Annotated in this window: 202 protein-coding genes, 7 tRNA genes, 5 pseudogenes and 2 riboswitches (1 of these 216 only partly in view); of the genes and pseudogenes, 116 read left to right on the forward strand and 98 right to left on the reverse strand. The window is 68.3% G+C overall.

What is annotated here, in order from left to right; genetic code table 11:
- The 4 genes from TA3x_RS00955 to TA3x_RS00970 form a co-directional block, all read left to right on the forward strand.
- Nucleotides 1-404, forward strand: partial view of a glycosyltransferase gene (locus TA3x_RS00955; protein WP_435018238.1) — the final stretch only. 1,477 nt of this gene lie to the left of the window's left edge; only the last 404 of its 1,881 coding nucleotides appear in the window; its start codon lies off the left edge, out of view; the stop codon is at nt 402-404.
- A 512-nt stretch (nt 405-916) separates the two neighbouring features.
- Nucleotides 917-7,135: an Ig-like domain repeat protein gene (locus TA3x_RS00960; RefSeq protein ID WP_435018239.1), complete on the forward strand. Its 6,219-nt coding sequence runs from the start codon at nt 917-919 to the stop codon at nt 7,133-7,135.
- A 322-nt stretch (nt 7,136-7,457) separates the two neighbouring features.
- Nucleotides 7,458-7,528: transfer RNA gene (locus tag TA3x_RS00965), tRNA-Gly, on the forward strand.
- A 156-nt stretch (nt 7,529-7,684) separates the two neighbouring features.
- Nucleotides 7,685-8,926 (forward strand): tyrosine-type recombinase/integrase, encoded by a 1,242-nt coding sequence (locus TA3x_RS00970; RefSeq protein ID WP_435018240.1) that lies wholly within the window; start codon nt 7,685-7,687, stop codon nt 8,924-8,926.
- A 110-nt stretch (nt 8,927-9,036) separates the two neighbouring features.
- Here TA3x_RS00970 and TA3x_RS00975 read toward each other — a convergent pair whose 3' ends face one another.
- From TA3x_RS00975 to TA3x_RS00985, 3 genes are all read right to left on the reverse strand, one after another.
- Nucleotides 9,037-9,444, reverse strand: coding sequence for a phage antirepressor N-terminal domain-containing protein (locus TA3x_RS00975; RefSeq protein ID WP_435018241.1), 408 nt, complete (start codon nt 9,442-9,444; stop codon nt 9,037-9,039).
- A gap of 58 nt (nt 9,445-9,502) precedes the next feature.
- On the reverse strand, nt 9,503-9,901 hold the full coding sequence (locus TA3x_RS00980; protein WP_435018242.1) for a helix-turn-helix domain-containing protein: 399 nt from the start codon (nt 9,899-9,901) through the stop codon (nt 9,503-9,505).
- A gap of 63 nt (nt 9,902-9,964) precedes the next feature.
- Complete coding sequence (locus tag TA3x_RS00985; protein WP_435018243.1) at nt 9,965-11,215, reverse strand: ParB N-terminal domain-containing protein; 1,251 nt, start codon at nt 11,213-11,215, stop codon at nt 9,965-9,967.
- 1,003 nt (nt 11,216-12,218) lie between these two features.
- Here TA3x_RS00985 and TA3x_RS00990 point away from each other — a divergent pair.
- From TA3x_RS00990 to TA3x_RS01005, 4 genes and pseudogenes are all read left to right on the forward strand, one after another.
- Nucleotides 12,219-12,506, forward strand: a complete 288-nt coding sequence (locus tag TA3x_RS00990) for a hypothetical protein (RefSeq protein ID WP_435018244.1) — start codon at nt 12,219-12,221, stop codon at nt 12,504-12,506.
- Between the two features lie 216 nt (nt 12,507-12,722).
- Nucleotides 12,723-13,306 (forward strand): annotated as a pseudogene (locus tag TA3x_RS00995) (hypothetical protein).
- Nucleotides 13,307-13,677: 371 nt separating this feature from the next.
- Nucleotides 13,678-13,947: a recombinase family protein gene (locus TA3x_RS01000; RefSeq protein WP_435018245.1), complete on the forward strand. Its 270-nt coding sequence runs from the start codon at nt 13,678-13,680 to the stop codon at nt 13,945-13,947.
- A 120-nt stretch (nt 13,948-14,067) separates the two neighbouring features.
- Nucleotides 14,068-17,343, forward strand: a complete 3,276-nt coding sequence (locus tag TA3x_RS01005; protein WP_435018246.1) for a hypothetical protein — start codon at nt 14,068-14,070, stop codon at nt 17,341-17,343.
- A 146-nt stretch (nt 17,344-17,489) separates the two neighbouring features.
- Here the strand turns inward: TA3x_RS01005 and TA3x_RS01010 are convergent, their stop codons facing one another.
- The gene (locus tag TA3x_RS01010; protein WP_435018247.1) at nt 17,490-17,807 is read right to left on the reverse strand and encodes a hypothetical protein; all 318 of its coding nucleotides are present in this window, start codon (nt 17,805-17,807) and stop codon (nt 17,490-17,492) included.
- Between the two features lie 64 nt (nt 17,808-17,871).
- Entirely contained in the window at nt 17,872-18,435 is a 564-nt protein-coding gene (locus tag TA3x_RS01015) for a hypothetical protein (RefSeq protein WP_435018248.1), read from the reverse strand.
- A 441-nt stretch (nt 18,436-18,876) separates the two neighbouring features.
- Between TA3x_RS01015 and TA3x_RS01020 the strand changes: the two genes are divergently transcribed.
- On the forward strand, nt 18,877-19,338 hold the full coding sequence (locus TA3x_RS01020) for a DUF6714 family protein (RefSeq protein WP_435018249.1): 462 nt from the start codon (nt 18,877-18,879) through the stop codon (nt 19,336-19,338).
- A 1,368-nt stretch (nt 19,339-20,706) separates the two neighbouring features.
- Here TA3x_RS01020 and TA3x_RS01025 read toward each other — a convergent pair.
- Complete coding sequence (locus TA3x_RS01025) at nt 20,707-21,612, reverse strand: phosphoribosyltransferase-like protein (RefSeq protein ID WP_435018250.1); 906 nt, start codon at nt 21,610-21,612, stop codon at nt 20,707-20,709.
- A gap of 22 nt (nt 21,613-21,634) precedes the next feature.
- Here TA3x_RS01025 and TA3x_RS01030 point away from each other — a divergent pair, with 22 nt between their 5' ends.
- The 6 genes from TA3x_RS01030 to TA3x_RS01055 all read left to right on the forward strand — a co-directional run bounded on the left by TA3x_RS01030 (nt 21,635) and on the right by TA3x_RS01055 (nt 29,844).
- A complete protein-coding gene (locus TA3x_RS01030; protein WP_435018251.1) occupies nt 21,635-22,171 on the forward strand; it encodes a helix-turn-helix domain-containing protein in 537 nt (178 codons plus the stop codon).
- A gap of 23 nt (nt 22,172-22,194) precedes the next feature.
- Nucleotides 22,195-22,758 carry a transposase gene (locus TA3x_RS01035; protein WP_435018252.1) on the forward strand — a complete coding sequence of 188 codons (564 nt, stop codon included), beginning with the start codon at nt 22,195-22,197 and terminating at the stop codon, nt 22,756-22,758.
- Between the two features lie 485 nt (nt 22,759-23,243).
- On the forward strand, nt 23,244-24,464 hold the full coding sequence (locus tag TA3x_RS01040) for a sensor histidine kinase (RefSeq protein WP_435018253.1): 1,221 nt from the start codon (nt 23,244-23,246) through the stop codon (nt 24,462-24,464).
- Nucleotides 24,461-25,207 (forward strand): LytR/AlgR family response regulator transcription factor, encoded by a 747-nt coding sequence (locus TA3x_RS01045; RefSeq protein ID WP_435018254.1) that lies wholly within the window; start codon nt 24,461-24,463, stop codon nt 25,205-25,207. Before TA3x_RS01040 ends, TA3x_RS01045 begins: the two co-directional genes overlap by 4 nt.
- Nucleotides 25,208-25,399: 192 nt before the next feature.
- Entirely contained in the window at nt 25,400-28,576 is a 3,177-nt protein-coding gene (locus tag TA3x_RS01050) for an efflux RND transporter permease subunit (RefSeq protein ID WP_435018255.1), read from the forward strand.
- On the forward strand, nt 28,573-29,844 hold the full coding sequence (locus tag TA3x_RS01055; RefSeq protein ID WP_435018256.1) for an efflux RND transporter periplasmic adaptor subunit: 1,272 nt from the start codon (nt 28,573-28,575) through the stop codon (nt 29,842-29,844). The genes TA3x_RS01050 and TA3x_RS01055 overlap by 4 nt, the downstream gene beginning before the upstream one ends.
- A gap of 15 nt (nt 29,845-29,859) precedes the next feature.
- Here TA3x_RS01055 and TA3x_RS01060 read toward each other — a convergent pair whose 3' ends face one another.
- Nucleotides 29,860-30,213 carry an ArsR/SmtB family transcription factor gene (locus TA3x_RS01060; RefSeq protein WP_435018257.1) on the reverse strand — a complete coding sequence of 118 codons (354 nt, stop codon included), beginning with the start codon at nt 30,211-30,213 and terminating at the stop codon, nt 29,860-29,862.
- Between the two features lie 140 nt (nt 30,214-30,353).
- Between TA3x_RS01060 and TA3x_RS01065 the strand changes: the two genes are divergently transcribed.
- The 6 genes from TA3x_RS01065 (at nt 30,354) to TA3x_RS01090 (ending at nt 35,583) form a co-directional block, all read left to right on the forward strand.
- Nucleotides 30,354-30,767, forward strand: coding sequence for a DsrE family protein (locus tag TA3x_RS01065; protein WP_435018258.1), 414 nt, complete (start codon nt 30,354-30,356; stop codon nt 30,765-30,767).
- Between the two features lie 47 nt (nt 30,768-30,814).
- Nucleotides 30,815-31,375, forward strand: coding sequence for a rhodanese-like domain-containing protein (locus TA3x_RS01070; RefSeq protein WP_435018259.1), 561 nt, complete (start codon nt 30,815-30,817; stop codon nt 31,373-31,375).
- Nucleotides 31,363-32,262, forward strand: coding sequence for a sulfite exporter TauE/SafE family protein (locus tag TA3x_RS01075; protein ID WP_435018260.1), 900 nt, complete (start codon nt 31,363-31,365; stop codon nt 32,260-32,262). Before TA3x_RS01070 ends, TA3x_RS01075 begins: the two co-directional genes overlap by 13 nt.
- Nucleotides 32,263-32,275: 13 nt before the next feature.
- Nucleotides 32,276-33,688, forward strand: a complete 1,413-nt coding sequence (locus TA3x_RS01080) for an MBL fold metallo-hydrolase (RefSeq protein WP_435018261.1) — start codon at nt 32,276-32,278, stop codon at nt 33,686-33,688.
- Between the two features lie 38 nt (nt 33,689-33,726).
- Entirely contained in the window at nt 33,727-34,920 is a 1,194-nt protein-coding gene (locus TA3x_RS01085; protein ID WP_435018262.1) for an FAD-dependent oxidoreductase, read from the forward strand.
- A 111-nt stretch (nt 34,921-35,031) separates the two neighbouring features.
- Nucleotides 35,032-35,583, forward strand: a complete 552-nt coding sequence (locus TA3x_RS01090; protein WP_435018263.1) for an SDR family NAD(P)-dependent oxidoreductase — start codon at nt 35,032-35,034, stop codon at nt 35,581-35,583.
- Nucleotides 35,584-36,561: 978 nt separating this feature from the next.
- Here the strand turns inward: TA3x_RS01090 and TA3x_RS01095 are convergent.
- The 14 genes from TA3x_RS01095 to TA3x_RS01160 all read right to left on the reverse strand — a co-directional run bounded on the left by TA3x_RS01095 (nt 36,562) and on the right by TA3x_RS01160 (nt 54,723).
- Complete coding sequence (locus tag TA3x_RS01095; RefSeq protein ID WP_435018264.1) at nt 36,562-37,101, reverse strand: DUF1697 domain-containing protein; 540 nt, start codon at nt 37,099-37,101, stop codon at nt 36,562-36,564.
- A complete protein-coding gene (locus TA3x_RS01100) occupies nt 37,101-39,545 on the reverse strand; it encodes an ATP-binding cassette domain-containing protein (protein WP_435018265.1) in 2,445 nt (814 codons plus the stop codon). The genes TA3x_RS01095 and TA3x_RS01100 overlap by 1 nt, the downstream gene beginning before the upstream one ends.
- Nucleotides 39,546-40,562: 1,017 nt before the next feature.
- On the reverse strand, nt 40,563-41,663 hold the full coding sequence (locus tag TA3x_RS01105) for a protein-glutamate methylesterase/protein-glutamine glutaminase (RefSeq protein ID WP_435018266.1): 1,101 nt from the start codon (nt 41,661-41,663) through the stop codon (nt 40,563-40,565).
- A gap of 52 nt (nt 41,664-41,715) precedes the next feature.
- Nucleotides 41,716-42,108, reverse strand: coding sequence for a response regulator (locus tag TA3x_RS01110; protein ID WP_435018267.1), 393 nt, complete (start codon nt 42,106-42,108; stop codon nt 41,716-41,718).
- A gap of 52 nt (nt 42,109-42,160) precedes the next feature.
- Nucleotides 42,161-42,646 carry a chemotaxis protein CheD gene (locus tag TA3x_RS01115; protein ID WP_435018268.1) on the reverse strand — a complete coding sequence of 162 codons (486 nt, stop codon included), beginning with the start codon at nt 42,644-42,646 and terminating at the stop codon, nt 42,161-42,163.
- A gap of 96 nt (nt 42,647-42,742) precedes the next feature.
- On the reverse strand, nt 42,743-43,378 hold the full coding sequence (locus tag TA3x_RS01120; RefSeq protein ID WP_435018269.1) for a chemotaxis protein CheC: 636 nt from the start codon (nt 43,376-43,378) through the stop codon (nt 42,743-42,745).
- 7 nt (nt 43,379-43,385) lie between these two features.
- Nucleotides 43,386-45,698 carry a chemotaxis protein CheA gene (locus tag TA3x_RS01125; protein WP_435018270.1) on the reverse strand — a complete coding sequence of 771 codons (2,313 nt, stop codon included), beginning with the start codon at nt 45,696-45,698 and terminating at the stop codon, nt 43,386-43,388.
- A 46-nt stretch (nt 45,699-45,744) separates the two neighbouring features.
- Nucleotides 45,745-46,569: a CheR family methyltransferase gene (locus TA3x_RS01130; protein ID WP_435018271.1), complete on the reverse strand. Its 825-nt coding sequence runs from the start codon at nt 46,567-46,569 to the stop codon at nt 45,745-45,747.
- Nucleotides 46,570-46,592: 23 nt separating this feature from the next.
- Nucleotides 46,593-48,878, reverse strand: a complete 2,286-nt coding sequence (locus TA3x_RS01135; RefSeq protein ID WP_435018272.1) for a methyl-accepting chemotaxis protein — start codon at nt 48,876-48,878, stop codon at nt 46,593-46,595.
- A 201-nt stretch (nt 48,879-49,079) separates the two neighbouring features.
- Complete coding sequence (locus tag TA3x_RS01140; RefSeq protein ID WP_435018273.1) at nt 49,080-49,643, reverse strand: chemotaxis protein CheW; 564 nt, start codon at nt 49,641-49,643, stop codon at nt 49,080-49,082.
- A gap of 141 nt (nt 49,644-49,784) precedes the next feature.
- The gene (locus TA3x_RS01145; RefSeq protein ID WP_435018274.1) at nt 49,785-50,945 is read right to left on the reverse strand and encodes a PP2C family protein-serine/threonine phosphatase; all 1,161 of its coding nucleotides are present in this window, start codon (nt 50,943-50,945) and stop codon (nt 49,785-49,787) included.
- A 202-nt stretch (nt 50,946-51,147) separates the two neighbouring features.
- Entirely contained in the window at nt 51,148-51,363 is a 216-nt protein-coding gene (locus TA3x_RS01150; RefSeq protein WP_435018275.1) for a hypothetical protein, read from the reverse strand.
- A gap of 217 nt (nt 51,364-51,580) precedes the next feature.
- Nucleotides 51,581-53,518 carry a RecQ family ATP-dependent DNA helicase gene (locus TA3x_RS01155; RefSeq protein ID WP_435018276.1) on the reverse strand — a complete coding sequence of 646 codons (1,938 nt, stop codon included), beginning with the start codon at nt 53,516-53,518 and terminating at the stop codon, nt 51,581-51,583.
- Between the two features lie 242 nt (nt 53,519-53,760).
- Nucleotides 53,761-54,723: a carbohydrate-binding family 9-like protein gene (locus TA3x_RS01160; protein WP_435018277.1), complete on the reverse strand. Its 963-nt coding sequence runs from the start codon at nt 54,721-54,723 to the stop codon at nt 53,761-53,763.
- A 1,203-nt stretch (nt 54,724-55,926) separates the two neighbouring features.
- On the opposite strand from TA3x_RS01160, the gene TA3x_RS01165 reads away from it, so the two are divergent.
- From TA3x_RS01165 to TA3x_RS01205, 9 genes and pseudogenes are all read left to right on the forward strand, one after another.
- The gene (locus TA3x_RS01165; protein WP_435018278.1) at nt 55,927-57,195 is read left to right on the forward strand and encodes a carboxymuconolactone decarboxylase family protein; all 1,269 of its coding nucleotides are present in this window, start codon (nt 55,927-55,929) and stop codon (nt 57,193-57,195) included.
- Between the two features lie 29 nt (nt 57,196-57,224).
- The gene (locus TA3x_RS01170) at nt 57,225-58,511 is read left to right on the forward strand and encodes a carboxymuconolactone decarboxylase family protein (RefSeq protein WP_435018279.1); all 1,287 of its coding nucleotides are present in this window, start codon (nt 57,225-57,227) and stop codon (nt 58,509-58,511) included.
- A 16-nt stretch (nt 58,512-58,527) separates the two neighbouring features.
- On the forward strand, nt 58,528-59,760 hold the full coding sequence (locus TA3x_RS01175) for a deiodinase family protein (protein ID WP_435022473.1): 1,233 nt from the start codon (nt 58,528-58,530) through the stop codon (nt 59,758-59,760).
- A gap of 46 nt (nt 59,761-59,806) precedes the next feature.
- On the forward strand, nt 59,807-60,361 hold the full coding sequence (locus TA3x_RS01180; RefSeq protein WP_435018280.1) for a hypothetical protein: 555 nt from the start codon (nt 59,807-59,809) through the stop codon (nt 60,359-60,361).
- 232 nt (nt 60,362-60,593) lie between these two features.
- Entirely contained in the window at nt 60,594-62,216 is a 1,623-nt protein-coding gene (locus tag TA3x_RS01185; protein ID WP_435018281.1) for a CRTAC1 family protein, read from the forward strand.
- A gap of 839 nt (nt 62,217-63,055) precedes the next feature.
- Nucleotides 63,056-64,066 (forward strand): annotated as a pseudogene (locus TA3x_RS01190) (DNA ligase); the annotation flags it as partial.
- 72 nt (nt 64,067-64,138) lie between these two features.
- Complete coding sequence (locus TA3x_RS01195; protein ID WP_435022475.1) at nt 64,139-64,324, forward strand: WGR domain-containing protein; 186 nt, start codon at nt 64,139-64,141, stop codon at nt 64,322-64,324.
- A 26-nt stretch (nt 64,325-64,350) separates the two neighbouring features.
- A complete protein-coding gene (locus TA3x_RS01200; protein ID WP_435018282.1) occupies nt 64,351-64,650 on the forward strand; it encodes a hypothetical protein in 300 nt (99 codons plus the stop codon).
- Nucleotides 64,651-64,675: 25 nt separating this feature from the next.
- Entirely contained in the window at nt 64,676-65,779 is a 1,104-nt protein-coding gene (locus tag TA3x_RS01205) for a DUF6745 domain-containing protein (RefSeq protein WP_435018283.1), read from the forward strand.
- A gap of 12 nt (nt 65,780-65,791) precedes the next feature.
- On the opposite strand, the gene TA3x_RS01210 is transcribed toward TA3x_RS01205, so the two are convergent.
- From TA3x_RS01210 to TA3x_RS01235, 6 genes are read right to left on the reverse strand one after another with little or no spacing between them, the layout of a single operon-like run.
- Nucleotides 65,792-66,673, reverse strand: coding sequence for an STM4011 family radical SAM protein (locus TA3x_RS01210; RefSeq protein WP_435022477.1), 882 nt, complete (start codon nt 66,671-66,673; stop codon nt 65,792-65,794).
- Nucleotides 66,670-67,989 (reverse strand): STM4012 family radical SAM protein, encoded by a 1,320-nt coding sequence (locus TA3x_RS01215; protein ID WP_435018284.1) that lies wholly within the window; start codon nt 67,987-67,989, stop codon nt 66,670-66,672. The genes TA3x_RS01210 and TA3x_RS01215 overlap by 4 nt, the downstream gene beginning before the upstream one ends.
- Nucleotides 67,986-68,795 carry an STM4013/SEN3800 family hydrolase gene (locus tag TA3x_RS01220; RefSeq protein ID WP_435018285.1) on the reverse strand — a complete coding sequence of 270 codons (810 nt, stop codon included), beginning with the start codon at nt 68,793-68,795 and terminating at the stop codon, nt 67,986-67,988. The genes TA3x_RS01215 and TA3x_RS01220 overlap by 4 nt, the downstream gene beginning before the upstream one ends.
- Entirely contained in the window at nt 68,792-69,454 is a 663-nt protein-coding gene (locus TA3x_RS01225) for an HAD family hydrolase (protein WP_435018286.1), read from the reverse strand. The genes TA3x_RS01220 and TA3x_RS01225 overlap by 4 nt, the downstream gene beginning before the upstream one ends.
- On the reverse strand, nt 69,451-70,611 hold the full coding sequence (locus TA3x_RS01230) for an STM4014 family protein (RefSeq protein ID WP_435018287.1): 1,161 nt from the start codon (nt 70,609-70,611) through the stop codon (nt 69,451-69,453). Before TA3x_RS01230 ends, TA3x_RS01225 begins: the two co-directional genes overlap by 4 nt.
- A gap of 4 nt (nt 70,612-70,615) precedes the next feature.
- Nucleotides 70,616-71,629: an STM4015 family protein gene (locus tag TA3x_RS01235; RefSeq protein WP_435018288.1), complete on the reverse strand. Its 1,014-nt coding sequence runs from the start codon at nt 71,627-71,629 to the stop codon at nt 70,616-70,618.
- 577 nt (nt 71,630-72,206) lie between these two features.
- Here TA3x_RS01235 and TA3x_RS01240 point away from each other — a divergent pair.
- Nucleotides 72,207-72,357, forward strand: a pseudogene (locus tag TA3x_RS01240) (IS1595 family transposase); the annotation flags it as partial.
- Between the two features lie 34 nt (nt 72,358-72,391).
- Entirely contained in the window at nt 72,392-72,778 is a 387-nt protein-coding gene (locus tag TA3x_RS01245) for a hypothetical protein (RefSeq protein ID WP_435022487.1), read from the forward strand.
- On the opposite strand, the gene TA3x_RS01250 is transcribed toward TA3x_RS01245, so the two are convergent.
- The 3 genes from TA3x_RS01250 to TA3x_RS01260 all read right to left on the reverse strand — a co-directional run bounded on the left by TA3x_RS01250 (nt 72,733) and on the right by TA3x_RS01260 (nt 75,915).
- Nucleotides 72,733-73,773 carry a hypothetical protein gene (locus tag TA3x_RS01250; RefSeq protein WP_435018289.1) on the reverse strand — a complete coding sequence of 347 codons (1,041 nt, stop codon included), beginning with the start codon at nt 73,771-73,773 and terminating at the stop codon, nt 72,733-72,735. The two genes, TA3x_RS01245 and TA3x_RS01250, sit on opposite strands and share 46 nt — an antisense overlap.
- 37 nt (nt 73,774-73,810) lie before the next feature.
- A complete protein-coding gene (locus TA3x_RS01255) occupies nt 73,811-74,785 on the reverse strand; it encodes a DUF1559 domain-containing protein (RefSeq protein ID WP_435018290.1) in 975 nt (324 codons plus the stop codon).
- Between the two features lie 98 nt (nt 74,786-74,883).
- Nucleotides 74,884-75,915, reverse strand: a complete 1,032-nt coding sequence (locus tag TA3x_RS01260; protein WP_435018291.1) for a hypothetical protein — start codon at nt 75,913-75,915, stop codon at nt 74,884-74,886.
- 208 nt (nt 75,916-76,123) lie between these two features.
- Here TA3x_RS01260 and TA3x_RS01265 point away from each other — a divergent pair, with 208 nt between their 5' ends.
- From TA3x_RS01265 to TA3x_RS01280, 4 genes are all read left to right on the forward strand, one after another.
- Nucleotides 76,124-77,200 carry an extracellular solute-binding protein gene (locus tag TA3x_RS01265; RefSeq protein ID WP_435018292.1) on the forward strand — a complete coding sequence of 359 codons (1,077 nt, stop codon included), beginning with the start codon at nt 76,124-76,126 and terminating at the stop codon, nt 77,198-77,200.
- Nucleotides 77,197-78,885 carry an ABC transporter permease gene (locus TA3x_RS01270; RefSeq protein ID WP_435018293.1) on the forward strand — a complete coding sequence of 563 codons (1,689 nt, stop codon included), beginning with the start codon at nt 77,197-77,199 and terminating at the stop codon, nt 78,883-78,885. Before TA3x_RS01265 ends, TA3x_RS01270 begins: the two co-directional genes overlap by 4 nt.
- On the forward strand, nt 78,882-79,922 hold the full coding sequence (locus TA3x_RS01275; protein WP_435018294.1) for an ABC transporter ATP-binding protein: 1,041 nt from the start codon (nt 78,882-78,884) through the stop codon (nt 79,920-79,922). Before TA3x_RS01270 ends, TA3x_RS01275 begins: the two co-directional genes overlap by 4 nt.
- Before the next feature lie 370 nt (nt 79,923-80,292).
- Nucleotides 80,293-80,547 (forward strand): hypothetical protein, encoded by a 255-nt coding sequence (locus TA3x_RS01280; RefSeq protein WP_435018295.1) that lies wholly within the window; start codon nt 80,293-80,295, stop codon nt 80,545-80,547.
- 113 nt (nt 80,548-80,660) lie between these two features.
- On the opposite strand, the gene TA3x_RS01285 is transcribed toward TA3x_RS01280, so the two are convergent.
- Complete coding sequence (locus TA3x_RS01285) at nt 80,661-80,831, reverse strand: PEP-CTERM sorting domain-containing protein (protein ID WP_435018296.1); 171 nt, start codon at nt 80,829-80,831, stop codon at nt 80,661-80,663.
- Nucleotides 80,832-81,202: 371 nt separating this feature from the next.
- Between TA3x_RS01285 and TA3x_RS01290 the strand changes: the two genes are divergently transcribed.
- The 4 genes from TA3x_RS01290 (at nt 81,203) to TA3x_RS01305 (ending at nt 87,340) form a co-directional block, all read left to right on the forward strand.
- A complete protein-coding gene (locus TA3x_RS01290) occupies nt 81,203-81,916 on the forward strand; it encodes an SDR family NAD(P)-dependent oxidoreductase (protein WP_435018297.1) in 714 nt (237 codons plus the stop codon).
- A gap of 66 nt (nt 81,917-81,982) precedes the next feature.
- Nucleotides 81,983-82,747 carry a haloacid dehalogenase type II gene (locus tag TA3x_RS01295; RefSeq protein WP_435018298.1) on the forward strand — a complete coding sequence of 255 codons (765 nt, stop codon included), beginning with the start codon at nt 81,983-81,985 and terminating at the stop codon, nt 82,745-82,747.
- A gap of 133 nt (nt 82,748-82,880) precedes the next feature.
- Nucleotides 82,881-85,916, forward strand: a complete 3,036-nt coding sequence (locus tag TA3x_RS01300; RefSeq protein ID WP_435022479.1) for a PSD1 and planctomycete cytochrome C domain-containing protein — start codon at nt 82,881-82,883, stop codon at nt 85,914-85,916.
- A gap of 53 nt (nt 85,917-85,969) precedes the next feature.
- Nucleotides 85,970-87,340 carry a DUF1501 domain-containing protein gene (locus tag TA3x_RS01305; protein ID WP_435022481.1) on the forward strand — a complete coding sequence of 457 codons (1,371 nt, stop codon included), beginning with the start codon at nt 85,970-85,972 and terminating at the stop codon, nt 87,338-87,340.
- 68 nt (nt 87,341-87,408) lie between these two features.
- On the opposite strand, the gene TA3x_RS01310 is transcribed toward TA3x_RS01305, so the two are convergent.
- The 3 genes from TA3x_RS01310 to TA3x_RS01320 form a co-directional block, all read right to left on the reverse strand.
- Nucleotides 87,409-87,639 carry a hypothetical protein gene (locus TA3x_RS01310; RefSeq protein ID WP_435022489.1) on the reverse strand — a complete coding sequence of 77 codons (231 nt, stop codon included), beginning with the start codon at nt 87,637-87,639 and terminating at the stop codon, nt 87,409-87,411.
- Nucleotides 87,640-87,702: 63 nt separating this feature from the next.
- Entirely contained in the window at nt 87,703-89,022 is a 1,320-nt protein-coding gene (locus tag TA3x_RS01315) for a TIGR03915 family putative DNA repair protein (RefSeq protein WP_435018299.1), read from the reverse strand.
- On the reverse strand, nt 89,019-90,242 hold the full coding sequence (locus TA3x_RS01320) for a putative DNA modification/repair radical SAM protein (protein WP_435018300.1): 1,224 nt from the start codon (nt 90,240-90,242) through the stop codon (nt 89,019-89,021). Before TA3x_RS01320 ends, TA3x_RS01315 begins: the two co-directional genes overlap by 4 nt.
- Nucleotides 90,243-90,400: 158 nt before the next feature.
- Here TA3x_RS01320 and TA3x_RS01325 point away from each other — a divergent pair, with 158 nt between their 5' ends.
- Nucleotides 90,401-90,709 (forward strand): hypothetical protein, encoded by a 309-nt coding sequence (locus TA3x_RS01325; RefSeq protein ID WP_435018301.1) that lies wholly within the window; start codon nt 90,401-90,403, stop codon nt 90,707-90,709.
- 62 nt (nt 90,710-90,771) lie between these two features.
- Complete coding sequence (locus TA3x_RS01330; RefSeq protein ID WP_435018302.1) at nt 90,772-91,083, forward strand: hypothetical protein; 312 nt, start codon at nt 90,772-90,774, stop codon at nt 91,081-91,083.
- A gap of 27 nt (nt 91,084-91,110) precedes the next feature.
- Here the strand turns inward: TA3x_RS01330 and TA3x_RS01335 are convergent, their stop codons facing one another.
- The gene (locus tag TA3x_RS01335; protein WP_435018303.1) at nt 91,111-91,815 is read right to left on the reverse strand and encodes a DUF1990 family protein; all 705 of its coding nucleotides are present in this window, start codon (nt 91,813-91,815) and stop codon (nt 91,111-91,113) included.
- A gap of 4 nt (nt 91,816-91,819) precedes the next feature.
- Nucleotides 91,820-92,431 (reverse strand): DUF1990 family protein, encoded by a 612-nt coding sequence (locus TA3x_RS01340; protein ID WP_435018304.1) that lies wholly within the window; start codon nt 92,429-92,431, stop codon nt 91,820-91,822.
- 195 nt (nt 92,432-92,626) lie between these two features.
- On the opposite strand from TA3x_RS01340, the gene TA3x_RS01345 reads away from it, so the two are divergent.
- Nucleotides 92,627-93,703, forward strand: coding sequence for an NAD-dependent epimerase/dehydratase family protein (locus tag TA3x_RS01345; RefSeq protein ID WP_435018305.1), 1,077 nt, complete (start codon nt 92,627-92,629; stop codon nt 93,701-93,703).
- Here the strand turns inward: TA3x_RS01345 and TA3x_RS01350 are convergent.
- Entirely contained in the window at nt 93,691-94,092 is a 402-nt protein-coding gene (locus TA3x_RS01350; RefSeq protein WP_435018306.1) for a hypothetical protein, read from the reverse strand. The two genes, TA3x_RS01345 and TA3x_RS01350, sit on opposite strands and share 13 nt — an antisense overlap.
- A gap of 269 nt (nt 94,093-94,361) precedes the next feature.
- On the opposite strand from TA3x_RS01350, the gene TA3x_RS01355 reads away from it, so the two are divergent.
- From TA3x_RS01355 to TA3x_RS01390, 8 genes are all read left to right on the forward strand, one after another.
- Nucleotides 94,362-95,246, forward strand: coding sequence for an NAD(P)H-hydrate dehydratase (locus TA3x_RS01355; RefSeq protein ID WP_435018307.1), 885 nt, complete (start codon nt 94,362-94,364; stop codon nt 95,244-95,246).
- Nucleotides 95,247-95,405: 159 nt separating this feature from the next.
- Nucleotides 95,406-96,389 carry a TIGR03885 family FMN-dependent LLM class oxidoreductase gene (locus TA3x_RS01360; RefSeq protein ID WP_435018308.1) on the forward strand — a complete coding sequence of 328 codons (984 nt, stop codon included), beginning with the start codon at nt 95,406-95,408 and terminating at the stop codon, nt 96,387-96,389.
- A 31-nt stretch (nt 96,390-96,420) separates the two neighbouring features.
- Complete coding sequence (locus tag TA3x_RS01365; RefSeq protein ID WP_435018309.1) at nt 96,421-98,895, forward strand: glycoside hydrolase family 15 protein; 2,475 nt, start codon at nt 96,421-96,423, stop codon at nt 98,893-98,895.
- Nucleotides 98,896-99,439: 544 nt separating this feature from the next.
- A complete protein-coding gene (locus TA3x_RS01370; protein WP_435018310.1) occupies nt 99,440-101,407 on the forward strand; it encodes an efflux transporter outer membrane subunit in 1,968 nt (655 codons plus the stop codon).
- A 406-nt stretch (nt 101,408-101,813) separates the two neighbouring features.
- Nucleotides 101,814-102,209: a hypothetical protein gene (locus TA3x_RS01375; protein WP_435018311.1), complete on the forward strand. Its 396-nt coding sequence runs from the start codon at nt 101,814-101,816 to the stop codon at nt 102,207-102,209.
- Between the two features lie 374 nt (nt 102,210-102,583).
- Entirely contained in the window at nt 102,584-103,795 is a 1,212-nt protein-coding gene (locus tag TA3x_RS01380; protein WP_435018312.1) for an efflux RND transporter periplasmic adaptor subunit, read from the forward strand.
- A 90-nt stretch (nt 103,796-103,885) separates the two neighbouring features.
- A complete protein-coding gene (locus TA3x_RS01385) occupies nt 103,886-107,050 on the forward strand; it encodes an efflux RND transporter permease subunit (protein ID WP_435018313.1) in 3,165 nt (1,054 codons plus the stop codon).
- A 202-nt stretch (nt 107,051-107,252) separates the two neighbouring features.
- Complete coding sequence (locus TA3x_RS01390; protein ID WP_435018314.1) at nt 107,253-108,431, forward strand: glycoside hydrolase family 88 protein; 1,179 nt, start codon at nt 107,253-107,255, stop codon at nt 108,429-108,431.
- Between the two features lie 136 nt (nt 108,432-108,567).
- On the opposite strand, the gene ahcY is transcribed toward TA3x_RS01390, so the two are convergent.
- The 3 genes from ahcY to cysD all read right to left on the reverse strand — a co-directional run bounded on the left by ahcY (nt 108,568) and on the right by cysD (nt 113,387).
- Nucleotides 108,568-109,992, reverse strand: a complete 1,425-nt coding sequence (ahcY, locus tag TA3x_RS01395; RefSeq protein WP_435018315.1) for an adenosylhomocysteinase — start codon at nt 109,990-109,992, stop codon at nt 108,568-108,570.
- Nucleotides 109,993-110,011: 19 nt separating this feature from the next.
- A riboswitch (S-adenosyl-L-homocysteine riboswitch) is annotated at nt 110,012-110,099 on the reverse strand.
- A gap of 425 nt (nt 110,100-110,524) precedes the next feature.
- Complete coding sequence (cysN, locus tag TA3x_RS01400; RefSeq protein ID WP_435018316.1) at nt 110,525-112,465, reverse strand: sulfate adenylyltransferase subunit CysN; 1,941 nt, start codon at nt 112,463-112,465, stop codon at nt 110,525-110,527.
- 1 nt (nt 112,466) lies between these two features.
- A complete protein-coding gene (cysD, locus tag TA3x_RS01405) occupies nt 112,467-113,387 on the reverse strand; it encodes a sulfate adenylyltransferase subunit CysD (RefSeq protein ID WP_435018317.1) in 921 nt (306 codons plus the stop codon).
- Nucleotides 113,388-113,667: 280 nt separating this feature from the next.
- Between cysD and TA3x_RS01410 the strand changes: the two genes are divergently transcribed.
- Nucleotides 113,668-117,039, forward strand: a complete 3,372-nt coding sequence (locus TA3x_RS01410) for a Calx-beta domain-containing protein (protein WP_435018318.1) — start codon at nt 113,668-113,670, stop codon at nt 117,037-117,039.
- A 13-nt stretch (nt 117,040-117,052) separates the two neighbouring features.
- Here TA3x_RS01410 and TA3x_RS01415 read toward each other — a convergent pair whose 3' ends face one another.
- The gene (locus TA3x_RS01415) at nt 117,053-118,618 is read right to left on the reverse strand and encodes a hypothetical protein (protein ID WP_435018319.1); all 1,566 of its coding nucleotides are present in this window, start codon (nt 118,616-118,618) and stop codon (nt 117,053-117,055) included.
- Nucleotides 118,619-118,958: 340 nt separating this feature from the next.
- On the opposite strand from TA3x_RS01415, the gene TA3x_RS01420 reads away from it, so the two are divergent.
- The 11 genes from TA3x_RS01420 (at nt 118,959) to TA3x_RS01470 (ending at nt 132,415) form a co-directional block, all read left to right on the forward strand.
- Complete coding sequence (locus tag TA3x_RS01420; RefSeq protein ID WP_435018320.1) at nt 118,959-120,554, forward strand: alkaline phosphatase D family protein; 1,596 nt, start codon at nt 118,959-118,961, stop codon at nt 120,552-120,554.
- Nucleotides 120,555-120,782: 228 nt separating this feature from the next.
- Nucleotides 120,783-120,965: a YezD family protein gene (locus TA3x_RS01425; RefSeq protein WP_435018321.1), complete on the forward strand. Its 183-nt coding sequence runs from the start codon at nt 120,783-120,785 to the stop codon at nt 120,963-120,965.
- A gap of 129 nt (nt 120,966-121,094) precedes the next feature.
- Nucleotides 121,095-122,288, forward strand: coding sequence for a DUF1559 domain-containing protein (locus TA3x_RS01430; RefSeq protein ID WP_435018322.1), 1,194 nt, complete (start codon nt 121,095-121,097; stop codon nt 122,286-122,288).
- Nucleotides 122,289-122,368: 80 nt separating this feature from the next.
- Nucleotides 122,369-125,023 (forward strand): DUF1549 domain-containing protein, encoded by a 2,655-nt coding sequence (locus TA3x_RS01435; RefSeq protein WP_435018323.1) that lies wholly within the window; start codon nt 122,369-122,371, stop codon nt 125,021-125,023.
- 32 nt (nt 125,024-125,055) lie between these two features.
- Nucleotides 125,056-126,444 (forward strand): DUF1501 domain-containing protein, encoded by a 1,389-nt coding sequence (locus TA3x_RS01440; RefSeq protein WP_435018324.1) that lies wholly within the window; start codon nt 125,056-125,058, stop codon nt 126,442-126,444.
- A 128-nt stretch (nt 126,445-126,572) separates the two neighbouring features.
- Nucleotides 126,573-126,998, forward strand: a complete 426-nt coding sequence (locus tag TA3x_RS01445) for a BlaI/MecI/CopY family transcriptional regulator (RefSeq protein WP_435018325.1) — start codon at nt 126,573-126,575, stop codon at nt 126,996-126,998.
- A complete protein-coding gene (locus tag TA3x_RS01450) occupies nt 126,995-128,800 on the forward strand; it encodes a M56 family metallopeptidase (RefSeq protein ID WP_435018326.1) in 1,806 nt (601 codons plus the stop codon). The genes TA3x_RS01445 and TA3x_RS01450 overlap by 4 nt, the downstream gene beginning before the upstream one ends.
- Before the next feature lie 118 nt (nt 128,801-128,918).
- Nucleotides 128,919-129,130: riboswitch (cobalamin riboswitch) on the forward strand.
- A 118-nt stretch (nt 129,131-129,248) separates the two neighbouring features.
- Nucleotides 129,249-130,223 (forward strand): DUF1559 domain-containing protein, encoded by a 975-nt coding sequence (locus TA3x_RS01455; protein ID WP_435018327.1) that lies wholly within the window; start codon nt 129,249-129,251, stop codon nt 130,221-130,223.
- Between the two features lie 109 nt (nt 130,224-130,332).
- Nucleotides 130,333-130,629: a hypothetical protein gene (locus tag TA3x_RS01460; protein WP_435018328.1), complete on the forward strand. Its 297-nt coding sequence runs from the start codon at nt 130,333-130,335 to the stop codon at nt 130,627-130,629.
- Nucleotides 130,630-130,661: 32 nt separating this feature from the next.
- Nucleotides 130,662-131,132, forward strand: coding sequence for a YybH family protein (locus tag TA3x_RS01465; RefSeq protein WP_435018329.1), 471 nt, complete (start codon nt 130,662-130,664; stop codon nt 131,130-131,132).
- On the forward strand, nt 131,129-132,415 hold the full coding sequence (locus tag TA3x_RS01470) for an endonuclease/exonuclease/phosphatase family protein (protein ID WP_435018330.1): 1,287 nt from the start codon (nt 131,129-131,131) through the stop codon (nt 132,413-132,415). The genes TA3x_RS01465 and TA3x_RS01470 overlap by 4 nt, the downstream gene beginning before the upstream one ends.
- Before the next feature lie 315 nt (nt 132,416-132,730).
- Here TA3x_RS01470 and TA3x_RS01475 read toward each other — a convergent pair.
- From TA3x_RS01475 to TA3x_RS01540, 14 genes and pseudogenes are all read right to left on the reverse strand, one after another.
- A pseudogene (locus TA3x_RS01475) lies at nt 132,731-133,330 on the reverse strand (rhomboid family intramembrane serine protease); the annotation flags it as partial.
- A 75-nt stretch (nt 133,331-133,405) separates the two neighbouring features.
- Nucleotides 133,406-134,164, reverse strand: a complete 759-nt coding sequence (locus tag TA3x_RS01480; protein WP_435018331.1) for a DUF1559 domain-containing protein — start codon at nt 134,162-134,164, stop codon at nt 133,406-133,408.
- A gap of 15 nt (nt 134,165-134,179) precedes the next feature.
- Nucleotides 134,180-135,379 carry a glycosyltransferase gene (locus tag TA3x_RS01485; protein WP_435018332.1) on the reverse strand — a complete coding sequence of 400 codons (1,200 nt, stop codon included), beginning with the start codon at nt 135,377-135,379 and terminating at the stop codon, nt 134,180-134,182.
- Complete coding sequence (locus TA3x_RS01490; RefSeq protein ID WP_435018333.1) at nt 135,376-135,783, reverse strand: hypothetical protein; 408 nt, start codon at nt 135,781-135,783, stop codon at nt 135,376-135,378. Before TA3x_RS01490 ends, TA3x_RS01485 begins: the two co-directional genes overlap by 4 nt.
- Nucleotides 135,776-136,267, reverse strand: a complete 492-nt coding sequence (locus TA3x_RS01495) for a hypothetical protein (protein WP_435018334.1) — start codon at nt 136,265-136,267, stop codon at nt 135,776-135,778. The genes TA3x_RS01490 and TA3x_RS01495 overlap by 8 nt, the downstream gene beginning before the upstream one ends.
- Before the next feature lie 63 nt (nt 136,268-136,330).
- Entirely contained in the window at nt 136,331-137,539 is a 1,209-nt protein-coding gene (larC, locus tag TA3x_RS01500; protein ID WP_435018335.1) for a nickel pincer cofactor biosynthesis protein LarC, read from the reverse strand.
- A 107-nt stretch (nt 137,540-137,646) separates the two neighbouring features.
- A complete protein-coding gene (locus TA3x_RS01505; RefSeq protein WP_435018336.1) occupies nt 137,647-138,258 on the reverse strand; it encodes an HAD-IA family hydrolase in 612 nt (203 codons plus the stop codon).
- A gap of 40 nt (nt 138,259-138,298) precedes the next feature.
- On the reverse strand, nt 138,299-138,511 hold the full coding sequence (locus TA3x_RS01510; protein ID WP_435018337.1) for a type II toxin-antitoxin system VapC family toxin: 213 nt from the start codon (nt 138,509-138,511) through the stop codon (nt 138,299-138,301).
- 50 nt (nt 138,512-138,561) lie between these two features.
- A pseudogene (locus TA3x_RS01515) lies at nt 138,562-138,744 on the reverse strand (type II toxin-antitoxin system VapC family toxin); the annotation flags it as partial.
- Nucleotides 138,728-138,934: a hypothetical protein gene (locus TA3x_RS01520; RefSeq protein ID WP_435018338.1), complete on the reverse strand. Its 207-nt coding sequence runs from the start codon at nt 138,932-138,934 to the stop codon at nt 138,728-138,730. The gene TA3x_RS01520 and the pseudogene TA3x_RS01515, both read right to left, overlap by 17 nt.
- Before the next feature lie 6 nt (nt 138,935-138,940).
- The gene (locus TA3x_RS01525) at nt 138,941-139,735 is read right to left on the reverse strand and encodes an HD domain-containing protein (RefSeq protein ID WP_435018339.1); all 795 of its coding nucleotides are present in this window, start codon (nt 139,733-139,735) and stop codon (nt 138,941-138,943) included.
- A 3-nt stretch (nt 139,736-139,738) separates the two neighbouring features.
- Entirely contained in the window at nt 139,739-140,335 is a 597-nt protein-coding gene (locus TA3x_RS01530; RefSeq protein WP_435018340.1) for a cysteine hydrolase family protein, read from the reverse strand.
- A 153-nt stretch (nt 140,336-140,488) separates the two neighbouring features.
- On the reverse strand, nt 140,489-140,641 hold the full coding sequence (locus TA3x_RS01535; protein ID WP_435018341.1) for a DUF2256 domain-containing protein: 153 nt from the start codon (nt 140,639-140,641) through the stop codon (nt 140,489-140,491).
- 17 nt (nt 140,642-140,658) lie between these two features.
- Complete coding sequence (locus tag TA3x_RS01540) at nt 140,659-142,257, reverse strand: FAD-dependent oxidoreductase (RefSeq protein ID WP_435018342.1); 1,599 nt, start codon at nt 142,255-142,257, stop codon at nt 140,659-140,661.
- Nucleotides 142,258-142,454: 197 nt separating this feature from the next.
- Between TA3x_RS01540 and TA3x_RS01545 the strand changes: the two genes are divergently transcribed.
- Nucleotides 142,455-143,537, forward strand: coding sequence for an ADP-ribosylglycohydrolase family protein (locus TA3x_RS01545; RefSeq protein ID WP_435018343.1), 1,083 nt, complete (start codon nt 142,455-142,457; stop codon nt 143,535-143,537).
- Nucleotides 143,538-143,656: 119 nt separating this feature from the next.
- Nucleotides 143,657-144,820 carry a flavodoxin-dependent (E)-4-hydroxy-3-methylbut-2-enyl-diphosphate synthase gene (gene ispG / locus TA3x_RS01550; protein WP_435018344.1) on the forward strand — a complete coding sequence of 388 codons (1,164 nt, stop codon included), beginning with the start codon at nt 143,657-143,659 and terminating at the stop codon, nt 144,818-144,820.
- Here the strand turns inward: ispG and TA3x_RS01555 are convergent.
- The 4 genes from TA3x_RS01555 to TA3x_RS01570 are packed head-to-tail and all read right to left on the reverse strand — an operon-like array spanning nt 144,817 to nt 148,387.
- Nucleotides 144,817-145,704 (reverse strand): class I SAM-dependent methyltransferase, encoded by an 888-nt coding sequence (locus TA3x_RS01555; RefSeq protein ID WP_435018345.1) that lies wholly within the window; start codon nt 145,702-145,704, stop codon nt 144,817-144,819. The two genes, ispG and TA3x_RS01555, sit on opposite strands and share 4 nt — an antisense overlap.
- Nucleotides 145,705-145,716: 12 nt before the next feature.
- Nucleotides 145,717-146,295, reverse strand: coding sequence for a Uma2 family endonuclease (locus tag TA3x_RS01560; RefSeq protein WP_435018346.1), 579 nt, complete (start codon nt 146,293-146,295; stop codon nt 145,717-145,719).
- A 25-nt stretch (nt 146,296-146,320) separates the two neighbouring features.
- Complete coding sequence (locus tag TA3x_RS01565; RefSeq protein ID WP_435018347.1) at nt 146,321-146,896, reverse strand: Uma2 family endonuclease; 576 nt, start codon at nt 146,894-146,896, stop codon at nt 146,321-146,323.
- A 39-nt stretch (nt 146,897-146,935) separates the two neighbouring features.
- The gene (locus TA3x_RS01570) at nt 146,936-148,387 is read right to left on the reverse strand and encodes an NAD-dependent succinate-semialdehyde dehydrogenase (RefSeq protein ID WP_435018348.1); all 1,452 of its coding nucleotides are present in this window, start codon (nt 148,385-148,387) and stop codon (nt 146,936-146,938) included.
- Nucleotides 148,388-148,631: 244 nt separating this feature from the next.
- Here TA3x_RS01570 and metG point away from each other — a divergent pair, with 244 nt between their 5' ends.
- The 19 genes from metG (at nt 148,632) to TA3x_RS01665 (ending at nt 167,736) form a co-directional block, all read left to right on the forward strand.
- Nucleotides 148,632-150,218: a methionine--tRNA ligase gene (metG, locus tag TA3x_RS01575; protein ID WP_435018349.1), complete on the forward strand. Its 1,587-nt coding sequence runs from the start codon at nt 148,632-148,634 to the stop codon at nt 150,216-150,218.
- A 107-nt stretch (nt 150,219-150,325) separates the two neighbouring features.
- Complete coding sequence (locus TA3x_RS01580) at nt 150,326-150,487, forward strand: hypothetical protein (RefSeq protein WP_435018350.1); 162 nt, start codon at nt 150,326-150,328, stop codon at nt 150,485-150,487.
- A gap of 9 nt (nt 150,488-150,496) precedes the next feature.
- The gene (locus TA3x_RS01585; RefSeq protein WP_435018351.1) at nt 150,497-151,993 is read left to right on the forward strand and encodes an aldehyde dehydrogenase family protein; all 1,497 of its coding nucleotides are present in this window, start codon (nt 150,497-150,499) and stop codon (nt 151,991-151,993) included.
- A gap of 151 nt (nt 151,994-152,144) precedes the next feature.
- A tRNA-Thr gene (locus TA3x_RS01590) sits at nt 152,145-152,217 on the forward strand.
- A gap of 73 nt (nt 152,218-152,290) precedes the next feature.
- A tRNA-Tyr gene (locus TA3x_RS01595) sits at nt 152,291-152,372 on the forward strand.
- A 104-nt stretch (nt 152,373-152,476) separates the two neighbouring features.
- A tRNA-Gly gene (locus TA3x_RS01600) sits at nt 152,477-152,547 on the forward strand.
- A 73-nt stretch (nt 152,548-152,620) separates the two neighbouring features.
- Nucleotides 152,621-152,693: transfer RNA gene (locus tag TA3x_RS01605), tRNA-Thr, on the forward strand.
- A gap of 168 nt (nt 152,694-152,861) precedes the next feature.
- Complete coding sequence (gene tuf, locus TA3x_RS01610; RefSeq protein ID WP_435018352.1) at nt 152,862-154,073, forward strand: elongation factor Tu; 1,212 nt, start codon at nt 152,862-152,864, stop codon at nt 154,071-154,073.
- A 123-nt stretch (nt 154,074-154,196) separates the two neighbouring features.
- Complete coding sequence (gene rpmG / locus TA3x_RS01615; RefSeq protein WP_435018353.1) at nt 154,197-154,349, forward strand: 50S ribosomal protein L33; 153 nt, start codon at nt 154,197-154,199, stop codon at nt 154,347-154,349.
- A gap of 87 nt (nt 154,350-154,436) precedes the next feature.
- Nucleotides 154,437-154,509, forward strand: a tRNA-Trp gene (locus TA3x_RS01620).
- A 56-nt stretch (nt 154,510-154,565) separates the two neighbouring features.
- On the forward strand, nt 154,566-155,099 hold the full coding sequence (gene secE, locus TA3x_RS01625) for a preprotein translocase subunit SecE (protein ID WP_435018354.1): 534 nt from the start codon (nt 154,566-154,568) through the stop codon (nt 155,097-155,099).
- A 65-nt stretch (nt 155,100-155,164) separates the two neighbouring features.
- The gene (nusG, locus tag TA3x_RS01630) at nt 155,165-155,749 is read left to right on the forward strand and encodes a transcription termination/antitermination protein NusG (RefSeq protein WP_435018355.1); all 585 of its coding nucleotides are present in this window, start codon (nt 155,165-155,167) and stop codon (nt 155,747-155,749) included.
- Nucleotides 155,750-155,832: 83 nt separating this feature from the next.
- A complete protein-coding gene (rplK, locus tag TA3x_RS01635) occupies nt 155,833-156,258 on the forward strand; it encodes a 50S ribosomal protein L11 (RefSeq protein ID WP_435018356.1) in 426 nt (141 codons plus the stop codon).
- A gap of 150 nt (nt 156,259-156,408) precedes the next feature.
- Nucleotides 156,409-157,086: a 50S ribosomal protein L1 gene (gene rplA / locus TA3x_RS01640; RefSeq protein WP_435022271.1), complete on the forward strand. Its 678-nt coding sequence runs from the start codon at nt 156,409-156,411 to the stop codon at nt 157,084-157,086.
- Between the two features lie 78 nt (nt 157,087-157,164).
- A complete protein-coding gene (gene rplJ / locus TA3x_RS01645; protein WP_435018357.1) occupies nt 157,165-157,722 on the forward strand; it encodes a 50S ribosomal protein L10 in 558 nt (185 codons plus the stop codon).
- Nucleotides 157,723-157,854: 132 nt separating this feature from the next.
- The gene (gene rplL, locus TA3x_RS01650) at nt 157,855-158,265 is read left to right on the forward strand and encodes a 50S ribosomal protein L7/L12 (protein WP_435018358.1); all 411 of its coding nucleotides are present in this window, start codon (nt 157,855-157,857) and stop codon (nt 158,263-158,265) included.
- Between the two features lie 308 nt (nt 158,266-158,573).
- On the forward strand, nt 158,574-162,281 hold the full coding sequence (gene rpoB, locus TA3x_RS01655) for a DNA-directed RNA polymerase subunit beta (protein WP_435018359.1): 3,708 nt from the start codon (nt 158,574-158,576) through the stop codon (nt 162,279-162,281).
- A 488-nt stretch (nt 162,282-162,769) separates the two neighbouring features.
- Complete coding sequence (gene rpoC / locus TA3x_RS01660; protein WP_435018360.1) at nt 162,770-167,023, forward strand: DNA-directed RNA polymerase subunit beta'; 4,254 nt, start codon at nt 162,770-162,772, stop codon at nt 167,021-167,023.
- Between the two features lie 101 nt (nt 167,024-167,124).
- Nucleotides 167,125-167,736 (forward strand): Uma2 family endonuclease, encoded by a 612-nt coding sequence (locus TA3x_RS01665; protein ID WP_435018361.1) that lies wholly within the window; start codon nt 167,125-167,127, stop codon nt 167,734-167,736.
- A 19-nt stretch (nt 167,737-167,755) separates the two neighbouring features.
- Here TA3x_RS01665 and TA3x_RS01670 read toward each other — a convergent pair whose 3' ends face one another.
- Together TA3x_RS01670 and TA3x_RS01675 are read right to left on the reverse strand one after the other, a co-directional pair.
- Nucleotides 167,756-168,907, reverse strand: coding sequence for a glycosyltransferase family 4 protein (locus TA3x_RS01670; protein ID WP_435018362.1), 1,152 nt, complete (start codon nt 168,905-168,907; stop codon nt 167,756-167,758).
- Between the two features lie 39 nt (nt 168,908-168,946).
- Entirely contained in the window at nt 168,947-169,189 is a 243-nt protein-coding gene (locus TA3x_RS01675; protein WP_435018363.1) for a zinc ribbon domain-containing protein, read from the reverse strand.
- 293 nt (nt 169,190-169,482) lie between these two features.
- Between TA3x_RS01675 and rpsL the strand changes: the two genes are divergently transcribed.
- Complete coding sequence (gene rpsL / locus TA3x_RS01680) at nt 169,483-169,890, forward strand: 30S ribosomal protein S12 (protein ID WP_435018364.1); 408 nt, start codon at nt 169,483-169,485, stop codon at nt 169,888-169,890.
- 59 nt (nt 169,891-169,949) lie between these two features.
- Nucleotides 169,950-170,423, forward strand: coding sequence for a 30S ribosomal protein S7 (rpsG, locus tag TA3x_RS01685; protein WP_435018365.1), 474 nt, complete (start codon nt 169,950-169,952; stop codon nt 170,421-170,423).
- A 90-nt stretch (nt 170,424-170,513) separates the two neighbouring features.
- On the opposite strand, the gene TA3x_RS01690 is transcribed toward rpsG, so the two are convergent.
- Nucleotides 170,514-171,428: a response regulator transcription factor gene (locus tag TA3x_RS01690; protein WP_435018366.1), complete on the reverse strand. Its 915-nt coding sequence runs from the start codon at nt 171,426-171,428 to the stop codon at nt 170,514-170,516.
- Between the two features lie 180 nt (nt 171,429-171,608).
- Here TA3x_RS01690 and fusA point away from each other — a divergent pair, with 180 nt between their 5' ends.
- Nucleotides 171,609-173,708, forward strand: a complete 2,100-nt coding sequence (fusA, locus tag TA3x_RS01695; RefSeq protein WP_435018367.1) for an elongation factor G — start codon at nt 171,609-171,611, stop codon at nt 173,706-173,708.
- 66 nt (nt 173,709-173,774) lie between these two features.
- Here the strand turns inward: fusA and TA3x_RS01700 are convergent, their stop codons facing one another.
- Nucleotides 173,775-175,058 (reverse strand): dockerin type I domain-containing protein, encoded by a 1,284-nt coding sequence (locus tag TA3x_RS01700; RefSeq protein WP_435018368.1) that lies wholly within the window; start codon nt 175,056-175,058, stop codon nt 173,775-173,777.
- A 479-nt stretch (nt 175,059-175,537) separates the two neighbouring features.
- On the opposite strand from TA3x_RS01700, the gene TA3x_RS01705 reads away from it, so the two are divergent.
- The 8 genes from TA3x_RS01705 to TA3x_RS01740 all read left to right on the forward strand — a co-directional run bounded on the left by TA3x_RS01705 (nt 175,538) and on the right by TA3x_RS01740 (nt 182,194).
- Nucleotides 175,538-176,179, forward strand: a complete 642-nt coding sequence (locus TA3x_RS01705) for a 50S ribosomal protein L25 (RefSeq protein WP_435018369.1) — start codon at nt 175,538-175,540, stop codon at nt 176,177-176,179.
- A gap of 41 nt (nt 176,180-176,220) precedes the next feature.
- Nucleotides 176,221-176,790 carry an aminoacyl-tRNA hydrolase gene (gene pth, locus TA3x_RS01710; RefSeq protein WP_435018370.1) on the forward strand — a complete coding sequence of 190 codons (570 nt, stop codon included), beginning with the start codon at nt 176,221-176,223 and terminating at the stop codon, nt 176,788-176,790.
- Nucleotides 176,791-176,821: 31 nt separating this feature from the next.
- Nucleotides 176,822-177,229, forward strand: a complete 408-nt coding sequence (gene rpsF, locus TA3x_RS01715) for a 30S ribosomal protein S6 (RefSeq protein ID WP_435018371.1) — start codon at nt 176,822-176,824, stop codon at nt 177,227-177,229.
- Nucleotides 177,230-177,423: 194 nt separating this feature from the next.
- Nucleotides 177,424-177,951, forward strand: coding sequence for a single-stranded DNA-binding protein (locus TA3x_RS01720; RefSeq protein WP_435018372.1), 528 nt, complete (start codon nt 177,424-177,426; stop codon nt 177,949-177,951).
- Nucleotides 177,952-178,046: 95 nt separating this feature from the next.
- Complete coding sequence (rplI, locus tag TA3x_RS01725) at nt 178,047-178,685, forward strand: 50S ribosomal protein L9 (protein WP_435018373.1); 639 nt, start codon at nt 178,047-178,049, stop codon at nt 178,683-178,685.
- A gap of 203 nt (nt 178,686-178,888) precedes the next feature.
- A complete protein-coding gene (dnaB, locus tag TA3x_RS01730) occupies nt 178,889-180,328 on the forward strand; it encodes a replicative DNA helicase (RefSeq protein ID WP_435018374.1) in 1,440 nt (479 codons plus the stop codon).
- A 115-nt stretch (nt 180,329-180,443) separates the two neighbouring features.
- On the forward strand, nt 180,444-181,574 hold the full coding sequence (locus TA3x_RS01735) for a hypothetical protein (RefSeq protein WP_435018375.1): 1,131 nt from the start codon (nt 180,444-180,446) through the stop codon (nt 181,572-181,574).
- Between the two features lie 41 nt (nt 181,575-181,615).
- Complete coding sequence (locus tag TA3x_RS01740; protein ID WP_435018376.1) at nt 181,616-182,194, forward strand: Uma2 family endonuclease; 579 nt, start codon at nt 181,616-181,618, stop codon at nt 182,192-182,194.
- A 775-nt stretch (nt 182,195-182,969) separates the two neighbouring features.
- Here the strand turns inward: TA3x_RS01740 and hisG are convergent.
- The 3 genes from hisG to hisS are packed head-to-tail and all read right to left on the reverse strand — an operon-like array spanning nt 182,970 to nt 186,888.
- The gene (gene hisG, locus TA3x_RS01745) at nt 182,970-184,019 is read right to left on the reverse strand and encodes an ATP phosphoribosyltransferase (protein WP_435018377.1); all 1,050 of its coding nucleotides are present in this window, start codon (nt 184,017-184,019) and stop codon (nt 182,970-182,972) included.
- The gene (locus tag TA3x_RS01750) at nt 184,016-185,524 is read right to left on the reverse strand and encodes a histidine--tRNA ligase (RefSeq protein ID WP_435018378.1); all 1,509 of its coding nucleotides are present in this window, start codon (nt 185,522-185,524) and stop codon (nt 184,016-184,018) included. Before TA3x_RS01750 ends, hisG begins: the two co-directional genes overlap by 4 nt.
- Nucleotides 185,524-186,888 (reverse strand): histidine--tRNA ligase, encoded by a 1,365-nt coding sequence (gene hisS, locus TA3x_RS01755; RefSeq protein ID WP_435018379.1) that lies wholly within the window; start codon nt 186,886-186,888, stop codon nt 185,524-185,526. Before hisS ends, TA3x_RS01750 begins: the two co-directional genes overlap by 1 nt.
- A 384-nt stretch (nt 186,889-187,272) precedes the next feature.
- Between hisS and TA3x_RS01760 the strand changes: the two genes are divergently transcribed.
- A complete protein-coding gene (locus tag TA3x_RS01760) occupies nt 187,273-188,247 on the forward strand; it encodes a hypothetical protein (RefSeq protein WP_435018380.1) in 975 nt (324 codons plus the stop codon).
- Nucleotides 188,248-188,257: 10 nt separating this feature from the next.
- On the opposite strand, the gene TA3x_RS01765 is transcribed toward TA3x_RS01760, so the two are convergent.
- The 4 genes from TA3x_RS01765 to TA3x_RS01780 all read right to left on the reverse strand — a co-directional run bounded on the left by TA3x_RS01765 (nt 188,258) and on the right by TA3x_RS01780 (nt 193,829).
- Nucleotides 188,258-189,157 carry a histone deacetylase family protein gene (locus TA3x_RS01765; protein ID WP_435018381.1) on the reverse strand — a complete coding sequence of 300 codons (900 nt, stop codon included), beginning with the start codon at nt 189,155-189,157 and terminating at the stop codon, nt 188,258-188,260.
- Nucleotides 189,158-189,173: 16 nt separating this feature from the next.
- Complete coding sequence (locus tag TA3x_RS01770) at nt 189,174-190,355, reverse strand: NADH:flavin oxidoreductase/NADH oxidase (protein ID WP_435018382.1); 1,182 nt, start codon at nt 190,353-190,355, stop codon at nt 189,174-189,176.
- Between the two features lie 136 nt (nt 190,356-190,491).
- Entirely contained in the window at nt 190,492-192,087 is a 1,596-nt protein-coding gene (locus TA3x_RS01775; RefSeq protein WP_435018383.1) for a response regulator, read from the reverse strand.
- 371 nt (nt 192,088-192,458) lie between these two features.
- Nucleotides 192,459-193,829 (reverse strand): matrixin family metalloprotease, encoded by a 1,371-nt coding sequence (locus TA3x_RS01780; protein ID WP_435018384.1) that lies wholly within the window; start codon nt 193,827-193,829, stop codon nt 192,459-192,461.
- A gap of 435 nt (nt 193,830-194,264) precedes the next feature.
- On the opposite strand from TA3x_RS01780, the gene TA3x_RS01785 reads away from it, so the two are divergent.
- Nucleotides 194,265-196,184, forward strand: coding sequence for an ABC transporter ATP-binding protein (locus tag TA3x_RS01785; protein ID WP_435018385.1), 1,920 nt, complete (start codon nt 194,265-194,267; stop codon nt 196,182-196,184).
- 21 nt (nt 196,185-196,205) lie between these two features.
- Here TA3x_RS01785 and TA3x_RS01790 read toward each other — a convergent pair whose 3' ends face one another.
- Nucleotides 196,206-196,655 (reverse strand): four-helix bundle copper-binding protein, encoded by a 450-nt coding sequence (locus tag TA3x_RS01790; RefSeq protein ID WP_435018386.1) that lies wholly within the window; start codon nt 196,653-196,655, stop codon nt 196,206-196,208.
- Nucleotides 196,656-197,102: 447 nt separating this feature from the next.
- On the opposite strand from TA3x_RS01790, the gene TA3x_RS01795 reads away from it, so the two are divergent.
- Nucleotides 197,103-197,960: a hypothetical protein gene (locus TA3x_RS01795; RefSeq protein WP_435018387.1), complete on the forward strand. Its 858-nt coding sequence runs from the start codon at nt 197,103-197,105 to the stop codon at nt 197,958-197,960.
- Nucleotides 197,961-198,688: 728 nt separating this feature from the next.
- On the opposite strand, the gene TA3x_RS01800 is transcribed toward TA3x_RS01795, so the two are convergent.
- Both TA3x_RS01800 and TA3x_RS01805 read right to left on the reverse strand, forming a co-directional pair.
- Nucleotides 198,689-200,119, reverse strand: a complete 1,431-nt coding sequence (locus tag TA3x_RS01800) for a hypothetical protein (protein WP_435018388.1) — start codon at nt 200,117-200,119, stop codon at nt 198,689-198,691.
- 192 nt (nt 200,120-200,311) lie between these two features.
- A complete protein-coding gene (locus TA3x_RS01805) occupies nt 200,312-201,754 on the reverse strand; it encodes a hypothetical protein (protein WP_435018389.1) in 1,443 nt (480 codons plus the stop codon).
- 244 nt (nt 201,755-201,998) lie between these two features.
- On the opposite strand from TA3x_RS01805, the gene hslV reads away from it, so the two are divergent.
- From hslV to TA3x_RS01820, 3 genes are all read left to right on the forward strand, one after another.
- A complete protein-coding gene (gene hslV, locus TA3x_RS01810; protein ID WP_435018390.1) occupies nt 201,999-202,556 on the forward strand; it encodes an ATP-dependent protease subunit HslV in 558 nt (185 codons plus the stop codon).
- 153 nt (nt 202,557-202,709) lie between these two features.
- Nucleotides 202,710-202,792, forward strand: a tRNA-Leu gene (locus tag TA3x_RS01815).
- Between the two features lie 106 nt (nt 202,793-202,898).
- Complete coding sequence (locus TA3x_RS01820) at nt 202,899-204,227, forward strand: site-specific integrase (protein ID WP_435018391.1); 1,329 nt, start codon at nt 202,899-202,901, stop codon at nt 204,225-204,227.
- On the opposite strand, the gene TA3x_RS01825 is transcribed toward TA3x_RS01820, so the two are convergent.
- The 9 genes from TA3x_RS01825 to TA3x_RS01865 form a co-directional block, all read right to left on the reverse strand.
- Nucleotides 204,224-204,529, reverse strand: a complete 306-nt coding sequence (locus TA3x_RS01825) for a hypothetical protein (protein WP_435018392.1) — start codon at nt 204,527-204,529, stop codon at nt 204,224-204,226. The genes TA3x_RS01820 and TA3x_RS01825 overlap by 4 nt on opposite strands.
- 36 nt (nt 204,530-204,565) lie before the next feature.
- Nucleotides 204,566-204,976 (reverse strand): pentapeptide repeat-containing protein, encoded by a 411-nt coding sequence (locus tag TA3x_RS01830; RefSeq protein ID WP_435018393.1) that lies wholly within the window; start codon nt 204,974-204,976, stop codon nt 204,566-204,568.
- Between the two features lie 11 nt (nt 204,977-204,987).
- Complete coding sequence (locus TA3x_RS01835) at nt 204,988-205,794, reverse strand: hypothetical protein (RefSeq protein WP_435018394.1); 807 nt, start codon at nt 205,792-205,794, stop codon at nt 204,988-204,990.
- Nucleotides 205,795-205,813: 19 nt separating this feature from the next.
- Nucleotides 205,814-206,011: a hypothetical protein gene (locus TA3x_RS01840; RefSeq protein WP_435018395.1), complete on the reverse strand. Its 198-nt coding sequence runs from the start codon at nt 206,009-206,011 to the stop codon at nt 205,814-205,816.
- Complete coding sequence (locus TA3x_RS01845; RefSeq protein ID WP_435018396.1) at nt 206,008-207,117, reverse strand: hypothetical protein; 1,110 nt, start codon at nt 207,115-207,117, stop codon at nt 206,008-206,010. Before TA3x_RS01845 ends, TA3x_RS01840 begins: the two co-directional genes overlap by 4 nt.
- Nucleotides 207,118-207,429: 312 nt before the next feature.
- A complete protein-coding gene (locus TA3x_RS01850; protein ID WP_435018397.1) occupies nt 207,430-207,930 on the reverse strand; it encodes a hypothetical protein in 501 nt (166 codons plus the stop codon).
- A gap of 44 nt (nt 207,931-207,974) precedes the next feature.
- On the reverse strand, nt 207,975-208,538 hold the full coding sequence (locus TA3x_RS01855) for a hypothetical protein (RefSeq protein ID WP_435018398.1): 564 nt from the start codon (nt 208,536-208,538) through the stop codon (nt 207,975-207,977).
- Nucleotides 208,539-208,555: 17 nt separating this feature from the next.
- Nucleotides 208,556-210,001, reverse strand: a complete 1,446-nt coding sequence (locus TA3x_RS01860; RefSeq protein WP_435018399.1) for a type IV secretory system conjugative DNA transfer family protein — start codon at nt 209,999-210,001, stop codon at nt 208,556-208,558.
- A gap of 144 nt (nt 210,002-210,145) precedes the next feature.
- The gene (locus TA3x_RS01865; protein ID WP_435018400.1) at nt 210,146-211,030 is read right to left on the reverse strand and encodes a hypothetical protein; all 885 of its coding nucleotides are present in this window, start codon (nt 211,028-211,030) and stop codon (nt 210,146-210,148) included.
- 200 nt (nt 211,031-211,230) lie between these two features.
- On the opposite strand from TA3x_RS01865, the gene TA3x_RS01870 reads away from it, so the two are divergent.
- The 8 genes from TA3x_RS01870 to TA3x_RS01905 all read left to right on the forward strand — a co-directional run bounded on the left by TA3x_RS01870 (nt 211,231) and on the right by TA3x_RS01905 (nt 216,002).
- A complete protein-coding gene (locus tag TA3x_RS01870) occupies nt 211,231-212,073 on the forward strand; it encodes a helix-turn-helix domain-containing protein (RefSeq protein WP_435022273.1) in 843 nt (280 codons plus the stop codon).
- A gap of 54 nt (nt 212,074-212,127) precedes the next feature.
- Nucleotides 212,128-212,574, forward strand: a complete 447-nt coding sequence (locus tag TA3x_RS01875) for a hypothetical protein (protein ID WP_435018401.1) — start codon at nt 212,128-212,130, stop codon at nt 212,572-212,574.
- Nucleotides 212,571-213,038: a 3'-5' exoribonuclease domain-containing protein gene (locus tag TA3x_RS01880; protein WP_435018402.1), complete on the forward strand. Its 468-nt coding sequence runs from the start codon at nt 212,571-212,573 to the stop codon at nt 213,036-213,038. The genes TA3x_RS01875 and TA3x_RS01880 overlap by 4 nt, the downstream gene beginning before the upstream one ends.
- A complete protein-coding gene (locus tag TA3x_RS01885) occupies nt 213,035-213,382 on the forward strand; it encodes a hypothetical protein (RefSeq protein ID WP_435018403.1) in 348 nt (115 codons plus the stop codon). The genes TA3x_RS01880 and TA3x_RS01885 overlap by 4 nt, the downstream gene beginning before the upstream one ends.
- Nucleotides 213,383-213,406: 24 nt before the next feature.
- Nucleotides 213,407-213,712, forward strand: coding sequence for a hypothetical protein (locus TA3x_RS01890; RefSeq protein WP_435018404.1), 306 nt, complete (start codon nt 213,407-213,409; stop codon nt 213,710-213,712).
- Entirely contained in the window at nt 213,709-214,167 is a 459-nt protein-coding gene (locus tag TA3x_RS01895) for a hypothetical protein (protein WP_435018405.1), read from the forward strand. Before TA3x_RS01890 ends, TA3x_RS01895 begins: the two co-directional genes overlap by 4 nt.
- Complete coding sequence (locus tag TA3x_RS01900) at nt 214,134-214,589, forward strand: HNH endonuclease (RefSeq protein WP_435018406.1); 456 nt, start codon at nt 214,134-214,136, stop codon at nt 214,587-214,589. The genes TA3x_RS01895 and TA3x_RS01900 overlap by 34 nt, the downstream gene beginning before the upstream one ends.
- A 138-nt stretch (nt 214,590-214,727) precedes the next feature.
- Complete coding sequence (locus tag TA3x_RS01905; RefSeq protein WP_435018407.1) at nt 214,728-216,002, forward strand: type IV secretory system conjugative DNA transfer family protein; 1,275 nt, start codon at nt 214,728-214,730, stop codon at nt 216,000-216,002.
- Between the two features lie 161 nt (nt 216,003-216,163).
- Here TA3x_RS01905 and TA3x_RS01910 read toward each other — a convergent pair whose 3' ends face one another.
- The 4 genes from TA3x_RS01910 to TA3x_RS01925 form a co-directional block, all read right to left on the reverse strand.
- On the reverse strand, nt 216,164-216,454 hold the full coding sequence (locus tag TA3x_RS01910; RefSeq protein WP_435018408.1) for a thioredoxin family protein: 291 nt from the start codon (nt 216,452-216,454) through the stop codon (nt 216,164-216,166).
- 150 nt (nt 216,455-216,604) lie between these two features.
- A complete protein-coding gene (locus TA3x_RS01915) occupies nt 216,605-216,967 on the reverse strand; it encodes a hypothetical protein (RefSeq protein ID WP_435018409.1) in 363 nt (120 codons plus the stop codon).
- Entirely contained in the window at nt 216,964-217,251 is a 288-nt protein-coding gene (locus TA3x_RS01920; RefSeq protein ID WP_435018410.1) for a hypothetical protein, read from the reverse strand. The genes TA3x_RS01915 and TA3x_RS01920 overlap by 4 nt, the downstream gene beginning before the upstream one ends.
- 156 nt (nt 217,252-217,407) lie before the next feature.
- A complete protein-coding gene (locus tag TA3x_RS01925; protein ID WP_435018411.1) occupies nt 217,408-218,274 on the reverse strand; it encodes an abortive infection system antitoxin AbiGi family protein in 867 nt (288 codons plus the stop codon).
- A gap of 198 nt (nt 218,275-218,472) precedes the next feature.
- On the opposite strand from TA3x_RS01925, the gene TA3x_RS01930 reads away from it, so the two are divergent.
- Nucleotides 218,473-218,658: a hypothetical protein gene (locus TA3x_RS01930; protein WP_435018412.1), complete on the forward strand. Its 186-nt coding sequence runs from the start codon at nt 218,473-218,475 to the stop codon at nt 218,656-218,658.
- A 130-nt stretch (nt 218,659-218,788) separates the two neighbouring features.
- Here the strand turns inward: TA3x_RS01930 and TA3x_RS01935 are convergent, their stop codons facing one another.
- Nucleotides 218,789-219,388, reverse strand: a complete 600-nt coding sequence (locus TA3x_RS01935) for a hypothetical protein (protein ID WP_435018413.1) — start codon at nt 219,386-219,388, stop codon at nt 218,789-218,791.
- 210 nt (nt 219,389-219,598) lie between these two features.
- Entirely contained in the window at nt 219,599-220,138 is a 540-nt protein-coding gene (locus TA3x_RS01940; protein ID WP_435018414.1) for an NUMOD4 motif-containing HNH endonuclease, read from the reverse strand.
- Between the two features lie 258 nt (nt 220,139-220,396).
- Here TA3x_RS01940 and TA3x_RS01945 point away from each other — a divergent pair, with 258 nt between their 5' ends.
- From TA3x_RS01945 to TA3x_RS01960, 4 genes are all read left to right on the forward strand, one after another.
- Nucleotides 220,397-220,621, forward strand: coding sequence for a hypothetical protein (locus TA3x_RS01945; RefSeq protein WP_435018415.1), 225 nt, complete (start codon nt 220,397-220,399; stop codon nt 220,619-220,621).
- A gap of 77 nt (nt 220,622-220,698) precedes the next feature.
- A complete protein-coding gene (locus TA3x_RS01950; RefSeq protein WP_435018416.1) occupies nt 220,699-221,502 on the forward strand; it encodes a DUF932 domain-containing protein in 804 nt (267 codons plus the stop codon).
- 160 nt (nt 221,503-221,662) lie between these two features.
- Complete coding sequence (locus TA3x_RS01955) at nt 221,663-221,872, forward strand: hypothetical protein (RefSeq protein WP_435018417.1); 210 nt, start codon at nt 221,663-221,665, stop codon at nt 221,870-221,872.
- Between the two features lie 2 nt (nt 221,873-221,874).
- The gene (locus TA3x_RS01960; RefSeq protein WP_435018418.1) at nt 221,875-222,099 is read left to right on the forward strand and encodes a hypothetical protein; all 225 of its coding nucleotides are present in this window, start codon (nt 221,875-221,877) and stop codon (nt 222,097-222,099) included.
- A 100-nt stretch (nt 222,100-222,199) separates the two neighbouring features.
- Here the strand turns inward: TA3x_RS01960 and TA3x_RS01965 are convergent, their stop codons facing one another.
- Together TA3x_RS01965 and TA3x_RS01970 are read right to left on the reverse strand one after the other, a co-directional pair.
- A complete protein-coding gene (locus TA3x_RS01965; RefSeq protein ID WP_435018419.1) occupies nt 222,200-222,592 on the reverse strand; it encodes a hypothetical protein in 393 nt (130 codons plus the stop codon).
- Nucleotides 222,593-222,729: 137 nt separating this feature from the next.
- On the reverse strand, nt 222,730-223,083 hold the full coding sequence (locus TA3x_RS01970; protein WP_435018420.1) for a hypothetical protein: 354 nt from the start codon (nt 223,081-223,083) through the stop codon (nt 222,730-222,732).
- A gap of 115 nt (nt 223,084-223,198) precedes the next feature.
- Between TA3x_RS01970 and TA3x_RS01975 the strand changes: the two genes are divergently transcribed.
- A complete protein-coding gene (locus TA3x_RS01975) occupies nt 223,199-224,089 on the forward strand; it encodes an IS1595 family transposase (protein ID WP_435018421.1) in 891 nt (296 codons plus the stop codon).
- Here the strand turns inward: TA3x_RS01975 and TA3x_RS01980 are convergent.
- Complete coding sequence (locus TA3x_RS01980) at nt 224,086-224,682, reverse strand: hypothetical protein (protein WP_435018422.1); 597 nt, start codon at nt 224,680-224,682, stop codon at nt 224,086-224,088. The genes TA3x_RS01975 and TA3x_RS01980 overlap by 4 nt on opposite strands.
- 117 nt (nt 224,683-224,799) lie before the next feature.
- On the opposite strand from TA3x_RS01980, the gene TA3x_RS01985 reads away from it, so the two are divergent.
- Nucleotides 224,800-225,156 (forward strand): hypothetical protein, encoded by a 357-nt coding sequence (locus tag TA3x_RS01985; RefSeq protein WP_435018423.1) that lies wholly within the window; start codon nt 224,800-224,802, stop codon nt 225,154-225,156.
- Between the two features lie 115 nt (nt 225,157-225,271).
- Here the strand turns inward: TA3x_RS01985 and TA3x_RS01990 are convergent, their stop codons facing one another.
- The 7 genes from TA3x_RS01990 to TA3x_RS02020 are packed head-to-tail and all read right to left on the reverse strand — an operon-like array spanning nt 225,272 to nt 227,338.
- Nucleotides 225,272-225,532 carry a hypothetical protein gene (locus TA3x_RS01990; RefSeq protein ID WP_435018424.1) on the reverse strand — a complete coding sequence of 87 codons (261 nt, stop codon included), beginning with the start codon at nt 225,530-225,532 and terminating at the stop codon, nt 225,272-225,274.
- On the reverse strand, nt 225,529-225,825 hold the full coding sequence (locus TA3x_RS01995; protein ID WP_435018425.1) for a hypothetical protein: 297 nt from the start codon (nt 225,823-225,825) through the stop codon (nt 225,529-225,531). Before TA3x_RS01995 ends, TA3x_RS01990 begins: the two co-directional genes overlap by 4 nt.
- Complete coding sequence (locus tag TA3x_RS02000; protein WP_435018426.1) at nt 225,822-226,157, reverse strand: hypothetical protein; 336 nt, start codon at nt 226,155-226,157, stop codon at nt 225,822-225,824. Before TA3x_RS02000 ends, TA3x_RS01995 begins: the two co-directional genes overlap by 4 nt.
- Complete coding sequence (locus TA3x_RS02005) at nt 226,154-226,345, reverse strand: hypothetical protein (protein ID WP_435018427.1); 192 nt, start codon at nt 226,343-226,345, stop codon at nt 226,154-226,156. Before TA3x_RS02005 ends, TA3x_RS02000 begins: the two co-directional genes overlap by 4 nt.
- Nucleotides 226,342-226,635, reverse strand: coding sequence for a hypothetical protein (locus tag TA3x_RS02010; protein WP_435018428.1), 294 nt, complete (start codon nt 226,633-226,635; stop codon nt 226,342-226,344). Before TA3x_RS02010 ends, TA3x_RS02005 begins: the two co-directional genes overlap by 4 nt.
- The gene (locus TA3x_RS02015) at nt 226,632-227,039 is read right to left on the reverse strand and encodes a hypothetical protein (protein WP_435018429.1); all 408 of its coding nucleotides are present in this window, start codon (nt 227,037-227,039) and stop codon (nt 226,632-226,634) included. Before TA3x_RS02015 ends, TA3x_RS02010 begins: the two co-directional genes overlap by 4 nt.
- The gene (locus TA3x_RS02020) at nt 227,036-227,338 is read right to left on the reverse strand and encodes a hypothetical protein (protein WP_435018430.1); all 303 of its coding nucleotides are present in this window, start codon (nt 227,336-227,338) and stop codon (nt 227,036-227,038) included. The genes TA3x_RS02015 and TA3x_RS02020 overlap by 4 nt, the downstream gene beginning before the upstream one ends.
- Between the last annotated feature and the right edge of the window lie 1,018 nt (nt 227,339-228,356).

Below are 228,356 nucleotides of genomic sequence, written 5' to 3' on the forward strand. Positions count from 1 at the left end.
ACCCCCCGGCCTCCCGAGCCCAGATCCGGAAGCGGCTGGCCCTCTGCTTCTGGCGCCAGCTGACCCGGCCCAGCCCGCCCCCCGATGCGCAGCCCGATCATGCGATCCCGGACGAGTATGCTCGCTGGTGGCACATCGGGATGGCCGACGTCGTCGCCGCCGAGGACTGGCACGCCGAGGAGCATCGGATCTACCGGCGTTCGCGCGAGACATTCCGGTCGCTGCTGATGCGAGGGGCGAAGGCGGGCCTGATGCTGCGCCGGGACCACGGCCGGGTCGTCGCGCGCTGGCGGGAGGCGTTCGCCCGCCTGACGGGCGGCGCGTTCTGGGACCGCTATCTCGGGATCGGGCCGGGGGAGGCCCGCCCCGGCCGCGACGAGGACCGGGCGCGCGACGCGGCCTGAATCGCGCCTCGGCCGCAGGCCCTCCCGGCCGGCATGGACTCGGGAGGGGCGGGAGGCTCGCCCTTCGCTGTCGGAGGGCGGGCGTCGTCGCGTATGCGCCGCCGGCCCCGGGGCCGGCCCTCCGTCGCTGCCGCGCCGCCCCCGGGATCGGCGTCGGGGCTCCGGTCGGACACGCGCGGATCCGGCCGCCGCATGACCGGGGGACGCGTCGGGGAAGGAAAACTTTCCCGATCGGTCGCCCGGACGCGGTCGCCGTCCTAGATTCATGGGATTGGACGGCCTGCGACGAGGCAGGCCCGCATCGCCGTCCACCCGCCCGATGGCCCGGGCCCGGCAGTCGACGCCCCTCCCGTCGCGGTTCGCCGGCATGAGACGGCCCCGCCGGGCCGCGATCGCGACCGCGCGCCGACCGGCCTCGATCGCGAGCCCCTTCGAACCGCCCGCCCCCCCGGCGAGGCGGTCGACAGGCTCCCCGCACCCGATGCAATCCGCCCACCCCCGAGGAGCTCCGCATGTCCAGTCGCCCCGCCCGCTCGCAAGCGGCCCGATCCCTCGCCCAGGCCAAGAAGCAAGGGAGGGGGCGACGCGGCCGGCGGGCCCCCCTGCACTTCGAGCCGCTCGAGGGCCGCCAACTCCTCGCGACCCGGATCTGGGATGGCGGCGGCGGCGACAACCTCTGGTCCACGGCCGCCAACTGGAGCACCGACGTCGCGCCCTCCGCGAACGACGACCTGCAGTTCCCCGCCGGGGGAGCGAGGTACGGCCCGGTCAACGACTTCTCCAACACGGCCTTCAACTCGATCTCGATCGATGATCCCGGCTATACGATCTCGGGCAATCCCCTGTCCCTGACGGGGGGGATCGCCACGAGTTACGGGCCCGGGAGTTCGACCCTGGCGCTCGACATCACCCTGCTGGCCGACTCCACCATCGACGTGGCGTCCGACGGGACGCTGGTAGTCTCCGGCGTCATCGGCGACGGGGCGAATTCGTTCGGGATCACCAAGCAGGGCGAGGGGGAATTGCACCTCTCGGGCAGCAATGCATTCGACGGGCTGGCCACCGTCTCCGACGGCCTCCTGACGGTGTCGAACGCGAATGCCCTGGGTGGGGCGACTTACGGCACCACGGTCTCCTCGGGCGCCACGCTGGCGCTGGCGGGCGGCATCACGCTCGCGGCGGAGCCGTTGACCGTGGGCGGGGCCGGCTTCGGCGGCGTGGGGGCCCTCTGGAGCCGGTCGGGCTCGAATACGCTCACCAATTACGTGTCGCTCGCGAGCGACACGACGATCGGCGTCGAGTCGGGATCCCAACTGACCATCGACGACCTGGTGACCGACTCCTTCGGGACCAGCTCGCTGACCAAGGCGGGGGGCGGCACCCTCGTCCTCGCCGGCAACAATGATTACGACGGCAGCACCACGATCCATTCCGGCGTCCTGCGGGTCGACGGGACCATCACCAGCGCCTTGGTCCTCGCGGGCGGGACGCTCGGCGGGTCGGGCACGGTCAACGGCGCGGGGATCACCGGGACCGATGGGGGGACCGTGAACCCGGGGACCGTCGGCGGGCCCGGCATCCTGACCTACGCGAACTCGGCCGGATTCGCCCTGCCGTCGTCCACGACCTTCCGCGTCGACCTCAACGGCTCGACCGTCGGGACGGGGTATGACCGGCTCGCCCTCACCAACGGGTCCGCCCTCTTCAACCCGAACGGCGCGACGTTGCAGGTCAATCTCGGGTATCTCCCGGCGGTCGGGACCAGTTTCCAGATCGTCTCCCAAACGTATGGCTCCCCGATCACCGGCCGGTTCAACGGGCTCTCCCAGTTCGGATCCTTCCAGGCCGGGCCCGCGACCTTCTCGATCGGCTACTTCAACTCGGGCGTGACCCTCACGGTCACCTCGATCGCCCCGCGGGTCCTGACCTGGGACGGCGGGGACGCCGACGACAGCCTGTGGTCCTCGCCCGACAACTGGGTGGGCGACGTCGCGCCGTCGCGATTCGACTCCCTCGTCTTCCCGGACGGCGCAGCCCGCCGGACAAACTTCAACGACCTGGGCGCCGGGTTCGACCTCTACTCGATCACCGTCGGGGCCGCCGGCTATACCCTGCAGGGCGACGCGGTCGACCTGTACGGGGACCTGCTGACGACCTACTCCGCCGGCACCTCGACGGTCGGCCTGGACCTCGCCTTGCAGTCCACCCGGACGTTCACCGTCGCCGCCGGCGGGACGCTGATCGGGAACGGGGCGATCTCGGGGACCGGCTTCGGCCTGACCAAGGCGGGCGGGGGGACGCTCGTCCTCGGCGGCGCGGCGGCGAACACGTATACCGATCTGACGACGGTCGGCGAAGGGACCCTGGAGCTGGTCAAGACGGCCGGCGTCAACGCCGTCGGCGGGAGGCTCGTCCTCGGCTCCCCCGGCAAGACCGCCCTCCTGAAGCTCGGCGCGTCCGACCAGATCCCCGACGGCACGACCGTGACGGTCGGGAAGGGTTCGACCTTCCACCTCGATGGCAAGGCGGAGACGGTCGCGAACCTGGTCCTGGAAGGGGCCGCGGCCGACCTGGGGGCCGGCGGCACCCTGGCCCTGACCACGTCCCTCGTCACGTCCTCCACGTCCGGGGCGTTCCTGTCGGAGATCAAGGGCCGGGGGAACCTCGACCTCGCGGGCAACGGGGCGTTCCAGATCACCGTCAACGATGACCCGGACCTGGCCGTCGACCTGCGGATCGGCGTCACCGTGTCCAACGGCGGGATCGTGAAGCTGGGCGCGGGGGGCATGGCGCTCGCCGGCGACAACACCTACGCCGGCACCACGTCGGTCAACGCGGGGATCCTCCGGGTCGAGGGCCAGGGGGCCCTGGGCTCGACGGCCGCCGGCACGGCCGTCGCCAGCGGGGCCTCGATCGTATTCGTCGGCTCGGGCCTCCTCTTCTCCGAGGCGTTCACGCTCTCGGGGAATGGCGTGAGCGACCTCGGCGCCCTGATCGTTGACTCGGGCTCGGCCACGCTCGACGGCATGCTGACCATCGCCGCCGACACCCGGCTCGGGGCCGCCTCCGGCGCGTTGCTCACCGTCGCGGGCGCGATCGGCGGGACCGGCGATCTCTCGATCGGCAACGGCACGACCGGCCGCACCACCCTGTCCGGCGACAATACGTTCCGCGGCGACATGGATGTGACCTCGGGTTATCTCCGGATCACCCATGCCAACGCCCTGGGCGATCCCACGGACGACTCCGTGCTCTCGGTCGCGGTCGGGGCCTCCCTGGAACTCTCCGGCGGGGTCACCATCTCGGCGGTCAAGTCGATCGTCCTGGTGGGCGCCGGCGCGGACTCCGGCTCCGACCCGAAGCTCGCCAGCCTCGACGGCTACAACATCGTCCTCGGCCCCATCACCTTGCAGGGGGATGCCGTCGTCTCCGTGGAGTCCGGTTCGGAATTGCTGTTCGCCGGCAGCATCGGCGAGTCGTCCGGGCCCCGCGGCCTCACCAAGCGCGGCGATGGGACGCTCGTCCTCTTCGCCGGGGGGGAATACACGGGGAGCACGAACATCGTCGACGGGACCCTGCGGGTCGACGGCGACATCAGCGCGGGCGGCAGCAGCGTGGTCATCGGGAGCGGAGCGACCCTGGAAGGGACCGGGGTCGTGGGCTCGGTCGACATCATGGCCGGCGGCGTGGTCTCCCCCGGGGGCTCGTCGGTCGGCATCCTGACCACGGGCCACCTCGCCGCGACGGACGAGTCGTTTTTCGGCTACCAGATCGACGGGCCGACCGCGGGCATCGGCCACGACCAGATCGTCGTGGTGGGCGAGGTCTCCCTGGGCAATGCGATTTTCTTCGTGTCGTTTGGATACATGCCCGTGGCCGGGGACTCGTTCACGCTCATCGACAACGACGGCGTCGACGCCGTCTCCGGGGCCTTCTACGGGTTGCCCGAGGGCCGGGTCCTCAACTACGAGGGCGTGCCCATCCAGATCAGCTACATCGGCGGGACGGGCAACGACGTGGTCCTCACCGTGGTCGTGATCCAGGCCCAGCCCTCCACCCTGGTCACCCCCACGGCCGGCAGCTTCTATTCCCAGCAGATCACCGCCACCGCCGGGTCGGGCACGGGCTACGTCTTCTCCGCGACCGGGTTGCCCCCCGGCCTGTCCATCTCCGCCTCCGGCCTGATCTCGGGCACGCCGACGACCCCCGGCGCCGTGCCCTATGAGGTGACGCTGACGATCGTCGACAGCCTGGAGACGTCGGTCACGCTGACCTACTTCATGGCGGTCAACGCGCCCATCGTCGCCTCCCCCACCACGCTCGCCACGCCCATCGTCGGCTCCGCCTACAGCCAGCAGATCACGGCGGGCGGCGGGTCGGGCGGCGGGTATTCCTTCTCGGCGACCGGGCTCCCGGATGGCCTCTCCATCGGCCCGGACGGCCTGATCTCCGGGACGCCGACGAGCACCGCGCCGGCCACCGTGCTGGTGACGATCACCGACTGCGATGGGGCGACGGCCGTCGTGACGTACTCCATCGCGGCGGGCCGGGCCGGCACCACGACGGCCCTGGCCGTGACCCCGGGCTCGACCATCTATGGGCAGACGGCGACCCTCGTCGCCACGATCGCGTCGGACGCCTCGGAGATCGGCGATCCGACGGGCACGGTTCAGTTCTTCGCCGGCGACACGCTGCTCGGCGTCGCGACGCTGGACGAACTGGGCGTGGCGACCCTCACGACGGCCGTTCTGGGGGGCGGATCGGGCCAGATCACCGCCGTCTATGTCGGCGACGCCAATTACGAGGCCAGCACCTCCGCGGCCGCCGCGCATGAGGTCACCCGGGCCACCTCGACGATGACCCTCGCCGCCTCGGCGGCCACGTCCAACTTCGGCGAGCCGGTCACCCTGACGGCGACCATCGCCGGGCAGTTCGGCGGGGCCGTCGGCGGGACGGTGTCGTTCTTCGACGGGGCCACGCCGCTCGGCTCCGCCCCGGTCGGTGCCGATGGCACGGCCATCTTCGTGACCTCGGCCCTTGGCACCGGGGCCCACCAGATCACGGCCGTGTATGGCGGCGACGCCAACCTCCTCGGGGCCACCTCCCCCGCCGTCGCGGTGGCGATCTCGCCGGCGCAGACCAACGCCGGCAACGTCACGTCGTCCGAGCCGCAGGTCTTCTTCGGCCAGGCCGTGATCCTCACCGCCACCTTCTCCGCGACATCCCGCGACGGCGCCCCGATGACCGGGACCGTCTCCTTCTTCGATGGCGACGTCTTCCTGGGGGCGGTCGACCTGGTCTCGCCGGCCCGGGGCAACCTCCTCCGGACCGGGGCCCTGGCCGATCCGGCGATCGTCTCCGGCCAGGCCATCCTGCCGACGACCGCCCTCGGCGTCGGGATGCATGCCATCCGCGCCGTCTACTCCGGCGATGCGCACTATTCGTCGGCGACCTCCGCGACCCCGGTCTCGGTCCAGGTCGCCCCCACGATCACCAGCACGACCCTGACGGCCTCGACGACGCCCCTGGGGACGACGCTCACGGCGGTCGTGGTGGTCACGTCGCCGGGCGACCCGACGGTGGCCGGGACCGTCTCCTTCTTCGACGGGGCCACGCTGCTCGGATCCTCCCCGGTCGTCGACGGCAAGGCATCCTTGTTCCTCGGGGCGCTCCCCTCAGGGCCGCACGCCTTCACCGCCGTGTTCTCCAACGGCGGCCAATCATCGGCCGACGATTCGTCCTCCGCCGTCGTCACGATGGGGGTGAACGGCCGGGTCTATCTCGACCTCAATGCCAACGGCGTGCCCGACCCCGGCGAGCCCGGGTTGGCGGGGCGCCGGGTGTTCGCGGACCTCAACGGCAACGCGGCCTTCGACGCCGGGGAGCCCATCACCACGACCGACGCCGACGGCGGCTTCGCCCTCCCGGACGTCGCCCCGGGCTCCGCGGCGATCCTGGAGGCCACCGACCAGGATGACAGCCGCCGCTATGTAGTCGACCAGACCTCGGCGGGCGGAGACGGCAGCCTCGCCATCGGGGCGGTCCCTTACTCGCCGATCGCCCCGGTCGCCGTCGTCCCCGACCCGTTCGGCCCGAACCCGCCGAGCGACCCCGACGCCGCCTACGTCCGTTCGCTGTACCGGGCCGTGCTGGGCCGCGAGGGGGCCGACGCCGAGGTCGCCGGCTGGCTGTCGTTCATGGCCTCCGGCATGACCCGCGATCGGGTGGCCGAAGGCTTCTGGAACTCGCCGGAACACCGGCAGTCCCAGGTGGACGCCTACTATCGAGCCTTCCTGGACAGGGGCGCGGACCCATCGTCGCAGTTCTGGGTCGATGCCCTGCTCACGGGCGCGTCCGAGGAGTCGGTGGTGGCCGGGATCATCGCTTCGCCCGAATACCAGCAGGCCCGCCAGGACAACCTGTCCTACGTGAGGGATCTCTACCTCGACGTCCTCGGGCGTCGGGCCGAGGAGTCGGGCCTGGCGGCCTGGACGGCGAAGCTGGAGTCCGGCATGAGCCGCCGGGAGGTCGAGTCGAGCTTCATCAACTCGCCCGAAGCGATCGACCAGATCGTCGATAGCTACTACACCGCATTCCTCCGCCGCCGGCCGGACGCGGCCGCATCCTACTGGGTGGACATGCTCGGTCAGCCCGACCCCTCGGCGACGGACGCCGCGCTGGGCTTCCTCGCGAGCGAGGAATTCTTCAGCGAGGCCCGCCGAGGCCGCTGAGCCTTGAGGCGGGCCCGACCCGCGTTGCCGTGCCGGCGCGATCCATCTTCGATTGCGCCGGCACGGCTTGTCGCGACCGCGCCGCGAGACATCACCGCCCGCCATCCCCCGAGCGTTGCTGGTAGAAATTCGCAGATCTCAACAACCAGCATGTCAGGCTGCCCTCCCAAACGAAAGGCGTACCCTGCCAAGAGCAGCTGAATTCGCCCAACGGGTAGTCGCCCAGGAAATTTTTTGGAGAGAGCAAAAACGGGATTGGCAAGCCGCATCAAATTCGATATAGTCATTCCCCATCAGGAAGTCATCCTTCGAGGATAACCTTGCGGGTATAGCTCAGTGGTAGAGCGCTAGCTTCCCAAGCTAGACATGCGGGTTCGATTCCCGCTACCCGCTTTCTCCCCGAACTGTCTGACTCAAAGGGAGTTACGTCGAAAGGCGTGGCTCCCTTTTCTGTTACCCATCGACGGGCCTGAAACGAATCTGAAACGGCATGGCATTGACGGGGACCTAGGATGGAGGCGGAACGCTTCCCCTGGAGACCCGATCCCGATGGCGTCCTTCGATTATAATTCCAAGACGGGCAAGGCTCGATTCTTCTTCCGGTACGGCCGCAAGCAGTACAACAAGACGGTCGCGATGGAGTCCGAGCGGCACGCCGACCGCCACCGGGCATTGATCGAGTCGACAATCGAAGACATGGAGCGCGGGCGGGTCGAAGTCCCGGCCAGTGCGGACGTGCTTGCATTCATCATGTCGGGCGGCAAGGTTAGCAAACCGGCCCTACTCGTTTCGAGCGAGGCTAGGGTTGAAACCAAAGTTGCCACGATCGCCGAAATCTTCGAGGTCTACGCAGACACTCTGACCGTCGGTAGCAAGGAAGCAACCTCGATCTACACCGAGGCGCTCCACGGCCGGCATTTCGTCCGCCTGTTCGGGGCCTCGTCCGAGTTGGGCTCGCTCTCGGTCGACTCAATCCAGTGGTACGTCAACGAACGGGTCAAGGAGGGGGTCGTCCGAGATACGATCCTCAAGGAGTTGACGACGCTCCGCGCCGTGTGGGGGTGGGCCCACAACCGGAAGCATGTCGAATCAGCGCCCACATGGCACGCGAAACAACTGACACTCCCGAAGGCGCACGAGAAGTCCCCGTTCCAGACCTGGGACCAGATCACCCGCAAGATCGAGCGTGACAAGCTCTCGGAGGACGAGGCGGACAAACTCTGGGAGTGCTTGTGGCTGGACCAGGCCCAGACCGTGGAGTGCCTGGAGTGGTGCCGCGAGCACGCCACCCGGCCGTTCCTGGTGCCGCTGGTGGCCTTTGCCGCATACGTCGGCGCCAGGCGGTCTGAAATGCTTCGGTCAGAGCGGGATGATTGGGACCTGGGCTCGGGGTTCGTGGCGATCCGCCAGAAGAAATCGGACAAGTCGAAGTCGTTCACCAGAAGGATGGTGCCGATCCATCCCGACTTAGCTACGATCATGCGCGACTGGTTCGCCGTCCACCCAGGCGGGCGTTGGACGATCGCCGACGAGCAGGGTTGCCCGATCGACCCACGCATCTCGACCGGCTATTTCCGACGCCTGATGAGGGGAGGCAAGTGGTCGGTTCTCCACGGCTGGCACACGTTCCGGCACTCGCTGGCGTCGAACATGGCGTCGGCCGGAGTCGACCAGCGGATCATCAACGAGATCCTGGGCCACCATACCGAGGACATGGAGCGGCGTTATCGGCACCTGCTTCCCCAGAAACAGGCCCATGCCATTCAAGGGCTGTTCCAGCCCAAGGCGTGATTCTAAAAACATTTGCGGCACGCCCGGCGCATGGGAAAGGGCCGAAGTCCAACTTGGACCCGGCCCCTCCTAATCAGGTGAACTTGCTCTCGTCTTGCTATCACCACCGTCTAGTAACCCCATCGCATCCGGCCGGTTTCCTCGTCGGGAGCCGGCCCAAGTTCGCGTTGAATGACCAGCTTTGCCTGGCGTTGGAATGTCCTGATCTTGGCACGGTGTTGGGGCACCTTGATTTGATCCACGTCGATGGTCGCCAGCCACATCTTGAACGTCCGCATGTCGATGATGGGAACCTCAGTCGCCTTGCCATCTGGCCCGAGTATCAGAGCATCAATGATCGTCGACCAGACATCAGAGCATCGCTTCAGCCTCGCGATCTCCGTATCGAGATCGACGCCCATGTTGTCGCACGCGGACCGCAAGACAACCCATTTGTCGTCCTTGCCTGGAGAACCGGACAGGCACTGAATCGTGCCAATTGCGCTCTCGGAATCGAACGGCTTTTCTGCGCTTCTCATGGTTGGTCGTCCTGATATTGGTCGGTTGGAGGCGTTCGCGATTCTCTTTGGCAACAACTCAATTCGCGGACACGCTGGGCTTCAAGGGCAGTAAGCCCTCATCTTGGTAGCGGGCAAATTCCTCGGCGGGGATGCTCCACAACTCTACCCCGCCCCGCTTCTCTTGCCGCTTGGTGGCGTGGATTCGCCCGTGCCTGCACCATTCGCGGACGGTGTAGGGGCTCTTGTCGAGAATCTCGGCCACCTCCTCGACGCTGTAGGAACGGCGAGCCGACGCGGTTGCGGCGGGCCTGGATCTTAGCTCGGCCTGGAGGGCGGCGAGGATTTGATCTCGCTGGGTATCGAGCCGCCGTTGGAACTCCTCGACGAGGTTCGCGAGCGATGGAGGCATCTCCTCGCCGCCTCGGCCCGCCCCTCCTTCCAGGTTCACTACCTTCCTGAATCGTTTCCGCTTCATCTCTCCGCCCTTTCGTTGATCGCAATGAATCGGCCGTAGACGGTCGACGGCATAGGATTGGGGTCAGTTGGCGGAGGGTGCCGCCTTCTTGCGCCCAGCCTTGTGGTCCTGCTGGGTCACGAGGTAGCCCCCGCCCGAGCAAGCCTGGCAGGGCGTCTTCGTCCGAATCGCGCCCGACTTCATGAGCCCGGTGCCCTCGCACGCATCGCATCGGCGCCAATGCTTCGGGTGGGCGGTGCGGAACTGCCTCATGATCCTGGCATGGAAGCTCTGGTGGCCGAGGCTGATGAGTTCGGTCTGCCTGATTGCGTTCCGGCCGATCTTGGCATGGCACGCGGATAGGGCGTCGATGTTGCGGCGGTAGAAGATCGCGTCGGCGCGGAAGCGTGCGGGATCGGTGAGGCAGGCGAGGATGGTCGAGCAATGGACGGCGAGCCACTGGTCGTCGGTCAACTCGGACTCGAATAGGGCGTCGGTGGCCGCGACGGCGGAGAGGTCCACGGTCTTGCCGTTGGCGAGTTCGATGTGGCTGACCCCGGTCGCTGCGGCGACGGCTGCGGCCGGATCCCGGCCCTGGGCGATGAGGTCCACGGCCATGCCCCGCTCGTCGGCGTCCTCCAGCCTGGCGATGGTCTCCATCCAGACCTGGGACGTGCCCTGGGCGGCGAAAGCTTCGAGTTGGGGTTCCGTGAACGCCCTTCCGATGGCCAGCGAGCGCTTCACCGCCGTCTCGCTCTTGCCCGTGCTCGCCGCGACGTGCTTGGCGAAGTTCGTGGGCTTGGGGGGCAGCGTCGAAGCGACCACGATTTTCGGCTCGCCCGAATGATCGGAGGTAGGCGGCTTGGAGTCGAGGGCGGCCGAGGAGGAGCGGGCCTCCTGCGCATCGCAGGCGTCCTGCGCGGCCTTGAAGAATTCGTACCACCGTTTGATGGCCAGGGCTTCCTGGCCCTTGTTCAGCGGGCTGCGAAACAGGTTCTCGCTGATGGTGATCTGCTCGGCGACCTGGAGGCGATAGCCGGTGAGGATCTTGGCCTCGATGACGTCGCGGCGGAGAACTTCGCTGATTGCGTAGTGCCGGTGCCGGCCGCTGACGCCCTCATAGCGGCCATGCTCCCCAGGGATGGCCTTCACCTGGATGGGATGATGTAAGCCCTCGTATTCGATGGAGATCGCGAGCTTCCGGGCGAAGGTCGTGTCGAGGGTCCGTTCGGTCTCGGGGCGTTCTGGCCAATGGACGTCGCCGACGGGGATCATGACGAGCGGCGAGCCGGGTTCGAGATCGGGCAACGTGGGGATGGCGGTCGTCGTGCTCATGGGTGTGGGCTCTTTGAGAATCGCGAGACGAGTTTGGGTCTTGGTGTTTCGAGTCTGGGCTCTCCGGGTTCATGTCACTGATTAGGTGGGTATATCGTTCTGTCAAACCGATCGGCAGAAATTTTCAGTTGGGCCGAGATTGGTGGGGCTCGATGATCCTGCGAGGTATCCGAGGCGGGATCTCGACCCGGTCGGCCGATGTGCGCGGCGAGTTCCTATGCCTTTTCCGGCCCAAGCTCCAGGATCTTGTGTATATCTCTTTTGCCCGGTCCAGCACCCCGATGCGGGCACTCAGATTGTTCAGGTCAGCCCGGGTGGCGGAAGAACTGGCAGGCACGACGATGTGCTGCGTCTGGCTCCGGGGTGGCGATGGGTCGCACGGGTTCAACCCGGAATCCCACGCAAGCGGAATAACGGGCATATTTTTTATAAACGACCGTCGATTCGACGGTCGCGGGGGGAACCTACGGAGGGGGGACGGGAAAGGCGCCTATTCCTACCTGGCGACCGGAGGGGAGCCCACCAGTCGAAGACTGGAAGAGGGGAGCGCCGACTAGGACCGGAATACGGGGACTCGCCAGGACCCGACGAGAGGGAAGAGACGGGGAAGACGGGGAGACCTGAAGACCGGAGGACTGACCCGACGAGTAGGAGACGAGGATCGGGGTGAGTCGAGGATTGACCGGATGAGTCGGGGCGCCAGGGTGAATCGAGATTCAAGGCCAGGGACGCTCGGACCCGGGGAAGATGAGGAGCAAGCCTCCGAGCCTGGATCAAAGCCCTCTTCCGCTCGTCGGCGCCCGGAGGGTCTGGCGCCTTCGAGCCGGTCGAACCAGACGACGTTGCATCGGGGCGAATACCACCTATCTGATAGGTCTGTGGCATCTGAGCACGGACCTCACCGGAGAGGAGAGACCCCGCGATGTCGAGGAAGCGTCCGCGCGGCGACGCGAAGGCGAAACGCCAGATGGGAAAACAGAACGCCGGGACAAGGCGAACGATCATGAATGGCCGTCCCGCCCCGGGGTTCGAGAGGAGGGCCGCCCAGGAGAATCAGGAGATGGATCGCAAGAGCGGCGGGGCTCGCTTGATCCCCCTCGCCGATCCTTCCTCGTCGGGTCGATTCCTGATGCCCTACGGGAAGTACAAGGGGCTCAGCCTGGCTGAGATCGCGAACGGCGCTCCGGGTCGCGAGCCCGATCCCAGGTACGTCCGATGGGTCGCCAATCCGAAGACGCGATTCCGTTCGGCCGATGCGGTCCGCGCCGCCTGCGGGTTCCTCCACGGTTGATCCGGGCCCCAAGTCCAAGTTGGACCCGGGGTATCATGGATGGCGAAACCATTGGTTTTCCCGGTGTTTGAAGCAGGCGCGATGAAGATCGTCGCGGGTCGCTGGCCGCCCCGATGCGACTCCCGGCGTCCAGGTCAGTGGAACGGACAGACCCACCCCCCTCGGTCCCCGCGCAAGCCCAACGGAGACAATGGCATGAGCAATGACAACGGTGCGATGGCCAAGCCTTTGAGGCCCTCCGATTTCACCGACTTGAGGAACGCGGAGCGATTCGCGGAGAGATACCGGGGCAAGGTTCGATACTCCCCGCAGCCCGCCAAGTGGTTCATCTACGACGGACGCCGTTGGCTCCGATGTAACGATCTGGAGCACGTCCGTTTGGCCCTCGACTTCGTGGCGTCCCTGCGCGACGAGGTGGCCTCGGTCGACGACACGGACGAGCGTTACCGGATGGAGAAGGCGATCCGTCGCTGCGAGTCGAAGGCATCGGTCAACGTCATTCTCCGTTTGGCTCGCTCCGAGGACGGGATTGCCACCCAATCCGAGGAGTTCGACCGCAATCCCCTGCTGTTAATTGCCTCAACGGCACGCTCGATCTCTCCTCGGGGGAACTGCGACCGCACGCCGCCGAAGACTTGTTGACCGGGTTGGCGCCGATCTCCTACTGTCCCGACCCAAGCCGATCTCCCCGGGAAGGATTCCGCGAGTGGTGCCGAAGCCTGGGCGTCGACTCCGAGAAATGCTGGGATGTCAGAGCCTTCGTCAAAGGCTTTGAGTCGAGTGAGGCTATCGAAAAATAATCCGCAACCCGTTGTGCGACAAAGCCGAGCGGACAGCAAGCCTCCGGTGTCGTTGAGCGTTCGCTGGCCCAGGTCCAAGTTGGACCTGGGCCAGCGCCAGCATTTCTGCCCGAACGTATGGGCGTTGGGTACTTCTCCGTGGGGCAATCGGGCCCCTTCGGAGATCGAGCGATGCGATACCGCCTTAGCCCCATCGAACTCCAGGCATTGCAGTCACGCTTCCCGGCCCGGGAGTGGTTCCGGCGGATCGAGGCCATGCGGGCATCCGGCCCTGCCGGGCCCGTGGCCGCTTCCCGCTCGGGTCGGACGGCGATCTTCCGATTCCCCGGCGACGGCCGCAAAGCCGATCCCGCCCCCGTGGGGGAATCCCGATGATCGCTCCCCGCACAAGGCCCAGGCCCGACCCATCGGCCTCTCACCGGGCGATCCGCGCCGCGTCCCGGGCCGCCTATGCCGACTTGGCTCCCCTCATCGCGAGGTTGCGAGGCGAGGGCGTGAGCTATGCCATGATCGCTCGGTGGCTCAACGAGGGCGGTCGCCGCACCCGGGGCGGTCGCACATTTGAGCCCAACACCATACGACGCATCCACCTCCGATCGTCGATCCCGGCCGACACCTGCGATCAGTTTGCCCCGCAATAAGGATGACCAGCCATGTCTTTCGGCGATCCCTTCGGCCCGTCCCTCCCCGGCCCGCTCACGTTCAAGCCTCGTCGGCCCATCCATCGCCAGCCCTTGCCCGATGCCCAGGCTGATGGGTTGATGTCTTCGCTGGCAGGATACGGGGCCTCTGGCCTGCAGGTGGGGCTCGACGCCCTGGACAAGCCGGGCCGCGCCGTGAGGGGCGTCCTCTCGGGCAAGTTCCGCGAACTCGGCAACCTGATCCCGTTCAGCGATACCCTGCAAATCACCGACGCCCGTGATAAGACGAGCGGCCGGGACCTGACCGACGCCATCGGCCTGACGTCGAAGTCGAGCAAGGGATGGGGAGCGTGGGGCCTCGGCCTCGGCGCGGAGATGCTGACCGACCCGCTTACCTATGTCACGGGCGGGGCCAAGAATGCCCTGACCCCGGCGGGCCGGGCCGTGTCCAAGTCCGGGGCCCTGCGAGGCTGGTCACGGGCCGACATCCTGCGCGGGTTCGACGCCACGCATTCCGGTCTCCAGGCTGCCGGCCACGGCCTCGGCGATATCGCCCACATGGTCGACCAGGGGCGACGCATCGCCAGTCCGGCTGCGGAGCGAGCGGCTGCGGCTGCGGGGGCTAGGATCGTCCCAGGCGAGGGGCTCGGCGCCCTAATGGGCATCGGCATCCCCGGCCGCAACCCGTCGCTCCTGATCGGTCGTGGGCCGATGGCGCTGGGGATGGCGTCGAAGCTCGACACGTTCGGCGACAAGCTCAAGTACGGGACGGCGGTCGGGCGCTGGGCCAACGGCCTGTTCGATCCCAACGTCCGCGAGGCAGTCGGCGGGGCCACCCAGAAGGCGATGGCCCAGTATGGTGCCCCGGCCGTCGAGGCGGCGAAGACGGCGGGACGCGACGCCACCTATAAGGTGATGGCCGCGATCGACGACGGGCTCAAGATAGGCATCAACGAGGAGGATCTCCTGCGGGCGGCGAGGCAGGACGCGGAAGGGGTCAGCTTCCGAGGCGTCACACCCGCATCCCAGGCCCAGGCGTCCAAGGTCGGGTCGGCTGTCTACGGCGCCGAGCTTGGTCAACTCAACGATGCCCAGCGGATCGGCCTGCCTCTGAATGACGCGGGCGACGCCTTCGCTCGATACGCACCCAGGCAGGGCGTCGACCTCGGCGCCATCGGTGCCACGACGGGCCGGACGGCGTTCTCGGGGGCCGACCGGAACCTGCTCCCGATGGCGACCGGGGCCAACTTCCACCGCGATGAGTTGTGGCGGAACATCCCCGGCGGCACGGAGATGGTGAACGACTGGGCTCGCAAGCACGCGGGCGATCCGGGCCTGATCGGCGTCCCGGGCATGCGTCGCGAAATCCTGCGGGACATGGTCAATGAGGCGAGGGCTAGCGGCACGGCGATCACCCGGCCCCTGGTCCGGCAACTCGGCGATAAGGCCGATGAGGTGGCGGCCCGGCTGTCCGGCATGAGCGCCGATTACTCGACGCACAAGATCGGGCTCTACTCTCCGCACCTGGCCGCCGACGTGGCTCGGTCCGCCGATCAGCACGCGAGGACGATGGGCTCGGCCCACGCCGTCATGGGCTTCATCGGCGACAACGCCAGGGCTGCGGGGTCACTGCCTTCGGACGCGGTCCCGGTCGGCAAACTCCTCGATGACTTGGGCATGGTCACTCGCGATGGCCTGGTCCACGGCGGCGACCACCAGGGGGCGATGGTCGAGGCGTACCGCAAGCTGGCCAAGCAGGGGGCAGGCCGGGTCGATCCTTTGCTTCGGAGCCAGTTGCCGAACCTCCGCAGCGCGGTTAATGCCTTCGCCATCCCCCGGGATCTCTATGACGAGATCATCAAGAGTCACGGCCGATGGTCGATGCCCGAGGTCGCAGCCGGTCCCGCTGGGCTATTCGGCGACCTGACGAAGACGTTCAAGAGCTTGGTGTATCCGATCTGGCCGGCGAGCCACGTCCGCAACGCCGTCTCGGCCGGGCTCAACAACGTGCTCAGGGGCACCAACATCTCGGACCACGCCGCACAGTTCGCGCTCATGCGGGGCACGGCCACGGCCGATCAGCTTCGAAAGCTCGTGCCCGACCTGCCCGCCGGGCTTGGCGACGATGCGGCCCGGGAGTGGGTCCGCCGCAAGCAGTTCTCCACGGGCAAAGTCTACGATGGCCATGTCGGGCAATCGGACCTCGACAGCGCCTTGTCGGCCAAGCTCCAATCGGGCGTGCCGGGCCGGATCACCCCCGCACCCTTCGGGTCCGACCGGACCGGGGCCGGCAACTTCGCCACGGATGCCACGTCCCTCATCGGCGGCGGGCTCAAGGCCCAGTTCGGGGACACGCTGCGATGGCTCCGCGACCCCCGGACGGCGCCGAGCCCGCTCCGCATGGAGGGAACCTGGGGAAGCGCCTCGGACTTCCCGCTCCTCGCCACGGGGCGACAGGTCGGGTCGAACATTGAGGACTTCTTCCGGGGGGCGAACTGGCTGGGCAACCGGCGGGCGGGCATGGCCTCGGATGTCGCCGGGCAGGCGACCCGGGATCTCCACTTCGACTACGATGCGCTGACCAACTTCGAGAAGAAGGTGATGCGGAACGTCATCCCGTTCTACACGTTCTCTCGCAAGAATCTGCCGGCCCAGGTCTCCAACCTCGTCAGGGCCCCGGGCCAGGCCACGGCCCAGCTTCGCGTCCTGAACTCAGGCAGGGACGACAAGGGCTTCATCCCAGGCTACCTGAAGTCGGCCGGCGCCATCCCGACCGGGCCCGAGCAAGGCGGCGTCCGCCAGTTCCTCTCGTCGTTCGGCACGCCGATCGAGGAGGCATTCGGCCGGTTCCGGTTCCAGGGCGGCCTGCCCGACGTGCGCGGCACCGCGCTCCAGGTGGCGGGGATGATGAACCCGCTCATCAAGGGCCCGCTGGAGCAACTCACGGACACCCAACTCCACACCGGGCGGAAGCTGTCGACGATCCAACCCGGGCCGACGGCGACGGCGTTGGGGCGACTGATCGGCGAAGACCACCCTCAGTTCCTCTCGCAAGTCCTCGCCAACACCCCGGCCGCACGGTTCCTCACGAGCCTGGACAAGCTCATCGATGATCGCAAGGGCTTCGGCGTCAAGGCGCTGAGCTTGGCGACCGGAATGGGCCTGAGCACCGTCGACGTGGCCAAGGCTCGCCAGATGGAGGCGGCTGCGGCCCGCGATGAACTCCTTTCCCGGATGCCCCACGTCAAGAGCCGGATCGGCTACTACGTCAAGCAGGCCGATGTCCCCAGCCTGGGCGCCGACGAAGTGGAGATGCTCCGCCTCATGGCGACCATGCAGGCCCAGGCGAGGGAGGGCCAGCGGCAACCGCAGAGGATCGGGGTTAGGATGCCGTGACGGGCGGCATTGGTTGGTTTCGCCACCCGGCGGTGATAGTTATGCGCGGCCGGGTGGCGTCTCATCGGGTTCGCTACGCGATGACTTAGGGACCGGGTCCAACTTGGACTTGAGGCCGGACTACCGGGCTCCGGCTGCGACGGCCGTCACAATTCTTCGGTCTCGGTGCGTCGTAAAACACCAGACCGATTCAGGATACGCCAGACCCCGATCGCGGTGAACTGGCAACCACGCCGGGTCCGGTATCCGGCTTCGTTCATGCTTTTGGCGACCTTCAACGCGCCCATGCCAGAACGATATCGCTCGATGGCGGCAGTCTCGATCGACGCCTGGAACCCGTTGTCGTTGACTGCCTTGGCGGCCCTCGCCTTCGCGGCATTCCGGCTCCAGGACTTCATGGCCCTGGGGGACACCGATCCGGTACGGCGGGCTGAGGCGTTGGTCTCGGTGGCGATGATGCTCATGGCTATGTTCCCAGGTGCCAAGGGTGATTCTGGGGTGAGCTAGGACGTCGGATTGGTCTCGTCATCAATCGGTCGAGGCGGATGAGTCGATGGCCCGGATAGCCTTCTGGATGCCGGCGACGATCGATTCTCGCCGGTGCTCGGAAAGGCCGCTCGTTCGCTCGATGGCGCCATCGATGAGGTGCCGGCACGCTGAAGCGTCATCCATGCCCAGGTCGTTGACGAGGTGCGACCGCGCCAGCGTCACGGAGACGACGCAGGGGCCTTCCACGACGGCGCGGATCGGATCGGCGTTGGTCCGCGTGAGGGCCTCGCACAGGCTGGCCCAGAGGACTTCCTCGTCGGTATAAAGGAGGTAGTGCCAGGCCGCGACGGCATCGGCGATGACCCGCCCGCGCACGACGGCAAACCGACCCGGCTCATCCTCGCCGTACTTGTCGAGCCATCTCGTCGGCTCCCGGCCCGGCACGCTCCCGCCGACCTCCCAGAGCCCGTCGAGGACTCCGAACTCGTGCTCGCTGTAATGCTCCATGAAGACCCGGAGTGCCGGGTGGACCTGGGCGAGATCGAGCACGGTTATCATCGGGCGATTCATGGCGATCGAGTCCAGGGCTGGGTCGGCGTTCATCGGCTTCGCGATCCGTCATCGGTGACGTTAGGTGGAATTCCGCCGGATGCCAACCGATCTCGCTCAACGACCAGCCCCGCCGATCCGCCTGGCCCGCTGTTCACAGGCAGTGGCGAAAGGGCGGGGCTGGTCGCACGGGAGACCACCCGAGTGGCGATGGGATGTACCCGACGGGTGGATTGATCGATATCCTGATTGGACGACGCCATGTCGCCTGTGCGGCGTCGGGTATCGATTGGACGACGACGCCTCTTGGCGCCGATCCGGGCGGGTGCATCGGCTCTCCATGCCTGGTAAGATGGGCCCTCCGACGGTCGTCGGAATTGTAACGGGTCATTACCCAGCCAGGATCGGGCATTTTCGCTCCGATGGCTAAGAAGTTACGTCGAGCCGAGGCTGTTACGGGCGAAGTAGAGGCCAAAAATAACAGGTGCTCTCGTCATGGCTTGCGCTGATCTTCGAAAACAAATCGAGATGGCATTCGCTTCTACTCCCAGACCTGGCGAAGGCTTCGACGACATTTCAGCGACCAGCGAAGAAGATGAGGGCATTGTCGATTACTTTCGCGGCACGACCTGGCGGGGCCATAGGGTTCAAGATCTGCGACACCACTGCGCAGCCCTCTCCTTTTTCACCGGCCCTGCCTTCCGCTACTGGCTGCCCGCGTTCATGCTGGGATCTTTGGAAGACGCCGAAACCGCCGATGTGATCCCCGAGCACATCGTCTCTGACATGCGAAGACATGAGAGGTGCTCGCTGTTTAGCGAAGACGAATCACGAGCGATCGCCGCTTTCTTTGCTCATTGCGCCGAGCAGTCTGGCGGCGATCCTTACAGGGATCTCTTCAAAGTCGCCGAAGAGCGGATCTTGAAACGCCTGGGAGTTCATGGCCAGGCGCCGTAGCCAAGGCTCTCCACCGAACCCGACTCGCCCGAGACCGAATCGTTGGCACAGGTGGAGTACAGACACGCTTGCCACTCCGTCCCCCGGAGATTGCGATCATGGGGCCTTGCCGCAAGTTCACGGTGCGGCGGATGATGGTCGCCGTGGCGGCCTCGTGCTTCGTCTGGGCACTCCTCGCCGCATTCGACGTCCCACCAGATCCGGGCTTCGCCTATGGGATGGCCGGGTGCCTGGCCATACTCTGTATTGCCTTCCTGTCGAGGGACGCCAGGGACTTGGGATCGGCTTTGGCCGCTGTCGTCTCCGGCATCCTCGTCGGCGCACCCCTGGTGGGAGACGCTTGCACCCCGGCGGGTATCTTCGTCGGGCCAATCGTGGGATGCTGTGCCAGGGTTATGACCAGGCGCGGTCAGGTTGTGAACGTGTAAACCAACCGTCTTGGCCCTCTCATCCTACGACAGGGCGGCGCATACCGCCGGCTTTCCCGGGTCGATGACCGGGGTTGGCATTGGTCTGGTTGAGTGCTCGTCTTCGATCTGGCGATCACCGGCGAATGTCGTCCGATCCTGCTCTGTCAGCCTTGTGGCCATCGACCCGACCGGGATGGAAGCCTCACCAGAGCCCGGTATTTGTTTGCAGGATCAGCACAGTCTCGTCCCCGGGTCGTGGCGAGCGACCCTCGTTTATCGTATCACCCGGTTTGATTACCGGGCCAGGGGAGACAACCGCCGGGCGTATCGGGCCCGACGTCCGGTCGTTCGCGGGGGCATGGTTGATGGGGCCGAGGGCATCGTGCCGGGTAGAACCTCGCAAGAACCGGGCGGAGTCCGACGGCCTTGGCCGAAACGACCCGCAATTATCGAGGTTGCTATCTGCGACCGTCTCACCTTCCCGCGAACATCGACGAGCCGGGGCGCCCTCAAGCCACTCGGGCAACTCCTCGACTCATACAATGGTACACAACGCGGGCTCGGAGCGGCCGGCAGAATCGAGGGATAGGGCTCAAGTCCAAGTTGGACTTTAGATTTACGACGCAGCGTGCAAGATTTTAAGTTCACCAGTCGGATTTCCCAAGTTCAATAACGATATAGACTTGAGGCATGTTGGCTCCGGCGCGGCAGCGCAAGGACAGCGTGCGGGCTCGGGACGGACTTCCGACCTGGCCGAAGTCATCGCTGCCTGGCCCGATCTGCCCGCGGCTATCCGGGCCGGTATCCTCGCCAAGGTCTGATCCGCTCGTTGAGGATGAGAGGGGGCGAAGTGATGTGTGTTACGCTCTTGATAAACTTCCAAAACGATCGAGCTATCGAATACCGGACCTGATTACGTGAAAATGCGACAATCGCAGATTCGACGCATTAGCTATCGCTATCTCTTCTTTCTCCGCGGAAGGAGAGGCATCCAGTCTATCCCATCTACTTTTCCCTCGTGCCACAAGAGTGTTAGCGTTGCGGTCGGCACGTTGTATGGGAAGACTACGAGGTAGGAATTGTTGCCGTAACCCAAGATACGCTCAACGACCTTCTCGGTCGAGACATGCTGACTCTCCAACAATTGTCTCCCGATTACGCTGCAGCGGGCCTCGAATCGAGCAGCTACTTCGTCGGAGGAATACTGAACCGACGATCCACGGAACGCTCTTGGCAAGACTGCTTCGTCTTGATGGATGTGGACATTCAAACTCAAGCCTGATTCGGTGAGTTTGCTAGTCAAAAGGTCTTTGCCATCAGCAGTTCCGTACACAAATGCGAACCCGAGATGTCGGGTTTTCAAGTCATTTGCCTGCTTCGGCGTCAACTTTGGGCCATGATCCTCATCTAGCTGTCCCTCGAAAGGCTCGTCGAGCCAATGCTTGACGATGCTCACAGATTGTCTGCCCGTTCCGAGAAAGTCATCAACAAACATTATCGGCCGGTCGTCTTCCGACAAAGCTTGCTGGAGCGATACTACTTTGAGATCCCATTTATCGGCGAGATCTTGTGCAAAGTAAGTAATAATCGAAGAGCTGTCACGTGGTCCTCCAAGTTGACAGACGTGGCAGCCTCTAAACCCGGGATTACTTTCGAGGAAGCTCGCAACCGTTGTGCGAACTTCGACCCGGGTCAGTACCTTGACTGCTGCTAACATTCGCAAGGCACAGTCGATATCGTCTTCATCGCCAAACTGACGTAGCCAGGTTATAATTGCATGTTCATCGACTGCCGCCTCTCCGGCGCCTCCAGCGTCTGATTCACAACCCGGATGATCCTGTCTATTCTGGTGGGAAAGTGGCATTCGGCGGTTTTGGACCCCTCCGATGATTCGCATCACGCTGACTGATGACGAGGTGACCCGCCTCGAACAAGCCTTCCGCACCAGCGACAACTTGAGGCTCCGGCCCCGGGCCCAGGCCGTCTTGATGGCCTCCCGGGGCCGCCCCCACCCCCAGATCGCCCAGGACCTCGCCGTCAACCAACGTACCCTCCAGCGATGGCTCAACGCCTACAACCGAGGCGGCCTTGATGCCCTGGTGCCCGGCAAGGCCAAGGGGGCCACTCCCAGGCTCACCGACGACCTGGCCCCGGTGCTCCAGCGATGGGTCATCGACGGTCCGGCCAAACAGGGCCTGGACCGGGCCAACTGGACCCATGAGGAACTGGCCGATCACCTCCGCAAGACCAAGGGCATCTCGGTCAAGAAGTCGGCCATGCAGGCGTTCTGCCGGAAGCACGAGATTCGCCCCTACCGGCCCGGCTACCGCTTCCTCCGGGGCGACCCGGCCAAGCAGGCCGAGGCCAAGGTCGAGTTGGCGGCCCTCAAAAAGGGGCGGACGAAGGAAAGCTCGTCCTGCTGAGCCAGGACGAGGCCCGCTTCCCGATGGTGCCGACCTTGTGCCGGACGCTGGGCGTGAAGGGGCATCGCCCGGTGGTGGGGACGTGGGACTGCAAGGATCTGCTCTACGTCTCGGCGTCGGTCAACACGGTCACCGGCCAACTGGTCAGCAACACCCTGGAGAGTCCGGCCCGGGCCAAGCAGGAGACGGGGTTGAGCAAGACCCGGCGGATGCAGAAGGCGTTCGCCGATCACCTGCGGCATGTGGCGAGGGCCTACCCGGCGGAGAAGTACCGGCGGGTGGTGATCATCATCGACAACGCCCCGTGGCATCGGGGCAAGCCGATCGACGAGGCGTTGGCCGAGAATCCGCACCTGGAGTTCAAGCGGCTGCCCAGCTACAGCCCGCAACTCAACGTGATCGAGCGGTTCTGGAGGCTGTTGCGGCGGCGAGCGACCCACAATCGGCTGTTCGACACCTTGAAGACGCTCGAGGGTTCGTTGCGGGCGAGCCTGTGCTACTACCAGACGGTCAGGAAGAAGATATGCCGGTTGATTGCTGGATGCTACGCCCCGCCCGAAGACACGACACAATCAACCGGAACGTGAATGAGGAAAATGGACGTCGGCCCTTCCCTCGTAAGGGGGCAACTTACGCGTCGGCGTCCGGACGGGCGACGCACGCACCTTGTCGTCACCCGAGGAGCGAGCATAGCCCCGATGGCGACCGACATCGCCGCGACGATCGAGCGGAGGCGAGGCCAGGTATTCGACACCTCCGGGCGGCCCGACTCGTCGGCTCCAAGATGGGCCTGCGATGTGGCACCGGCCCATCCGGACGCCGACGCGGTCGGGGAGACCTTATGCACGCAATTTCTCCGCCTCGCGGCCTCGCCATCGGCCGACTCTCCCGCGGTCTCCATCGCCTCCCGGTCTCGCTTCAAGGATCGTCCCGGGCCCCGGGATGTGCGATGATACCCGGGTGAGTGCGTGTGAACTCCCTGGGCTTCTCGATTCGCGTGCGAGCACTCGCGACGCTGGTGAAACCGTCCCGGGAAGGCCCCTGTTGTCGCCTTGCTTGAAGACCAGGCGTCATGGTATTAGCCGTCAACTCGATCGAGCAGGTCTGCGTCCTGGTCACGATCGCGTTCATCATGGCGCGGGCGCATCTGGTCCAGCCCCCGGGGCGCCTGCCGCGGTCGAGAGGCCGCAACCTGGCCAGCTTCGTGCTGTTCCTCGGCATGGCGTTGACCGAGGAACTCGTGGCGAGCCAGCACGTGCAGATGAGCGCCCGGATCGTCTCGGCCTGCGCCGCCGGCCTGCTCTCGGGGCCGCTGGTCGGCATCGGCGTCGGCCTGGGTGCGGCCTTGCTGCGGCAACTCCTGGGGCTGACGCCGCCCCTCGCCTTCGGGCTGATCCTGGCCGCCGGGGGATTGTGCGGGGGCCTGGTCCACGACCTCCGGCCGGGGTGGGCCTTGCGGAGCCGGGTCGGCTTCATCCTCGGGGCGACGATCTCCCTGCTGAGGTACGCGCTGACGGCCGGCCTGGCCGGAGTCCTCCGCATCCCGGGCCCCCCGCTGCCCCTGGGCATGGAGGCGATGACGGCCGTGATCAACGGGGTCGGCGTCGCGGTCATCCTGAAGGTCCTCGAGCAGGTCCGCGACCTGGAGGAGTCGTCGCGGGCGGCGGCGATGTCCGAGGTCAGGGCCCTCCAGGCGCGGATGAACCCGCACTTCCTGTTCAACGCCCTCAACTCGATCGCCGCCCTGTCCACCATCCGCCCCGAGTCGATCCCGCCCGCCGTCGCGCGGCTCGGGCGATTCCTCCGGGGGAGCATCGAGCAGCACGACCGGGCCACCGTGCCGCTCCGCGAGGAGATGGCGATCGTCGCGGCCTACCTGGAGATCGAGGCGATGCGATTCGGGGACCGGCTCCGCATCGAGATCGACGTCCCCGACGGGCTGCTCGGCGAGCCCGTCCCCCCGTTCCTGATCCAGCCCCTGGCGGAGAACGCAGTCCGGCATGGCCTCCAGCCGCTCCGGGGAGAGGGGCTTGTGAGGATCTCGGCGCGGGCCGAAGGCAGGTCGATCCGCGTCGTCGTCGAGGACACCGGGGTCGGGCTCGTCCCCGAGGCCGCCGCGCGGCTCCGGCCCGGCTCGGGCCCCGAGCCGCATGCCGTCTCCCTGCTGGGACGCCGGTTGCACGGGCTCTACGGGCGGGAGTACCTCCTTGAGATCCGGCGACGGGAGGGCGGCGGCACGCTGGCGGAGGTCCGCATCCCTTCGTCGCTCGCCCGGGGAGGGACGTCGTCGTGATCCGCGCCGTGGTGGTCGAGGACGAGCCCCTGGCCCGGCAATACCTCAGTGGCTGCCTGGAGGCGACCGGCCGGGTCGAGGTGGTGGGGGAGGCCGAGGACGGGGTCTCCGGGCTGGCCCTTTGCCGCGAGTCCGCCCCCGACGCGGCCTTCCTGGACATCGAGATGGCCGGGCCGGACGGGCTCGCCCTGGCGGGTCAGCTCCTGGGCCTGCCGCGCCCGCCGCTGGTCGTCTTCGTGACGGGCTACGCCGGCCATGCCATCGACGCGTTCCGGGTAGAGGCGGTGGACTATCTCCTCAAGCCGTTCGATCCGGATCAGGTCCGGGAGACGGTGCGGCGGCTGGAGTATCGGCTTCTGGAACGGGGAGGGAACTTGCCGGGCCAAGAGGAGATCGAGGAGCGCCGGACGATCCGGGTCCGCGACCCGGCCGACGGGGCCGTCCTCCTGATCCCCCGGCGCGAGGTCATCGCGGCCCTCCGCCGGAAGCGTCGCACCTGGATTCACACGAGGTCCGCCGCCTACCCCGGCCACGAGCCGCTGGCACACCTCGGCCGCCAGCTCGGCGGGGAGCCCTTCCTGCAGATCTCCCGCGACGCGATCGTCAACTTCGACGAGGTCGCGGAGGTGCGACGCCTCGGCGACCGCCACTACGAGGTCGTGCTCCGCGACGAGCCCGGCACTCGCGTGGAGACGTCGCGGTCCGGCGCCGCACTCCTGGCCGAGCGGCTGCGCCGGCCCTGAATCCGTCCGCTTCGGGCCGCCCTCCGTCCATTCGGAGGATGGATTCGGCCATCCGGACGACCCGGGCCGGGCGGGGCCCCGGCGGGCGATATCGTTCCCCTATCGGGACGACGACGTCGCCCCGCGCCAGGCCCGTCGGCGTGGAGGGCCCGGGGGGCTCCCGCGTCGTGGCCATCGGAGGGGGGGAAGATCATGTGGATCGTCGAGCTGGCCCTGAGGCGGCCCTATACCTTCGTCGTGATGGCCTTGCTGATCGTCGTGATGAGCGTCGTGGCGGCCCTCCGGATGCCGATCGACATCTTCCCGGAGATCGACATCCCGGTCGTCACGGTCATCTGGCAGTACCCGGGCACCTCCCCGTCGGACATGGAGTCGCGCATCGTCGTGGTCAGCGAGCGGGCGCTGACCACGACGGTCAACGACATCGAGCACATCGAGAGCCAGTCGTTGACCGGGGTCGGCGTGATCAAGGTCTTCTTCCACCCCGGGGCGAAGATCGAGGCGGCCGTCGCCCAGGTCAACGCGATCAGCGGCACCATCCTCAAGATGATGCCGCCGGGGATCACTCCCCCTTTGATCATTCGCTACAGCGCCTCGAATGTTCCGATCCTCCAGCTCGGCCTCAGCTCCGCCGAGCTGTCGGAGCAGCAGCTTTTCGACCTCGGCCAGAACTTCATCCGGACCCAGCTCGCCACGGTGCAAGGCGCCCAGGTCCCGCCGCCCCTGGGCGGCAAGCCCCGGCAGATCATGGTGGACCTCGACCTCAAGGCCCTGCACGCCAACCGGCTGTCGCCGGCCGACGTCAGCGAGGCGATCAACGCCCAGAACCTCATCCTGCCGGCCGGCACCGCCAAGATGGGCGAGCGAGACTATCTGGTCCGGTTGAATAGCAGCCCCGACGCCATCGAGCTGCTGAACGACCTGCCGATCCGCAAGGTGGGCGACGCCACGCTCATGATCCGCGACGTCGCCAACGTGCGCGACGGCTACGCCGTGCAGTCCAACGTGGTCTCGAAGGATGGCCGTCGCGGGAGCCTGCTGACGGTCCTCAAGGCGGGCGGTGCGTCGACCCTGGACATCGTCGCGCGGATCAGGGCGGCCCTGCCGCAGGTCCTGGGCGGGCTCCCCGACTCGTTGTGGGTCGACTTCCTCTTCGACCAGTCGGTGTTCGTCCGCGCCGCGGTCGAGGGCGTCGTGATCGAGGCGGCGATCGCGGCCGGGCTGACGGCCCTGATGATCCTCCTGTTCCTGGGGAGCTGGCGGAGCACGCTGGTGGTCGTCATCTCGATCCCGCTGTCGATCTGCGTGGCCATCCTGGTGCTGGCCGCCCTGGGGCAGTCGATCAACACGATGACGCTGGGCGGGCTGGCCCTGGCGGTGGGCATCCTCGTGGACGACGCCACCGTCGAGATCGAGAACATCCACCGCAACCTCCAGCTCGGCAAGCCCCTCCGCCGGGCGATCCTGGACGGGGCCCAGCAGATCGCCACCCCGGCGTTCGTCGCCACGCTGGCCATCTGCATCGTCTTCCTGCCCATCTTCTTCCTGTCCGGGGCGGCCCGGTCGCTGTTCGGCCCGATGGCGCTGGCGGTGGTCTCCGCGATGATGGCCTCCTACTTCCTGTCGCGGACGCTCGTCCCGACGATGGTCAATCACCTCCTCGCCGCCGAGGTGGGCGAGTCTCGTGACGCCGATGGGGCGGTCGGCAAGGGTGGAGGATTGTTCCGGGCGGTGCACCGGGCCTTCAACCGCGTCTTCGACGGACTTCTCTCGGCCTACGGATCGGCGCTCGCCTGGGCCCTCGGGCATCGGCCGCTGGTCGCGGCCGGTTTTGCCGCCGCCTGCGTCGCCTCCTTTGGGCTGGTCGGGCAGCTCGGCCAGGACTTCTTCCCCCCGGTCGACGCGGGCCAGATCCGCCTCCACGTCCGCGCCCCGGCCGGGACCCGGATCGAGAGGACCGAGGAATATTTCAACTCGGTCGAGCGCGAGGTCCGCGAGATCATCCCGCCCCACGAGCTGAAGACCGTCCTCAGCAACATCGGGCTCCCGCCCAACGGCATCAACCTGACGTTCGGCGACTCCTCGACGGTGGGGACCGCCGACGGGGAAATGCTGATCTCGCTCCACGAGGGGCATCCCCCGACCGAGGGGTACGTCCGACGCATTCGCGAGCGGCTGGCCCGCAACCACCCCGAATTGACCGTCTTCTTCCAGTCGGCGGACATCGTCGGCCAGATCCTCAACTTCGGGCTGGCGGCCCCCATCGACGTGCAGGTCGTCGGCCAGGACCGGGTGGCGAACCTGAAAATCGCCCGCCGGGTCGAGTCGGCCCTCCGCCTCATCCCCGGTGCGGTCGACGTCCGACTGCACCAGGTCGTGGATTCCCCCGAGATCCGGATCGACGTCGATCGGACCCGGGCGCGGCACTTCGGGCTCACCCAGCGCGACGTGGCCAGCAGCCTGCTGGTCTCGCTCAGCTCCAGCGGGCAGGTGTCCCCGAACTTCTGGCTCAACCCCAAGAACGGGGTCAGCTACCCGGTCGCGGTCCAGACCCCGCAATATCGGGTCGACTCGATCGGCAACCTGGACAACACCCCGGTCGTCGGCCCGGGGGGCGGGCGCGAGCCCCAGCTCCTCGCCAACCTGGCGACGATCGGCCGAGGCGGGGGGATGGCGGTCATCAACCACTACAACGCCCAGCCGGTCTTCGACGTCCTGGCCAACGTCGAGGGCCGCGACCTCGGCGGCGTCTCGGGCGACCTCGAACGGGCCCTCGGGCCGATCCGGGCCGAACTCCCCAAGGGGACCAAGATCGTCGTCCGGGGGCAGGTCGAGAGCATGGCCTCGTCGTATCTCGGCCTGGGTTCGGGCCTCGCCTTCGCGATCATGCTGGTCTACCTCCTGATGGTGGTCAACTTCCAGTCCTGGCTCGACCCGTTCATCATCCTGTTCGCCCTGCCGGGCGCCCTGGCGGGGATCATCCTGATGCTCTTCGCGACCCACACGACGATCAGCGTCCCGGCGCTGATGGGGTCGATCATGTGCATCGGCGTGGCGACCGCCAACAGCATCCTGATGGTCACCTTCGCCAACGACCGGAGGGCCGAGGGGGACACGGCCCTGGAGGCGGCCCTCGCCGCCGGCCGCACCCGGCTCCGGCCGGTGATCATGACGGCCTCGGCGATGATCATCGGCATGCTCCCCATGTCGCTGGGCCTGGGCGAGGGGGGCGAGCAGAACGCCCCGCTCGGCCGGGCCGTGATCGGCGGCCTCGCGGTGGCGACGATCGCCACGCTGTTCCTCGTCCCCGTCGCCTATAGCCTCCTGCGGCGCCAGCCGCCCCGACTCGAACCGGAGGATGAAAGATGAGCGTCTCCGCCTCTCCCGAATGCCGCCACGACCGCCCCTCGCCCCCCCGGCCGGGCCGCCGACGGTCCTGGGCCGCCCTGCCGATCCTGGCTCTCGGCCTGGCGGCGTCGGCCGGCATCGTCGCCGCCGGCATGGCCCCCCGGAAGGCACAGCAGAGGGCGCTCGCCGAGGCGACGCTGGCCACCCGGGCCCGGATCGAGACGCCCCGCGTCAAGGTCGTCCGGTCCATCCGAGGGACGAAGCCCCTCGGCCTCCGGTTGCCGGCGGACCTCCTGCCCGACCAGGAGAGCCCGCTCCACGCCCGGGCGAAGGGATACCTGAAGCGGGTCCTGGTGGACATCGGCGACCGCGTCGAGGCGGGACAACTCCTCGCCGAGATCGAGGCCCCCGAGATGGACGGGGAACTGGACCGCGTCCGTGCCACCGTCCTCCAGGCCGCGGCCGACGCGGACCTCGCGGCCGCCCGCCGCGACCTCGCCGCCCTGAACCTGAAGCGGGCCGATTCCCTGGCCCATCGGGGGGCGGCGACGTCGCAGGAACTGGATGAGGCCCGCGCCGGCTATCAGGTCGCGGTGGCGGCGGTGGCCTCGGCGGAGGCGACCGTCGCCGCCCGCAAGGCCGAGATCCGTCGCCTGGAGGATTTGAAGTCCTTCCTCCGCGTCCTCGCGCCTTTCGACGGGACGATCACCGATCGGGGCTTCGACCCCGGGTCGCTCGTCGTCGCCGACGGAGCGGGGCAGGAGCCGCTCTTCCGGATCGCCCAGGACGAGACCCTGAACGTGGTCGTGAGCGTCCCCCAGGCCCACCTGGCCTCGGTGGAGCCCGGCCAGGAGGTGCGGGTCCTCGCCCGCGAGTTCCCGGGCCGGGAGTTCGTCGGCCGCGTGATGCGGACGGCCCGCGCCGTCGACCCGGCGTCGCGGACCCTCCGCGTCGAGATCGACCTGCCCAACGCCGACCATGCGCTCGTCTCCGGCATGTTCGTCGAGGCCGAGTTCGCGCGGGCCATCCTCGCCCCCCTGACCGTGCCGGCGGTCGCCGTCCTGAGCGGCCCGGAGGGGACGCGGGTGATCGTGGTCGGGCCGGACGGCCGGGCCCGGTGGCGGTCGATCGAGATCCGTCGGGACCTCGGCGGGCGGATCGAGGTCTCGGGAGGCCTGGAGGGGGACGAGGCGCTCGTCCAGAACCCGGCCTCGGGGCTCGCCGACGGGGCCCGCGTGGAGGTCGTCGGGGCCGAGGCCGCGCGGGCCGTCACCCGGGCCGGGCCCTGAAGCCCCGAGGAGGCCTCAGCCTTGCGATTCCCATTCGCCCAGCATCCTGGTCCGTTTCGCGACGTCCGCCCGGACCTCCTGCGCGATCGTGCCGCAGACCAGCTCGCACAGGCGCTCCACGACCGGGTCGTCGATCCGGTAGAACACCTGCAAGCCCGCCTTCCGGCGCCCCACCAGGCCGGATTCCGCGAGCATCTTGAGGTGCTTGGAGACGTTGGCCTGGTTCCTGCCGGTCTGCTCCACGACCTGGGTGACGTTCCGCTCGCCGGGCATCAGGCTGCGGAGGATCGCCAGTCGGGTCGGGTCGGCCAGCATCCGGAACTTCTCGGCCATCAGTTCGAGGAAATCATCGGGGATGTCGAGAGGCATGGTTGACTGTATTCCAGAATAGGAATATAGTTGATTTGTCATCCAGTTACATTGTAGCACGGCCGGCCGACGGGGGGAGCGGTGCCCGCCCCGGATCCGACCGAAGATCATCCGTGCATCCGATGCGAGGCGGTCAACCGATGAAGCGCATGGTGGTGTCTTGCCTGGCCCTCGCTGTCCTGGGCGTGGCCACGGCTGGTGCCGAGGATGGGCCGTTGAAGGTCGTTGTCCACGTCAACTTCGCCGAGTCGGGCGCCCAGGGGGCGGGCCTGCGGAGCGTGGCGAACCTGCTGAAGGAGGACCCCGGCGCGAAGGTCGAGGTCGTCTGCCACGCGGCGGGGATCGGCCTGCTGGAGAAGGCCCGCACCGACCACGCCGAGGCGGTCGGGGCGCTGATCCGGCAGGGCGTCTCGTTCGTCGCCTGCGAGAACACGATGCGGAAGAAAACGATCCGCAAGGAGGACCTGCTGCCGGGGGTCGCTACGGTCCCCTCGGGGGCCGTCGAGGTCGTCCGCAAGCAGCAGAAGGACGGCTACGCCTACTTCAAGCCATGAGGATGGCCGGCATCGGCCCATCGACAAGTCACCGGGGGGAGGGGGAGATGAGCATCCGGACGATCACGCCGGGAGAGCTTGAGGAGATGCGGCGGCGGGGGCGGGCCATCGAGCTGATCGACGTGAGGACGCCGGCCGAGTACCACGAGCTTCATGCCGTGCCGGCCCGGCTGGTGCCGCTCACCGACCTCGATCCGAAGGCCGTGATGGGGTCGCGCGTGGGCTCGAAGGACGACCCGCTCTACACGATCTGCCGCTCGGGGGGGCGGAGCCGGCAGGCGGCCGAGAAGTTCCACGCCGCCGGCTTCAGCAACGTGGTCAGCGTCGAGGGGGGCACGACGGCCTGGGAGCAGGCCGGGCTGCCGGTGGTGCGCGGCGAGCGGAGGGCGATCTCGCTGGAGCGGCAGGTGCGGATCGCCGCCGGTTCGCTGGTGGTGCTCGGCACGGCGTTGGGGGCGTTCGTCCATCCGGGGTTCCTGGGCCTGGCGGCGTTCGTCGGTGCGGGCCTGGTGTTCGCCGGGGTGACGGACACCTGCGGGATGGGGCTGATGCTCGCCCGGATGCCCTGGAACCGGGCCGAGCCCGAGGGGTCGGCGTGTGCCCGCTGATCCTCTGGGCCTCGACGTCCGCGGCCGTCTCGTCCCCAACCGGGGGGATGGGGGCGGCGGCCGCGGCGTCGAGCCTCCTGTTCGGCACCATCGTCGGGGCGTCGCTGGGCCTGACCGGCGGGGGCGGGTCGATCTTCGCCGTGCCCCTGCTGGCCTACGGCCTGGCGGTCCGGCCCCGCGAGGCGGTCGGCATCTCGCTGGCCGCCGTGGGGGCGACGGCACTGGTCGGCGGCATGCGGCGTCTGGCCCGGGGCGAGGTCGAGGTCCGCACCGGGCTCCTGTTCGCCGCCGCCGGCATGCTCGGCGCCCCGGCCGGCACGTGGATCGGTGGGCGAGTGCCCGAGGGCGTGCTCTTCGTCCTCTTCGCCGCCCTGATGGTCGCCGTCGCGGCGCGGATGTGGGCCCAGGCGTCTCGCCGGCCCGAGGAGGCGAGGGCGGTCCGGGGATCCTACGGCCCGACGCCGGACGAGCGGGGCCCGTCGTGCCGGCGTGACCCGGGCGGGCGGCTCCGCCTGACCTCCCGGTGCTTCGCCGTGCTGGTGGCCTCCGGTCTGGCGGCGGGCGTGCTGTCGGGCCTGTTCGGGGTCGGCGGCGGCTTCGTCATCGTCCCGGCCCTGGTGCTCGTCACCGGCATCGGCATCCACCGGGCCGTCGCCACCTCGCTGCTGGTCATCGCCCTGGTGAGCGCCTCGGGCGTGGCGTCCTACCTCCTCGCCGGACGGTCGCTGCCCCCGGCGTTGACGGGCCTGTTCCTCGCGGGGGGGCTCGCCGGGGTGGAACTCGGGACCCTGGCGGGCCGACGCCTGGGCGGCCCCGGGCTCCAGAAGCTCTTCGCCGCGGCGATGGTCGCCGTGGCCGCCTTCATCTTCCTCAAGGGCCTGGCCTGACAGGAGCGTCCCCGTGTTCTTCCACCAGCGGTTCGTGCCCGGCCTGGCGATCTACGGCTACATGGTCGGCGACGAGAAGTCCAGGCGATGCGCGGTCATCGACCCGACCAGGGACGTGGACGAGTACCTGGAGATCGCCCGGCGGGAGGGCCTGCGAATCACGCACGTCCTGGAGACCCACGTCCACGCCGACTTCGTGAGCGGCTCGGTCGAGTTGAAGGCCCGGCTCGGCGACGAGGTGCAGGTCGTCGTCTCCGGCCTGGGCGGGCCGGAGTGGACCCCAGCTTATGCCGATCGGGTCGTCGGCGACGGCGACGAGATCGCGCTGGGCTCCGTGCGGCTGAAGGCGATCGCCACCCCCGGCCATACCCCCGAGCATGTCGCCTGGGCGCTCTACGACGACACCCGGAGCCGGGACACGCCCTGGCTGGTCTTCACGGGCGACTTCCTGTTCGTGGGCGACGTGGGCCGGCCCGACCTCCTGGGCGAGGAGGCCCGCAGGGCGCTGGCCCATCAGCTGTACGAGAGCGTCTTCGGCGTCCTGCCGTCCTTGCCCGACTTCGCCGAGATCTACCCCGGCCACGGGGCCGGCTCGCTCTGCGGCAAGGCGATCGGCTCCCGGGGCGCCTCCAGCCTCGGCTACGAGCGGCGGTTCAGTGCGGCGTTCCGGCCGAGGGAGGAGTCCGAGTGGGTCTCCGCGTTGCTGGAGGGGATGCCGATCGCCCCGCCCTACTTCCGCCGGATGAAGCAGGTCAACGCCCGTGGGCCGAAGGTCCTGGGCCCGGAGCTGCCGGGCCGGAAGCGATTCTCGGCGAAAGAGGTCCACGATCGGGTCTGCGAGCACTGCCTGGTCCTGGACGTGCGGCCCAAGGAGGCGTTCGCCGCCGCCCACATCCCCGGCTCGATCAACATCCCGCTGGGCCACAACCTGCCGACCTGGGCCGGCTGGGTCCTGCCGTACGACCGCCCGATCCTGATCGTGCCCGACGACCCCGCCGACGTGCCCGAGGTGGTCACGCACCTGCTCCGCGTCGGCTTCGACGACGTTCAGGGCTACCTGGAGGGCGGCCTGGCCGACTGGGAGACGCACGGCTTCGAGCTGGGCCGGCTGGAGACGACCTCGGCGCGGGACCTCGCCCCCCGGCTGGCGTCCGGTGGCGACCGACCGTTCGTGCTGGATGTGCGGACCGAGTCGGAGTGGGACTCCGGGCACATCGAGGGGGCGTTGCACATCCACGGTGGTAAGCTCCAGGAGAGGATGGGCGAGGTCCCGCGGGATCGCCGCGTGGCGGTCGTCTGCGGCTCGGGCTACCGGGCCTCGATCGCCGCCTCGTTCCTGAAGCGGGAAGGCTACGAGGACGTCACCAACGTGCTCGGCGGGATGTCCGCCTGGAAGGCCGCCGGCCTGCCGACGGCCCAGGGGTGAATTTCGGACGGTGTCTACAGGGTGAGGAGATGGGGTTCATGGCCGGGCAATCGCACCACAAGATCGTCATCGTCGGGGGCGGCACGGCGGGGATCACCGTCGCCGCACGCCTGGCCCGCAAGCTCAGGCGGCCCGAGATCGCCATCATCGAGCCGTCCGACAAGCACTACTACCAGCCGCTCTGGACGCTGGTCGGGGGCGGGGTCTTCCCCAGGCAGGCCAGCGAGCGCAACGAGGCCGACTTCATCCCGCCCGGGGCGACCTGGGTGCGGGATGCGGTGGACGAGTTCCACCCGGATCGAAACCTCGTCACGACCCGCGAGGGCCGCGAAATCGGCTACGATCACCTGGTCGTGGCGCCGGGCATCCAGCTCGACTGGGGCAAGATCGAGGGCCTGGAGGGGCATCTCGGCACCGGCGGGATCTGCAGCAACTACGACTATCGCACCGTCGAGTCCACCTGGCAGTGCCTGCGCGAATTCCGGGGCGGCACGGCCCTGTTCACCAACCCCGGCACGCCGGTGAAGTGCGGAGGAGCCCCCCAGAAGATCATGTACCTGGCCGACGACCACTTCCGCAGGTCGGGCATGCGTCACGGGTCGAGGGTGGTATTCGCCTCGGCGCTTGGGTCGATCTTCCCGGTCGAGAAGTACGCCCGGACGCTGGAGAAGGTCGTCGCCCGCAAAGGGATCGAGACGCTGTTCGGGCACGACCTGGTCGCCGTCCGGCCCGGCGAGAAGCAGGCCGTCTTCCGGCGGACGGGGACGGGCGACGAGGTGACGCTGCCCTACGACATGATCCACGTCACGCCGCCGATGAGCGCCCCCGATTTCATCAAGAAAAGCCCGCTGGCCGACGCCGCCGGGTGGGTGGACGTGGACCGGCACACCTTACGGCACGCCCGCCACCCGAACGTCTTCGGGCTGGGGGATGCCGCCGGGCTCCCCACATCGAAGACCGGCGCGGCCATCCGCAAGCAGGCCCCCGTGGTGGTGGCGAATCTCATCGCCTCCATGGCGGGCGGGCCGCCGGCGGCGAGGTACGACGGATACACGTCCTGCCCGCTCGTGACCGGCTACGGCAAGCTGGTGCTGGCCGAATTCGACTACGATCGGGAGCCCGCCGAGACGTTCCCGTTCGACCAGGCGAAGGAACGCCGGAGCATGTACCTGCTGAAGAAGTACGGCCTGCCCGCGATGTACTGGCACGGCATGCTCCGAGGCCGTGCGTGACCGGCCCGCCCGCTCGCCGCCGGCACCGACTCCTCCCCCCCGCCGCGAGGCAAGGCCATGGCCGAGCGGGCGGGACGGGGCCGGTTCAGCGATCGCGGGCCACTCCATGGAATGAGGCCCGGATTTCCGGGGCCAACTCGGGTATCGGCCGGACCCCATCGCTGGCCTCGCGCGGTCGAGGCCCAGGTCGTCATCCGGTCTCGACTGCGACGGGGGCGAGGCGGCTGCGAGCCTGGCCGCCGGGGCCGGTGGGGCGATCCGATTCGTGCCGGCCGGCATGACCATCGCGTATGGGGTCGAGGGGTTGATCGGGCGGGTCGTCGACGCCTTGCGCGGATCGACTACGCCTTCACCAACGCCAGCGTCGAGGGCCCCGGCGGGCCGACCCGGGAGCACGCCGAGGAGGCCTCGGACCGCGTGATGGCCGCCAATCTCCATGGCATCTGGCTCGGCATGCGGATCGAGATCCCCCGGATGCTGGCCCAGAGGGGCGGGGCGCTCGTCAACGCGGCCTCGATCCTCCGACTGGTGGCCGCCCTCGACGCGGCCTGCGATCTGACCCTGAAGGCCGCCGGAGATCGCCGTGTGAGCCGCGGGGCATGGAGGCGACGACGTGACAGGACCAGAGACCGCGGGGGGGCCCGGGAGCCCCGAATGGGATGAGGTCCGGGCGGCGATGGCGGCCGTCGCAGGCGGCGAGTCGGAGGCCATGCCGAGGCTCCGCGAGGTGCTGGGCCGGACGGGCCTTGAGGCGGCAGGCCCAGGCCCTGCGCGGCTACACCGCGGCGATCGCGGCGCTGGCGACGGTCCGGCGGCTGCTCGCGCCCGTCCCCCTATCATCGGGCGCCCGGGGCGGGGCAAGGCGTCCGGGGCGGCACCCCGGAAGGGGCGAGCACAGACGAAGCCCATCGGCCAGGAGATGGCCCCCGGAGTGGGGGGACCGGGGACGGGCCCGCTCGCGTCGCGAAGGTGGGCCTGTTCGAGCCCGGGCCCGAGGGGTCGGCCGATGGCAACTGACTGTCCGGCCCGATGTCATGCCCATGATGATCGGGGAAGCTACCTTGGTGGCCGCAAGTTCGGTTGATGGGCCGCCCTTCACGGCGCCTCGGTTCGTCCGGTCTCGGCCGTCGACGGACACCAGTCTCCGAGCACGACGGATGGTGCTGCGAGCGTCATGATGCCGCATGGCAACCGTTGGGGTGACCGCAACGGTTGGGGCCCTCGCCATGACGACGGATCGACTTGCGACCATGACGCTGAAGGAAGCCCATCGCGAGAAGGTTCGTATCGGTGAGCCCCGCCGGGGGATATCGAGACTGTCATGCCAGCAGGTTCCAACCGTGGGGATCATCGTCACGTGGCGCAACCTTGGCATGAAGGCGAAAGGCCGATGATGCCCGGTCCCGGCCGCGATGAAATGGGGGCATCATGGCCTGTCGCCCCTTGGCGGGATGGCTTCATGGCATCCGATGCCGGATCGGCGAGGCAAGGGTGCGGGCGATCCGGCCGCATCGCCTGCGGATATCGCATGCCGGGTCGAGGGCCCGCGGGCCGGGGCTGAGCCCTCCGGCGGGATTGGCCGGCAGACTTCGAGCAGGCCGGGCCCGTCGGCAGGATGACGAACTGCATCTCCGAGGCCCCTCACCCGGCGGCCTTCCTGGCCAGTTCTTGCAGCTTGAGCACGGTGTTCCAGTTGCGGGCGGTGTTGGCCACGCCGATCCCCCTGTCGAACTTCTCCGCCAGCTTCGAGGTCCCGAACCCGCCCGGCGTATGCAGGTAGGCGACCCTCCCCACGACCTCGATCGACTCCCCAGAGACCGCGTGCGTCCGAAGCCCCTCGATCGCCCCCGGGGCGGGGTCGCCCGCCAGGACGGCGGCATGCAGGTGCTTGCCCGCCTCGAACCCTGGGAACGGGTTGTTCGCGATCAGGGCCTCCCACTCGGCCAGCGTCCGGGCATGGATCGCCTTGGTGAAGCCGAACCCGTCGGCGCAGATCTCCGCGACCGACGCGATCACCTCCTCCCGGGTGAGGGCGGTGCGGAGGACGGCATTGCCGCTGTTGATGTAGGTGGCGACGGCCTCGAAGCCCGCCCCCGCCAGGGCCTCGCGGAGCGGGGCGGTCGGGAGCTGGGTGGCCCCGCCGACGCCGCGGAACAGGAGAATGTACGCGGTCATGTCCATCAACGTGTCCTCCGAGATCCTTCCTTGCCATCCCCCGGACGGCCGCCGACGTAGGCCGCCAGGTGCTCGCCGGTCAGCGTCGACCCCGCCGCCACCAGGTCGGCGGGTGTCCCCTGGAACACGACCCGGCCGCCGTCGTGGCCCGCGCCCGGCCCGAGGTCGATGATCCAGTCGGCGTGCGCCATCACCGCCTGGTGGTGCTCGATCACGATGACCGACTTGCCCGAGTCGACCAGCCGGTCCAGCAGGCCGAGCAGTTGCCCGACGTCGGCCAGGTGCAGCCCGGTGGTCGGCTCGTCGAGCACGTAGACGCCGCCGTCGGCGCCCATGTGGGTCGCGAGCTTGAGCCGTTGCCGCTCGCCTCCCGACAGCGTGGGGAGCGGCTGGCCGAGCCGTAAGTAGCCCAGCCCCACGTCGGCCAGGCGTGCGAGGATCGCGTGCGCGGCCGGCGTCCGCGCCTCGCCTGCGGCGAAGAAGTCGAGCGCCTGCTCCACCGGCAGGTCGAGCACCTCGGCGATGTTGAGCCCACCGAGCCCGTGGCCCAGGACCGTCGCCTGGAACCGGCGGCCCTCGCATTCCTCGCACACCGTGGCGACGCCGGCCATCATCGCCAGGTCGGTGTAGATCACCCCGGCCCCCTTGCAGGCCGGGCATGCCCCCTCGGAGTTGGCGCTGAACAGGGCCGGCTTCACGCCATTCGCCTTGGCGAACGCCTTGCGAATCGGCTCCAGCAGGTCGGTGTACGTCGCCGGGTTGCTCCGCCTCGATCCCCGGATCGGGGCCTGATCGACCGACACCACTCCGGCCCGGCCGCACACCGAGCCGCGGATCAGCGAACTCTTGCCCGACCCGGCCACGCCGGTCACCGCCACCAGCACGCCGAGCGGGATGTCGACGTCGACGCCCTGCAGGTTGTGGGCGCGGGCGCCCCGCACTTCCATCACGCCCGACGGCGTCCGCACCGACGGCTTCAAGGAGGCCCGGTCGTTCAGGTGGCGCCCGGTGAGCGAGCCGCAGGCCCGCAGCCCGTCGACGGTGCCCTCGAAGACCACCTCCCCGCCGGCGGTGCCGGCGCCGGGGCCGAGGTCGACGACGTGGTCGGCGATGGCGATCACCTCCGGCTTGTGCTCGACCACCAGGACGGTGTTGCCCTTGTCCCGCAGCCTCAACAGCAGGTCGTTCATCCGCCCGATGTCGTGGGGGTGGAGCCCGACCGTCGGCTCGTCGAAGACGTAGGTCACGTCGGTGAGCGACGACCCGAGGTGGCGGATCATCTTGGTGCGCTGGGCCTCACCTCCCGACAGCGTGCCGGACGGCCGGTCGAGGCTGAGGTAGCCCAGCCCGATCTCCGCGAACGAGTCGAGCGTCTCCCGGAGCGTGGCCAGCAGCGGCGCGACGGATGGCTCATCGAGGCCGCGCACCCATTCGGCCAGGTCGCTGATCTGCATCGCGGAGGCCTCGGCGATGTTGATCCCACGGATCCGGGAGGAGCGGGCGGCCTCGCCGAGCCGGGTCCCCCCGCACTCCGGGCAGGGGGCGAAGGCGACCGCCCGCTCGACGAACGCGCGGATGTGCGGCTGCATCGCGTCGACGTCCTTGGACAGGAACGACTTCTGGACCTTGGGGATCAGCCCCTCGTAGGTGAGGTTCATGCTCTCGAACTTCACCTTGGTCGGCTCCTTGTGCAGGAAGTCCTGCCGCTCTTTCTCGGTGTAGTCCCGGATCGGCTTGTCGGGGTCGAGGAAGCCCGAGGCCGAGAAGATCCGCACCAGCCAGCCGTCGACGGTGTAGCTGGGGATGGTCAGCGCGCCCTGGTTGAGCGACTTCCGATCGTCGAAGAGTTGCGTCAGGTCGATGTCGCTGACCGAGCCCATGCCCTCGCAGCGCGGGCACATGCCGCCGTTGACCTCGAAGGTGCGGGCCTCGGTCGTCTCGCCGCCCGCCTTCTCGACCGTGATCTTGCCGGATGCGCGGACCGACGGGACGTTGAAGGAGAAGGCGTTGGACGGGCCGATGCGGGGCTCGCCGAGGCGGCTGAACAGCACCCGCAGCATCGCGCCGGCGTCGGTCGCCGTGCCGACCGTCGAGCGGGAGTTGGAGCCCATCCGCTCCTGGTCGACGATGATCGCCGTCGTCAGGCCGTCCATGACGTCGACCTCGGGCCGGGCCAGGGTCGGCATGAACCCCTGCACGAAGGCGCTGTAGGTCTCGTTGATCAACCGCTGCGACTCGGCGGCGATCGTGCCGAAGACCAGCGACGACTTGCCCGACCCCGACACGCCGGTGAACACCGTCAGCCGCCGCTTGGGGATCGCGACGCTGACGTCCTTGAGGTTGTTCTCCCGGGCACCCTGCACGCGGATCAGGTCGTGGCCGTCCGCCGGGTGCCGGCTGGAGGAGTCGACGTTCTCGCCCCTGCGGGACTTCGGTGCTTCGGCCGCCATGCCATCCTCCTCGCCATGGGTCGATGTGCCGGCGATCATCGATCGGGCTCCCACCGCGGCCGAACGCCCGATCCCGTGAGGATCGCCCGATTCCCCGGCCTTCCGCCGGCAGGATCGCCCGGAGCCGACGATGCTCGCCAGGGCTGCGACGCCCGGGGATGGCGTCGGCTCGCTCACGCCTGGCCGGCCTACCCCCGGCCGTCGGCAGCGACTCCTGTCGGCCGTGATTGAAGCGGAGGAACGCCCGATTGTCAACATGCGTACAGAGACGTCCGGAGGATCGGCGGGCTTCCCCGCCGGGGCACGCCGAGCCGGGGCGGCAGACCGAAAATGAGATTCTCCCCGGATTTCCACGCGGTCGGCGAACGCCCCGGAAAGAGACGGTGCTTCGGGTCGCGGGAAGGTCTTCAGGACGGCTGATCCGTCCGCCCCATCGTGCCAACTCCGCCTCGGGATCCCGCCGGAGGACCGGGCGGCCCACCGCATCGGCGCTCGAACGTCCAGGGGGATGAGCGCGACGCGATCTTCCCGAGCGTGGGCTACGGGCCCGACGAGAATGGACGGGTCGCTATGCGTTTCGGACCGCTCAACCGCGACGGCGGCGGGCGGCGGCCGAACGTCGCCATCATCCGGGCCCGGTCGGCGACGACGGTGGTCAGCTCGATGCGGGAATCGGCCATCGACGTGGTCGGGGCTCCGGCCCTCGGCGCCTGGCTGCCGCGGTCCTACCTCGACTTCGCCGAGGGGTGCGTCGAGTCGCTCCGCTCCGAGATCACCCAGGATGGCGACCGCGACTTCGACTCGCCGTTCGAGCGCGAGGCCTCCCGGGCCCTCGAACGCCGCGGGATGACGGTCCACCGCCAGGTCGGCTGCGGCGGCTTCCGGATCGGCATGGCCCCATCAGGGCCGGGATTGGCGTTTCCATCGGGACCCTGGCACGCGAGGGAAACACGGCGGAGCGTACGCAAAGGCGGGCCGGTGCCGACGCGGCCTGATGCGACCATCGGGCCTTTCGTCTCATCGATTGGGGGCGGGTGGGCCCTTCTTTGCGAGCCTGGCCAGGATGTCCGGCAATTCTTCCAGGGCGAATTGACGCCGCACTGCGCCTTCGAGGATGGCCGCCTTATTCATGCCGTAGACGACCGAGGTGGCCTCATCCTGGCCGAAAGTCATCCCCCCTTCGGCCAGGATCTTCTTGCAGCCGTCGACGCCGTCGCGCCCCATCCCGGTCATGATGATCCCGACGGCGGCCGGGCCGAACGCCTTCGCCGCCGACTGGAAGAGGGAGTCGACCGATGGCTTGTGGCCGCTGACGGGCGGGCCATCGGACAGGGCGACCCGGGTGCGCGGGGGCCGGCCGATCAGGGTCATGTGCCGCCCCCCGGGCGCGATCAGGATCTGGTCGGGGACGACACGATCCCCTTCCTCGGCCTCCTTGACCACCAGCCCGCAGTGGCGGGCGAGCCGATCGGCGAAGACCTGGGTGAAACCGGCCGGCATATGCTGCACGACCAGGACGGGCGGGATCGGCGGGGCAAGCCCGAGGAACGCCTGCCCGAGCGCCTGCGGGCCGCCCGTCGAGATCCCGATCACGACGATGCCGGTCGCCGAAGACGAAGGGGCCGGAGGCGGGGCGGAGGCGGGGAGTTCGTGGTGCGAAGGGGGCCGCGCAGTGGTCGCCGGGATGGGGACTCGTGCCCTGCGGACCCGGCTCTGGGCCGCGGCGAGTACCTTGCCGACCAGCACGTCGCCCAGCGCCTTCAATTCGGCCATCTGGTGGTGGGTGGGCTTGGGCAGGAAGTCGAAGGCGCCCAGCTCCAGCGCCTCCAGCGTGACCGCGGCCCCTTCCTGGGTCAGGGCGCTGACCATCACCACGGGAGCCTCGTGGACCGCGAACAGGGCCGGCAACGTCTCCAGGCCCGACATGCCGGGCATCTCGACGTCGAGCGTGACGACGTCGGGCCGGAGCTTCCGGGCGAGGTCGATCGCCTCCTGCCCGTCGCGGGCGGAGCCGACGACCTCGATCTCCGGGCTGCCCCGGAGGATGTCGCCCAGGAGCTTGCGCATCAGCGCCGAGTCGTCCACGATCAGGACTCGGACCGGCTCTGATCTGATCACGGACGGGCTCCCGGATCGTGGGTGGGCCGAGGCCCGGGGATCATCCCGGTCGTCAGGGTTGGGTTCCCGCGTGCTTCAGGGCCGCCAGATGGCCGACCTTGCCGAGCAGGCTGGCGAGGCGATCGCGGTCGAACGGCTTGACGATGAAATCGAGGGCCCCGTCCCGGATCGCGTCTTCGATGGTCCGCTTCTGGTCGAGCGCGGTGACCATCACGACGCGGGCTTCGGGGTCGATTCCTCGGATCAGCCGGAGGGCCTCCAACCCGCCCATCTCGGGCATCACGACGTCCATGGTGACGAGGTCGGGGCGGAGTTGGTCGAAGAGGTCGACCCCTTCCCGGCCGTCCTTCGCCTCGCCCACGACTTCCCAGCCGGCCGCGACGGCCACGTCCCGGATCATCCGCCGCATCAGCATCGCGTCGTCGACGACCAGCAAACGCCCCATGATCGCTCCCCCGAGGCCCGCGCCACGCCGGTCGGTCGGCCGGGCGGGTTCATTAAATCACATAATCCTCGCCGCCGGGAACCCGGATCGTGACGATCCCGGTCGCGACGTCGAGCGTCAGCCGCCGGCCGGCCCCGCCGCCCACATCCCGGGCGAGGACCGGGATCCCCAGGTCGGAAAGGATCGTCTCGACCGCGTCCTGATTCATCCGCCCGATGTTCAGCGCCGGGCCGGTCTGGAACATGCTCGCGCCTCCCACGACCTTCGCGGCCAGGCGTCCTCGCGACCTCCGCCCGAGCAGCCGCTCCAGGTCGGCGATCAGGCCCGGGATCGCCGTGTCGGCGAACTTCCCCGGCTGGTCGGTCGCCCCTCGCGAATCGGGCAGGACGATGTGGGCCACGCCCCCGAGGCGGGCCGCCCGATCGTGGAGGATCACCCCGGCGCACGAGCCCAGCAGCGTCCGGATCAGCCCCGGCGCGGTGCTGACGCCCCACCGGCCGATCGTCACCGACACGATTTCGGGGGGCTCGGTCTTCATCAAGGGGCGGCCTCTCGCATCGACCGGGATGGGCTGATCCCCGCCGACCTCGCGGCGGGATTTCGGGATACGGGCATGTTCCGGGCGTTCTTCAGGTCAATCCGCCGACATGACTCGGGCCAGCCAATCCAGGGAGCCCCGGCTCGGCACCAGCAGGAGCGACCAGTCGAGGTCCCGATCGTCGGACTCGAACCGGGTCTTGACCAGGAGCAGCCGGTCGAGTTCGAGGGCCTGATCCATCAGGGCGAATTCGAGGAGGCTGCCGGCGAACTCGTGGCGGAAACTCGGGGGCGAGGGCTGGATGGCCGCGTCGACGCCGTCCGGATCGTTGTCGGAGCGGGGGAGGTGGGCGGCGAGCGAGTTCAGGTAGGCGCATCCGACGACGTTGGCCGTCTCGTTGGCGGCCGAACGTTCGAGTTCGCCCCAGGAATTCGCCGTGCCGGCGGGCTGGCCGAGCAGCATGTCGGCCAGGGCGAGCCCCGACCGATCCCCGAAGACGAGCAGCAGGTGGCCAGAGATCCGCCCGGCCAGCTCCATCGAGCAGGCGACGACCAGGCCGTCGGGCGGCCCGAGGAGTTCGGTGGCCTCGGCGAGGTCGACTTCGTCCACGTCGCTGGTGCGGAGGGTCGCGGGGCGGCCCAGCCAGCGCGAGAGCACGGCCGAGGCCTGCTCGGCGCCGCGCTCGAAGATTTCCCGGAGGCGATGGCGGCTGCCGTCGTCGAGGACGCTCATGGGCCGATCATCCTTCCCGCCGGAGGGCCGGCCTGGGCGTTGCGCCGGGATGGCTGGCCTCGGCGGTGGCCATGTTGATCAGGGCATCGATGTCCAGGATCAGGCAGACGCTGCCGTCCCCCAGGATGCTCGCCCCCGAGAGCCCGTGGACGGGCCGGAAGTTGCGGGCCAGCGATTTGAGGACCGCCTCCTGCATCCCGAGCAGCTCGTCGACGATCAGGCCGATGGTCGATTCGCCGTTGGAGACGACGACCACGGTGTATTTCTCGTCGTTGGCCTCTTCCTCGTCGCCCGTCCGCCTCAGCCCATCCTGGCGGAAGGCATCGCCCAGGGTCACCAGGGAGGTGATCCGGCCCCGGATGTCGATCGCGCGCCGCCCGTGGACCCGGTAGACCTGCCCGGCCTCGACCTCGACGATCTCGTCGAGATGGTCGAGCGGGATGGCATAGACCTCCTCGCCGACGCGGGCCAGGAGCACCGACATGATGGCGAGCGTGAGCGGCAGGCGGATCGTGAAGACCGTCCCCCGCCCGGGCTCGGGGCGGGCGTCGACGGTCCCGTTCAGGGCCTCGATCCGGCTCTTGACGATGTCCATCCCCACGCCCCGGCCCGAGATGTCGGTGACGGCCTCGGCCGTGCTCAGCCCGGGATGGAAGATGAACTGGACGACCTGGCGGTCGGTGAGCCGGAGCGACTCTTCCTCGCCGATCAGCCCCTTGGACACGGCCTTGCGGCGGACCTTCTCGCGGTCGATCCCCCGGCCGTCGTCGCCCACGGTGATGACCACGCTGTTGCCGCGGTGCGAGGCGGCCAGCGAGACGGTGCCGACCCGGGGCTTGCCGGCCGCCTCGCGGGCCTCCGGCGGCTCCAGGCCGTGGTCGACCGCGTTGCGGATCAGGTGCACGAGCGGGTCGCCCAGCTCGTCGATCATCCGCTTGTCCAGCTCGGTCTTCTCCCCCTCGGTCCGGAGGACCACCTCCTTGTCCGACGATTGCTTGAGGTCGCGGATCACGCGATGGAATCGGTCGAACAGGGGGCCGATGGGGACCATGCGCGTTTCCAGCACCCCGCGCTGGATGCCGTCGGACACGCGCGACAGGTGATCGATCGCCTCGGACATCGCCCCGAGCCGCTCACGGCCCTGGCGGATCAGGTCGAGTTCCGCCTCGATCGACCGGAAATTCTCGCGGAGACGGCGCACCTGCGCGGCCCACCGGCCGATCGACCCGTGGCCGGCGGCCTCGACGCCCTCCTGCCCTTCCAGCCCCCGCGCGATCCCGTCGAGCCGGTCGAGCGTGTCGGCGGCGAGGAGGTGGGCATTGGAGTCGCGGAAGATGTCGTCGAGCCCCCGCGCGATCTCGAAGAATCGCGACTTGCTGATGACCAGCTCTCCCGCGAGGTTCATGAGCTGGTCCAGCCGCTCGACGTCGACGCGCACCGTCTCGGCGACCTTGCCCCGGATCTCGACCGGCGGCGGGACGGCGGGGGCCGCGTCGGGCTCGGCCCCGCCTGGCGGGATGCCGGGCTGGATCGGGGGCGGGGGCGCCTCTTCCCGAGCGGGGGGATTCGGCTCGGCGGGGGACGGCGGAACGCCAGGCTTCGCGCCGGCGGCGTCTGCCTTCACCTCGGCGACTCCGTCCACGTCGGCCAGGGCCAGCAGCTCGGCGACCTCGCCGTCGGCCTCGATCCAGACCTGGAATTGGTGGAGGTCCTCGATTTCCTCGAAGCGGTCATCGGGGGGATCGGTGGCGATGACGCGGCCCTTGGCGGCCAGCCGATTCAGGACGAGCTTGGCCTTCATGTCGGGCCAGGGCAGCTTCGGCTCGAAACGGACCGTCAGGCAGACGGCCCGAGGCCCCAGGTCCGGGCCCGGCGGCCCCGTCCTCGCGAGTCCTGCGGGCACCGGCACCGGAGGCGGTGCCGGCGGCGGCGGCTGATCGGGGATCGTCCGGACCTGTTCCGTCAGGGCCGCCAGGTCGACCGCGCTCGCGCCGCCCGCCCGCAGCTCGTTGTGATAGTCGCGGAGGGCGTCGAGGCAGAGGAAGCAGAGGTCGAGCGAGGCCCGATCCAGGGCCCGTTTTCCGGACCGGAGCCCTTCGAAGTAGGCTTCCAGGTGGTGGGTGAGGTCCTTCACCGGGGCGAACCCCAGCACCATCGACGAGCCCTTGATGGTGTGGATCAGCCGGAATGCGTCGCGGAGCGCCGTGCCGTCGGCCGGCGAGGCTTCGAGCTTCAGGAGGGCGGCGCCCAGGCCGGCGATCTGCTCGTCGGTCTCGTCCAGGTAGCAGGGAAGCAAGCTCGCCAGGTCGAAACCCGACATGGACGACCCCCTCGGGTATCTCGTTGAAGAAGTCGGATGCGTGGGCTCATCGGGGATTCTGATACAGCCAGGTCTTCTGCTTGGCCAGGGGGCCGAGCATGCCGAAGATCCCCTCGGTCGGCCCGACCACCAGGTAGCCCCCCTTCGCCAGGGAGGCCAACAGGTTGCGGACCACGGCCTGCTTCGACTCGGCGTCGAAGTAGATCAGCACGTTCTTGATGAAGATGCAGTCGAATGGCTCGGCGACGATCGGCCGGAGCAGGTTGTGGAGCTTCCAGGAGACCATCCGGCGGATCTCCGGCCGGAGCGACCAGCGGTGCTTGATCGGGTCCCGCTCGAAGGCCCGATCCCGCTCCTCGGCCGGGACCAGATGGACGGCCCGATCGTCGTAGGAGCCCGCCCGGGCCGCCTCCAACGCCGCCCCGCTGAGGTCCGTCCCCAGGATGGTGACCTCCCGGCCGGCCAGGGCGGCGCGATTCGCGGCGACCTTGAGGGCGATCGAGTAGGGTTCCTCGCCGGTCGCGCACGCCGCCGACCAGATCCGCAGGCGCCTGCTCCGGGAGCGGTCCATCCGCGCGAACTCCGGCAGGAAGGTCCCGCCCAGCCACTCGTAATGGTGGATGTCGCGATAGAAATACGTCTCGTTGGTCGTGATCGCGTCGAGGAAGGCCGGCATCTCGGATTCGGCCTGCGCAGAGACCAGCCGGGCGTAATAGGCCCCGAAGGTGGGGATCCCCGTGGCCTTGAGCCGGCGCCGGAGCCGGTTGGTGACCAGGAATTTCTTGGAGGCGGAGACCCGGATGCCCGCCACCTTGTAGATCAGGGCGCGGAACCGCTCGAATTCCGGGTCGGTCAATTCCTCGTCGGCCACGCACGCCTCCTCCGATCGGGGGATCAGACCCGGAAGCCCGAGGTGACGGACTTCAGGGTGGCCGCCTGCGCCCCGAGTTCCTCCGCCGAGGCGGACAGTTGTTCGGAGCTGGAGGCGTTGGTCTCGGTGATCGTGGAGACGTCCTGGATCGCCTTGCCGACCTCGGCGGCCGATTCGGACTGCTCCTGGGTGGCGCGGGCGATCTTGGCGATGCTCGCGGCGGTCTCCTCGACCCCGCGGACGATCGTCGCCAGCGACTGCCCGGCCTTCTCGGAGAGCTGGGCGCCGTCGGCGACCCGCCGGGTCGACTCCTTGATCAGCGAGGTGATCTCCTTGGCGGCGGCCCGCGACCGCTCGGCGAGCTTGCGGACCTCGTCGGCCACGACCGCGAACCCCAGCCCGTGCTCGCCGGCGCGGGCGGCCTCGATCGCGGCGTTCAGGGCCAGCAGGTTGGTCTGGCTGGCGATCTCGCTGATCACCTGGATGATGTCGCTGACCTGCTCGCTCGACTTGCGGATCAGGACCATCGCCTCGATCGCCTGGTCGACCGACTCGCCCCCCTGCTTGGCCAGCAGCGAGGTGCGGTCGGCCAGCTCGCGGGCCGAGCTGGCGTTGTGGTTGATCTCCAGGATCGCCTTGCTCAGGTGGTCCACCGACGCCGACATCTCCTCGACGGTCGCCGCCTGGTTCTGCGACGAGTCGCTCAGGTAGCTGGCGCTCTCGGCGACGACCCGGGCCCCCTCGGAGAACTGGTTGGCCGACTCGATGACCTGGCCGATGACGTGCTTCAGCCCCTCGGTCATCTCGGCCAGGGCGATCCCGAGCCGCCCCATGTCGTCGGCCCCCTTCACCTCCACCTCGATGGTCAGGTCGCCCTGCGCGGCCGCCTGGGCGACCTTCATCAGCAGGTTGACCTTGCGCTCCATGTCCCGCTTGGAATCCTCGACCTCGGCTTGGCGGCGCACCCGCTCCAGCCGCGTCGAGATCATCCGCCCGGCGCTCTTGAGGGTCTCCAGCCGATGCTCGGAGAGCTGGAGCGTCTTCTCGCTGACGAAGTCGAGCGCCCCCTCGACCTGCCCGTCGACCAGGATCGGCAGGCAGACCGCCGAGTTCAGCCCCGCGCGACGCGCCGCCACCACGCGGGAATTCTCGTTGGATTCGGGCAGCACGGTCATCACCGTCATCTCCCGCGCCTGCCAGGTCCGGCCCAGCAGCCCCTCGCCCTCGCGGAATCGCGAGCCGTGGTTGGCGCGGCGGAACTCCTCGGCGACCGAGCCCGAATCGGAGACGAATTTCAGGGCCTTCTCGGCGTGGTCGACCTCCCACGCGGCGCCGTAGTCCCAGCCGAACGACTCCCGGAGGACCTCCAGGGCCGACAGGGCGACCTCGCGCTCCGTGCTGGCCTGGCCCAGGCGGAGCAGGAGCTGGTTGATGGCGGCGGTGTCCGTCGCCATCTCCGCCTCGCGGGCCTCGGTCCGGAGCTTCTCGGTCACGATGTCCCAGGTCAGCATCGGGCCGAGGTAGTTGCCCGCCCCGTCCATGATGGCGCTGACCAGCAGGTCGGCCTGCTCGGGGCCGACCTGGATCAGGGCCCGGTGCGGCAGGTTCCTGGGGTCGGACAGGAGCTGGCGCTGGTGGTCGGGATTGCGATGGAACATGTCGATCGACCGCCCGAGCATCTCCTCGGCCTTGCACGGCAGGTAGGCCTCGATCCTCCGGAGGAGCTTGATCGTGGCCGGGTTCATGTAGCGGATCATCAGGTCCCGATCGGCGAACATCACGCTGGTCGGGGAGTTGTCGAGCATCTGGGCCTGGCGGACCATCTCGATTTGGGAACCCAGCACCGTGATCTTGTCGGACGCGAGCCGGCCGATGGCCCGGAGCGAATCGAGCTGTTCGCGGGTGATGTCGACCGCCCGGTTGGCGAAGAAGTCCATCGTGCCGATGACCTCCGCCCCGCGGAGCATGGGCAGGCACACCGCCGCCCGGATGCCGGATCGCCGGGCGATCGGGGCCCGGCAGCAGTCCGTCAGCTCGCCGATGTCGTCGACCTGGACCAGCTCGCGCCGGTGCCAGGCCCGCCCGTTGAGCCCCTCGCCGTCGACGAAGCGGGCCGCCCGGGTGATGCGGGCGAATTCGGCGTCGACCTCCCCCGACTCCATCGCGAAGACCAGCGCCTTCTGCGACGCGTCGACCGTCCAGTAGGAGCCGTAGGACCAGCCGAACTCGCGGCGGATCGTGTCGAGCGTCGATCGGACGATCTCGTCGATCGTCTCGGCGCGGACGATCGCATCGACCGCGTCGATCATCGCGCGGGCGGTCCCTCCCGATCCCCTCTCCGCCGGGCTGCCCTCGGCCGATTCGGCGACTCGCTCCGCCGGGGATTCGAGGGCCGCGAACCGGCCCGCCGTGGCCGATGACCGCTTCGAACCGACACCGAACCGATGGCGAGGCAGGCGCGAGGTGCGGGCGGGCCGGGGCCCGTTGCTGGGGGTCTTCGGTTCCACGGGTCACGCACCGCTTTCTGTGGGGCTCGTCGGGGATGACGTCGCGATGGGGTGGGGGCCCGGGGCCGGTTCGAGGTCGATCTCGTCCGGCCCGAATAGCTTCTCGATGTCGATGATGATCACCAGCCGGTCTTCGAGCCGGGCCAGGCCGGCGATGTATCGCTTGGCCAGGGCGGTCATCGCGACCGGGACCGGCTGGACCTGATCGGCCGCGACCCGGATCACCTGGGTCACCTCGTCGACGATGCAGCCGATGGTCCTGTCATGCACGGTGACGACGACCGTGCGGGTCTCGTCGTCGAAGGGCCGATGGGCCATGCCGAACCGCTTCCGGAGGTTCACGATCGGGATGACCGTGCCCCTCAGGTTGATCAGCCCCTCGATCGACGCGGGCACCTGGGGCAGCCGAGTGATCGGCTTCATCAGGATGATCTCGCGGATCTTGGTGATCGCGATGGCGTAGTCGGCGTCGTCGAGCCGGAATCCGACGAGCTGCCTGATCGACTGGTCCTCGCGCCGAAGCTCTCGATCGGGCGAGGTGGGGCTTGGGGACCTGGTGGAGGACATGGTGACTTCTTGCCCGGATGACTCGGCGACGAGTCCCGAAGGCGCCCCAGCCCTCGTCGCCGGGATGATCGGCAAACTCGCCGCAGCCTTTCGACTCGATCCAACATATCATGAAAATGACGGTCGTGCGGGGGAGAGTCGTCAATCCCCCGGGTACTGGATCAGCACGAGGTTGATGTCGTCGTGCGGGTGGCCCGGGTCGACGTGGTCGGCGATCGATTGCTCGACGCGATCGAGGATCTCGCCCGGGCCGAGGGATGCACTCCGGCCGAGGACATCCAGGATCCTCTCGGTGTTGAATGGGACGTCCTTCAGGTCCATCGCGTCGGGCAGGCCATCGGTGTAGATGAGCAGGGATTCACCGACCGCCAGGCGGTCCGTCCCGCCTTCGAGTCCCTCCACCATCCCCACGCCGATCAGCCCGTTGTCGGATTCGAGCTGGCGCGATCCGTTCGGACCGACGATCAGGCCGGGCGGGTGGCCGACCCCGCCATAGGTGATCTCGCCGGTCGCCTCGTCGACGATCGCATAGAACGCGGTGCAGAAGAATCCCTCGGGGAAGAACTGCTCGACCCCGGCGTCCAGGCCCGCCAGCACCGGCCCCGGCCCGAGCCCGGCGGAGATCAGGGGCGTGGCGATCGCCTTGACGACCCCCGACAGCAGCGCCGAGTTGACCCCGTGCCCCGAGATGTCGGCCACCAGGACGCCCAGGCGGTTTCCCTCCAGCCGGATGATATCGTAGACATCGCCCCCCAGCTCGTTCGCCGGGTGATACCGCACGGCCATCCGGAGCACGCCCCTGGGCTTGGGGGCCGGGGGCATCAGCCCGCGCTGGACCTTGCGGGCCAGCTTCAATTCCAGGTCGAGCTTGGCCTTGGCCGCTTCGAGTTCCTTGTTGCGCTCCGCCAACTCGTTGCGGAGGTCGGCGATCCGGAGTTGGGCCCGGATCCGCGCGAAGATCTCCTGGACCTCCCCGGGGCCCTTCGGCTTCTCGATGTAGTCGTCCGCCCCGGCGTCGAGGCCGACGACCTTGCTCTCCGACGCCCCGAGGGTGGTGAGCATGATGACGGGGATCGGCCGGAGTGCGGGGTCGGCCTTCAGGGCCTGGCAGAAGCCCGGCCCGTCCAGTTCGGGCATCTCGTAGTCGGAGAGGATCAGCTCGGGGGCCAGCTCGCGCGCCTTGGCCAGGCCATCCAAGCCATCGACGGCGGCGGAGACCTCGTATCCCTCGCCCAGAAGCAGGGCTCCGATCATCCGCCTCATCGTCGCGCTGTCGTCCACCAGCAAAATCCGCCGAGCCATGATACGCCTCGCCCCGTGCCGGGAGGCCGGGCGGTCGCGGTGACCGTCGGAGCCCCCCGGAGAGTCATGTGGATTGAGCATTCATGGAACTCGACCCGGCGTGCCGAGTCCAGGGGTATTGACCCCGGGGTGATCCATTGGATTGGCCATAAATGACTTTGATCTGACCAGGATGAATGGGATTTTCTGGGGCGGCCGACGGTCAGCTCTCATGGACCTCAACGCCTGCGAGCGACATCTCGTCGGCCCGTTGCGTGGCTCGCCGGACCTGGCCGGGGTCTGCACTCGCGCCCCGGGACCTGCTCTCGCCGCGGCCGTGGTCCCTGGCGACCTCGGCCAGGCCCTTGCCGCCCTCGTTGATGAACCAGGCCGCCTGGGCCATGGACTCGGGCGTGAAGGTTCGCCGCGTCTTGGCCATCGGAGGGCGTCAGGGTTCGGGCTTGCGTGCTTGCCTTGGCGGCGGCTCGAATCGCGTGAGCAAGGCGATGAGGCCTGGAGCTGCTCCTGTCGGGCACCGGGCCGACATCCGCTTTCGGGAATGCCGCCTGCATCCATCCTGGTGGTCGCCCGGCCCGTCTGCTGCCGCGAGCGATCGGGGTTGGAACGGTCGGGCGAATCCCGAGACGCCTCGCGGTTCAGACCGCGTGGCCGGCGCCCGCGAGGAACTCCAGCACGCGAGCGAACGGCACGTCGGACAACGCCCCGAACCTCTTGTCCCGGGTGAGCTTCGCCCGGCTCGTCGCCGGGGAGGACAGCCCGCAGAGGAACCGGGCCATCTGCCGGGGGGTCGCCAGGGCCGGGTGCGCCTGCGCTTGCAACGCCTCGATGAGCGTCCCCTCCGCCCGGCCCAACGGCCGGGCGGGGGCAGGGATCGGCGTCCGGGGCACGGCGCCCAGGCAGGGCCCGCAGTGGCCGCAATCGGCGGCCAGATCCTCGCCGAAATAGGCCAGCATCCGCCGGGTCAGGCAGCCCGGCTCATGGGCGAAGGCCAGCATCCGGCGCACCCGCTCGGCCTCGCGTGCCTCTCGCTGCCGGAAACGGGCCCACATCGCCTCGACCAGCACGTCGAGCCCGGGGCCCTCGGCCGCGCGACGATAGCCCTGGCGCAGCCCCGCGGCCTGGAGGACGACCTCCCCCTGCTCCTCCAGGTAGGCCAGCGCCTTGAGCAGCCGGGCGGGGGATTCGCCCAGGGCCGTGGCCGCCGCGGGCACGTCGAGCGTGAGCCACCGGCTCCCTTTCCTTGCCTGGCCGAACACCCGGCGGAGGAACTCGGCCCGCCGTTCGTCGAACCGCGCGAGGATCTCCTCCAGGGGCCGGGTTGGCTCGACCTTCACCTCGGCGTAGAACGGCCCGGTCGACTCCGCGACCCCCTCCAGTTCCAGGTAGGTGAGCAGCGTCTCCACGACCAGGGGCCGGATGTCGTGGACGCCGGACAGCGCATGGATCGAGACCTCGAACTCGTCGCCCCGGGACAGGACGTCGGCCAGCAGCGAACCGATCGCCTCGCGCGTGGGGGTATCGCCGTGGGCGAAGTTCTCCAGAGTCACCACGTCCTCCGGGCAGGCCAGCAGCTCGCAGAAAGCGTGTCGGCCGTCGCGGCCGGCGCGGCCGATCTCCTGGGCGTGGTTCTCCGGGCCCTTGGGCAGGTTGTAGTGATAGACGGCGCGGATGTCCGCCTTGTCGATCCCCATCCCGAAGGCGATCGTCGCCACGACGATCATCGAGGTCGAGGCCATGAACCGGTCCTGCACCGCGTGCCGGGCCTCGTCGGGCAGACCCGCATGGTAGGCGTGGGCGTCATAGCCGTGCTCGGCGAGCTGGCGGGCCAGCTCCTCGGCCGTCCTCTGGAGCGTGACGTAGACGATCGCCGGGCCCGGCGGGCGGGCTGCCAGGCGTCGCAGCAGGAGATCGTCCCGCTCGGCGGACGTGCAGGGCGTGGCATGCAGCTCAAGGTTGGGCCGATGGAATCCGGTGCGGACGACGTCGCCCGGGGCGATCCCGAACGCCTCGGCGATCGAGCGGGCGACCTCGGGGGTGGCGGTGGCCGTCAGGGCCAGCACCCGGCCGACCGCCAGGGATCGCGCGACGCGGGCCAGCCGCAGGTAGTCGGGGCGGAAGTTGTGGCCCCACTCGCTGATGCAATGCGCCTCGTCGACGGCCAGCAGCGCGATCGGCCGCCCGGCCAGGGTGGCGACGAACCGCTCGCTGGCCAGCCGCTCCGGGGCGATGAAGAGGATCCGGATCCGGCCGGACCTGAGGTCGGCGTGGACTTGCCCGGCCTGGGTTGCGTCGAGGCTGGAGTCGAGCCGCGCGGCGGCGACGCCCCGTGCGACCAGCGAGTCGACCTGATCCTTCATCAGGGCGATCAGGGGGCTGACGACGACGGTCAGGCCGTCGAGAAGCAGGGCGGGCAGCTGATAGCAGAGGCTCTTGCCGGCGCCGGTGGGGAAGATCGCCAGCACCGAGCGGCCATCCAGCAGCCGCGAAACGACGGCCTCCTGCCCTTCGCGGAACTCGGCGAAGCCGAACACCCGGCCCAGGGTCGCGCGGGCCTCGTCGATGGTGGCGGTCATGCGGGGTGATCCATCGCGCTGCGGTCCTGACCGGAGGCCCCGGCCGGCGTCCGCCAGATCGGGCTCGAAGCGGGGGGCCGCATTGTCGCCGATACGGCCCTCCGCGAGAACGGCAACAGCCGACCGGCGGTCCCATCCGGGCGCCAATGGTCGGATAGGAGAAGGCCAACGAGGCTGGGACCCGGAGGCCCGACCTGTCCGACGCCCGGCCCACGCAGTTGTCCAAGGAAAATGACCTCGGCTCAAGGAGCCCCCTCGAAGATCAGCGTCCCGAATCTGGCGAATTCGTGAAAGCTCGGGCCCACCCTCGCCCAGTCCCAGCCCGTGGCGCGGCCCCCGTCATAATCCATCCGATAGAAGTTCGCCCGCCATCGCGTCCCCGGGGCCGGGGGGATGTTGCGCAGCGGACTGAGCAACTGGTAGGGGATGAAGACCTCGGCCACCCAGCCGGCTACCTCGCCGCCCGACACCAGGGCACCGCCGACGGCCGAGGTCGCCTTGCGAGTCTTCCTGGGCCCATCATAGTTCCAGGGCCTCCAGCCGAGGTGCTTGCCGCCCAGGTTCGGGACGAGAATCGGCAGCTCGCGGCCGTGCGGTGAGATCTCGTACTCGAAGTAGACCGGGTCGCGTTCGTCTGGCCAGAGGAAGACCTCGAACACGTCCTCGGTCCAGAGGTTGGCGAAGTCGTCCCGGAACGTCGACGAGATCTTCCGGTCGGTGGCGTCCATCAGCACGTAGAGCCCCCTGGGCGAGTAGAGCACCTTCACCCTCGTCTCGTATGCGAGGCCGTCCGCGTCGCGCCTCGTCAGGGGCTCCCAGTCGGCCCGACGCCATGCGGCGGCCGATCCGTCGCCCGTCAGTTCGAAGTCTTCGGTCGGGCGGACCCGGAGCTCCTTCCCGTCGGCGGCCTTCGGCTCCTCGTTGTTCAGGCCGACGAGGGTGAACGCGGCGGCCTGGCGGATGCCCTTCTCCGGGACCGCCGCCGGCAGGGAGCCGACATGGACCGTCCGGTCGCCACGGGCACCATCGAGGATGACATCGGCCCGTCGGCCCGCCGCGTCGTTCGCTGCGAACCGGTTCGGGCCGACGGCCGGGATAGGCCGCTCCGGGCCGCCGCGTGAGTCGTGGGGGACGTCCACAACCCGGGCGATGCCCGCGGCGAAGGCGAGGATGGCGAGGGCCGGCCGCAGAAGGTGCATGGTCATCGGAGTTTCTCCCGATCGTGGGATCGTCCGGCCCGGAAGCCGGGTCGCGTCGAGGTTAACCGCCCGGGCGACCATCCTAGGACAACGGGGCCCGCGAGGCTCGGGCTTTCGCGGTCCGTCGTCGGGAAAAGCCGCCGGACCTGCCTCCCAACCCGGGGGGATCGCCCCTTGCTCGGGCCGGTCGGTTCGATTAGTTTTCGGCATCCGATTCTCTCGATCGAGCAATGGGATCGAATCTCGCTCCATCCATGGGCGGAGGCGGGACCGACGAAGGAGCGGCCGGAGCGCGATGACGTCTCACCATCGGGGACGATTGACGGGGGCCTGGGCCTGGGCGGGTTTGACGCTCCTGGCCTCCTCCCTCATCGCGTCCGCCGATGCCGGGTGCGTTTCCCCCGATCGACCGATCGTCGCCCTCTCGGTCGAGGCCGACATCGACCCTGGGTTGCAGGAGATCGGGATATTCCAGGGCGATCCGCTCGGAGGCCCAGGCCGACCGAAGCCCTGCTCCGGGCCTTCGTGCTCGAGCCGTCCGGCGCCGCCCCTGGCCCCGGCCGTCGGCGCGACCGATCCCATCGATCCCTGGGCCTGCCTCCCGGACGCTGGGCCGACCCTCTTCCCGGTTTGGGCCTCCATCGGCGCGGAAGAAGGGGAATCTCGGCCGATCCATCGCCCCGCCGGGATCTTCCATCCCCCCGATCCGGGTCAGACCTGACCATCACCCCGATGCCCCGATGGGTCGCCGTGGGTCGCGCATCGTCCTGAGGCCGTGATCCGTCCATGCGACGGGGACGGATGGCCTGCGCATGGTTCCTCGGCCCCGGCCCGGAGGCCATCACGCTCGGCGATCCGTCCCGAGCGGCGCGACGCCTGGGAACTTTACGCGACATCGCAGCCCTGAAGGGTCGGCATGATCGAAGGCGGCATCCTCCGGGGAGTCCCGCGAGGCCGGGCCGCGCGACCCGACCCCGAGAGGCGCAACCCCTCATCGGCGGCCCCGGGGCGGCAGGCCGTGCCGAATCCGCGCGACGAACGACAAGAGATGAAGGATTCCACGGGAGATCACTCATGTACGTGTGCTCGGTCCGCCCCGTGCCGCGGGGACGTCCTCGGAACTCTGCAATCCTCGTTGCCCTGATCGTCTCCGGTCTGTCGGCGGGATCGCCCGCCCCGGCGGGCCAGGGCCCCGCCCCGGAGGCTCGCGTGACGCTCTCGAACGACGCCGACGCCTGGAAATGCCTCCCCCCCGCCGCTCAGGGCGGCGGCCAGCCCCTGCCCGCCTGGGCCCGGGCGACGGCGAAGTCGTTGCCCTACACGACGGCCGCCACGCTCGAACTGGACCGGATCTATCGCACCTCGGAGGCACTCGACCCGAAGTTGGCGGCGGCGATCCGGCTCGCGGTGGCCCGCGCCCTCCGCTCCGAATACGGTCGGGCCTACGCCGTGTCCGACCTCCGACGCCTCGGCGTCGACCCGGATGCCATCGGGCGGATCGAGGGGGATCGCGGATCGTTGCCCGAGGGCGAGCGGGCCGTGCTGGACTTCGCCGAACGGATGACCCTGGCGGGCGACTCCGCGACCGATGCCGAGGTCGCGGGCCTCGTCGCCGCCCACGGCGAGGAGAAGGTGGTCGCCATCGTGCTCCAGATCGCCTATGCCAACTTCCTGGACCGGATGGCCCTGGCCCTCGGCCTGGCCGTCGAGCCGGGAGGCCCGGTCCCCCCGGTCGCCGTCCGCTATGCCCGTCCCGACAAGCCCGGCATCCCCCCTGCCCCGCGCCCGCCGGCCCCGGCCGACGTGGAGGCCCCGGCCGCGCCCGAGGCGGCCGATCCCGAGTGGACGCGGATGGGCTACCCGCAACTCCAGGAGAGGCTCGAAGCCCAGAGGGGCCGCAAGCCCCGGGTGAGCATCCCGAGTTGGGACGAATTCCGGGCGACCCTGCCGGCGGGCATCTATCCCGTCTCCCGGCAGCTCCGGATCCGCTGGAGCCTGCTGGTCAGCGGCCGACAGCCCGCGCTCGGCACGGCGTGGATCAACTGCCTCCGCGTCTTCGAGGCCGAGGCCGCGCAGGATCGCGTCTTCGAGGAGAGCCTGTTCTGGGTCGTGACGCGGAGCCTGCGGTGCTTCTACTGCATGGGCCATTGCGAGATGCTCCTGGGGGTCGCCGGGCTCGATCCCGGCCAGATCGCCGACCGCACCGCGAAGCTCGCGAGCGGCGACTGGTCGGGCTTCCCTCCCGCCGAACGGATCGCGTTCGCGTTCGCCCGCAAGCTGACCCGGGCCCCCTGGGACATCTCGGAGGCCGACATCCGCCGGCTCGGCGACGCCTTCGGGCCCGAACGTGCGCTCGACGTGATCTGGTGGTCCAGCCGCTGCCAGTTCATGACCAAGGTCTCCGACGCCTTCCAACTCCAACTTGAGCGGGAGAACGTCTTCGTGGATCACCTCAAGCCGGACGAAGGGCCGAAGTGAATCCGCCAGCCCGAGCCATCGGAGGCCCCATGCGTTTCATCCCATCGACCGACGAGGAAGCCTGGCGGGGCCTGCCGCCCGCGACCCGGGGGGGCGGGCGTCCGCTCCCCTCGTGGGCGCGCATCCTCGCGTCGAGGCTGCCGAGGAGCACCGCGGCCCTCCTCCAACTCGACCACGCCCAGCGGACCCTGGGCCCGCTCGACCCCGGGCTCCGGGCCGCGATGAGGCGGGTCGCCGCGCGGGCGAACCGCTGCGCCTACGCCGAGTCGGCCGCGACCGCGGACGCCATCCGGGCGGGCCTCGATCCGGACAGGCTCGCGGCGGCGGATCGCGAGGGCGATCCCGGTTGGGCCGAGGCGGAGCGGAGGGCCCTGGACTTCGCCCGGAAGATGACCATCGATTCCGCATCGGTGACCGACGCAGTATTCGCGTCGCTGGTCGCGGACTTCGGGGCGAATCGGGCGGCGGCGATGGTGCTCCTCCTGGCGCACGCCAACTTCCAGGACCGCCTGTTGCTCGCCCTCGGGGCCCCGCCCGAGTCCGACGGTCCCCTGCCCCCACTGGATGTCGCCTTCGACCCGGCCGCCTTCGCGTCACGCACGACGCCGCCCCCGGCCCGCGCCCCATCGCGAGCCCGGCTCGCGGAGGCGCCGGCCTGGCGGGGCGAGGCCGACTATCAACGGCTCCAGTCGCGGCTCGAAGCCCAGCGCCGCCGGCCCACGCGCCTGGAGGTCCCGGCCTGGGAGGACGTCGCCGCGAACCTGCCGGAGGGGCCGCTCCGCCGGCCCAGCGACATCGTCTGGTACCGGATCTGTTTCGGCTACGCCCCTGAACTGGCGGTCCCGTTCGAAACCTTCATGCGGACGGCCGGAGAGGAGGCCGGGCCGGGCTGGGACCGCATCTTCGCGCAAGGCCTGTTCTGGGTCACGACCCAGGCCGTGGATTGCCCCTACTGCATGGGCCATTGCGAGATGAACTGGGAGGTCGCCGGCCTCGCCCCGGCCGAGATCGCCGAACGAAGCCAACTCCTGGCCGGCGACGACTGGTCGGGCTTCCCCCCGGCCGAGCGGAGGGCCTTCGCCTTCGCCAGGAAGCTGGCCACGGCCCCCTGGTCGGTCGACGACGAGGACGTGGCGGGACTCGAAGCGGGCTTCGGGCCGGGCGGGGCCCTGCTCGTGATCCTCAACGCGAGCCGCCACCACTACATGACGCGGATCTCCAACGGCTTCCAGCTCCAGCTCGAACGGGAGAATGTCTTCCATGACTATTACAGTGCCGGTCATCGCACCGAATCCGAGCGGGACGATGCGAGGTGATCCCGCGTCATCCCGGATGAAGCCGGGCCGGGTCGGGGGCCCCCTCGGATGGGGGGTCGCCTGCGGCCTGGCCCTGGCCGCGTCGCTCGCCGTCGGCCCGACGGCCCTCGGCCAGAGCCCGCCCATCCCCGAGGGGGATGAGGAGATCAATCGGGCGGTGGAACGTGCCCTCGCGGAATCGGGCGGCGAACGGCCCGAGTGGGTCGAAATGCTCGAAGACATCCGCCGCGGGAGCCAGCTCGGGCCCGAAGACGGCTGGTTCCGCACGGCGGTCGCGCAGACCCGGTTCGGCTGGGAGGCGACGAGGCAGCGGTTCGACCGCGACGGCGACGGCCGGATCGCCCGGGGCGAGTTCCCCGGCAACGACGCCGACTTCGCCCGGCTCGACCGCGACAGGGATGGCTCGCTCACGCCGGCCGACTTCGACTTCTCCGCGCATGCGCTGACGCCATCGCTCGGGTCGATGGTCTTCGCCCGGGCCGACCGCGACGGCGACGGCAAGGTCGGCCGCGACGAGTTCGACGCCCTGTTCCGGGAGGCCGACTCCGGGAATCAGGGCTTCCTCTCGCTGGGCGACCTGCAGGAGGCGTTCCGGCCGCCGCCCCGGCCCGCGGAAGCCGGCCCAGCCCCGGGGCCCCCCACCCGGGAGACTCTCATCCGTGGCCTGTTCCGGCAGGAGATCGGCTCGCTCCGGCCCGGCCCGAAGCTCGACGAGGCCGCCCCCGACTTCACCCTCAGGACGGCCGACGGCTCCGAGGAAGTGACGCTTTCGAAGCTCGTCGGGCCCAGGCCCGTGGTGCTGGTCTTCGGCAACGTCACCTGCGGTCCGTTCCGCAATCAGGCCGGCAACGTCGAGAAGCTCCACCGGCTCTACAAGGACCGGGCGACGTTCGTGATGATCTACGTCCGCGAGGCCCACCCGACCGACGGCTGGCGGATGGAGAGCAACGACCGCGTCGATGTGACGCTCGCCCAGCCCCGCACTTATGAAGAACGCGCCGGCGTCGCCCGGTCCTGCGGCGCCCGGCTGAATCTCGGCTTCCCGATGCTGGTCGACACCATCGACGACTCCGTGGGCGCCCCCTACAGCGGGATGCCGAGCCGCCTCTACCTGATCGACCGGCAGGGCAAGATCGCCTATAAATCGGGCCGCGGCCCGTTCGGATTCAAGCCCGCCGAACTGGAGCAATCCCTGATCCTGCTGGACCAGCCCGAGGCGACCGCCGAGGGGCCGCCCCGGTCCCGCTGAACGTGCACCTGATCCTCCATTGTCCGACACCGAAGGAATGAGACCGATGAAGACTCCCGCACCCAAGACGATTCTCCTCGCCGTCCTGCTCGCCGGCTCGACGCTGGCCTGGCGGCAGGCGAACTCGCAGCAGCCGGACGGCAACACCAAGTCCGAGACGATGGATCGCTCCGCGGCGGCCACCTACGAGCACCTGGCCACGGCCATCATCGCCATCGAGGCCACCGAGGACGAGCTGGTCCGGAGCATCCTCCTGGGCTACCAGGCCGCGGCGCAGGGGCATCTGAAGGCGGCTATCTCCGACGCGCCCGGGCGACGCGCCCACCTGGAGGCCGCCGCCACCGTGATCGGCGACATCGCCAACGAAGGGGACAAGCGGATCCAGGCCGTCCGCCAGCGGCTGGCCAAGGCTGGCCACACCCACAACACCGACGTCGAGACCAAGGAGGACTACCTGTTCATCAACAGCAAGGAGAAGAAGGGGCTGGTCGCGCTGGCCGGCCGGGTCGCGAAGCTGGATGCGAATGCCAAGGAGGCCGAAATCAAGGCCGTCCAGGACGAGCTTTCCGCCCTGTTCGACAAGGCCATCGCCCCGGAATGATCCGGGCCGAGACCCCGGCCCCGCCGCGCGCCGCGGCGGAACCCATCCAGCGAGGGACGTAGTCATGCGCCGGCGAGCCTCCGCGTTGGTCCTGTTATGCTCCGGGCTCGCCTCCTGCGGTCGGCCCTCCCCCGCCCCCGCCCCCTCCCCTGCCCCGGCTTCGCCGCCAGCGCCCGCGGCCAAGGCGTCCTCGCGGCCCGCGCCGAGCCCGGCGGGGGCCCGGTTCGTCGACGTGGGGCTCGAGGCCGGGCTGACGGCCGAGTTGCTCTGCGGCGGGCCGGACAAGGACCACATCCTGGAGTCGGTCGGCACGGGGGCCGCCTTCATCGACTACGACGAGGACGGCCGGCTCGACCTGTTCCTGGTCAACGGTTGGTCGCTGGACGAGGATCCGTCGCGGGTCCGGGTCAAGGGCCGCAATGCCCTCTACCGGAACCTCGGCGGGGGCCGCTTCGAGGAGGTGGCCGAGAAGGCCGGCGTGGCGGGCGACACCTGGGGCTGCGGCGTCTGCGCCGCCGACTATGACGACGACGGCCACGTCGACCTGTTCGTCACCTCCTTCGGCCCGGCCCGGCTCTACCGGAATCGTGGCGACGGCACCTTCGAGCAGGTCGCCGAGCGGGCCGGCCTCGCCGAGTCGGGATGGGGAGCGGGTGCGGCGTTCTTCGACGCTGATGGGGACGGAGACCTCGACCTTTACGTCGCCCGCTACATTGAAGCGACGCTGGAGGACGTCCTGGCCGCTCGCCGGACCACGACCTGGAGGGATACGGCCAAGGTGATGGCCGGCCCGTTCGGCCTGCGCGGCGGCAAGGATCGCTTCTACCGTAACAACGGCGACGGGACTTTCCGGGACGCCACCGAGGAGGCCGGGATGGCCGATGTGGCCGAATCCTACGGTTTGGGCGTGCTCGCCTCCGACCTGGACAACGACGGCGACGTGGACCTCTACGTCGCCAACGACTCGAACCCCAACTTCCTCTACCGCAACGACGGCAACGGCCGGTTCACCGACATCGGCACCTGGAGCGGCTCCGGGCTGGACGGCGAGGGGATTGCCCAGGCCGGCATGGGCGTCGACGCCGGAGACTTCGACGGCGACGGCCTCCAGGAGATCTTCGTCACCAACTTCGCCCGCGACCACGCGACCCTGTACCGCAACCGGGGCGGGCTGATGTTCGACGACCTCAGCGCCTCGCTGAAGCTCAACTCCATGACCCACGACACGCTCAAGTGGGGCTGCCTGTTCCTCGACTACGACCTGGACGGGGACCTCGATTTGGCCTACGTCAACGGGCACATCTACCCCCAGGTCGAGCACTTCCCGAAACTCCGCGAGACCTACAAGCAACGCCCGACCCTGCTGCGCAACGACCGCGGCCGCCTGGCCGATGCGTCGCGCGAGGCCGGCCCGGGCTTCCAGGTCGCCGCGTCGGCCCGGGGCCTCGCCGCAGGCGACTACGACGATGACGGCGACCTCGACCTCCTCGTCACCGCCGTGGATGGCCCGCCGCTCCTCCTGCGCAACGACACGCCGAGGGACGGGAACCACTGGCTGAAGCTCCGGCTGCTCAACCGGCACGGCGGCCCCGCCATCAACGCCCGCGCCTCCCTGACCGTCGGGGGCACGACCCTCCTCCGCGAACTCCGGAGCGGCTCCTCGTATCAGTCGCAGAATGCCCTGGAACTGCACTTCGGCCTCGGCCGGGATACCCGGGCGGGACGCCTGCAGGTCACCTGGCCGGGCGGGTTGCAAACCCTCCATGAAGTCGAAGGGGTGGACCGCACCCTCACGATCCGCGAGCCTCCCCCGACGACGGCAATCCCGCTCCCTCCCGATCGGGCTCGTCATTGAATCGACATGGCGAACGAGGCTGCCCCGCACAAACCAGGCTGGAAGGAAGGACCCGGCGACGGCGAACCTCGGTCGTCGGATCGACGCTGAGGTCATCTTCGACAAACTGCTGGCGGACCTCGCCCCCCGCTACGAGCAGGCCGACATGAGAGCGGAGGGCCCGTCCCGACCGAAAGCGTAAACCGGGCGCTGGCCGCAAGCACCGCCTCGACCTGGCCGACCGCCTGCTGATACCTTTGATCGACGATTGCAATTTCATTATACGAAAATTTATCTCGATTCGAATGACGGATTGGGCCGCCGCCACCAGCATTTCTCACCTCCAGGGGCGATCCAAGCCGGCAACCAGTGACGCGAAGCGGGTCACGCCCGTGCCGCAGTGGCCGGCCATCGTGCCGAATCCCAGGCTCACCGCGCGGGCCACCGCCCCGATCGGGAGCGACTCGGCCACGACCAGGCGGAACCACGCCGACCGCGTCGGTCCCGCCGAGCTGAGGACGCCCAACTCCCAGCGGCGGGCTGATGCCCGACGACCTCACCGCGTTGATGACGCCCAAGGACGTGACGAGCAGGGTGACCAGGGTCGGTTCGCTCAATGCCCAGATAATGGTGTCGGCCCGCCCCGGTGATCACCGCCCTAATCGCATCGGCCGTCTTGAACGTGACCGCCTCGCCGCTCGGGGGACCGCCGACCAGGCGCCGTGGGCCCGCTGTCGCGGTTGGGGTCGACGACTTGGGCGGTCCACCGATCCGGCCCCCTTGCAGGTTGGGCCTGGCACTGATATTAAGTACACTTGGCGGCCGAAAGAGGCGAATGGTGGCCGTGGGGGACAGACGCGATGCCCGATCTGGACGATGGCGAGTCGGTCGAGGTCAAGGGGTCGGGGGCCCGGCCCTACGTCCTGAGGAACACCGGCGGCCTGTATTCGTGCTCCTGCCCGGCGTGGCGAAATCAGTCGATCCCGATCGAGCGGCGGACGTGCAAGCACCTCCGGAAGCTGCGTGGTGAGGATGCCGAGGCGACCCGGGTCGGCAACTCCGCGATGGAGGGCACCGAGTCCGTCGAGGCGGCCAAGGCCGGCCCGCCCGTGCTGCTGGCCGAGCGGTGGGACAATGCGCAGGACCTGACCGGCTGGTGGATGAGCGAGAAGCTCGACGGGGTCCGCGCCTTCTGGGACGGCCGGGCGCTGATCTCACGCCTGGGGAACCCGTTCCACGCCCCCGACTGGTTCCTCGCGGGCCTGCCCGAGGAGCCGCTCGACGGCGAGTTGTGGATCGGCCGCAAGGCGTTCCAGAGGGCGGTCGGGGTGGTCCGCCGCCAGGATCGATCCGACCACTGGAAGGAGGTGACCTTCGTCGCCTTCGATGCCCCGACGTTCGCCGGGCCGTTCGAGGAGCGGCTCCGCTTCGTCCGCGACCATGTTGCTCGGGCCCGGCCGCCCCACGCCCGCGCCCTCGACCACGCCGCCTGCGAGGGGCTGGATCACCTGCGGGCCGAGTTGGCCCGGGTCGAGGCGCTGGGCGGCGAGGGCTTGATGCTCCGCCGGCCCGGATCCGCCTACGAGGTCGGGCGGTCCCTGACGCTGCTGAAGGTCAAGAGCTTCCGCGACGACGAGGCCCGGGTGGTGGGCCACCAGCCCGGCGCCGGGCGGCACAAGGGGCGGCTCGGGGCGTTGCTCGTGGAACTGGCCGACGGGACCCGGTTCGCCGTCGGCACGGGCCTGTCCGACCGCGAGCGCGAGGCCCCTCCGGCCGTCGGCTCGGTCATCACGTTTCGTTACCAGGAGCTTTCCGACGGCGGTGTCCCCCGGTTCCCCTCGTACGCCGGGGTCCGTCACGACGTCGCTCCGGCCGTCCCACGGTCGCCGGAGCCCGCGCCGGCGACGAAGTCGGCCGCCCCGTCTCCCCGGCGGTTCGAGTTGGTGGAGGGAGGCTCGGCGAAGTTCTGGGAGATCGCCCGTGAGGGGGTCGCGGTCACCGTCCGATACGGTCGGATCGGCTCCGACGGCCAGGCGAAAACCAAGCAGCTTGCCGACGAAGCCGCGGCGCTTCGTCATGTCGATGATCTGATCCGCGAGAAGACCGGAAAGGGGTACGTCGAGCCATGACCCGCGAATCCGAAGGAGCAGCGACGATGATGTGGAGGCATGGGGACGTCCTGATTGCGGCGGTCGAGGCCATCCCGGCGGGCGCCAGGATTTTGCCGCATTGCGTGCTGGCCGAGGGGGAGTTGACCGGGCACTGCCACCGGATCGAGGGGGCGGGCGTGGCCGAGCTGTTCGAGGTCGGGGGCGAGCGGTTCCTCCGGGTCGAGGCCGAGTCGGCACGCCTTGTCCACGAGGAGCACCGGACGATCACGCTGCCCCGGGGCCTGTATCGCATCTGGCAGCAGCGCGAGTACACGCCGCGGGCCATCGTCACGGTGCGAGACTGACGACCTCCGTCCCCGGGAGCGGGCCATGGCGAATTCGCGCAAGATCACGCTGAACAAGCAGGATGGCCGTCCCTTCGCGTGGATCGCGAATGGCCGGCTCGAACTGGCCGAGGGCGGGGCGGACTATCTGTCGTTCGTGGGCCGGCTGGCGTTGCCGCAGATGGCCGACCTGGTCGCATTGCCGCCGGGCCTGAAGGTCCGTCGGCTCGACCTGTCCGGCTGCACGAGCCTGGCCTCGCTGCCGGAGGGGCTGGATGTGCGCCACCTCAATGTTTCCGGCTGCACGAGCCTGGCCTCGCTGCCGGAGGGGCTGCGGTGCTACGAGGTGGATGCGAGCGGGTCCGGGCTCCGCTCGCTCCCGGCGGACTTGCGGGTCGAGTCGAGGCTCGACCTCCGCGACTGCACGAGCCTGGCCGAACTGCCGGACGGCCTCAAGGTCGGCTCGCTGGTCCTCCGGGGCTGCACGGCGCTGGCCGAATTGCCGGAAGGGCTCGACGTCGCCTTCCTGGACCTCCGGGGTTGCGCCCGGCTCGAACGCTGGCCCGACGCGGCGACGATCCGGATCGGGCGGCTCGACGTCGGCGGGTGCCGGCGGCTCGCCGCGTTGCCCGCCGGGCTGGGCCGGCTGGCGCAGCTCGACGTCTCGGACTGCGTGGGCCTGACCGAGCTTCCCGAGGGGCTCCAGGTCGGATCCTGGATCGAGATCGCCAACACCGGGATCACCTCCCTGCCGGATTCGCTGATCGGGGTCAACCTCCGCTGGCGCGGGGTGCCGATCGACGAGCGGATCGCGTTCCATCCCGAGGCGATCGAGGTCCGGGAGATCCTCGACGAGCCGAACGCGGAGCGGCGGCGGGTCCTGCTGGAGCGGGTCGGGATCGACCGTTTCCTGGACGAGGCCGACGCCCAGGTGATCGACGAGGACCGCGACCCCGGCGGCGTTCGCCGACTGGTCCGCGTGCCGATGCGCGACGACGAGGATCTCGTCTGCGTGATGGTCCACTGCCCATCCACCGGCGGGCGGTACCTGCTCCGCGTCCCCCCGGACATGAAGACCTGCCGGCAGGCGGTGGCCTGGACCGCCGGGTTCGACGACCCGAGCCTGTATCGCCCCCTGGTCGAAGCCTGATCCGCCCGGCCCCTACGCACCTCCCCCATCGCGCCGCCAGATCGGCCGGGCGGGGATCCGCTCCAGGATCCCCGCCCCGAAGGTCGCGGCGAGGCCGAGTTCGTCGAGGTGGACGTAGCCGATGTGGCAACCGCAGGTGGCGTTGGTGCAGGGCCGCTCCGCCAAAGCCGCGGCGAAGTCCGGGTCGTACACGTTTCCGATCGGCTCGCGGATGAAGTGGCACCGCCGCATGGTCCCGTCTCCATCCACCGAGACCACCGATCGCCCGGCGCGGCACGACTTGCCCAGGCTCGCGTGCCGCCGGTCGTTGACCGGGAACAGGGGGTCGATCGCCTCGAACCGTCGAAGGTCGTCCTCGTCGTAGTAGCCGACCTGACGCTTGAAGGCGTTGATCCAGATGTAGACGCCGGGAGCCAGCTCCCGCCGCAGGGCCTCGGCCTCGCCGAGGTGCTCCTTCAGCCCGACCACGCCGACGCTGTAGCGGACCCCGAGTCGATCCAGTTTCCGGCACCGGCGGAGGAACGCCGAACGGGGGACCTCGCCCGGGTGGTAGGTCGCCCAGAGGGCCAGGCGATCCCGATCCGCCGCCTCGGCCCAGCCGGGCGACGCCGCCAGATTGGTCTGGATCGCGACCCGCACAACCTGGGGCGTATGGGAGAGCCGGACCAACGCCTCGCGATACCACCGGCGGGTCAGGGCCTCGCCCCAGGGCGTGAACAGGATCGCGATCCGGTCCCCATCCGGGCGGTCGAGCACCCACGCGACGAACCTGTCCAGGGCCCGGCGGTCCGCGGCCAGTTCCGCGGCCGTCTCGCGGCGCTTGGCGAAGGGGCAGTAGCCGCAGGCATAGTTGCAACTGGAAAGCGGGCCGCGATAGAGGATCGACAGGTTCAACGCCATGTGAAGTCCTCGCGCAACGCCCGGACCTTCGCCGAGTCGAGCCAGGGGCCGATGGCGTCGGACCGCTCCAGCCCCGCGTCGGTCAGCCGGATCGCGCCCCCCGAACGTTCGGCGAGGCCGAGCGGGCCCAACTCGGCCAATCCGGGCAGGTCGTCGGTCGCCTCGGTGCCGAACCGTCCGGCATAGTCGGCCAGGTCCAGCCCCTCGGGAGAGAGGATCGACTGGATCACGTGCCGCCGGCGACGGTCCTCGGCATCCAGACGGAACCCGTACTGGGCGAATCCGAACGAAAATTCCGGCCTCTGGGCGTAAGCGGAGATGATCCCGCTGAGTTCTCGCGTCCCGACCGCGTACTCGTCCGAGTAGTGGAGGGTCGCCGTGTACGATCGTGCCCCGCAGCCGAGGCCGACCATCCCATCCTCCTGGCAGCGGTATGCCGGTCCGGTGCCGGCCGGGGCGTGCGGGGCCCGGAACATCCGCATCGATTCCTGGACGTAACCCTCATCTCTCAGGAGGGCGCGGGCCTCGCGGTAGCAGGCCAGGCGAAGGTCGTCCCACTCCCCGCCGCGGCGGTCCAGCCCGGTCAAGGGGCGGACGTAGAGCGGGTAGAGGTAGAGTTCCTCCGGTGCGAACCGCAGGGCCCGGCGGAGCGAAGTTAACCAGCTCGAAACGGTCTGTCCGGGCAGGCCGTAGATCAGGTCGATGTTGAGCGTCGGGAACCCTGCCTCGCGGATCATCCCGAGGGCCCGCTCCACCCCCGCCGCCTCCTGGGGGCGGAGCACGGCCTTCGCCTCGGCCTCGTCGAACGACTCGACCCCGATGCTGACCCGATCCAGCCCCCGTTCCCGGAGCAGCCCGAGCTTCGCCGCGTCCACGGTCCCGGGCGACACCTCCACCGACCCGGGGATCCGGCCGAGGTCGGCCCCCATGGTCCGACCGGCGATGTCGAGGACGGTTTCCAGGTCGCGGAGGTCGAGGTAGGTGGGCGTCCCGCCGCCGATCGCCGCCCGGGCGAACGCCGCGTCGCCGAGGTCGGCGCGGACGCGGTCCGCCTGCCGCCCCAGCGCCGCGAGGTAGCCGGCGACGAGGTCCGCGGGCGGCCGGGCCCTGGTGAACAGGTTGCAGAATCCGCACCTCATCCCGCAGAACGGGACGTGGATGTAGAGGAACAGGGCGTCGCGCCGCTCGGCCTCCCACAAGGGAGCCAACGGCACCGGCGGGTCCAGCGGCCGGTAGGCGGTCTTGTGGGGATACGAGTAGGCATAACTCAGGTAGGGCGAACCCGCGAGCAGGGATTCGGCATGGTTCATGGGTTGGCCCCCGACAGGAGGAATTCCGCGTAGGGGACGGTCCAGACGATCGGGTGGGCCAGGCGGTGGCCCCGATAGCCGTCCTCGCCGTAGGCGGTGCCGTGGTCCGAGCAGACGATGACGAAGGCCGGGCCGCGCTTGCGGATCGCCGCGAACAGCGTGGGCAGTTGCCGATCGACGTGGCGCAGGGCGGCGGCGTGCGACGCGATCGTGTCCGCCGTGGCCCCCGGCAGGTGGTGGCAGTTCGGCTGGTGCAGCGCCGAGACGTTGACGAACAGGAAGACCCGGCGGTCGGGCGGGATGCGGCCCAAAATCGATGCGGCCAGGGCCATCTGGGCCTCGGCCGATCGGGGGGCGGTCACGCCCAACTCGGGAGACCAGTGGCTCTCGGCGAACAGGCCCGGCAGGATGCTCCCCAGGGGGCTCAACTTGTTGAAGAAACCGACCCCGCCGATGCATGCGGTGTGGTAGCCCCGGCCCGCGAGCCCGGAGACGATGTCGGGGGCGTCGAGGACGCAGGTGGTCGGGCCGGTCGTCTCGCTGCCCGGGAATCGTGCGGCGAACGGGCGTGGACGGCGGCTCCCGTCGGCCGGGGTCGGGGTGAAGCCGGCGAAGAAGGCGTGGTGGGCGGCGTATGTGAAGCTGCCGGGCGAATGCCGCTCCTCCCAGGCCCCGCTCGGCAGGACGGCCGCCAGGTTCGGCGTCCGGCCGGCCGCCAGTTCATCGCGAGCCACGTCGAATCGCAAGGTGTCGAGCGTGACGAACACCACGTCGTGGGTCCCGATCAGGGCGGCGACGTCGATCATGACGCCAACTCCGCCGCGAGGTCGGCCACGCTTTGGACGGTCCGGCCCGGGGTCGGGAAGCCGGGCGGGTAGGGACGGCCGGCCGAGACCCAGCAGGTCGCCATCCCGACGTTCGAGGCCCCGGCGATGTCGCGTGCCGGGTCGTCGCCCACGAACAGGGCCTCGCTCGGTAGGCAGCCCGCCCAGGCCAGCGCGGCGAGGAACGGGGCGGGGTCGGGCTTGGCGGAGCCGATCTCGCCCGAGACGAAGGCCCGGGGGATCGCGGCCCCGAGCCCGAGCCGGCCCAACTTGGCCCGCTGGACCGGCCCCGCGCCGTCGGTGACGATCGCCACGCGGTATCGACCCGCCAGGTCTCCCAGCAGCCCGGAGACGGCCGGGTCGGGCTCGATGAACGACGCCAGGCGGGCGGAGTGGTCGCGGGCGATCTCCGCCGCGGATAGGCCCAGGGCCGGGAAGGCCGACGCGGCCCGGCGGGCAAACGCGCGTCGATCCCAGCCCGGGGCGTCGGCCCCGGCGACGAGGCGATCTAGGTCGACCCCGCCCTGCCCGGCGGCGAAGGCGTCGGGCCGGCGGGCGATCAGGTCGAGGCAATAGCGCCGGTGGGCGCCGGCGCGGTCGAGCAGGGTCCCGTCGAGGTCGAAGAAGAGGGCCCGGATCATGCCGCCCACCCCCGGAGCAGGGCCTCGACCTGGGCCGCGTGGGTGCCGAGCCCCCGGTCGGTCACGCCGTGGAGCAGGTCGCCGAAGGCGTTGACTTCCAGGACCGCGTGGCGACGGTCGCCGGGGGCGATCAGCAGGTCCACGCCGGCGTGGAGCGAGCCGGGGAATGCCGCGGCGGCCCGCTCGCAGGTCGCCATCGCGGCCTCCCACGCCCCGGGCCCCATCCTCGACCGCAACGCGGCCGGGTCGCCCCGGCGGTTGCCGAGGTGGAGGTTTGTCAGCGGCCCCCGCCCCATTCGGACGACGACGTGCCCGGCCCGGCCGGCGACGACCACCACCCGGAGGTCGAACACGCACCCGCCGATCCCCGCCTTCGGGATCCAGCGCTCGACGTGGACCCCCTCGCGCGCCAGGGCGTCGATCAACGCGGCGACCTCGCGTTGGTCCTCGACCCGGCGGATCGCCCGCGTGTTGTAGAGCCGGGCCTCGCCCCCGACGCGGACGACCTCCGCCGTGGTCGTCGCCACGACCCCCCGGGGCCCCACCGCCAGCGCCACCACTCCCGAGGCCGACGACCCGTGCGCCAGCTTGACGAACACCCGGCTCGCGCCATCCTCGCTCATCTTCCGCCGCAGTTCGTCGTAGGATCGGATCGGCCCGATCGCCCCGGGGCAAGGGACGCCGATCTCGCTCAGGCGGGCGTGGCATCGGGGCTTGTCGAACATCACCGCGACCTCATCGGGATCGTTCAGGGCGACCAGCCCGGCCTGATTCGACAACTGCCGTCCGATGCGGCGGAGCGCCTCGCGGAACCCCAGGAACCATTGCCGGGGATACCAGACCCGCCCCCGGTCGAACGCCAGCCGGGCCGCCTCGTCGCGGGAGATCCGCGCCGGGCCGGCCTCGTCCTCGACGTTGGCCCCCAGGGCCAGCAGGGCCCGCTCCACCTCGAAGTCCTGCCCGGGCGACTCGATTCGCACCAGCCCGCCCCCCGGGAGGGACCCCTCCAGGCATTCGCGGCCCTCGATCAGGCCATGGTAGGAGACGATCGCGGCGGGGGGCTGGCCGGCCCGGGCCAGCGCGTCCTGGAACAGCGCGACGCGCCGGCCCGATGGGTTGCCCACGATCGCCATGCGGAGCGGGGCCCGTCCTGCCATGCCCTCACTCCGACACGGCGATGTAGCGGTGGACCTTGCCATCGCCCCAGTCATGCCCCTCCTGCCGGTCCCCGGCCTCGATCTCGATCCCCAGTCGTTTCAGCTTCTGGATCACCTCATCGGAGACATAATGGTGATGGATGTCGAGCCGGGTGAGGCGAGCCGCGCCGGGGGAATTCCCGGGGCCCTCCTTATCGCCCAGACCACTCAAGAACGGTTGGACATCCGATTGGGAGGGGCGTGGCATATAGGGGCTCGACACCAGGGCCATCGCTCCCTCGTCCCCTAGGTCGCCCAGCGACAGGTCGAGCACGTCGAGCCGGGCCAGGATCGGAGCCTGGGCCACCGCCTCGGCGATCCGGTCGGCCCCCTCGGCATCGCGGAGGCCGAGTCGCTTGAGGGCCGGGAAACGGTCGCCCCGGAGGATCGGCGCCAGGTCGTCCGGCGTGACGTTGCCCCCGTAGTTCTCGGTCCCGAGCCAGAGTTCCAGGTGCTCCAGCCGGGGCAGGTCCGACGCGGCGATCCCCCGGACGACCTCGGCGTCCAGCCCGCCGCTCTCGACGACCAGCGACCGCAGGTTGCCGTGCCGGAGCTTGCCGATCGCCAGGCCCGAGCCGCCCCGGACCCGGAAATGCTCCAGGTTCGGGTAGGCGTCGAAAAGGGGCGTGACGTCGGACTGCTGGATCCAGGAGATCTCGTTCTCCTCGCTGGTGATGTCCCCCAGGAACAGCGCGCGGAGGTTCGGCAAAGCCTCGCGGGCGGCCACCAGCGCCTCGACGATCGGCCCGGCACTCGCGTCCGACTCGTCCCCCTGCCACGCGCCGATGACCAGCCCGGGGACCTCCGAGGCGGCCGGGTCTTCGAGGAACCGGGCCAGGAGCACCGTGAGCGGATCTTCCGAGTCATAGTCCACGCGCAGGCGGTAGATCGTGCCCTTCGGGTCATCGATCCCGGCCTCGGGGTCGTAGTCCCGGACGGGCAGCCCGGCGAATTCCTCGGCATTCTCTGAGATCGTCACGGCGTTCGCCCCCGCTTTGCCGACACCGGGGGCGGCTCGTTGCACCCGCACCCCGCTACCGATGTCGTCCTGGCCAGGAGTTTATCAGTCGCGACGCATCGGTCCAAGGCCGGGCCGAAGGTCGTCCATGCCGCCATTCCGACCGACCACCGATCTCAGGAACCCGGGATGCCGGCCCGCAACGCCCGGATGCCGGTGGCGGATGATGATGATTGGTCTCCCGATGGAGTCGGTGTTCCGGGCACGGACGATCCCCGAGACGCAGGGTTACCTCAAGCGCATTGTCCCAGGCCAGCCAATAGGCTGGCAGAATGGACCTGCCCAACGGCGAGCGGCACCTCATCGGGCCACCGTGCTGGCATTGCCACGAGGCCACCCGTCCCTCCCACGAGCGGCAACCGCGATGCCCCGCCTGCCGTCGCAAATGGAGCTTCGAGCGGCGGCGTATCCGCCGGGAGCTGCTCAAGGCGTTCTGCCTGTCGGCCACCGCCCACCATGCCGCCCGCTGCTCGTGCCCGACCGCCTACCGGGGCTTCATGGGGTATCACCTGTCGATGGCCGATCCGGCGGCCGAGGAGAATTGGAGCTGGGCAAGTCGTACTTCGGCGGCAAGCCGACGGGCAAGCGAGGGCGGGGTGCGGCCGGGAAAGTGGCCGTCTTCGGCGTCATGGAGCGGGCCGGCAAGGTCGACATTGTGGCCGTGCCCGACTGCAAGAAGGAGACGCTGATGGCAAAGATCGAGGCCGCCGCGGTCGGGGTCCGGTGCTCTGCACCGGCGAGTTCTCCGGCTACGACGACCTGTCCCGGTTCGGCAAGCACATGCCGACCGACCGCGGCGAGGTCTTCGCCGACGGGCCGGCGCACATCAACGGGATCGAGGGCTTCTGGAGCTATGCGAAGCGGCTGCACCGGCTCTGCCATGGGGCGGACCGGGAGAAATCCCCGGTGTACCTGGCCGAGTACGAGTTCCGGTGTCATCATCGCGAGGAGCACCCGCCGGGCGTACTGTACAGAGCCCCGATCCTCCCCCAACTCATCAGGGATGGCTTGGCCTGGGATTTTGTTCATTGCCCCGGCGAAATCCCACCGGCCGGCGACTTCGTTCATCGGATCGGCACATGCCTGGGGTACTCCCACCGGCCGGCGTGATCCCGGACCCACTCGTGGTAGAAACGCACCCCCTTGTCGGACGGGCCGGTGCCGTATCCTCCCATCTCGGGATTCGGACCGGTGCCGGCCACGTTGGTGATCCCCTCGCCGTAGGAGCTGTGGAAGATCATCGCCAGCCGGGGCTTGTCCAGGTATTTGGCCCAGTCGGCCTCCATCGACGCCCGGTGGAAGCGGTTGAAGACCCCCTCGTTGCCCGGCTCGTCGTTGTCGTGGGTCTCGACGTTGACGGCGAACCCCTCGGCCGGGATCGGCATGTCTTCCTGGAAGAACCGCAGGTCCGCCCCCGGGTAGACCACCGGCGAGCCCGAGTTGTGGTTCGGGCAGATGCCGGCCTCGATGTCCGGGGCGACGGCCTTGAACCAGGCGGTGAGCCTGGCCTTCCTGGCGGCCCCGTCGGGCTCGCGGAGGATGTCGTGGTCGGCCCGGACCGGGTGGCTGAACTCGTGCATGATGTTGACGAAGGTGTTCCGCAACTTGCGCTCGGCGAGGAGACGGCCCGTCTCCTCGATGGCGCGGCGGATCGCCGCCTCGTCGCGCAACTCCTGGTCCTTGCGGGGCTGGAACAGGTAGATCGCGACCACCATGCCCCGCCGGTCGGCCTCGCGGGCCAGCCATTCCAGCCGCTTCGCGAACCCGGCCTGGAGCCGGCCGTCGGGCAGGTAGGCGTTGGGCCCGGCGTCGACGCTGGGGAAGCCGCCGTTGGTGCCCTGCATCCCCACGGCGATCAGGTTGATCCCGTGGGCGGCCAGGTTGTCCAGGCAGCGGACGTGCCGCTCGGTGACGGCCGGGCTCATCAGGGCGTTGCCGCACCGCAGCCCCCAGAGCTTCACCGGCTCGCCCCCCAGGTAAGGACGGTCGCCCCGGATCTCGAACTCCCGGGTCGGGGTCGCCGGGGCATCGGCGGCGATGGCGAGGCCCGTCCCGGGCAGGAGGACCAGTGCCGCGACGAAGAGGCACGACCGCGACGCAATCATGGGAGATTCCTCATCCGAGTCATCGGGCGGCACACGCTCACAGGCCGTCGCCCGAGATCACCTCGCCGCCGGAGCGGGTCGAGAGCGCCCGCCACGTCGCCGGGGCGACCGCGTCCTTGATGAACCGGACGTGGCCGTCCGCCAGCAGGAGGTTGACGCCTCCGGGGTGCCGGCTCCTCGCTGCAAGACGGCCGATGACGTTCTGGGAGAGGCAGTCCGGGGCCTTGTTGTTCGGCGTCAGCGCGTGGTTCGTCGTCGCGAAATTCAGGCTCCCGCGGGCCCATTCCTGGCCGCGCTGGCCGTTCCAGAAGGTGATCGACGCGCAGAAGGCGTCGGTGATCGCCGTGCCGCCGGGGCCCTGGGCGTACTGGAGCCGTGGATCGCTCGGGGCCGGGCCGGTGGTGTCGACGCCGGGGCCCTTGAGCGTCTCGCCGTAGGCCGCCGTGTTCGACAGCCCGTCGGTGACGTCGGCGAAGCGGACCGCCGAGACGTCGTAGAACAGGCCGTCGGGGACGCCCGCGAAGTCGACCTGGCGGATGCTGCCGCCGTTGGTGGTCCCCGACCCCGCGATGGCCATGTAGTTGTTCGGGGCCAGGGCGGGCGAGAACCCCTCCGTGCGCGGGTCGCTCGGGCAGAGGTAGGTCGCGATCCTGGTGGCGACGGCCGTGGCGTTCGCCGCGCCCAGGGGCGAGGTCGCGGTAGGGGGCAGTTCCGGGAGGCTGAAGTTGATCGCGTTGTAGAGGGCCCCGCCCTCCAGGCTGGGGAGGATCTGGGCCTGGGCCGACCACAGGTGCGGCGAGCCGGTGCGGGCCGAGGGCAGCCGGCCGTGCGTCCCCTCGTAGTTGTGCAGGGCGAGGCCGATCTGCTTGAGATTGTTGGAGCACTGCATCCGCCGGGCCGCCTCGCGGGCCGCCTGGACCGCCGGCAGCAGCAGGCCGAGCAGCACGGCGATGATCGCGATCACCACCAGCAGCTCGATCAGCGTGAAGCCTCGACGAAGGGGGGATCTCATGTCAATTCTCGGTCGCAAGCGAGGGGGAGATCGACGGGACCTCGTCGATGGCGACCCATCTTACTTCCGTCTGACCCCGATTGCGACGGGTTGCCGGCCTATTGCCCGCCCCTGATATGGCGGGGGTATTCGTAGCGGCCGACGTGATCGCGGACCCATTCGTAGTAGAACCGGACTCCGCGTTCGGGCGGCCCGGTGCCGTCGCCCCCCATCTCGGGGTGCGGGGCCGTGCCGCTGAAGTTGGTGATCCCCTGGATGTAGGCGGCGTGGAGCATCATCACCGCGTTCGGTGCCTTCAGGTAGCGGTCGCAGTCGGCCAGGATGTAGGCCTGGTGGCCGTCGTTGAACCAGCCGTCATTCTGGTAGGTGTCCTGCCGCAGGGTCTCGACGTTGACGACGAAGCCCTGCGTCGGGATCGGGTCGTCCTTCTGGATGGCCCGCAGGTCCATCCCGGCGAACGTGTCCGGGGCCTCGGATCGGGAGGACAGGCAGGCCCCGACCTCGATGCCCGGGGCGATCGCCTTGAACCAGCCGGCCATCCGGGCCCGCTTGGCCACGCCGTCGGGCTCGCGGAGGATGTCGTGGTCGGCCCGCTCGGCGTGGTCGAAGGTATGGATCAGGTCGACGAAGACGTTGCGGAGCTTCCGGGTTTCCAGAAAGCGGGCCGTCTCCTCGATGGCGCGGCGGATCGCCGCCTCGTCGCGCAGTTCGTGCTGCTTGCGGTTCGAGAGGATCTGGACCGCGACGACCATGCCTCGCTTGTCGGCCTCGCGGATCAGCCATTCCAGCCGGGCGGCGACCTCGGGCTTCAGCCGGCCGTCGCGGCGGAATCCGTCGAGCCCCGCGTCGGGGTTGGGCCAGCCGCCGTGGCAGCCCTGGATCGAGACGCCGATCAGGTTGATGCCGTGGGCGACCATGTTGTCGAGGTTGTTGACGTGCCGCTCGGTCACCGTGGGGCTGTACAGAGCATTCCCGCACCGCAGGCCCCAGAGGTCGACCTCATGGCCGCCGAGGAAGGGCCGATCGTCGCGGACCTCGAACTCCCGGGTCGACCCGTCGTCGCCCCGGGCCGCAGGGGCCAGGGCCGGGGAGAGCAGGCCGGCGGCGATGATCGCGAGGAGTGTTCGCATGGGAGCCCTTTGGATGGCCCCGCGGGCCGGGGCGGCGGCGATCGCGGATGGAGTCCGGGATCACGAAGCCCGCCCCGATCTCGACCGGGGCGGATCCGGGGGCGGGAATAATCGGTTCGACCGTTGTATAATGCCGCGGCCCCGGATGCAATCGACCCCGGCAGGCCGGTCGCGATCCCGCCGGGTCGCCGAAGGAGGAAAGGTAGGGATGGCCCGACGCACCCCGATCATGGCCGGAGCGGTCGTCGCTCTCGTCCTCGCCTCCGCCCTGGCCGTGACGCTCTCCCGGGCCGGGCGGGTGGGCCTTCCGGGGCGTGCGAGCCCAGACCGGCCCACGGTCGTCCTCTACTCCGTGACCGACCGCGAGACCGCGCAGGAACTCATCGACCGCTTCGAGGCGGAGACGGGCATCCGCGTCGAGGCCAAGTTCGACACCGAGGCCGCCAAGGCGGTCGGGCTCGTCCAGGCGATCCGCCAGGAGAAGACGAACCCGCGCTGCGACGTGCTCTGGGGCGGCGGCGCCTTCTTCCACGCGATGCTCGCCGACGACGGCTGCCTGGCCCCGGCCCCGGCCGACCTGGTCGCGGCCCACGGCCCGGCACCACGCGACGCGGAGGGCCGCTGGCTCGGCTTCGCCGCCGCCTACCGCGTGCTGATCGTCAACACCGACGTCTTCGGGCCCGAGGCGAGGCCCCGCTCGTATCGCGACCTCGCCGACCCGCGCTACAAGGGGCATGTGGGGATCGCCAATCCCCTGTTCGGCGGCATGGCGGCGCACGTCGCGGCGTTGTTCCAGGTGCTCGGCCCGGAGAAGGCCCGGCGTTGGCTCGCGGACCTGAAGGCCAACGACGTCGCCCTCTGCGGCGGCATGGCCGACGTGACCAAGAGGGTCGCCTCGGGCGAACTGTGGTTCGGGATCACCAGTTCGATCGACGCCCACGTCGCCGCGGACGACGGCAAGCCGGTCGCCATCGTCGTCCCCGACCAGGGGCCGGGCGAGATCGGCTGCATGGAGGGCTTCAGCAGCGTGGCGCTGGTCGCGGGCGGCCCGCACCCGGCCGAGGCGGAGCGACTGCTCCGGTTCCTCCTGTCCGAGCGGACCGAGGAGATCCTCGCCGCCGGCCCGGCCCAGACCGTGGGGCTGCTGCCGGGGAGCGTCGCCCGGGACGTCCGGCCGCCGTGGATCCCCCGGGGGATCCGGGCCATGGACGTGGACTGGGCCGCGGCGGCCAGGGGCTACGGCGAGGCGACGAAGGCCATCAAGGAGATCCTGCTGGGCCGATGATGGCACTCCGCAAGCCCCTGGCAGCCGCGGCCATCCTGATGGCCTTCGCCGTCGTCCTCTCGCCCCTCCTGGCCGCCCTGCTCGGGTCCGGGCTGAGATGGCGGGCGGTCGCGGCGGAGTTCGAGTCCGTCGCCGGGCCGCTCCGGGGCTCGGCGGGGACGGCCCTGGCCGCCTCGCTGGTCGCGCTGGCCCTCGGGGTGCCGTTCGCGCTGCTCGTCGAGCGGTCGAGGCCCGGCCCCCGGCGCGTATCCTGGGCGTTGGGGCTGCTCGCCCTGATGATGCCGCCCTACGTCGTCGCCGAGTCCGCGATCGTCCTCCTCGGACCCGCCGGCAGGGTCGCCCGGCCCGTCGCCGTTTGGCTCGGCCTCGGCCCACGCCCGGCCGGCCCGGTCGAGCTGGCGCGATTCACGGTCCCGGGGTTCATCTATTCCTGGCCGGCGGTCGGCGTGGTCATGGGCGGGTGCCTGTTCCCCGTCGTGGCGCTGGCCGTGGCCGGCGCCTCCCGCCGCACCGACCACCGGGTCTTCGAGGAGGCGAGGCTCGCGCAGGGGAGGCGCGGCGTCTGGAGGATCGGGGCGTCCGTCTTCGCCCCTCCGGCCCTCGGCGCCGCGTTGCTGGTCTTCGCCCTGACGCTGACCGAGTTCCCGGTGCCGCAGCTCCTGCGCGTGCGGACGGTCGGCGAGGCGATCTACGAGCGGATCCAGGAGGGCGACCTGGCGGCGGCCTCGGCCCTGAGCCTGCCGCTCATGCCGGTCGTCGTCGCCGCGGCGGCCCTGGGTGCCTACGTGCTCGCGCGGGGGCGGGTCGCGAGCCTGGCCGGGCTGGAGGGCGAGGTCCCCCGGTTCGCCGGGCGGCGGGCGGGCCGCGCGGGGCATCTCGCGGCCGGGCTCATCACGCTGGTCGCGATCACCCCGGCCCTGATCCTGCCGTCCGCGTCGCTGGGCTGGCTCGCCGCCTCGGCGAACGCGTCCGGGTCGGCCATGCAGGGCAGGCACAGGCTCGTGCGGGCGTCCGGCCTGTCCGGTTCCTTCCGGGGGGTGTGGGAACTCGCCCACGACGATGCCATCCGCACGGTCCTGCTCGCCGGGCTGGCGGCGACGCTCGCCACGACCTTCGCGACCGGCCTGGCCAGGCTGGCGTCGCGGGCCGGTTGGGGACCGATCCTGGGAGGGTTGGGCGCCGGCGTGGCGGTGCCGGCCCCGATCGTGGGCCTGGGCCTGGTCATCCTCTGGAATCGCGGGGCCGGGGCCGCCGTCTACCGCAGCTCGGCGATCGTCCTCCTGGCCTGGTTCGCCCGCTTCCTCCCGGTCGCCGTCTTCCTGGCCCAGGGGGCGCTCGCCCGAGTCCCCCGGGAGTTGGAGGACGCGGCGGCGCTCGCGGGGAGGGGGCCCGCCGGGCGGTTCCTCGCCGTGGTCCTCCCGAACGCAGTTCCGGGACTGGTGGCGGCGTGGCTCGCCGTCTACGTGCTATCGGCGACCGAGATCGGCGCGACCGTCCTGATCGCGCCGCCCGGCAAGCCCCTGTTCGCGCCGTCGGTCATGACCTTCATGAGGCGGGGCCAGGATCCGGAGATCGCGGCCTGCCAGATCCTCCTGCTCGCGGTGATCGCCCTGCCGCTGGCATTGTTGTCGCTCGGGGTGGCCCTGCGCCCCCGGGCCGGTCGCCCCCAGAAAGGCTCGCCGTGAGAGAAGCCCTCCGCGTCCGCGACCTGGGCCGGTCCTTCGGCGACGCAAGGGCCCTGGAAGGCGTCGGCTTCGCTCTGGGCCGGGGCGAACGCCTCGCCGTGCTCGGCCCTTCGGGGAGCGGCAAGACGACCCTGCTGCGGCTGATCGCGGGGCTCGAAACGCCGACGACGGGGGAGATCACCATCGACGGCAGGCCCGCCTCACGCGCCGGACGGGTGCTGATCGCCCCCGAACGCCGTGGGGTGGCAATGGTCTTCCAGGGGCTCGCGCTGTTCCCGAACCTCCGGGCGCTCGGCCAGGTCGCTTTCGCCGCGCACGGCCGGGGCGGCATCGAACGGGCTCGGATCTGGCTGGACCGCGTGGGCCTGCGGCACCGCGCCGACGCCAGGCTCGACGAACTCTCCGGCGGCGAACGCCAGCGGATCGCGTTGGCCCGGGCGTTGGCCCAGGAGCCCGCGCTCCTCCTGATGGACGAGCCGTTCGCGAGCCTGGACGACGATCGTCGTGCCGAGATGCGCGACCTGCTGCGGTCGCTCCTCGACGACCTCGGCACGACGCTGGTGCTGGTGTCGCATTCCCGAGCGGATGCGATGGACCTGGCCCGGCGGGTCATCGTCCTCGACCGGGGCCGGCTCGTCGCCGACGACGGGCTCGAAACCCTCCTGCTGCACCCGAGGCACGCGTCGGCCGTGCGGGCGCTGGGCCTGGGTGAATTGCTGCCGGGCGTGGTCACGGCCCGGGGCGAGGCCGAGACGGCGTTCGGGACGGTGCGCGTGCCACCCGGGACGGGACCCGGGCCGTCCCTGATCCTCGTTCGACCGGACCAGGCGCGGCTCGCCGAGGAAGGCCCCGGCGTCGAGGCCGAGGTCGTGCGGCTCAACCTGCGGCCCCCGGACTCGACGGGGGGCCGCCGGGTCGCCATCGTCCGCGCCGCGGGGCAGGTCCTCCCGATCTCCCCCCTCGGGCGTGTCCCGGAGGTGGGCGACCGCATCCGGGTGCGGATCGAGGGCGAATGCGATCCGGTCCAGGGATCGTGATGCTGCCCGTCATCCGCCGAGAGCGGCCGGGGACGACGCCCTGGTCGGGGCGGCGATTCTTGCCATGCACCGCGTGCCGGGGGGAGTGGCCTATCGGGGGGCCTTGGCCAGTCCGTCCTCCCGGCGATATTCCATCGTCCCGGCCGCCTCCCTCGCGGCCTCGGCCCCGGGCAGGCGACCCACGATGTGCCGGGAGGCGTCGATGCCCGAAGCAACCCCGGCCAAGCCGGGCCGGGCGTCGTCCCCAAGTCCCTGCGGACTGGCCTGCTCGCCTTGGGCTGCAGAGCCGGGCCTGCATCGAGGACGTCGTGACGCCGTTCGCGGCCGTGCTGCCGGCGCACGGGAAGCATCGGTCGGAGTTGTCGAAATCGTGCGTTCGGATTTCAATTCAATTGATCCCGACGATGCGATGTGCCCGGTGGGCGTCCTCGCGCGCCTGGCCGGCGGGCAGGACCAAGGTGATCAGGACGGCGATGGTGGCGATCACCACCAGCTACTCGATCGGCGTGAACCCGCGACGATAGAACATGAGAACCTGGGTGAATCGGATCGCGGCGTGACGGATCGCGAGTCGCTCATCCTGCGTGGGGCCGCATCCCCGCGTCATGGTCGTGACCCGCCCTGAACGGAGAAGCGCCGGCGCGATCGAGGTACGGGGCCTCGAGGCGCCCGCCCGCAGTTGCCGGTAGCGAGCCGGCTTCGGCGCCGTGATGGGCCGGATCCGGGATTGCCGCGAGGTCAATTTGCCCGGCATGCTCGCGTGACCGTCGCCGCAAGCAACGCGATCCCGGACAGGATCAGGGTAGACGGCTCGGGGACGGCGGTCGTCCGGACGATCTCCAGGGTGAGGGCCCCGACATCGATCGCGAACGAGGCGTTCCTCCCGGCGTCGAGTTCGAGCTTGTGCACAAGGGCGGAGGATCCGGCGGATCCCGGGCAAACGCCCTAAAGCTGATCGCCGGGCCCACGTTGCAAGATGGCCGGCGAAACGCAAGCGGGCGCGAACCGGAGTGTCGAGGTGCGAGGAAAAGCGTTTCTGATCGGGGGGCGGCATTGCCAGAAGCCTAACCCGGCTAAAGCCCTTTGATCGCGACTCTGGTTCCGGTCAACCGGATCACCGGCCCGGTTTTCTGCACGACCGAGACGAGCCTTCCCAACCGTGGTCGCATCGGCGATCATGCCCCATGCTCAGGACTTGCCGCGAGCGGGGAGCGTCGGCCGGAATCGCGTGAGGATCGAGAGCAATCGCCGGATGATTCAATCGAAGCGGGAGGATCTCCATGAGTTCCACGCGAAAGGTCGCCGTCATCACCGGGGCGTCGCAGGGGATCGGCGCGGGGCTCGTCCGCGGGTTCCTCGATCGCGGCTACCGCGTCGTCGCCAATTCCCGGTCCATTGACCCCGCCGCATCGGACGACCTGCTGGCCATCGGCGGCGACATCGCCGACCCCGAGGTCGCCGGCCGGGTGATCGCTGGCGCGGTCGAAGCCTTCGGCCGCGTCGACACGCTGGTCAACAACGCCGGCATCTTCATCTCCAAGCCGTTCACCGACTACACCGAGGCCGACTTCGCCCGCAAGACCTCGGTGAACCTGGCCGGTTTCTTCCATGTCACCCAGCACGCCGTCCGGCAAATGCTCGCGCAGGGCGGCGGCCACATCGTCAACATGACGACGACGCTGGTCCATCAGCCCGTCAAGGGCGTCCCCTCGGCGCTCGCGTCGCTGACCAAGGGGGGGCTGGACGCGGTCACCCGTTCATTGGCGATCGAGTACGCCGACCGGGGCATCCGCGTCAACGCGGTGTCGCCGGGGGTCATCAGGACGCCGATGCACGCCCCCGAGACCCTGGCCTCGCTCGCCGGCCTCCATCCGCTCGGGCGGCTGGGTGAGGTCCGGGAGATCGTCGATGCGGTGCTCTACCTGGAGTCGGCCACCTTCATCACCGGCGAGATCCTGAACGTCGACGGCGGCGCGCACGCCGGCCATTGGTGACGGACGGGGAGGACGTCCTCGTCGCGAGGCCTATCCCAGGTCGCCCTTTCCATTGGTGGTGATGAAATGAAGATTTCCCGCTTGTTCCTGTGGTCGTCCCTGGCCGCGATGCCTCTCACGCCCGGAGTTCCGGCCCTGGCGCAGGAGGCGACTCCGCCGCGGTTCAAGGCCGTCGCCTTCGACTATTTCGTGATCTTCAACGCGAACTCCATCATCCCGGCCGTCGAGAAGGCGTTCCCCGGCAAGGGGGCCGAGTTCGCCAGGGCGTGGCGGTCCAAGCAGTTCGAGTACGGCTACCTCCGGTCGATCACGGGCCGCCAGGTCGACTTCTTCCGGGTCACCGAGGATGCCCTGGCCTACACCGCCGGGATGATGAAGCTCGACCTGACCCCGGAGACCCGGAAGAAGCTGCTCGACGCCTACCTCGCCCTGGAGCCCTGGCCGGACGCGGCCGATGCCCTGCGGAGGCTGAAAGCCGCGGGCGTCCGGGTCATCACCATCGCGAACTTCAGCCCCGAGATGCTCCGGGCGAATGCCGAGAGGGCGGGGATCGCCGGCCTCTTCGACGAGCTGCTGAGCACCCAGGCCAACGGCTCCTACAAGCCGGAGCCCCGCGCCTATGCCCTGGGGATGGAGCACCTGAAGCTCCGGAAGGAGGAGATCGCCTTCTGCGCGTTCGGCGGGTGGGATGCCTTCGGCGCGAAGAGCTTCGGCTACAAGACCTACTGGGTGAACCGGTTCCACCTGCCGATGGAGGAGCTGGGGATCGAGCCCGACGGCACGTCGGACAATCTGGAAGGACTGCTCGACTTCGTGCTCGGCAAGCCTTGACCGATCGGCCGGCATCAATCCGATGTCCGATGGCGTGTCCCGCGTGGTATCGTCGTTTGATCAGAAAGCATGGTGCTCGAGACGTGATCCGACGTCGCTCCGATCGCCCAGCACGTGGGGAGGCAACAAGTTGATGCGGACGTTGGCATCAAGGCTGGCCTGGCTCTTCGTGCTGGCAACAGGGGCGGGGGCGATGGCCTCGCCGCCGGCCGATGGCCCGGGCGAGGCCGACTTCGAGCGGGAGGTCCGGCCGGTCCTCCTGAAGTCGTGCGTCAAGTGCCACGGGGACAAGAAGCAGGAGTCGGGCCTGCGGCTCGACGCCCGCCCGGCCCTGATCCGGGGCGGCGACGGCGGCCCGGCGATCGTGCCCGGCGACCCGGCGGCGAGCCTCCTGATCCGGGCGATCGACCACGAAGGCGACCTGGCGATGCCGCCCGGCCGGAAGCTCCTCCCGGCTGAGGTCGACGCCCTGAAGCGCTGGGTGGAGCGGGGCGCCCCCTGGCCCGGCGGCGACACGCCCGTCCCGGTCCGGTCGGGGGAGATCACCGAGGACGACCGCCGTCACTGGTCGTTCCAGCCCGTCGGCGATCCTCCCGCGCCGACGACCACCGACCGATCCTGGCCCCGGACCGAGATCGACCGTTTCATCCTGGCGCGGATCGAGGCCGCCGGGATTCGTCCAGCGTCCCCGGCCGACCGCCGGGCGCTGATCCGCCGCGCCACGTTCGACCTGACCGGCCTGCCGCCCACCCCCGGGGAAATCGCCGCCTTCCTGGCCGACCCGGCGCCCGACGCCTTCGCCGCGGTCGTCGACCGCCTGCTGGCCAGCCCCCGCTACGGCGAGCGCTGGGGAAGGCACTGGCTCGACGTCGTCCGCTACGCCGACACCGCCGGGGAGACGGCCGACTTCCCCGTCCCCGAGGCCGGTCTGTACCGCGACTATGTCATCGACGCATTCAACAAGGATAAGCCCTTCGATCGGTTCGTCCGCGAGCAGGTGGCCGGGGACCTGATCGCGGCGACCGAGCCCGCCGATCGGCACGCCGAGTCGGTGACGGCCACCGGGTTCCTCGCCACGTCGCGGCGGTTCGGGTTCGACCCGCAGAACTACCAGCACCTGACGATCCAGGACACGATCGACACCCTGGGCCAGTCGATCCTCGGCCTCAGCCTCGGCTGCGCCCGCTGCCACGACCACAAGTTCGACCCGGTCTCGGCGGCCGATTACTACGCCCTCTACGGGATCTTCGACAGCACCCGCTACGCCTTCCCCGGCTCCGAGGAGCAGAACCGCCCGCGCGACTTCCTGCCGCTGGTCCCGCCCGCCGAGGCCGCCGCCCGACGCCAGGCCCACGAGGCGAGCCTCGCCCGGCTGGCCGCCGAAATCAAGGAGATCGAATCGACCCGGGCCACGATCGAGCCGGAGTTCCGCGCGATGGCCGGCGGCGACGGCTCGTTCGAGGGGCAGCGGCTGGCGGCCGGCCCGGGGGATCCCTGGCGCCACCTGGCCGGGGCCCGGGTGGAGGCCGAGTCGCAAAGCCCCTTCGCCGACGTCTTTCCCCTCGGGTCGCGCGGCGTCCGGCTCCCCGGCGACGCGGCCAACAACGCCTTCGTCCGGACCTTGCCCGCCACATATACTCCCGCGACCCACGACCGGATCCACCTCAACGTCGACTTCCGCATCGTCTCGCCGGGCGACGGGGCGTATCGGATCTACCTCGGGCACGGGCCGGGGCAGTCGGCCGCGATCGAATTGGATTTCAACGGCGGGCGGTTCTTCGCCCGGTCCGGCGAAGCCCGCGAGCCGGTCCGCGAGCTGGTGCCGGGGGCGTGGGTCAACCTTCAAATCGTCGCCGACCTCGACGCCCGGACCTACTCGGGCACGATCGGCCCGCCGGGCGACTCGACCCGGTTCGAGGGCAAGCCGTTTTCCCCGGGCTGGGACGGGGTGATCGACTGCGTGTTCGTCGATGGCTACGGCCATCGCCCCGGCGCGAAGCCGACCAGCGACGTCGACAACCTCGCGATCGCCGACGCACCGTTCCCGCCCCCGGCTGGGCGAGCGGACGCGGTCCGGCTCGGCGAGTTGCGGTCCGCGCTCGACGCCCTCGACAGTCGCCGTGCCGAGGCGGAACAGTCCCTCGCCGGCCTCCAGAAAGCCGGACCCTACCCGGTGGCCTATGCCGTGGCCGATGGCACGCCGCACGACGCCCGGATCCAGAAGCGGGGCGAGCCGACGACGCCCGGCGAGGCGGTCCCCCGACGCTTCCTGCAGGTCCTCGGCGGCGACCGCGTCCCGCCCGACTCGGGGAGCGGGCGGCTGGCGCTGGCCGACTGGCTGACGCGGCCGACCAACCCCCTGACCGCCCGGGTGATGGCGAATCGGATCTGGCAGCATCACTTCGGCCGCGGGCTGGTCGCCACCGAGAACGACTTCGGCAGGCGGGGGCTCGCGTCCTCCCATCCCGAGTTGCTCGACCACCTCGCCCGGCGGTTCATGGACGGCGGCTGGTCGGTCAAGGCGCTGCACCGGGCGATCCTGCTCTCCGCCGTCTATCAGCAATCGGGCTCGGGCGACTCCGCCCCGGACCTGATCGCGCGATACCCTCGCCGGAGGCTCGACGCCGAGGAGATCCGCGACGCCATGCTCGCCATCTCGGGCACGCTGGACCTCAGCCCCGCCGGGCCGCACCCGTTCCCGCCGGTCGAGACCTGGGCCTTCACGCAGCACAACCCGTTCGCCGCCGTCTACGAGACGAACCGTCGCAGCGTCTACCTGATGACCCAGCGGCTCAAGCGACACCCGTTCCTGGCCCTGTTCGACGGGCCCGATCCCAATGCGTCGACCCCGCGCCGATCGGCCACCACGGTACCCACCCAGGCCCTGTTCTTCCTGAACGACCCGTTCGTCCACGCCCAGGCGTCGGCGTTCGCCGGAAAACTCGTCGCTGCCACCCCCGATGATCGGGCACGCCTCCTCCTCGCCTTCGAGACCGCCCTGTCCCGGCTTCCCTCCGCCGAGGATGAGGCGGAAGCCCTCGCATTCCTCGACGACGAGCGGAAGGACCTGGCCTCGACCGGCATCGCCCCGGCGGACATCGATGGCCTGGCCTGGTCGGCCCTGGCCCGCACCCTGTTCGCCCGCAACGAGTTCCTCTTCGTCGACTGACGGGAGCCGCCGCCGTGGACGACCCGGACTCGCCATCGATCTCACGCCGCCGGATGCTGGCACGAGCCTCCGGTGGATTCGGGGCCATCGCTCTGGCGGGCCTGCTCGCCGAGCAACGGGCCGTCGCCTCGGCCACCGACCCGCTCGCGCCCCGCAAGCCCCACTTCGACCCCAGGGCCAAGCGGGTCATCTTCCTCTACATGACCGGCGGCGTCTCGCACGTCGACACCTTCGATCCCAAACCTCTGCTCGCATCAGGCCACGGCAAATCGATCACCGTGGACAACTGGCAGGGCAAGAAGGGGGCCTTCCAGCGGTTCTTCAAGCGGCCCGGTTGGGAGTTCCGCCCGGGGGGCCGGTGCGGCACCGAGATCAGCGACCTGTTCCCGCACGTCCGCGACCGGGCCGACGACCTGTGCGTGATCCGGTCGATGTCGTCGGACCACACCAACCACTACGAGGGGACGCTCGGGATGCACACCGGGTCGTTCACCTTCGCCCGGCCCAGCCTGGGGGCGTGGGCCAGCTATGGCCTGGGCACCGAGAACCGAAACCTCCCCTCGTTCATGGTCATCGCCCCGGCCGCCCCCTACGCCGGAACCCAGACCTGGGCGGCGGACTTCCTGCCCGGCTGCCACCAGGGGACCCACGTCGTCCCCGGCCCGACGCCGATCCCCAACGTCCGGCCCCGGTCCGCCCCCGGGTCGAACCAGAGGCGCGAGCTGGACCTGATCGCGCGGGCCGATCGCCGGCACGCGGCCGACCGGCCCGGCGAAGACGCCCTGGAGGCGCGGATCCGGTCGTTCGAGACCGCCTTCGGGATGCAGGCCGAGGCCCCGGCCGCCTTCGACCTGTCGGGCGAGGCCGACGCCACGCTCGCCCTCTACGGCCTCCAGCGCGGCCAGACGACCGGGTTCGGCTGGCAATGCCTGGTCGCCCGCCGCCTCGCCGAGCGTGGGGTCCGGTTCGTCGAGCTGATCGACACCGGGTCGTCGGGCAACTGGGACTCGCACGGGAACATGCAGGACCATGCCGGGCTCGCCAGGAACGTCGACCAACCGATCGCCGGGCTCCTCACCGACCTCAAACAGCGGGGCCTGCTGGAGGACACGCTGGTGGTCTGGACCACCGAGTTCGGCCGCACCCCCTACCACGAGCAGGCCGGCCACGCCGGGCGCGAGCACCATCACCAGGCGTTCTCCTCGTGGATGGCCGGCGGCGGCGTCAAGGGCGGGATCGTCCACGGGGCGACCGACGACCACGGCGTGGCCGTGGCCCGGGACCGCGTCCACGTCCACGACTTCCACGCCACGATCCTCCACCTGCTCGGGCTCGACCACGAGCGGCTCGTCTACCGCCACGCCGGCCGGGACTACCGCCTCACCGACGTCAGCGGCGAGGTGGTCCGGGAGATCATTGCGTGACGTAGATAAAATGCATAGAAGTGGGATATACTGATCTGGTCTGGCGAGTGCGAATGTTGAATTTGGTTTTACCCGGGCGTTCGCGATCGTGGATTTCCAGACCACCCGTCCCCCTCGGCGTTGAGGGGGCAACCCCAGGCGGCGTGCTCCACGGCCAATCTCTCCGCACCCCCGATCCGCCGGGCCAGGCACTGCCGGGCCAGGATCGACAGCTCGATCTCCGCCACGTTGAGCCAGCTCGCCGGGCAGATCTGTCGGACTTGAGTGCCGACCGATTCCTGGACCGCCCGTCCGATCACCGGCTCATCCACCCGTCCACGGCCACACGCGGATCCGGAAGCACTGCCCGTGATAGCAGCTCGCTACGGCGTGCCGGGGGGGATCGCTGCAAGACTCCTCGCCAGCGAGAGGTGGGCGAGGATCTCCGCCCGAGTGCCGGCGCGGAGCGCGGCGGCCGGGTGGACGGTCGCCACGACCTTCGCCCCGCCGGCCGCGGCCACGACCTCCCCGCGGCGGTCGGCGAACCGGAACAGCGGCCCGAGCACCGCCCGCGCCGCCGCCGGGCCGAGGCACACCGCCACGGCCGGCCGGATCGTGGCCAGTTCCGCGAGCAGCCACGGGCGGCACGCGGCGGCCTCGCGAGGCCCGGCCCGCGTGCCGTCGCCCGCGGCGCGTTTCACCGCGTGCGTCCGATAGACCGCCAGGCGGGCGAGGCCCGCTTCGTCCAGCGCCGCGTCGAGCAACTCCCCGGCCTCGCCGTCGATCGGGCGGTCGCCGATCAGGACCACCCGGGCGTCCGCCGGCCCCTGACCGAACACCGGCGGCGAATCCGGGCCGCACAGGCCGCATGCGGAGCAGTCGCGGGCCGCCGCCCGGAGGCTGGCGAGGTCGCGCGTGGCCGGAAAGAAGTCGGCGGCCGACCGGGCGCACCCTTCCTGGTGCGCGACCATCGCCGCCACGCGGGCCGGCGCCTCGGCCAGGATGTCGGGGATGATGGCGGTCTCCGGCAGGGTCGGCCAGTGCCGCACCGGGAGTTCCTTCTTCATCGCCCGGATCTTGATCCGCGCCGGGTTGAACGTCGCCCGGTAGTAGGTCTTCCACATGACCTCCAGTTCGTCCGGCGCGGGGGCGTCCTTCGCCGGCACGCCGGGGCCGAATTGGAGCCCGTCTCCGTCCCACAGCGCCGACTCGTCCGGCGTCAGGATCGACCAGCGCATCTCCGGGAAGCGGCGGGCGAAGAACGGCGAGGCCCGACGGAGGATGCGGTGGTCCGGCCGGTGCCAGGCGACGAAGTGGCCGCCGACCGCGCGGAAGCGGACGAAGGCGTGCATCTTGTGGATGTCGCGGCGGACGGACTTCTCGGCCTGCATGAGCCAGCCCACGTCGCCGTCGGTGGCGAGGTCGAGCAGATGCGGTTCGCCCCGAGTGAGCCGCCACAACGCGCGGTACAGGTACTCCCACCGCCGCGGGTCGCGGTGGCACGCGACCGCCTCCGCCAGCGCGACGAACGCCCTCGGCACGTTGAAGGTCCCTCCCGCGGGTGCGGCCGGGAGTTCGTCCGCAGCGAACAGGCCGGGCGTGGTGCCGTCGTCGAAGAGGATGTCGGCCGGGGGCACGTCGGCGGCCAGCAGCGCGCGGGCGGCGGGACGCCAGGCGTCGAAGTCGGGGGCGGAAACGATCATGCGTCGTCCCAGCCGTCGAACAGGGTCGGCTGCACGACCTTCCGCTTCAGGCCGACCGCGTCGAGGTGGCGCACGGTCGAATTGTGGTCGCTGGTGAGCACGAACGGGGCGGCGGTCTTCCAGTTCACCCGCAGTTTGCGGAGGTCGTCGGTCGTCAGCGCATGATACCGGCGGATCGCCAAGATCCGGTTTACGTTGCGGACCCCGACCCCGGGGATCCGAAGGAGCATCTCGCGAGGGGCGGTATTCACGTCGACCGGGAATCGTTCGCGGTTGGCCAGCGCCCACGCCAGCTTCGGGTCCATGTCCAGCGCCAGGTTCGCGCCCGGGGCGACCACCTCGCCCACGTCGAACCCGTAGAAGCGGAGCAGCCAGTCGGCCTGGTAGAGTCGGTGCTCGCGAATCAGCGGCGGGCTGAATGCCGGCAGCCGGGCGTCGGCGTGCGGGGTCGGGCTATAGGCCGAGTAGTAGACGCGCCGCAGCCCCCGGGTGCGGTACAACTCGTCGGCGGTCGCCAGGATGGTGCCGTCCGCGGTCGGCGTCGCGCCGACGACCATCTGCGTGCTCTGCCCGGCCGGGGCGAATGCCGGCGCCTTGAACCCGGCCTCCCGGTCGGCGGCGTGCTCGGCGATCCCCTCGGCCACCGCATGCATAGTGCCGTCGATGTCCTCACGCGTCTTCTCCGGGGCGAGGAGTTGCAAGTCCTGGCTGGTCGGCAGCTCGATGTTCGCGCTCAGCCGGTCGGCCCAGAGCCCGGCCTCCGCGACCAGCTCGGCGGACGCCCCGGGGATCAGCTTGAGGTGGATGTAGCCGCCGAACCCGTGGTCCTCGCGCAGGCCCCGGGCGACCGCGACGAGCTGCTCCATCGTGCCGTCCACGCTGCCGACGATGCCGCTGCTGAGGAACAGCCCCTCGATGTAGTTGCGGCGGTAGAAATCGATGGTGAGCCGGATCACCTCGGCCACGGTGAACCGGGCGCGTGGGGTGTCGCTCGACACCCGGTTGACGCAGAACTGGCAGTCGTAGACGCAGTAATTGGTGAGCAGGAGCTTGAGCAGCGACACGCATCGGCCGTCGGGGGTGTAGCTGTGGCAGATGCCCATCCCCTCGGTCGTCCCCAAACGGGCGTCGCGTCGCTTCGTGGAGCTGCCGCTGCTGGAGCACGAGGCGTCATACTTGGCCGCGTCGGCCAGCACTTCGAGCTTTCGGCGAATATCCATCCTGGTGCCTCACCGGACGGCATTGTGTACTCGCGTTCAGAATACCACGCAGGTGGACTGAAGTCCATTGCCGGCGGCCATCGGCACGGCTGATGCTGCTAGGATCCTGTCGCTCGGAGCGGTTCCCTATCGAGCGCGACGGTCGACGCCTCGGCCGGATGGCCGCCGTGGCGGGGCCGTCCCCGAATGTCGCCCAATCGAACCCAACGCAGGGTTTCGCCCATCGCCCGGATCCGTTCATCCACGGCCCGGGCCTTGGCCTTACGAAGTCAAGTCTTGAGCTTCGAGAAGGGCCGCTCGATCGGGTTCAGGTCCGGGCGGGAGGCGGGCAGATCACGAACTTCCGCGATCCCATCGAGCCCACCGGCGAGGCCATGACGGTCGTGGACGGCGGTCGCCGGGAGTCGGGCTTCCGCCGGCCGGGCCTTCGTGGTGAGTTCGATATCGTGATTCATGAGGTGTCGTGACGTGCGGATTCGCTGTGGGCCCCTCGTGGGCGGGGTTGCCCCGGCGCGGACCGATCTGGCACGTGACCTGCTGGACCAATCCGTCGCCCCAATACTTCAACGAGGGAATCGTCATGACGGATGCTGTGTTCGAAGGGATCGGTGTCAGGCCCCGCGAGCATGAGGAGGGGCAGCTGACCAAGATGATCGAGCAATACACCAGCCAGATCCCCTCGGGGTTCTATCTGAGCCTGGCGTTCGGCGCGATCGGCACCTCGCTGATGCTGCGCATGAAGGGCCGCGATCGCGACGCGATGTTCGTCGGCATGTGGGTCGCCCCATTCATGATGATGGGGCTGTACAACAAGCTGGTCAAACTCGAGGGTTCCGACTGATCCCCCGGGGCGGCGCGGCCCCGGCGATCAGGCGGAAGGCTCGGGATCGGTCCGGGTCGGGGTCGCGCCGCCGCGGTGGGCGAGTTCGCCCTCCGCGGCGATCGGGAGGGCGACCGGCTGATGGGCGACCGCCCTCAGACGCTCCGGCGCCCGCTTGCGCCACAACGATCGGTAGTGCTCGCCGATCAGCTTGAAGCCGAGCTTGCTCCACCAGCTGGGGAACTGGCCCAGCCGCCAGTGGGCCTCGATCTTGAAATGGACCCCGCCGGTCGCGTGGTCCTTGGTCAGCAGGAACCACTCGTACCCCCGCTCGATGTGCCCGTCGAGGGTGTCGTAGCGGAACCCGAAGTAGGTCGTGTTCCCGTCGTACTCCTCGCGGACGCTGTGGACCCGGACTCCGCAGAGGAACCGGAACCCGAGGACCTTGAGCTCCAGGAGCATGTCGCGGCCGACGGGGTCGACGGTCGGGTCGAAGTGGCCGACCACGATGCTCGGGTCCGAGAAGTCATAGTTGGTGATGGCCTGCTTGGCCCGGGCGAAGACGCCGTCGGGGATCGGGGGGCCTTCGGGCTCCGTGCCGATCTCGTCGTGGCTGCCGTCGACGGTCCAGCCGTTGGCGACGGTCATCTCCTCCATGGGTGTATCGAAGTTGACGGAGCGGGCCCGGAGCGCGTTGAGGTAGCTCTTCAGCTCGCGCTCCGACCAGCCTCTCCCGAATCGCGTCAGGGCCATTCGATCAGCCTTCCACATCGCTGGAGAATGTCGAGCATTCGTGGCCTTCGCAATCGGACGGCCGTTCCTCGACCCGTTCCGTCCTCACCCGGACCGGACCCGCCAGGCGGCCCCCGCAGGCCTCGGCCACGCGGCCGATGAACCGGATCCAGCAACGGGCCTGCATGGAGCGGCCCAGCAGGAGGAAGCCGAGATAGTGGATCATGCCGCCGGAGCGGGCCCGGCTGCGGATCTGGAACGTCACCCGCCCCTGGTCGTCGCGCCCGGCCTTGAAGCTGATGCGGCCCGCCTCCGGGTGCCCGGCCAGGGTGCGGAGCGTGAGGCTGAGGTCATCCATGTGGACCACGCGTACGCGGCAGGGCATGAACCCGCCGATGCGGATGGCCAGCTCGTCGCCGACCTTGAGGCAACGGCCCGCCCCACCGACCATCTCGAAGGCGGCGGTCTCCGGGGGGCCGAATTCGACGAATCGCTCGCGGACCATCGCCGCCAACGCTTCCGGAGAGCAGGTCCCGCCCTCGATCGTCCCGGCGTAATCGCGCTGGAACATCGGCCCGGAGCCCGCCGACGCGTAGACCAACTCTTTGTCTTCCGACTTCACGGTCGCGCCACTCATGGGACCCACCCCCGATTTTGCGAAGCGTCGCCGGCGACCCGGGCCGGCCTCTTCCCGGGCCCAGAGGGAGCAAAGGCCGAGCCGAGGAGCATCCTCCCCGGAGGAAAAGTCGGCCCCGGCCCACCCATGGGCATCACGATTGCACGGCGACCCACCGGTTCTAGGCAAACCGGGGCCGATCGGCGAGAACGACGCATGGGCGATCGAGACGGGGCGGTGATCGTGACGGGCGCCAGCGGGCGGCTCGGGGGGGCGCTCGCCACGAGCCTGGACGACCGCTACCGCGTCGTGGCCTTCGACCGCGCGGGGCCGCCCGTGCCGCCGCCGGGCATCGAGACGATCGACGCCGACCTGTCCTCCGACGAGGGCCTCTTGCCGGCCCTCCGCCGGTTCCGGGATCGCCACGGGCCGGAGGTCGCCTCGGTCCTCCACTTCGCCGCCTACTACGACTTCTCCGGCGAGCCGACCCCCCTCTATGAGCAGGTCAACGTCGCCGGATCCGCCCGGCTGATGCGTTGCCTGCGGGAGGCCGACTTCCAGGTCGGCCAGTTCATCTACGCCAGCACGATGGTCGTCCACGCGTCGGGCGAGCCCGGCCGCCCGATCGACGAGGATTCGCCCCTCGGCCCCTCCCTGCCCTATTCGCGGTCGAAGCTCCGGGCCGAGGAGGCGCTCCGCGCGGGCCGGGGCGACATCCCCCTCGTCATCCTCCGGCTGGCGAACGTCTACGACGACCGGGTCCACCACCCGGTCCTGGCGCAGCAGTTCCGCCGCATCCGAGAGGGGGGCGTGGCCAACCGATTCTTCCCGGGAGACCCCGGCCGGGGCCAGTCGTATCTGCACGTCTCGGACCTGATCGATGCCGTCGGGCGGGCCGTCGACCGTCGCCGGGACCTCCCCCCGGAACTGATCCTGCTGCTGGGCGAGCCGGGGGCCGTGGCCTATGGGGAGATCCAGAGCGAACTGGGCCGGCTCCTCCGCGGATCCCCCCAGGGCACGCGCCGGATCCCCAGGATCCTGGCCCGGGCCGGCATGATCGCCCAGGGGCTGCTGCCCGGGGGCGGGGACCCATTCCTCCGCCCGTGGATGATCGACCGCGCCGACGATCACTTCGAGCTCGACGTGTCCCGCGCCCGCTCGGCCCTGGGGTGGTCCCCGCAGCAGTCGATCCGGTCGAAGCTCCCGACCATGGCCGCGTCGCTCGTGGCCGATCCCGAGGGCTGGTATCGCGACAACGGCCTGGAGCCCCCCGCCTCCGGTCAGCGGCCGTAGCCGGACGCCGCCATCGCGAACACCCCGCCCAGGTAGATGAACGTCAAGGAATAAACAAGGTTCATGACCGGCCACGCCTTCTTGATCTCTCGGTTGTGGTAGAAGATCTGGATCAGCAGCCGCAGCCACCAGGCCCCCGCCAGGAATCCCGAGAAGAACCGGCCCATCGGCGTGCCGGATAGCTCCCGGGGGAAGGCGAGCGCGGCCACGGCGAAGGCCAGCACGAACAGGGTGACGTACAGGTTGTGGATGTTGAAGACCTCCCGCACCGTCGGGTCCAGCCGCTTCATGTTGTCGGCATAGGCGAGGATCCGGGGCGTGAACAGGCTCGACGCCGCGATCAGGAGCAGGAGGACCCCGGCGGCCCGGAGCAGGAGGATCGGCGTCATCGCGAGGACTCTCGGATCGTGTCGTGCGGGCCGTCGCAGTTCGCGCCCGGTGCCCGGGCCCGGCGCGAGCCCCCGAGGCCGGATGCCCTGGGGGATGGAGCCGGGTTACGCAAAGATTGGGCCCATCCGCTGCCTCGCCCGTCGCGGATCACGCCGGGACCACCCCTGTCCCCTTCGCCGTCGGAGCAACTCTGCTGGAGGAGGTATAGAGTTTGCTAAGCGACCTCCGAGACTCATCCCAACCGTCGCGTCGCGGGGACAGCATGGCCATGAGCGCATCGCCCAAGCTCATCCACCGGGCTCTGCTCGAAACTCTGCCTCTTCCCGAACACGATAAGGACGAGGGCAAGGCCGGGCGAGGCAAGCTCCTGCTCATCGCGGGGTCGGCCAGCCTGCCCGGGGCGGCGATCCTGGCGGCAAGGGGGGCCTTGCGGGTCGGCTGCGGGACCGTGCGCGTCGCGGCCCCCCGGTCGGTGGCAGTGACCATCGGCGTCGCCGTCCCCGAATTGATGGTCCTGCCCCTGCCGGAGACGGATTCGGGCACGATCGCCGAATCGGCCCTGACGCGACTCGAAGAGCAGCTCGGGCCCTGCGATGCCGCGGTGATCGGGCCCGGACTGGGTTCCCACCAGGAGACGGACCGCGTCTCCGTCCGATTCCTCGCCGGCTCGTCCCTGCCCACGGTCGTCGACGCCGGTGCCCTCCTGGCCTGGGGCCGCGCGGGGTGGCCGGACGGGCCCGGCGACCGGGTCCTCACGCCTCATGCGCCGGAGATGGCCCAGCTTTCCGGGCTGGAGCCCGAGACGATCGCATCGGGCCGCGCGGAAGTGGCCGGGCGATTCTCGGCCGAATGGCGCTCCGTGATCGTGCTGAAAGGGGCGCAGACGTTGGTTGCCGGCCGGGAACTCTACCTCAACACCGCCGGGACGCCCGGCCTGGGGACGGCCGGCAGCGGCGACCTGCTGGCCGGCGTGATCGGCGGCCTGCTGGCCCGGGGCGCCGAGCCGACCACCGCGGCCGTCTGGGGCGTGCACCTCCACGCGATCGCCGGGGAGATCGCCGCCGGGCGGCACGGCGATGACGGGATGCTGGCCTCGGACGTCCTCGACTGCCTGCCCGACGCGATGCGATCCCTCCGGGAAGGTCGAGGGTGAAGACCCGCGTCCCTCACGCCGCGCCAACCTCCATCGTCCGGGCGGATGCCATGCCTCCGGGGAGTCGGGGATTGGCCTGGGGTTTGCTGGCGACTCGGGGTCGTCCTCGGCGCCGTATTGATTCGGGGATGGTGAGGCCGGAGGATGACAGGACTTCACATGGCGACAATCGGATATCACTGCTCCCATGAGCAATTCGCCCCGAGCACCCTGCTCGGGCTGGCGCGGGCGGCCGAAGCGGCGGGCTTCGGAGGCGCGATGTGCTCGGACCACTTCCATCCTTGGACCAACCGGCAGGGCCAGAGCGGCTTCGCCTGGAGCTGGCTGGGGGCCGCTCTGCAGGCGACCCGGCTGACGTTCGGGGTGGTCAACGCGCCGGGGCAACGCTATCACCCGGCCATCATCGCGCAGGCCGCCGCCACCCTGTCCGAGATGTTCCCCGGCCGGTTCTGGATGGCCCTGGGCAGCGGCCAGGCCCTCAACGAACACATCACCGGCACGCCCTGGCCCCCCAAGAAGGAGCGGCAGGCCCGCCTGAAGGAGGCGGTCGGGGTGATCCGCGCCCTGTTCGCCGGCGAGGAGGTCGATCACAACCCCCTGGGGCAGGATGGATACGTCCGGGCCCATAAGGCGAAGCTCTATTCGCGGCCCGCGCAGCCCCCCCGGATCATCGGCGCGGCGGTGTCGGCCGAGACGGCCGAGTGGGTGGGCTCCTGGGCCGATGGCATGATCACCGTGGTGAAGCCATACGACGAGCTGAAAGAGGTCGTCGAGGCGTTCCGCCGCGGCGGGGGCGAGGGCAAGCCCATGCTCCTCCAGGCCCAAACCTGCTACGCCGCCGACGAGGAGGACGCTCGTCGCGACGCCTTCGACCAGTGGCGGGCCAACACCCTGGACAGTCGGATCCTGGTCGAGCTGGAGATGCCCGAGGATTTCGAGCACGCCGCCCGCGACCTCCGGCCGGAGGACCTCGACGGCCACATCCGGATCTCGTCCGACCTGGGGCAGCACGCCGCCTGGCTCCAGGAGGACCTCGCCCTGGGCTTCGACGAAATCTACGTGCATCAGGTCGGCCGCGACCAGGAGGGGTTCCTCCGGGCGTTCGGCGAGCATGTGCTCCCGAGATTGGGCCTTCCGCGTTGATTCCGGGATTCGAGCAACAAGGCAGGTTGGCATGACCGGCAAGCAGACCCAGACGAACGACGACCCCGCCGGGGACGCTCCCGAGGCCCGGAAGAAGGCGCCGGGCTGGCCCGGGTCGGAACCGCACTGGACGTCCGGGAGCAAGGCGGCCACCGGCACCGCGCGAGGCGCGGGGAGCCACGTCTGGTTCACGATCGGCCAGGGGGCCCTGACGGAGGTCTACTACCCCCGGATCGATTCGCCCTGCACCCGCAACCTGTACTTCATCATCACCGGCCCCGATGGCTTCCTCTCCGACGAGCGCAAGGACGCCGATTCCCGGGTGGAGTGGCTGGCGGATGGGGTGCCGGGCTTCACGATCACCAACACCTGCCGGGCCGGCCGCTACCGGATCGAAAAGACGGTCATCACCGACGACGGCCAGAACGTCCTGCTCCAGAAGGCCCGATTCGAGCCGCTCGAAGGGACGGCGGGCGATTATCGCCTCCACGTCTATCTGGCCCCCCACGTCGCCGGGATGGGGGCGGGAAACACCGCCTGGGTCGGCAGTTTCAAGGGGCGGCCGGTCCTGTGTGCCCAGCGTGGCGACCTGGCGCTGGCCCTGGCCTGTTCGCTCCCATTCCGGGAAGCCTCGGCGGGATTCGCGGGCGTCTCGGACGGGCGCGATCAGTTGGAGCGGCACGGGCGACTCGCCCGGACCTACGGCCGGGCCGAGGACGGGAACGTCGCCCTCATCGCCGAGATCGACCTGACCGGCGGGGATGAGTTCGTGCTGGCCCTGGGCTTCGGCCTGGGCCACGCCGAGGCGGCCCACCACGCCCTGTCCGGGCTCCAGGCCGAATTCGCCGACGTGGCGGACCGCTACATCGGCGGGTGGCGGGCCTGGCAGGATACCCTGCTCCCTCTGGACCGCGAGGGGACCGCCCCCGGACGGGACCTCTATCGGAGCAGCGCGGCGATCCTCATGGCCCACACCAACAAGGTCATCAAGGGGGCGGTCGCCAGCCTCGCGATCCCCTGGGGCGACCACCGCAACGACGAGGAGATCGCCCGGGGCGCCTACCACCTGGTCTGGCCCAGGGACCTCGTCCAGCACGGCGGGGCCCTGCTGGCGATCGGGGCCCACCAGGAGGCCCGCGACCTGCTTTTCTACCTCCAGGTGACCCAGGAGGCCCAGGGGCACTGGCCTCAGAACATGTGGGTGAGCGGCGAGCCGTTCTGGGACGCGATCCAGCTCGACCAGGCCGCCCAGCCGATCCTGCTGGCCGACCTCGCGCGACGGCAGGGCGCGCTCGGCCCGGGCGAACTCGATCGCCTGCGGCCGATGGTCCGCCGGGCGGCGGGCTTCATCGTGCGCAACGGGCCCGCGACCGAGCAGGACCGCTGGGAAGAGGAGGAGGGCTACACGACCTATACCCTCGCCACCGCGATCTCCGCCCTGCGCATCGCCGCCGGCTGGGCCGACGAGGAAGGTGCGGGCGCGGTCGCCGCCTACCTGCGCGAGACGGCCGACTCCTGGGATGCCCTGATCGAGGGCTGGCTCTACGTGCGGGGCACCGGCCTGGCGAAACGCCTGGGCATCGATGGCTATTATGCCCGGGTCCTCCCATCGAAGTCCGTCGACCCGCCCTCCCCCGGGCAGGGTTGCGTCCGCCTCATCGGCGACCCGCCCGAGGTCAACGGGATCCCGGCGACGGAGGTCGTCGGCGTCGACGCCCTGGCGTTGGTCCGGTTCGGCCTGAGGTCCCCGGACGACCCCCGGATCGTCGCCACCGCGAAGGCCATCGATGCCCTGCTCCGGCTCGAGACCGATCGCGGGCCGATCTGGCACCGCTATAACGGCGACGTGTTCGGCGAGCGGGACGACGGCTCCCCCTACGATTCCCAAGGCGGGGTGGGCCGCGCCTGGCCGCTGCTGATCGGCGAGCGGGCCCATTATGAGCTGGCCGCCGGCCGCCGGGCCGAGGCCGAACGGCTCGCGGGCGTGATGTCCGCTTACGCGAGCGAGGCGGGCATGATCTCCGAGCAGGTCTGGGACGCCCCGGACATCCCCGAGCGCGGCCTGTTCCTCGGCAGGCCGACCGGGTCCGTCATGCCGCTCCTCTGGGCCCACTCCGAATACCTGAAGCTGCGCCGATCCCTCCAGGCAGGGGCCATTTTCGACCGCCCGGACCCGGTCGGCCGGAACGCCGGGGGCGGGGCAGGAGGCCGACCGTTCGCCATCTGGCGGGTCGAGCATCCCTGCCACGCCATCCCGCCCGGCACGACCTTGCGGATCGAGGCGATCGGTGGCGTCGCGATCCGATGGCGGGTGGGGGACGGCGAGGCCCGCGACCTGCCCGGCGAAGAGAATGGGCTGGGCGTCCGCGTCCAGGATCTCCCGACGGGCGACCTCCCCCGAGGCGCCGAGATTCGCCTCCTCGTGGGCCGGATCGGCGACCAGGGTCGTGCGATCCATGAGGAACATCGCATCGTCATCCGTGGCGAGCCCGGATCGAATTCCTGAGCGGATCGGGGAGCGCCCTCCCCACGGCGCATCAAACTCCTCCACGGTCGGCTTCGGTCGAGTTGGGGCGAATGGGTGATGGTGTGAGGGTTTTCTTACGCCGCGGAAGTTCCGGTATCCATCATCCCTGCTTCCGAAAGCTTCCGCTTGCCATTTCCGCTTTGTGCTTCCTCGATTGGCCCAGTCCGGCCCGACGCCCGCCGGCCGGGGCCTGGCCGCGGCAACCACGGCGAGGATTGACCTGGCCTTCGACGCCGGCCGTGATAGGGACGATCGCCCCTGCGCTCGTCCCTCAAAACCCTTGGGGCGAGAAAAACGAACTCTTTCGTCGCTAGGCAGTCGCCCCATCTCCTCCAATCGCGCCATTTCCTACTCAAGTTGCGATCGATACAGGACGATCAATGGACAGTTCCGCACCGGCGTGGCCGTTCCGACCATGGGGTGAGGATGTTCATGGGTGAACCTGGCATGAGTCCCGAGCTGCTCGCTCATGGCTCGCCCGGCGAGGATGCCGATCGGCGCACACTACTCAAGGACGGGGCGGATGAACCTTTCACCGAGATCGTCGATCGCCGGGCGGGTGAAATATGCGGGCGCCAGGGTGATCGCTTGCAGCCTCTTGCTGCTGGTCCTGCCGGCCTGCGGGATCCCTCCCCTTCGTCATCCGACGCCCGCGCCGGACATGCCGGGGGATTTCTACGGGGCGGCCACCCCGGATAACTCATCCCAGGTCGGGATCGAGGAATTCTACAACGACCGCATGCTGACCTGCCTGATCGAGAAGGCGCTGGTCGACAACCGGGAGCTGAGGGTCCTGAACGAGGACGTCCAGATCGCCGGCAACGAGGTCCTGGAGCGGTCGGGGGCGTATCTCCCCTTCATCAGCGTGACGGCCGGCGCGGGGCTGGAGCGGGCCAGCCGCTTCACGCTCGACGGGGCCGCCCTGCTCGCCGACGAATACCTCCCCGGGAAGTTCTTCAACAATCCCCATGCGAACTACCTGGGGGGCCTCAACTTCACCTGGCAACTGGACATCTACCGCCAGTTGCGCAACGCCCGGGACGCGGCGGGCCAGCGCTACGTCGCGGCCGCCGAGCGGCGGAACTACTTCGCGACCCGCCTGATCGCGGACATCGCCGAGAATTTCTACCGTCTCATGGCGCTCGACAAGCGACTCGAGAACCTGAACCAGATCATCGATCTCCAGCAGCGGAGCTTGGAGATCGCCCAGGCCCGGAAGGAGGCGGCCCGCAGCACCGAGCTGGGCGTCCTGCGATTCCAGGCCGAGGTCCAGAAGAATCAGAGTGATAAGTTGATCGTCACCCAGTCGATCATCGAGGGGGAGAACCGGATCAACTACCTGGTCAACCGCTTCCCCCAGCGGGTCGAGCGCAATTCGACGAACTTCTACGACCTGGAGATCCACCCGATCAGCGTGGGCGTCCCCTCGGAACTGCTCCAGAACCGGCCCGACATCCGCCAGGCCGAACGCGAACTGGTGGCCTCCGGGCTCGACGTGAAGGTCGCCCGTGTCAACTTCTACCCGCAGCTGGTGATCACCGGCGGCGTCGCCCTCCAGTCGTTCAACATCGCCCACCTGTTCGAGCCGCAGGCCGTGATCGGCGACATCGCCGGCGGGCTGGTCGGGCCCCTGGTGAACCGGCGGGGGATCCGCGCCCAGTACATGTCCGCGAACGCCAGGCAGCTCCAGGCCGTCTACAACTACCAGCGGGTCATCCTGGAGGCCTTCACCCAGGTGACCAACCGCCTGACCATGGTGGAGAACTACAGCCGGAGCATCGAGATCAAGAAGCAGCAACTGGAGTCGCTCGAATCCGCCGTCAGCTTCGCGGACGATCTCTTCCAGAACGCCCGCATCGAATACCTCGACGTGCTGGTCGCCCAGCGCGACCTGCGGGACGGCCGGATGGTCCTGATCGACACCAAGGCGGAGCAGCTGTCCGCCGTCGTGAACGCCTACCAGGCCCTCGGCGGCGGCGTGGTGACGTACTCGGCCCCGGACGACTTCAACGGCCGGTTCCCGTACAGCCACACAGTCCGCGCCGGCGAGAACTTCTGGACGATCTCGCTGCTCTACTACCGGTCGGGCCGGTACAGCAAGGCCCTCTGGGCGGCCAACAAGAACGCCGTTCCCGACATCAATCAGCTGCCGGTCGGCTCTCAGGTCCTCATCCCCCGGCCCGACCAGCTCGACTCGACCCTGTTCGAGGAGGACCCCGCGCCGGCCCCGGGCCTCACCGACGGGGCACCCGCCCCGGCCCCGCCCACCCCGTCGGTGGCACCCCCCGCCGATCCGGCGACCCTCCCCCCGCCCTCGGGCCTGCCCGGCCCGTTCGGGCAGGCGGGGGCCAAGGATCCCGCCGTCAAGGCCGCCGGGGACACCGGCCCCGCCGCCCCGACGAGGCCCGGGGCCCCGGGGAATCCGCCGGCCGCCAACGCCGCCCTCCCGCCGGGGACGCGGGGCAACCCGCCTCCTCGCCCCCTGCCCTGACCCGCCGCCGGCCCGGACCGATCCCCCCACGCCCGGGGTGCCCCCCGCCGCGGGGCACCCCGGGCCCGTCCGCGTCGCCGGGGCCCGGACCATCGGCCCGGAGGAGGCACCTCCGAGGCGTGCTGATGAGTCCCAAAGAATCAGGCGCCGACCCTTGACTTCCGTCGATGGCGGATCCAATAATCCATCATCCTACCCGCCTTGCCGGCCCGGAATCGTGGGTTCCATCGCACTCCGATAACGTTTAGAGTGCGGGGGCAACGAGCTTCGCCCGGCCAACAGCCGGAAGGACCACGCAGCGTTCGCCAGGGCAGCCGGCCCGCCGGAGGCCCGCAAGCTCGTCTCGAATCACGACGTTCGAGCGGCAGAATACTCTCGGAAGACGGCCGGCTCGTTGGATGCCGGCGTGCAGACTCGAATCACGACGTTCGAGAAGCGATGGGCCATGCCCGACCGTCAATGCCTTGCCGCCACGTTCCGGCTCCCCTTTTTGCTGGCCTTGCTGGCGTCGCTGCTGATCGCGCCGATCTGGGCGTCGGGGTTCGCCCCCGGCCCCGCCGGGCCGAATCCCGCACGGCGACGCAACCTCGCCCCGCCCACGACCCGCATCCAGGCGGCGGCGGAGAGCTACGCCATGGCGAGGATGAAGGCACTGCCTTGCGAGGAGGAGGAGCGGGATCAGGCGGACGCCCCGGGCGAGGCCCGGGCCCCGTTCCAGGCGTCCCGTTCCTTCGGCATACTTCCCGATCGCCGGTCGTTCGCCCCCGGCTCGATCCCTTCCCCCTACCCCCTGCGCTGTTGATCCACGGCCGATGCGCGGCGGATCTCCCCCGCCTCGGCCCTCCCGGGGCCGGGGATGGACACCGATCGATGTCGCCGACTCGGCCCCTCCCCACCTCGCCAATGCCCCGCGACCCGGGCCCGACGTCCCCCGGCGGTCGTCGATCCGGAGCCGCCCGGACGCCGACGTCCGCGATCGAACGACGATGACCCGGCCGGGAATCGACCCGCACGCCTCCCGGCCCCGCCACGCCCCCGCCCGGCATCGAGCGAATCGGTTCGCCGTCTGTCATCTATGATTCTTTATCCAAGCCGCCTCACCCCGCCCAACGAATCGGCACGGAGTCGAGCAGGAGCCCTTCAATGCCCCGAATCAGGTCCGCCATGCGACGGACGGTGAGAATCCTGATGATCGCCGCCGCCCTGATCGGCGGAGTGGCCTTCGGCCTGTACAAGTTTCGCGTGGACATCCCGTCGCTGCAGACTTCCAGGCTCTATGCGCAAATCGACGTCCTCGCCGCCCGGGGCAACCATGCGAAGGAACGGCTCGTCGCGATGTACGAGTCGTATTTCCACAAGCATGAGCCTGAGGAGGCCCACCACGAGGCCCACAAGATCCTGGCCACCAGCCCGATGGCCAAGGATGTCGTCATCACCCAGGAATATGTCTGCCAGATCCACTCGCAGCGGCATATCGAAGTCCGGGCGCTGGACGACGGATACCTGGAGGCCATCCCCATCAAGGAAGGCCAGTCGGTGAAGGCGGGGGAACTGCTGTTCCAGATCGTGCCGGTCCTCTACAAGGCCGAGCTGGCCGCCGAGGTCGCCGAGCGGGACCTGGCTCAGCTGGAGCTGAACTACACCAAGACGCTGGCCGACAAGCAGGGCGTCTCCCAGAAGGAAGTCCAGCTCTACAAGGCCAAGCTGGCGAGGTCCCAGGCCAAGGTGGACCTGGCCCAGGCCAAATTGAACTTCGCCGCGGTGAAGGCCCCCTTCGACGGCATCGTCGACCGCCTCAAGGAGCAGCAGGGGAGCCTGGTCAAGGAGGGGGACGTCCTCACGACCCTGTCCGACAACACCGTGATGTGGGTCTACTTCAACGTGCCCGAGCGGCGCTACCTCGAATACATGGCCGAGACGGGGCAGAACAAGCACAGCCCCGACATCGAACTGGTGCTGGCCGACCAGAGCCGGTTCCCGCACGTCGGCAAGATCGGCGCGATCGAGGCCAACTTCAACAACGAGAACGGCAACATCCCCTTCCGCGCGGACTTCCCCAACCCGGAGGGCCTGCTGCGGCACGGCCAGACCGGCAAGGTCCTGATCAACAAGGTGCTGAACAAGGCCATCGTCATCCCCCAGCGGGCCACCTTCGAGAACCTCGCCAAGCGGTACGTCTACGTCATCGACAAGGACGACAAGGTGCACCAGCGCGAGATCGAGGTCGGCCACGAGAAGGACGACATCTACGTCGTCACCAAGGGAGTCCAGGTGGGCGAGAAGATCGTCCTGGAGGGGATCCGCCAGGTCCACGAGGGGGAGAAGGTCGAGTTCGAGTTCCTCTCCCCCGAGAAGGCGATGGCCAACCAGAAGCACCACGCGGAATAAGCCGCCCGGCCCAGGGCCGAGCCCCGATCCCGAGCCGCAAACCCAGGCCACCCTACCCGGCACGGAAACCCCGCAGGACATCCCAGAGCCATGTTCGCGAAGATCCTCCATCGACCGGCGTTGGCGATCGTCATCTCCGTGCTCATCCTGTTCCTGGGTGTGCTGGCGATCAACACGCTGCCGATCTCCCAGTTCCCCTCCGTCGCGCCGCCCAGCGTGGTGGTCTCGGTCTCCTACCCCGGCGCCAGCGCCGAGGTGCTGGTGGACTCGGTGCTCATCATCCTGGAGCAGGCCATCAACGGCGTGCAGGACATGCGCTACATGGCCTCCGCCGCCACCAGCGCCGGCGAGGCGACGATCCAGATCATCTTCGAGCCGGGCACGGACCCCAACGTGGCGGTCGTCAACGTGAACAACCGGATCGCCATCGTGAAGAACCGGCTCCCGCCGATCGTGGAGCGTGAAGGCATCATCGTCATGCAGGCCATGACGAGCATGCTGATGTACGTCAACATCTATAGCACCGACAAGGGCGTCGACCAGAACTTCCTCTACAACTACGTCACCGTCAACGTCCTGCCCGAGATCAAGCGGACCCGGGGCATCGGCAGCGCCAACATCCTGGGCAATCGCGCCTATGCGATGCGGATCTTCCTGAACCTCGACCGGATGCGGGCCTACAACGTGTCCGCCGCCGACGTCATGGAGCAGATCAAGGACCAGAGCATGATCGGCTCGCCCGGCCGGCTCGGCCAGGCGACCGGGCAGACCTCGCAGACGATCGAATATGTGTTGACCTGGGTGGGCCGGTACAACAAGCCGGAGCAGTACGAGAACATCATCCTCAAGGCCAACCCCGACGGCGAGATCCTCCGGATCAAGGACATCGCCAAGGTCGAGCTGGGCTCCTCGTTCTACGACCTCTACTCGGACATCGACGGCAACCCCTCGGCGGCCATCGTGCTCAAGCAGAGCCCCGGCTCCAACGCCGCGGTGGTCATCGAGGAGGTCAAGGAGAAGCTCAAGGAGATCAAGGCGGACGCATTCCCCCCCGGCATGGACTATGAGGTCAGCTACGACGTCTCCGCCTTCCTGGAGGCCTCCATCGAGAAGGTCGTCCACACCCTGTTCGAGGCCTTCGTGCTGGTGGCCTTGGTGGTCTTCCTGTTCCTGGGGGACTGGCGATCCACCCTGATCCCGACCCTGGCCGTCCCGGTGTCGCTGATCGGCACCTTCTTCTTCATGCTGATGTTCGGCCTGTCGATCAACCTGATCACCCTGTTCGCGCTGGTGCTGGCCATCGGCGTCGTGGTCGACGACGCCATCGTGGTGGTGGAGGCGGTCCACGCCAAGATGGCCGAGAAGCACCTCTCCCCCTACCGGGCGACCCAGGAGGTCATGAACGAGATCAGCGGGGCGATCATCGCCATCACCATGGTGATGACCGCCGTGTTCATCCCGGTCACGTTCATGACCGGGCCGGTGGGCGTGTTCTACCGCCAGTTCGGCCTGACCATGGCCATGTCGATCGTCCTGTCCGGGGTGGTGGCCCTGACGCTCACGCCGGTGCTGTGCGCCATGCTGCTGAAGCCCCACGCCCACCATACCGGGTTCCGCGGGCCGCTGGCGCTGCTGCTCCACGTCTTCGACCGGGGCGTGGAGAAGGTCACCGGCGGATACGCGGGCGTCCTGCGGCGGATCGTCACCCGCCGGGGGTTGACCATGTTCACCATCATGGGATTCGGCTACGGCATCTTCCTGGTCAACACCCAGCTTTCGTCCGGCTTCATCCCGCTGGAGGACCAGGGGATGATCTACGGGATCATCCAGACCCGCCCGGGCTCGACGCTGGAGTACACCAACGCCAAGTCGCACGAGCTGCAGGAGATCGCCCTGAAGACCGAGGGCGTCACCTCGGTGTCGTCGCTGGCCGGCTACGAGGTGCTGACCGAAGGCCGAGGCTCCAACGCCGGGACCTGCCTCATCAACCTCAAGCCCTGGGCCGACCGCAAGCTGACCTCGCGGCAGATCATCGAGGAGCTGGAGCGCAAGGGGTCGAAGATCTCGGACGTCAAGCTGGAGTTCTTCGAGCCCCCCGCCGTCCCCGGCTTCGGGGCCGCCGGCGGGTTCTCGGTCCGCGTGCTGGACAAGACCAACACCAACGACTACCAGCGGCTCGGCGAGGTGACCGACAAGTTCATGGCCGCGCTGGGCAAACGCCCGGAGGTGAAGGGCCTGTTCACCTTCTTCGCCAGCGACTATCCCCAGTATGAGCTGGTGATCGACAACGACGTGGCGATGCAGAAGGGGGTGTCGATCGCCAACGCGATGGACAACCTGTCGATCGTCGTGGGCAGCACCTGGGAGCAGGGCTTCGTCCGGTTCGGCCAGTTCTTCAAGGTCTACGTCCAGGCCGCGCCGGAGTTCCGGCGGTTCCCCGACGACTTCGACAACATGTTCGTCAAGAACGAGAAGGGGGACATGGTCCCGTACTCCTCGTTCATGAAGATCAAGAAGAAGCAGGGCCTCAACGAGATCAACCGCTACAACCTCTACCCGTCCGCCGGCATCCAGGGGGCCCCGGCCAAGGGGTTCAGCAGCGGGCAGGCCATCCAGGCGATCCAGGAGGTCGCCGACCAGACGCTCCCCAAGGGCTACGGCATCGGCTGGGAGGGCCTCTCCTACGACGAGTCCAACAAGGGGAACACGGCGGTCTACATCCTCGGGGTGGTCGTCGTCTTCGTGTACCTGGTGCTGGTCGGGCAGTACGAAAGCTTCATGCTGCCGCTGGCGGTGATCCTGTCGCTGCCGATCGGGCTGTTCGGCACCTTCCTGCTGCTCCAGCTCACGGGTTTGTCCAACGACGTCTACGCCCAGATCGGCCTGGTCATGCTGGTCGGCCTGCTCGGCAAGAATGCCATCTTGATCGTCGAATTCGCGGTGCAGAGGCGCCACGAGGGCCTGAGCCTCAAGGAGGCGGCCATCGAGGGCGGGAAGCTCCGCTTCCGGCCGATCCTGATGACCTCGTTCGCCTTCATCGCCGGCCTCCTCCCGCTGGTCGTCGCCACGGGCCCCGGGGCCATCGGCAATCGCACCATCGGCACCGCCGCCGTGGGCGGGATGCTCGTCGGCACCCTGGTCGGCGTCTTCTTCATCCCCGGCCTCTACTTCATCTTCGGCCTGATCGCCGAGAAGCGCAAGCTCCTCCAGGATGTGGTGGACCAGCCCCTCACGGAGATCGTCTCGCCCCATTAAATCGATCGGCGGGGCGGGTCTCCCGATCCCGCCCCGCCGATCGCGTCGACCTCGGATCGCCCCCACGCCCTTGAAGGCGGGCCATCCTGCGGTTAGGCTCCGGCCGGGCCCTCGCGGACCGGCCGTTTCGTTGCGCCCGGCCGTCCGAGCCCGCCGAGGTCGGTCGGCCACCGGCCCGCATCCTCCCCGGGGCGATCCGATCATGACGACTCCTCCGGCCGACGTGCCCGGCGGCCCGGGCCGCCGCAACCATCGCGTCCTCCTCACGCGCCGCGAGGCCCTGCGGGCCGGGGGTTCCGGCCTCCTGGTCGCCGGTCTGGCCTCCCGGTCGCCGGCCCAGGCCCCACCCGCGTCGGACCAGCTCGCGCGAACGCCCCGCCGGGTCGCCGAGCAACTCGCCTCGGCCTACGGGAACCGGTTCGACGAGGTCGCCTACATCCCCGCCTTGCCGCTCGTGGCGAAGTTGCGGATGGCCGAGCAGCCCGGAGCCGCGCGCCATGCGGAGCGGGTGAATGCCCTCGTCGCCCCATTCCTCAAAGGCGAGAAATCCCCGGTCCCCTCGTCCGGCCCCCAGCAGGCGGGCCACCTGATCTTCGCGGCGTTGGCGGAGCGCTCCCGGGGCGCGGATCGGGAACGCTGGATCCGCCTCTGCCGATCGGCCGCGGATCAGATCTTCGGTCCCGATGGCCGCCCGTTGCCGGCCATGCCGTTCCACAACGAGATGAGCGACGCGGTCTTCATGGGGGTCCCGATCCTCGCCGCGACCGGCCGGCTGACGGGCGAGCGGAGGTACTTCGACGCCGCCGCCGCCCATTTCGCCACGATGCGCTCCCTGTGCCTGCGGCCGGACGGCCTCTACCGGCATTCACCGCTCTGCGAGGCCGCCTGGGGACGGGGCAACGGCTTCCCGGCCCTCGGCCTTGCGTTCGCCCTGAGCGATTGGCCCGAGGACCACCCGGAGCGGGAAGTCCTCCTCGCCGAGTTCAGGCGGCACATGGCCGCGCTCAAACCCCACCAGGATGCCGACGACGGCCGCTGGCATCAGGTGATCGACCATCCCGAGAGCTACCCCGAATACACCTGCACCTGCATGATCGCCTGTGCCATGCTGCGCGGGGTCCGTCGCGGGTGGCTGGCGAAGGACGAGTACCGACCGAGCATCGCCCGCGCCTGGCGGGCCGTGCTGGAGTGGACGGGGCCGGAAGGGAGCCTGGTCAACGTCTGCTCCGGGACCGGCAAGCAGATGACGCTCCGTGACTACTTCGACCGCCCGGCCATCAATGGCCGCGACGATCGGGGCGGCGCGATGGGGCTGATCTTCGCGGTCGAACTCCTGGAGGCCGGGTCGTCCGGCCTGATCGAAGCGACCATCGGCCCTTGAGGCCGGGGCCGGGCCCGACGAACGACGCCCCGTCCGCCCATTCCGTTGCGGAAGGGACGGCCGGGGCGTTCATGCAGATCGGATCAAAAACGTCCGGCGGCCGGGGATGCGATCCCCGGGCCGCCGGCGTGGCCGATCAATACCGGTAGTGGTCGGTCTTGTAGGGGCCTTCCTTGGGGACGTGGATGTAGGCGGCCTGCTCCGGGGTCAGCTCGGTGAGCATGACGTTGAGCGTCTTGAGCTGGAGCCGGGCGACGTGCTCGTCCAACTTCTTGGGCAGGACGTAGACGCCGACGGGGTACTTCTCGTTGTGCTGCCAGAGCTCGATCTGGGCGAGCGTCTGGTTGGCGAACGAGGAGCTCATCACGTACGAGGGGTGGCCGGTGCCGCAGCCGAGATTCACCAGGCGGCCCTTGGCCAGCAGGATGATCCGCTTGCCGTCGGGGAAGATGACGTGGTCGACCTGGGGCTTGATCTCTTCCCAGGTGTACTTTTCGAGCGACTCGACGTCGATCTCGTTGTCGAAGTGGCCGATGTTGCAGACGATGGCCTGATTCTTCATCTTGACCATGTGGTCATGGGTGATGACCCGGTAGTTGCCGGTGGTCGTCACGAAGATGTCGGCCTTGTCGCAGGCGTAGTCCAGGGTGACGACGCGATAGCCTTCCATCGCGGCCTGCAGGGCGCAGATCGGGTCGATCTCGGTAACCCACACCTGGGCGGAGAGGGCACGCAGGGCCTGGGCCGAGCCCTTGCCCACGTCGCCGTAGCCGCAGACCACGGCGATCTTGCCGGCGACCATCACGTCGGTGGCACGCTTGATGCCGTCCACCAGCGACTCGCGGCAGCCGTACAGGTTGTCGAACTTCGACTTGGTGACCGAGTCGTTGACGTTGATGGCGGGGAACTTCAGCTCGCCGCGCTTGTGCATCTGGTAGAGGCGATGCACGCCGGTGGTCGTCTCCTCGGTCACGCCCTTCACGGCCTCCAGCCGCTCGGAGTACCAGCCCGGCTTCGAGGCGAGGCGCTCCTTGATGGCGGCGAAGAGGATCCGCTCTTCCTCGCTGCCCGGCTTGTCGAGCACCGAGATGTCGGCCTCGGCGCGGGCGCCGAGGTGGAGCAGCAGGGTGGCGTCGCCGCCGTCATCCAGGATCATGTTCGAGAAGCCGCCGTCGGTCCACTCGAAGATCCGGTGGGTGAAGTCCCAGTATTCCTTGAGGGATTCGCCCTTGAAGGCGAAGACCGGGATGCCGGCGTCGGCGATGGCGGCGGCGGCGTGATCCTGGGTCGAGAAGATGTTGCACGACGCCCACCGGACCTCGGCGCCCAGCGCCACGAGCGTCTCGATCAGGACGGCCGTCTGGATCGTCATGTGCAGCGAACCGGTGATGCGGGCGCCGGCGAGCGGCTGGCGCGAGGCGTATTCCTCGCGGATGGCCATCAGGCCCGGCATCTCGGTCTCGGCGATGGCGATCTCGCGGCGGCCCCAGGGGGCGAGCTTGATGTCGGCGACGTGGTAATCGGTGAAGGTCGAGGTGGTCTTGGTGGCAACGGCGGTCACGTTCATGGTTTCCTGTAACGATGAACGGGCGCCGTTGTACGTCGAGAAGTCATCCCATCGAGCCTGGCAGGAACGCCGATGCGTCCGTTGCAGCGCCCCTCGGTGGGATGATGGTGGCTGGCAGGCGTCGGTCGAGGCCCCGGATGCGGGGCCGTCGGAACGACCCGTTTATTCATAGCAAAACGAGCCGACACGAGGCAAGGCGAAGCAAGGGGCAGTCCGAGGACTTGTCCGGTGCGGCGTTCCCATCGTCGTCCGAAAACGGGTCACCGATGAACCACCGCGAATGGACGGATCCCGCTCCCCCGGTTGGCCTTGTGCGTCGGTACGATCCCCCGTGGTTGTCGGGATCGGGCGGGCCGGCCGCTCGGGCCGGCCTCCTCGAATCCGGGCCGGGAGATCGGGCGGCCCGCATCGAGCCGCCCGAGTCATCATAGGTTGCTTCGCCGGAAAAGGCGAATTTCCCCCGCCACCGCGTTGCCTGGGGGCATCGGCGCGGGCGCGGCCCGGGGCGGGGGATGTCCCGAAGGGTCTACGATTCGTCGCTCATGAAGCCTTTCGACTTCATCAGGGCGATGATGCGATCGACGCTCTCCTCGACGCTGATCTGGTCGGTCTGGAGCACGAGGTCGGGGTCCTTCGGCTCTTCGAACGCCGCGGTGACCCCCGGCATCTGGGCGATCCGGCCCGCATCGGCCATCTCGTAGGCGCCGCTCTGGTCGCGGGCCCGCAGCACGTCCATCGGCGCCGTGCAGTAGACCTCCAGGACGCGGTCCCGGCCGATCAACTGCTTCGCCCGCTCGCGCACCGATTCGTGGGGGGCGACGAACGCGGCGATGGTGATCAGCCCGGCGTCGTTCATCAACTTCGCCACCTCGGCCGACCGCCGCAGGTTCTCCGAGCGGTCGTCGGCGGTGAAGCCCAGGTCGCGGTTCAGGCCCTGCCGCATGCTCTGGCCGTACAGGACCGTCGCGGCCCGGCCCTCATCCCACAGGCGGCGCTCCAGGGCGTAGGCGATCCGGCTCTTGCCGCTGCCGGTCAATCCCACCAGGAGCACCGTGCCCGGGATGTGGCCGAACCGTTCCTCCCGCTCGGCCGGGGAGATCAGGCTGTCGCGCGGCTTGAGGCGGGCCGAGGACTCCGCGGCCCAGGCGTCGCCCGGGGCCCGGACGCCGCCCTCCAGGATCATCCCCGCCCCGACCGTGTTGTTGGTCAGCCGGTCGATCAGGATGAACGCCCCGGTCGCTGGGTTGGTGCGGTACGGGTCGCACGCCAGGGGCTTCGTCAGGCTGAGCCGGACGTGCCCGACCTCGTTCAGGGCGAGGCGGGCGATCTCCCGGTGCTCCAGGGTGTTGACGTCGACGCCGTGGCGGAACGAGGCGACCTCCGCCGTCACCTGCTGGGTGGTCTGCTTGAGCAGGTAGGGCCGGCCGGGCACGAACGGCTGCTCGGCCATCCAGACCACCATGGCCTCGATCTCGCTGGTGACGTGGGGCGGGTTGTCCGGCGCCACCAGCATGTCGCCGCGGCTGACGTCCACCTCGTCGGCCAGGGTCACCGTCACCGCCTGGGGGGCGAAGGCTTCTTCCAGCTCGCCGTCGTAGGTGACGATCGACTTGATCTTGCTCCGCTTGCCCGAGGGCAGCACCATCACCTCGTCGCCCCGGCGCATCACGCCGGAGGCGATCGTCCCGGCGAAGCCGCGGAAGTCGAGGTTGGGGCGGATCACGTACTGCACCGGGAACCGCAGGTCGGTGAGGTTGCGGTCGCTGGCGATGTGCACCGTTTCGAGGTGATCCAGCAGGGGCGGGCCGGAGTACCAGGGGATCGCGTCGCTCTTGCTGGCGACGTTGTCCCCCTTCAGCGCCGACATCGGGATGAAGGTGATGTCGGGGAGTCCGAGCTTGGCGACGAAGCCGGTGTACTCGTCCTTGATCCGCTCGAAGACCTCGCGGGAGTAGCCGACCAGGTCCATCTTGTTGACGGCCACGACGACGTGGCGGATGCCCAGCAGCGACACGATGAACGAGTGCCGGCGGGTCTGGGTCATCACGCCGTGGCGGGCGTCGATCAGGATGATGGCCAGCTGGCACGTCGAGGCGCCGGTGGCCATGTTCCGGGTGTACTGCTCGTGGCCCGGCGTGTCGGCGATGATGAATTTGCGGCGGTCGGTGGAGAAGTACCGATACGCGACGTCGATGGTGATCCCCTGCTCGCGCTCGGCCTTCAGGCCGTCGGTCAGCAGGGCCAGGTCGATCTCCCCGGCGCCGGTGGTGCCGACCTTCTCGCTGTCGCGCTTGACGGCGGCGAGCTGGTCCTCATAAATCATCTTGGTGTCGTGCAGCAGCCGGCCGATCAGCGTGCTCTTGCCGTCGTCCACGCTGCCGCAGGTGAGGAAGCGCAGGAGCTCCTTCTTCTGGTGGCGGGCGAGGTAGGCGTGGATGTCTTCCTGACTGAGGTCAACGGCTTGCATCTCAGAAATACCCCTCGCGCTTCTTCTGCTCCATCGACCCCGTCTCGTCGTGGTCGATCACCCGGCCCTGCCGCTCGGAGTTCTTGGCCAGCAGCATCTCCTCGATGATCTCCGGCAGGGTCGTCGCGTCGCTCTCGACCGCCCCGGTCAGCGGGTAGCAGCCCAGCGTGCGGAATCGGACCCGCTTCATCATCGGCACCTCGCCGGGCCGCAGCCGCTGCCGCATCCGCTCGTCGTCCACCATGATCAGCGTGCCGTCTCGCTCCACCACCGGGCGCTCGGCGGCGAAGTAGAGCGGCACGATCGGGATATCTTCCAGGTGGATGTACTGCCAGACGTCCAGCTCGGTCCAGTTGCTCAGCGGGAAGGCGCGGATGCTCTCCCCCTTGCTCACCTTGCTGTTGTAGAGGTTCCACAACTCCGGCCGCTGGTTCTTCGGGTCCCACTGGTGGAGGCGGTCGCGGAAGCTGTAGACCCGCTCCTTGGCCCGGCTCTTCTCCTCGTCGCGTCGGGCCCCGCCGAACGCCGCGTCGAACTGGTATTCGTTCAGCGCCTGCTTCAGCGCCGCCGTCTTCATGATGTCGGTGTGCTTCTTCGACCCATGATCGAACGGGTTGATGTTCTGGGCCTTCCCTTCCGGGTTGATCCAGATCTTGAGGTCGAGCCCCTGCTCGCGGCAGAACCGGTCGCGGAACTCGATCATCTCCCGGAACTTCCAGGTCGTGTCGACGTGCAGGAGCGGGAAGGGCAGTCGTCCGGGGTGGAACGCCTTCTGCGCCAGCCGCAGCATGACGGCGGAGTCCTTGCCGATCGAGTAGAGCATCACCGGACGCTCGAACTCGGCGGCGACCTCGCGGATGATGTGGATGCTCTCGGCCTCGAGCACCTTCAGATGGGTCAAGTTATAACTGCTGCTGGTCATCCGCCCTCCCCCTTGGTCTCTGTCCGCCCGATTATATGGAAATCGCTTCTCCGGGGGGTAGGGGGCAACGGACCCGCCCCCGGGATGCACCTGCTCGCCCGCGGCATCCCGGCTTAAATCCTCACAACTGATGCGATCGCCTGACGCTCGGCGCCCCGACCCCGGCCCGGCGATGCCCCGTGGTGTATCTTCCCCGAAGAGGGGTGGTGCCCGATTTGGTGTGGCTCGGACGGGCATGGCAGGCCCGATCTCTCCATCGGCGCCCACGGAGGACCGGACGATGCGGAGCCCAGGCCGAAATCGCAGGCACCAGCCCTTCCGTGCGTCCCTGGAGCGGCTGGAATCGCGGCAGCTACTGGCGACCTTCACGGTGAGGAGGACCGCCGATCCTTTATTACTGCCGCCCGACCCCGAGTTATTTGACCGCCAGAATCTATCGCTCCGCGAGGCAATCCTATTAGCCAATGCCCGGCCCGGCGCCGACAACATCGTCTTCGCGATCCCCGCGTCCACGGCAGCCAACCTGGACGTCCCCGTCCCTGGCTTCGAGCCGACCACGCAGACGTGGCGGATCAGTCTCGCCTCCCCCCTGCCCTCGCTCTCCGATCAGGTGACCATCGACGGGCTGACCCAGGCCAATTACCCCGTCCCCTACCGATATCCGGACCAGTCGTCGCCCGACCCGATCCAGATCTCCTCGTCCGCCAGCACGATCGCCGCGAAGTCGGGCAATAATGCCATCCTCCGGGTCATCGTGGATGGGAGCCAGGCCGGCGCCATGGTGGGGTTCGATATCCGCGCCTCGCACAGCATCCTCCGTGGCCTGATCATCGACGGATTCGGCCGCGACCTGCCCATCGATGAGATTGGCGTAGGGGTCTCGGTCTCGGATCCGGACGCCGTGGGCGTGCTGATCCAGGGGAATTCGATCGGTCAGCATTATCTCTACCCGGTCGATCCAGGCACGGGCGAGCCGCTCGAAGGCGCCGCGGCGGCGTACCTGGATGGCCTGGGCAACGGGGCCCAGGGGGTTCTGCTGACCGCTTCGAATGCGACGGTCGGTGGGCTGGCACCGCAGGAGGCCAACATCATCGGCGGCAACGGCCTCCAGGGCGTCTCGGTGCTCGTCGGCGCCGTGGGCAACCTGATCGCCGGGAACCAGATCGGCGTGGCCGGCCCGACGACCAACGGCCTGTTCTCGATCGCGCGCAATGGTGCGGAGGGCATCCTGATCAAGTCTTCGGGATCCGACACCTCGTCGAGCACCACGGTGGACAGCAACCTGATCTCGGCGAATGTCGGCGACGGGGTCCACGTCGTCGGGCCGCCAACTGGCCCGGCGTCCACCCGGGTCAATATCATCGGGAACTTCGTCGGCGCCCCGCCGGGGGGCGGGTCCCGCTTCGGGTCGCCCGACACCGGGAACCTGGGCGACGGGGTCCGGATCGAGAACGCGGGCGACAACCGGATCGGCGGATCCTCGGACCGCGATCGGAACGTGATCACGGCCAACGAAGGGGCCGGCATCCGGGTCTCCGGCGCGAATGCGGTCGGGAACCTCGTGACCGGGAACAATATCGGGGTCACGGTGGCGGGCAATGCGGCGCTGGGCAACAGCCTGGAAGGGGTGGTCCTCGCCGCGCCCGACAACACCGTCGGCCCCAACAATGTGATCTCCGCCAACCTGCGAGGCGTGCTGCTGTCCGGCCCGGGTGCGACGGGCAACCTCGTCCTGGGCAACAAGATCGGGACCGAAGCGGCCGGCTCCTTCGATCTCGGCAACGCTCAGGAAGGCATCCGGATCGATGGGGCGTCGGGCAACCTGGTCCTGGGCGATGCCGCGGGATCGCAGGTCATCTCCGGCAACAATGTCGGCATCCTCATCATCGGGGCGATGGCGTCGGGCAATCTGGTCCAGGGCAACCGCATCGGCACCGACTTCTCGGGGACGCTACCGGTCGGCAACTCGCTGGAAGGGGTCCGGATCGAAAATGCTCCGGGGAATACGATCGGCGGGACGGCGGAATCCGCTCGCAACCTGATCTCCGGCAATCATTGGGGGATGACGCTCACCGGCGGGCTCACGACGGGCAATCTGGTCCAGGGCAACTTCATCGGCACCGACGCCTCGGGCACCCTGCCGCTGGGCAATGAACTGGATGGCGTGCTCGTCACCAACGCCGCGTCGGCGAACACCATCGGCGGGGTTTCAACTGCCGGCCGAAACGTCATCTCGGCCAACATCGCGGGGGTGACGCTTGAAGGCCTGTTTACGTTCAACAACCTGATCCAGGGCAACTTCATCGGCACCGATGCCTCGGGCAGCCTGGCGCTGGGCAATGTGCTGGATGGCGTGCGGGCCATCGATGGGGCTTCCGAGAACACCATCGGCGGCCCTTCGGTCGCGGAAGGCAACGCGATCGCCTTCAACCGCCGGGACGGCGTCCGGGTCGTCGCACCTTCCTCCCGCAACTCGATCCTCACCAATCGGATCTTCCTGAACGGAGGACTCGGGATCCGCCTGCTCGGCGGCAACCTCTCCCAGCCGGCCCCCTCGCTGGACTCCGTGGACGTCCGCACCAATGTCACGACCGTATCGGGGACGGTGGGTCGTGACGCGAACACGACCTATCGGATCCAGTTCTTCGCCGTGATGCCGCCCGACCCGAGCGGGTCGGGCGAGGGGGACATCTACCTGGGCGAGGCCTTCGTCTCGACCGACGCCTCCGGCTTAGCCAACTTCTCGGCCCAGATCCCGGTGGCGCTCGCACCCGGCCAGCAGGTCACGGCGACGGCGACCGACCGGTTCGGCAATACTTCGGAGTTCTCGGGCGCCCGGGTCGAACGGCCGACCACCATCAGCTTCAGTGCGGCCAACTACACGGTCTCCGAAGATGGGATGTTCGCGACGATCAAGTTGAAGCGATCCGGGGCCATCGGCTCGTCGGCGACCGTCTACTTCTCCACGTCCGATGGCACGGCGCGGGCGGGGGTCGATTACCTGCCCGTCTCGACAACGGTGACCTTCGACCCCGACAAGGATGAAGCCTCGGTCAGGATCCAGATCCTGCTCAACCCGGAGGTCGAAGGGGTCGAGACGGTGATCCTGAACCTGGCCAACCCGACCGGAGGTGCGACCCTGGTGCCGCCGAGTTCGGCCATCCTCTCGATCATCGACGACACCACCGACCGGACCGCGCCGAAGGTCGTGTCGGCCCGGGCGGTCGCCGGCAAGCTCGGGGTCGCGGCGGTCATCATCGCGTTCGACGAGCCGCTCGACCCAGCTCGCGCGATCGACCTGTTGAATTACGGGTACAGCGTGCGGTACGCCGGGCGGGACGGTCGCCTGGGGACCCGCGATGACCTCCTGCTCGGCATCGCATCGGCCTCGCTCGACTCGAGCGGGCGGGTCGTGACCCTGCTGCTGGCCCGCCCGATCCACAAGAAGGCGGCCTTGCGGCTGATGATCAACCAGGCCACCGATGTCGAGGGCGCCGGCGTCGGCGTCTCGGACCTTGCCGGGAACCTGCTCGACGGCGATGCGAACGGCCGCCCCGGCGGCCCCTACGTGACCCGGGTCGTGACCCGGCAGGTCCCCCAACCTCGCCGGGCGGCGGGGCGGGGCGGCAAGGCGCCTCGCCAGGCCCGCTGATCGTCGCCGACGGTCAGCGGAGCGGGGCCGACGGGATCAGCGAGTAGACGTTGCCCAGCGGGATCACGGTGCTGTAGCCGACCCCGGTGCCGTACTCGACGCCGAAGCCGTTGCCCGCCGACGCCGAGAACGTGACGATGCCGGACTCGGTCCGCGACGATTCGAGGTCGGTCGAGACGAAGGCCCCGTTCTGGACCCCCTCGATCAGCCGACGGCCGCCCAGCGCCTCGATGTTCGTCGCGTTCGACACCTCGACCCGGACGTCGCCCCCGGCGATGTTGCCGGGCCTCAGGCCGGGGTTGGCGTTCTTCAGGGCGCCCCGGATCGTCAGGAGGATCCCGTAATTCCCGGCGCGGTCGACGACGTAGCCGACATCGAGCCGGCCGGGGAAATTCCCCAGGCCGGCCAACGGCAGGCCCGCGACGCCGGGGTCCACCCGGACCAGTTGGCGGACCACCCCGGCCGACACGGACAGCGTGCCCGCCAGCGCCTTCGTCGGCAAGGGCGGGGGCGCGAGCGGGATGGCCGGCGCGAACTCACCGCCCGCGACCATCCCCTGCACCCGCTGCGTAAACTGGTCCAGCCCGTCGCTGACCCGCGTCTGCTGGGCGTCGTTCAGGGTGAAGACGTTCCGCTGGACGGCCAGTCGGAAGCCCTGGAACAGGTCCTTCCTCGCGGCCGCGTTCGGGAAGACCTTGTTGCGCTTCAGGAACGGCGCGAGCCGCAGGCCGGGGACCGACTTGGGGGCATTGGGCGCGACCCCGGCCGCGCCGGAGTCGAGGATCTCCTCCAGCAACGGCCCCGTCGCCGCATAGGTCGCCGAGAACGTCCCGTTGGACAGGAACGTGGTGTCGGGCGTGGGGAAACCCGCCGGGATCGAAGTGGTCGGGATCAGGACCGAGCCCCGGATCGTCGGGCCGCTCTCCAGCACGCGGATGCTCGCGGTCGGGACCTCCGCGTAGAAGCCGGGCACCCCCCCCGAGGCGGCCACCAGGACGATGCTCGTCGGCCCGTTCATCGACTGGATCGTCGCCTGATCCGGGATGCTGAACGCGACCGATTGCGCCGTGGCCGACGTGGTGGCGTTCGGCGTCGCGGCCGGGGTGGTCGTGCCCGGGGTCGTGGGCGTGGGCGAGGCCGTGCCGGCCTGATCCGTCGCGGTGGGCGAGGTGGCGGTCATGCCCGAGATCTGCTGCGAGCCGATCAGGCCGTTGAACGCCGGGGTCCGGAACAGGAGGTAGGTATCCCCGTTGGCGAGGACCGAATGCACGAACGGCTGGCCGAGCACCTGCTTCCTGAGCACGGCGGCCGGAGATTGCCCCGCCGCCTCGCCGCGGGCCTGGACCCGGTCGAGCCCGGGGCCGAGGATCGAGGCGAGCAGCTGCTGCACCGAGTCGTGCGCGTTCACGACCACGGCCGGCCGGATGACCCGGGGGCCGGATTTCGCCGGGCCGACGTAGGGGCCGAGGGACTGGGCGATCCCGCCGACCGCCATCAACTCGCGCCGGTCCAACCCCTCGACCTGGGGGACCTGTCGCCGCGATCTTCGCAATGCCCTGCCCGGGTCTCGACCGACCATCGCCATCCCCTCCGGGGATTCGAATCCTTCGCCGCGAGACCGATGGCTCGCCCGTCCTCCCCTGCTCTATCGGCCCGGGCCGAGGGGCGACTCTAATCCAACCGTCCCGGCGCGGCGGTTCCTCGGGGGCCTCCGCCCCATCCATGAGCATGAGACCCGGAAGGTGGGCGGGCCCCCCGTCCGGGCCCCGGCGTCTTCGCAAGGTCGGGTGAAAGGTCGGCGAATCCCCGGTGAATTCCTGGCCTTCGCCGCCTCGATCCGACACAATGACCCGGTGCGATCCGCCCGGCGAGGGGTGTGCGGATCGCGATCCGATGGTCGATCTCGGGGAGTGGTTTCGATGCTGGATTTGACGGCGATCCATGAGTCCGTGAGGAAGGAAGGGCGGATCGGGCGGCGGGCGTTCCTGGCCCAGGCCTCGGCGCTGGCGGCCCTGCCCTGGCTGGCGGGGCGGGTGCAGGGCTCGGTGCTGCGGGCCCCGTCGTTCGCGTCCGACCCCTTCACCCTGGGCGTGGCGTCGGGCGACCCGGACAACACCGGCTTCGTCCTGTGGACCCGCCTGGCCCCTTCGCCCCTGGAGCCCGGCGGCGGGATGCCGGCCGCGCCCGTCGCGGTGAGCTGGGAGATCGCCGAGGACGAGGCGATGAAGGGCGTGGTCCGCTCGGGCACGGCCCTCGCCACGCCCCAGCTCGGCCACTCGGTCCACGTCGAGGTCGAAGGGCTGAAGCCCGACCGCTGGTACTGGTATCGCTTCCGGTCCGGCGATGCCGAGACCCCGATCGCGCGGACCCGCACCCTGCCGGAGCCCTCGGCCCTGCCCGACAAGCTCCGGTTCGCGTTCGCCTCGTGCCAGCACTACGAGTCGGGCCTGTTCACCGCCTATCAACACATGGCCAAGGACGAACTCGACCTGGTGGTCCACCTGGGCGACTACATCTACGAGGGCGGGCCGGGCAAGAACAGCAAGCTCCGCACCCACTCCGGCACCAAGGAGATCGAGAGCCTGGAGGAGTATCGGGCCCGCCACGCCCAGTACAAGACCGACCCCCTGCTCCGCGCCGTCCATGCCCAGTGCCCGTGGCTGGTGACGTGGGACGACCACGAGGTCGAGAACAACTACGCCGGCACGATCCCCCAGGATCTCAAGGAAGACCCGGTCGCCTGGCTGGCCCGGCGGGCGAACGCCTACCAGGCCTATTACGAGGCGATGCCGCTCCGCCGCCGCTCCCTGCCCCGCGGCCCGGAGATGCAGCTCTATCGCAAGGCGACGTACGGCCGCCTCGCCGAGTTCCTCGTGCTGGACACCCGCCAGTACCGCACCGACCAGCCCAACAACGACACCAAGGTCGACCTGAATGCGGCCGCGCTCGACCCCAGGAACACCCTCCTGGGCGCGAAGCAGAACGGCTGGCTCAAGGCGTCGCTCCTCCAATCCCAGTCCAACTGGAACGTCCTGGCCCAGCAGGTCATGATGGGCCTGGTCGACCGCACCCCCGGCGACGAGCGCCACTTCTCGATGGACCAGTGGCCCAGCGCCTATCACGAGCGGATGGAGCTGATGCGCTGGATCGCCGAGCGCAAGGTCCCCAACCCGGTCGTCCTGACCGGGGACATCCACAGCAACTGGGTCAACGACCTCCGCGTCGACGACCGTCGGGCCGAAGACCCGGTCGTGGCCACCGAGTTCGTCGGCACCTCGATCAGCAGCGGCGGCAACGGCTCGCAGAACCTCAAGGCCGCCGAGACGCTCCGGGCCGAGAACCCCTGCGTCAAGTTCTTCAACGCCCAGCGCGGCTACGTCCGCTGCACCGTCACGCCCGCGTCGTGGCAGAGCGACTACGTCGTGGTCGAGGACGTGACCAAGCCGGACCAGCCCGCCGTCCTCCGCGCCTCGTTCGCCGTCGAATCCGGCAAGCCGGGGGCCCAGACGGCCTGAGCCCGGCCCGCCCCCAGCCCGAGATCGGAGATCCCGCCGAGGCCCGGCCCCGATGCGAACCGTCGCATCGGGGCCGGGCCTTTTCGACGGATCCACCCGCCAGCGGGAAGAATACCTGATCAGTCCGATCGAGAATGTCGATTATTGGCTTGACCGGCGGCGGAAGGGCCGCTTTAATGTTCGCAGAAGCCAGGGGCCAGCCCCTCCGGACCCGCGAGGAGTTTCGCCATGACCAGCCGAGCGGACGACGCCGAGGACGACCGGGCCGCCCGGACGCCGAGCCCGGGCGACCAGGAACTGGAGCAGATCCGCCGCGCGGTCAAGGGCCTGCGGTTCGGCGAGGTCCGGGTGGTCGTCCAGGACGGGGTCATCGTCCAGATCGACCGGGTGGAGAAGCTCCGGCTCCGCTGATCGCGGCCGGATGCCCCCGCATCAGACTCACTGCCGACCCGTCATCCGGGAGGCGCACCGATTCTTCGAAACCAGCGACCCGCCGACCGGTCCCACCGGAGGCCATCGCCGATTCGTCGGAGCGCTTGCATGCCCGCCTCGAAACAGGATGTTCGGCCGATCCAGGCCCCCGCCTTCTTCCCCGCCGCCCTCTCCTCCTCGAATCCCACCCCTTGCGCATCGACGTGCCGGCGAGGCTTCACCCTCATCGAACTGCTGGTGGTGATCGCGATCATCGCGGTGCTGATCGCCCTGCTCCTGCCCGCCGTGCAGGCGGCCCGAGAGGCGGCCCGGCGGATCCAGTGCACCAGCAATCTCAAGCAGATCGGCCTGGCGCTTCACAATTATGAAAGCGCCAACAACTGCTTCCCGCCCGGGGCGCTCGGCCTGTACCCCGGCGGCAACCTGACCTCGACCATCATCAACAACCAGGGGCCGAGCGCCGTCAGCCGGATGCTCAACCACCTGGAGCAGGCGGCGTTGTTCAACGCCCTGAACTTCTCGGTGGCCGTGTTCAACGAGTCCAACGGCATCGCGATGAACACGACGGTGACCACGGCCCAGTTGAGCGTCTTCCTGTGCCCGTCGAGCCCCGGGGCCAACTGGAACTTTCAGGGGGCGACGGCCCCGCTGGGCCAGTACAAGGCGCCGGGCAACAGCTACTTCGCGTCGGTCGGTTCGACGCTGGAATTCGCCATGCAGCAGGACAAGGGGCCGCCCAACGGGCCGTTCCCCTACCTCGGCTCGAAGGGGTCGGCCACCGGGCTCCGCGACGTCGCCGACGGCACCAGCAACACCATCGGCTTCGGCGAATGGAAGATCGGCTCCGGCGTCCAGGGGACCCGATCAATCCAGGACGTGATCTTCGTCGGCAGCTTCCCCGCCGGCACGGCGCGGAACAACGGCACGCTGAACATGCCGCACCCGACCCTGGTCTCGAGCTTCAAGCCGTGGCTGGAACAGTGCGGCGAGCTGTATCGGTCGGGCGGCGGCCGGATGGGCAAGACGCCCACCCTGGGGGAGGCCTGGTCGTTCGGCCTGATGGGCTACTCGCAGGGCAATGTCCTGCTCCCGCCCAATGCCCCGTACCCGAACTGCAACGCGGCGGCCAGCGGCATCCAGAACCCCGGCGTCTTCGGCCTGAGCAGCTTCCACCCCGGCGGTGCCAACGCCCTCTTGCTCGACGGCTCGGTCCGGTTCCTCAAGGATTCGACCAACCAGCAGACGATCTGGGCCCTCGGGTCGACCCGCCAGGGCGAGATCATCTCGGCGGACGCATTCTGAACCGTCGATGCGACGCGGGCGGGGCGATCGTCCCCGCCCCGTCTCGGATGATCGCCCAACCCATACCGGAGCCCGAGCCCATGTTCGCCCGCCCGCGTGCCCTTGCGCCGATCGCTTCCCTTCTGCTCTCCGCCGCATTGCCGGCGGTGGGGGCCGAGCCGGCCACCTCGCCGGCCACGCCCGACCCGGCGGCCCTGGAATTCTTCGAGAGGAAGGTCCGGCCGGTCCTGGTCGACAACTGCTATAACTGCCACTCCGCCAACACCAACGCCAAGGGCGGCCTGCGGGTCGACGACCGCGTTGGCCTCCTGGTGGGCGGCAGCGGCGGGGCGGCGGTGGTCCCCGGATCGCCCGACGAGAGCCTGCTGATCCAGGCCGTCCGCCACGCCGACGGCGTCCCCCAGATGCCGCCCAAGAAGCAACTGAGCGATGAACAGGTCGCCGACCTCGCCCGCTGGATCGCCGACGGCGCCGCGTGGCCCCAGGAGACGGCGGCGGTCGCCGTCAACAAGCCCAACGAGGCCTACGACAAGCTCCGACGCGAGCATTGGGCCTGGCAGCCTCTGGCCGACCCGGCCGTCCCCCCGGTCCGGGATGCGTCGTGGGCTCGCGACCCGATCGATGTGTTCCTGCTGGCGAAGCTCGAAGCGGCCGGACTGCCGCCGGTCGCCGACGCCGGCCGGGCCGCCCTGATCCGCCGCGCGACCTTCGACCTGACCGGCCTGCCCCCGACCCCCGAGGCCATCTCCGCGTTCTTCGCCGACGGATCGCCCGATGCTTTCGCCTCGGTCGTGGATCGCCTGCTGGCCTCGCCGGCCTTCGGAGAACGCTGGGGCCGGCACTGGCTCGACGTCGCCCGCTATGGCGAGTCGACCGGCTCGTCGCGGAACATCCCCTTCCCCCACGCCTGGCGGTATCGCGACTACGTCATCGATGCCTTCAACGCCGACAAGCCCTATGACCGGTTCATCCGCGAGCAGGTGGCCGGCGACCTCCTCCCCGCCGAGACGCCCGAGCGTCGGCAGGAGCAGCAGGTGGCTACCGGGTTCCTGGCCCTCGGGGTCAAGGACGTGAACCAGCGGTTCAAGGTCCGGTTCCTGATGGACAACGTCGACGAGCAGATCGACACGGTCTCGCGGTCGGTCCTGGGCCTGACCGTCAGTTGCGCCCGGTGCCACGACCACAAGTTCGACCCGATCCCCACGGCCGACTACTACGCCCTGGCGGGCATCTTCCGCAGCACCGACCTCTGCGCCGGGGTCCGCAACAAGATGGGCGGCGGCGGGCTCGACTATTACGACCCGGCCATGCTGATCCCGCTCGGCGACTCGGCCGGCCCCAAAGGCGAGGATCACGAGGCGAAGGTCGCCGAGGCGAAGAAGGCGTATGAGGCCGCCCGCAAGGAGTTCGAGGCGATCCGGGGGACGCCCGAGGGCCTGAAGATCGCCGCCAACGGACGCCCCGCCCAGTTCCCGTTCCGCCAGAAGATGCTCAAGGCCCAGGCGGCGCTCGCCGACCTGACCGACCCGTCGCTCCACGGCCCGGTGGCCCTCGGGGTCCGCGACTCGGGGCAGCCGGCCGACACCGAGATCCGCCTCCGGGGCGAGGCCGAAAAGCTCGGCCCGATCGTCCCGCGCGGCTTCCTCGGCGTCCTCAATCTTCCCGACGCGCCCGGCATCGACCCGGCCCATAGCGGCCGCCTGGAACTGGCGCAATGGCTGACCCGGCCCGACAACCCGCTCACTTCCCGGGTCATGGCCAACCGGGTCTGGCAACACCTGTTCGGCCGCGGGCTGGCCGCCAGCGTGGACAACTACGGCGTCACCGGCGACCCGCCCACCCATCCGGAACTGCTCGATCACCTGGCCAACCGGTTCGTCCGTGACGGCTGGTCGGTCAAGCGGCTGGTCCGTGCCCTGGTGCTGAGCCGGGCCTATCAGCTGGGAACCGAGGCCACCCCGGCCCACCTGGAGGCCGACCCGTCCAACCGCCTGATCTGGCGGCATGCCCCGCGCCGGCTCGACGCCGAGGAGATCCGCGACGCGACCCTGATGGCCGCCGGCACCCTCGACCCGTCCCGGCCGCCTGCATCGCCGGCCAAAGACTTGAAGGTGATCGAGCTGCCCAACAACGGGGCCCTGGCCCGAGGGCTGGCCGATGCAGCCCGGTCGAGCCGGCACCGGGGCGTCTACTTGCCTCTGGTCCGGGGGATCACCCCGACCGCGCTGGAGGTCTTCGACTTCGCCGAGCAGGGGATGGTCACCGGCCGCCGCGACGTGACCACCGTGGCGACCCAGGCCCTCTACCTCATGAATGACCCCCTGGTTCGCAAGCAGTCGCTGGCCCTGGCCGGGCGCCTCCTGGATCGCTCCGACCTCGACGACGATGGCCGGGTGGACCTGGCCTATCGGCTCGTGGTCGGCCGATCGGCGAACTCGGGCGAGGTCGAGCGGGCCCGCGCCTTCCTGGCCGACTTCGAGTCCGCCGCTGCCAATGAGCCCGAGCCGGCCCCGACGGTGGTCGCCGTCGCCGACGTCAAGCCGGCCCCCGCCGAGGACACGACCAAGTCTGGCGACAACAAGAAGCCCGCCCCGCCGATCGACCCGGACGAGGTCATCAACGTGGACGCCCCGATCGTCGAGGAAGTGATCCGCGCCAACAGCCCCCGGGCCGCCGCCTGGGCCGGCTTCTGCCAGGCGTTGCTGGGCTCCGCCGAATTCCGCTACCTCCCCTGACCCGATCACGACTTATTGTCAAGGAACGAGATATGTCGAATCACGATGAATTGGGCACGGCCCGGGGCCATTTCTCCCGCCGCCAGGCTCTGAAAGGCGCCGGGATCGGCTTCGGCCACCTGGCCCTGGCCGGCCTGCTCGGCCACGGGTCGACCAGGGCCCGAGCCGCCGATGCCCCCGGCCCGTTGGCCCCGAAGGCGCCCCACTTCCCGGCGAAGGCCAAGCGGATCATCTTCCTGTTCATGCAGGGGGCCACGTCCCAGATGGACACCTGGGAGTACAAGCCGAAGCTCCAGGAGGACGACGGCAAGGTCGGCCCGGGGGGCGGCACGCTCACGGGTTCCAAGTTCAAGTTCGCCCAGCACGGCCAGACCGGGACGTGGGTCTCCGAGCTCTACCCCCACACGGCCAAGCATGTCGATAAGATGTGCTTCCTCCGGGGCCTGCACACCGACACCCCGGCCCACCCGGAGGCGGTCATGCAGATCCACACCGGGGTGAGCCTGGCGACGCTCACCCGGCCGTCGATGGGCTCGTGGCTCCTCTACGGCCTCGGCACCGAGAATCAGGATCTGCCCGGTTACATCACCATCAACCCCCCGCCCAACTTCGGCGGTGCGGCCAACTACGGCTCGGCCTTCCTGCCCGCCCACTTCCAGGGGACGCGGATCAGCGACTCCGGCTACCTGCCCAACATCAAGGCCCGGGCGTCGTCGCCGCTCCAGCGCCGGCAGATCGACCTCGTCCAGGCGATGAACCGCGACCTCGCGGCCAACCCCGGCGCCCCGGACCAGCTCGACGGCGTGATCCAGTCGTATGAACTCGCCTTCCGGATGCAGGACAAGGTGCCCGACCTGCTGGACATCTCCCGCGAGCCCGAGCACGTCCGCGAGGCCTACGGCGTCAAGGACGGCCCGGCCGGCAGCTTCGCCCGCCAGTGCCTGATGGCCCGCCGCCTGAGCGAGGCCGGCGTCCGGTTCGTCGAGGTCTGCCACCCCGGCTGGGACCAGCACAACAACCTCCACCAGGGCCTGATCCGCAACTCGCTGGCCACCGACCAGCCCACCGCCGCCCTGCTGGCCGACCTGGAACAACGCGGCCTGCTGGACGAGACCCTGGTCCTGTTCGGCTCCGAGTTCGGCCGCCTGCCGACCGCCCAGGGCGTGGACGGCCGCGACCACAACATCACCGGCTACCCGATGTGGCTGGCCGGCGCCGGGATCAAGGCGGGCTACTCCCACGGCGCGACCGACGAATACGGCCTGGCCGCCGTCGAGGGTCGGATGCACACCAACGACCTCCACGCCACCATCCTGGCCCTGATGGGCCTGGACCACGAGCGGCTCAACTACCGCTACGCCGGCCGCGACTTCCGCCTCACCGATGTCGCCGGCAACGTCGCCCGCGAGGTCTTCGCCTGAGCCACGCGTCCCCCCTCCTCCGGCGGCGGATGTCTTTCTACGGGTTATGCCGTTGACCCCAATACGGCCTAAACCGTAGAGTGGCATCCGTCGCCGGCATTCGCAATCACGGATGGGGGGATGACCCGATGGTACGACCACGCGCCGAGCATCCGACGCCGGGCGAGTTGGAGATCCTCAAGATCCTGTGGGACCGGGACGGCCCGGCCACGGTCCGCGACGTCCTGGCGGAGGTGAACCGCCGGCACGAGCCGCCGAGGGCCTATACCTCGGTGATGAGCCTGATGAACGTGATGGCCGACAAGGGTCTGCTCCGGCGCACCCCCCGGGGCCGGGCGTTCGCCTATGTCCCCGCCTCGCCCCGAGAACAGACGTTGCGGTCGATGCTGGGCGAGACGCTGGAGCGGGCCTACCAGGGGTCGGCCAGCCTGCTGGTGGCCCACCTGCTCGACCAGTCGACGCCCTCGGCCGAGGAACTCGACCGGATCCGGGCACTGCTCGACGGCTACGAGAGCCGCCGCGCGGGCGAGGCCCGGGAAGGGGGCGACTCATGACGATCTCCTCGGCCGGGGCCGTCGCCGCGTGGATCTGGCTCGCCCTGCTCCATGCCGCCTGGCTGGGGCTGGCCGCCCCGGCGCTGGTCGCCTGGCTGTTCCAACTCCGGTGGACCATGCCGCGACGGGCGCGACATGCGACCCTGGTCGCGGCACTCGCCTCGGTCGCGGCCGGCCCGCCCCTGCTGGCCTCCGCCCCGCATCTCGCCCCGGGATGGGTCGCCAATGAATTATTGATGGGCGGGGCGAGGGTCGTGATCCTCCCGGGCGAGCCCGGCCCCGGCATCGATCCCGTCGACGACGCCCACGCGGGCCGGCGGCGGGCGGACGACGCGATGCCCTCGCGATCGTTCCGCCGCTGGGCGGATCGCTCCGCCGAAGTTGCCAAGGCGGCCCGCCCCTATGGCCTCGCGGCGTGGTCGCTGGCCGCCTTGGCGGGGCTGGCCACGCTGGCCCTGGGGGTGGGCGGCGTGGCCCGGCTGTGTCGCGACGCCTCCCCGGCGCCCGCCGATGTCGCGGAGCGGGCCGGGCGGCTCGGCCGGCGGCTCGGGCTCCGGAAAGTGCCTTCCGTCCTGGTCCATCCCGGGCTGGTCGAGCCCTGCCTGTGCGGCTTTGCCCGCCGTGCGGCCATCCTGCTGCCGGGCCGCTGGCTCGCCTCGGCCGGCCCCGACGCGATCGACGCGGTGCTGGCCCACGAACTCGCCCACGCCCGCTGGCGTGACTCATCCGCAAATGTGTTGTTGCGATTGTTCGAGGCCGCTTATGGCTTCCACCCGGGCGTCGTCTGGCTTTCGCGGGCGTTCCGACGCCAGCGCGAACACCTGGCCGACGCGCTGGCGGTCCGGCTGACCGGCGATCCCCTGGCCCTGGCCCGGGCTCTCGAATCGGTGGCCCGCCTCCGCCTCGAATCCCGATCGATGCCGATGGGCGCGGCCCTCGGCGGCGAAACCTCCGCCCTCCTCCCCCGGATCCAGGAGCTTCTCGGCATGATGCCCGCTCGCCCCCGCCCCTCGCTCTGGCCGTTCGCGGCCTTCCCCCCGGCCGTCGGCCTCGCCCTGGTGGCGACGTCGCTGGGGTTCTCCCAGGACAAGTCGATCCCGCTCGAAGGGGCCCCGGCCGGCACGGCGCCGCCACCGGTCAAGGTCCCGGCCCCGGCCGTCCCGCCGAAGACCCCGGCCGATCCCGCGCGGCCCAACGCCGAGCCCGAGCCTCCGCAGATCTCCTTCGATATCCGGGCTGTCGCGTTTGCCCCCTTCCACTGGCGGGCGGGGTTGGAGGGGCGAGTCGAGACGGTCGAGCCGGCGTCCGACCTCCCCCGGTGGCTCCTGGACGAGCGGGCCACGCGTGGACTGCTCAAACGGATGCTCGCGGAGCCGTCATCGAACCTGATCCAGGCCCCGAGGGTGACGGCCTACGACGAGGCGCATGCCGTCATTCAGTTCGGTGGGAAGCTGGACCCGGGGCCCGGCGAGGCGGCAAGTTACCGCTTCCGTGTTGATGTCAGCGGGACCCGCGTACCCGCCGGGCTGAGGGTCGATCTCGATCTCCGAGCCCCGGCCCTCCCCACCGACGGGGCCGAGAAGCCGGCATCCCGGGCGGTCGCCCATCGGGGGACGGTCGACATCCCCGAGGGGTTGAGCTTGATCGTCGACCTCGGCCGGTCGGGTCGCCGGCCGGCACCCGGCCGCGAGCCGGAGATCGATCTGGTCATGATCACGCCCCGGCGAATCATCCCCAAGGCGAAGGTCGTTAGCGGTCATGGCCTTTCCCGCGTCGACACCAAGTTCGGCCCGGTCGAGTGATGCCCGGGACGCTGACCGGCCGGCCTTCGCCGGGTTCTGCGGGTTGAGAAGGAAACAACCTGGGATCGGAGCGCAACCCCCGCGTCGCGACCCTTGACCGGGGCGCAAGCCTCCTGGTCTAATGATCTCCTCGACGGGTGTCCCCTGCCCCGGTCTCAGGCCGGGTGCGGGGGGAGAATAGGGAAGACGGTGCGAATCCGTCGCGGGGCCGCCGCTGTGATCGGCCAGGCCCCCGGATCAACCTGTGCCACTGCCTGAATGGCGGGAAGGCCGATCCGGGGACCGTCACGAGCCGAGAGCCAGAAGACCTGCCCGTCGGGATGCTGTTCCGATGCCCCGGCCTTGGGCATCCGGGCGGGCCGCTCGCAGGTCGTCTGCCATGCGCCACGCGCCGGAGCCAGGTCGGGGATCCTCCCTTTTGCCCGGCCCGGCGGAAAGACGACCCCTCATGTTCGCGCGTCACACCCTTCGACATCGCCCGCGCGGCGGCTTCACCCTGATCGAGCTGCTGGTGGTGATCTCGATCATCGCCGTCCTGATCGCCCTGCTGTTGCCCGCGGTGCAGGCGGCCCGCGAGGCCGCCCGGCGGATGCAATGCGTCAACAACCTCAAGCAGATGGGGCTGGCGCTCCACAACTACTATCAGGTCATGGACGTGTTCCCCAAGGGGGGATATGGCGGCATGGTGACCACGTCCACGGCCGCCCCCACGGCGCGGATCGTGAGCTGGGGCACGGCCATCCTCCCCTACCTGGAACAGGCCCCGCTCTACAACGGGTTCAACCAGGACCAATGGTATCTGCACGAGAGCAACTGGACGGCCGCCGGCACCACGCTGAACGCTTACCTCTGCCCGTCGGGGCCCGGCCGGGCGCGGCTCCGCCCCAACGGCGATACCCCGCTGGCCACCTCCCCCCTGTTCGGCCGCAATGACTACGGCGGCAACTACGGCGAGCGGGGCCTGCGGTGCTATCCCGGGACCAACTGCCAGAACAATTATGGGAACCCCCTGGGCGGGGGGCGCGGGATCCTCTTGATGGGCGTCGATCCCAACGTCACGATCCCGATGATCTCCGACGGCACCAGCCACTCGGTCATGATCGGCGAGGCCCCCGAGGCCGACCACGGCCTGTGGGCCGGGCAGAAGAATTATTTCGACCAGAGCGCCCCGGTCAACGCCCGCTACAGCTTGCCGCCCGGGGCGACGTGGGATGCCTGCGCCATCTTCGGGACCGGCCGGAAGGACATCGTGCCGGGCCGGCTGGGGTGCGACTATGGCCAGGAGTTCCACAGCTACCACCCGGGCGGGGCGAACTTCCTGATGGCCGACGGCTCGGTCCGGTTCCTGAAGGAGACCCTCACGCCGCAACTCGTCGCCGCCTACCTGTCGCGCTCGGGGGCGGAGATCATCTCCGAGAACTGACCGGGGATGGGGCCGGTCCCGGGCCCGTGTCGCGGCCGGGCCGATCCGTTAGAATGGCCGGGGTCCGCCCGAGATCGGCATCCCGTCGCGACGGGGATGGATGGGCCCCATGCTCACGTTCCACATCCGCAGCTTCATGATCCTGATCGCATTCTGCGCCGTGGTGCTGGCCGGTGCGACGGTCGGGATGCGCTGGGCGTTCAACCGGGCCGAGGGGGCGATGTACGCCCAGCGCGAGATGGAGCACACGTTCGAGGCCGCCAACTTCCGCCATGCCGCCAGGCAGGCGCAGGCCGACCCCAACGGGGTCGGCAAAATCGCCGGCTTCAAGCAACTGGCCCGGCAGCACGAGAAGGCCGCGCGGGAGTGCGCCCGGCTCCGCGAACTCTACGAGTCCCGCTGGTGATCCCCCCTTCCCCCGGACGGTGATCGACCGCCATGAACACGGCCCTCCGATCCTGCCTGATGGCGACGTTCCTGCTGGCCCTCGCCCCGGTCGCCCGGGGCGATGACGCCGCATCGATCGCGGCGATCCGCAAGGTCCTCGACTCCCAGGTCGAGGCCTGGAACCGGGGGGACCTGGACGGGTTCCTCGACGGCTACTGGCACGACCCCGGCGTCGTCTTCCAGTCCGGCGGCGACCGCAACGACGGGTTCGAGGCGATGAAGGCCCGGTACGTCCGCCGCTACAAGGCCGACGGCAAGGCGATGGGCCGGGTGGCGTTCACCGGGGTCGAGGTCCTGCCCCTGGCGGCGGATTCGGCCTTCGTCCGGGGATCGTGGAAGCTCGACCTGCCCGACGGCGGCAAGCCGGGCGGGCTGTTCACTCTGGTCTTCCGCCGGTTCCCCGACGGCTGGAAGATCGTCCACGACCACACGTCGATGGCCCCGGATCCGAAGCCCCAATGAGAGTTCGGGCGTCCCCTGGTGGTTGGTTGGGCCGGGCCCGGCTCCTCGCGGCGATCGCCCTGATCGCGGTGATCGCCGCCGGGGCGGTGGGGCAGTTCGTCCGCGACCGATCGGCGGCGTGGGGCCTGCTGCTCTACCTCCCGCTGTTCCCCCTGGGGCTTGCGGCCCTGGGGCTCGACCTCCTGGCGCGGGGCCGATCCGTGCCCGGCGGGCGGTTCCTGCTGGGCGGGGTCGGGCTGGTCGCCGTGGTCGGCGGGTCGATCCCGCTGCTGGGGTTCGGCCCCGGGGGCGGGGATCCGGGCGATCGCGACGAGGTTTCGGTGCTGCACTGGAACGTGATCTGGGGCGGCGGCCGCGTGATGGCCACCGACCGATGGGAGAAGATCCGCCGGACGATCCTCGACCATCCCACCGACGTGGTGATCCTGAGCGAGGGGCCGCCCGACGGCCCGCTCGACGGATTGGTGGGGGCGATGGGGCCGGGGGCGTCGCGGGTCCAGGTGGAGAACGGGCCCGACGCCGTGCGGGGCTACTGGTTCAAGCTGGTGGTGGCATCGCGGTGGCCGGTGCGTGCCCTGGGCCGGATCCCGGTGGTCAACGGCGCCGCGATGGCGGCCGAGGTGACGGTCCGGGGCCGCCCGATCCGGATCTTGGTGGTCGACGGCCTGAGCCATCCGAGGCTCCACCGGGCCCCGTTCCTGCGGAGCGTCGCCGAGGCGTGCGAGGCCGCGAAGAAGGCCGGGGAGCCGTTCGACCTGGTCGCCGGGGACTTCAACTGCGTGGGCCGGAGCCTGGGCTTCGACGGCCTGGACCGGGCCGGCTACGACCTCGCGGCGCGGAGGTCGCGGGGCTGGCGGGCGACCTTCCCCTCCTTCGCCCCGATCTACGACATCGACCACGTCTGGGTCCGCAACTACGCCGATCGGCTCCGCTGCGCGTTCTTCACCGACCTGGCGTCGGATCATCGCGGCCAGGTCGTCCGGTTCCGACTGCCGTCGTCACCACGCCTTGCCGTCCAGTTCCAGCACCCCGTCGTCGCGCATCTGCTCGGCCTGGGCGACGAGCTTCCGGCGGGTCGCTTCGAGGTCGGTGGCCAGCGTCCCCTCAGGGATCGATTCGAGCACGCTCAGGGCGTGGACCGGGCGTTGCTGCTCGCGGATCAGGACCTGGGCCAGCCGGAGCCGGACCCGGGGCGAGGGCTTCATGGCCCTCTGGAGGTAATCCTCCATGACGGCCACCGACCCGCCCCAGTCCTTCGCCGTGGCCAGGAGCTGGATCAATGACAGCCATTCGGGGTCGGTCGGCCGCCAGCCTGGCCGGGCCTTGATCGCCTTGTCGTGGTAGGCCAGGGCCGCCACGGCATTCCCCTCCGCGATCGCCCTCCGCATCCGATCTGCGGCGAGGTCGGCCTTGTCGTCGGGACTGCTCGGGCCGTCGTCGTCGGCCCTGGCCTTCTTCTTCCGCTTCCCCTTGGCGGGGACGGAGTCGGGCAATTTCACCTTCCGGGCGACCTTGGGCTTATCCCGACCCACGTGGCCGCCCCACACCGAGTACAGGTCCCACTTTTCGCAGTCGACCCAATCCATCTTCAGCAAGATCGTGGCCAGGGCGAAGCCGACCGCCGCGCCGGAGAGGTGGAGGAGTTCGGTCGAAACCCCCAACCCCTGCTTGAGGGTGCCGAAGGCTTCCAGGGCCAGGTACAGGGCCGCGAACCACATGATGGCGATGTCGAGCATGAAGACCCGGAACCCGAGGATCACGACGCAGGAGAGGTCGTTCTTGGGGGCCCAGACCATGGCCATCGCCAGGAGCCCGTAGATGATCGCCGATGCCCCGAACGAGCCGGTGGCCTCGTTCGCCCCCAGCATCAACACCTGCTCCGCCCCGCTCTGGACGATGCCGATCCCGAGGTAGATCGCCAGGAACGGGAAGAACCCGACCTTGCCCTCGACCACCAGGGCGAACGCCCACAGGAAGATCAGGTTGCCGGCCAGGTGGAGGATATCGCCGTGGATGAAGTTCGAGGTCAGCCACTGCACCGGATGCAGGCCGTCGCCGTGGCTGAGGATGTAGGGCTCGACCTCGTCGACGCCCAGGCCGGCCGTCGCCGCGAACACCGCGATCGTCGCGGCCATCAGGCCCATCGTGGCCCAGGGCCGATGGTAGATCGGCGCATCGGTCGCCCACGGAATGATCATCGTCCCGACTCCTCCGGCTGCGTCGCCCAGGTCATTCGGATCCGTCGGACGATTGTACCGGATCGGGCCGGGGAATCACGGGAGAATCTCCGGGTCGATCGGCTCGCCGCCGTCGATGGACGACAGGGCCCGGAGCGTGGCCGGCGATAGGGGTTCGACGAGCCGTCGATAACGGCCGTCGGCGAACATCACGACCGGGCCGCCGGGATCGCGGGTCGACATGCCCGGCCGGGACGGGTCACCCAGGGCGGACGCGTCGATGTCCCAGGGGGCGGTCCAGGGGATGGCGACGTCGGCGACCTCGCCGAGCATCAGCGTCGTGCTCGTCCCGTCGCGGATCGCCGCGCGGTCGGTCGAGCGGTCGCCGGGGAACGCCGTTCCCTCGCCGGTGATCGCGGCGTAGCTGGTCAAGGACTTGCGCTGGTCCGGATGCCGGTTCAGGCAGGCATAAACCCCGGGCATCCGGTCGACCAGAGGGCGATTGCCCGGCCCGTCCCAGGGCTGGGCAAAGTTGTATGACGTGTACAGGTCATACTGTTCCAGGTAGGGGAGGATCAGGACCCGCCAGCTATGCATCGGCCGGCCGTGCTCATCGGCCAGGTACGCGGGCGGGAACCGGCCCCAGGCTTCGTGGTAGCTCTCCAGTGCCAGGCCGATCTGGTGGATGTTGTTCCGGCAAGCCGCCGATCCGGCGGCGGTCCGGGCTGCGTTCCAGGCCTGAGGACCCATCACGAGCATGCTCAAGACCGCCCCGGCCATCAGGACGACGATCAGGCGGGCCAGACTCGGCCAACCCCGGGTGACGCGGCCGGTCGCGGGGTCGATGGTGCCCATGATCTCGGCTCGGGTTCAGGTCCGGGGCTTCGTCGCGGCCGGCCCGGCGTAGGCGGTGCCCCGCCAGGTGACGCGGCCGGTCACGCACATCTGGATGGCACGATACAGTATCACGTCCAGGACGATCCCCGCCACCGGATACCAGCCGACGTAACGCGAGCGCGGGACCGACAGGACGTACAGGCGTTGCAGCACCGTGATGGCGAAGACGTGGTGCGCCACGCTCAGCCCCAGGAGCCACCAGGTGAACGGGTCGCGGCGACCCATCGCCAGCAGGACCAGCGCCACCGCCAGCGCGACGTGGGCGGTCTGGCTGAAGAACAAAGGGTCGAGCCCCTTGCGCAGCAGCTTCCAGGGGTCCCGGCCGAGGGCGTCGTAGAGGATCCGGCTCCAGCCCCGGATGAGTTGCGAGAGCGACGTGTACATCCGGGTCGAGCCGATCTCCGGGGCGATGGCGGTGCGGATCGCGTAGCCGGCCCTCTTGACGGCCTTGGCCAGGTAGATGTCCTCGACGAACTTGTCGCGCACCCCCTCGTGTCCGCCGGAGGCCTCGTAGGCGTCGCGGCGGATCAGGATGTACTGGCCGTTGGCGAACGCCAGCTTCTTGCGGGGGTCGTTGACCCAGAACAGGGGGAACGACTGGACCAGGACGATCCCCAGCAGCGGCTGCACGACCTGCTCCCAGAAGCTCTCGCAGCGCATCTCCGGCAGGATGCTGGCCAGGGCCGCGTCGTGCGACCGGGCGTACTCCAGGACGATCGAGAGGCTATCGGGCTCGTGGCGGGTGTCGGAGTCGAGGAACCAATACCACTGCCCCCGGGCCTGCTGGGCCGCGACGTGCAGGGCGTGGGTCTTGCCGGTCCAGCCGGGGGGCAGGTCCTCGATCGTGATCACCCGGATTCGCGGGTCGATCGCGGCGGCCTCGCGGGCGATCGCGCCGGTGCGGTCGGTGCTGCGGTCGTCGATGACCAGGATCTCGAAGTTCGGATACGTCTGGGCGCGGACCGAGTCCAGGCAGAAGCGCAGGGTCGCTTCCTCGTCCTTGGCCGGGATGATCGCCGAGACCAGGGGCGGGTCGGGGGCGGTCCAGAGGGGGGAGCGGAGGGTGAGGAAGTCGAGGCGCTTGAACGCGTAGATCAGGACGAGGTGGCGGATCGGCCACATGGCGATCAGGCCGGCGTAGATCCAGAGGATCGTGCGTTGCGTGGGCGTCATCGGGACCTTTCGTCGGCGCCGGGCACGGATCGGCCCCCGCGCGGATAGGCCAGGGCGCCCAGCCCGAGGGCGGCGACCCAGAACGGGGCGATCGTCGGCAACGCGGGGTCGACATACCAGCCGTGGGCCAGCCCGAGCGGGACCGCCAGGGCGGCGACCGCCGCGGCGATCACCCGGAATTTGCCCGGCCCCGCGCGGAGCGTGGCGTAGGCGATGGCCACCAGCCCCAGCAGGAGCAGCATCGCCAGCCGGTGGGCCTGGAGCGTGCCGCCGGGCGGGGCCTCGGTGATCTCCCGATCCCGGAGCAGCCACCCGCTGGCCGCGATCCCGGCGGAGGCGGCGACCAGGATGTTGAGCACGGCCGACCGCGTCCGGTCGATCTCCGAGGGCCCGGGATCATCCATCGGTCGCGGCCCCGGCGGTGGCGGGCAGGCGGCGGCGGAGGCCGAGGATCAGCTCGACCTGGCCGATCGGGTAGCCGGTGTGCCCGGCGATGGTCGCGGCGGGCGTGCCGGCGTCGGCCAGGGCCCAGACGTCGGCGAAGCGTCGATCCATGTCGCTCGCGGCCGGCGGCTTGGTGATCTCCAGCCGGGGCACGGCGATCAAGGTGGGGCCGGCCTCGGCCACCTCCGCCGGGTCGGCCCGGAACCCGGCCCTCGGCCCGGACGGCCTCGACGGCGCCGGGACGACGACCAGGGACGCCGGCACGATCGGCGTCGGCGCGAAGGGCGGCTCGATGGGGATGATCACCGGCTCGGCCCGCGCGGGCCGCTCCACGATCGCCGAGAGGGCGTGGATGCGTCGCCAGAGGATGAAGCAGACCGAGGCCAGCGCGGCCAGCCCCAGCCCCAGGGTCGCGGTCAGCGTGGTGTGCCATGCCGTCAGCATGCGCGAGTCCCTCCTTGGATTGCCGACGGCCCCGAGGCCGATCGGTCGCGTCGCGCGTTGGGATTAATGGTCGTGGGGATGCGGGGGGACCGGCTCGGGCGTCGCCGGGGCGGGCCGGCCGTAGGCGGCATGGGCGGCGTCGTAGACCTCGCGGAGCGCCACGTTCTGCTCCGCGGCGACCCGGGCGCAGTCCTCGTATTCGGGGCTGAAGGTGGGCGGGCGGCCCTCGATCCAGCCGAGCTTCCCCCGGACCGGGCCGAACGGGGTTTCCACCGTGGCGGCCTGCCGCTTCAGCTTGTGGCGGCCGACCTCGTAGCGGCGGATGCCCAGCGTGGTCGTCTCGCGGAACAGGATCTCTTCCAGGGGTGCGATCTTCGCCCGGTCGCACAGGACCGAGATCATCGTGCCGGGCCGGTTCTTCTTCATCTGGATCGGCGTGAGGAAGGTGTCCAGGGCCCCGGCGGCCATCAGCAGCGTGGTGGTGTGGCCGATGATCTCGCCCGGCAGGTCGTCGATGTTGGTTTCCAGCACCCAGATCCGGTCCGACGCGGCCGGGGTGTCGACCTGCCCGATGAACAGCCGGACGACGTTGGCCTGCTCGGCCAGCTCCCGGGTGCCGGCCCCCAGGCCGATCGTCTCGATGGTCATGGCGGGCAAGGGCCCGAACCGCTCGACGACCGTGGCCAGGATCGCGGCGCCGGTGGGGGTGGTCAGCTCGAAGTTTGATTCCGACGCGGCCAGCGGGATCCCCTTGAGCAGCTCGGCCGTGGCCGGCGCCGGGATCGACATCCGGCCGTGGGCGGCCCGCACCCAGCCCTTGCCGGTGGGGATCGCGCTGGCCTCGAACCGATCGACGCCCAGCAGGTCCAGGCCGACCGCCGCGCCGCAGATGTCCACGATCGAGTCGACGGCGCCGACCTCGTGGAAGTGGACCTGGGAGATGTCGGTCCCGTGCACCTGCGCCTCGGCCTCGCCCAACCGGCGGAAGATCCGTTTGGCCGTGTCCTGCTGGCGGGGGGTCAGGGTCGACGCGTCGATGATCGCCTCGATCTGGTGGAGCCGGCGGTGGGCGTGCTCGGGGACGGTGATCACGTTGGCGTAGGTCGAGCGGAACTCGCCCCGGCGGACGGCGTCGAACGTCACCTCGCAGGGCAGCCCCAGGCTGGCGACCGCCGACTGGATCGCGCGGGGATCGACCCCGGCATCGACCAGGGCGCCCAGCGTCATGTCGCCGGAGATCCCGCTGAAGCAGTCGAAATAACCGATGCGCACGCCGATGGACCCCCGCACTCCGCCCGCCACCTCGCAACGACCCGGCCCGTCATTCTAGCCGGGCCCCCCCGCCGCACAAGGCGGATCGTCGCAGAGGACTCCCGGCCTCAGGCCGTCACGCCCCGATCGGCCAGGACCCGGCGGAGGTCGTCGAGCCCCCGGAACTGGGCCGCATTCAGGCCCAGGGCCTGCGCGACTTCGACGTTCATGGCCCGGTCGTCGATGAACAGGGCGTGGTCGCGGTGGCACGCGGCGATGCCCAGGGCGTTCAGGTAGATGTCCTCATCCGGCTTCGCCTGCCCCAGATAGCACGAGGTCAAGAACCCCCGGAAGATGCCGGCCAGCCCGAACTTCTCGACCCGGTGCTCGTGCAACTCGCGCGACTCGTTGTTCAGCGTATAAAGCCGATATCGCCCCGTCTCGGCCAGGGCGCGGAGGAAGTCGAGCGTTTCCCCCAACTTTTCCGACTGGTCGAACATGAACGCCTTGAAATCGTCCGCCGTGAACGGCCGGGGCTCGTGGAAGATCGCCCGGGCGATGTAGTGGTCCAGGGTGTGCCGGCCGGTCTCGAAGGCCGTCTTGAGCATCTCGTGCCGGGCCTGGAACTCCTCGAAGTCGATCCCGAAAGTCTCTGCCGCTTTTTTCCGGGCGCCGGTGTCCCAGCCGTTGGTGAGCAGCACGCCCCCGACATCGAAGAACAGGGTCGGCACGTCGGCCATGATCAGGATTCCTCGGGGCAGAAGTTCAGAAGTCGATAGCTCAGGGTGTAATGACGTTGATGCCTTCGAAGCGACGAAAGTCGGCGACGTTGAACGTGCAAATCGTCGTCACGCCGTTCTCGAGCGCCGTCGCGGCAAGTTGAAGATCGAAGATTTTCGCCTTGGTGATGGACCACTGGCGGGCCAGATTGAGCCAGCGAGGGACGGTACTTGCGGGTACGGGGAGCAGCGTGATCCCCGGCAGAGCAAGCAATGCCTCGACATCTCCACGGCCTCGCCCGCGGCGAGCGGAGCCTTGACCCGCCGTGGATTGGTGATGACAGAGAAGAATTCCGTCAGGGTTTGCGGACTGACGCAAAAGGGCCTCTCGCCTGTCGCGGCCTGACTCAGTATCAAGCGGGAGCGACCGTGATGCTCCGATTCCTCATCGAGCGCATAAACGAAAATGTTGGTGTCGATGAGGACTGCGTCAGACGCGGTCGTCATAGATTTCTTCCCGAGAAAGAGTCCCGATGACACCGAGTTTTCTTCGGGGAAATTCGATCGGACTGGGATGGGAGGGAGCTTTATCGTCCTTCCCGACATCCGAAGCGAGTTGGCGTCGGAACGTCTCGGCGACGGCTTTCACCGCCTGGGCGAATGGTTCGGGGAGATCGCTGACGTCGATCGTGTCCATCTCGGGTCACTCCAGATACGCTTCGCGTTCCAGGCCGGCCAGGTAGTCCAGGGCTTCTTCGATGGTGCCGACGGGGACGCCCGGGACGCGGCCGGCGGCGTCGATCTCGCGGAGGGCGGCGAGGTCGTCGCGGAAGTCGGCGTCGTCGGGGGTCGATCCCGTCCGCACGTCGTGGAATCCCGCGATCAGCGCGAGGGTCCGCTCGGGGATCGAGCCCCGCAGCGCCTCGACGCCGGCCGGCCCCGGTTCTCGCGGGTCGATCGCCTTGCCGACGTCGTGCAGCAGCGCCGCCAGGAGGAATTCCTCGTCGTAGGGGTGGGCGTCGCGGGCCCGTTCGAAGACCTGCAGGCTGTGGAACAGGGCATCCCCCTCGGGGTGGGTCCGCGGGTCCTGCTTGACCGCCTCCAAAGGGGCCAGGCGGAGCCGGTAGACGGCGAACCGATCCAGCAGGTCGGCCAGCCGCGCGGGGCCGCCCTCGGTGCCGGGCTCGGGCGCCTCGTCGCCGGGCCCGCCCCCGGCGCGGGCCAGGATGATCACCTGCTCGCGGACCTCGGAGTCGGCGGGCAGGTCGCCCGGCCGGACGCTGTGGCCGAGCACGGCGGCGGCCTTCCTCTTGGCGGCGTAGAAGGCCGACTCGGGGGCCTCGGCCAGCCAGTCGAGCGAGGCGGGCGTGCCGATGGACTCATCCACTTCGGCGGCCGAGCGGAGCATCCTCCGGGCGGCCTCGACGGCGATTTGACGGCGGAGCCGATCGTTGGCGAGCGGCGTCCGGTGGCGTTTCTTGAACTGGTCGGGTCGCATGCTTCAATCTCCGCATACGACGTCCGTGATCGTCAAGAGCGCCCCGCGGTCGGCGAAGCCGGTCAGGTGCTCGGCCTCGGCCTCCGGCTCGACGGCGCGGACGGCGTCGACCACCACGGCGACCCGGTGGCCGTGCCGCAGGAGGCCGTCCACGGCGCAGGCCACGCAGTAGTCGGTGGCCACCCCGTAGACCACGAAGGTGGGCCGATCCCGGCCGTAGACCTCCAGCACGCGGGGCAGGTCCGGGCGGGAGAACACGTCGTACTGCTGCTTGGGGATCGTCAGGTGCGGCACCGGCGCCTCGGGCACCGGGCCGCCCGAAGTGAGCACCCGGGAATCGGGCCAGGCCGTCTCCTCGACCCGTTCCTGGCCGGGCGTGCCGGACAGGCAGTGGGGCGGGAAGGTGGCGAATTCCTCGTCGTCGGGCGCATGGTCGCAGGCCGTCGCCAAAACGGGGATGCCCCGGTCGCGCGCGAACCGGGTCAAACGCGCCAGGTTCGGCCGGATCGCCTCCGAGCCCGCGATCCACAGCACCCCGTCGGGGTCGAGGAAGTCGCGCTGGGTGTCCACATCGACGAAGACGAGGGGTCCTTCGAGCATGGTCGATCTCCGTTGTTTCCACCGTAAGGCCTGTGCGACGGTCCAATCAAACCGGGACGCAATCCTTGGGATGGCCGAAGGTTCGGCCCGGTGGGTCTGTTTTTCCTCGGCCGGGATGGCGCCGTCGGTGGGTCTGTTTTTCCCGATCGAGGGTCAGGCCGGTGGGTCTGTTTTTCCTTTGCGGCGGCAGGCGTCGCTGCAATAGACCACCCGGTCCCAGTCCCGCTCCCACTTCTTCCGCCAGGCGAACCGCCGATGGCACGCCGGGCAGACTTTCTCGGGCAGGGTCGGCTTTCGGTGTGCCATTCGGGGTCACCCATGCGTCAGGGGCGGGGGAGGTCCAGCACCACCCCGGCCGCCTGGAGGCGGGCTTTCAATTGATCGTAGGGGAGCTGGTCGGCGGGAATGTTGGCCTTCGCCACGAGCGTGGCGGCGATGCCGCTGCTCTGGCCGAGGGCCATCCAGGTCGGTTCGACGCGGACCGAGCAGAAGGCGACGTGGGTGGACGACAGGCAGACCGGGACGAGGAGGTTGTCGCACTCCGAGGGCTGGGGCAGCAGGCTCCGATAGGGGATGTGGTGGGGATAGCCGATGGCTCGATCTTTCATCCGGACCGGGAAGATGGTCCCTTCGTTGATGAACCCCCCGCCCGGGGTCGGGATCCGCTGGCAGTCGTGCGAGTCGATCGGGAACGAGCCGACGGCGACCGCGTCGGGCTTGGTCGGTTCGGTGAGGATGTCGGCCTGGGTCAGGACGTGGACGCCGACCATCCGGCGGGCCTCGCGGATGTAGAGCACCGGCGGCCAGTGGCCGTGATCGGGGAACTCGTCCTTCGCCAATCCCAGGGTCTGGGCCCGCGTGCGGATCGGCTCGGGGACGCCGTCGTCATGGGCCAGGAACCAGAGGAACCCGTGGGTGTACGATTTGTGTTCCTCCCAGATCGCCCGACGGCGTTCGGGCGACCCCTCGGGCCAGTCCACGCTGGCGCCCACCAGCCCGATCGAGAATTGCTTGCCGATGCCGTTGTTGCCGTCGAGCTTGCCGCCGGGGATCGGGTAGAGGTCGATCGGGAACGGGGTCTTCGGGTCGGCGGCGAAGGCCCGCCGGTACAACTCATACCGGGCCGGGTCGTAGTCGGCGGGCTTTTCGATCGCCACCCGGTTGGCCGGGTCGTCGGTCAGGCAGAGGCGGAAGCTGTAGACCATGATCTTGCCGTCGGCCCGGGTCGGGTCGCCCGCGTCCTTCGCGGTCATCAGCGGCAGCAGGCGGCCATCGGCGCCGAACGGCGAGGCGGCGACCTCCTTCTTCGGGTAGCGATGCCCGGCCAGGGACTCGCCGTGCTCCTCCTTCGTCTCGCGGCCGACCTTGGACCGGACCCCGGCGCGGGCCATCAGGTCCCCCTCGTAGCTCGCATCGATGAAGGCCCGTCCCTCGATCTCGGCGCCGCCCGTCGTGGCCAGGCGGCGGATCCTCGGCCCGTCCTTATCGAGCCGGGCGATGCCCTGGCCCAGGAACAATGCCACCTTGGCCTCGCGGAGCATGTCGCGGAAGACCTTGTCGGCGACGTGGGGCTCGTAGGTCCACTTCGCCTGATCCTTCACCCGGACCTGATACGGCAGTGTGACCCCCTTGTCCGCATAGTGCTTCTCGATCCGGAGATGGACTTCCTCGAACAAACCCAACAGGGTCTCGCGGGCGGTCTGGTTCGAGTCGCTGAAGCTCAACCCGCTGGTCATCATCCCGCCGACCCAGTCCATCGGCTCGACCACCGCGACGGTCGCCCCCTCGCGGCTCGCCGCCACCGCCGCCAGGACCCCCGAGGGCGTCGACCCGTACACCACGACGTCGAACCGCTTCGGCTCCGCGGCCCGGGCATCGGCCGAGATCAGCCCGAGGGCGAGGAGAACGCAAAAAGACCGCATGGACGAGCCTCCCGGGAGGGGTGGAGGATGCGAACGGGACCGGCATCCGGGGCGGGCGATGATACCACCGCCCGAGGGCCTTTGCATGGCCCGACCCCGACCCGATCGGATCGCGGTCGTACTCTTGTCAGTGGATTGATGTCCTGCGATCCTGGATCCGTCGATCCGGCCTGGATGGCCCGAGGGGGAGATTGCTGATGGGTGCGAAGCTGGCGGTTTCAAACGATGGGGAGTCGGCAACGGTCTGCCCGCCCGACGACCGGATCGCCGCGACGCTGCTGGGCACGGCCCTGGGCGATGCCCTGGGATTGCCCGCCGAGAGGATGACCGCGCGGTCGATCGCGAGGCGGTTCGGGCGGATCGATCGGTTCCGGCTGCTGGGGCGGACGGGGTTCGTGTCCGACGACACCGAGCAATCGGCCCTGGTGGCCCAGGCCCTGGCCCTCCACCCCGACGACCTCGACCGTTGCGTCCGGGTGTTCCGCCGTTCCCTGTTCGGCTGGGCCTGCCGGCTGCCCTGGGGCGTGGGGCTGGGGACCCTGCGTGCCTGCGGTCGGATCGGCCTGGGGTTGCGGCCGACCGGGGTGATGTCGGCGGGCAACGGCGCGGCGATGCGGGCGGCGGTGGTCGGGGCCTTCTTCCGCGACGCCGACGACCCGCGCCGGCTCGCCTTCGGCCGGGCGCTGGCCGAGGTCACCCATCGCGACTCCCGGGCCGTCGAGGGGGCCCTCTACGTCGCCGAACTGGCCGCCGCTTGCGCCCGAGGCGAGGCCGGGTCGGGCTTCGAAGGCCCCCAGGAGGTGGCCCGCCGGGTCGTCACCGAACCCCAACTGGCCGCGGCCATCGTCCGGGGGCGGGATCACGCCCGATCCGGTTCGGGCATCGCCGAAGCGGCTGTATCATGCGGGACGTCCGGCTTTGTCGTCCACACGCTCGCGTTCGCGACTTACGCCCTGCTGCTGGATGGCGACGATCCGATGCGGTGCCTGGCCGGGGCGATCGCCGCGGGAGGCGACACCGACTCGATCGCGGCCATCCTCGGCGCCTGGCTCGGGGCCGGCCACGGCCCGGGTGCCCTCCCTCACGAACTGGTCGATCGCATTCACGACGGCCCGTTCGGCCCGACCCACCTCCGGGGCCTGGCCGCCGCGCTGGAACGGATCCGGTCGGGCGAGCCCGCCCGTGTCCCCCGCTATTCGCGGTCGGCCGCGCTAGGGCGGAACCTCGCGTTGTATCCGGTCATCCTGGGGCATGGCTTCCGGCGGCTGGTGCCCTTTTGAGGGCCGCGCGTCGCCTTGACCCTCTCCGGGACGAGGATGTACCATAGACGGTGGACGCATGGTGGCGTGGTCGATAGCCGCAAAGGCCGACACGAACAGGCAATTGGGACACGGCGACGATGGCCTACAGCACGACGGTGAGCCGGCACAAGGTGCGCGAGGTCGGCATCGGCGACCAGGTGGTCGGCGGCGACAAGCCGATCCTGGTCCAGTCGATGACGACGACCAACACCTTCGACATCGAGGAGACGATCGCCCAGATCCACCGGCTCGAAGAGGCCGGGTGCGAGATGGTCCGCGTGACCGTCCCCAAGAAGGCCGACGTGGAAGCCTGCGCCGCGATCAAGCCGAGGATCAAGCTGCCGCTCATCGCCGACATCCACTTCGACTATCGGATGGCGCTGGCCTGCCTGGACGCCACCACCGCCGACGGCAAGAGGGCCGTGGACAAGATCCGGATCAACCCGGGCAACATCGGCGGGGTGGAGCGGTTCAAGGAGGTCGTCCGCAAGGCCCGCGACAAGGGCGTGCCGATGCGGATCGGGGTTAACTCCGGCAGCCTGGAAAAGGACCTGATCGAGAAGTACGGCTTCCCCTGCCCCGAGGCGATGGTCGAGAGCGCCCTGCGGGCCATCGAGATCTGCGAGTCGCTGGATTACCGCCAGATCATCGTCTCGCTCAAGGCCAGCCACGTCCCGACCGCCGTCGAGTGCTACACCCAGTTCGCCGCCCAGAGCGGCTACCCGACCCACGTCGGGATCACCGAGGCGGGCTCGCGCGAGTACGGCACGCTCAAGAGTTCGGCGGGCATCGGCGCGATCCTCCTGCGGGGCATCGGCGACACGATCCGGGTCTCCCTGCTGGGCGACCCGGTCCCGGAGATCGCCGCCGGCTTCGACATCCTCCGCGCCTGCGACCGCCGGGTGAACCGGCCCGAGGTGGTCGCCTGCCCGACCTGCGGCCGGCTCGACATCGACCTGGAGCGGATCGTCGCCGAGGTCGAGGCCAAGATGGCCCACCTCAAGGACCCCCTGCGGATCAGCATCCTCGGCTGCCTGGTCAACGGCTTCGGCGAGGCCAAAGAGGCCGACCTCGGCATCGCCGCCGGCTCGGGCAAGGGCGTCATCTTCAAAAGGGGCGTGCCGATCCGCCACGTCAAGGAGGCCGACATGGTGGAGGCCCTCCTCGAAGAAGTCGCCCGGTTCGCCGAGGACACCCCGGCCCTCAAGTCGTTCCAGGACAAGGCCGACCGTAAGGCCGCCGCCCTCACCGTGATCAACTAGCCGACCCGGCGGGCGACGTAGACCTGGGCCACGTCGTCCTCGGTCGTCGGGCCGAATCGGACCTCGACCTCGAACCCGGCCCGCCGGACGAGGTCGGGGAAATCGGCCCCGAACTCGGTGAAGACCGGGTAGCCGACATCCCCGCCGGGATGGCAGATCGGCGGGGCCAGGTCGACCTTCGTCCCGTCCGGTTCGAGCCGGGCGCGGGCGAAAGTGAGCGGGACGCCCGGTAATAATGGGACGGTGAAGACGTGCCGCCCGCCGGGGGCCAGGACGCGGCGGATCTCCCGCAGAGCGGCTTCCAGGTCGGGCACGTGCTCCAGCGTCTCGGACGTGAGCACCAGGTCGAACGCCCCATCCGGATAGGTCAACCGGGTCAGGTCCTCGCTCCGGACCCCATCGATGACGCTCCCCGGTTCGGCCCCGTCGCGGTAGTCCGACGCCTCGAACCGGGGCAGTCGGGCCAGGATTTCGTGGAGCCCTTCGACCCGGTTGAACTCGGCCACCCGGAGCGATCGGGCCGCCGCAGTTTCGACCCAATCCGCCATCGATCGGGCGGGCCGAACATCGGTCGGATACAGATCGAGCAGGACGCGGGCCAGCCGCCGGGCCCGGAGCTTGGCCCCGCAATGTGAGCAGTCGTCGGTCTCTTTGTGGACGACCGCCGTCGCGACCCGGGTCGTCAACCCCCACCGCCTCCGCAACTCGGCCGGGATCGCCCGGGGTCGGTGGAGATACAAGGCCAACGTGCCGCAAACCTCGCAGCGACCCCAGCGACGTTGGCCGATCGAGCCGGCCACCTCGCCCACCTTCCAGGCGAGGTGATGACCGCCGTTCCAGGCGGGTAAGAGCAACCGTTTGAGCCAGAGGGGAGGTCGGGGCATGGCCGGCGGGGCTCAATCCTCGAAGAGGTCGGCCACGGCCACGCGGAACCCGGGCAGGTAGGGGTCGGCCGACAGTTCATCGCCGATGGAATACGACCTGGCGGGGTGATCCGGCCGATGGACCATGACGATGCGGAAGTCGGGATCGACGACCCACACGACCGAGCCCGATTGGAGGTACGCCTCGACCTTGGCCACAACATCCTCATGCTTGTCCGATGGCGAAAGGACCTCGACGGCGAGCGTCGGAGGGCCATCGTAATAGGGCTGTTTTCGGGGAGTGGCGGCGACCAATGCCGCGGAGGCATAGGCCACGTCGGCCCCGACGAGGATGTCAGGATCACGACGGAGGCGAAACCCGCCATCCCCGGTGGCAATGCGCCCACGCGGGAGTGGTTGCGTCCGGAGCCACCCCTTGAGGGCGAAGGCGACGTTCGTGACCACGCCGCTATGGACCCAGTTGCGGACCGTCATCGAATCCTCAAGCGTGTAGACCTGGCCGTCGAGGAGCCACCGTTCCCTGCCATCATCGGGCAGGGCCATGAACTCCTCGGCGGTCATCAACCTCGTCACGGGGTCGGCGGCGCTCATGGCTGTGCCTCATGCTCGGCGGGGCTCAATCCTCGAAGAAGTCGGCCACGGCCACGCGGAACCCGGGCAGGTAGGGGTCGGCCGCCAATTCATCCCCGATGGAATGGGGCCGTGGTGGGTGGTCCGGCCGATGGACCGTGACGATGCGAGAGTAGGGGTCGACGATCCAAACCACCGAACCTGCCGCGAGATAGGATTCGGTCTTGCTCAGGATGTCGCCCAGGGTGTCCGATGGAGAAAGGATTTCGACGGCGAGTACCGGAGGCCCGTCGTAGAAGGCCTGAGTTCGTGGAGTCGCGGCGGCAAGGGCGGCGGAAATGTAGGCGATATCCACGCCGACGAGGATGTCGGGATTACGACGCAGCACGCATCCCGCCTCGCCACCGACGAACTTTCCCCTCGGCCTGGGTTGTTGAACCAACCAGTTCCTCAGGTACGTCCCGATCGTGATCAGGGCTTCGCTATGGACCCAGTTGCGGGCCGTCATCGAGTCCTCGTTGATGTGAAGTTGGCCGTCGTGGAGCCACCGTTCCCGGCCGTCGTCGGGCAGGGCCATGAACTCCTCGGCGGTCATCAGCTTCGGCGACTCGGCGATGCTCATGGTCCCTCCCCGTCCGGATGACGCGTGGCTCTCGGCCGATCAGGCCCGCAGGCCGATCGAGACGTACTTGGTCTCCAGGTAGGCGTCCAGGCCTTCGATGCTCAATTCGCGGCCGAGGCCGGATTCCTTCATGCCGCCGAACGGGCACTGGGGGGTGGCGGGCACGGGGTCATTGATCCCGATGATGCCGGCTTCCAGCCCCTCGGCCATCCGGGTGGCCACGGTCAGGTCGTTGGTGAAGACGTAGGCGGCCAGGCCGTAGGGGGTGGCGTTGGCGGCGGCGATCACGTCGTCGAGCTTGCTGAAGTCGAGCAAAGGCATGACCGGGGCGAACGGCTCCTCGGTCATCAGCCGCATCGAGCCGTCGACCTCGCGGAGGATGGTCGGCTCGAAGAAGTAGCCCTTGTCGAACCGGGACGAGCGATCGCCGCCGGTCAGGATCTTCGCCCCCCGGCCCTTGGCGTCGTCGACCAGCGACCGGGTCTTGTCCAGCGCCTGCTCGGCGAACATCGGGCCGACCTGCGTCCCCTCGTCGAGCCCGTTGCCGAGCTTGAGCTTCTTGGTCAGCTCGACGGCGGCGTCGGCGAAATCCTGGCTGATCTTCTCGTGGATGTAGAACCGCGACGGGGCGATGCAGACCTGGCCATTGTTGCGGAACTTGCCGAGCACGGCCGCCTGGGCCACCTGCGCCACGTCGGCGTCCGGGAAGACGATCAGCGGGGCATGCCCGCCCAGTTCCAGGCTGAGCCTTTTCACGCCGTCGGCCGAGCGGCGGATGAGTTCCTTGCCCACGCGGGTCGAGCCGGTGAAGCTGATCTTCCGCACGGCCGGGTGGGCGAACAGGGCATCGGCGAACTCCACCGCGTCGCCGATCACCAGGTTGGCCACGCCCTTGGGCAGCCCGGCGTCTTCCATGCAGCGGAACAGGTGGATCATGGTCATCGGCGTCTGGTCGGCCGGGCGGCTGACCACGGTGCAGCCGGCGGCCAGGGCCGGGGCGATCTTGCGGCTGACCATCGCCGACGGGAAGTTCCACGGGGTGATCGTGCCGACCACGCCGATCGGGTGCTTGATCGCCATGTGCCGCTTGGTCGCCGCCGTCGGCGGGATGATCCGGCCGTAGGACCGCTTCCCCTCCTCGGCGAACCACTCGAACGTGTCGGCGGTGTGGTTGACCTCCCCCTTGGCCTCGGCCAGGGGCTTGCCCTGCTCCTGGGTCAGCACCCGGGCGATCGTCTCGACCCGTTCGCGGATCAATTCGGCCGTCTTCTTGAGGATCTTGGCCCGGTCGTAGGCCGTGAGCGCCTTCCAGGCCGGCATGGCCCGCGCGGCGGCCTCGATCGCGCGATCGGCCTCGGCCCGGCCGCCGTAGGCCACCTCGCCCAGGGTCGATTCGTCGGCCGGATTGATCACCGGCAGCGTCTTCCCGCCGTCGGCGTCGCTCCAGTTGCCGTCGATGTACATCCGGGTCGGGGCGTCGGCGGTGGCCATGGGAATCAACCTTGGGTGCGGAGAGGGTCGAAGTGGCGGGGAGAACCCCCGGTTCCAGATGGCTCCACCATAACGGCCGGCGGGCTCGCAAGGCAATCCGACCATCGCGCCGATCGGATGGCCCCCGCCCCGGCGATGCCGTAAGATGAGGGCCGAACGCCGGGAGGTCGGCCCGTGTCGAATCTCCCGGCGGTCGCCCCCTCGCATCCCGGGGGGGACCGGGGCGACGGATCGAGGCGCGACGATGGGCAGCAGCTTTTATATCACGACGGCGATCGACTATCCCAACAGCCGGCCCCACATCGGCACCGCGTTCGAGAAGATCGGCGCCGACGTCCAGGCCCGGTTCCGCCGGATGGAAGGGGACGCCGTCCACTTCCTGATGGGCAACGACGAGAACACGATCAAGGTCACCCAGCGCGCCGCCGAACTCGGGGTCGAGCCCAAACCCTACGTCGACGACATGGCCCGCCAGTTCCGGTCGGTCTGGGAGGCGTTGGAGATCTCCAACGACGACTTCATCCAGACCAGCGAGGAACGCCACCACGTCGGCTGCCAGAAGTTCATCCAGGCCGTCTATGACGCCGGGGACATCTACAAGAAGGCGTATACCGGCCTGTACTGCGACGGCTGCGAGGCCTTCAAGACCGAGAAGGAGATCGTCGACGGCCGCTGCCCGAACCACCCAAATCGGGAGCTGAGGCAGGTCGAGGAGGAAAATTACTTCTTCCGCCTGTCCGCGTTCGCCGACCGCCTGCTGGCCCACTACGAGGCCCACCCGGACTTCATCCAGCCCGAGAGCCGCCGCAACGAGATCCTCAGCCTGGTCAAGGCCGGCCTCCAGGATGTGTCGATCAGCCGCAAGGGGTTCACCTGGGGCATCCCGGTCCCGTTCGACCCGAACCAGACCATCTACGTCTGGTTCGATGCCCTTCTCAATTACGTGACCGCCATCGGCTACGGCACGGACCCGGAGCGATTCGACCGGACCTGGCCGGCCGACGTCCACGTCATCGGCAAGGACATCACCCGGTTCCACTGCGCCCTCTGGCCCGCCATGCTGATGTCGGCCGGCCTGCCGTTGCCCAAGCGGGTGTTCGGCCACGGCTTCGTGTATCGCAAGGACGAGTCGACCGGCGAGTTGCAGAAGCTCAGCAAGAGCCTGGGCAACGTCGTCGAGCCGATGGACATCGTCGAGCAGTTCTCGGCCGAGGGGTTCCGGTTCTATTTCATGGACCAGTGCCCGTTCGGCGGCGACGGCGAATTCTCGTTCGAGCGCTTCGCCGAGACGTACAACGCCAAGCTCGCCAACAACCTGGGCAACCTCTACAGCCGCACCTTGTCGATGTGCGTCAAGTACTTCGGCGGGACCCTGGCCAACGCCGCGACCATCGACCCGACCGCCTGGCGCGCCGGGCTCGACCTCGCCGCGCTGGCCGATCGGCTCCGCGATCAGGTCGGGGCGTTCCAGTACAACACGGCGTTGCTGGCCATCTGGACGGAAGTGCTCGACGCCGCCAACCGCTACATCGAGGTCACCAAGCCGTTCACCCTGGTCAAGAGCGACCCGGCGGCCACCGAGGTCGTCATGGTCAACCTGGCCGACGCCCTCCGCGCCGTGGCGATCCTGATCAAGCCGTTCCTGCCGGCGACGGCGGAAACCTTCTACCGGGCATTCAACTTCGCGGAGGCACGCGGCTGGGACGACGTCCGGTATGCCGACGCCGCGACGCCCACGTCCGGGATCCCGCTCCGGGTCACGGCCGACCTCGTCGACGGCAAGCCGGCCCCCCTGTTCCCCAAGATCGACCTGAAGGCCGGGGCCCGGTGAACCGGCCATCCTCGGGTTTGGCACGCGAGATGCTCTAGGTCCGGCTACCACTCGTGAATTCACCCGAGGATGGCTTAATACCCGCATACTTCCGACCGGAGCCGACCATGGGCAACGATAACCTGGCCGTCACTTTGACCCCCGCGTTGTTCGAGAAGCTCTCCGCCGAGGCGAAGGCCCTCGACGTGCCCCTGGAATGGTTGGTGGCCTCGCTGGTCCTCGATACCTTCGAGACCCCCGGTCCGAAACCCCTGCGGACCGCCGCCTGATCGGTCCCGATGCGTAGGATCGAGGCCGACGACGCCCTGGTTGCCCGCAATCCCGCAACCGGGGCCGTCCTCGGCCGGGCCTCCCCCACCGATCCCGACGACGTGGCCGGCATCGTCGAACGGGCCCGCGTCGCCCAGCAGGACTGGGGACGCACGTCCCACCGGGAGCGCCGCGAGGCCCTGCGTCGCTGGTGGCGCATCCTGGCCCGCGACTCCGACGCCTGGGCCCTGGCCATCCGGGATGCTATCGGCAAGCCCTCGAACGAGGCGATGGGCGAGGTGCTCGCCGCCCTCGACGCGGTCCGCTGGACGGTCCTGAATTCCGGCAAGGCCCTGGCCGACCAACGCATCGGGCCGGGCTGGCAAAGGGCCATGCTGATCCCTCCGGCACGCCTGCGCTGGATGCCCGTCGGCGTCGTCGGCATGATCGGGACCTGGAACTACCCGCTCTACCTCAACGCCCCGCCCATCGCCCAGGCGGTGGCAGCGGGCAACGCCGTGGTCTGGAAGCCCTCGGAACTGGCGGCGGGGCTGGGCGTCAAGCTTCAGCAGAGCATCGACGAAGCCGGCTTCCCCTCCGGGCTGGTGGCTGCCGTCCACGGCGGGCCCGAGGTCGGCCGTGCCCTGGTCGCCTCGCGCATCGACCAGGGGATGTTCACCGGCGGCGTGGAGGCCGGCCGGAGCATCATCGGCGAACTGGGACGGCGCGGGATCCCCTGCGTCGCCGAACTGTCGGGGTTCGACCCGGCCGTGGTCCTGCCCGACGCCCCCCTGCCCTCGACCGCCCGCTCCCTGACCTGGGCCGCCTTCGTCGGCGCGGGCCAGGCGTGCGTCGCCGTCAAGCGGATCTACGTGATCGGCGACGCCTCGCCCTGGGCCGACGCCCTGGCGGCCGGCGCGGCCGCCCTTCGCGTCGGCGATCCCACGGCCGGAAATGTGGACCTCGGGCCGATGATCTCCGCATCCGCCCGCGACCGGTTCCAGGCCATGATCGAGCGAGCCGTCGCCGCGGGGGGCCGGATCCTGGTCGGGGGACGCCCCGCCGAGGGGCCGGGCTGGTTCTACCCACCGACGGTCTTGCTCGCCTCCGATGGAGGTCCCGAGGCCGCCCTGGCGGGCTGCTTCGGCCCGGTCGTGGTGGTGCGCGGCGTGCCCGACGACGAGGCCGCGGTGTCCGCCGTCAACGCAAGCCCCTACGGCCTGTCGGCCAGCGTCTGGGGCCGCGATCGAGGTCGTGCCGATCGGATCGCCCGCCGCCTGGAAGCCGGCATGGTCTCGATCAACGATGCGGTGACGTACTCGGCCCATGCGGCCGCCCCCTTCGGCGGCCTCAAGGCCAGCGGTTTCGGGAGGGTCGGCGGCGTGGCAGGCCTGCGCGGGCTGGCGCAGCCGCAGGTCATCCACGCCCGATCGCCCGGGGGCTTCCGGCCCCAACTCTTCCCTTACTCCGACCGACTGGCCGGATTGATGACCCTCTACCGCCGCTGGTTCCACCCTTCGCGGTGAGCCAGGAGGCCGGGACGGTGCGAATTCAGGCCCACGATGACATCCAGGAAGCGTCAACACAGGCGGAGGATCGAAAATGAGGGAGCCACGGGAAAGATGGCTTGCGGAATGAAATTGAGCCGGTATATTAACCCTTCCGCAGCACGTCCTGGCTGGCGTAGCTCAATCGGCAGAGCACCGGTTTTGTAAACCGACGGTTGTGAGTTCGACTCTCACCGCCAGCTCTCTCGCGACGAACAACAGCCGGGACTGCACACTGGCAATGCAGACGCCGGGACGGTAAAAGAGAAGCAGATCGGGTGGATACCCAAGTGGCTAAAGGGGCCAGACTGTAAATCTGGTGGTTCTACCTTCGCAGGTTCGAATCCTGCTCCACCCACTCCGATGGTCAAAACGGATCTCGAGGAATCGGCCTACTGAAGAGATGAGACAGGTTCTGGAATCTTGCCCCTTGGCGAAGTTCCTTCGACGGTGGGATTGCCTGCGGGTGTAACTCAATGGTAGAGTACCTGCCTTCCAAGCAGGCAACGTGGGTTCGATTCCCATCACCCGCTTCGAGGTCCGACGGAAGAAGTTCCTAGCGAAGTTCGCCCGGGCATGGATCCCCGCTAAAAACACCCCGAATATGCTGCCGTGGCTCAGTTGGTAGAGCGCGTCCTTGGTAAGGACGAGGTCCTGGGTTCAAATCCCAGCGGCAGCTTTCGAGATCGTCCCTCCCGGCCCCCAAGAGGTGGCCGGGAGGGACGTCTCGTGTTCCGCATCCATGCCCGACCGCCCGGCGGCGCATCAGACCGTCGGTCAAGACACGCGGCGGCCACGGTGGACCCGCCACCACGCCCTCGATTTCCAGGAGACGACGGGAGCAACGATGGCCAAGGAAACGTTTAATCGGACGAAACCGCACGTCAACGTGGGCACGATCGGGCACATCGACCACGGCAAGACGACCCTGACGGCCGCCCTGCTGGCCGTCCTGGCCGCTCACGGCCAGGCCAAGGCGAAGGCGTACTCGGAAATCGCCAAGGGCGGTACGGTCCGCGACGCCAACAAGACCGTGACCATCGCCGTCTCCCACGTCGAGTACGAGAGCGAAGCCCGCCACTACGCTCACATCGACTGCCCGGGCCACGCCGACTATATCAAGAACATGATCACCGGTGCCGCCCAGATGGACGGCGCGATCCTGGTGGTCTCCGCGGCCGACGGCCCGATGCCGCAGACCCGCGAGCACATCCTCCTGGCCCGCCAGGTCGGCGTCCCCGCGCTGGTGGTCTTCCTCAACAAGATCGACCTGGTCGACGACGAGGAACTTCTGGAGCTGGTCGAGCTCGAGCTCCGCGAGCTGCTGACCCATTACAAGTTCCCGGGCGACGAGATCCCGATCACCCGCGGTTGCAGCCGCCCGGCCCTGGAAAACCCCAGCGACCCGGTCGCCTCCAAGCCGATCCTCGACCTCGTCAAGACGATGGACGAGTACATCCCCGAGCCGGAACGGGCCATCGACAAGCCGTTCCTGATGCCGATCGAGGACGTGTTCTCGATCAAGGGGCGTGGTACGGTCGGCACCGGCCGTATCGAGCGCGGGATCATCAAGGTTGGCGACCCCGTCGAGATCGTCGGGTTCGACAACAACAAGACCTCGACGGTCACCGGCGTCGAGATGTTCCAGAAGACCCTCGACTCGGGGCAGGCCGGCGACAACGTCGGGATCCTGCTCCGCGGCGTGGAAAAGAACGACCTGGAACGCGGCCAGGTGGTCTGCAAGCCCGGCTCGATCACCCCGCACACCAAGTTCGAGGCCGAGGTGTATGTCCTCGGCAAGGACGAGGGCGGGCGGCATACCCCCTTCTTCAAGGGTTACCGGCCGCAGTTCTACTTCCGGACGACCGACGTGACCGGCTCGGTGCTCAACCTGTTGGCGGAAGACAACAGCGAAGCCGAGATGTGCATGCCGGGTGAAAACATCAAGATGACCGTCGAGCTGCACACCCCGGTCGCCATGGAAGCGAACCTCCGGTTCGCCATCCGTGAAGGCGGCAAGACGGTGGGTGCCGGCGTGGTGACCAAGATCCTCCAGTGAGATCGGACTGAACCTCGGCTCGTGACGGGGTGTTTCCAGGTGGGAGCGGTCTGGGTCAGGCCCGCCGCTCCATCCTCCGTCCGGGACGATCCGAACGAGACGAGATCGGTTTAGGAGCCGGCGATGCGCGAATATGTCTGGCTGGAATGCACCACGTGCGGGGAACGGAATTACCGGACCCAGAAGGAAACGCGCGGTGCCGACCGGCTCGAGCTCAAGAAGTATTGCCGCCACGAGCGGAAGCATACGCCGCACAAAGAATCCCGCAAGAAGTGAGTGATTTCGGGGCGGCCGGCGATTTCCCTCGCCTGCGCGTCCGGTTATCGCGGGCCGGGGCCATGATGTTGGCCCTGGCTGAAAGATACGAGCGTAGCTCAATTGGTAGAGCACCGGTCTCCAAAACCGGCGGTTGGGGGTTCGATTCCCTCCGCTCGTGCTCGACGGGCCGTGAGAGGTCCCGCCGATCCAGTCACCGAATGTGAGAGTGCCGTTATGGGCAAGGTGAAAGACGGAACGCCGGCGGTCAAGGCGACCAAGGTCGCCAAGGGTGGTCCCGTCGCGGCTCCCAAGGGCCGATTCTCATCGTTCCTGGCCAACCTGGCCCAGGTCGGCGTCTACAAGCCGCTCCAGGGGCGTCAGGCCCGAATCTACACGGCCGTGGCCCTCGCGTTCATCATCGTGATGGGGCTTCGCGAGCTGCAACTGACCCTGAGCGCCCAGCCGAACATCTCCATCGAAGCCTCCTACATCATCCCCACCGTGGTCGGGCTGGTGCTGGGATGGATCGCCTACCGTCTGCTCCAGTTCCCGCCCTTCGTCGAGTTCCTGATCGCCACCGAAGCCGAGATGAACAAGGTTTCGTGGACGAGCCGCGAGGATCTCAAGCGGGCCACGACCGTCGTCCTGGTCACGGTGGCGGTGATGGCGGTCTTCCTGTTCGGCGTCGACTGGCTCTGGTCGAACCTCCTCCAGGCGATCGGCGTCCTCCGCTTCCACAACACGAGCGACCTGGGCTCGACCGCTTGACTCCCGGATGATCTTCCTCCGATTGGCTCGAGTCCGGCTCTTTCCTCCATCCGCGACGGCTTCGCATGAACCAATCGACCGACGAGCCCATCGACCCGGATGCCGACCCCGCCCCCGAACTGGTCTGGTATGTCCTGAAGGTCCAGAGTAGCCGCGAGGATACGATCCGCGACGCGCTGGAACGGCGCGTCAAGATCCAGGGCTTGCAGCCGTACTTCGGGCGGATCGTGGTCCCGACCGAGAAGATCACCGAGATCCGCAACAACAAGAAGCGGACCGTCGAGCGCAAGACCTATCCTGGCTACATCATGGTCGAGATGGAGCTGAACGAGAAGACCTGGTTCACGGTCCGGGAGACCCCCGGGGTCGGCGACTTTGTCGGGGCGCATGGCACCCCGACCAAGATGACCGAGACCGAAGTCAACCAGATGCTCGGTCAGCAGGATCAGACCGACACGGCCGAGGTCGGGAAGATCAAGATCGACGTGGAGCGCGGCGATCGCGTGAAGATCAAGGATGGCCCCTTCGAAAACTTCGAGGGGACCGTCGAGGAAGTGATCGAGACCCGCGGGCTGGTGAAGGTGATGCTGATCATCTTCAATCGGCCGACGCCGGTGGACCTCGAATACTGGCAGGTGGAGCGGCTCTGAGGATCCATCGGTCCTCGGTCGAGATCTGGCCTGGCTCCGTCGGGCCTGGGCTTCAACTTAGTGCGTGAGAGGGTGGGCGGACGATGGCCAAGGTCATGACGGCGAAGGTGAAGCTCCAATGCCCCGGCGGTCAGGCGACGCCTGCTCCCCCGGTCGGCCCGGCCCTCGGCCAGCACGGCGTGAATATCGGCCAGTTCGTGATCCAGTTCAACGAACGTACCAAGGAGATGAAGGGGACCACCATCCCCGTCGAAATCACGATCTATTCCGATCGTTCTTTCGAGTTCATCACCAAGAGCCCCCCCGCCGCCGTCCTGCTCAAGCAGACCGCGGGGATCGCCTCGGGTTCCGCCGAGCCCCACAAGACCAAGGTGGCCACGGTCACCGGCGATCAGGTTCGCAAGATCGCCGAGACCAAGATGAACGACCTGAACGCTCGTGACCTCGACCACGCCTGCCGGATCATCGCCGGCACCGCGCGGAGCATGGGGATCGACGTCAAGGGTTGACCCGTGGCACGGCCCTGATGGCCGTTTCCTCGGCGTCCCGAAGCACACGATCGGTTCGATCCATTAGGGACCGGCGCGACCGCCCGTCGGTTCCCTCGATCCGATGACTTACTGATGGCGGCAGCCCTCCACCCGGAGCGCGACTCGGCGATGTATCATTCGAAGCGGTATCGGGCCCTGAGGGATAAGGTCAAGTCGCTTGACCCGATGCCCCTGGCCGACGCCCTCAAGCAATTGAAGACGTTCGGCAACACGAAGTTCAATCAGACGGTCGAGGTCTCGACCAACCTGGGAATCGACCCCCGGCAGAGCGATCAGAACGTCCGCGGTTCGGTGGCTCTCCCCCACGGGATCGGCAAGACGGTCCGCGTGGCCGTGTTCGCCCAGGGCGACAATGCCGAGAAGGCGCTCGCCGCCGGTGCGGATGTCGTCGGTGGGGATGACCTGGCCCAGAAGATCAAGGGTGGGTTCATGGACTTCGACGTCGCCCTGGCGACGCCGGACATGATGGGCGTGGTCGGCCCCCTCGGCCGGTTGCTCGGCCCGCGCGGCCTCATGCCCTCCCCCCGATCCGGCACCGTCACGACGGACATCGCCTCGGGCGTTCGCGAGTTCAAGGCCGGCAAGATCGAGTTTCGCAGCGACAAGGGGGGCAATGTGGCCGCCCCGGTCGGCAAGCTCGACTTCTCCGAGATCCAGCTCGCGGAAAACATCTCGTCGTTCCTGAACCACCTCCGGACGGTCAAGCCGGCGGCCGCCAAGGGGACGTTCATCCGGTCGATCACGATCTCGGCCACCATGAGTCCGGGCATCCGGGTCGTGGCCTGATCCGAACCTCCCTCGGAGCGGTGGGCCGAGCGGGATGGACCGAGGTCGTCCCGAGTCGCACCGGATGTTGGTTGAACTATGAGCAAGTACGTCAAAGAACTGATGATGGACCAGTTTCGGTCCGAGCTTGATGGCGACAAGTCGGTGCTGATCCTGGACCTCAAGGGCCTGGATGCGGTCTCCGAGTACCAGTTCCGCCGCGACCTCCGCAAGAAGTCGATCAAGATGCGGGTCCTGCGGAACACGCTCGCCCGTCGCGTCTTCGACGAAATGGGCATGGGCGGTCTGTCGACCTATCTCGAAGGCCCGAGCGTTGCGGTCTGGGGCGGCGACGGCGTCGCCGAGCTGGCCAAGGAGATTTCCTCCCAGGTCAAGAAGCTCAAGAAGCCCGAGATCAAGGGCGGAGCCGTCGACGGGACCGTGATCGGCCCCGCCCAGGTCGAGGATATCACCAAGCTGCCCAGCCGCGAGGCGTTGATCGCCCGCGTGGTCGGCCTGGCGATCAGCCCGGCCCAGCGTGTGATCTCGCTGGCCACGGCCCCGGCCAGCAACCTGCTCGGTCAGCTCAAGACATTGGCGGAAGGGGCACCGACCGGCGAAGGCGAGTCCGCCGACGCACCGGCCGAAGGCGCCTGATCCCAGGCATCTCGGCCATCGTCCCATGGTTTGTTGGATTTGCCGGAACGACCCGGGTGCTGATGACGCACCCTTCCCACACGAACCTCGCGCGTGCGACGCGCGATTCTCCCGAAAGGATCGGATCGAATCATGGCCACCGCCGAACTGACCTCGTTCGCTGAGAACATCAAGACCCTGGGCGACTCGATCGTCAAGCTGACCGTCCTCGAGGCCAAGGCCCTGGGCGACTACCTCGAGACGGCCCACGGCATCAAGGCCGCCGCCGCCGCCGTCGTGGCCGGCCCCGCCGCCGCCGCCGCCGCCCCGGCCGAGGCTGCCGCCGCCCAGACCGAGTTCGACGTCATGCTGGAGGCGTTCGACGCCGCCAAGAAGATCGGCATCATCAAGGTCGTCCGCGCCGCCACCGGCCTCGGCCTGAAGGAAGCCAAGGACGCCGTCGAGGCCGCCCCCAAGGCGATCAAGACGGGCGTCTCGAAGGAAGACGCCGAGAAGCTCAAGAAGGAGCTGGAAGAAGCCGGCGCCACCGTCAAGATCAAGTGATCTCGCCGGGGCCTCCCCCCCGCTCGGGGAGGCCCCGCTCGTCCATGGATCTGGTTTGTCACTCCTCCTGGCGGCCCTTCGTGCCTAGAATAGGGCATGCCCCTCACCTTCTCGGATCCCTCCGCCCCGGCTCCGACCTGATCCGGTCGACGTCGGGGTGCTTCGGCGCGCGGGGGATGGTGGGTTTTCCCGCCCTCGACCCCGACCCTCCGGTCCCTGAGTTTCGCCGAGTCCGGCTTTCGCACGCGGTCTGATCGTTCCCGACCGGAGCCCCGCGGCCACCCTTCTCCCTTGAGGAGCGAGTTTCCATGCCCACTGCGAGCACCGTGCGGCGCATCACCCCCGGACGGCAGCGGAATTTCGGCAAGATCTACGACGTCCACCCGGTCCCCGACCTGACCGAGATCCAGACCCGAAGCTATGATCGCTTCCTCCAGGCCGACCTCGCGCCCGAGGACCGCTCCGACGCCGGGCTGGAAGGGGTGTTCCGCGAGATCTTCCCGATCGAGAGCTACGACAAAACCCTGAAGCTGGAATATATCAAGTTCGACCTGGGTAAGCCTCGCTACGAGCCTGATGAGTGCCGCCAGCTCCGCCTCTCCTACGGCCGCCCGCTCCACGTCTGGCTGCGGCTGAACAAGGGTGAGACCACCCTGGAAGAATCGGTCTACCTGGGCGACATGCCGATCATGATCGGCGGCGGTGAGTTCATCATCAACGGCGCCGAACGCGTCGTGGTGAGCCAGCTCCACCGCTCCCCGGGCGTCGACTTCGTGGTCGACATCGAGGCCGGCGACAAGAAGCTGCACGCCTGCCGCGTGATCCCCGAGCGTGGGAGCTGGATCGAACTCCAGGTCACCAAGAAGGACACGCTGGGCGTCCGCATCGACCAGTCGGGCAAGTTCTCGGCGATGACCCTGCTGCGGGCGATGAGCCCGATGTTCTCGTCGGACGATGCCATCCTCCAGGCGTTCTACGACGCCGAGGACATCGATACCGACGACAGCGACGCGGCCGCCAAGCTCGAAGGCCGGATCGCTTGCGGCGACGTGGTCGACCCGAACACGGGCGAGGTCCTGATCGACAGCGGCTCGACGATCTCGAAGGTGTCGGCCCAGGTGCTGGCCGACGCCAAGATCGGCGTGATCTCGGTCCTCAAGGATGCCAAGGATCTGCTGATCCTCCAGTCGCTCCAGGAAGACCCGACGATCGACCACGAGAGCGCCCTGCTCCGGATCTACCAGCGGCTCCGCCCGGGCAATCCGCCCCAGCTGGAGAAGGCCAAGGAACTCTTCAACGAGAAGTTCTTCGATACCAACCGGTATCGCCTCGGCAAGGTCGGCCGGTTCCGGATCAACCGGAAGTTCAATCAGACGATCCCCGACGACCAGATGACCCTGGATCCCGAGGACTACGTCAACGCGATCCGGTACATCCTCAACCTCCGCAAGGGGAAGGGGCATGTCGACGACATCGACCACCTGGGTAACCGTCGTCTCCGGACCATCGACGAGCTGGCCGCGGACGAGCTGCGCAAGGGCTTCCTGAAGCTCCGCCGGACCGTCCAGGAGCGGATGAACCTCAAGGATGCCGAGGACATCACCCCGCGCAGCCTGATCAATCCCAAGAGCATCAGCGCCGCGATCGAGTACTTCTTCGGCCGTGGCGAGCTGTCGCAGGTCGTCGACCAGACCAACCCGCTGGCCCAGCTGACCCACGAACGCCGGCTCTCGGCGCTCGGCCCGGGCGGTCTGAACCGGAAGCGGGCCGGGTTCGAGGTCCGCGACGTCCACATCTCCCACTACGGCCGCATCTGCCCGATCGAGACCCCGGAAGGGACCAACATCGGCCTGATCAGCTCGCTGGGGATCTATGGCGGGGTTGATGAGTACGGCTTCCTGGTCACGCCCTACCGCGAGATCAAGGAAGGCAAGCGGACCGAGAACGTCGTCTGGATGCGTGCCGACGAGGAGAGCGAGGCCTATCTCGCCCCGGCCGACGCCCCGTCCGAGGACGATGGCCGGCTGGTCGGGCCGTCGGTCATCGCCCGGTATCAGACCGACTTCTTCACCATCCCCATCGAGCAGGTCCAGTTCATGGACATCTCGCCGAAGCAGATGGTGGGGGTGTCGGCCGGCCTGATCCCGTTCCTGGAGCATGACGACGCCAACCGGGCGTTGATGGGCTCCAACATGCAGAGGCAGGCCGTCCCCCTGCTGGTGGCCGAGCCTCCCATCGTTGCGACCGGGCTGGAACGGTCCGTGGCGATGAACTCGGGGATGATCATCAAGGCCCCGCAGGACGCGACGGTCACCTATGTCGACGCGACCCGGATCATCCTCGACCACAACATCATCTTCAAGCTCCGCAAGTACGTCGGCCTGAACGAGCGGACCTGCCTTAACCAGAAGCCGGTGGTCGCCCTGGGCCAGGAGGTCAAGAAGGGGGAGATCCTGGCCGACGGCGCCGCGACCTACAAGGGCGAGCTGGCCCTGGGCCGCAACGTCCTGGTCGGGTTCATGGCCTGGGACGGGTACAACTTCGAGGACGCGATCATCCTCAGCGAGCGAATCGTGAAGGAGGACGTCTACACGTCCATCCACATCGAGGAGTTCGAGATCGAGATCCGCGAGACCAAGCTCGGCCGCGAGGAGTTCACCCGGGACATCCCCAACGTCTCGGAGAAGGCCCTGCGGAACCTGGACGACAACGGGATCGTCCGGATCGGCACCTATGTCAAGCCGGGCGACATCCTGGTCGGCAAGGTGGCGCCGAAGAGCAAAAGCGAGCTGACCCCCGAGGAGAAGCTGCTCCACGCGATCTTCGGCCGGGCCGGCGAGGACGTGAAGAACGATAGCCTCGAAGTGCCGTCGGGCGTCGAGGGGATCGTGATCAACACCCAGCGGTTCAGCCGCCGGATGAGCCTCAACGAGGAAGAACGCAAGGCCTTCGAGAAGGAGCTGAAGGACACCGAGGCCGCCGAGAGCGTCAAGATCGCCGACGAATATCGTCAGATGATCAAGGCGCTGGAGGAGGCGCTCGGGGGCCCGGTCACCGACCCGACCACCGGCAAGCCGTTCGGCCGCGACAAGGATCCCAAGACCCTGGCCGACGAGAGCGAGCGGTTCAAGCTGGAGACGCTCGACCTCCGGAGCCCCGAGCGTGCCGTCGAGGCCCGCAAGGTGGTCCGCCAGTACTCGCCCCGGATCGAGTCGCTCCGCGACGAGAAGGATCGCCGCCTGAACAGCCTGAAGCGCGGCGACGAGCTGCCCTCCGGCGTGCTCCAGATGGTCAAGATCTACATCGCCACCAAGCGGGTGATCTCGGTCGGCGACAAGATGGCGGGTCGGCACGGCAACAAGGGGGTCATCGCCAAGATCCTCCCCGAAGAGGATATGCCGTTCCTGGAGGACGGGACCTCGGTCGAGATCCTGCTCAACCCGCTCGGCGTGCCGAGCCGCATGAACGTGGGCCAGATCCTGGAGACCCACCTGGGCTGGGCCGCGGCCAAGCTCGGGTTCCAGGCGCTCTGCCCGGTGTTCGACGGGGCCAGCGAGGAGACGATCCGGCAGTGCCTGGTCGACGCCGGCCTTCCGGAGAACGGCAAGGCCATCCTCTACGACGGCCGGACCGGGGAACGCTTCGACCAGCGGGTCACGGTGGGCTACCTCTACATGTTGAAGCTGCACCACCTGGTCGACGACAAGATCCACGCCCGCGCCACCGGCCCCTACTCGCTGATCACCCAGCAGCCGCTGGGCGGGAAGGCGCGGTTCGGCGGCCAGCGGTTCGGCGAGATGGAAGTGTGGGCGCTGGAGGCGTACGGTGCCGCCTACATCCTCCAGGAATTGCTCACCGTCAAGAGCGACGACGTCGAAGGTCGGACCAAGATCTACGAGTCGATGGTCAAGGGGGAGAACACCCTGGAAGCCGGCACCCCGGCCAGCTTCGACGTGCTGACCAACGAGATCCGCGGCCTCGGGCTCAACATGCAGCTCGAGAAGAAGCGGATCTGATCCGCGACGGGCGGGGCCGCGCCGATCCTCGGATCGGCGCGGCCCCGCCGCGTGGGCTTCGGCACTCGGATTCAAGAGGATCCATGATCGAATGCCGCCGATCCCGGCGAAATCCGCGATGTCAAGCGGGGATCGCTTGGAATTTGCGGGGGCTTCGATTAGGATGGATGAGAATCGACTCCGACGGCGGGCTGGCCTGGGTTTGAGAAGTCCAGCGACGTCGCATCCTTCGCGAGATCTCGACTTGGAATGGGGAGTCCATGACATCCGGCCAAGGAGGCTGCCGGTGGCCACCGACGCGGGCAGGATGGCCGTACCGAGCCGCGACGCCCTTCGCTCGATGGGAGGGAAGGTCCGCGGGTTTTTCGCCTTTCGAACGAATGACGCACTTGGGGCTGATTTGCACGATCGTCCGCTGATCTAATCTCTTCCCTAATCCACCCCCACCACGTCCGCATCGCCGATCGGCATGCAGAGGAGCGTGTCTCGTGAGCATGGGCGAAAGTGCCTACGATCGTATCAACGATTACGGCGCCGTCAAGATCGGGCTGGCCTCCCCCTACGACATCCGGAGCTGGTCGTTCGGCGAGGTCAAGAAGCCCGAGACCATCAACTATCGGACCTACCGGCCCGAGAAGGATGGCCTCTTCTGCGAGCGGATCTTCGGGCCGGAGAAGGACTGGGAGTGCGCCTGCGGCAAGTACCGCGGGATGAAGTACAAGGGGATGATCTGCGATCGGTGCGGCGTCAAGGTCACGCACTCGCGCGTCCGCCGCAAGCGGATGGGCCACATCGAGCTGGCCGCGCCGGTCGTCCACATCTGGTTCTTCAAGGCGATGCCGAGCCGGTTGGGCACCCTGCTCGACATGAAGACCAGCAGCATGGAACGGATCATCTACTTCCAGGACTACGTGGTCGTCGACCCCGGCGATGCCCCGCTCAAGGAGCGGCAACTGCTGACCGAGGAGGACTTCCGCAAGGCCCGCGAGCAGTTCGGCGACACCTTCCAGGCCGACATGGGGGCCGACGCGGTCCGCAAGCTGCTGGCCCGCCTGGACCTGGTGAGCCTCTCCAAGCAGCTCCGCCAGGAGCTGACGGAGACCTCCAGCAAGCAGAAGATGAAGGACCTGACCAAGCGGCTCAAGGTCGTCGAGTCGCTCCGCGACTCCGACAACCGGCCCGAGTGGATGGTCCTGGAGGCGATCCCGGTCATCCCGCCGGACCTCCGCCCACTCGTGCTGCTGGATAGCGGCAACTTCGCCACCAGCGACCTGAACGACCTGTATCGCCGCATCATCAACCGCAACAACCGGCTCAAGAAGCTGGTCGACCTCAACGCGCCCGAGGTCATCATCCGCAACGAGAAGCGGATGCTCCAGCAGGCCGTGGACGCCCTGTTCGACAACAACCGCTGCAAGCGTCCCGTGCTCGGCTCCAGCAACCGTCCGCTCAAGTCCTTGACCGACATGATCAAGGGCAAGCAGGGCCGGTTCCGCGAGAACCTGCTGGGCAAGCGCGTCGACTACTCGGCGCGGTCGGTGATCGTGGTCGGCCCGGACCTCCGGCTCCACCAGTGCGGCCTGCCCAAGAAGATCGCCCTGGAGCTGTTCCAGCCGTTCATCATCCGCCGGCTCCGCGAGCTGGGGCACGCCGACACGATCAAGTCGGCCAAGAAGATGCTGGAGCGGAAGGTCGAGGAGGTGTGGGATATCCTCGAAGAGGTGATCCACAACCACCCGGTCCTCCTGAACCGGGCCCCGACGCTGCACCGAATGGGCATCCAGGCGTTCGAGCCGGTGCTCGTGGAAGGCAACGCGATCCGGATCCACCCGCTGGTCTGCAAGGGGTTCAACGCCGACTTCGACGGCGACCAGATGGCCGTGCACCTGCCGCTCTCGATCGAGGCGCAGGTCGAGGCCATGACGCTGATGATGTCGACCAACAACATCTTCAGCCCCGCCAACGGCAACCCGATCATCTCGCCGACCCAGGACATCGTCATGGGGTCGTACTACGTCACCGTCCAGCGCCCCGGCGAGCCGGGCGAAGGCATGGTGTTCTCGTCGCCCAACGAGGTCTTCCTGGCGTTCAGCCAGAAGAAGGTCGGCGTGCACGCCATCATCAAGATGCGCCTGCCGGCCCACAAGAAGCTCAAGGGCGAAGGGGAGAAGGAGTTCACCCCGGGCATGGTCGTGAAGACCACCACCGGCCGGGTGATCTTCAACGACATCCTCCACCCCAAGATGCCGTACTACAACATGGCGCTGGGGCAGAAGCAGCTCCAGGGGATCATCGCCGACTGCTACCAGATCCTGGGCCGTCGCGAGACGATCAACCTGCTGGACAACATGAAGGACCTCGGCTTCCGCGAGTCGACCCGGTCCGGCCTGTCGTTCGCCACCGACGACCTCAAGACGCCGACCACCAAGGACGCCATCCTGGCCGAGGCCGAGAAGGCCGTGGCCAAGACCGCCCGCAACTACCAGCGCGGCATCATCACCGAGCAGGAGCGGTATAACGCGGTCCTCGACCACTGGACCCACGCCCGCGAGCAGATCACCTCGCGGATGATGCAGGACCTCAAGGAAGACACGCGAAACGGCGAGGTCTACCTCAACCCGATCTTCCTGATGGCCGACTCCGGCGCCCGAGGCGGCGTCGAGCAGATCCGCCAGCTGGCCGGCATGCGAGGCCTGATGGCCAAGCCGTCGGGCAAGATCATCGAGACGCCGATCAAGGCGAACTTCCGCGAAGGGCTGTCGGTGCTGGAGTACTTCTCCTCCACCCACGGTGCCCGCAAGGGGTTGGCCGACACGGCCCTCAAGACGGCCGACTCGGGCTACCTGACCCGCAAGCTCGCCGACGTCGCCCAGAACGTGGTCATCACCCAGGAAGACTGCGGCACCTCGCAGGGCATCACCAAGGGCGTGATCTACAAGGGCGAGAAGGTCGAGGTCAGCCTGACCCAGTCGATCCGCGGGCGGGTCAGCCGGGTCAACATCGTCAACCCGATCACCGACGAGGTGGTGGTCAAGGAAAACGAGATGATCACCGTCGCCTCGGCGCGCAAGCTCGAGGAGATGAACATCGAGAAGATCCAGGTCCGCAGCCCGATGACCTGCGAGACCGCCCTGGGCATCTGCCGCCGCTGCTACGGCATGGACCTGTCCACCGGCCAGCTCGTCGAGCCCGGCATGGCGGTCGGGATCATCGCCGCCCAGTCGATCGGCGAGCCGGGCACCCAGCTGACCATGCGTACCTTCCACATCGGCGGCGTGGCCACCCGCGGCGTCGAGGAGAAGGACCACAAGGCCAAGCGCGAGGGGACGGTCAAGTACGTCGGGATCAACCTGGTCGTCAACGACGAGGGCAAGAAGATCGCCCTGTCGCGGAACGGCGAACTCCAGATCCTCGACCCCAAGGGCCGGGAACTGGAGAAGTTCGACGTCCCCGACGGTGCCGAGATGAAGGTCGAGGACGGCGAGCACGTCACCCGCGGCACGATGGTCTGCGAGTGGGACCCGCACAACATCCCGATCCTCTCGGAAGTCGGCGGCGTGGTCCGCTACGAGGACATCGTCGAAGGCGAGACCATGAAGAAGGAGAGCGATGCCTCCGGGCACGTTCGCCGGACGATCATGGAGCACAAGGGGGAACTGCACCCGCAGATCCTCATCGAGGACGGCAACGGCCACATCCTGGCCTATAACTACATCCCCGAAGGGGCCGGGATCGAGGTCGCCGAGGGCGCCCGGATCACCGCCGGCACCCTGCTGGCCAAGACCCCCCGCGAGGTCGGCGGCACCCAGGACATCACCGGCGGCCTGCCGCGGGTGACCGAACTGTTCGAGGCCCGGCGTCCCAAGGAGCCCGCCGTCGTCGCCGAGATCGACGGCCGCGTCGAGCTGCTCGAAGAGAAGCGTCGCGGCAAGCGGACGATCATCGTCAAGAACGAGAGCGGGATCGAACGCGAGCACCTGGTGCCGCACGGCAAGTACCTCCGCGTCCACGGCGGGGCCCGCGTCCGGGCCGGCGACGCCTTGGTCGAGGGACCGCTGGTGCCGCACGACATCCTCCGGATCTCGGGCGAGGAAGCCGTCCAGCGCTACCTCCAGCGCGAGATCCAGAACGTCTATCGGTCCCAGCGCGTCGAGATCGACGACAAGCACCTGGAGATCATCATCGCCCAGATGCTCCGCAAGGTCCGCGTGGACTCGGTCGGCGACACCGGGCTGCTGCCCGGCTCGGTCATCGACAAGTTCGAGTTCCGCAACACCAACATGGAGCTGATGGGCTGCGTGAAGATCAAGGACCCCGGCGACACCGACTTCCGCCAGGGGGACATCGTCCCGCGTGACCACTTCGACCAGGAGAACCTCCGCGTCGAGGAGGCCGGCTCGCGCAAGGCCGAGTGGATCAAGCCCAAGCCCGCCTCGGCGAGCACCCAGCTGCTGGGCATCACCAAGGCGGCCGTCCAGTCCGAGAGCTTCATCTCGGCGGCGAGCTTCCAGGAGACCACCAAGGTGCTGACCGAGGCCGCGCTGGCGGGCAAGGTCGACTACCTGGTCGGCCTCAAGGAAAACGTCATCCTGGGCCACCTGGTCCCCGCCGGGACCGGGTTCAAGAGCCACCAGGAGGCCGAGGTCCGCATCCGGCCTGAGGCCCTGGAAGCCCTGGCCGAGAAGGGCCCCGGCTACAGCCGCTACCCCCGCGACGAACCCGCCCCGGCCCCGGCCGGCTGAGCGACGCCCGTCCGATCTTGATTTCCCCGCGGCCCGCCCCTCGTCCCACCCGACGTGGGGCGGGCCGTTTCCGTTGACCCGCTGCCGGAGGTCACGCTCTCATGGCGACGATCACGACCCGGATCGGCCCGGCCGACCATGGCCGACGGATGAGCTTGGAAGAGTTCCGGGAGGCCGATGAAGAGCCGGGGCACCGCTACGAACTCGCGCGCGGAGTCATCGAAGTGACCGAGGTCCCGAACGACGCGCATGGCCTGATTGTCTGCAACCTGTACCGCCTGATCGCCCGATTTGAGGTCGACCACCCCGGATTGATCTACCGATACGGCGGTGGGAGCGAGTTCCGGATCTGGTTGCCCGGCATGGAATCCGGACGCAATCCCGACCTCGGCGTCGTCCTGATCAGCACGCCCAGGGATGCACGAGGCCGACGGCCGCCATCGCTGGTCGCGGAGGTCGTCTCGCAGCGATCGGGCGAGCGGGATTACACCGCCAAGCGAGACGAATATCTGGCCTTCGGAATCCAGGAATTCTGGGTCGTCGACCCGACATCGCGGCGGGTCGTCGTCCTGACCCGCCTGGGCGATTCGTGGGTCGAGCGGATCTGTCAGGGAGATGACCCGATCCCCAGCCGCCTGCTCCCCGGCTTCGCGGGGAGGGTCGCCGGCCTGTGGGCTTTCCTCGACCCGGACGAAGAACCGGGCGAGGGTTGAGGCTGGGCGGTCGCGGGGCTCACCCGCCCCTCAGGGCCTCGACCAGCCGGTCGTTGGCGGCCTGCCAGCGGAATTGCTGGGCGATCTCGCGGCCGAGGGCGACGCGGCGGGCGCGCTCGTCGGGCTGGTCGAGGAGCGAGCGGAGGGCGGCCAGCATCGCCTCGTCGTCGTCGGGGTCGAAGTACCAGCCGGCGTCGCCGCCGACTTCGGGCAGGGCCGTCGAGTCGGCCAGGGCGACCGGGATGCCCTGGGCCATCGCCTCCACCGCGGGGATGCCGAAGCTCTCGCAGGTCGAGGGGAAGACCAGGGCCGTCGATTCCGCATAGGCGGCCCGGAGCGTCCGACCTTGCCTGTAGCCCGGCAGGCGGATCACGGCCCGTCGGCCGGCGCCGGACATCGCCTCGCGGATCGGCTCGGCCTCCGATTCCGACCCGGCGCCGAGCAGGACCACGGCCAGCGAGCCGTCGGCCACCTCGGGCAATCGCGCGGCGACCCGGACCAGCCGGGCCAGGTTCTTGCGGGGCTGGAAGCTGGCGACCGAGAGCAGGTAGGGCATCCCGGGCGGGATCCCCAGGTCGGCCCGGATGGCGGCCCGCTCGTTGGGCGGCGACGGCTGGAAGAATAGCTCATCGGCCGCGTTGGGGACCTGGGCGACCTTGTCCCGGCATTCCGGGAACATCTGGGTCAGCCGCTCGGTGTTGAAGGCCGAGACCGACAGCACCCGGTCGGCGGCGGCGAAGACCTTTTCGAGCAGGGCCTGGCGCCGGGGGCCGCCGTAGCGGACGTCTTGTAAAATGTCGTGGCTGGTCACGGCGAACCGGGCCTTGCGGGCGGCGATGAACATCTCCATCGGCGCATAGACCCAGTCGACGGGCCCGGACCACCACTCGACCGGCGGGCCGCCGGCCACCCGCCAGAGCCGCAGGGCGTGGCGGACCGAGATCGGCAGCTCGCGGCGACGCAGGTGCGACAGCGACTCCCAGAACGCCAGGCCGTCGGGCTCGGTGGTCCGGCCCGAGACCACGGTCAGGGCGACGTCGGGCCGGTGGGCCAGGCGGTCGAGCTGCCCGAGCGCGTGGCGCGTGACCCCGGTCGGGCTCCGGCAATGGTTCAGGTCGAACAGCCAGGCCACCCGCAGCGCCGATGTCTCTCGGCTCGCCCCATCCGCCATCGCAACCGCCTCCCTGCCCCGTCGCCGACCCCGGCCCGATCAGAGGAAGAAGATCCACCGATAGACCATCACCAGGCAAACCCCGACCCCGACCACGACCCACCAGGGCTTGCGCCGCGGCGCGTCCTCGATCGAGAGATACCGGCGGCAGTGCGGGCACTGCTCGGCATCCTCGTAGACGGGGCGTCGGCAATGCGGGCACGGGATGGTCTCGTCGTCCTTGCCCGCCTCGGCTTCTCCCTCGTCGTCTTCCCAGTCTTCATCGTCGTGGACGAGCCGCATGGAAGCCTCCCGGTGAGCCGCAAGCGTAGGCCACGACGGCCGGGGATGTCAATGTTTCCGAAGGGGATCGGCGATCGCCATGACGCCACGCCACGCAAAAATCTCTGGCGTATCCCGGCGGAAATCGGGTACACTGCCGAATCACCGTCGATCTCGACGGTCGATCTCGTCGCACACGAACGGCTCGTGATGGTTTTTATTGCCTCGCGACGGCCCGAAGACGGCCGGGCGTCCCGCTTCGGGCGTCCGGATCTTCCCTGGGAATGCCAGGGAGTAGGGAAACGCATTCGACCATGCCCACGATCAATCAGCTCGTCCGCAGGCCCCGGGTCCCGGTCCTCTACAAGACGAAGAGCCCGGTGCTGGAAAGCTGCCCCTTCAAGCGGGGCGTCTGCCTCCAGGTCAAGACGATGACCCCCAAGAAGCCGAACTCGGCGCTCCGCAAGGTGGCGCGCGTCCGGCTGTCCAACGGCAAGGAAGTGACGGCGTACATCGGCGGCGAAGGGCACAACCTCCAGGAACACTCGATCGTCCTGGTCCGCGGCGGCCGCGTCCGCGACTTGCCCGGCGTCCGCTATCACATCGTCCGCGGCGTGCTCGACAGCCTCGGCGTGGCCGACCGTAAGCAGGCCCGCTCCAAGTACGGCACCTCGTCCAAGGCCGCTCCGGTCAAGGGCAAGGGCGGCGCCAAGAAGAAGTAAAACCCGCACGTCCGAGACGCTGACGCCCCACGCCCCCTTCCCGACCAGGACGCACGAGCATGGCCCGCAAGTTCACCGCCAGCAAGGAGCAGCTCCGCCCCGACCCCCGATTCGGGTCGAAGCTGGCCAGCAAGTTCATCAACTGCCTGATGCACGACGGCAAGAAGAGCACCGCCCAGAAGGTGTTCTACGACGCGCTCGACCTGATCCAGCGCCGCCTGCCCAACGAGAACCCGATCGACGTCTTCGGCCGGGCCATCGAGAACGTCAAGCCGATCATCGAGGTCCGTTCCAAGCGCGTCGGCGGTGCCACCTACCAGGTGCCGATGCAGGTCAACAAGGTCCGCCAGCAGACCTTGTCGATCCGCTGGGTCCTGATGGCCGCCCGCGAGAAGAAGGGCCGCCCGATGGCCATCAAGCTCGCCGACGAGTTGATCGCCGCCTTCAACCGCGAAGGCAACGCCATCAGCCGCCGCGAGAACGTCCACCGCATGGCCGACGCCAACAAGGCGTTCGCCCACTTCGCCTGGTAAGCCCGGCGAACCGATCGCGGAAATCCCCACGGCCCTCCGCCGGACCCGATCCGGCGAAGGGCCGTCGTCGTTTGCGGGCCGGCTCGGCGTTCAGGGCCGGCCGGCCGGGCCCGCGCCGAAGCGGTGATTCTCGTAGAAGCTGGCCCCGTAGCCCGAGCCGATCACGGTCATGCCGGCCGGCCGGGCCGGGTCGGCCGGCCCGGGCCGGTGGCCCCACCCGCGTCGGATCCACCGGGCCATGAGTTCGGAACGGCCCCGGACCCCGAAGTGCCGGTACAGGGCCTTGGTGTAGTCGTTGATCGTGGCGGGGGCCAGGCCCAGCCGGGCGGCGACCTGCTTGTCCCCGTCCCCCTGGAGGAGGCAGTCCAGCACCTGGCGGAGCCGGGGCGACAGGTGCGACGGCGACGGGTCGGCGTAGCGGGCCAACGCGCCCCCCACCAGCGGGGCCAGCGTCGCGTGGGCCTCGTGGACGATCGCCAGCTCCCGGGGCCGGAAGTCGCGGCGGCCCGAGGTGCGGAGCAGGATCACGTTGGTGGTCTCGCCCTCCGGCGCCCCGTCGATCTTGCGCGAGCACCACAGGGTCGCGTCTGCCCCGAACGGCTCCTGGATCAGGCGATAGTCGCTGGATCGATACCAGGCCTTGTCGTCGATGAACCCGGTCCGCGGCAGGCAGAGCCCGTCCTGTTCGCGGAACCGGCGGAAGTACTCGATCATCGCCGGGGAGTAGCGGGGGTCGCTCCGGAACTCCGCCAGGTGGCCCATCAGCGTGGCCAGGTCGAGCGTCCCGGGACGCCACCAGAACGTGACGCCGAGGTCGTGCATCATCAGCTCGTGGCAACCGGCCATCTCGCCGGCCAGCCCAATGTCCGCATCGACCAGGTCGGACAGGCCGGCCACCCACCGGTCCCGCCAGGCGATGCGATCGTCGCCGAGGTCGCGGCACTCGCCGACGAGCCGCCAGATGGCCCGGAGGTCGTCGACCCGAAGCTGATTCGACTTGGACATGGCTGCTCCCGGCCGATCGGTCGAGACACCTTCGCCTGTTCTCGCCGCGACGGCAAGGACGAATCTCCCGGGACTTCGAGCGCGGAGCACCCTGGGATCGGCGCGGCCTTCGCTGTAAAATAGTCCGCTCGCCCGACTCACCGCCCGACCGACCGCCCCTTGCCATCCTGGATCATCGTCATGGACAACCCTGCGTTAGAAACGATCCGCAACATCGGGATCATCGCCCACATCGATGCCGGGAAGACGACAACCACCGAGCGGATCCTGTATTACACCGGCGAAGTGCATCGGATGGGGGAGGTCGACAAGGGCACGACCACCACCGACTACCTCGAAGAAGAACGCCAGCGCGGGATCACGATCGTGGCGGCGGCGATCACCTGCAAGTGGAAAGACACCACGATCAACATCATCGACACCCCCGGCCACGTCGACTTCACCGCCGAGGTCGAGCGGTCGTTGCGCGTGCTCGACGGGGCCGTCGTGATCTTCTCGGCCGTGGAAGGCGTCGAGGCCCAGAGCGAGACCGTCTGGCGCCAGGCGTCCAAGTACCACGTCCCCCGGCTCTGCTTCATCAACAAGATGGACCGGATCGGCGCCGAGTTCGACCGCGTCTTCGGCGAGATCACCGACCGCCTGGAAAGCCACCCGATCCCGGTCCAGATCCCCATCGGCGCCGGCCCCGAAGGGACGATGGGGGAGTTCAAGGGGCTGATCGACCTGATCACGATGCGGGCCCTGTACTACAAGGCCGAGGACTACGGCTCGTCCGTGACCGAGGCCGAGCTGACCGACGAACTGCTGCCAGAGGCCGAACTCTGGCGCGAGAAGATGCTCAACGCCCTGGCCGACTTCGATGAGGGATTCGCCGAGCACTACATGGCCCACCTGGAAGGGGCCGAGCTGCCCGAGAGCGAGATCATCGCCGGCCTCCGCCGCGCCACCCTGACCGGCCGGGCCCAGCCGGTCCTGTGCGGGTCGAGCTTCAAGTTCGTCGGCGTCCAGCGCCTGCTCGACGCCGTGACCGCCTACCTGCCCAGCCCTCTCGACAAGCCCCCGGTCGTCGGCACCCACCCCAAGAAGGGGACCGAGCTGACCCGCCCGCCCGACCCCTCGGCGCCGTTCTGCGGGCTGGTGTTCAAGATCACCAACGACGCCCACGGCGACCTGTCGTTCGTCCGGGTCTACTCGGGCGTGCTCAAGGCGGGCAGCCGGGTCTTCAACCCGGGCCGGGACAAGAAGGAAATCTGCTCGCGGCTCTACCACATCCGCGCCGACGAACGGGTCAAGATCGACGAGAGCCTCGCGGGCGACATCGTGGGCGTGGTCGGGCTCAAGGACGCCGTGACCGGCGATACCCTGTGCGACGCCGCCCACCCGATCCTGCTGGAGAAGATCGAGTTCCCCGAGACCGTCATCAGCATGTCGATCGAGCCGGTCAGCTCGGCCGACAAGGGGAAGCTCGCCGATACCCTGGCCTCCCTGGCCCGCGAGGACCCGACCTTCTCCTACAAGGTGAACGAGGAGACCGGGCAGACCCTGATCTCGGGCATGGGGGAACTCCACATGGAGATCCTCAAGAACCGGATGATCCGGGACTACAAGCTCAAGGTCCACGTCGGCCGGCCCCGCGTCAGCTACCGCGAGACGATCAAGAAGGACGTCAAGGGGATCGTCGGCTCGTGCATCCGCCAGACCGGCGGCTCGGGGCTGTTCGCCCGGATCAAGATCGACCTGGAACACGTGGTCCAGCCCAAGGGCGGCCCGACCCTGGTCTTCGTCAACAAGCTCAAGGGGGGCGTGATCCCCAACGAGTTCATCCCGGCGATCGAGTCGGGTCTCCGCGAGGAGGCCAAGTCGGGCGGCCGGACCGGGTTCCCGCTGGTCGACCTCAAGGTCACGATCACCGACGGCGACACCCACGACACCGACAGCAACGACATCGCCTTCCGCTTCGCCGCCTCGGATGCCCTCCGCAAGGCCGTCGCGGAGGCGGGCTCGGTCCTGCTGGAGCCGGTCATGAAGCTGGAGGTGGTCACGCCCGAGGATTACCTCGGCGACGTGATGGCCGACCTCCTGTCGCGCCGGACCCAGATCGAGAAGATGGCCGAGCGCGGCAAGCTCAAGGTCGTCGAGGCCCGCGCCCCGCTGGAGAAGATGTTCGGCTACTCGACCGCCGTCCGCTCGCTCAGCCAGGGCCGCGCCAGCTACTCGATGGAGCCCCTGGAATACGCCCCCGCCCCGGACGAGATGCTCGAAAGCCTCGCCGGGGGGTGAGCCGCCCGGCGGGGATCGGGCGGGCCTCGCCCGTCGACGAGGCCCGACCCCGCGATCCTGGGACGATCAGGCCTTGGCCGCCGGGGCGGCGGGCTGTCCGGCCGGCGTCCCATAGTAATAGACGACCGGGGCCATCGTCCCCGACATCGGGGCGATCGGCTGGCCGTACCCGTAGAGGACGACCGGCTGGGCCGGCGCCTGGTTCGAGATCGCCGGGCTGAAGGCGGGGGCCTGCACGACCGGCTGGCCGTAGTAGACGACCGCGGGCATGGACGCGGGATCCGTGGTCGAGGCCGGCACGCCCGCCACCGGGGCGACCGGCTGGCCGTAGTAGACGACCGGGGCGGCATTGGTCGGGACGTACCCGGCCGGCGCCGGGACCGCAACGACCGGGGTGGCCGCCTGGAGCGAGGCGACCGCCATCGGCGGGGTCGTGGCCGTCGCGACGGCCGGCGTCGTCGCGACCGGGGCTGTGACGACCGGCGCCGCCACGGCCTGCGCCGTGACGACCACCGTCGGCGGCGGGATCTCAACGGTGGGCCCGAACGGGCTGGTCGCGGCCGGAGGGGTCGTAACCGGCGGCGGGGTCGAGGCCGGCGGAGGGGTCGTGGCCGGCGGCGGTGTCGTGACGGGCGGGTTGGCCGGGGGGGCCGTCACGACGGCGGGCGTGAAGGCGGCGCGGGCCCCCTGGTTCAACTCGACGATCATCCGGTCGATGCAGCCGACGTGGCCGTCGGCGTTGAAGTCGGCGGCGGCGTTGAAGTTGGCCTCCCCCTCGGCCGTCCCGTAGACCCCCTGGAGGATCGCCAGGTCGATCGCATCCACCCTCCCGTCGCCGTTGGCGTCGCCCGGCAGGAAGACCTCCAGGTCGAAGCCGCCGGTCTTGCCCCCCTGCCCGGCCACGCTCACCGTGAGGTCCTGCGCCTGGCCCGTCCCGAGCGGAACGCTGGTGATGAACAGCGCCTTGGCGGCCGAGGCCGGGCCCCTCTGGGGGATGTCGGCGCGGTTCAGCCGGCCCGAGGCCGTCCCCACGCCGGTGATATTCGGCACCAGGGTCGACCCCGCGGTCGGCTTCGCGTAGACGCCGACCAGGATCGAAGGGGCCCGGTCCGAGCCGAGTTCCCCGGCATCGAACGGGATGACCACCCGGGCCACGTCCCCCTTCACGGGCACCGCCGAGGAGAACGTGGCGAGCGGGACGCCGGCGCCGCTGAGGACCTCGCGGCGCTCCAGGGACTCGACCGCGTCCACCTTCCGCGCCGGGCGGGCCCGACGCTTGCGGGAGACGGTCCGCGGGGCCGGGCCGACGATGCCGGCGTATTCGAGCACCGAGCGCATCCATGACTTCATCGCGAGGCTCTCCATTCGCTGGGCGTGGGGGCGGGATCGCCCCTCGCGGCCACCCGGATCGATCCGGGACGGGGCCGGGGACGCCCGTCGGCGACCTCGACCCGGCAATCGCAACGGTCCCGGACGCCCTCCCGCCGGGTCGGCCGTCGACCGCTCGGCGCATGGTCCGGGTTCTCATGATTTCGACGATTCGATCGCTTGGGATGAATTCGCCCCCGGAATCCGGCCGCCCCCGGGGGCTCCGGAGGGCCGACCTGGCGCGGTCGGAGGGCGTCACGATCGAGAAATTCGGAAGGTTTGCCCTTGCCAGTCGGAGGGGGCGCCGTGATAATCGCCGGATGCGCGGTCCCCCGGGCCGCTCTTCGTTCTGGCGGGATCGGGAGGGCCTCGGGCCCAGCCCGTTCCCGATCGCTCGGCGCGACGATTTCTCCTCCGGCTCGTCGCCCGGTTTGCAGCCTCGGTCGAGAAAAAGGCGAGACATGGCGGACGCGGTCAAAATTCAAGTCCAGGCACGAGACCCCCTGAAAAACAAGGGGACCGGGTCGCGGGTCTCCCGCAAGCTCCGCGCCCAAGGGCGCATCCCGGCGATCATCTACGGGCACAAGCAGGCCCCGACCACGATTTCCATCGCCCGGGATTCGGTCTGGGAGATGATCAAGAAGTCCACCCACCTGGCCCAGCTCGAATTCGACGGGAAGTCGGAGATGGTGCTGGTCCGCGACGTCCAGTGGGACTACCTGGGCAAGGAAATCATCCACCTCGACTTCGCCCGCGTGGATGCCGAGGAGTCGATCGCCACCGAAGTCCGGCTCGATTTCCGCGGCACCGCCCCCGGGATCGGCGAAGGCGGGGTCCTCGAACAGTTGGCCCACGCCCTCGAGGTCCACTGCCGGGCCACCGCGATCCCCGAGTCGATCCGCGTCGACGTCAGCTCGCTCCACATGGGCGAGGCGATCCACGTCCGCGACCTCAAGCTGCCCGAGGGCGTGACCACCTCGGTCGACCCCGAGCTGCTCTTGGTCCACGTCGTCGCCCCGGCCGCCGAGCCGGAGCCGAGCGAGGCCGCCGAGGGGACGCAGCCCGAGGTCATCAAGCCCGAGCGCAAGGAAAAGGAAGACTAAGCTGAGCCGGGCGGATCCGGCGGAGGATGGCGACTTCGGGCATGTTCAAATTGGTCGTCGGATTGGGCAACCCCGGCAGCAAGTACGAGGGAACCCGGCACAATATCGGCTTCGAGGTCGTCGATCGGCTCGCTTCCGGCGGCGCGGGGGTCCGCTTCGCCCGCCGTTTCGAGGGGGAGCTGGCCGAGGCCGAGATCGCATTCCGCCGGGTCCTCCTGCTCAAGCCGTCGACCTTCATGAACCTCAGCGGGCGGAGCGTCGCCCCGGCGCTCCGCTTCTACAAGCTCGAACCGGCCGACCTGCTGGTGATTTGCGACGACCTGAACCTCCCCCTGGGCAAGTTGCGGCTGCGGCGCGGCGGCTCGGATGGCGGCCAGAAGGGGCTCCGCGACATCACCGCCCAGCTCGGCACCGATGACTACGCCCGCCTGCGGGTCGGCATCGGCGAGAAGGGGGAGGCCGACGCCGCCGACTACGTCCTGGGCCGATTCCGATCCTCCGAGCGGGCCACCATCGACGATGCCATGATCTCCGCCACCCAGGCCGTGGCGGTCTGGGTCGCCCAGGGGATCGAGGCCGCCATGAATCGATTCAACGGGAATTCCAAGTAACCGACCGACGCGATGAGACGAGGAGAGACCCTTGCCAGTCAATACGTATGAGGGGATGTTCCTGCTGGATAGCGCCAAGGTCGCCCTCTCCTGGGACGACTCGGTCAAGCAGGTGCACGACATCCTGGCCAAGCACCAGGCCGAGATCGTCGCCAGCCGCCAGTGGGACGAGCGCCGGCTGTCCTACCCGGTCGACGGCCACAAGAAGGGGACCTATCTCCTCACCTACTTCAAGGCCGACGGCCTGGCGTTGAAGGAGATCGTCGCCGACTGCCACCTCAGCGAGCTGATCCTCCGCGAGCTGGTCCTGAAGGTCCACCCCAAGCTCGTCGACCACCTGGTCGATCGCGCCATGACCTCCACGCCCGGCGAAGGGGAAGAAGCCCCGCGCGAGGAAGATCACGACGACCGGCCCCGCCGCCGCCGTCGCGAGGACTGAACCCCGGGCCCGCTTCGGTTCATCGCCGGGCCTCCGGCCGGCCGATACCGTACCCCGACCAGGCAGGGTGGTTCCGCGAGGTTGCTTGCCGACGATCGCGGAATATGTTAGGTTCCCCGGATAGGGGACAAGCGTCTACGCCCGGTCGAGGTCGGGAAGCGTCGGCCCTTTTTCTGCCCAGGAGGTCGGTGGCGATGGCCAATCTGAACAAAGTTTTCCTGATCGGGAACCTGACCCGCGACCCCGAGTTGCGCCGGCTCCCCAGCGGCGTGGCGGTCACGGACCTGGCCCTCGCCATCAACCGATCCTACCAGTCGAAGGACGGGGATCGTCGCGACGAGGTGGCCTACGTCGACGTGACGGTCTGGGATCGTGCGGCGGAGAACTGCTGCCAGTACCTCAAGAAAGGGCGGCCGGTCCACGTCGAAGGCTACCTGAAGATGGATAGCTGGGACGACAAGACGACCGGCAAGAAGCAGTACAAGCTGAAGATCCAGGCCGACCGCGTCCAGTTCCTCGGCGGGCGCGACGAGGCGGGCGGCCACGACGGCGGCGGCGAGGACGAGTATTCGGCCCCCGCCCCGCGACGCTCCGCCCCCGACCCCCGGAACCTCGGCAACGGCCCCTCGCGGGGCGGCTACAACAACGCCCCGGCCCCGGCCCGTCGCCCGCCGGCGCCCCCCGTCGACAATGATGCCGACGACGACGACATCCCGTTCTGAATTCAACCGAGGCCTGCGATCCCGCCCCGGACCCAGGGGCGGCGGGCCTCGACCCCCGACCTCGCGACGCCCGACCCAGGAGTGAGTGCTGCATCATGGCCAAGATGACCGACAAGAAACCGGCCAAGGCCAAGGCCAAGGCGAAGTCCTCCGCCAAGCCCAAGAAGGCCGCCGCCGCGACGACCAAGGCCGCCCCGGTCGTCTCCGCCGTCCGCCAGCCCGGGGTCGAGCGCCGGCGTAACCACCCGATGCGCGCCAAGGACGGGCACATGCAGGTCCTGCTGACCCATGCCGTCCCGCACTTCGGCCAGCCCGGAGACCTCGTGAAGGTCAAGCCCGGCTTCGCCCGCAACTACCTGCTGCCCCAGGGCCTGGCCACCTTCGCCACGCCGCACAACCTCCGCATCGTCGAGAAGCACCGCGAGCGGCTCCGCGCCCTCGAAGAGGCCCGCCGCGCCGACCTCCTCGGCCTGGCCGCCCAGATCGCCCAGCGGTCGATCACCATCGAGGCCAACGCCAACGCCGAAGGCCACCTCTACGGCTCGGTCACGGCAGACAACATCGCCGACGCCTTGAAGGCCGACAATTTCCCGATCGAGGCCGACAACGTCCGGATCGAGGGGCCGCTCAAGGAGCTGGGCCTCTACACGATCAACCTCTACCTCGGCCAGGACGTCAACGCCACGGTCCAGCTGTGGGTCGTCCCGACCCATACCGACGAAGTGGCTTCCTGAACGGACGTCACCCGAAATCGGATTTTCTGATGGCCAACACGCGGGCCGGCCGATACCATTGTTCAGGTAGGGCCGGCCCGTCGCATTGGGATCATTCGAGACCCTGATTCTCGCTTCGGGCCGGCCCGAGGAAGCAACGACGGGGGGTGAGGCCATCCGGCGATGGCGGCCCCCGCGTGCCTCGGACGGAGTCCCGAAGGATCATGCCAGACCTTTCCTACGCCAACGGCAGCAGCAACGGCAACGGCAACGGTTATGGCCGCCCCCGCAAGGTCATCGAGCCTCCCGCCTCGGTCCTGGCGGATCGCCTCCCCCCCCAGAACCTCGAAGCCGAGGTCGGCGTCCTGGGGAGTATCCTGCTCGACAACGATGCCCTGCACGAAGTGATCCCGATCCTCAAGGTCGAGGACTTCTACCGCGACAGCCACCAGATCATCTACCGCTCGGTCCGCGAGCTGTATGACCTGGGCAAGGCCGTCGACGCGATCACCCTGATCGAGGAGCTGACCCGGAAGGGGAGCCTGTCGGCGATCGGCGGGCATGAGGCGATCCACCAGATCCTCAACGACGTCCCCCACGCCGCCAACGCCAAGTACTACGCCCAGATCGTCCGCCAGAAGGCGGTGAGCCGCGAGCTGATCGAGGGGGCCAACCAGATCCTCCGCGACGGCTATTCCAACAACTACACCGCCGATGAGTTGCTGGAATCGGCCGAGCGGAAGATCTTCGCGATCGCCGAGGATCAGGCGGCCGGCGAGACGGTCGAGCTCAAGGACGTGATCGTCGCCGCGATGGACCGGATCACCGCCCGGTCGGAGGACCGCCACGCGGTCCACGGCCTCGCGAGCGGCTTCTTCGACCTCGACGAGATCACCGGCGGGTTCCACGGCTCCCAGCTCATCATCCTGGCGGCCCGCCCCGCGATGGGTAAGACCGCCATCGCGATGAACATCTGCGAGCACGTCATCTGCGAGCTGAAGAAGTCCGTCCTCTTCGTCAGCCTCGAAATGGGCGAGCTGGAACTGGCCGAGCGACTGCTCTCGTCGCGGTCCCGGGTCGATAGCCACAAGCTCCGCACCGGCAAGAACCTCGGCCATCAGGACATGATCCAGCTCGGCCGGGGCTACAACGAGCTGCAGAACGCGGCGCCGCTGCTGATCGACGACACCCCCGCGCGGAACATGCTCCAGATCACCGCCAACGCCCGCCGGCTCAAGCTCCGGCAGGACATCGGCCTGATCGTGGTCGACTACATCCAACTCATCGATTCTGAAGAGTCGCGCGACAGCCGCCAGGAGCAGATCAGCAAGATCAGCCGCCGGCTGAAGACCCTCGCCCGCGAGATGCAGATCCCCGTCATCGCCCTGTCCCAGCTCAACCGCGGCGTCGAGTCCCGCGAAGACAAGCGGCCGAAGATGTCCGACCTCCGCGAGTCGGGTGCGATCGAGCAGGACGCCGACCTGATCCTGATGCTCCACCGGCCCGAGTACTACGACCCCAACGACCAGCCGGGCGTGGCCGAACTCATCATCGCCAAGAACCGCGCCGGGGCCACCGACACGGTGAAGCTGACGTTCCTGAAGAACCTGACCCGGTTCGAGAACATGGCCCACGTCGTCGACCCGATCAACGGGGCCTACTGACCTCGCCGGGGCGTCGACCCCGGGGCCGGGGTTCGTCCATAATGTCGCCGGTTCAGCGAAGGACTCCCATGCGGCACCGGCCGCATGGGCCTTTCCTCCAACCCAGGCGAGATCGATGACGACCCGACCCGGCGACGACGCGCCGCCCCCCCTTCCCCCCGCCCGGCCCGGGACGATCGAGTTCGCGATCGTCTCCCGGGAGTTCCGCAACCTCGTCGACCGCCGCCGGGAACTGCTCACGCTCGTGGGCTCGATCTTCGCCGGGCTCGGCGTGCTCCTCTCCAATGCCCTGGACGGCAAGCTGCCCGACGACCTGGGCTCGATCCGCCGCCACATCTTCGCATCTTATGCCCTCATCCTGATGGTCCCCTGCCTGATCCTGGCCCTGCGGATGGCCCGGTTGCATGGCGGGCTGGTTCTGAACGGGATGCTGTTCGCCCGGCTGGTCGAGGGGCAGGACTTCGCGAAGGGTTGGACGGTCGCGGGGGCCCGCCGGCACAATTTCCTCGGGGCGTCGTTCCTGCAACTGGTGCTGGTCAGCCTGCTCGCCGGGTTCTCGACGGCCATCCTCGCGTTGGCCGTGGCGGCCCCGCCCGCAGCGGCCCTGGGCTGCGGCGTGGCGACGCTGGCCGCGTCATTGGCGATCTACTTCCATTTCCACCATCGCGCGGTGGCGTTCGCCGCCGCCAAGATCGCCCGGGACGAGCCCGGCCCGATCGATCGCGAAGACTGGGTGGGGCACATCTCGGGGAGCCTGAAGGATGCCAACGACCACCTCAACGGCGACGTGGCGTTCGTCGGGCTGATGGTCTTCTCGGTGTTCGAAACCCTGTCCGGGCTCGGCAAGATCGCGCCGGGGACGACCGACCTGGCCTCGGCCGACATCCAGCGGTTCGGCCCGTCCGCCTACATCGCCCTGATGGTGGTGACCTGCCTGATGGGCCTGATCAGCTACGCCCGGGTCCGCCTCGCGCTGGGCAAGTTCTCGCTGTTGCTCGACCCGACCGACCGGCCGTTCCGCCCCCTGGCCCTGACCGACTCCCTGCTCGGATACGCGATCCTGGCGTTCCTGTTCGCTGTGTCGATCCACCTGGCCCAGGGCCTGATCCTCGGGTCGAATCCGGCCAACGACCGGATGATGCTCGCCGTCGATGCCGGCGCCTTCGCCCTGGCCATCCTCGCCCAGCAGTTGGCGCTCGTCATCGCCGGCCGCCGGCTCCGCCCGCTCGCCTCGCCCCCCAGGTAAGATGAAGGGAGGTCCCCGCGATGCTCAGGAGGGTTTTGCCGATGGTCACCTCCCCCCGAATCCTGACCGAGCAGGAGTTCCTCGACCTGCCCGAGGACGATCGGTTCGAACGCCAGTTGATCCGAGGCGAGTTGCAGGAACGGCCCATGACGACGCGCGGGTTTCCCCATAGCCTGGTCATGATGAGGCTCGGTCAACTCCTCCTGAATTGGATCGACACGCAGCCCAAGCCTCACGGCCGACTCATCGGCGGGGAGGCCCGGGTCCGACTCCAACCGCTACCCCCCACCTTCGTCGGGGTGGACCTTGCCTACATCGCCCCGGATAAGCTCCCCGCCGGGCTCAAGAAACTTCGTTATGCCGATGGCCCACCGGCGCTGGTGGTCGAGATCCTCTCCCCCCGGGAGCAGGAAGACGACGTGGATGACAAGATCGAACTCTATTTCGAGGCCGGCGTCCCGCTGGTCTGGATCGCCCGGCCCCGGCAACTGACCGTCACCGTCCACCGACCCGACGCCCCGCCCCGGATGTTCAACATCGAGCAGGAGCTTTCGGGCGAACCCCACCTCCCCGGGTTCGCGGTCCCGGTGGCCCGGATCTTCGAGGGGTTGGAAGACTGACCCCAGGGACTCACCGGCCGGGGCCCCTCCGAAGTGAGCGGTGCAAAATTCCGACGATCCCCGGTCGTGGAGCTTGCCGGCCGGTCCAGTCGGCTTCGGCCTGGCCGCTCGACTCGCCGGAAACGTCGCCACTCCCCCCCTTCGATGGGACGACCATGCGCGACGGTCTCCCGTCTCGGCCAATCGGACTGGGAGGGGCCTCACCGGTCGGGACGGCCCCGGCCCTGCCAGACGAAACGAAGCCAATGCCGACCCTGCATCTCCTTTGGGGAGATCCCAAACGGAGTGTCCCTTTTGATTCAGGCGATGCGGTCTTCGGGTGGCTGTGGTTGGCTTGCCAACCACGGCGCCGACGAACTCGCCCCGGCCATCATCGGCCCGGCGTCGATGATTCTTGGCCCGGTGCCTCGCCGGCTACTCCCCCGGGATCGTGTTGCCGACGCCGTGGTTGGCAAGCCAACCACAGCCACCCGAGAACGCCCAGGCGATTGCCAAAATCAAAAGGCGACCCCTCCCAAACGAAGCCAACGCCGGCCGGCAGGTGCGGTCCCGGTGCCGAATCCAAACGAAGCCAACGGCCGCCCGATCGAGTCACCGTCCGGGGTTGCGGAGGGCCGCAAGACCCCGGCCACCCCTCGCTGATCCCCCGGTCATCGATGATGCGAAACGAAGCCAACGCGACGGATCCGGGCCGGATCGGGACGGGCAAAACGAAGCCATCGCCGGCCTCGCGGGGGAGGCCGACGATTGGTGTAATAGCTTGCTTGTTCGAGGTTTATGGGTGGCCCAGCCGGGCCCGGAGGGCGTCGAAGGTGGTGAGGGCGTCGCGGTCGAAGACGAACCGGGCGGGGAGGCCGACCACGCGGCTGGCGCCGAGGCCGAACAGGGCGCGGCGGCAGGGGGCGAGCTTCTTGGCCGACATCAGGGCGGTGACGCGCCAGCCGGGGCGGCCGGACTCGTCGGTGACGTCGCCGTGGACGAGGTGGCGGGCGCCTCGGTCGCGGAGGAGGTTGGCCACCGGGGCGATCCCCCCCTCGGCCGGGTTGCCCACGACCTCGACGTGGAGCATCCCCTCGGAGGCGCGGACGCCGTCCATCGCGTCGAGCAGGAGGGCGAGCGGGCCCTCGGGGCCCTCGTCGATCAGGCTCCGCAGGCTGGGGGCGTGGCCGATCAGGCAGGACGCGGAGTCCAGCACCGTGCCGCCCTCGATCTCGCGGAGCCGGTTGTCCTTGAGGGTCACGCCCGAGCTGGTCAGGTCGACGATCACGTCGGCGATGCCCAGCGTCGGGTGCAGTTCCAGGGCGCCGTCGGAGTCGATCAACTGATAATAATAGATGCCCCACTTCCGCAGGTAGGCCTGGGTGAGCGCGGGGTACTTGGTGGAGATCCGGAAGGTCTTGCCCGAATCCTTGAACTCGGCGGTCAGGTCGACGAGGTCGATGATGTGGGCGACGTCGATCCAGCTTTCCGGCACGGCGACCACCAGGCGGCAGCCGCCATAGCCCAGGTCGTCGACGACCACGCAGGCCTGTTCGGCCTCGGCGGCGCGCTCGGCGAACAGGTCCATGCCGGTCACGCCCAGGTGGCACCGGCCCTCCTGGACCTGGGTCACGATGTCGGTCGGCCGCATGAACACGACGTGGAACCGGGGGTGGCCGGAGATCGTCGCCTCGTACTGGCGGTCGCTGGCGCGGCGGACCTTGTAGCCGGCCGTCTTGAGGATCTCCACGACCCCCTCGTACAGGTGCCCCTTGGACGGGACCGCCAGGCGAATCGGGTCGACGGGGGTCCGGGCGGCGGTCTGGGCGGATTGGGAGGCGGTCACGGCTTCGATTCCCCGGCGGTGGTCGCGAACAGGCGGATCAGGTCTTCGGGGCCCACCGGCACGGCGGTCCCGGCCTCGGGGTCGTGGAGCGTCAGCGAGCCCTGGCCCGGCTCGCCGGCCGCGACCTCCACGCGGAGGCGGTCGGCGGCGTCGGCGTCCAGGATCACCCGGACCCCCGAGCTGCGGAGGCGGGTGGCCAGCCGGATCGCGGCGGGGTTGGCCTCGGGCGTCCCGGCGACGATCCGGAGCGACTCGCGGGACGGCCGGGCGATCGACCGGCCCTGGGCGCGGACCACGGCATGAAGCCGCTCCAGGCCGAAGGCGAAGCCGACGCCCCGGTCGTCCTGGCTCCCGCCCAGGACCCGGGCCAGGCCGTCGTACCGGCCGCCGCCGCAGACCTCGACCGGCCCGCCCGGCGTGGGGGCGGTGATCTCGAAGATCATCCGCGAATAGAACCCGATCCCCCGGCCGAAGCCGAGGTCCAGCTCGATCCGGCCCGGGTCGATCCCGTGGTCGCCCAGGGACTGGACCAGCGCCCGGAGCGCGGCCACCGAACGCGGGGCCTCGCTGGCGTGGTCGCGGGCCAGGCGGTCGACCACCTCGACGGCCGGGCCCTTCAGGGCCGACAACCCCCGGATCTGGTCGCGGACCCGGTCCAGGACGCTCCCCAGCCCTTTACCCAGCTCCCACTTGCGCCGGAGGCGATGGATGATCTCATGGCCCGAACGGCGGCCGGTGACGACCGGGACCAGGGTCCGGAACAGGCGGTCGACGCCGCCGTCGTCGGCCGCGTCGATGGCCAGGGGCGGCTCCTCCCCCTGCCCCGCCCGGTCGAGCCAGGCGGTGAAGTGGTCCAGCCCGCGCTCCAGGGAGCCGACGTCGTGCCCCTCGGCGGCGGCCTCGCTGAGCATCTCGACCAACGCGGTGCGGGCGGCCGGGGGCAGGCCCGACCGGGACAGCACCTCCAGGATCAGGCCGACGTGGCCCAGGCGGATCGTCGCCCCCTGCACCCCGGCCTCGGCCAGGGACCAGGCGGCCAGCCAGATCACCTCGGCGTCGGCCACCGGGCCGGCGTCGCCCAGGCGCTCGACCCCGACCTGGCGGAACTCGCGGAGCCGGTCGGCCCGGCCCGACGACTCGCGGCGGAAGGCGGTCCCGGCGTGGCTGACCCGCCACGGCAAGGGTCCGTCGCCCCGGCGGTCGGCATAGGCCCGGACGATCCCGGCGGTCAGCTCGGGGCGGAGGCAGACCCGGCCGGCGGCGTCGCCGTCCAGCTCGAACAGCTTGCCGACGATCCCGGCGCCGCTCTTGCGCTCGTGGAGGGTGACGTATTCGAGGGTCGGTGTGCGGAGCCGGTCGTAGCCGGCGCGGCCGAACCGTTCGAGCATCAGCGCCTGGAGCGCCGCGAGGTCGGCGAAGTCGTCGGGCAGCCAGTCGGCCGTCCCCTTGACCCGGGGGATGGGCGTCTCGGAGACGTCCGCCGGCGGGTCGATCATCCTGGTCATCAAACCGTCCCTTTCGCGTCGCCGAGCTTGCCGGAAACCGTGCTTTCCAACTGGGCCCACGGGATCGCCTTGATCTCCTCGCGGGTGGCCAGGTCCCTGAGATTGAAGGTCTGGGCGTCCTGCTCGGTCGGGCCGACGATCACCGCCAGCCGATGCCCGCGCGAGGTGCCGTACTGGAGCTGCTTGCCCGCCTGGATGGCGTCGGGATAAACCTCGGCGCCGACGCCGGAGGCCCTCAGCCGAGAGGCCAGGGCGACCGCGTGGCGGGGGTTCGCCCCCGGGAAGTTGACCACCAGGACCGGCACGGTGGTCGAGGCCCCCTTGCCCCGCCCGGTCTCGTCGAGCAGGGCCAGCAGCCGGTCGAGGCCGATCGACGCCCCGACGCCGGGCAACGCCTGGGCGGTGAACAGGCCGGTGAGGTTGTCGTACCGGCCGCCCGAGGCCACGCTGCCGAAGGTTTCCCAGCCGTCCACGGTGGTCTCGAAGACGACCCCGGTGTAATAGTCCAGGCCCCTTGCCAGGCCGAGGTCGACCTTGAGCCGGTCGGCCGGCACGCCCGAGGCGTCCAGCAGGTCGAAGACCGCCCGGAGGTTGCCGATCCCGCCGGCGGCACGCGGGTCCGAGCCCAGCAGGGTCTCGGCCGCCTGCAAGACCTCGATCCCGCCCCGGCCCGCCTCGACGAAGTCCAGCACCCGGGCGGCCTGGTCGGCGGAGAGGGCCCCTTCGGGATCCTCGGCCCCCTTGCGCTGGAGCTCGTCGGCGACCTTGTCGCGGCCGATCTTGGCCAGCTTGTCGAGCGCCCTCAGGACCGGGCCCGAACGGCCTTCCAGGCCCAGGCTGGCCAGCAACCCATCCAGGATCCGGCGGTTGTTGATGGCGATGGTGAACGGCGGGACGTCGATGGCACTCAGGGCGGCGTGGATGACCTGGGCGGTCTCGGCGTCGGCCAGGGGGCTCTCGGTGCCCACCGTGTCGAAGTCGCACTGGACGAACTCGCGGAACCGCCCCTTGGCCGGGCGCTCGCCCCGGAACACCGAGCCGATGGCGTACCGCTTGAACGGCCGGCCCAGCTCGTTGATGTGCTTGCTGACGAACCGGGCGAACGGGACGGTGAGGTCGAACCGGAGCGCGAGCTTGCCGGCCTCGCCCCCCTTGTTGGTGACTTCGAAGATCTGCCGCAGGACCTCGTCCGACCCGGCCCCCTTGCCGGCCAGGACGTCCATGCGCTCGATGTGCGGGGTCTCGATCGGCACGAAGCCGAACCCGGAGAAGGTCTTGCGGAAGGTCGCCAGGGTGGCCTCGCGCGGGATCATCGCCGAGGGGGGGATGTCTCGCAGCCCGCTGGCCACGCGGGGGTCGATCATGGGAGAGGCGTCCTTCGATGCGTGCGAATCCGGCCGGATCGATGCCGGCCCAACATGATACCAGCCCGAGGCTTCGCCGTCCCGGACGGGATGGGTCCCCTGATTCCGGCGGTCGGACGTCCGGGTGGCTGTGGTTGGCCTGCCAACCACGGTCGAGTGACGCCGCGATCAGGAATCGTCCGCGCCGGGATCGAGTCGTCGGCGCCGTGGTTGGCAAGCCAACCACAGCCACCCAGGACTCCAGGCCCACCATGATAACAGGCCCGGGCTCCGGCGTCCCGGGCCAAGCGGCGCGGGATCGGGTGCGTCGCCGACCGCGACCGGCTAGCATGGGGGGACACGGATCGGGCTCGTTCGGTTCTGCATCTCCACGGAGGCTCCACCATGCTGGCGATCATCCTCGGCTCCGCGCTGGTCGCGGGGATGCCCGCGACCCCGACCTTGCCGAGCATCGCGGCCAGCGACTTCGACGCCTGGTATCGCGCGGCGGAGGCGAAGACGCTGGTCATCCCGCCGGAGGTCGAGCGGCGGGCCAGGGCGTTCCGCTACGTCTTCGTGGCCGGGTTCCGCAACGAGAAGATCCGGGGCTACTTCGCCCAGAACACCGCCGAGCTGGTGCGGCACGGGATCCCCCGCAAGCGGATCCACGTCATCAACCCGAGTTCGAGCCGCGACGACGAGGCGAACGCGGCCGAGGTGGCCGGGCAGGTCGCCGAGATCGCCGGGGAGGGGCCCGAGCGGCTGGTGATCATCGCCCACAGCCGGGGGGCCTGCGATGCCCTCCGGTTCGCGCTGGGGCATCCCGAGTTCGTCGCCGAGCGGGTCGAGGCCCTGTTCCTGGTCCAGGGCCCGTTCGGCGGGTCGGAGGCGGCGGCGCACGCGGTGGGGCTGGGCACGGCGATGGATCGGAAGATGCCCTGGCGGGCGAGGATCGTTGCCCACCTCGCGGGCAAGGTGATTCGCGCCACCACCAAGGGGCCGAGCCGGGCCGTCCTGGGCGGGCTGGCCCCGGGCCCGGCGTGGTCCCGGTGGGAGGAGCAGCTCGCCCTGCACCCCGACGCCTTCGCCCGGGTCGGGCGCCGGACCTTCTACATCACCTCGGAGATCGAGCCGGACCGGCTCCGCCTCGCCCGCCGGGCGATCGCCCGGTACCTCAAGACCTACCACGGCCCCAGCGACGGCATGGTGATGGTGGCCGACCAGTCGGTGCCCGGCCTGGGGACGGTGCTCGCCACGGTCGAGGCCGGCCACGCCGACCTGACCCAGAGGTTCCCGGCGGCCCGGGGCCAGCGACGCCTGCGGCGGGCCCTGATCGACGGGATCCTGATGGGCGTGGGGGGCGGGTCCGCCTGCCGGTGACGCCCCTCGATCAGGGGGCGAACTCCGCGGCGATCCGGACGGTCTGGACGTGGATGTCGACGGTGTCGTCCACGTCGGTCCCGTAGCCGCCGGCCATCGCGATGGCCACGGGCAGGCCCGCCCCGCGGAGCCGCGACAGGACCAGCCGGTCGCGCTCCGCCAGCCCCGCCTTGGTCACGGCCAGCCGGCCCAGGCGATCGCCGACGAAGGGGTCGGCCCCGGCCAGGTAGATGGCCAGGTCGGCCCCGGCCCGGTCCAGGGCCAGTTCGAGCCCGGGCGCGAGGGCGTTGAGATAGGCGTCGTCGTCGGCGGCGTCGGGCAGTTCGACGTCGAGGTCGCTGGACTGCTTGCGCATCGGGTAGTTGCGGGCGCCGTGGATCGAGAAGGTGAAGACGGTCGGGTCGTCGGCGAAGATCGACGCCGTGCCGTCCCCCTGGTGGACGTCGCAATCGACGATCAGCACCCGCAGGGCCAGCCCTTCGTCCTGGAGGGCCCGCGCCGCCGTGGCCGCGTCGTTGAAGACGCAGTAGCCGGCCCCGTGGTCGCGGTAGGCGTGGTGGGTGCCGCCCGCCAGGTTGACGCTGATCCCCTCGTCCAGGGCCCGCAAGCAGGCCTCGACGGTCGCCCCGCTGGATCTCCGCGACCGCTCGACCAGCTCCGGCGACCAGGGGAAGCCGATCTCGCGGACCTCGGCGGCGGACAGGGTGCCGTCCATGACCCGGCGGAGGTAGGCCGGGTCGTGGGCCCGCGCCAGCTCATCGAGCGAGGCGACGCGGGGGATCAGGATGTCGTCGGCGGCGACGATCCCCTCGCCGACGACCCGGTCGCGGAGCCGGGCGTACTTGGCCATCGGGAACCGATGCCAGTCGGGCAAGGGGATCGGGAATCGGTCGGACGAGTAGACTTTCACCCGCGTCCCCGCCTCGTCATTTGCGTTTTGGGTGGCCGACCGCGTAGCCGTAGGGGGTCGGCCAGGTCGTCTGCTGGCCCCGGAGGGCCTCCTCGGCCTCGACCGTCCAGTAGGGGTTACGGAGCAGCTCCCGGCCGAGGAAGACCAGGTCGGCGGCCCCCGAGGCCACGATCTCCTCGGCCTGGCGGGGGTCGGTGATCATCCCGACGGCCCCGGTGCCGACCCCGGTCTCGCGGCGGATCGTCGCGGCGAACGGGACCTGGTAGCCGGGCGCCGTCGGGATCTTCGCGTGGGGCACCAGCGCCCCCGAGGAGACGTCGATCAGCTTCACCCCGGCCGCGCACAACGCCCGGCCGAACTCCACCGACTGCTCCAGGTCCCAGCCGCCGTCGGCCCAGTCGGTCGCCGAGATCCGGACGAACAGCGGGTCGGATTCCGGGATCAGCTCGCGGACGGCCCGGACCACCCGGAGCGGGAACCGCATCCGGTTCTCCAGCGACCCGCCGTACTGGTCGGTCCTCCGGTTGCTCAGGGGCGAGAGGAACGAGTGGAGCAGGTAGCCGTGGGCGGCGTGGATCTCGATGATCCGGAAGCCGGCGGTGCGGGCCCGGCGGGTGGCCGCCGCGAACGCCTCGACGACGGCGTCCAGGCCCGCCTCGTCGAGTTCGATCGGGGCCGGCTCCCCCTCGCGGAACGGGATCGGGCTCGGCCCGACCACGTCCCAGGCGCCGTCCTCGGGCCTCGTCAGCCGCTTGCCGCCGAGCCAGGGGGCCTCGCAGCTGCCCTTGCGGCCGGCGTGGGCGATCTGGATGCCGGGGACCGTGCCCTGGCTTTCCATGAAGCGGGCGATCCGGGCCAGGGGCTCGATGTGGCGGTCGTCCCAGATCCCCATGTCGCCGGGGGTGATCCGGCCGTCGGCGGTCACGGCGGTGGCCTCGACGAGGATCAACCCCGCCCCGCCCACGGCCCGGCTCCCCAGGTGGACCAGGTGCCAGTCGTTGGCCATCCCGTCCTCGGCCCAGTACTGGCACATCGGCGACATGACGACCCGGTTGCGGAAGGTCACCCCCTCGATGGTCAGCGGCGTGAACAGGTCGACCTGCGGGAGCGGCCGATCGGCCGGGATCTCCGGAGGGCAGCCGACCCGGACGGTGAGCGGGGGCGGGTTCTCGGCCCGGCGGAGCGGTTGTTCATTCATCAAAGATTCCCACATCTGGTCGAGGGATGCCCCGTGCCCGTCCCGGCACCCGGGCGGCCATCCCTCGGGACGCCGATTTCAACCCCGATTCTAGCGGGAAGGTCCAGCCCCCTCCCGGCCGCCTCGTGCCGCCGGCTCACGCCTTGACGGCCCGCGAGCTGGCGCGGGCGGAGGGCACGTCGGCCAGGATCCGCTCCAGGTTGTCGAAGTCGAGCGGCTTGACCAGGTGGTGGTCGAAGCCCGCCTCGCTCGACCGCCGGAAGTCCTCCTCGCGGCCATAGCCGGTCATCGCCACCAGCAGGATCTCCCGGCCTTCGGGGAGCCCGCGCAGCTCGCCGGCGACCGAGTATCCGTCCCGGCCCGGCAGGCCGATGTCGAGCAGGACGACCTGGGGGCGGAACTCGGCGACGGCCTCGATCGCGTCGGTCCCGTTGTGGACCACGCGGGTCTCGTGATCCCAGATCTGGATCACCATGGCCAGGCTCTCGGCCGCGTGGACGTTGTCGTCGACCACCAGGACCCGGGTCGGCCGGTGCACCGGGGCCGGGCCGGCCACGCGATCGGCCCGGGCGCCCGCCTCGATCTGGATGTCGGGGATCGGCAGGCGGACCGTGAACTCGCTGCCCTGCCCCGTCCCGTCGCTCCTGGCGACGACCTCGCCGCCGTGCATCTGGACCAGGTTGCGGACCAGGGTCAGCCCGATCCCCAGGCCCCCCTGGGACCGGTCGAGCGAGCGTTCGGCCTGCGAGAATAGGTCGAAGACGCGGGTCAGCATCTCGGGGGCGATCCCCACCCCGTTGTCGCGGACGGCCAGGCTCACGCAGCCGTCCTCGCGGGCGACGTCCATCGCGATCGACCCGCCGGTCTCGGTGTACTTCGACGCGTTGTTCAGCAGGTTGACGATCACCTGCTCCATCCGGGTCGGGTCGGCCTCCATCCGGATCGGCCCGTCGGGCAGGGTCAGGCTGAACGTCTGGCGGCGGTGGTCGAAGGTGTTCCGCAGGTCCTCGACCGCCGTGGACGCGATCGCGGCGAGGTCGATGGTCTCGGTCCGCAGCTGGATCTTGCCGCGGGTGATCCGCGACACGTCGAGCAGGTCGTCCACCAGCCGGCAGAGGTGGCGGACCTGGCGCTCGATCATCTCCCGCATCCGCTCGCCGCTCTGCCGGTCCCCATCGCGCAACTTGAGGAGGTGGACGGCGTTGAGGATGATCGACAGCGGGTTGCGGAGTTCGTGGGCGAGCATCGCCAGGAACTCGTCCTTGCGGAGGTCCGCCTCGCGCGTCTCGCCGTAGAGCTTCTCCAGCTCGACCCGCTGCGATTCCAGCTCCCGATGCGTCTCCACCTTGGCGATGGCGTCGGCCACCGTCTGGAGCAGGATCTCCGGGGTGAAGTGGCCCTTGACCAGGTAGTCGTGGGCCCCGCTCTTGAGGGCCAGGACGGCCACCGCCTCCTCGCCCCGCCCGGTCAGCATCACGATCGGGAACGGGGCGTGGCCCGCGCCCCCGGTCAGTTCCGAAAGGAACTCCAGGCCGTTGAGGTCGGGCAGGTCGTAGTCCAGGAGCACGCAATCGGGCCGGAACTGGCGGCAGGCCGCCAGCCCGTTCAGGCCGGTGGACTCTTCCGAGAAGACATGGGCGATCTCGCGGTCCTTGCCCAGGTAGCGGCGCACGGTCTCGCGATCCTCGGGGCTGTCATCGATGATCAGGACCCGGCGCTCCCTTGAACCCATGACCTTCATACCCCAGTTGCTCTTGGCGAGGGCGGATGCATCATCCCCGATTCGGCTTCCCCGGAGGCCCAACCAAAGGTCCCCCGGATCGCGTATTCGATCGGGATGATCGCCTCTTATGAATTTTCCATGCCGTTCGCTCCCAAATCAATCAACCGCCCATATTTTCGGTTCTCCGGGCCGATCTCCGGGCCGCCCGTCGCGGGTTCGGCGGATCCCTGGCCGGGGCCTCCTCGCCGGCCGGGGCGTGGATCGGGATGCCATCCCCCTGACACGCGAAAAGGCAGGATCCCCGATCATTTTCGGAGATCCTGCCTCGATTGTTCAACCGATTTCTGCGGTCCACCGGGCGGGGCCGGTCGGGGAGAATGTCAGGCCTGGACCTTGAGCTTGAGCCGGTCGGCGAACCCGAGCCGCTTGACCGCGAACGCCTTCACCACGGATTTCGGATGCTGATAGCCGATCACGCGGCGGATCCCCTTGCCCTTGCCCGACTTCGGGGCCTGGAACGAGTCGCCGTAACCGGACAGCGTCCCGATGGAGATGAATTCGAGCTCGTGCTCCGACTCGTCGGCCACCAACCGCGCCTGGCCCTTGACCCGGACCTTCCCCAGCGCCGAGCCGCCGCCGCCCTGGTCGGGCTGATTGGCGACGGTGGTGCTGGGCAGGGGCATGGGGTAGTTGGCCATGTTCCCCATGTTGATGGTCAGGGCATAGCCGCCCGCGCCGGTGGGGGCCCCGGCGCCCGCGAGGGTCCGGACGTAGTAGACGGTGTTCGGCGTGGCATTCGAGATGCTGGCCGAGACGTTGGCCCCGGTGGCCGAGCTGGGGGCGGAGGCCTGGACCAGCGCGCCGCCGGCGGCGTTATAGATCTGGACCCGGGGGCTCAGCAGGCTCCGCCCGGCCGCCTGCACGGTCGCCGTGAAGGTCGAGCTGGCGTTGGCCGGGGTCGTCACCTTGTACCAGTGCCCATCCGAGGCGTTGGTGATGTTCAGGTCCCACAGCATCACCTGGTTGAGGTAGCTGTTGAAGTTGGGGGCGGTGTCGTAGGCCGTGGCCCGGGTCGAGTTCCCGCCCCAGGAGGTGGTCCAGTCCGGCGTCCGGCCGCCCCAGATCGACTGGATCCCGGCGACGTCGTCGGTCGTCAGGGACTGCCGGAGCCCCTGATAATAGGTGGCCATGGTCGCGGTCTGGATGCTGGAATGGCCGAGGCCGAGCGAGTGGCCGAACTCGTGGATGGCGACCGTCTGGAGGTCGTAATCGGAGTTGATCTGCCAGAGCTGGTTGGTGTTGTAGAGCTGGTCGCCGGCCAGGGGCCCGCCGTTGATCGGCGGCGGCGAGAACGTCCAGGCCAGCGTCCCGCTCGACTGGGCATAGCCGCCGATCCGGATGTCCCCGAAGTTGGGGTCGCCCTGCTGATAGCTCCCGGTGCCCAGGGGCGCCCCGTTGTCCGGGACCTGGACCAGGTTCACCCCGGCCGAATACTGCCAGTCTGCCGCGGCCGCGGCGAAGGCGGCCGTCCAGGCGGCCCGGCCGAAGCGGGCGTCCATAGTCGAGATCAGGTTGCTGGTCGGGCCACCCAGGCTGGTGCCGTCGGGGATGAAACTATAGGTGATCCGCGTCCCATGGGTGAACTTGCCGCCGATGGCGGCATACATCAGGAGCCGGCCTTCAAGACCCTCGATGCACGGCCGGGCCGAACGCGAAGGCTTGGCCCGATGGGGGGCGCGCGGGCTGGTCATCGGTACTCGCATGGATGTACCTCAGGAAGGGGCCGAATTGTGCGTGTCCTGGTGGGATCGCGGCCCGGGGATGGCCGCAACGAAGGCCAGTATCGGCAAAGTTTGGAGGGGTGGCAATCAGACTTTAGCTCACGTCTGAGTATGAATTGGCGTTAGGTCAGGGGATGGGTGGTTTGGTTCATGTTCGTTCGCTTCGGTGCACTTCGGGCGAACGAAACGATGCTCGCCGTTGACCTGCGTCATCAATCGTGTTGACACGACGCCACACGGTCCGGTTGCGCGCCCCGGGGCGGCCCCGGCGGGCGTCCGGAGGCCGGGCGCATCGTGCCTTTCGAGGCGTCGGGGTGCCTTCCGGCGCGGGCCGCCTATGATACCTGCGGGCATTCTTCGGCCGGCCGATGCCCGGCCGGGCCAGCGGAGAGGAGTCGGCGAACTTTGGCGAATCAGTCAGCAAGATCGAGCCGGACGCGTTTCGAGGCCTATCGATCGGCGCGGGGGCGGGGCGACCGGCCCGCCGCGCCGGGCTCGGGCCCGGCGGATGCCGGCCGGAAGGGGCCGCGGCACCGGTCGTTGTTCCGACTCTACGGGGCTCTGGTTGGGCTGCTGGAAGGGCAACGGCTGGCGATCGCGATCGGGCTGGCCCTGGTCTCGGCCTCGACGGCCCTCCGGCTGGTGCCGCCGGCCGCGACCAAACTGGTCATCGACCACGTCCTGCTCGGCCGCGCGATCCCGGAGGGACTGCCGGCTTGGCTCCCCCTGCCCGCCTCGCCCCGGGGGCGGCTGGTGGCCCTGGTCGGGGTGGTCATGACCGTCGCGGTGGTCGGGACGGTGCTCGGCCTCTGGAGCCGATGGCTGGCCACCCGCGCCAACAAGAGGGTCCAGGTGGCGGTGCGCCGGCGGGTCTTCGAACACGCCAGCCGCCTGCCGCTCCACCGCGTCTATGAGTTGAAGGCCGGGGGCGCCGCCAGCCTCCTGCGCGAGGATGCGGGGGGGATCGGCGAGCTGATCTTCAGCATGCTCTACAACCCCTGGCGGGCGATCGTCCAGCTGGCGGGCGGGCTGCTGATCCTGGCCTGGGTGGACTGGCGGTTCCTGTTGGTGGCCCTCGTGATCGCGCCCGGGGCCGTGCTGTCCGACCGGATGTGGAACAAGAGGCTTCGGCCGATCTATCGCGACGTCCGCAAGCAGAGGCAGGAGATCGACGCCCGCGCCGCCGAGTCGTTCGGCGGGGTGCGGGTCGTCCGGGCCTTCGGCCGCCAGAAGCGCGAGACGGCCCGGTTCGTGGGCGAGAACCACTTCATGGCCCGCCAGGAGGTCTACGCCTGGTGGTGGTCGCGGATCGTCGAGGTGATCTGGGACCTGTTCCTCCCCGCCGCTTCGGCCGCCCTGCTCCTGTTCGGCGGCCTCAGCGTGCTGGACGGGCGGCTCTCTTTGGGCGACCTCATGATGTTCCTGGTCTACCTGGCGATGCTGCTGGAGCCCCTGGCAGTGCTGGCCACCAGCGCCACCCAGTTGCAGAACAACCTGTCCGGCTTCGACCGCGTGCTCGACCTCCTGGATGAGCCCCGCGAGATGGCCTCGCGTCCCGGGGCGATCGCCATCGCCAAGGAGGATGTCGCCGGCCGGATCACCCTGGACCAGGTTTCGTTCACCTATCCGGGGAACGATGAGACGGTGATCCGGGACGTGAGCCTCGACGTGGCCCCGGGCGAGGTGATCGCCTTCGTCGGCCGCAGCGGCGCCGGCAAGACGACCCTGTGCAACCTGATCGCCCGGTTCCACGACCCGTCCTCGGGGTCGATCCGCCTGGACGGCATCGACCTCCGCGACATCGAGGTGGAGAGCTACCGCCGCCTGCTGGGGATCGTCGAACAGGACGTCTTCCTGTTCGACGGGACGATCGCCGACAACATCGCCTACGCGGCCAAGTCCCCGACCCGCGATCAGGTCGTCCACGCGGCGCGAGTGGCCAACGCCGACCGCTTCATCGAGTCGTTCCCGGACGGTTATGACACCCTGATCGGCGAGCGCGGGGTCCGCCTCAGCGGCGGGCAGAGGCAGCGCCTGGCGATCGCCCGCGCGGTGTTGGCCGACCCCAAGATCTTCATCCTCGACGAGGCGACCAGCAACCTCGACAGCGAGAGCGAGTCCCTGATCCGCCGCGCCCTGGAGACCCTGATGCGTGGCCGGACCTCGTTCGTGATCGCCCACCGGCTCAGCACGATCCGGTCCGCGGACCGGATCGCGGTGGTCGACGACGGGGCGATCGTGGAGATCGGCACCCACGCCGAACTCCTCGCCCGCGACGGCCTCTACCGCGACATGACCGAACTCCAGCGGATCGAGGCCGACTGACGCAGGACTCTCGGCGCGAGGTCAGTGCGAATGCTTGTGGCCCATCGCGGCCACCATCTTCCGGCAGCTGGCCTCGCACCGCTTCAACTCGGCGGCCACCGCCTTCATCTCGGGGGAGTCGAACGCGGCCACCTGCTCCATCGTCTCCTTGCACGCCTCGCCGCACGACTCGCACGACAGCGCCATCATCGGGCTGTGGCTCGCGATGTTCTTGGCCGACAGGGCGCAGAACCCGGCGCAATCCATCACGTAGCGGAGCGGCTTGGCGTGCTCCTTCTTGCCCATCCCCACTTCCTTAAGGCAGTGGTTGACGGCCATCTCGCACGCCTTCGCGCAGTCGCTACACGCCTTCAAGCACTCCTCGTGGATGTCATCGGCGGCCGGCGCCGCGGCGACGGCCCCCGCGCCCGGCATCGCAACCATCCCGACGGCCCCGGCGCCCATCAGCCCGAACATCGTGCGGCGATCCATGTTGGCGTCTCCCGGTGGGGTGGCCGGCGGGCGAGGATGGGAGATCATCCTGGTCGGCCCGCGACCGATCCCGATCCTTCGGCGTGCAAAACGCGGGCCCGACGTTCGCGCCCTTCCCGCGACACGCCCTCCTCGATGCCTTCGGCGACGATCCCCGCCCGATGCGAACCCGATTCGGGTCGTCATGGCCCTGGCGGCCGGGGTGCGGGCCTCGCTCGATCAACCCACTTTGGCCGCCCCGAACCGGGAATGTGCCGTTTCGGACCCTTCAAGCAACATTTTCGGCTCTCCCGTTGCTGGACGGAATTGTCTTGTTTGCTTGGAGGTATGTGTACTACAAGATGTCCAGATCAAGGACCGGCGACGGACGGCCGCATTCGTACGGCGAACCGGTCGGGGCCAGCACGATCGAGAGAGAGACTCGAATTGAGATCGGATCATTCCCGCATGGGCCCGGGGCTGAGAGCGGTGGGCCTGGCCTTCGCCTTGGCCGCGTCCCTGGGCTCCAACGCCCGGGCGAGCATCACCGTCTACAACCTGTTCAAGACCATCGACTACCGGCAGACGAGCATCGCCCAGCCGACGACCCCCGTTCGGTATTACGGGGCCGCCGCGGTCGACTTCAACAACCCCGGCGACCTGACCGGGGCGCTGGTGTCCTCGTCGAGCCCGAACTCCCCCTTCACGCTCAACCTGACCGGGCCCGGTTCGGCCTATTACGGGACGCCGGCCTACGCCACCAAGGCCGAGCTGGACCGGGTCATCCCGAATGGCACCGCCTACACGTACCGCCTGAACGGCGGGACGTTCAACGGCCAGGCCGCGACCCTCAGCACCCCGGCGTCGGACTCCTACACCTCGACCGTGCCGTTTTTCACGGGCAACACCTACGCGGCGCTCCAGAATGTCGACGCCAGCCGGTCGATCCTCCTCACCTTCAACCCGTTCACGGCCCCCGCCGGGACCACCAACGCGAGCACATTCCTCAAAATCACCCGGGTTGCCGACGGCGTCCCGGTCTATGACATGAGCGGTCCCAGCTCGCTCTCGTCGGCATCGGTCGGGGCCAACACCCTGGCCGCCGGGACGCAGTACAACCTCTCCATCGTCTACAGCTCGCGGATCAGTACCCCCGGCGCGGGCTTCGGCGGGGCCACCTCGCTCATCAGCTACGACCTGCGCACTGAACTGACCTTCACCACCGCCGCGGCCGTCCCCGAGCCGGCCTCGATCGTCTCCGCGGCGATCGGTGCCGTGTGCGTCCTCGGCTACCGCTCCCGGCGGCGCGGGGCATCCGTCGGCTGAACCCGGACGCGTTCCCCCTGCTCGACCTGCCGTCGCAGGCCCCCGCCGTCCTGAGGATCCTGCGTGGCCGCCCCGCGGCCGAATAAGCTGGACCGGCTGGGGGCATGCGTCCGGCTTGTCCCCGCCCGAAGGGATGGCTTCGGGAACGGCCTGACCTGCCTCGGGTTTCGGCGGCATCGGCGGAAAAGTGAGCGGGTCGATTTTCTCGCGACCCCGGCCACCTCGGCTGACGGGATGAGGTTTCGGACGGATCGGCCCCGAGGCCGGTGGACGATCGAGCCACCCGTCGACGTCCTCCCCTCCAGGTAGGGGCCATCGATTCGCGGAACCTCATCGCCGCCCACCGGCCGCAAGGCCGAGTCATCCGGCGTGGGACGGCGGCACCGCCCGGGAGAAACGAACCCACCGACCAGCCCGGCTCGGCCATCCTGGGGATCCGAAACGAACCCACCGCCGGGCCCGGGCCTGGCACGATGAGGAATCGAGGACGTACCCTCCGGCGTGTTGGAGGACACGCGGCCGGAAGATCCGAAACGAACCCGGGGCGGGCAACTCGGGCGATGTCGGCCACCCGCTCCATGAGGTCCAATGGTCACCCAAAACGAACCCAACCGTTGCATCCCGGGCGGCCCATGACGACGACGAAACGAACCCAACGACGGCCCGATGATGCCCGACCGAGGAGCCGCGAGGTTCGGCGAAACGCCTTCCGGCGGACGCTTTTCCGTTCAGAGATCCCAGACCCGCACGCCGTCCAGGAAGCAGGAGACGATCCCGTCCTCGCTGACCTTGAGGACCGCGCCGAACCGGCTGGCGATGATGGCGGCGGTGGTGCGGGCCCCCTCGGCGACCGGGCCCGAGGCGGCGGAGGCGTCCTGGCGGAGGATCGCCCCGAAGGCGTGGAGCTGGCCCTTCTGGTCGATCACCAGGGCCCCGTCGATCGCGGCGAGGGCTTCGAGGATCGGGGGTTCCAGGTCGGTGACCTGCCTCCCCCGGGCCAGGTAATGGAGGGCGCGCTTGGCCAGGGGGTCGCCCGTGTTCAGGTCGTCGGGCGGGCCGTCGGGGGAGTCGAAGGAAAGCAAGTCATGGGGGGCGACCAGGCGCCCGGCGACCTTGGCCGGGTCTTCCACCACGACGAACAGCCCGCCCTGTCGGCATTCGGCCAGGTCCAGGGCAGTCTGGAACAGGACCCGGGCCAGCCTCGCGTCGGAGATCGCCTCGGACCAGACCCGGAACTTGCTCGCCGGGTCGAGGATCCGCCATCGCCCGTGCGAGAAGGCGAATGCCTGCGAACCGTCGGCGAACAGCTTGATCTCCTGGTTGGGGCTCAGCACCAGGCAGACGTGCCCGCCGGTCGCCGTCACGCGGGCGTGCGAGGTGTAGTCGCGGGCGCAGGGCGTCTGGACCCCGTCTCCTGCCGCAATCTCCAGGGCGCGGGCCCGGACGTCGATGACGTGCGAAAGGCGGCCGAAGGAATCGACCTGGAACAGCGTCCGCTTGCCGTCGCAGAGTCGGTGGACGCTCTTCAGCGACGTCAGCTCGACGCCATACGGCAGGGCATCGGGCGGGGTGGGCCGGGACGGGTCGCCGCCCGGGCCGAGCAGGAGGACCCCGGTCGAGACCCGGCGGTTCTCGTAGGTGGAGAGGGCCGTGGTGCGCAAGGTGTGGATGGTGGCCGCGATCCGGCTGGGCCGGACGGCCGAGGGGTGGTAGGCGGACGGCTCGACGAACGCGGCGATGTAGTGGTCCTCGGACCCGCCCCGGTAGAGTTCGAGCCGCGACGAGTGGGTGATCTGGAACAGGTGCAGGTAGCGGAGGCCGAGCACGGCGCCCACGGCCTCGACCATCCGCTCGTCCTGGTCCGTGAACCGTAACCCCTCGCGCGGCCGGAGGCGATACCGGATGCCGAAGAGGTCGACGGTCAGGGCGTCATCCTCGGCCCGTTCCAGCCGGAAGTTCGGCCCCCCGGCGAGGTCGGCCGTCGGCCCGTCGTCCCGTTCGGGCTGGACCTGGGTCTGCGGGTAGAAGGCCTGGAGGTCGCGGCGGAAGACCCCGAGGAACAGGTCGGCGACGGCGGAGGCGTCGCGGAGGTTCGACAGGGACCGGAGCGCGGGGCCGGCCGTGAGGAGCCCGCCGGGGAGGTAGCTTCCCGAATGCATGCCGCACTCCTCACCCGTGCACGGTCCCGATTCGATCCCTCGACCGCGGATCTTACCCCCCATCCCCGATTGCGGGAAGCACGGTTTCGCGGGCCGGTCCCCCGGGCCGACGCGAAGGGCCACCCCGGCCGCGATCGCCGGGGCGATCGGGCCGGGGTGGCCCTTCGGGGATCGTGGCTCCGATCGTCGGGCTTATTGGCCCTGGATCGTCAGGTCCTTGCTCCGATTCTGCTCGATCGAGGCGAGCACGCCGTCGCTGACCTTGCGGTAGAGCTGGGCGCGATACTCGGGCGGGGCCTCGCGGGCGATCCAGGCCCGGGCCGATTCGGCCAGGCCGCGCCGCCCCTGGGACTGGGCGATGGCCGAGAGGGCGGTCAGCCTGCGGGCCGGGACCGCATAGATCGTCACGGCGGCGCGGGCGTCGTCGAAGCGGCCGTAGGAGATCAGGCTGTCGACCAGCACGCCGACCAGCGTCTCGCGGGTGTCGTCCTGGGGGATCATCGCCACGGAGGTCGCGGCCTCGGAGTAGGCGGCGGTGGCCTCCTCGGGCCGGTTGTTCAGGGCCTGCCCCTCGGCCAGGCGGATCAGGGCGTTGGTCCGGGCCTCGGGCTGGGCCATCGACCGGGCGATCTCGAACCCGCGGGGGAACTGGCTGGAGGCCGCCGCGTTGGCCACGACGGTATAGGAAGCCGCGTCGCGCCAGATCGGCCGCTCGATCCGCATCGCGGTCCGGGCCGACCGCGCCAGGAGCTGGTCGGTGTACTCGCGGAGGGTGGAATTCAGCCGCCCGGGGTCGGGCCGCCCGCCCGACAGCCGGATCGGGTCGGTGATCAGCCTCTGGCTGCTGAACGCCTGGCTCTCGGCGATCCGGAACAGGGTCTCGGACCGGGCCGTCGGGTTTTCGAGCCGGAGGGCCATCGCGACCGCCTCATCCCACTCGGAGATGGCCGCCTCGCGGAAGGCCCGGCGATCGTCCTCGGGCAGGGCCGACGGCATCGGGGGCAAGGGGTCGTTGGCCTTGGCGGGATCGGGCGGGAGGATGGGATCGACCGAGGCGGGCGGCGTCGCGATGTCGCGCATCCGCTCCTCGGCCAGCGACATCAGCGCCTCGATCACCGCCACGGTCCGCTGCTCCCGGACCAGCCGCGACTGCACCGCGAGGGCGGCCGGCGCGGCCTCGAACAGGGCGCTGCGGGCCTCGGGGAACTGGTTGCTGAAGATGGCCGCCTGGGCGATCCGGATCAGCGCCAGCGATCGTTCGCCGGGGTCGGCGACGTCGCGGGCCTCGGCCAGCAGTTCGGGCGGGACCGAGCTGGGCCGGGAACCCCGCTCGCCGAACTCGAACGGCCGTCGATCGATGGGCCGGGTCAGCCCCTGGGGCGGCAGGGGTGCGTAGGGGATGAAGCCCGAGTTCAACCCTTCCATGCCGGAGCCGGTCGACCCGAGTCCGCCCGCCTCGCGGCCGGTGCCGGTCGAGCCGAAGCTCCCGGCGGACGAGCCGGTGCCGGTGCCCGAGCCGCTCCCGCTGGACAGCGACGAGCCGCTCTGGGCCCAGGCCGCATCCGCGCCGGCCAGGGCGAGCCCCAGCCCGAGGCCGAGGGCCGAGATCGATCGGTGATTCTTCTGGCGTCTCATGGGGGGAGTCCCTGATGGGGCCGGTCGGTCCGGCCCCAGCCCGAGGCGTTCGCGATCGGCTCGAATCCACGCGCCGCTCTGTCCGTAATGCCGCATGCCGAAGGATTCAACGCGAACCCCGGCCGGTCAAGCCGCGGGGCCGGCGTCCGGGCCCGATTCTCCGGGCCCGCCTGGCAACCGCCGTGCAACCCGTATATTCTATCGGTTTCGCGACGCGGGACGCCATTCGATCGGGAGGCCTGGATTGTTGGACTGGCACGCGACGACGATCCTGTCGGTCCGCCGGGGAGGCACGGTCGCGGTGGGCGGCGACGGCCAGGTCACCCTGGGCACCACCGTGATGAAGGCCGACGCGGTGAAGGTCCGCAAGCTGCTCGACGGCCGGGTCCTGGTCGGCTTCGCCGGCAGCGCCGCCGACGGGTTCGCCCTGCTGGAGCGGTTCGAGGCCAAGCTCCGCGACCACCCGGACAACCTGCTCCGCGCCGCGACCGAGCTGGCCAAGCTCTGGCGGACCGACCGCCTGCTCCGCCGCCTGGAGGCGATGCTGGTCGCGTCCGACTCGCGCCATTCGCTGCTGCTCAGCGGATCGGGCGACGTGATCCAGCCGACCGACGGCGTCATGGCCGCCGGCTCCGGAGGCGGCTATGCCCTGGCCGCCGCCCGCGCCCTGATCGCCCACACCGAACTCTCCGCCCCGGAGATCGTCCGGGCCGCCCTCGGCATCGCCGGGGGGATCGACATCTACACCAACGGCCACCTGACCGTCGAGGAACTCCCGAGCCTCGGGCCACCCGGGGCCTGACCCCCCGCCGCGGCCTCGCCATTTGATCGAAGGCGTTGCCCTTCCCGATCGGGTTTGTTATAAGGGCAAGCACGGTCGTGACCCACGATCGTATCCGGGAATCTCATGCCAGGCCCCGAACCCTGGCATTCTTTCCCGTCTCCTGAACCGTAGGCCGAAGTGGCGGAATGGCAGACGCGCCGGACTCAAAATCCGGTGGGCTAACACCCGTGTCGGTTCGAGTCCGACCTTCGGTACTAAAGACTTGCGGCGAATGAAGGGTCGTCTTACCAGAGGCCTTGGTAAGAATCTGGTAAGACGACCCTCGTCGCATTGGGGTGGCATGGCCCGTCGGGAGGGCACATGGCCGCGCTTCAGAATCGCAACGGCAGCTTCCGGATCTTCTTCGAATTCCGGCGGAAGCAGCGCGTCTTCACCATCGGCCGCGTCTCCGAGGCCGAGGCCAGGTCCAAGGCCGACCAGGTCGACTACCTGCTCATGCGCCTCGGCCAGGGGCTGATCGAGCTCCCGCCCGGCGTCGACATCGTCGAGTTCGTCCGGCAGGATGGTAAGGTCGATCTTACCAGGGGCGGCGAGGTCATCCCGGCCGCTAAGCCCACCCTCGGCACTCTCCGCGACCGCTACCTCGAGACCCACGGCAACGGCACGCTCGAGGAGCGGACCCTCGACGGCATCCGGCTCCACTTCAGGCACCTGGCCGCCGCGCTCGGGGAGGCGTTCCCGATCGGCGAGCTCGCGCTGGCCGACCTGCAGGCCTACGTCGACCGGCGGGCGAAGGCGAAGGGCATCCGCGGCAAGCTCTCCCCCGCGACGATCCGCAAGGAGATCGTCTCGCTCCGCACCGCCTGGAACTGGGGCGTGAGGATGGGGCTCGTCGCGGGCAAATTCCCCAACGGCGGGCTCCGGTTCCCCAAGCGGGATGCCAAGCCCCCGTTCCAGACCCGGCCCGAGATCGAGCGCCAGGCCAAGGGGCTCGCCCCCGAGGCACAGGCCGAGCTGTGGGACGCCCTCTACCTACGCGTGGAGGAGGTGGAGGAGATGCTGGCCCACGTGAAGGCCAGCGCGGGGCACGCGTGGATCCACCCGCTGCTGGCGACCGCCGCCTACACGGGTGCCCGCCGGTCGGAGCTGATCCGGATGCGGGTGGCCGACGTCGATTTCGAAGGCGGGGGCCTCACGATCCGCGAGAAGAAGCGGTCGCACAGCGAGCGGACCACCCGGCGCGTGCCGCTTTCCACCCCATTGGCCGCGATCCTCGAGGCCTGGATCGCCGCGCATCCCGGCGGCCCCTGGCTCTTCTGCCAGTCCGGGGAAGTCACGCGGAGCAGGAAGCGGAGCCGGACGACCGGCCACCTGCCCGAGGGCGCGAGGCCGACGACGCTGGGCGGGCGGATGAAGTCGGTCCGGGGCCGGGAGGGGGCGGGGGTCACCCCGCTGACCAAGGACGAGGCCACGGACCATTTCAAGCGGGCCCTGGCCGATTCGCCCTGGTCGGTGGTGCGGGGCTTCCACACGCTCCGGCACTCCTTCATCTCGGCATGTGCGTCGCGAGGGGTCGACCAGCGGCTGATCCAGGAATGGGTCGGGCACCTGACCGCCGAGGTCCACAAGCGGTACATGCACCTGTATCCGTCGGTGCAGTCCGAGGCGATCAGGGGCGTCTTCGGCTAGGCGTGCCGCCCGGGCGGCAGCAGGCCGTCCCGGCGGTAGCGTAGCAATTCGGCGTGGCCCACCACCCACGCCGCGTGCGCGCCGCGGCCGGACTGGCGTTTCTGGCCGCGGATCCGGCCGAGCCTGCACCATTCCCGGCAGGTGAACTCGGCCTTCCCCACGAGCCTGGCGAATTCCTCGACGTCGTACCAATCCTTGATCGTCTCGCGATCGATCAGGGCGGCCAGCAGCGTCTCGATCCGCCCCAGCCGCTGCTCCAGCGATCCCGGCAGTTCGGGCCTCGTCGCGTCCCCCGTCTCCATGGTGCATCCTCCCGGTTGGTGGTTCCGGCCCATTCCTCACCCGACCTCCGGCCCATCCTTCCCCCTGCCCGGCTCGCGCGAGGCGGCCCTCGCGTTTTGCCTGGCACGCTCCAACGGGTCGACGCCGGGGGAGGACGGCATCGGCATCACCGCGCCCTCGAGGTATGCGCCCCCGAGGTTGGCCAGCTGGAGATTGGCGCCCCGGAAGTCGGCCCCCTGCGCCTCGACCCCCTGCAGCCGGGCGCCATAGCAGTTAGAGTTCTGGAAGTTGGCCCCCTTGATCGTGGCCCCGCGTAGATCGGCGTAGCGCAGGTTGGAGCCGCTCAGGTTGGCATTGCTCAGGTCGGCCGCGCGAAGGTCGGCCCCTTCCAGCGAGACGCCGGCCAGGCCGACGCCCCGCAGGTCGGCCCCGCGCCAATCGACGCGAGGCGGTTTTTCATCCGGCATGTTGGCTCCTTTCATCCGATCTCGGGGCCGTCCTTGCCTCTGCCGGTCTCCCTCGACGTTTCTCTCGCACGTTGGCGGGCGGTTTCGAGCGGATCGGGGCGAACGAAGGCTTCCCGGGCGTCCGGCCCATGTTCGGCCTCCACCCCGCGACGCGCGTCGAGCCCGGGCTGGCCGTCGCGACGGAGCACCTCCTCCTCCCGCATATCCGCCAGGGTCTCCTTCATCTCGGCCGGGTCGGGCATCCGCAGATGCTCGGGCAAATCGTCGTTGGCGATCTTGGCCTCGGCGGCGCGGATGGAGTAGTTGGCCAGGAGGTTGCTGGTCGGGTCGCCGGGCCGCGCGGCGATCTCGTCGAACTCCTTGGCCGCCTCGCGGTCGAAGCTCTCCCGGATGAACCGCTCCCGGAAGGCGGGCTCGGGATACTGCGCCTCGACGGCCGGGTTGATCATCATCCGATCGCGGAAGCCGGGGAACCGGTCCTCCTCGATGCCCTTGTGGAGCTCCCGGAGTTCCTCATTGGTGAAGAGGGGCCCGATCTCCGGCATCCTGGGGAGCGGGTCGGCCGCGGCCTCGGCCATGATCCGGCCCTGCTCCTCGGGCGTCAGGCCGCGTTCCATGTAGCGGCCCCAGTCGACATAATCCTCGACCAGGACCTGGCGGTCCGATTCGTGGAGTTCGTGGAAGTGGGATCCCCTGCCGTCCGGGGATTGCTCGTAGTCCCAGCCCGCGACCTGCTCGGCGGATCGGACGTAGCGGGCGGTCTTGATCCGCTGGAGTTCGGCGTCGAGGGCCTTTTGGTCGTCGTCGGTGAGCGGCATCGGTGGGGCCTCCGTAGGTTCAGTTCTCCGAGATCATGGTGTTGACGCGGAGCCGCCGCGCCGTCATGACTACTTCGTACTGCGTCAGCGCCGTGAGGATCGCATCGTGGTATTGCGACCACAGCTTGAGCCTTGCCATCTTATCGAGCTTGTGTCCGTGCTCGGTGACGGCGGCGTCGGCAATCTCGCAGGCGAGTTGCTGGGCGATGTGGTTCATGAGCAACCGTCTCCGAAGACCGGGTAAATTACTTTATGTTTCTCCTGTTCCTCTCCGCTCCCCAAGGATTCGATCTGGGTGTTATCCTCCGGTGGTTGACCGTTGCCGGTTTTAAACCCGCCGAACATGCGCCTGAAAACGCTGGGCTTGGGCGGCTGTGGCTCCTTCGGAGGAGTGGGCGGGATGAACCTGGCCTTGGCCATCTTGATGAAGCAGACCTCGCCGCATCCCTGGCAGATGAACTCCCCCTTCGTCCTCCCTGTATGGAATTGCCACCCGCAGGCAGGGCATGCGGCATTCTTGCCGTGTTTGAGTTCGGATTCGTATCGCTCCATCGCTTCCAACCACAAGCGGTGGCGCAACTGGTATTCGGCATCACCGGCGGCATCTGCCTCCGCCGCCTTCACCTGCTCGCGCATTTCCTTGAGCGGCAGCGTCGCATCCACGCCGAAGCTGACCCTGGTGGCGCGGTTAATCAATGATTGCCGCTCCTGGGCGTCGGCCAGTTCCTGCGCGGCAATCCGCCTGCGCTCATTCTCCTTGCGTTCTTCGTCCCTCCTGTGGGCTTCGGCCACGCGCTTGGCCTCCTCCTCCCGTTCGGCGGCGGCTTTGGCATCCTGCTTGGCCTTGGCGACGTGGACTTTCAGCTTTTCCAGCGTCCAGTCCTTTTCATATTTGACGCCGATGATGTCGGCTTCCGCCCGCAATTCATCGAGCTTCTGGGCGCGTTCCTGCGCGATCTGCTCCGGGGTTTTCCCGCCGATCAGGGGGATGGGCATGGGCGTGGTTTTGGCGGCGGCTTCCTTGGCCTGCGCCACCAGCGATTTGGCCTTGTCCTTGTCGGCTTCGGGCGCGGCCACCTTCCAGCCGATCATCGCCGCGATTGCCGCCGCGAATGCTCCGATGCCCCATAGGAGCGCCGACCAGTTCATGAACACGCCGAAGACCAGATGCCAGAACAGGCTGCCGCCCGCGCGGCTGGCGGCGGTCTTGAAGAATGCCCTGACGCGCCCCCTCTTCGGCTCCGAGCCAGGGATCGCGGGCAACGCCTGGTCGAGCAGGTCAGCGGGCGCGGCCTCGGGCTTGTTTCCGATACGGAACATCATCGCTCCAGCTCCTTTCCTTTTTGATCTCGATGGGTTCGGTACGCCACGCGTCCGGAAGGTGGGGCATCCATGCCCGTCGGTTACATCGCGCCCGGATGCATCAGCGGAGGACGGTGAGCATCCAGGAGCCGATCTGGATCAGGGCCGGTCGGATGGATGGCAGGTGAAAGATGGCGCTGATGACGCAGGCGCAAAGGCAGTTCGTTGCGATCCGGCTTGCCAATTCGTGGCGAAGGTTTCTGTCGGTCATGGGAGAGGCCCTCGGCATGGGGTGAAGGGCCGGGCGCACGCGCACCCGGCCCGGGGGAAAGCTCAGCCGATCTCGTAGGATCGGAACCTGCCCTTGTCCTGTCCGGCCTCGCGGGCGGCTTCCCGTGGCTTATCTAGCGGGCTCTTGACGGGACGCGGCGTCATGCCGCTACCGGTCGCCTCCGGCGAGTCCATGGTCTTCTCCTGGTAGACCTCGATCTGGGTAGGGTTGGCGATGGTGCCGGGCTCGTCATGCGTGCCGCCGATTTCGCCCAGCACCACGGACTGTAGATCCTTCAAGCCGCGGCGAAACTCCGCGCCGAGCACGGCGTATTGCTTCGGATCCTTGAGGCTGTCGATGGCCCGATCCAGGAGTGTCGGGCCGCGCCGCTCGGCGGCGGGCTGCGTCGGCGACGCGGCCACCGGGACGATCGGATGAATCTCGCGGTACTCCCCCTCGATGAAGTTGGGCGGCCCGGCATGCTCGCCCACCGCGCGGGGCGGGTGCGCCGGGGGCTGGGTTTTTCGGGACAGGAGGTCACGGTTGGAGGATGAAGCCGGCATCGTTCGTTCTCCTCATGGTGTTGGGATTCAACCGTCGGCACGCGTCAAAGGTCCAGCTCCCTCCGGATGTGCTGCTGGAGCAGTTCGGCCTCTTTCATCGATGCGGCAGCATGCTTGGCCTGGCGGGAGAAGCGGGCGTTGATCATCGTGAGATGCACCTGATGGGCGACGAATCCCCAGCCGATGAACCAGCTGACGCCGGGGCAATACGGCCAGGCGCCGAACGCCAATGCGGCCGGGAGGGCGATGCCTCCGACGCGGCCGAACATCGGCACGCCGACATCGCGGGGATGCTCCCGATTGCCCGGCCTCCGATTGACCAGGCCGCGTAGGACGAGCAGGCAGAGCAACGCCTTCCAGAGGCTCATCGCCAGCCACGCGCCCGCCTCATTCAATGGCGGGTTGAGGCTCACGAAGAGCGGATACACGAAGAGGGCGGCGATGATCGATTCGATGCCGATCGACCAGGCGCCCATCGACAGGGGCGACTGGAAGAGGAGGCAGTGGCCGGCGGCCAGGACGGCGAGAATGACATTCGCAAGGTTCAGCGTCTTTGCGAGGTCATGGAGGTTGTCCCCGGCCCCATTTCCATTCGATGCGCTGGGCATGGCTGATTCCTCGGTGGTCACTTGCGGAAATCGACGACGCGATGGACCCCATCCCTGAGCAGGATCCCGACGCCGACCGGCAGTTGCGCGAACGCCTCCGGGCGCACCAGCGGCTGCCAGCTGGTGCTCCAATGCGTGTCGGAGGAGACGCCCAGGAAGTCATCCCAGGGGTCGCCGGATGGCTGGCACCTCCGGCCTCCGCCCCCGCCGCTGAATGAGAGCTCCTTGTGCTGGCCTATCAGCGAACTTGCCCACTTGGACGTGTCCGCCGAATTGCTGGAAAAGTAAAGTTTCGCCATGTGATTGCTGGCGAATGCCATGGCTTCGTGATGCGCCTTCTGCCCTCCGCCTAAGGCGGCCTCGAGCGTATTAAGGCACTGCACGATTGAAATTGAGACGGCTTTTTGGCTGCGTAACACGTTGTGGGCCGCCGAGTCCCACTCCGGCGAGAGCGTCCACGCAGCCTCGTCCCTCGCCAAAATAAACGGAACATCGACCGTGGATGCGGGACGCCGCATCAGGTGCATCTGCGTCAGCATCAGCCAAGCGGCCTGGAACAGGCGAGCCGGCGTGTGATAGGTCATGATCGGGTAGTCGAGGACGCAGACGAGGCGGTTTTTCTCGATGATCTCCGGGGTGAGCGTCGTCGCTTTGGGCGAGAGCGCCGACTTCCAGGGTTCGACGCAGAACCGGTCCAGCACCCCTCCCAGCGCGGCGACGACGGAACCCCTGATCTTGTCCACGGCGGGCAGCTCGTTCAGGAAAAACGAGCCGATCGACGCCAGGTCATCCGCCTGGTCTGGGGTGTGGATTCGCTCGGCATGGAGCAGCAGTTCCGCGCAGAGATTGCGCCTGATCGGCTTGCCGCTCTTCCTGTATCTGTCCGCCTTCGACGTGAATTCAGGCTTCCGGGCGTGGGCCGCATCCATCGGCCCGGTCTTGATGACTTCCCACACATCGGGGATGCGCGGATTCTTGAGCGACATCCGGCAGAGCGTGATGGCCTTCATGGCCGCGGACTCTTCCATGTTTCTCCAGAAGGATTCGTTGGCGCCACCTCCGGGGCTGGCCCGCTTGGCGATATCGCTTAGGTTGAGGATGAAGTTGGCCGCATGGGCCACCGAACCGTGCGGCTCCTTGGTCAATTCCTCCAGGAGATTGATTTGATGCGGCGAGCCGGGGCAGATCCTGACTAGGCGCTCCATCGCACCGATGCGCTTGCATATTTTCTCATAACGCTCGTATTCGTCGGGCTTGACCGCCGTGCTGAGAAGGGGGCAGCCCGCTCGGATACATGCTTCGATCAGGGCTTCCGTGGAGAACGACTTCCCCGAGCCGATGCCGCCGAACGCGATCACGCCTTGCGCGAGCCGCTTCCAGTCCCAACTCTCGCCGGCGAATTCGACTCCCGTGAGATATTGACTCCTCCGCTTCGCGGCGAAGATCCGCAGTGGATTGAACATGAACTTCCCTTGGAATAGTGGGCGTAGGCTCCCCCGCCCCCGCTGGGCGGGGGATGTCTCGGAAAGGGAGGCGCGAGCTTCCACGATGGAAGGCGGGCGCGCCTGCCGAGTCGCTTGGTCAACTGGTTGGAATGCCGCCTGTGGTCAGGCGGTGACGGGCGACGTAGAGCCGTCGCCGGGGCGATCCTTCGACCGGAGCATGGCCAGCACCACCTCCAGGCCGTTGGCCGCATTTTCGTCGATGACCTTGGCAAGGTCTTTCAGCGCCTTGGCCAGCGCCTTCGGATCGATGTCGGCCCAGATGGCCAGGCTGGCGATGGGCGAATCCTTGGGGATCTTGACTTCCTCCTTCTGCCGGGCTTTTCGCCCGACTTTGCCCTCCGAGTTCAGCCTTTTGATCAGGGCGGCGACGGCATCACGGCTGGGCAACCTCCCATCCGCCCCCTTCGTGGAGGCGAACTCCATCACCCGATCTTGCACCGTGGAAGATTTGATCGCGGCAATCATCGCGCGGGTTGAATTGGCAAGCAGCTTGCCCTTATCCTTATGCTTCTCCGGCAACAGGAGGCTGGTCAACGCCCGCGAGATCGAGGCAGCGGAGATGTGAAGCCGGAGAGCGGCATCCTCCTGAGTGCAACCGGTCAACTCCATCAGCCGCTCGGCCTTGATGCCCCAATCTTCCGGGGTCATCGTTCGTCGGACGCCGTTGTGAGTGGCACCGAAGTCGATCAGACCGATTTCATCGAGGTCATCGTCCACTTCGATGCCGACGAGTTCCTTGACGTTGCCGGCCGCGAGCCCGGCGTAGCCGCGCCCGTTGCCATCATAGAGTTTGCGGCGCCCGTTCTGATTGAGCTTGGAGAAGAAGACGGGCACCAGATTGACACCCGCAAGCTGCATGCTCAAGACGAGGGCGGGGAACGAACGGCGGGCGGTAACGTCCTCGCGGGATTCGGTGAAATCGAGCAAATCGATCGGCACGCGAATCAGCGGCTTGGTGTCGGGGGAGGGTGTCGGGGGCAGAATCATGGGTAGATTCCTCCAGGGTAGCGTTTACAATGGCGCCTTCGCAGGATTCGGTGAACCGAGAAGGTCGGTCCGACGCGGCCCGTGATTGAACGCGTTCCATCTTGATAGCCAGCTCCGAGATGGTCGAGTTAAGTTGAGTGCAAGTTGATGAAAGTTGATAGCAAGTTGTCTAGCACATCGCTTTAGGACGTGAGGTGCCGATGCCTGAACAAAAGCCCAGAAGGAAAACTGATAGGACTATTACCCCGCTTGGGCATATCATCCAAGCAAAGAGGATGAGTAAGGGATGGTCTGGGGAGGAGCTGGCGGCCAGGGCACATTGTTCTACCAGGACCATTAGTAGTGTAGAAGCTTCTTCGAAAGTATACCCATCCACGTTGCTCAGAATCGCAAGAGCCCTTGGTGAAGATTACGAATCACTCAAGCAGAAAGACGAAGCTGGCATCCAGCTGATCACGCTGCCAAACATTAGCAATGTCAAAATACTGTTCGAGGGCAGCCTGGAGAGCTATGACGAGACTGTGTTTTATATAGATGTAATCAATGCATTGATTGAGAAGGCGCAATTAAAAGGAATTGTGGAGTTGAAAGACATAATAAAAAGCTCTATCCTTATGAATTTCGATTTCCATGAGATTGAGGATGTTGAACGATTGGTAGTCGCATTTTGCACCGGACAGCTGAGCACTCTAGGAATTCAAGGTTTTTCCGTGCCGCAAAATGTGGACGTGCCGGAAATCATAGTAGGCCTTGCAGGATCCGACAGCCTCACGACAAAATACGCCGTCGAAAGTATCAGTGCAAAGGTTAACTCGGAGCCGCATTTAATCATTATGAAGGAAGAGCAAAACCACATGCGGTTCCTCCTGACCAAACACGGTTGGGAAACATGGAGTTTTTCAGTTCCAAATCGGGATGATATCCATCCCACAATTGACATGGCTTCCTTAACGAGAACAAGGGCGGCGGAGCCTCAATTAGATCGAGAAGATGACGACCCTTATAATTTATTTGGTGGCAGGGGCTGGAAACCAGAAGATTGACAGCCTCCCCATCCTGCGCTATGGGTAACCCTCACCCATCCGCAGCGAGTCCCCATGCCCCGCAAGTCCCGTAAATCCCAGCCCGAATCCCCCGCCGGTCTCGCCTCCACCGAGCCCGCCACGAGCCAGCTCCCCGAGCCCACCCCTGCCCCATCGCAAGAAGCCCCACCAGCAGAGCCCGCCCAAGCTCCACCCGAGCCCGGACTCGCACACCGCCCCGCCGCTCCCCGCCTGCGGAGCCCCCACGAGCCGCGAAACGTCTTCAGCGGCGTGGAGGCGGGCTTCAAGCTCGACCAGACGCCCGAGGAACGCATCTTCCGGTTCGCGGAAGACCGCAAGCCTTCGGCTGAGGAGAAGGCCGAACTCGGCCAGATGGGCTTTCAGTACCGCCCAGGGGTGAAGCGGTGGGCGGCACCGGCGACGCCGGAGGTGCGGGAGGGTTCCGACCGGTTCGCCTTGAAGCTGGCGGGCAAGGCCCAGAAGCTGGGGTATGAGCGATGAGAATCTGGTTTGACACAGAATTTATCGAAGATGGCAAGGCCATCGATCTGATGAGCATCGGCCTGGTGGCGGAAGACGGGCGCACCTACTATGCAGAGTGCGAGGAATGCGACCTTTCGAAGGCAAGCGATTGGGTCAGGCATAATGTAATCCCGCACCTGGCCGGGGCGAGAAAGCCACGGGAGGTCATCGCGCGAGAGATCGTGGAGTTTGCAGGAGAAAGCCCGGAGTTCTGGGCGTACTACGCCTCCTATGATTGGGTTGCCCTTTGTCAGCTCTATGGACCGATGGTATGGCTTCCGAAAGGCTGGCCCATGTTCGTCATGGATGTGAAGCAATGGGCGATGACCCTTGGCAATCCGAGGCTGCCTGAGCAAGGTAACGGCGAGCACAACGTATTGGCGGATGCCAAGTGGACAAAGCAAGCTTGGGAATTCCTGAGCGAGTTTGGCTCCAGGCTATGACCCTCCCCGCAATCGCCAAAGCCCTCGAACGCATGACGGAGATCATGCAGGAGCCTTCCGTGCAGGCTATGCGCGGGCTTGCCTACAACGACGGCGAGCCTGAGTTGATCCGGCAGGCCATTGCCTCGCTGGCGGCCATCGAGCCGGAATCGGGCAGCCATGTCGCCAGGGAGATGAACCGGAAGTACATGGCGGACGTGGTGAAGGGCGCGGAGAAAGCTCATTTTATGCTTGGACGCATCGGATTCGCAGAGGTCAGGGGAATTGCATGGGTGGAACGCGACCGGCGTGTCGTGGACGCAGGCTATGAGGCGGCGATGCAGTTAGCTGGGCGCGGAAAGTAATAATTTTCACATCAAGAGTGTCAAATGAGCGAGAAAAAGAAAATGAGCTGGGAAATTGCGCTGCTAGGATTGGCGCTAACAGTTCCGGTTATTGCCTTCCAAGCGTACGTGCTAAGCGTCTTATGGGTTTGGTTCGTTGTGCCGCTCGGCGTGGTTTCTGTGAGTGTTGCCCATGCAACGGGGCTGATGGCAATCATTGCGTACTCCAAAAGCTGGCAACGCCGGGAGGATTTTAGTGACGAAGTTATGTTCAATGATATTTGCCGGGGTATTGTTAAATCGGCGTATTTAATTCTGGTTGGCTGGATTGCCCACAAGGCAATGGCATGACCGACCGCCCCCTGGATTGCGTCGGCCTCCCCCTGTCGGACGGGATGCGCGGCAAGGCGGACTTCCGCACCTTCGGCAAGACACTGTTGCCTGATCAGGTGCCGGGGATAGTGGTGACGAGTCCGGCCGACTTCTCCATTGCCCAACTCGAGTCTCTCCTAAAAAACTACGACGCGGCCAGGATCTCGGGATTCCCCGCGACAGCCTTGCGCCAACTTCTGGGCTGCCTCAAAGCACGCGAATGGCAACCGATGGATACGGCACCGGGGCCAAAAATCGAAAGCGGCCCATTCCTTGTGCTCGTGGAGAACGACTTCAAAGACCCCGTGGCTCTCCAAGTCAGATGGTTCCAGGGCGACCTCTACCCCGACCATTTGGGAGGGAACATCTGCTGGGGGGACCGGGTTGAGGGTGCCAAGGGGTGGATGCCGACCCCGGCGATGCCAAGGCCATGATCTCGGGCTGGCCCTTCGTCCTCGCCGTGTGCTCAGCCCTCAGCCTGATCCGCGTCCTGTTCGTGGAGGCAAGGCGGCGGGTCAGGAGATGGCGTGCCAGCCGGAGAGCCCGCAAGGCCATGACCCCGGAGCGGGCGGCCTGGATCGCGAGCGACGCGTTCCTGAAGAGTTATGAGTGGGCGGCCGTTCGCTATGCCGTGCTCGAGAAGCATGGCGCCAGGTGCGTCATCTGCGGCCTGACGCCCCATGACGGGATCGTGATCGTCGTCGATCACATCAAAAGTCGCCGATCCCGGCCGGATCTCGCTTTGGAGCCTTCAAACTGTCAGCCGACGTGCCGTCAGTGCAATTGGGGTAAGGGCAATAAAGCGAGGGACTGGCGACGCAAGCTCCCCTGGTGGCGGGCCTCCAAAACCCCGTGAAATCCCCCGGTGGAAGACTTTTCGCCGCCCCTGGCGCATTTCCAGTTTTCCGGATATGATGGTTGTGCCAGCCCGCCTGCCGCATCTCGACCTGCGAATCTCCTACACCGAACCCGCGTCCCCTTCAGGAGCCTTCCCATGTCAGGGAACGGAATCATCCTGGGTAGAGAGTCCACGTCCACGCCTTTCGGCTTCGACAATCCCCAGCCGATCAACGGCGAACTGATCCGCTACGAGGGCGAGGCCCCCCTGGCGATCATCGCCCCCACGGGTGCGGGAAAGGGGCGAGATCTTCTCCTCCCCCTCCTTCTCACGACACCCAATCCCGTGGTCGTCCTCGACATCAAGGCCGAGCTCGTCGCCGTCGCCGCCCGCGCTCGCCGGGAGATGGGCCACCGGGTCGTCGTCCTCGACCCGTTCGGGATCTCGGGCATGCCCAGCGACCGCATCGATCCGTTCGAGCTGTTCGAGCTTCCGGGCAGCCTGCTCGAATGCGACTCCGAGATGCTCGCGTCCCTCCTCAACCAGGGCCACGGCGTCGAGGAGGACCCGTTCTGGGATGACACGGGCTCCAGCCTGATCGCGGGGCTGATCGCCATGTCGGCCACGCTCAAGGAGCCCGACTACCCGGGGCTTGCTTTCTTGCGCAAGCACCTGTTCTCCGACGACGCGGTCTACAGCATCGCCGTGCTCCTGGACACCTGCGGGAATCGCTGCGAGTTCGCCAACCGGGAGCTGGCCGGCTTCCTCCAGCACGCCGACAACCAGACCCGTCCTTGCGTCCTCGCCACGGCTCGCACCTTCATGCGGGCGCTCAACGCTCCGCAGGTAGCCGCCTGCCTCGAGAACGCGACGTTCAGCCTCAAGGACGTGATGGACGGCAAGCCGCTGGACGTGTTCATCGTCATGCCCCCGGACAAGATCCACAGCCATGCCGGGCTCCTCCGGCTTCTGGTCGGGACTCTCATGACGGCGATCACCCGCCGGACGGAGATCCCGGAGCACAGGACGATCATGGTTATTGATGAGTCCGCTCAGCTCGGAAAGGAGTTCGCCCCGCTTCTCACGGCGGCCACGCTGATGCGCGGGTATGGCCTCCAACTGGTCACGGCCTGGCAGGACCTGGCCCAGGTGAAATCCAGATATAAAAGCGACTGGGAAACGATCCTGAACAACTCAGGGGCTGTGATCTGCTTCGGCATGGGGCACTACAAGGCAGCCAAGGACGCGGCGGAGTTCCTCGGCCTGGAGCCGTCGGAGCTGCTCAGGATGAAACCCGATGAGGCCGCCTTGGCCGTCCGCGGCGAGGGGACGCGGAAAATCAGGCGGACGAATTACCTGACGGATGGGATGTTCGAGGGACTAGCGGATCAGAATCCGTTTTTCCGGCGGCGGAGTGGGATAGGTCGGTAATGATGGGGTAGGACGAGGCGGTAGAGGCCGGGGGCGTAGGCTCCCGGCCTTTCTTTTTGGCCAGATCGGTATGGCCTCGCATCTGCCGTCGCGATATGGGAGAGCCGATGGCGGAGACACCATCCGCCGCCAGAGCCGAGGAAGGAAATGGTTGGGTTAAGTTACCGAGCACCTACAATCCACTCCTTCAGCAGAGGTGCAGGATAGGTTCCAATCCTCATAGCGATTTTCTCACCGTCTCTCATGAGCCAGAAGGTGGGGAGTCCGTAAACCCCGTGCTTCTGGGGAGAGCACCTGTCTGCGCTTACCAGAACCAAGGGGATCGCCAGATCAGCGGCGATTGCCTCGACTGGCTCTCGCTCCGTGAAAGCCCAAGGGGCGTAGAAGCAGACCAACGCCAGGCCGGGTGATGCGAGCAAGGCGTCGAGCGTACCCTCGGTGGCTTCTGTCATGAGCGGCTCCTTTGGAGCCATTCTACGGCTTGGGACGGGAGGAAGGGCGGGGAAAGCCAGTTGAAGGTGAAACTGTTTCACAGGCGTTGCGGCGAGAGGAAAATCCCTTGATCTTCAGGATGGTGCCCGAGCCGTCGCAGACGCTGCAGATCATGGGGCCCCTAACTTCTTGGCCGCCTGGACACAGACGGCCATCAGAGCATGCGGCAGGCAATCCGATCTGAACCTCGCCTCCCAGTCGCCATCGTGGGGGAGGATGATCGTGAGGTATGCGGGGTGTTGGTTCTCCTCCCGGTCATTGCCGAAAATGGCCCATTGGAGAAAATGCGTCTTGCAGTACGCATGAACCGCCGACTGAACCACGCTCAGATCCTCAAACTGGAAGCCTCCGCCCTTCTCCTTCGCTGGGAATACGCAATGCGAAATCCCCTCAATGAAACAGGCATCGCTCCAATCAATGCAGAGGCGGGCGAATTCGAAGGCGGTTTCGGAGAGGGAGGCCGGGCCGGTCATGCCGCCACCTCGGCCTTCAAGATGTCGTACACGTTCTCGCGGTCGAAGCTGATTGTGTCGCCGTCGCTCAGTCCATGTTCGTCGGTGCAGACCAGATCGTTGTCCACCATGCCGGTCAAGCCACCCTCGGTAGCCTTGGTAACGATGATCCAGAACCGTTCCACGCCGTCGCAGACTTTCACCGAGTCCCCAGGGGCTATTTGGGCCAGTTCGGCATCGGATGGGACATGGAACGTGTCGGGATGGTCCCGGTGCATTTGCTGGGCGTCGACGAACTGTGGCATTTCACCTCACTCTCGCCCCTCGGTGAAACAGCCGCGACAAGGTTTTGCCGACGCTCGGGCGACTGTTTCACGGAAAGGCGGTATGTGGGTTGATTTGAACGTCGGCATTTCCCAGCCGTAGCATGGGCGGGCGGCTCGCGCAAGCGGTTTGTACTTTCAATGCTCCACCAAGTCATCCCATGCCACGATGGAAACGGTTGGCGGAAGCCCAATCTCCTTTGCCTCTGCTATGAACCGCTCAAAGTAATTCCCATTCCCTTTGCCCTTGGGCAGGGCAATCATTGCCACATCGGAATAGCTAAAAGCGAAGGTCTTTGTAGAGCGCCATTCTCTTTCGCAATATATCGTGCCAAACTCATCTTCGCGGAATGTTTTGATTTGCGCCAGCATCCTAGCATACCCATCTTGGCCTAGCTGAGTGGCACTCTCCAGCTTGTCGACATAGGATAAAATAGTTTCAAAGCTCTTTGAGTCTTGAGTGCGTACTGTTGAACCCTCAATCGTGGGAATGTCTCCAATTTTATCGATCTCCTCGCGTAGCGAGAGGGCTGTCACAAAATTTCTTCTTACATCCAACGCGTGGGCACCTGCGCAAATGGCACGGAGATCTTCGGAGTTGTCGTGCTGATAGAAGACTGGATTGAAGCCATGCTTGATAGCCGCGTGGCGATGGAATCCAATGGCCATCTTGCCGTATCTGGCGGAATGATAGCCAAGGTGCATGATGGGTATGTCTGCGAGGCAATTGATCGGCAAGGACATAACGTATCGTTCTTCATACTGAGCAGGCTCGCGTTTCAGTGAGAAGAAACTGAATCCTTCGGGCACGAACACTTTGTACTTGACTACCTCGTGATATTGCCCCACTCGCAATTCTCTTGATGAGAGAATAGCTTTGAGCGCCCAGTAAGCCCTTGATGCAGGCTTACGACGGTTCTCCTGGCATTTCATTTCCGCGTTCCATATTGGTCCTCCAGTGAAATGCCAAAGGATTTTCGACACGGTTCCAGGACTGCTGGACATCGACTGACTCCAACTCGCCACCTAATCCAGATGCCCCATAGTATCGAAATACGCATTGGGCGTCTCCCCTCCGGTATTGGGTGGTCACGAGAGTTTGCAAGCGGATTCTTCGCCCTCGCTATACCCCTGCCCAGCTAGCGGCCCCCTGCCCTGTCGCTAAAATTCCTGCAACACCACAACTGCTTGCAGGACCATCCCATGCGCCAACTCACCGAAACCACTACTCTCGAAGACCTGACCGAAGCCCGCGCGAAGCTTGAGGAAGTGAGGCGGCTCCTGGATGGCACGGAGTCGCCCGAGCTGCGGAAGATCGTCGCCAAGCTTGAGCGGCTGGTCGCGGAGATGGACAGGGTCGGGCGGGTGGTCGATTCGGGGAGGAACTGAACCTCACAGCCCATCCCTTGGAGTGATGACCAGGCGGTAGCGGCCGAATCCGATACCCCAGACCAGTGCGAAGAAGATGGGCGGGCCGGAGAGGGTCAGCCCGAGCAGGATGGTGGCGCCTCCGGCTCGGCTAACTCCGCGAGGGTTGAGCGTGTGACACGCCGCGGGAGGGGCCGAACTTGACGAGCCCGACCGCCACGACGGTCACCAGAACGATCAGGAGCGATAAGAACCGCAGCGAATCGCCCATGCCATTCCAATACGAATAGCAGCCAGTGGTCAACGTGCACAGACCGCCGAATGCGAGGCCCGTCCCGACGGGTACGGTTCGCAGGAACAATCCAATCAGCAGCGTCGCATATCCGATCGGGCTCGCCACCCAAAACATCGCCCGATAGAAGCCTCGCTGCTCGTGTTCGATCTCCTTTCTGAGTTCCTCGGCCTGGTCGCGGGACTTACCTCGGGCGTCAGCCTCCTTGGTGTCGTAAGTCTCTTCCTGAACGCGTTGCTGCCGGGCGAGGAGGTCATCCAGCTTCGTCCGTGGATGCAGCAGCGTCGCGCCCGCGTAGCTCGTCAGGGGCAGCAAGGCCGCGATCGCAACCCAGATGACCAGTTGCTTGATGAGAGAGTCCACGTCACGACCGTCGCGTCGGACGGCGATGATAGCCGTGGCGATGGCGACCGCGATGAGGGCGATGATCGCTGCGACGTAAATGACGGTCTCGGGCATCGATCCATCCTGTTCGTGCAGGCTGAGCTATGCCGGGGTTTCGATCCGGCGATGGGGGGTAACTCGCCCTATTCTCCAGGGTTCGCAAGACGTTTCAAGGCATGACTACGGGCGTCCGGGCGGCACCTGCGCGGGTCCCGTCCTATCGGACACGCTGCGCGTCCGCTACGGCGCCTGACGCAAGACAATTGATCGCCAAGAATACTAACTTTATATGGCTTTCTTCCATTGCGTGCCTTTTCTTATCTTGTAGCACTGTTCAAGCAAAATACCCAATTCGATTGAAAGATTGGCCAATGTTTTCCCTCCTTCAGAGGTTCTTATTCTCTCAGCCCCGGCCTCGTCGATCTTCCTAGGACGAATAGTTCCATTTGGAAACCGATTCGGAATGTAAAGTTTCATTTCCACAGCATGCCTGTTGTTTTCGGCCGAGGTTACATACTCTAAATTATTTGGTGAATTGTTCGTCTTGTTGCCGTCCTTGTGATTTACTACAAGTCCGTGAGGACGCTCGCCAATGAAAGCCTCTGCAACCAAGCAATGAATGAATTTGTGGTGCATCTTTCCGTTCCGGTAAAACTTGAGAGCTCGATACCCGTAAGTTGTCAGGTAAGCCGCCTTTAATATTCCTGTTTCAATATTTCTTACATTCCCGACGTTGCTGATGCTATACCTGGTTTCCCAGCCGGAAACTGGTTTCCAATGCTCAAGTAGCAAAATAGGGCTTGCGCCCTGACTCAAATCGACCATACTGACACCTCCGAATTGAACACTTGGACAGATTAGCCCCGAACGCTGCAAGGCGCAAGGGGCTTTTTTGTTGCCTGACCGGACTGCTCGGAACGCTCCGGTCAAGGTCAGCCGCAGCTTCCGCGCTTCGCTTGTGCAGCCGCTTACCTTCCCTCAAGCCCGGGTACGGGTGACCTGTGCTAATTCAATTCTGCCTTTCGTCCTGTGAATGGCGGGCGTTGCCGCAATCACAGCCCTTTACAATTAGCAGAGGGAGCCATGAACCCCGTTTTGCAGACGACATTCACATTACGCGTATGCTTCCCCGAAATGCCATCCCGACATATCCGCACCATGCTTCGCCAAGCCGGATTCCGCTATACGGGCTCACACTGGCACCTCACCACCGGCACCGCCAGCCCGATCGGCAATGCGCAACTGGAAGACATCCTCGGCCTGCATATCGAGAAAAATCGGAATAGTGGCATTGCGCCCACTAATTAGATTTCGTAAAATATGAACATAGCAAGGAAGCCACCCGGTACTCGAAATGTCATCAAACACTGCCCCGGAGCCTTCCAATGACGACCGCCATCCTCAGCACTGATTCCCTGCGCACCCTGGCCCCGAGCATCTTCGCCACCACCCCCTGGGCTGGTGTTGGGCCGAACTATCGATTCGTCCCCTCGATCGACGTCCTCGGGATGATGGCCGACCAGGGCTTCCACCCGGTCATGGCCAGCCAGAGCCGGTCGAGGATTCCCGGCAAGGGCGTGTTCACAAAACATCTCGTGAGGCTGAGGCACCGCGACCACGTGGACACCGGCCTTCATGCCGAGGTTCCTGAACTGGTGCTTGTCAATTCACATGATCGCACGTCAGCCTACAAGATCTTCGCGGGCATCCTGCGAACGGTCTGCTCGAACGGCCTGGTCGTGTGCTCCGAGGATTACGGCAGCTTCTCCCTCCGGCATTCGGGCAGCCGCAGCCTCCGGGACCAGATCATCGAGACCACCGGCGAGGTGATCGGCGTCACCCGCAAGGCGTTCGACGACATCCGGGAGTGGAAGGGGATCACGCTCACCCGGCCCCAGCAACTGGCGCTCGCCAATGCCGCCATGGAGATCAAGCCGAACGACTCCATCCGGCCTGCCCATCTCCTGACCAGCCGCCGGGAGGAGGATGACATCGACCAGGAGGGGAACCGCGACCTTTACAGGACCACCAACGTCCTGCAGGAGAATCTCATTCGCGGGGGCATCCGGGGGCGCAACGCCCGGGGACGGAAGGTGAGCACGCGGCCGGTGAAGAGCGTGACGGGCGACCTGGCCGTGAACCGGGCCCTGTGGAGATTGGCGGACGAGATGAGCCGCCTCGTGAAGTAAATGGCCGGAGGGGGCGGGACGAACGCCCCCCCCCTGCTCGATTCCCGTTCACCCGAACGTCCTGCGACCTAACCGGTAACAACCAAACGCCAGGGACGGCGGTTTTGTCCTTGCGAGCCATAGTGGACATTAGTATAAATTCAGCCGGAGGACTTCCGCCATGAGCCGACGAATGGGCCAGATCCACGCCTGCCCGTGCTTCCTGGAGGCCGTCGACCGCGGGGCGATGGTCACCGCGATCCGCGAGCACGCCCGCCAGATCGAGTCGGGCTCCTTGCGCAGCGACCACAGCCACGCCGGTACCCGCTTCCACATCGAGACCCAGGCGGACCGGGCGAAGTCGGTCATCCGGTTGAGCCCGGAGGCCTAACCATGTGGCAATTCGCGATTCCCTACCCCGACCACACGGCCTTCGTGGTCAGCTACCAGGCACGGAACCTTGCCGAGGCGTTCCAGCGGTTCGCGGAGGAAAGCTGGAGGCAGGAGATCGGCGGCACGGTGGGCGTGTGGCGAAACGGGTTGCTCGTCGCACGGGTGATCGTCTTCACGAACCGGAAGACGAAGGAGCGGGAACCGCATCTCCAGCTGTGGAGGTAAATGTTACCGATCGGGAATAATTGGCTCAAAATCGCCCAAAAGCAGCGGGATATTCCCGATCGGGAATTTTTTGTTTGGGGGCCGGCCTCGCCTTGCTCTGCTAGTAATTCAGGGGTCCGCCAGCGCATGCCTTCTCCAGGGTCTTTCCCTCGTCGTTGCAGATATACGCGATGGTGTCGAAGGTCACGGAGAGCCGCTGGCCATCCCGCTCGTACTCGATGGTGTTGACGCGATAGACCCGCTTCTCACTCAGGACGCCGATATAGTCCTCTGGTTTCGCATCGGGGCTTGGCAGGTAAGGATAGACATTGCCCGCCATGCGTGGATCGAGGATGACCCGGCATCCCTCGGTATTGCCGGAACGATGGAGGTGTTCGACCAGCTCGTCGCTGCTCATGAACTCGACAGGGCTAGACTTATAGCTCACGGAATCGACGCGGTCGATCAGGAGATAGGATTCGGAGTGCTGGTGGGTTTGGACTTTGATGAGCATGAAGCTGACTTTCTATCTGACTGGTTTGCCCGCCGATTTCTCGGCGGTGCGAAGACCATAGCAGGGATCGTGTCTGCGCGCAATCAGAATGCGACGCATTGCTCGGATTGGGTTTCAGCAGGGAAACAGGCGGGCGATCAAAGCTGAATACCCTTTTCCCTTAGCATCCCCAATATCTGAGTCTGAATGTTATAGCTGTTTCCCAGAGAAACCTGTGAGATGACCGCGAGAAGGGCGCTGACGATTGTGTCCGGCAACTTCTCCGTCACAAGCTTGACGGCAACCTCGCGGATTTCTTCTCGCTTCGCACTGACGGCTGTTTCAATCTCCTCGAGCACTCGCCGCTTGAGTGACGCTGCCACCTCGTCCTCGAACCAGCTCGGGAAAACCTCTGTCCTGCTGTTCCAGGATTCGCCTTTCTTTTCTCGCCTTGTGAAGAACATTTCTTGCATGGCTTTCTTCACCATTTCCGCCAGAACCTCATCGGGCATGAGATCGCCGATGTTTTCCCTCAGTCTGGTTTTTACTTTTCGGACCGTTCACTTAATCGGTTGACTGTATAAAAAACAGGTGCTAACGTGGCTCCAGCATCCGAGGAGCCACACCATGAACATCATCCAAATCTACCGCCAATTCCCCACGCAGGAATCCTGCATCGCCCACCTGGAGAAAGCCCGCTGGGGCGGCACACCTGTCTGCGGCTATTGCGGCTCGGATAATACCTACCCGCTGCGTGGCGAACTCCGGCACCATTGCAACGCCTGCCGCAAGTCCTTCTCCGTCACCATCGGCACCATCTTCTTCGACACCCGCCTGCCGATGCAGAAATGGTTCCTCGCCATCAGTCTCATCCTGAACGCCAAGAAGGGCATCAGCAGCCGCCAGCTGGCCCGCGACCTGGAGCTGCCCGTGAAAACCGCGTGGAGCGTGGCGCACCGCATCCGTAAGGCCATGGGCGACGACGGCAGGCTGCTCAGTGGAATCGTCGAGATGGACGAAACCTATGTCGGCGGCAAGCCCCGCAAAGGCAACGAGCGCGACGACGACCAGGACGGCGGCAACACGGCAAGCCGTGGCCGTGGCACCAGCAAGACGCCCGTTGTCGGCATGGTGGAGCGGAAAGGCCGGGTGAAGGCAAAGTCCGCCAAGAAGTCCGAGCTGAAAGCCGCCGATTTGCAATCGCTCGTCCGCAAGGGCGTGGACGTTGGCAACTCGGTGCTGATTACCGACGAATACCGGGGCTATGCGGGGATGTCGAACCTGGTGCCCCACAAGCGGGTGAACCACGCCCAGCGGTTTGCCGACTGCCTGGTGCACACCAACAACATCGAATCGTTCTGGGCAATCCTGAAACGCGGGATTGTCGGCCAGTTCCACAAGGTGTCGGACAAGTATCTGGATGCCTACCTGGATGAGTTCAGCTATAGGTATAACGGGCGGAAGGTTGACGGGGCGGTGATGTTTGACGTGACGGTTTGCAGGATGCTGAAACTTTAAGAGCGGGCTTTCTCGTAGTCGTGGTCAAGTGCGGCCTTGAGTTTTGGGTAATTCTCCGAAATCTGCGTTTCCGAATATGATATAACCTCCACCTGCCGTTCCTTGCCAAGCGATTGCAACTGTTTGTTTGTTACGAGAAGCTGCACCCCGTGGGCAAAGAGTATGAACTCTTGCTTCAAACCCGAGTCCTGAAAAACTGCCTTGCTCGATTCAAGTTCGATTTGCCTTGCGGCCATACGTTCATCGTAGGGATTGTAATTCAGGCAGTCGTCCTTCACCTCGGCGAGCAAGAGACAGAGCCGTTGAAGCGTTTGGAAATCGCATTTGAAGTGGCGAAATCTCGCCTTCTGCCTCTGCCTGCCCACGACATAGGCCAGCAATACCGAAGCATTCAGCGTCATGGCGATAGCGGTAAGGACGCATGCCATACCCACAGCAATCGGAAGTTCTTCCAGGCGTGCGACAACGAAGGTATACCAACCCGCAATCATGGTGATCACGATTCCCAAGGCGGGCGGAAGCCATTGCCATCCCGTATGGACAGCGTTGGCATCCTTGAGCCGGTCGAGCAGAAATTTAAAAGCGGCGAACATGCCGCCGAGTTTTGCCCGCAAACCGCCGGGCTGTCAACCGGACGTTGAGTAGTGACACCCGCCCCGCTTCCCCCTATGGTGTGATTGCTTACGTCAACTGCCATAGGGGAAACCATCGTGACCAATTCCAACGCCTTCACCATAACCACGAACAGCTTGAGCCTCTGGGCGGCTTTCTCCGTACTGGAGATTCCGGGTATTGAACAATGCCCGGCTATGGAACTGAAACAACTGTACGGGCCGCGATTCAAGCTGGTGATTCATATCACCTCAACCGTCGCTCTCGGGCTGTTCGTCAACTGGCTTTCGGATCAGCTCAAAAGCCATCCAGAAGGCGAGACAAAGATTGAAAACCAGGCCGTATCGCATGATCGCGCCCAAATCACCACGATCATCGGGGAAAAAGTGATTATTAATAACTATTATGGCGAAAAACAGCCAGATTGTGAGAGAGTCACGGAGAAATTGCCGTAGGAGTGGACGATTAGCCGCTTCACTCAACCGATTAAGTGAACATTCCGTTACTTTTTCCTCGAATGATTGTTGTGGGGTTAGTGCTGTTGTCTGCTCCGTCATAAACTCTCCATGGTTATCGTTTTTCGTGTTTCTTGTTTGCGATACACCTCTCCGCATCCAGCAGCTTAGCCGTCAGCTCCCCTGCCCTGATACCGCCCTCCATGTGGGCCTGCATCAGGCGGGCGTTCTCGGCCTGGAGGGCGTCGATCACCACCATGGCGTCGATGAGCAGGTCGCGGATCGCGTTGCCGGTGGGCTTGGTCGCGCCATCGCACCAGAATCGAGATTCGCTCTGCAGGCGAGCGATGGTTGCGTCCAGTTCGTATGGGGTCATAACTTGGCGCCGAACACTTCCGTTACCTTCCAAAACTCTCCGTCTGCATCGAGCAGTTGGACCATGTTCCCGACTTTGGCAAAATTGCTGCCTATCCAGCTTGTAGTGCGTTTGTTGCCGTTCTCAAGCTTGCATTGAACGGGATGGCCTGTTAGTCGCAATAGAGCCTCGTAAGCGCAGCTTACCTCGGCCATCTCAAAGGTGGCGCACCAGCTGTCGGAAATTTCCGCGGCATGCCTCGCATGATCCAGTCGAAGTTCGGCACGCCTTCTGGATTCATAGTCATCAATCATACCCCCGCCCCCTGTGCGTCCAACACCTTGGCCGCAGCCAGGCACGCCCCCATCAGGGCCTCGCACGGACAAGAGGAAACGGTGCTGCCGAGCGTCACCCCGTAGGCGATCACGACGCCGATGAAGAAGCCGCCCTCGTAGGAATGGATGCCGACCGACTCCGCCTTGAAGGCGACCCACCGGCTGGCGGCTTCGAGCACGGCGCGCAGATCGGTGTAGGCGAACGATTCCTGCGGCCCGACGATCAAGGGCTTGGTGGCCCCGATGTCGCAATCCTCCCAGCCAATGCAGGAGCGGGCAAAATCCAGGGCGATGTCGGGGAGGCCTGTCATTTCTCGTCCCCCTTGAGGAAGTCGCCATCCGCGTCCAGATGGGCCGGTGGCCAACCCGCCGCGACGATGTTGCGGTGCCTGATCCAGCGGTTGACCAGCTTGAACGGCCAGATGACGACGCTCGTCGCGAGGCAGGCGAGGAAGAAGGTCAGCCAGGGATTGGTGGACATGAATTCGTAGGCGGTCATGTACCCTCCCGGTCCAGAGGCAACGCCAGGACTCGCCGCCACGAGGCGATGTCGCAGGTCATGCCCGCCTCGTTCCGCTCAATGGCCTTCTCAATGTCGCCGTGAATTTGCTTCTTCCAAGCAGAAGGCATCAAGTGCCAGTAGCGGGTAAGCCAATCGGCGCAATCTCCGGTGATGTATGTCATCCGACCGAGCGAGTAGCGAAACGAGCACAGGAGCAGATTCGCCAAGGTATGATCGTCGATAGTGGTCTCACCCGTGGAGAGGGCGATGTCGGAGAGGCCGCTCATTCCCCCGCCCCCTGCACCGCCTGGACCAGGATGACCGCCGCGATGGCGGCAGCCCTGGGAAGTTCGGGCGCGGACACCCCGAGCGACCTTTGTGGAATGTACACCTGATAGTTGTTGTTGTACGCCTGGACGTTCGGCATCTCGGCAGGATGGCCGCCCATGCTCAGGCCGAGGTTCAGCTCGCGGAGCCGCAAGAAAATGGCCCCGAAGCCGTCCCAGGTGGTGGAGTAGTACGGGATGCCCGACCCCAGCACCTTGTCCTCGTGATGCTCCGCCCCCGTATGCGGGTCACGCTTCGGCACCCAGGGGTCGAGGCCAAACACGACCTCCGCCACCACGGCATCGAGCTCGCGGGCGGGCATGGCCTCGAGGGATTCGAGGGTGTGGGTTGGGGTGGGGGTCACGAGTTCCTCCTATCCGTCGGTGGTTTCTCACACTCCTTGTTGGCACGAGCCTTGAGATTTTCGATCCCAGCGGGGGAAATCAGCATTTGGCCGCGTTTGTAGAGCCTGTCGTCGTCTCTGAATGTTCGCTTCATGAGAGTCAAAAGCCGATAATTGCCCTCACCGATAATGCCCAGAAGCTCATCCCAAAGTTGCTCCAGCATGGGTGGCGTATCACGATACTGCCAACCGTCTGCAATCAAGGTCTCGCCGGGAAATGGCTCTGTATCTGGCATCGGTAAATCAAATCCCCCGCTCATACCCCGCCCCGCAGCTTGCTCCGAGCCTCGTTCAACCCTGCCGCATGTGCGGTCAAGCAGTACTTTTGAAATAGAAGTGCTAATGGTTTGAAATTAATCAACATATCGACCCGCTACCTTCAATTTGCGCTTGTATTTATTGCAAAATCGGTTTGCTGCATTGCCATTAAATCCAACATTGCAAACCAGACACTTGACTTGTTTCGCTGGGCTTCCGGTTGGTGACGATATTACCTCCCGCTCCGCTACAGAAATAGCTGGCACGGCACGTCGCAATATCTCGTTGAAGCGGGCCTCGTGTGGCATATCCCAAATGCATTTCATTGGAGACCCTTCGTTAATCGTCGAACCCCTGCACGCGCCTCGTTCAGCTCCTGCATGTCGTCGTTGAACTGGTATTTGGTCACTTCACCTCACACTCGCCCCTTGGTGTAGCCGTCGCAGATCGTTTGCGACATACCGGCAACGGCTACACGAAGAGGCGGAATGGATGGGGTGATGGGTATGTCGCATGGGCCGGAGGATAGCAGGAGTGGCGGGAAGCGCAAGCATAAAGATTGCCATGCTATAGACGATCTGCTATCCGTGCGGGATGGATCGCAGTGAGATAGGACGCAAAGGGAACCGGGCGGCAAGAGCCGCAGACCCGCAACACCAGAGCAAGGCGGGTAAGGCCGGATTCGCCGCCACCGTCGCACGCCACTGGTCAGGTGACAATGCTGGCTATCTCGCCCACCAACGCAAGCGAGCCAACCAGTCAGTAGCCGACGCCCTGGCCGACATCGAGCTAAGGGCGGAGCTGGAGAGCGGGAAGGAAATTAGCTGCCGGGAAGTGCCGATCTACTTGGAGCCGGACGAGGATGTGAGCTGGCAGGAGCTGGTCACGCGGAAGGGGCGGGGGCAGAGCCGGGCGGGTTGACGGCGCAGGCTGGTCATCTCTGACACGCGGCATGGAGCCGCTTTCCTGCGCCATCAGGCCAGACCCGGACACGTCCGTCACTCCCATGCCTTGCGGCTT

This window comes from Tundrisphaera macrotermitis, from assembly GCF_051175315.1.
Classification (GTDB): Bacteria; Planctomycetota; Planctomycetia; order Isosphaerales; family Isosphaeraceae; genus Tundrisphaera.

Coding starts and splice junctions, on each gene's coding strand:
- TA3x_RS01340 (WP_435018304.1), bottom strand. CDS start 92,431: ATGAGTGGCGCGACCGTGAAGTCGGAAGACAAAGAGTTGGTCTACGCG.
- TA3x_RS00985 (WP_435018243.1), bottom strand. CDS start 11,215: ATGAGCACGACGACCGCCATCCCCACGTTGCCCGATCTCGAACCCGGC.
- TA3x_RS00975 (WP_435018241.1), bottom strand. CDS start 9,444: ATGAGAAGCGCAGAAAAGCCGTTCGATTCCGAGAGCGCAATTGGCACG.
- TA3x_RS01455 (WP_435018327.1), top strand. CDS start 129,249: ATGTTCGCGCGTCACACCCTTCGACATCGCCCGCGCGGCGGCTTCACC.
- TA3x_RS01435 (WP_435018323.1), top strand. CDS start 122,369: ATGTTCGCCCGCCCGCGTGCCCTTGCGCCGATCGCTTCCCTTCTGCTC.
- TA3x_RS02005 (WP_435018427.1), bottom strand. CDS start 226,345: ATGACCGCCTACGAATTCATGTCCACCAATCCCTGGCTGACCTTCTTC.
- TA3x_RS01325 (WP_435018301.1), top strand. CDS start 90,401: ATGGCCGCCGTGGCGGGGCCGTCCCCGAATGTCGCCCAATCGAACCCA.
- TA3x_RS01215 (WP_435018284.1), bottom strand. CDS start 67,989: ATGAACCATGCCGAATCCCTGCTCGCGGGTTCGCCCTACCTGAGTTAT.
- TA3x_RS01090 (WP_435018263.1), top strand. CDS start 35,032: ATGAGGCCCGGATTTCCGGGGCCAACTCGGGTATCGGCCGGACCCCAT.
- TA3x_RS01865 (WP_435018400.1), bottom strand. CDS start 211,030: ATGATTCTGCCCCCGACACCCTCCCCCGACACCAAGCCGCTGATTCGC.
- TA3x_RS01925 (WP_435018411.1), bottom strand. CDS start 218,274: ATGTCCAGCAGTCCTGGAACCGTGTCGAAAATCCTTTGGCATTTCACT.
- TA3x_RS01290 (WP_435018297.1), top strand. CDS start 81,203: ATGAGTTCCACGCGAAAGGTCGCCGTCATCACCGGGGCGTCGCAGGGG.
- TA3x_RS01335 (WP_435018303.1), bottom strand. CDS start 91,815: ATGGCCCTGACGCGATTCGGGAGAGGCTGGTCGGAGCGCGAGCTGAAG.
- TA3x_RS01295 (WP_435018298.1), top strand. CDS start 81,983: ATGAAGATTTCCCGCTTGTTCCTGTGGTCGTCCCTGGCCGCGATGCCT.
- TA3x_RS01795 (WP_435018387.1), top strand. CDS start 197,103: ATGGGCCCGGGGCTGAGAGCGGTGGGCCTGGCCTTCGCCTTGGCCGCG.
- TA3x_RS02000 (WP_435018426.1), bottom strand. CDS start 226,157: ATGACAGGCCTCCCCGACATCGCCCTGGATTTTGCCCGCTCCTGCATT.
- TA3x_RS01320 (WP_435018300.1), bottom strand. CDS start 90,242: ATGGATATTCGCCGAAAGCTCGAAGTGCTGGCCGACGCGGCCAAGTAT.
- rplK (WP_435018356.1), top strand. CDS start 155,833: ATGGCCAAGGTCATGACGGCGAAGGTGAAGCTCCAATGCCCCGGCGGT.
- TA3x_RS01170 (WP_435018279.1), top strand. CDS start 57,225: ATGCGTTTCATCCCATCGACCGACGAGGAAGCCTGGCGGGGCCTGCCG.
- TA3x_RS01565 (WP_435018347.1), bottom strand. CDS start 146,896: ATGAGCATCGCCGAGTCGCCGAAGCTGATGACCGCCGAGGAGTTCATG.
- TA3x_RS01030 (WP_435018251.1), top strand. CDS start 21,635: ATGATTCGCATCACGCTGACTGATGACGAGGTGACCCGCCTCGAACAA.
- rpoB (WP_435018359.1), top strand. CDS start 158,574: ATGCCCACTGCGAGCACCGTGCGGCGCATCACCCCCGGACGGCAGCGG.
- TA3x_RS01100 (WP_435018265.1), bottom strand. CDS start 39,545: ATGGCGGCCGAAGCACCGAAGTCCCGCAGGGGCGAGAACGTCGACTCC.
- TA3x_RS01305 (WP_435022481.1), top strand. CDS start 85,970: ATGCTGGCACGAGCCTCCGGTGGATTCGGGGCCATCGCTCTGGCGGGC.
- TA3x_RS01700 (WP_435018368.1), bottom strand. CDS start 175,058: ATGAAGTCATGGATGCGCTCGGTGCTCGAATACGCCGGCATCGTCGGC.
- ispG (WP_435018344.1), top strand. CDS start 143,657: ATGGCCTACAGCACGACGGTGAGCCGGCACAAGGTGCGCGAGGTCGGC.
- TA3x_RS01990 (WP_435018424.1), bottom strand. CDS start 225,532: ATGACCCCATACGAACTGGACGCAACCATCGCTCGCCTGCAGAGCGAA.
- TA3x_RS01910 (WP_435018408.1), bottom strand. CDS start 216,454: ATGACAGAAGCCACCGAGGGTACGCTCGACGCCTTGCTCGCATCACCC.
- TA3x_RS01555 (WP_435018345.1), bottom strand. CDS start 145,704: ATGCCCCGACCTCCCCTCTGGCTCAAACGGTTGCTCTTACCCGCCTGG.
- TA3x_RS00960 (WP_435018239.1), top strand. CDS start 917: ATGTCCAGTCGCCCCGCCCGCTCGCAAGCGGCCCGATCCCTCGCCCAG.
- TA3x_RS01265 (WP_435018292.1), top strand. CDS start 76,124: ATGGCCCGACGCACCCCGATCATGGCCGGAGCGGTCGTCGCTCTCGTC.
- TA3x_RS02010 (WP_435018428.1), bottom strand. CDS start 226,635: ATGAGCGGCCTCTCCGACATCGCCCTCTCCACGGGTGAGACCACTATC.
- TA3x_RS01965 (WP_435018419.1), bottom strand. CDS start 222,592: ATGCTCATCAAAGTCCAAACCCACCAGCACTCCGAATCCTATCTCCTG.
- TA3x_RS01365 (WP_435018309.1), top strand. CDS start 96,421: ATGACCGGCAAGCAGACCCAGACGAACGACGACCCCGCCGGGGACGCT.
- TA3x_RS01460 (WP_435018328.1), top strand. CDS start 130,333: ATGCTCACGTTCCACATCCGCAGCTTCATGATCCTGATCGCATTCTGC.
- TA3x_RS01025 (WP_435018250.1), bottom strand. CDS start 21,612: ATGCCACTTTCCCACCAGAATAGACAGGATCATCCGGGTTGTGAATCA.
- TA3x_RS01155 (WP_435018276.1), bottom strand. CDS start 53,518: ATGACCGCCACCATCGACGAGGCCCGCGCGACCCTGGGCCGGGTGTTC.
- TA3x_RS01720 (WP_435018372.1), top strand. CDS start 177,424: ATGGCCAATCTGAACAAAGTTTTCCTGATCGGGAACCTGACCCGCGAC.
- TA3x_RS01440 (WP_435018324.1), top strand. CDS start 125,056: ATGTCGAATCACGATGAATTGGGCACGGCCCGGGGCCATTTCTCCCGC.
- TA3x_RS01000 (WP_435018245.1), top strand. CDS start 13,678: ATGATCGCTCCCCGCACAAGGCCCAGGCCCGACCCATCGGCCTCTCAC.
- TA3x_RS01560 (WP_435018346.1), bottom strand. CDS start 146,295: ATGAGCGCCGCCGACCCCGTGACGAGGTTGATGACCGCCGAGGAGTTC.
- TA3x_RS01015 (WP_435018248.1), bottom strand. CDS start 18,435: ATGAACGCCGACCCAGCCCTGGACTCGATCGCCATGAATCGCCCGATG.
- TA3x_RS01070 (WP_435018259.1), top strand. CDS start 30,815: ATGAGCATCCGGACGATCACGCCGGGAGAGCTTGAGGAGATGCGGCGG.
- TA3x_RS01705 (WP_435018369.1), top strand. CDS start 175,538: ATGGCGGACGCGGTCAAAATTCAAGTCCAGGCACGAGACCCCCTGAAA.
- TA3x_RS01115 (WP_435018268.1), bottom strand. CDS start 42,646: ATGAAGACCGAGCCCCCCGAAATCGTGTCGGTGACGATCGGCCGGTGG.
- TA3x_RS01930 (WP_435018412.1), top strand. CDS start 218,473: ATGCGCCAACTCACCGAAACCACTACTCTCGAAGACCTGACCGAAGCC.
- TA3x_RS01135 (WP_435018272.1), bottom strand. CDS start 48,878: ATGATCGACGCGGTCGATGCGATCGTCCGCGCCGAGACGATCGACGAG.
- TA3x_RS01425 (WP_435018321.1), top strand. CDS start 120,783: ATGACCAGCCGAGCGGACGACGCCGAGGACGACCGGGCCGCCCGGACG.
- TA3x_RS01120 (WP_435018269.1), bottom strand. CDS start 43,378: ATGAGCGTCCTCGACGACGGCAGCCGCCATCGCCTCCGGGAAATCTTC.
- TA3x_RS01370 (WP_435018310.1), top strand. CDS start 99,440: ATGAACCTTTCACCGAGATCGTCGATCGCCGGGCGGGTGAAATATGCG.
- TA3x_RS01465 (WP_435018329.1), top strand. CDS start 130,662: ATGAACACGGCCCTCCGATCCTGCCTGATGGCGACGTTCCTGCTGGCC.
- TA3x_RS01945 (WP_435018415.1), top strand. CDS start 220,397: ATGAACCCCGTTTTGCAGACGACATTCACATTACGCGTATGCTTCCCC.
- TA3x_RS02020 (WP_435018430.1), bottom strand. CDS start 227,338: ATGAGCGGGGGATTTGATTTACCGATGCCAGATACAGAGCCATTTCCC.
- TA3x_RS01880 (WP_435018402.1), top strand. CDS start 212,571: ATGAGAATCTGGTTTGACACAGAATTTATCGAAGATGGCAAGGCCATC.
- TA3x_RS01960 (WP_435018418.1), top strand. CDS start 221,875: ATGTGGCAATTCGCGATTCCCTACCCCGACCACACGGCCTTCGTGGTC.
- TA3x_RS01915 (WP_435018409.1), bottom strand. CDS start 216,967: ATGACCGGCCCGGCCTCCCTCTCCGAAACCGCCTTCGAATTCGCCCGC.
- nusG (WP_435018355.1), top strand. CDS start 155,165: ATGAACCAATCGACCGACGAGCCCATCGACCCGGATGCCGACCCCGCC.
- TA3x_RS01085 (WP_435018262.1), top strand. CDS start 33,727: ATGGCCGGGCAATCGCACCACAAGATCGTCATCGTCGGGGGCGGCACG.
- TA3x_RS01535 (WP_435018341.1), bottom strand. CDS start 140,641: ATGGCACACCGAAAGCCGACCCTGCCCGAGAAAGTCTGCCCGGCGTGC.
- TA3x_RS01740 (WP_435018376.1), top strand. CDS start 181,616: ATGGTCACCTCCCCCCGAATCCTGACCGAGCAGGAGTTCCTCGACCTG.
- TA3x_RS01870 (WP_435022273.1), top strand. CDS start 211,231: ATGCCTGAACAAAAGCCCAGAAGGAAAACTGATAGGACTATTACCCCG.
- TA3x_RS01805 (WP_435018389.1), bottom strand. CDS start 201,754: ATGAGACGCCAGAAGAATCACCGATCGATCTCGGCCCTCGGCCTCGGG.
- TA3x_RS01855 (WP_435018398.1), bottom strand. CDS start 208,538: ATGCCCAGCGCATCGAATGGAAATGGGGCCGGGGACAACCTCCATGAC.
- TA3x_RS01580 (WP_435018350.1), top strand. CDS start 150,326: ATGGGCAACGATAACCTGGCCGTCACTTTGACCCCCGCGTTGTTCGAG.
- TA3x_RS01490 (WP_435018333.1), bottom strand. CDS start 135,783: ATGGATGATCCCGGGCCCTCGGAGATCGACCGGACGCGGTCGGCCGTG.
- TA3x_RS01820 (WP_435018391.1), top strand. CDS start 202,899: ATGGCCGCGCTTCAGAATCGCAACGGCAGCTTCCGGATCTTCTTCGAA.
- TA3x_RS01230 (WP_435018287.1), bottom strand. CDS start 70,611: ATGGCAGGACGGGCCCCGCTCCGCATGGCGATCGTGGGCAACCCATCG.
- TA3x_RS01385 (WP_435018313.1), top strand. CDS start 103,886: ATGTTCGCGAAGATCCTCCATCGACCGGCGTTGGCGATCGTCATCTCC.
- TA3x_RS01980 (WP_435018422.1), bottom strand. CDS start 224,682: ATGTTCGCCGCTTTTAAATTTCTGCTCGACCGGCTCAAGGATGCCAAC.
- TA3x_RS01920 (WP_435018410.1), bottom strand. CDS start 217,251: ATGCCACAGTTCGTCGACGCCCAGCAAATGCACCGGGACCATCCCGAC.
- cysN (WP_435018316.1), bottom strand. CDS start 112,465: ATGCAAGCCGTTGACCTCAGTCAGGAAGACATCCACGCCTACCTCGCC.
- TA3x_RS01450 (WP_435018326.1), top strand. CDS start 126,995: ATGACGATCTCCTCGGCCGGGGCCGTCGCCGCGTGGATCTGGCTCGCC.
- TA3x_RS01095 (WP_435018264.1), bottom strand. CDS start 37,101: ATGGACATGACCGCGTACATTCTCCTGTTCCGCGGCGTCGGCGGGGCC.
- TA3x_RS00980 (WP_435018242.1), bottom strand. CDS start 9,901: ATGAAGCGGAAACGATTCAGGAAGGTAGTGAACCTGGAAGGAGGGGCG.
- TA3x_RS01995 (WP_435018425.1), bottom strand. CDS start 225,825: ATGATTGATGACTATGAATCCAGAAGGCGTGCCGAACTTCGACTGGAT.
- dnaB (WP_435018374.1), top strand. CDS start 178,889: ATGCCAGACCTTTCCTACGCCAACGGCAGCAGCAACGGCAACGGCAAC.
- TA3x_RS01145 (WP_435018274.1), bottom strand. CDS start 50,945: ATGGCTCGGCGGATTTTGCTGGTGGACGACAGCGCGACGATGAGGCGG.
- TA3x_RS01970 (WP_435018420.1), bottom strand. CDS start 223,083: ATGCCCGATGAGGTTCTGGCGGAAATGGTGAAGAAAGCCATGCAAGAA.
- TA3x_RS01350 (WP_435018306.1), bottom strand. CDS start 94,092: ATGACGCCGATCCTCCTGCTCCGGGCCGCCGGGGTCCTCCTGCTCCTG.
- TA3x_RS01860 (WP_435018399.1), bottom strand. CDS start 210,001: ATGTTCAATCCACTGCGGATCTTCGCCGCGAAGCGGAGGAGTCAATAT.
- TA3x_RS01220 (WP_435018285.1), bottom strand. CDS start 68,795: ATGATCGACGTCGCCGCCCTGATCGGGACCCACGACGTGGTGTTCGTC.
- TA3x_RS01480 (WP_435018331.1), bottom strand. CDS start 134,164: ATGGGCACCATCGACCCCGCGACCGGCCGCGTCACCCGGGGTTGGCCG.
- TA3x_RS01065 (WP_435018258.1), top strand. CDS start 30,354: ATGAAGCGCATGGTGGTGTCTTGCCTGGCCCTCGCTGTCCTGGGCGTG.
- TA3x_RS01675 (WP_435018363.1), bottom strand. CDS start 169,189: ATGCGGCTCGTCCACGACGATGAAGACTGGGAAGACGACGAGGGAGAA.
- rpsL (WP_435018364.1), top strand. CDS start 169,483: ATGCCCACGATCAATCAGCTCGTCCGCAGGCCCCGGGTCCCGGTCCTC.
- TA3x_RS01485 (WP_435018332.1), bottom strand. CDS start 135,379: ATGACGCCCACGCAACGCACGATCCTCTGGATCTACGCCGGCCTGATC.
- pth (WP_435018370.1), top strand. CDS start 176,221: ATGTTCAAATTGGTCGTCGGATTGGGCAACCCCGGCAGCAAGTACGAG.
- TA3x_RS01020 (WP_435018249.1), top strand. CDS start 18,877: ATGGCTTGCGCTGATCTTCGAAAACAAATCGAGATGGCATTCGCTTCT.
- TA3x_RS01345 (WP_435018305.1), top strand. CDS start 92,627: ATGGGCGATCGAGACGGGGCGGTGATCGTGACGGGCGCCAGCGGGCGG.
- TA3x_RS01495 (WP_435018334.1), bottom strand. CDS start 136,267: ATGCTGACGGCATGGCACACCACGCTGACCGCGACCCTGGGGCTGGGG.
- TA3x_RS01940 (WP_435018414.1), bottom strand. CDS start 220,138: ATGGTCGATTTGAGTCAGGGCGCAAGCCCTATTTTGCTACTTGAGCAT.
- TA3x_RS01035 (WP_435018252.1), top strand. CDS start 22,195: ATGGTGCCGACCTTGTGCCGGACGCTGGGCGTGAAGGGGCATCGCCCG.
- TA3x_RS01160 (WP_435018277.1), bottom strand. CDS start 54,723: ATGACCATGCACCTTCTGCGGCCGGCCCTCGCCATCCTCGCCTTCGCC.
- TA3x_RS01760 (WP_435018380.1), top strand. CDS start 187,273: ATGCTGGCGATCATCCTCGGCTCCGCGCTGGTCGCGGGGATGCCCGCG.
- TA3x_RS01355 (WP_435018307.1), top strand. CDS start 94,362: ATGAGCGCATCGCCCAAGCTCATCCACCGGGCTCTGCTCGAAACTCTG.
- TA3x_RS01690 (WP_435018366.1), bottom strand. CDS start 171,428: ATGTCCAAGTCGAATCAGCTTCGGGTCGACGACCTCCGGGCCATCTGG.
- rplA (WP_435022271.1), top strand. CDS start 156,409: ATGTATCATTCGAAGCGGTATCGGGCCCTGAGGGATAAGGTCAAGTCG.
- TA3x_RS01445 (WP_435018325.1), top strand. CDS start 126,573: ATGGTACGACCACGCGCCGAGCATCCGACGCCGGGCGAGTTGGAGATC.
- TA3x_RS01390 (WP_435018314.1), top strand. CDS start 107,253: ATGACGACTCCTCCGGCCGACGTGCCCGGCGGCCCGGGCCGCCGCAAC.
- TA3x_RS01885 (WP_435018403.1), top strand. CDS start 213,035: ATGACCCTCCCCGCAATCGCCAAAGCCCTCGAACGCATGACGGAGATC.
- TA3x_RS01525 (WP_435018339.1), bottom strand. CDS start 139,735: ATGCGACCCGACCAGTTCAAGAAACGCCACCGGACGCCGCTCGCCAAC.
- TA3x_RS01175 (WP_435022473.1), top strand. CDS start 58,528: ATGAAGCCGGGCCGGGTCGGGGGCCCCCTCGGATGGGGGGTCGCCTGC.
- rpmG (WP_435018353.1), top strand. CDS start 154,197: ATGCGCGAATATGTCTGGCTGGAATGCACCACGTGCGGGGAACGGAAT.
- TA3x_RS01585 (WP_435018351.1), top strand. CDS start 150,497: ATGCGTAGGATCGAGGCCGACGACGCCCTGGTTGCCCGCAATCCCGCA.
- TA3x_RS01665 (WP_435018361.1), top strand. CDS start 167,125: ATGGCGACGATCACGACCCGGATCGGCCCGGCCGACCATGGCCGACGG.
- TA3x_RS01140 (WP_435018273.1), bottom strand. CDS start 49,643: ATGTCCTCCACCAGGTCCCCAAGCCCCACCTCGCCCGATCGAGAGCTT.
- rplL (WP_435018358.1), top strand. CDS start 157,855: ATGGCCACCGCCGAACTGACCTCGTTCGCTGAGAACATCAAGACCCTG.
- TA3x_RS01005 (WP_435018246.1), top strand. CDS start 14,068: ATGTCTTCGCTGGCAGGATACGGGGCCTCTGGCCTGCAGGTGGGGCTC.
- TA3x_RS00990 (WP_435018244.1), top strand. CDS start 12,219: ATGAATGGCCGTCCCGCCCCGGGGTTCGAGAGGAGGGCCGCCCAGGAG.
- TA3x_RS01125 (WP_435018270.1), bottom strand. CDS start 45,698: ATGTCGGGTTTCGACCTGGCGAGCTTGCTTCCCTGCTACCTGGACGAG.
- TA3x_RS01180 (WP_435018280.1), top strand. CDS start 59,807: ATGAAGACTCCCGCACCCAAGACGATTCTCCTCGCCGTCCTGCTCGCC.
- TA3x_RS01110 (WP_435018267.1), bottom strand. CDS start 42,108: ATGGGGCGTTTGCTGGTCGTCGACGACGCGATGCTGATGCGGCGGATG.
- TA3x_RS01835 (WP_435018394.1), bottom strand. CDS start 205,794: ATGCCGCTCACCGACGACGACCAAAAGGCCCTCGACGCCGAACTCCAG.
- TA3x_RS01415 (WP_435018319.1), bottom strand. CDS start 118,618: ATGGTCGGTCGAGACCCGGGCAGGGCATTGCGAAGATCGCGGCGACAG.
- TA3x_RS01010 (WP_435018247.1), bottom strand. CDS start 17,807: ATGAGCATCATCGCCACCGAGACCAACGCCTCAGCCCGCCGTACCGGA.
- metG (WP_435018349.1), top strand. CDS start 148,632: ATGGGCAGCAGCTTTTATATCACGACGGCGATCGACTATCCCAACAGC.
- TA3x_RS01300 (WP_435022479.1), top strand. CDS start 82,881: ATGCGGACGTTGGCATCAAGGCTGGCCTGGCTCTTCGTGCTGGCAACA.
- TA3x_RS01360 (WP_435018308.1), top strand. CDS start 95,406: ATGGCGACAATCGGATATCACTGCTCCCATGAGCAATTCGCCCCGAGC.
- TA3x_RS01410 (WP_435018318.1), top strand. CDS start 113,668: ATGCGGAGCCCAGGCCGAAATCGCAGGCACCAGCCCTTCCGTGCGTCC.
- TA3x_RS01845 (WP_435018396.1), bottom strand. CDS start 207,117: ATGATGTTCCGTATCGGAAACAAGCCCGAGGCCGCGCCCGCTGACCTG.
- TA3x_RS01735 (WP_435018375.1), top strand. CDS start 180,444: ATGACGACCCGACCCGGCGACGACGCGCCGCCCCCCCTTCCCCCCGCC.
- TA3x_RS01530 (WP_435018340.1), bottom strand. CDS start 140,335: ATGCTCGAAGGACCCCTCGTCTTCGTCGATGTGGACACCCAGCGCGAC.
- TA3x_RS01420 (WP_435018320.1), top strand. CDS start 118,959: ATGCTGGATTTGACGGCGATCCATGAGTCCGTGAGGAAGGAAGGGCGG.
- TA3x_RS01260 (WP_435018291.1), bottom strand. CDS start 75,915: ATGCGAACACTCCTCGCGATCATCGCCGCCGGCCTGCTCTCCCCGGCC.
- TA3x_RS01670 (WP_435018362.1), bottom strand. CDS start 168,907: ATGGCGGATGGGGCGAGCCGAGAGACATCGGCGCTGCGGGTGGCCTGG.
- TA3x_RS01790 (WP_435018386.1), bottom strand. CDS start 196,655: ATGGATCGCCGCACGATGTTCGGGCTGATGGGCGCCGGGGCCGTCGGG.
- cysD (WP_435018317.1), bottom strand. CDS start 113,387: ATGACCAGCAGCAGTTATAACTTGACCCATCTGAAGGTGCTCGAGGCC.
- TA3x_RS01200 (WP_435018282.1), top strand. CDS start 64,351: ATGATGTGGAGGCATGGGGACGTCCTGATTGCGGCGGTCGAGGCCATC.
- TA3x_RS01060 (WP_435018257.1), bottom strand. CDS start 30,213: ATGCCTCTCGACATCCCCGATGATTTCCTCGAACTGATGGCCGAGAAG.
- rplI (WP_435018373.1), top strand. CDS start 178,047: ATGGCCAAGATGACCGACAAGAAACCGGCCAAGGCCAAGGCCAAGGCG.
- TA3x_RS01780 (WP_435018384.1), bottom strand. CDS start 193,829: ATGACCAGCCCGCGCGCCCCCCATCGGGCCAAGCCTTCGCGTTCGGCC.
- TA3x_RS01775 (WP_435018383.1), bottom strand. CDS start 192,087: ATGGGTTCAAGGGAGCGCCGGGTCCTGATCATCGATGACAGCCCCGAG.
- TA3x_RS01975 (WP_435018421.1), top strand. CDS start 223,199: ATGAACATCATCCAAATCTACCGCCAATTCCCCACGCAGGAATCCTGC.
- TA3x_RS01935 (WP_435018413.1), bottom strand. CDS start 219,388: ATGCCCGAGACCGTCATTTACGTCGCAGCGATCATCGCCCTCATCGCG.
- TA3x_RS00970 (WP_435018240.1), top strand. CDS start 7,685: ATGGCGTCCTTCGATTATAATTCCAAGACGGGCAAGGCTCGATTCTTC.
- TA3x_RS01840 (WP_435018395.1), bottom strand. CDS start 206,011: ATGAACCACATCGCCCAGCAACTCGCCTGCGAGATTGCCGACGCCGCC.
- TA3x_RS01470 (WP_435018330.1), top strand. CDS start 131,129: ATGAGAGTTCGGGCGTCCCCTGGTGGTTGGTTGGGCCGGGCCCGGCTC.
- TA3x_RS01800 (WP_435018388.1), bottom strand. CDS start 200,119: ATGCATTCGGGAAGCTACCTCCCCGGCGGGCTCCTCACGGCCGGCCCC.
- fusA (WP_435018367.1), top strand. CDS start 171,609: ATGGACAACCCTGCGTTAGAAACGATCCGCAACATCGGGATCATCGCC.
- TA3x_RS01895 (WP_435018405.1), top strand. CDS start 213,709: ATGACCGACCGCCCCCTGGATTGCGTCGGCCTCCCCCTGTCGGACGGG.
- rpsG (WP_435018365.1), top strand. CDS start 169,950: ATGGCCCGCAAGTTCACCGCCAGCAAGGAGCAGCTCCGCCCCGACCCC.
- TA3x_RS01950 (WP_435018416.1), top strand. CDS start 220,699: ATGACGACCGCCATCCTCAGCACTGATTCCCTGCGCACCCTGGCCCCG.
- TA3x_RS01270 (WP_435018293.1), top strand. CDS start 77,197: ATGATGGCACTCCGCAAGCCCCTGGCAGCCGCGGCCATCCTGATGGCC.
- TA3x_RS01750 (WP_435018378.1), bottom strand. CDS start 185,524: ATGACCAGGATGATCGACCCGCCGGCGGACGTCTCCGAGACGCCCATC.
- TA3x_RS01050 (WP_435018255.1), top strand. CDS start 25,400: ATGTGGATCGTCGAGCTGGCCCTGAGGCGGCCCTATACCTTCGTCGTG.
- TA3x_RS01825 (WP_435018392.1), bottom strand. CDS start 204,529: ATGGAGACGGGGGACGCGACGAGGCCCGAACTGCCGGGATCGCTGGAG.
- TA3x_RS01830 (WP_435018393.1), bottom strand. CDS start 204,976: ATGCCGGATGAAAAACCGCCTCGCGTCGATTGGCGCGGGGCCGACCTG.
- TA3x_RS01055 (WP_435018256.1), top strand. CDS start 28,573: ATGAGCGTCTCCGCCTCTCCCGAATGCCGCCACGACCGCCCCTCGCCC.
- TA3x_RS01205 (WP_435018283.1), top strand. CDS start 64,676: ATGGCGAATTCGCGCAAGATCACGCTGAACAAGCAGGATGGCCGTCCC.
- TA3x_RS01430 (WP_435018322.1), top strand. CDS start 121,095: ATGCCCGCCTCGAAACAGGATGTTCGGCCGATCCAGGCCCCCGCCTTC.
- TA3x_RS01770 (WP_435018382.1), bottom strand. CDS start 190,355: ATGAATGAACAACCGCTCCGCCGGGCCGAGAACCCGCCCCCGCTCACC.
- TA3x_RS01545 (WP_435018343.1), top strand. CDS start 142,455: ATGGGTGCGAAGCTGGCGGTTTCAAACGATGGGGAGTCGGCAACGGTC.
- TA3x_RS01875 (WP_435018401.1), top strand. CDS start 212,128: ATGCCCCGCAAGTCCCGTAAATCCCAGCCCGAATCCCCCGCCGGTCTC.
- TA3x_RS01225 (WP_435018286.1), bottom strand. CDS start 69,454: ATGATCCGGGCCCTCTTCTTCGACCTCGACGGGACCCTGCTCGACCGC.
- TA3x_RS01520 (WP_435018338.1), bottom strand. CDS start 138,934: ATGGACACGATCGACGTCAGCGATCTCCCCGAACCATTCGCCCAGGCG.
- TA3x_RS01955 (WP_435018417.1), top strand. CDS start 221,663: ATGAGCCGACGAATGGGCCAGATCCACGCCTGCCCGTGCTTCCTGGAG.
- TA3x_RS01040 (WP_435018253.1), top strand. CDS start 23,244: ATGGTATTAGCCGTCAACTCGATCGAGCAGGTCTGCGTCCTGGTCACG.
- TA3x_RS01890 (WP_435018404.1), top strand. CDS start 213,407: ATGAGCGAGAAAAAGAAAATGAGCTGGGAAATTGCGCTGCTAGGATTG.
- TA3x_RS01255 (WP_435018290.1), bottom strand. CDS start 74,785: ATGAGATCCCCCCTTCGTCGAGGCTTCACGCTGATCGAGCTGCTGGTG.
- secE (WP_435018354.1), top strand. CDS start 154,566: ATGGGCAAGGTGAAAGACGGAACGCCGGCGGTCAAGGCGACCAAGGTC.
- TA3x_RS01540 (WP_435018342.1), bottom strand. CDS start 142,257: ATGCGGTCTTTTTGCGTTCTCCTCGCCCTCGGGCTGATCTCGGCCGAT.
- rplJ (WP_435018357.1), top strand. CDS start 157,165: ATGAGCAAGTACGTCAAAGAACTGATGATGGACCAGTTTCGGTCCGAG.
- TA3x_RS01315 (WP_435018299.1), bottom strand. CDS start 89,022: ATGATCGTTTCCGCCCCCGACTTCGACGCCTGGCGTCCCGCCGCCCGC.
- hisS (WP_435018379.1), bottom strand. CDS start 186,888: ATGATCGACCCCCGCGTGGCCAGCGGGCTGCGAGACATCCCCCCCTCG.
- TA3x_RS01250 (WP_435018289.1), bottom strand. CDS start 73,773: ATGATTGCGTCGCGGTCGTGCCTCTTCGTCGCGGCACTGGTCCTCCTG.
- TA3x_RS01850 (WP_435018397.1), bottom strand. CDS start 207,930: ATGCCGGCTTCATCCTCCAACCGTGACCTCCTGTCCCGAAAAACCCAG.
- TA3x_RS01505 (WP_435018336.1), bottom strand. CDS start 138,258: ATGGCCGACGTGCCGACCCTGTTCTTCGATGTCGGGGGCGTGCTGCTC.
- TA3x_RS01570 (WP_435018348.1), bottom strand. CDS start 148,387: ATGGCCACCGCCGACGCCCCGACCCGGATGTACATCGACGGCAACTGG.
- tuf (WP_435018352.1), top strand. CDS start 152,862: ATGGCCAAGGAAACGTTTAATCGGACGAAACCGCACGTCAACGTGGGC.
- TA3x_RS01905 (WP_435018407.1), top strand. CDS start 214,728: ATGTCAGGGAACGGAATCATCCTGGGTAGAGAGTCCACGTCCACGCCT.
- TA3x_RS01150 (WP_435018275.1), bottom strand. CDS start 51,363: ATGGCCAAGACGCGGCGAACCTTCACGCCCGAGTCCATGGCCCAGGCG.